Source organism: Nocardiopsis sp. NPDC058789 (assembly GCF_042745575.1).
GTDB lineage: Bacteria > Actinomycetota > Actinomycetes > Streptosporangiales > Streptosporangiaceae > Nocardiopsis > Nocardiopsis eucommiae.
This window is the reverse complement of the sequence record NZ_JBHYOW010000007.1, coordinates 198,471-393,250: the sequence shown is the minus strand read 5'-3', so window position 1 is coordinate 393,250 and position 194,780 is coordinate 198,471. Positions and strand designations below refer to the sequence as shown.

Sequence of the window (194,780 nt, the reverse complement as noted above, 5' to 3'; positions counted from 1 at the left end):
TCGGGGCGCAGGTCGGTGCCGCGCAGGGAGTAGAGGGGGCGCAGGAGTTCGGGTGAGGGCAGGGAGTCCACGACGCGGTGGACCCAGTCCAGGAACGCCTCGGCCTCGGTGGTGGAGCCCAGGGTGACCAGCGCCTGGACGGTCAGGGCTCCGTCGCGTAGCCAGCAGTACCGGTAGTCCCAGTTACGGACCCCGCCGATCTCCTCGGGCAGGGAGGTGGTCGCGGCGGCCATGACCCCGCCGGTGGGGGTGCACAACCCACGCAACGTCAACGCCGAACGCGCGACCAGATCGCGTTGGGTGGCGGGGAGCCGCACCCCGGACAGCCATCCGGTCCAGGCGTCCTCGGTGACCGTGCGGCGGTCGGTCTCGGCGACGGGGTGCGCGGTCAGGGAGTCGGATCCGCACCGCAGCTCCAACACCACCGGTTCGCCCGGGAGCGGTTCGAGGGCGGCCCGGGCGGTGTCCCGGCCGTCCTCCGACTCGATGTGCCAACGCACCCCCGGGGAGCGCAGGACCAGGGGGAAGTCCGCCCCGTGGACACGTAGTCCGTCGTCCTCCGCGACGATGCGGACGGGCGCGCGGCCGAAGTCGGGGCGGGGGGCGAACTCGACGTCCACCGGCGTCGAGCCCTCGACGACCCGGACGAGGTCGGTACGGCCCGGCTCGGTGCCATGGTCGAGGTAGTCGGTCACGGACAGGCGGGACCAGCGGGTGCGCACGGTCATCGTGCCCGGCAGGTAGCGCTGGCCGAGCGGCATGCGCCCGTGGGCGGGCGAGATCGCGAAGACACCCGCCTGGCGGCCGCCCAGGACCTCCGCGAACAGGGCGTGGGAGTCCGGCTCGGGGTGGCAGAACCAGAGCAGACGCGCGTCCGGGCCGACCAGGGCGACGGACGCCTGGTTGGACAGCATCGACATGCGCTCGATCGGAACCGGGCGCTCGCGGGGATCGGCGCAGCAGGCTCGATGGGCCGACTCCGTCACCTCGTGTGTGCCCGCCGCTCCCTGTGTGAGAGTCACCCCGCCGCCTTTCTCCGCCGCTGACCCGGGAATCGTCCCGACCGGTCTCTGACCGGCGAGAAGACCGTAGAACAGGGGTGAACGCACACACATCGGGTTTCACCGGACCTTAGGTGTCAGCTAAGGGACTCTTAAGGTCCCGCACGGGACGGAAAACCGATTGCCCGGCCGTGGGCCCCGTGGAACGCTGACCTTCCGCGCCGCCCGAGCGTGCGCGGGAGTCGTGAGCAGTGGAGAAGAGCGGTCGTGGGCTACGTCGACGTCAACCAGGTCACACACACCCTGCCCGACGGGAGGGTGCTGCTGGACGGAGTGTCCTTCCGGGTCGGTGAGGGGTCCAAGACCGCGCTCGTGGGCGCCAACGGCGCGGGCAAGAGCACCCTGCTGCGGCTGGTGCGCGGCGAGTTCCCGCCCCAGTCCGGCGCGCTCACCGTCGACGGCGAGCTGGGCGTGATGCCGCAGTTCGTGGGGCACGTGCGGGACGCCACCACCGTGCACGAGCTCCTGGTGTCGGTCTCCCCCACGACGGTGCGCCGGGCCCACGCGGACCTGGAGGCGGCCGAGACGGCCATGATGCTCTCCGAGGACGAGGGCACGCAGATGCGCTACGCCGAGGCGATCGCCCGGTACGGCGACGCCGGGGGCTACGAGGCCGAGGTGGTGTGGGACCAGTGCTGTGTGGCCGCCCTGGGGGTCGCCTACGAGCGCTGCCGGTGGCGCGAGGTGCGCACACTCTCCGGCGGTGAACAGAAACGCCTGGTCATCGAGGCCCTGCTGCGGGGCCCCGCGCCGGTGCTGTTGTTGGACGAGCCGGACAACTACCTGGACGTGCCCGGCAAGCGCTGGCTGGAGGAGGCCCTGCGCGCCACCCCCAAGTCGGTCCTGTTCGTCTCCCACGACCGCGAACTGCTCAGCCGGGTCCCCGACCGGATCGTCACGGTGGAGCTCGGCGCGGCGGGCAACGACGTGTGGGTGCACGGCGGCGCCTTCGACAGCTACCACGAGGCCCGGCGTGAGCGGTTCGCCCGCCTGGACGAGCTGCGCAAACGCTGGGACGAGGAGCACGCCAAGCTCCGGGCCCTGGTCTCCATGTACAAGCAGAAGGCGTCCTACAACTCGGACATGGCCACCCGGTACCAGTCCGCGCGGACCCGGCTGAGCAGGTTCGAGGAGGCGGGTCCGCCGCTGCAGCAGCCCCGGGACCAGAACCTGCGGATGCGGCTGCGCGGCGGGCGTACCGGCAAGCGCGCCCTGGTGTGCGAGAACCTGGAGCTCACCGGTCTGATGCGCCCCTTCGACCTGGAGGTCTGGTACGACGAGCGGGTCGCGGTGCTGGGCTCCAACGGTTCGGGCAAGTCGCACTTCCTCCGGTTGCTCGCCGGGGGCGGCGACGACCCCGCGTCCTCGCTGGTACCCGAGGAGGAGCGGGCCCGGATCGAACCGGTGCCGCACACCGGGCGGGCCCGGTTGGGCGCCCGGGTGCTGCCCGGGTGGTTCGCGCAGACCCACGAGCACCCGGAGTTCGTCGGCCGGACCCTGCTCGACATCCTGCACAGCGGGCAGGGCAACCGCCGCGGGCTGCCCCGGGACGAGGCGGGTCGGGCCCTGGACCGCTACGAGCTGGCCCTCAGCGCCGAGCAGCCCTTCGACACCCTGTCCGGTGGCCAGCAGGCCCGGTTCCAGGTGCTGCTGCTGGAGCTGTCGGGCACCACGATGCTGCTGCTCGACGAGCCCACGGACAACCTGGACGTGGTCTCGGCGGAGGCGCTGGAGGCGGCGCTGGACGCCTACCAGGGGACGGTTCTGGCGGTCACCCACGACCGGTGGTTCGCGCGGGGCTTCGACCGTTTCGTCGTGTTCGGGGCCGACGGCCGCGTGTACGAGTCGGACGAGCCGGTGTGGGACGAGACCCGGGTCCGACGCGCCAGGTAGCCGGTCGGGGGCGGGCCCGGTCCGATCGAGGGGGCGACATAAGGTGATACAAAACAACAGAACATGAGAAGAGGGCTTCCCATGCCGCGTCCCCCAGGCCGTCGGAATCCCCTGCCCCTGCTGTTCTCCCTCGTCGCGGTGCTGGTCGCCGGGTTCGCCACCCCGGCCCGGGCCGACCCGACCGAGAACTCCCCCGGCTTCTACGCGGACATGCTGGACCGCCATGGCGGCGTGTTCGTCAGCGAGGAGCTCGCCGGTCGTCTGGACCGGTGGGAGCTCGCCGCCGACCTGCGTGCCCGTGTCGGTGAGGAGGGCGTGCCCCTGGACGTCCTGGTGGTCGCCCACCCGACCCACACCGATCTCGGCTGGCTGGCCGACGCGGTGCGCCGCGAGAGCGATCGCCCGCTCGTGGTGTTCTCGCCCCACACGAACCACGTGGGCGCCGCGCACCTGGACGGGGCGGGACTTCCCTCGGAGTCCGCCACCTACACGTCCTACACCGGTGCCTACCCGGAGGACCCGCGCGAACAGCTCGACCGGCTGCTGCGCGCCGCCGCCTTCCCGAACCTGGGCGAACGGACCGCCCGCGCCGAGACCGAGTACGTCCGGAGCCTCGGGGCCGAGCCGGAGCCGGACTCCGTCCCCGCGGGGTGGCCGACCCAGCGCTGGCTCACCGTCACCTGGCCCGCGACGGCGGTCTTCACGGGGAGCACCCTGGTCACCGCCCTGCTGGTGATGGTGGGCGTCACGGCGTTCCGCCGGCTCGGGAGGAGCACGTCATGAGGTCCCTCCGTCTTCTGGCGCTCACGCTGGGCGCGCTGTCGGCGTCGGTGCTCCTCCCCGGGGCCACGGCCCTGGCGGAGAGCTCCGTCGAGGGCCCGCGCGACGTGGCGGAGATCGACGACCTGACCCGGGTCGTCCGCGTGGCCGAGGAGCTCGCTCGGAACCCGGTGCACGTGAGCCACCTGTTCCCCGGACAGCCCGACGAGGAGGCCCGGAACGCGATGGAGGCCGAGGTCTCCGGGGCGTTCGGCGGCGACGTCCCCCTGTTCGTGGTCATGTACGCGGCTCCGCCGACGGACGAGACCGGCGGCCAGCCCACCCTGTTCCTGCACGCCCTGCACGAGGTGAGCGGCGCCGACGGCGTCTACGTGGCGGTGACCACGGACGGCCGGTCGGCCACGGCGGCCTTCGACAGCCCCGTCACGCCCGTGCTCGAAGAGTCGGACCTGCCGGACGACCTCCGACCCGCGGACATCGTCTCCGGCATCGTCCCGGTGCTGGAGGAGTCCCCGAGGACCCACGTGGAGGCCACACCGCTCACTCGGGACGCCGACCCCGACGTGGAACAGCGGACCCACCACATCACGTCGCGCGGCGACCAGGCGTGGCCGTTGGCGGCCCCGGGGCTCCTGGTCGGCACCCTGATCGCGCTCCTGTGCCTGAGGTGGTCCGATCGTCACTTCTCCCCCGCGCCCGACGTTGACACGGGGGTCTGGTTCCCGGCCGCGAGCCGTGGCCCCCGCGGCCGGGTGCGGAACAGGCTGGCCCGGGAACTGCGGGCGCTGCGCCGCGAGTTCGAGGCGACCCCTCCGGGCCACCGGGGGCTGCCCCGCGCTCGGGAGGCCTACGACGCGGCGGGACTCATCGCCTCCTCCCCCGGTCTCCCGGTCATGGCACTGGTCTGCGGGATGGTCCTGGCGCGTCACGGACGCAGGGCGCTCGTCCACCCCCACACGGAGGAGTCCGCTCCCTGCCGGAACAACCCCCTGCACGCGCCCGCCACGGAGCGGCGGGACTTCCACCTGGGCGGCGTCCGGCGCCGATGGAGGGTGTGCGCGGAGTGCGCGGACACGTCCGCGATTCACAGGCAGGGGATGTACCTCCGACACGAGGGGCGCCGCGTGCACGTGTCCGACGTGGACGACCCCTGGGCCGAGGCCGCCCTGAGCGGCCGTGAGCCCTTCGCACAGGTCCGGACACTGCTGGGAGTCCCCTCATAATCCGCGCCCTCGCCCCCCTCGTCCTCTCCCTGCTGGTCCTGGGGGCGGGCCCCGCCTCGGCCTCCCCGGGGGGCTCCGTCCCGGACCGGATCCTCAGCCCGGTGGTCGTCGCCGAACACCTGGCCGTGGACCCCGCGTACGTCCACCCCGACCGACATCTCGACGGCGACCGGTCGACGATCCTGTCCGAGGCGCGGGCCGTGGAGCTCAGCGAACGCCTCACCCGTGAGCTGCCACACGTGCACGTCGCCGTCACTCCCTGGCAGAACGCGCCCCGGTCGATGGCCACCGCGCTGGTCAACCGGGCCGAGACGGAGGGGACCTACCTCGTGGTGGGCTCCGGTCCCACCGTGGTCTCCGCGCGCTCCGACGGCGCCCGGACACCCGGTCCGTCCTCGGACACGGTGCGCATGGCCCTGGCCGTGGTCAACGAACGCCCCGACATGGCCCGCGCCAGCCTGGACGACCGGCTCGACCTCGTCCTCGACCTGCTGGGTGACGAACGGGCGGCGGCTCGCGAGTACGAGCGGCTGGCCTCCGGCTCCGAACAGGGCCGCACCGTCTCCCTGGTGGTCGTGCTGGTCGCCGCTCTCCCCCTCGTGGTCCTGGGCCTGTGGGCCCTGCGCCGACGCGCGCTCCGACCGGTCCGGGTCGTCCCGCTCTCCGAGGCCGTGGTCGACACGGTGGAGTCCGCCGCTCGGGAGGAGCTGCGCCGAGATCTCGTCCGGGACCTGCCCTCGTACGGTCGCAGGGTGGCCGGCTTCGAGGGTCCGCGCTCGCGGGCCGCGAGGGCACTGGCCGCCTACGAGGCAGCCGGGCGCGTGCTGGACACCGCCGAGGACGTGTCCGACCTCGTCGGGGTGCGCGTGCTGCTGGACCACTGCGAAGCGGCGCTGACCGCCGGGCCGACCCCCCGCCACTGCTTCTTCGACCCCCGGCACCAGGGAGTGAAGGCCCCGGTCAGACTGCGGGTACCGGCCAGCCCTCGCGCGACGACGGTCCCGGCCTGCCCCGACTGCCGACGCGACGTCCGCGCCCACGTGCCGCCGAAGGCCGTCCTGGACTCCCTCCGGGACCGGCCGACGCCGTACTACGCGGTGCCCGCCGAGGAGAGTGCGTGGGCGGCGACCGGGTACGGCACGCTCGCCCCGGACCTGGTCGAGCGGGTCCTGAGCGGCGGTGCCCGGGGCTGAGTCCGGGTGTCCGTCGCACGGGTCGGCGGCGGAGGCCGGGAGGGCGTTCTTCGTCACGTCGGGGCCCGGTCGTGGAGGTGTCCACGACCGGGCCCCGACGCGTCTCCCGGAAGCCCGTCTCGGGCCGGAAGGCCGTCCGACAGGGCGGTGCGGGATCCGACCCGGCTCCCGGTCAGGGAACACCCAACCTGCCCTCCCTGACGCAGGGTGATCGCCCTCCCGCTGTGTGCTTTTGTGTCTTCCTCCAGTCGAACCCCCCGAATTTGCATGTCAATTCGGATCATCCGATGATTTGGAGCGCGATCGATCCACACCGGAAGGCCCCACCACGATGAAGTTCCCCAAGGGCGGCTCGGACACCGTGTCCGAAGACCGGACCCCCGCCGCCACCGAGCGGCCCGAGGACGAGCGTCCGCCCCTGCGGTTCCTGGTCACCTACGGTGTCCAGCACATCCTCGCCCTGTACGCCGGGGTCGTGACCCCACCGCTCATCATGGCCGCCGCCGTGGGCCTGGACCCGGTGGAGACCGGTCTGATCATCAGCGCGGCCCTGCTGGTCGCCGGTCTGATGACGCTGGTCCAGACGCTGGGCGTGTGGCGGTTCGGCATGCGCATGCCGCTGGTGATCGGCGCCTCGTTCATCCCGATCACCGCGATGACCGCGATCGGTGAGTCCAGCGGACTGCCCGCCGTCTTCGGCGCCTCGATCGTCGCCGGGCTGTTCGGCATCCTCATCGCCCCGGTGATGGCCAGCCTGATCCGCTTCTTCCCCCCGGTGGTCACCGGCAGCGTGATCACCGTCGTCGGACTCTCCCTGATCCCCGTCGCCATCGGCTGGATCACCGACAACAGCGAGACCGGGACCCCCTCCGACACGAACCTGCTGCTGGGCGGGGGAACCCTGCTCGTCATCCTGGTGCTGTCCCGGGTCCTGCGCGGCGTGTGGGGCCGGGCCTCCATCCTCCTGGGCATGGTGCTGGGCACCCTGTTCGCCGCCGCCCTCGGCGAGGTCGACTTCGGCGCGGTGGGCCAGGGCCCGGTGTTCTCCCTGCCCACGCCGTTCCACTTCGGCACCCCCGAGTTCCAGGTCGCCGCGATCATCACCATGTGCGTCATGATGATCGTGATCCTGTCCGAGGGCATGGCCGACATCCTCGCGGTGAGTGCCGTCGTCGGCAGCAAGGTGGACGGCCGCCGCCTGGCCGACGGCCTGCGCGCCGACGCGGCGACGGCGGTTGTCGGCCCCCTGTTCAACTCCTTCCCGGGCAGCACGTTCAGCCAGAACATCGGCCTGATCGCGCTCAACAAGGTGCGGAGCCGCTACGTGGTGGCCGCGGGCGCCGTCCTGCTGCTGGTGATGGGCCTCTTCCCGATCCTGGGCCGGGTCGTCGCGATGATCCCCTCACCCGTCCTGGGCGGCGCCGGTCTGGTGCTGTTCGGTTCGGTGGCGGCCGCCGGGATCCAGACCCTCGGCAAGGTGGACTACGAGGACAACCAGAACATGGTGATCGTGGCCGTGTCGCTGGGCTTCGGCATCCTGTCGATCGTCTCGCCCGACTTCTTCGCGACCTTCCCGGACTGGGCCACGATGATCCTGCACTCGGGCATCGTGACCGCCACGGCCTCAGCTCTCATCCTCAACGTGGTCTTCAACGTCCTCGGTGGCGGGGACCGTTCACAGCGGGTCGATTCCAGTCCCGTGGCCTGAGCCACATCCCCCTACGGGCCCCGGGTCGACAGCGGTCGTTCACGCCTGCCCGCGCCTCGCGCGGGCAGGCTCCCGGCCGCCTCGGCCCGCCTCACGGGCCCTGGGAACGCCTACCGACCGCTGTTCACCGCGTCGCGAACCGCCGGACGAACCACTGGGTGAGCACCTGGTCGACCGCCACCGTCGCGGGCGCCTGGGGAGCCGGTTCGAGCCCGGGCTCGTCGGCCAACGGGTGGGCCAGGCCCGGCACCGTCGTCAGCTCGACCTCCTCGGGACGCGCGTACCGCCCACGAAGTTCCCTGACCAGGGAAGAAGCATCCTCACGCAGAGTCGGGTGGTCGTGCTCGCCGCTGACCAGCAACAGCGACGGCTCTCCGCTCAGCTCTCCGGCGCGGGCGACGAAGTCCAGACCCTCGGCCGCCCTCCGGGATTCGGCGGTCCAACCGTAGGGCTGGCCGAGCCCGGCGGCGAGGAGTTCGACGCCAGAACCCACCCGCACGGCCGGATTGACGAGCGCGACCGCCCCGATCGGAGTCGGCGGGGCCGTGAGGACCTGAAGCGCCACCGCCCCGCCGAGCGAAGCGCCGAGGATCCCGATGGGCTGGTCGTCCACCGGCAGTTGGCGGCGCAGCTCGGCCAGCGCGGCAGGGAACTCCTCCACGGCCTGGCGGATGATCGGGCCGAAGTACGCCAACAGGATGTCCTCGCGAGCGAGTTCGACGTGCCTGTCGAGACGGCCCCCGACCATCCGCGGACCACACAGCGGCATGCCCAGGTGGACCCGCCAGGAAGGGACACCGGCCATGGGCAGGGCCGCCGCGAAGGCCGCGTCCGTGCGGGGCGCGTCCAGCATGTGCCAGGTCACGATCAACGGCGCGGGGTCGTCGCCCGTCCCGGACGGTGGGAGGGCCGTGAAGGGCACACCCGCGGCGGTACCGGTGATCGCGTCCATACGCACTCCTACGGCTCTCGGGGTTGGATCGCCTCACCGTAGAGGAGCCCGACTGGGTGTGGACGCTCTTTCTGCTGCGGGCAGACCTCCGAGGCCGACCAAGGGGCCGAGACCCGAGGAGAAGCAGCCCGCTGAGACGGTCACGGGTGAATCCCGCGGCGCAGGAAAAACTCCCAGGCCGGACCGCGAATGCGTGCTCCTGGTGCGCTCCTCCGTAGAAGCGCAGTCGCAGCAGAACTCGCGAATACCGTCCCCCTCGGCTACCCCGCGCTTGGGCCGATCCGGTCCAGCCCTCCCGTTTTCGGGGATACGAAGGCCGCGTTCGCCCTGGGAGAGTCAGGACCGGAGCGCTGGCAGCGAGCGGGGAGGCCACGCTGTGACCTTCGGTCAGAGGCCGTTGACGGTGTCGATGACCCGCTGCCATGACGGCAGACGGTCCTCGTAGGGGGCGTCTGGGTCGTGCAGGACGGTGACCGGCTCCATTGCGCGCAGCGTTTCCAGGGAGCGAACGAAGGCCGGGTGGGTAGCGAGTTGGGGTTTGCAGTGCGGCACCACCACGGTGGGTACCCCGTATCCGACCATCTCGCAGAGCAGGGCGATCGCGAAGTTGTCCGCCAGCCCCTGGGCGAACTTGTTCGTGGAGTTGAAGGTCAGCGGACATGCCAACACCACGTCAGCGGGCGGCAGGGGCTTGCCCTGGCCAGGCTTGCGGAACGCCACGCGCACCGGTTCCCCCGTCAACTCCGCGAGCCGGTCCTGGTCGTGGAAGTCCGTGCCTGTGGGAGTGGACAGCATCGTCACGTGCCAGCTGTGGCTGTGCAGGGCCTGGACGAGTTCGGTCACCCCTTCCGGCGCGGCGGCTCCGGACAACACCAGGTACAGGGTTCTCGGCATGAGCCAGAGTCTAGAAGCCAACCGCACAGAGGAGACTTCGCTTCTGGATCCTCGGGTGAGGAGCGGTGACGAGTGACGGGAGGCGATCCCGACACACACCACTTGCTCGCACCTAACGGACGATGAGGATTCCAAGATCAGTCCATCTGCAAAAAAATACCTTGCTTCACTTCTGCCAAGCTATTCACACACCTATCGTCGACCATCAACCAATGGGAGAGCAATCCCAGCCGCAGACAATCTGTGAATCATGGAAAAATCATCTCACAACACGCAAGGGCACTACTTCCACGAAGCGGAAATTCCGAGAATTTATTACCGTTAGCCCTTTTTCATGAAATTAGAAATCGGCCCGCGAAAGAATCGCGGGCCGATTTAGTGGATCATGTTCGATTCATGAACCCCCTCGCAGAATACTACTCATACACCCCAAGGGAGAAGCCTCGAACATTGAGATGGAATTTCATCGCTTCGATTTTCTCCGCAGAATCTCTCTAACACCAAGAAATGAGAAGCAGACTAGCACACCAACCAGGAGATAGACTGCGAACCCACCTCCCATAATCATGTGCATCAGCAGCGCCCACGAGGAAGAAGCAAGCAGGCCGAAAAGGACGACCAAGACTGTTTTCTTATTCATCCCTGTTTCGTTCATTGAAATTTATTAGCTTGATCAATTAACACATTAGTGCGCCGGTGACTACACCGCCGATAGCTCCTTGAGCCACTCCATAAAGCATGCCCACACTTGCTCCACCAACCCCACCTGCGAGCGTGCCTGCTGGACCAAGAATGGAACCACCGACAGCGCCTGCGACGGCGCCCCATCCCATGCCAACCATTCCACCGACGGCGAAACCTACGACGATGTTCTCCAACATGCATGCGCCATAGGATTGGAGTCCCGTGGGGTCGGTGTTGTTGATGGGATCGCACGCAGCGTAGGTGTGGTTGTTCAGCTCCTGGCGGGAGGGGTCCGGTTGGGTGAAGCCCAGGGTGAAGGTGTCGTAGAAGCGGTGGGACAGGTGCACGGTCCCGTCCTGGAACTGGTAGGCCCCGGTGTAGCCGAACGGGTTCAGCTCTCCGGCCCGGGTGTCTTCCAGGGTGTCACTGTTCTGCTCGCCGTAGGGGCTGTATGCGTAGACCGCGTCCGGCGCATCGGCCTCCGAACCCTCGGCAGTCAGGGCCAGGACGGTGTTCTGGTGGTCCAGGGTGTAGTGGAAGCGCTCGTCGCCGTCCCAGGCCACCATCGAGATCAACTCACCGTTGGGGTCACGCACGAAGCTGGTGCGCTCGCCTTCGGAGGCGATGTTGGTGACCCCGAGGGCGGTGTTGGACAGCTGGCGCTCGATCCGGTCGCCGTCGTGGACGTCGGTGACGCCGCGCATCTGGGTCTGGTCGGTGGTGTCATAGCTCAACCACGCGGCCAGGTCACCGTCGCCGTCGTCGATGCGGGTGTTCTGCTTGGTCACCGAGTACTCGTAGACGTACTCGCCCCGGCCGGTCATGTTCCCAGCCTCATCGTGGGCCACGTCCTCACCGCGGGCGGTGGTGGGCTGGTCGGCGTCGTTGTAGCTGAACTCCTCCTCCCCCGCTTCTAGCAGGTTGCCGACGTCGTCGTAGGTGTAGTCCACGGTGCCGTTGCTGGTCAGGCGCTGCAGCCCGTCGTAGGTGAAGTTCTCCGTTTCGCCGTTGACGGTGCGCGACTGCAATTGGGCGCTGTCCTCGCCCTCGGCGGTGCCCCAGGTGTAGGAGGCCTCCACCAGGGTCTGGTCGGCAGCGCCAGTGGTGGTAATGGAGGTCAGGCGGCCCGAAGCATCGTAGGAGCGTGCCTCTTCGGCCCCGTCCGGATGCACGATCGAGGTGCGCCGGTTGTTCGCGTCAGAGGAGAAGGTGGTCTCCGCACCCGTGTGGTCAACCAGGGATGTGAGGCGGAATGCGGCGTCGTAAGCGTAGGTGGTGGTGTTGCCGTGTTCGGTGATCGAGGTGACGTTCCCGGCCGCGTCGTGGGTGTAGCTGGTCGCCTCGGTCCCGGTGGAGTCGGTGCGCTCGGATGCGTTCAGGTCGCCGCGGCCGTTGTAGGACCAGGTGGTGGTGGCCTGGTCGGTGTGTGTCGCCGTTTGGCGGCCGTTGCCGTCGTACTCGCTGCTCTGGAGCACGTCGCCGTCGTGGGAGATGGACACGATCCGGTCCAGGCGGTCGTACCCGTAGTCCAACCTGGTGCCGTTTCCGTCGGTCACCGAGGTGACCCGCGAGAGCGAGTCGTAGCCGAAGGTGGTCGCGCCGATCGGGCCCGGCTCGGCCATCTCAGTGAGGTTCCCGACGCTGTCGTAGGAGAACGTGGTCTCGTTCCCGTTAGCGTCAGTCACCGACGACACCAAACCCTGGCCCGTGTAGGACAGCGAGGTCACGTCGATGTCCATGTCCTCCTGGACCGCGCGGGTCAGGTTGCCCGCGTCGTCGTAGGACAGCGACAGCTCATCGCCGCTGGGGGTGGTGACGCTGGTGGGTTTGGCCGGATTGGCGGTGTCAGCGAACCCCACCGAGGTAGCCGCGCCGGTGGGCAGTTCGGTGCCGATGAGGTTGTTGAACTCATCGAAGTCATAGGTGACCGAGGCTTCCAGAGCGTCGGTGGTCGAAGCGACGTCGGAGTTGGCGGTCCAGGTCTGGGAGCGGGTGTTGCCGACCTGGTCCACCGCTTCGGTCTGGCGGCCCTGGTCATCGAAGGTGAAGGTCGATTCCCCGCCGTTGGGGTCGCTCACCACCGTCTCGGTGTTGGCGAAGGTGGCGTCGTAGGCATAGAAGGTGCTCGCCCCGCCCTCGGAGCCGTCAGGGACGGTGAGTGAGGAGACCTGGCCGTCGTCGTTGTAGCCGACGGACCAGGTGGCCCCAGTGGCGTCGGTGATCGAGGTGAGCTGGCCGCTGTCGGTGTAGTCGAACGCCAACTCGTCACCGGCACGGTCCACCAATCCGACCAGTTGGCCGCCCTCCCACTCCTGAACGGTGGCGCTTTGGCCGACCGGGTCGGTGATCTCGACCAGTTCGGGTTCGAACTCGCTGCCTTGCCAGTCAAAGGAGGTCACCCGGTCCTGGGTGTCCACGATCGAGGCCAGGTGCCCCTCGGAGTCATAGCGCAGCCGGTGGGTGTTGCCGTTGCGGTCGGCCTGGGAGTACCACCAGCCCTGGGCGGTGAAGGTCCACACCTGGTCCTCGTGCTCGCCTCGGTGGAAGGTGAGCGCGTAGTGGCCGTTGTCCAACTCCACCAAGTCGGCGTTGAGCCCGGCCGGGGAGATGAACGACCCGTCCTCCTGGTCGATGTCGAATCTCTCGCAGTACCCGGAGGGGCCCTGGAAGATGATGGAGTCGGAAAAGATGTTCAGCCCGACGTGGCGGCCATGCGTCTGGGTCCACCCGTCATAGGAACGGGCGGAGTTGTAGAAGGAGGAAACCGACAGGTCCAGACCCGTCCCGGCCACGGTCAGGTCCCGGTGCTGGACGACCAGGTTGCCGTTGTTGGTGTTGACCGCCATCTCCAAGCGGTCGCTGATCTGGTGGCGCTCCAACGGATACCAGGGCTGGATCCCCCGGTTGATGCCATCAGCACACGTACCCACCAAAGCCTCGGGGTCCTCGGCGGTGCGGGCTTCGGGGTCGCTGCCCGGCGGGGTCCAGGGCACCTCGGGCGGGTCCCCGCCCCTGGGGTCGGTGTTGGCCTCACCCGGCTCCCAGGTCTCGGGGATCGGGACGGTGCGGTCAGCGGGTGAGTGCGGGCCTTCATCAGCCCAGGCGGGTGGGGCCGACAGCAATCCGAGGGTGAGGGTGGCGGCGGCCGTGGTGGCCACGACCGTACGCACGGGGTGGGGTCTCAAAGGGGGAACGCTCCAGGGAAGGGGGATCAGGGGATGACAGCGCATCCACACCCGAACCAGTGTCTGGGACGGGCATGAGGATCCGGGGCGGGTGTGGGGATGCGGCCCGGGAAGACTATGAGCGCTGCTCGCCGGGGCGCGATCAACCCACCGTCACCACCATCACCCAGAGCGAGGGGGCCTTTGGGTAGGTTTAATCGGCTCTACAGCAGAACGTAGCGGTGGTGGTGCTGTGCGCAGCGAGAACACCAGGGTGCAGCACACCACTCAGGCCTCTTCAAGCCCCATGTGGGGTACTGGGTACCGGCATCGGGTCGTGGCGTCCACATGTGGCCCCCGACAACAGTTGCCACAAAGCAACTACCTAGGGGAATCAATAAGACACATAGGACGATATGCGTGGAGCATCGGCCCGCCCGATTCTTCGCCCCCACCATCGGACGCATCCCCGGGTTGTGTGCTCCGTTTGTGCTCCGCAGTTCTGGACCGGGACGCCACCGGGCGGCACCCCTTGGCACGAAACGACAGCAATGTTCGGAAGTGAAGGGACAAAACGGCACTCTGTGGCACACACAAGCACGAAAGCATCGGACTTCTCATCCGATAGACGTTCGATGAGCCTGAGGGTGTATTTCGGGTCTGAGCTCGCAGATGGGGAGGTGTCCTTCGAGGGGCCGTGTTCGCTGGTGGGACGGTGTCCTTCGAGAGGGCCGTGTTCTCCGGCGGAGAAAGTGGTATTGCCTGAGCACTGGCCATCACCTGTTGGTGAAAACGGTGACCAGGCAGCATCAGACACGTCCGCTGACGCCGCAGAAGCTGACCTCCCCGCGCGCCGACCGCTGTCATCTTCGCTGCGCTTAACAACGCCGGAGGGCGGTCCCTGGCACTCATTCTGATCAGAGTGAGTACCACCCGCTGGGCCGGAGGTGTGGCCGCCTGAACCTCTGAGCCCGGTCACAGGTCGTGAGCTGGCTCGGGCGGACCCCCGGTGCCTGGTCTTCGGGCACCAGGAGGTCTGGATGTGCGCGACCACCAGGGGCCTCCGGCGAGGGGAGACACGAATCCCCGCCTCGCCGGAGGCCCCTTCGGGTCAGGGGGTGGGGTTCTCATCCGCAGCGGCCGTCGGGCGGGGGCGGTCGTGGCAGGCCGTGTCCTCCGGGACCCGGCCGTCGAGAAGGTACGACTCCACGGCGTCGGCGACACACGGGTGGCGGACGTCCTCCTCGTCGCCCAGGAACTGGGGGTTGTAGTAGATGTGCGCGCCGTCGTCGACCACGGTCACCAGGGGGCTGTCCAGCCTCTGGGCCATGGCCACGCCGCCTGCGTAGTGGGTGCTGGCGTCGAACTCACCCGCGATCACGAGCGCCGGGGTCTCCCACTCGCGGGTCAGTTCGACCAGGGGCTCGGTCGGCTGACTCTCGGAGTAGAGGCACACCCCGGGTCCCGCGGTGCCCGCGCCGGTGCCGAACGGGTGGGCGTCCCTGAGCTCGCGCATGTCCGACCGGTACTGGTCCGGGTCCGTGGGCCACTCCGCTTCGCACAGGAGCGCCTCGGCCAGGTGGGGCGGCCCCGTCATCCGCTCCAGCTGTTCCTCGGCTTCCTCCGGGTCCTCGGGGGGTTCCGGGGTCTCCGGGGGCTCGGGGGCTTCGGGGGCCTCCGGGAGCGGTGTCCCCTCAACCAGGCCCTTCAGCAGCAGGGCCGACGCGTCCCAGGTCCCCTGGTCCTTGGCCGACGCGCTCACCAGGTTGCGGAAGTAGCTTTCGTCGTAGGTCATACCGTCTTCGCCCTCTCGCGGCTCCTCACGCAGCCGCTCGGCGGTCCGCACGAGCGCGGTCAGAACCTGCTCGTGTGTGTCCCCGAGTCCGAACACCTCGTCCCGCTCGGCGATCCAGTCCGTGAAACGGTCGACGTTGGCCGTGTCGGCGGCGGCCTGGCTCAGAAGGTTCTCGTGCCAGAGTCCGTCGGGGTCGACGGCCGAGTCCAGCACGGCACGGTCGAGCCGTTCGGGAAAGAGGCTCCCGTAGACCGCGCCCAGGTACGTCCCGTAGGAGGCACCGAGGTAGTCGATGCGCTCCTCGCCCAGCACGGCGCGGACGACGTCCATGTCGCGGGCGGTGTTGGCGGTGGTGAAGTTGGGCCGCAGGTCACCCTGGGCCTCGTCGCACGCCTCGGCGTACTCCCGCTGCTGGTCGAAGATCCGCTCGATCTCCTCATCGTCGGGGTGCCGGGCCAGAGAGGGCGGGTCCTGCCCGCAGTCGAGCCAGGTGGAGGCGCCCAGACCACGCGGGTCCATCCCGATGACGTCGAAGGCCCGTCCCACGGGGGTGGAACCGATGTCGCCCGCGAACTTGCGTGCGGGGACCCCGGGACCCCCGGGGTTGGTGAACAGGACCCCCTGGTGCTCCTCCCCCTCGACCTCGGCGGGGCTGCGGCTCACGCCCAGGTGGACGCGTTCGCCCTCGGGGTCGCCGTAGTCGAGGGGAACCTCCACCGTCGCGCAGTCGAGGCCGACGAGGTAGAAGTCCTCGCACGCGTGCCAGTCCACGTCCTGGTCGTGGAACGCGGCCAGTGCCCGGTCCTCGGCTGCTCCCGGCTCGTCCGTGGAGGCAGCTGGCGGAGCACCGCTCAGGGAGAGTGCGAGACCGGCCGTGACCACGGTCGCACCCGCGCTGGTCCATCTGGTCGCTGTACCCACTGCGGCTCCTTGCCTGTTCTGACCCGCCGACCCTGTGTCGGTCCTCAGGGGGCTGGGTTGGGGGCGTGGAAGGCAATGTAGTGAGCGGGACGCCACCGGCGGGTCCACCGAAGGAACGAACGCGGGCGTGACGATGGTCGGTGCCCTGGGATCACCGAGACGTGGCGAACGCACCGAAGTCTGTGCACTTCCTCAGTCTTTCGGCCGAGTCCCGACACCGCCGCGCGGTGGCCACACACCGGGTGTGGCCGCTCCCCGTGCGCCGTTCGCCTCACCGCGATCCCCGTCGGAGCATCCGATCGGACGCTCCGCGCGACGGCGCGGGGACCGCTCCGCACGGGCCTGCCCCCACTCCCCAGCGCGCCCTCGGGCACGCGACCGGGGTCGCCGACACGTGTCGGCGACCCCGGTTCGTTCCCACTGCCCGCTCTGCGAGCCCCGAGGCGCTCCGTCGTTCGGGAACTCCCCGGGAGAGACGGTCTAGGAGTTCGGACGCAGCAGGACCGGCAGTTCCTTGAGGCTGTTGACCACGATGGAGGGGTGGTTCTCCAGCTTCTCGTCCGGAACGGCGAGCCGGAGGTCGGGGAAGCGCTCGAACAGCAGCGGCAGGGCGATCTGCCCCTCCATACGGGCCAGGTGGGAGCCCGGGCACACGTGCGGCCCGTACCCGAAGGACATGTGGCGCCCCTTCTCCCGGGTCAGGTCGAAGGTGTCCGGGTGCGGTTCCTCGCCGTGCTCGTCACGGTCGCGGCTGATCGCGCCGTAGGAGGTCATCAGGGCCTCCCCCTTGCGGATGGTCCGGCCGCCGAGCTCCACGTCCTCGGTGGCGAACCGGAAGATCATGTTGGAGGTGGGCGGATCGAAGCGCAGGGTCTCCTCCACGACCGTGTCCCAGCCGACCCTGCCCTCCTTGACCAGGTCGAACTGCTCGGGGTGGGCCAGCAGGGCGCGTACGGCGTTGCACAGCAGGTTGACCGTGGTCTCGTGCCCGGCCGCCACGACGACCTGGAGGGTCCCGCGGACCTCCAGGTCCGTGAGCGCGTCGCCGTTCTCCCCGGCGTTGAGGAGCTCGGTGGTCAGGTCGTCGCCCGGGTTGGCGCGCTTCGCGGCGATCATGCCCTCGTAGTAGCGCTCCAGGGTCGCGTAGGTCTCCAGGAACTCCTCGGGCCCGGTGACCGCGCTGAAGAACTTCACGTACATCTCACGGAGGTAGCCGTACTCGGCCTCGTCCACGCCGTAGAGCTCACCGATCACGCTCATCGGGAGTTTGAAGGCGAAGGCGTCCTTGAGGTCCAGCGGCTGGTCCGCCCCGGCCTCCAGATCATCCAGGAGCTGGACGGTCAGGTCGTGGACGCGGGGGCGCAGGCGCTCCACACTCCGGGCCGAGAACGCCTTGGCGGTGAGCAGGCGCAGGCGCTTGTGCTCGGCTCCGTCAGTGCCGAGGAGGTTGGTGGGGGTGGGCGGGATGGTGCTCATCAGCGGCCACGCCTCGGGGATCCGACCCTGCTGGTAGTCGTCCCAGTGGGCGACGTCCTTCACCAGGCGCGGGTCGGTGAGCGCGGCGCGGGCGGCCTCGTGGTGGGTGACGGCCCAGGCGGTCACCCCGTCGGGCAGCTCCACGCGGGTGACCGGGCCTGCGGCGTGGAGGATCTCGCGTTCGGCGCGCAGGTTCGCGACGTAGGGGTCCAGGGTGACGGTTCCGGCGTTTCCATGCTGAACGGGGCAGGACATCGGTGCACTCCTCGGGTCGGTTCGGGGGGATGGTGGGGAGGACGCGGGGATCGGGGCACACGAGGACTGACGGTCAGTGGCCCCCGTAGGGTTCGGTCGGGGTGAAGGTCACGGGCAGGGAGGCGACCCCCCGCACCCAGGGCGAGGGGCGCCAGCGCAGCTCCTCGGCGGGCACCGCCAGCTCGATGTCGGGGAGCCGGTCCACCAGCACCTCGACGCCGGTGACGGCGATGATCTCCGCGATCTCCCGGGCCGGGTAGGGGCACTGGTGGGGGCCGTGTGAGAACGACAGGTGGGCCTGGCTGCCACGGTCACCGATCCGGCCCGCGGTGGAACGCACGAGGGGGTCCCGGTTGGCGCCCGAGATCCCGAGGAGCACCAGGTCGCCCTGGCGGATGACCTGGCCTCCCAGCTCCACGTCGTGCGCGGCGAAGCGGCCCGCGTGGATCTGGGTGGGGGTGTCCTCCCACAGGACCTCGTTCAGGGCCTCCTGCACGCTGTTGCGGGCACCGGCGATGGACGCGCCGAAGCGTTCGTCGGTGAACATCAGCCGGAGCGCGTTGCCCAGCCACTCCGCCGTCGGCTGGTTCCCGCCGCCCAGCAGGACGATGAGCTCGGGGACCGCCTCCTCGTCGCTGTACCGGGCGGGGTGGCCGAGCAGGCGGGAGACCACGTCCGGCCCGGGCCTGGCCCGGCGCTCCGCCACCAGCTCGCCCATGGCGGCCATCAGCGCCTGCTGGGCGACCATGGCGTCGGGGCCGCCGTCGATCATGGTGTTCATGTCGTCGGCGAGGCGGTCGCCGCGCGGGTCGTCCAGGCCGTACATCCAGCTGAGCACGAGCGCGGGCAGCCGCGCCGTGTAGGAGGTGCGCAGGTCCGTGCCGTCGGTGGCGCAGAACGCGTCGATGAGCCGGTCGGCCATGCGCGCGGTGGTGGTGCGCAGCTCGTGCAGGTCGGTGCCGGACAGCGCGTCGCCGAGCGCGCCGGTGCGGCGGCGGTGCTCGGCGCCCTCGGAGTAGAGCACCGACGGCAGCTGGATCACCATCGGCAGCATCGGCCAGTCGGCGGGGACCAGGTGCCAGGAGTTCCAGCGGCTGGAGCTGCGGGCGAACGTCGTCGTGTCGTTCATCACCCGGTGCAGTTCCCGGTAGCCGACGACCAGCCAGGCGGGGACGTCGCCCTCCATGCGCACGGGCACGACCGGACCGTGCTCGGCCCGCATCCTCTCGTAGAGGCCGCCCGGGTCGGACTGGAACTCGGGTCCGTGCAGCTGGACGGGACAGCCGGTCATCGGGCACCTTCCGTGATCAGGGAGCGCACGTGCTCCACCAGGGCGATGAGCACCCTCTTTGCCGAGTCGCGCTCGCGGGCGTCGCAGCGGAGCAGGGGGATGCCCGGGTCCAGGTCCAGGGCGGTGCGCACGTCCTCCAACGTGTGCTCGGACGCGCCGAAGTCGTTGTGCGCCACGACGAAGGGCGTTCCCTGGTCCTCCAGTCGGTCGATGGCGTAGAAGCAGTCCTCCAGGCGCCGGGTGTCGACCAGCACGACCGCGCCCAGGGCGCCGGTGAACAGCCGGTCCCACAGGAACCAGAAGCGTTCCTGGCCGGGCGCGCCGAACAGGTAGAGGACCGAGGTGGCGTCGAGGGTGATGCGGCCGAAGTCGAAGGCCACGGTGGTGGTGCGCTTGCCCTCGACTCCCTCGAGGTCGTCGATGCCCGCCCCGGCACGCGTCATGGTCTCCTCGGTGGTCAGCGGGCGGATCTCGCTGACGGAGCTGACCATGGTGGTCTTGCCGACCCCGAATCCGCCGACCACGGCGATCTTCAGGGCCTGTTCGGTGCTGTCGGCCAGCGGGGTGACCGGCTGGTCAGTGCGAGCGGGTTCAGAGGTTGTGGAGTGCAACGAGCACCTTCTCCAACACGTCCGGGGAGGCGAGGGGGTGCGCCGGTGAGGGCGCCGGGGCCGGGTGGCGGGCGGTGACCCGGCCGGTGTCGAGGAGGTCGGTGAGCAGGATCCGGGTGACCGCCACGGGCAGGCGCAGGTGGGCCGCGACCTCCACGACCGCCATGGGGTTCACGCACAGGCGCAGGATGGCGGCGTGTTCGGACTGCATACCGGGGACGGGCGCGCTCTCCGCGACGATGAGGGCGACGGCGTCCAGGGAGTCGTCGGCGCCACGGCTGCGGCCCGAGGTGATGATGTAGAGCCGGTCCGGGCTCTCCCGTCGGTACGGGCTCACTCCGCTTCGGCTCCGACTCGGGACGGCGTGGTGAGGTGCTCGCCCATCTGCTCGACCAGTTCGTTCATGTTGTGGCCGACCAGCCCGGGCTCGGCCTCACCGCTGGTGATGACCGCGAGGTGGGTGCCGTGCCCCGCCTCGACGATGAAGAGGAGACCGCCGTAGAACTCGGCCATCGCCTGCCGGACGCCGCCGCGGCCGTCACCGAACTCCACGGAGGCGCTGTGCGCGAGGCTCTGCACCCCTGCCGCGATCGCGGCCAGGTGGTCGGCGCTGTCGTTGCCCAACGCGGCGGTGTGGCACAGCTTGAGGCCGTCCCGGGAGAGCACGAGGGCGTGTCGGGTGCCGGGGGTGCGCTCCAGCAGGCCTTCGAGCAGCCAGGTCAGCGTCTTGAGGTCCATCATGCTTCCTTCGGTGAGTCGGTCGTCTCCTGGCCGCGCACGGCGGAGCGGAACGCGCCGAACCCCTGGGACGAGGTGCGGGGGCCTGCCTCCTTGGGGGCGGGCCGGTTGCGTTCCGCCGCCGCGAGGGACCGGCCCCGGCGGCGCATGGGCAGTCCGCTGTCCGCCCTCGGGGCGGGGGCCGTGTCGGCGGAGGCCGCCGTCTCGCGGGAGGAGGGCTCGGGAACGGTGATCGGCTGTGCGGGGACGCTGACGGGCAGCGGTTTCACGATGCGCTGCGGCAGGAGCAGGACCACGGCGGTACCGCCCCTGGAGGAGGAGCGGAAGGAGACTTCGAGGCCGTAGCGCTGGGCGATACGGCCCACGACCGAGAGTCCCAGGCGGGTCCCGGAGATGGTGGTGATGTCGAGGCCGTCGCTGACCGCGTCGCGGGCCCGGCGCAGCGCCTCCTCGCCCATGACGAGGCCGCCGTCCTCGACCATGACGGCGATCCCCGCCTGGACCTCCTCCACGTGGACGTGGACCTCGGCGGTGGGCGGGGAGAACTTGGCCGCGTTGTCGAGGATCTCGGCCAGGGCGTGGATGACGCCCTCGGCGGCGAACCCGGCGACCGCCAGGTTGGTGACGCTGTGGGTGCGCACCCGCTGGTAGGCACCGATGCGGCCCATGGCGCCGCGCAGGACGCTCTCCATGGGGATGGCCCGGCCCCAGCGGCGGCCCGATCTGGCGCCGGTGAGGATCGCGATGCTGTCGGCCACCCGGCCGGTCTGCGCGGTGGTGTGGTCCAGGCGCATGAGGTCACCGAGGACGTCGGCCCCGGCGTCGCCGTCTCCGTGGCGCTCCTGCATGCGGCGCAGATCGGCGAGCATGGTGGTGGACAGCGCCTGGACCCGTCCGGCGGCGGTCGCGCACGCGGCCATGGCGGCGGAGCGGCGGCGTTCGGAGGCGGAGATCTCGGTGGCCACGCTCCGCAGGGCGGCGGCGATCGCGGGGTCCGCCATCTCGGGCATCCGGTGCAGGACGGTCTCGGCGGAGTCACCGGAGCGCAGCTGCTCGACCATCCGGGGCAGGAGTTCCGTGGAGAGCGCCGCTGTCTCGGCATGGGCCCGGTCGACGCGGGCGCGCAGCTCGGCGGCCTCGCGGTCCCGGCGGCCCAGGAGGAGCGCCAGGACGAGGATCAGCAGGAGCGCGATCCCTCCGGCGGTCAGGACCGGGGCCCACCCGTCGGGTCGGGTCGCCCAGAGCGCCCACCCCCAGGCGGGCAGGGCCGGTACCAGGACGAGCAGCCAGCGCGGGGTGGTCGACGCCAGGGGCGGTGCTCCGTCGGGACGGGGGGTCTGGTCAGTCATGGTGCTCCATGTCCGGACACGTCCTCACTCTTTGTACACGCCGAAGGGCACGCCGGACGGGCATCCTCGGCCCACGTGCACTGTTGTGTTACATAGGCGGTCGCACGGCCTTCAACCTGCCCTTTGTTCACACAGCGAGCAAAGATACCACTTGACCCAACTGCCTCCCATGTCAGAACAATGACAATTACTGGAGTTATCAGACAAAGCCCGCGATACGACACGAGGGTCGACACATCACCGGATCGGAGCGAATCGATCTCCCGGAGAATCCCGGCGGAACGCGGACCGAATCCCCGTGCGCCTTTCCCAAACCGCGCCGACGTGCGAATACGGGACCGTCCGAATAGGACCTCACCGACCTCGGGGACCCCGGACCACGCCGGACCGGGTGCCGGACGGAGGGGCGGCCCCGGCGTCCGGCGTCGGGTGTGTCGGGGTGGGTGCGCGGACTTCGGGGCCCCGACCCCTAGGGTGGTGCAGGTCACAACCACCGGAGGGGCTCGGTGAGGCGGGCCCTCGTGGCGCGGGCGGGCTCCCGCGTCCGCCGGGGAGGTTCGACCTCAGGTCAGTGGGGAATCTTGACGTGGACCGACGCGTTACACCCCGCGAGACCGCACAAGCGCCTGGAGGCACCCACACGATGGCCGAGCGAGCACTTCGCGGCACACGGCTCGGGGCGACGAGCTACGAGAACGACCGCAACACCGACCTGGCTCCCCGGCAGGAAGTCACCTACGACTGTACCCGGGGTCACCGCTTCTCGGTCACCTTCGCGACCGAGGCCGAAATCCCCGCCGAATGGGAATGCCGTTTCTGCGGCGACCGCGCACTGCGCCGTGACGGCGGCGGCGAGGAACCCAAGAACACCAAACCGGTCCGCACCCACTGGGACATGCTGCTCGAACGCCGCAGCATGGAGGATCTGGAGGAGGTTCTCGCCGAGCGGCTGGAACTGCTCCGCGCCCGTCGCCGCGAAGAGGCGGCGAAGGTCGAGGAGATCGCCAAGCAGCGGCAGAGCGCCTGACCCCTGGGACGGCCCGAGGGCCTGCCCCACGACGGATACGGGGGCGGTGGACGTGAGATCCACCGCCCCCGTCGTCGTGTCCGGGTCCGGGACCGGTCAGGCCCCGGTGCCGAAGGGGTCCTGGGTGTGACCCACGAGCTCCTTGACCGAGCCGAGCACCCGGGTGGGCCGGTACGGGAACTGGTCGGCGGTGTCGCGGCCGGAGATGCCCGAGAGCACCAGGACGGTCTGGAGTCCGGCCTCCAGGCCGCTGAGCACGTCGGTGTCCATGCGGTCACCGACCATGAGGGTGTTCTCCGAGTGCGCGCCGATCCGGCGCAGCGCCGAGCGCATCATGAGGGGGTTCGGCTTGCCCACGAAGTAGGGGCGGCGGCCGGTGGCCTTCTCGATCAGCGCGGCGACGGCGCCGGTCGCGGGGAGCGGCCCCTCCGCGCTGGGCCCGGTCTCGTCCGGGTTGGTGGCGATGAACCGGGCGCCGTTGCGCACCAGGCGGATCGCCCGGGTGATGGCCTCGAAGCTGTAGGTGCGGGTCTCCCCCAGCACCACGTAGTCGGGGTCGCGCTCGGTCATCACGTAGCCCACGTTGTGCAGGGCGGTGGTCAGGCCCGACTCACCGACCACGTAGGCCGAGCCGCCGGGGCGCTGGGTCTGGAGGAACTGGGCCGTGGCCAGGGCGGAGGTCCAGATGGACTCCTCGGGGATGTCCAGCCCGGTGTTGAGCAGCCGCGCCCTCAGGTCGCGCGGGGTGTAGATGGAGTTGTTCGTCAACACCATGAACGGGGTCCCCTGCTCGCGCAGCTCCGCGATGAGCGTGTCCGCTCCGGGGATCAGGTGCTCCTCGCGTACGAGCACGCCGTCCATGTCGAAAAGGTAGTTCCACTCGTTGCTCACGTGCCCCATTGTGCAGGTACGGACCACTAAGGCGCCATTCCTACCGACCGGTATCCGCGTGTTGGGCGGTTGAGACTGCTCACACAGGTCACACGGGAGGCCAGGGGACGGAGGGCCAGTCAGGGGCCGGGTAGGGGTGGATGCCGTGGTGGATGAGCAGGTCCACGCGTTCGCGCACCGCGTAGGCCTCGGGCCCGGTCAGGTGGGTGGCCAGCGTCGCGCCGAGCGGATCGTCCGAGGCGCGCAGCCTGGTGCGCAGGGAGGCCAGGGCGATCAGCGCCTCGTCGGTGAGGGGCTGCCCCTGCCACTGCCACAGGACCGTGCGCAGCTTGTAGTCCTCCGCGAAGGACACCCCGTGGTCGCAGCCGTACAGGTGCCCCTCCGGCGTGGGGAGCAGGTGGCCGATCTTGCGGTCGGAGTTGTTGATCACCGCGTCCAGGACGGCCATCCGGCGCAGCCCCGCGTGCTCGGTCTCACGGGAGAGCGCGACGAGGTCGACGGTGGTGTCGCCGTGCACCCACAGCTGGACCATGCCCTCGCCGTAGGGGCCGTCCCGGTGGACGGTGGGCGGCACCACGGACCAGCCGAGCGCCTCGGAGACCGCGTAGGCCGACACCTCACGCCCGGCGAGCGTGCCGTCGGGGAAGTCCCACAGGGGCCGCTCCCCCGCCACCGGCTTGTACACGCACACGGCGGAACGGTCGCCGTCGGAGACCGTGCAGTACAGGGTGGCGTTGGAGGCCGCCGTCAGGCGCCCCTCCACCGTGATCTCCCCCCGGCGCAGGAGGTCCAGCCCCTCCTCGGGGGTGAGTCCGCCGAAGGCCGCCGTGGTCACCGTCGGCGGCGGTTCGGCGGCGGTCGGGGAACCGCAGGTGTCGTCGTCCACGAGGTGCCTCAGACGAGACGGTCCGGGCGGTAGCCGTTCTGGCGCGCGCAGATGTGACCGTTGGGGTCGAGCGGACGGCCGCAGAGCGGGCAGTCGGGGCGCCCGGCGGAGACGACCTTCAGGGCGCGTCCGGCGAAGGCGCGCGCCTCTCCGGGCCTGAGGTAGACACGCAGGACGTCACGGTGGGCGGGGGCCTCCTCCGCGAAGACCTCCAGCTCCTCCTCGTCGTCGTCCTCGACCAGCTCCTCGGTGGCGGTCTCGTCGATCTCCTGGGCCTCGATGATGACGCGGGCCACCTCGGCGTCCCACGCCAGGGCGAGGGTGCCCACCCGGAAGTCCTGCTCGATGGGCTGTTGCAGCGGACCGTCGTCCTCGGGCGGCGCGACGTCGTCCGGCGGCGCTCCGAAGCGGCGGTGCACCTCTTCCAGCAGCTCCTCGATACGGGTGGCCAGGGCCTCCACCTGGGACTTCTCCAGCACGACGCTGGTGATGCGACCCTCACCGACGGCCTGGAGGAAGAAGGTGCGGTCCCCAGGCTGGCCGACGGTCCCGGCGACGAACCGTTCCGGCGGGTTGAACTGAAAGACGGGCATGGATAGCACCCTAAGGGATGACGGTGACGCGGTGCGAGATACCGCCACGGTCAGGGGCGGGGCGTCCCCGCGTCCGCCTCGGGCGCCTGGCCCGCTCCGCCACCGACCGCCGCGTCACCCCGGGTCTCCGCCGCCGTGGGCAGGGCTCCGGCCAGGGGCTCCCCGGTGTCGTTCAGCTTGTTCAGGAAGGGCCGGGTCCGCGTGTAGGTGAGGGAGGTGACCGAACACGGGTCGACGCGCAGGCGCTGGAAGAGGTCCAGGTGCATGCCCAGGGCGTCGGCGACGATCGCCTTGATCACGTCGCCGTGGCCGCAGACCACGTACACGGGAGGGGCGGACCCGGGACGGGCCTGTTCGAGTAGTCGCCCGTTCCAGTCCCGGACGGCCTCGACCGCGCGCGCGGAGGTCGTGGCCAGGGCCTCCCCGCCGGGGAAGCGGGCGGCGCTGGGGTGGTCCTGGACCACCCGCCACAGGGGCTCGGCGGCCAGGTCGGTGAGGGAGCGGCCGGTCCAGCTGCCGTAGTCGCACTCGACGAACCTGTCGTCCGTGGTGACGGGGGCGCCAAGGCGCTCGGCGATGGCCTCGGACGTCTCCTGGCAGCGTTCGAGCGGGCTGGACACGAGCGCGGCGGGGGCCAGCCCCGCCAGTCGTTCGGCCAGGCGGGAGGCCTGGTCGCGCCCCACGTCGTTGAGGTGGACGCCGGGCGCCCGCCCGGCCAGGCGCGGCCCGGTGGCGTCGGTCATGCCGTGCCGGACGAGCAGGAGGGTGATCGCCTCGTGCGCGGGGGCGTCGTCTGGGGTGTCTGCGCGTGTGGCCATGACACCAGGGTAGGTCGCCCTCGGGCGCGGTGTCCGGACCACTCCTCCCGCCCGTCGTCCGTCACCACCCTCGACGGACGCACGCGGCGCGGTGTCCTCGCGTCGCCACCGGGCCGCCGCCCTCCGGCCTCGGGCGGGCCACCTGCGAGGGTGGCCCGCCCGAGGCGGGGAACGGCCGGGGACGTCCGGACTGTGCGCGGGCGGGAGCGGCTATCCGACCCCGGCTCCGCCCTGCGGGGAGAGCACTCCGGTGGTGACCAGCACGATGATGAGCACGCCCAGGGCGATGCGGTAGTACACGAACGGCATGAAGCTGTGCGTGGTGATGAACCTCATCAGCCAGGCGATGACCACGTAGCCGATCACGAACGCCACCAGGGTGCCGACGATCGTGGCGCCCCAGCCCGCGTACTCGTTGCCGCCGATGTCGAGCATCTTGTACAGGCCCGAGGCGAACACGGCGGGCATCGCGAGCAGGAACGCGAACTCGGCCGCGGCCGGTCGGGTGAAGCCGAGCAGACGGCCGCCGGTGATGGTGGCGCCCGAACGGGAGACGCCGGGGATCAGCGCGAGGGTCTGGAACAGACCGAAGGTCAGGCCCCGGCCGAGGGTGAGGTCCTCCAGCTCGTTCTGCTTGCGGGCGAAGTGGTCGACGGCGCCCAGGAGGAGGCCGAAGAGGATGAGAGAGAGGGCGATGAGGCGCAGGTCGCGGAAGACCCCGTCGATCTGGTCCTCGAAGAGCAGGCCCAGGACGCCGATGGGGATGGTCGCGAGGATGATGTACCAGCCCATACGGGCGTTGACGTCGCCACGCAGGTTCCGGTTGACCAGGGATCCGCACCACACGGAGATGATCGCCCACACCCGCTTGCGGAAGTACACGACCACCGCCAGTTCGGTGCCGATCTGGCTGACGGCGGTGAACGCCGCCCCCGGGTCGGACCAGCCGAAGAAGGCCGCGAAGACGCGCAGGTGGGCGCTTGAGGACACGGGCAGGAACTCGGTGAGTCCTTGGATGAGGCCGAGAACGACCGCCTCGAAGATGGACACTCGGATACGGACTTTCGTGACGGGTCCGGGCCCCTCGGGGCACGGACACGAACCGGACGGGGTGTCGGCCCGGACGGCCCGCGAGACGAGAGGACGCGTGTCGGCGCTGGTCCGGCCCACACCGACAGTACGCAGCGAAGATGTACCCAGGGCCTACTTCCGATGAACACGGTAATCTCCGCCGCATGGAACAGCGACAGGTGGGCAGATCAGGGCTCTGGGTGTCTCGTACCGCCCTCGGCACGATGAGCTGGGGAAACGACACCTCCGAGGAGGAGGCCGGGCAGCAGCTCACCGCGTTCGTGAACGCGGGAGGCACGCTCGTGGACACGGCGGACATCTACACGGGCGGCCAGAGCGAGCGGATCCTCGGGCGGCTCCTGCGCGGGACGGTGCGCCGCGAGGACGTGGTGGTGGCCACCAAGAGCGGGCACACGCCGGAGGCGTACCGGCCGGTGGACGGCTCGCGGCGCCACCTCCTGGCGTCGCTGGACGCCTCCCTGCGGCGTCTCCAGACGGACTACGTGGACCTGTGGCAGCTGCACGTGTTCGACCCGTGTACGCCACCCGAGGAGACGCTGTCCGCGATGGAGACGGCGGTCGCCTCGGGCAAGGCCCGCTACGTGGGCACGGGCGACCTCAAGGCCTGGCAGTTCGCCACGTTGGCGACCTGGCAGCGCGCCCAGCCCGGACGGGTGCCGCTGGTGAGCGCGGGCACGGAGTACTCGCTGCTCAACCGGGGCGCCGACCACGCACTGCGCCCGGCCGCGGCGGCCAGTGAGGCGCACGTGATCGCCTGGTCCCCGCTCGGGCGGGGCGTGCTCAGCGCGAAGTACCGCAACGGGGTCCCGGCGGACTCGCGCGCCGCCTTCCCGCACATGGCGCCCTACGTGGAGCCCTACCTCGACGACCGCAGCCGCAGGGTGGTGGAGTCGGTGTGCACGGCCGCCGAGGGCCTGGGCGTGTCACCGCTCGCGGTGGCGCTGAGCTGGGCCCGCGACCAGGAGGGGGTGGCCGCCGCCGTGGTCGGCCCGCGCACGCTCTCCCAACTGGAGGAGATCCTGTCCGTGGAGAGTGTGCGCCTGCCGCCCAAGATCCGCGACGCCCTAGACGACGCCACCGCCGGACCCGAGCGCTGAGGGCCCGGGCCCACGGCGCCCGGTTCAGGTACCGGGTGGGATCGGGAAGTTCTGGTCGAAGACGTGGTCCGGGTCGTACACGGCCTTGAGGGCCCGCAGGCGTCCCAGCGCGGGTTCGGGGAAGGCCTGGGCCAGGACCTCGGGGCCGGTGCGCGTGTCGAAGCTCAGGTAGAGCCCCCGCGCCGCCTCGCCCAGCTCCGCCCAGCGGCGGTCCAGGGCTTCGGCGCGGCGTCCCATGGCTGCCAGCGAGAACTGGGCCGTGCGGTGCGGGTAGGCGGTGGCGTCGGCCGCGACGTCGTTGACCGCCCCGCCGACCTGGCGCAGTTGCATGAAGTACGCGTCACCCGTGGCGAGCGCGCGGGTCATGGCCTCGGCGGACTCGTCGGTCACGTGTTCCAGCAGCGCCGAGCGGGCGACCGGGGTCCCGCCGCCCTCGTGCGGACCGGCGTGCCCGACCAGGAGCGCCGGGTAGGGAGCGACCTGTGCGCGCTGGTCCAGGACCGGGCCGACCTTGAGGAAGGGTTCCAGGGCCCGGACGGCGGCGTCGGTGTCGTCCCCCGCGAACACCACCATGGCCTGCGCCACGGGTCCCTGGCCGCCCCGGGCCTGTCCCAGGGTGAGGAACGCGGTGACCTCGCGTGGCGCGGCCTCGGCCACCTCTCCCCAGGTCCGGAGGAAGGCCGCGGTGTCCGAGGCGTCGTAGGCGAACCGACCGAGGACGACGTCCCGGACCGGCGCCGCCACCGCCTCCACGGAGGTGACCACGCCGAAGTTGGCCCCGGCGCCGCGCACCGCCCAGAAGAGGTCGGGGAGGTGCTCGGCGTCCACCCTCAGCTGGTCACCGGCGGCGGTGACCAGCTCCACGGCGGTGAGGCGGTCGATGGTCAGCCCGTGGGCGCGGGACATGTACCCCAGGCCCCCGGTGGTGGCGAGCCCGCCGACGCCCACTCCGCCGTGGTCGCCGGAGCTGATCGCGAGGCCGTGCTGGTGCAGGACGGAGCCGACCTCGCCCCAGCGGGCGCCGGCGCCGAGCCGGACGAGACCGGATCCGGCGTCCAGGACCTCGACCGCGTTCATCCGGCCGAGGTCGAGGACCACGCCGCCGTCGTTGGTGGAGCGGCCGCTGATGCCGTGTCCGCCGCTGCGCACGTTGAGCGGCGCGTCCTGCTCGAGGGCGTAGGCCAGGGCCTCGGCCACCTGGTCGGGGGCGGTCGGGCGGAGGACGAGCCCGGGGCGGCCCCGCTGCATGTATCCGTGCCGGACCTTCGTGTACCCCTGGTCACCGGGTTCGACCGCCGTGTCGCGCAGGCCGTGTGGGACGGCGTCGTAGTCGATGCCGGAACGGCGAGCCGTGAGGGCGGCGGCGGGGCGGGCGGGGCCGGTGGGGGTTCCGGCGCCGGCGCGTTCGCGCTCGACCGCCTCGCGCAGGGCGGGCGCCACCTCCCGCCCGAAGGTGTCGATGGCGCGGGGGTCGTCGGTGGGCAGCACGAACGTGGCGAACCCGTGGTCCAGGACCAGGGGCAGCAGCTCTTCCACCCACTGTTCCGGCGGGCCCTGGAGGAAGCCTCCGCTTGCCGGGGAGAAGGCGGCGCCGGTCAGGTTGAGCAGACGGCGGATCTGCCGTGGGTCGCGGCCGTGCTCGCGCGCGGAGTCGTCGATGGTCGCGTTGAGCCCGGCCAGGTCCTCGGGCTGGACGTAGCCGAGGCTGGGCAGCCAGCCGTCGGCCTTGGCGCCGACCAGGCGGAGCATGCGGGGCTTGTAGGCGCCCAGCCAGATCCGGATGTCGTGGGCGGGCTCGGGGCCGCGCTTCATGCCGTGGACGGAGTAGTGCTCACCCTGGCGGCGCACCCCGCCCCGTTCGTCGGTGTCCCAGACGTCCCGGATGAGGTCGATCGCCTCGGAGAGGGCGTCCACGGACTGGCCGGGGGTGCGGCGTCCGCCACCCATGGCCTCGATGGCGTCCCAGAAGCCCCCCGCGCCGAGTCCCAGCTCGAAGCGGCCCTGGGAGAGGCGGTCGAGGCTGGCGGCGGCGCGGGCCAGGACGGCGGGCGGGCGCAGGGGAAGGTTGATCACGTTGCCGGAGACACGGAGGCGCTCGGTGCGGGCGGCGACCCAGCTCAACAGGGTCCAGGTGTCGAGGAAGTCCGGGTTGTAGGGGTGGTCCTGGAAGGTGGCCAGGTCCAGCCCCGCGGCTTCGGTGAGTTCCGCGAGCCCGACCACGCGGTCGGGGTCCCGCGCGGTCGGCGTGAGGAAGGTGCCGAACTCCAGGGGGTGTCCGTAGTCGGGCATGGCCTGGTCTCCCGGGGATCGTTTGTCGAGCAAATGATGTTCAGGTCAACTTATCTGACCCAACACCTATTCCTGGTAATCTCGGACCATGACACCCACCACGCCGGAGCCCGTCCCCGGCATCGGGGACCACAACCTGGGCTGGTCCCTGGCCGTGCTGCTGCGCCGCTGGCACGAGCACGTGGAGGCGGCCCTCGACGACCTCCCGCACGGCAGCCGCGGCTACCACGTGCTGGCCGCCGCCTCCCGAGGCGACGCCCCCACGCAGGCGGCGCTGGCCGAGCGCCTGCTCATCGACCGCAGCGTGATGACCTACCTCATCGACGACCTGGAGGCCGCCGACCTGGTCCGGCGCCGGGCCGACCCGTCTGACCGCCGGGTGCGGCGGGTGTGCTCCACCGACCACGGCTCCGAGGTCCTGGCCAAAGCGAGCCAACTGGTCGAGCACGTGGAGGAACGCCTGTTGGGCGGCCTGGACGCCGACACCCGAGCGCTCTTCCGTACCGCCGCGGCGGCGGCCGCCACCGCCGTGCAGGAGGCCTCCCCCGACACCGACCCCTGCGCCGCCGTCCTCCAGGTGACCCGGGACACGTGAGCCTGTGGACGGCGGACACCGCGTGTCGCCGCGAGTCGGTAGGCTCCCTCCGAGTCCACGAACCACCTGACGAGGGGAACCGGTGTCCGAGGCTGTCGAGAAGGTCCTAGCCGTCCTTGACCGGATGGGTGCCCCGCACGCCCTGGCACCACGCCTGGTGTCCGCGCTGAGCCCCCGACCCGCCGCCGAACTGGACGCCAACCCCTGGCTGCTCCTGCGCCTGCCCGAGGTGACCGTCGAGCAGGCCGACTACTGCGCCCGCAGGCACCTGGGCGAGGCCGCGCGGCCCGACGACCCCCGCCGCCTGGGCGCCCTGGTCGGACACACGCTGCGCACCGCCGCCCGCCGGGGCCACACCGCGATCGAGGAGAAGAGGCTGGCCACGGTGGTCGGCCAGCTCGGGATCGCCGACCCCCGCTCCGCGCTGGAGGCGGCGGTCGCCGCCGAGGAGATCGCGCTGTTCGAGGGCGGCGACGAGGCGGACGACGACTTCGACTTCGAGGAGGGCGGTGTCCCGGAGGTACCGGACCTGCCCGACCCCGAGCGCCACTACGCCCTCCACGACGTCGGCCACGCCGAACAGCGGCTCGGGGAACAGCTCCTCCGGCTGATCGGCGGCAGCGAGCCGATCATGGACCCGATGACCGCCGCGGAGACCCTGGCTGCGGCCACCACCGAGCACGGACTGGCGATCTCCGAGACCACCCGGGAGGCGCTGCTCACCGCCACCATGCGCCCGGTGACCGTGGTGCACCACGGCCCCGGAGACCAGGCCGAGACCGCCCGGGCCCTGCTCTGCCTGGCCGCGATCGCGCGGGAGAGCCAGGTGGGGATCGCGGTGGTGACCCCCACCGCACCCACCGCCGCCGCCGTCAACGCGGACCTGGACCGGCTGCTGGGCGCGGGAGAGCCGCCCGTGCGCGCGGTGTCCCTGGCCGCCCTGCTGTCCGGCGAACCCGCCCCTGCGGGGATCGTGGTGCTCTGCGAGTCGATGTCCCTGGGCGTGGCCCGGATGGCCGACCTGGTGTCGGCCTGCGTGGACGACGCCCACCTGGTGCTGCTGGCCGACCCGGACCAGGCCCCCTCCGCCACCCCTGGCCGGGTGGTGGTGGACGTGGCCGCCTCGCGAACCGCGCACGTGGCGGTCGTGGCCGACGACGCCGAGCCCTCCCCCGTGGCCGTGCTCGCCCGCGCGGTGGCCGAGGGCGACTGGCCCGAGGTGGAGGCGCCCGACCGCGAGGTCGTGCGGGTCCCGGCCGCCTCGGGCGAGGAGGCCGCCCACCGCGTCACGCAACTGGTGACCGACTCCATCCCCCGGGCTCTGGGGATCGGCTCCGACCAGGTTCAGGTCATCACCTGCCGCGAGGACGGCCCGGCCGGTGCCCGCGCGCTCAACGCCGCCTGCAAGGAGCGCCTCAACCCCGGCCCGGGAGCGCACGGCGGCTTCGACGTGGGCGACCGCGTGGTGCTCACCGCCGGGGGTCCCGGCTACGGCCCCGGCGACACCGGTCACCTGCGCGAGGTGACCGAGGGCGCCGTGATCGAACTGACCGACGGCACCCGGGTCACCGTCACCGATCCCTCCGCCCTTCGCCCGGGCTGGGCGGTGAGCGTGGCCGTGGCCCACGGGAGCCGCTGGCCCGCCGTGGTGGCGGTCTTCCCGCCCCAGGTCCCGGTGTCCCGCCCGCAGGCGTACACGGCCCTGACCAGGGCGACCCGTCACGTGTCCGTGGTCGACGCCACCGACGGCGCCCTGGAGACCGGCGTGCGCGAGACGCTCGCCCCGGACCGCACCACCCGCCTGGCCCTGATCCTCCGCACCGGTTGAGCGCCCGGCCCGGGCTCCCACCCCCGGGCCGTTCCGCGCCGGACCACGACCGCCAGGTCGCCGTCAGGGCCGGAGCGCGATGCTCACCCGCTCGGTGACGCCGTTCACGGTGACACCGAGCTCCACGGTCCCCTCCCTCAGGGCGGTGAACCGTCCGGTCGCGGGGTCGAACGCGGCGACGTGGTCGGGCCCGGCGTCGTCGCCCGGACCGAGGTGCACGTCGTCGGAGCCGAACCAGTCGGCGCTGACCGGAGGGGCGACCGGCACCGAGGTGCCGTCGTTGTCCACCGTCGCGGTGACCTCCGCCTGCTCTCCCACGGTGACCGAGGCGGGTGCGGCCAGCTCCAGCCCGTCCACGTGGGGACGCAACTCGGTCACCACCCAGTCCTCCTCGTGCCCGCCGGTGTTCACGCCCCACAGCGACCACCCGGTGAAGCCGCCGTCGGCGGGGCCGCCCGAGGGGTTCTTGCCGACGTTGCCGTTGACGACGTAGGGCACCCCGTCGACCCGGTCGGCGTGGAACACGCCCACGTGAGCGCCGATGAAGGCCGCGCCCTTGCCGGTCTCGGCCCGGAATCCGGACAGCCAGTTCTCCACGGTGGCCGCCTCCTTGCGGTCCGCCAGCTCACTCGCCCGGGTGGGCAGCGGGTCGCGGAGGGGCACGTGCTGGGCGACCACGACGGACGTCACCGAGGGGTCGTGGGCCGCCGCGTCCAGCTGTTCCCGCAGCAGCCGCAGCTGTGACCAGTCGCTGGCCTGGTAGGACAGACGCGCCGTGTCCAGGAGGACGAACCTCGTCCCGTGGTGGTCGACCACCTGGTGGGAGTCACCGAACGCCTCCCGGAAGTTGTCCAGTGTCCCCTCGGAGACCTCGTGGTTGCCCGGCACGTAGTAGTAGGGCAGCTCCCCTTCGAGCTCCTCGTCGAGGATCCGACGGGCCAGCTCGAGGTCCTCCGGTGCGGCCTCGTCCACGAAGTCGCCGTTGATGATGAGGAACTCGGCGTCAGTGGCGCGGATCTCCCGGAGCGCCCGCCGTGTGTAGGCGACGATCTCGCTGTCCGGGTCGCGGGCGACGAACTGCGCGTCCGACAGGACGGCGAACCTCCAGTCCTGGGCCGCCACCGTCGCGCCGGGAGCCACCACCGGATCGACGACCGGTTCGGCGGGCGGGACGTCGATCGGCGGCGGAACCAGGGCGGTGAGCTCGTCGATGACCACCTCGCCCTCATAGCTCGCCCCGGGTTCGGTCTCGGCGAAGTAGACACGGCGGAGCGACAGCGGGTACTGCGTGCCCGGCGGGACGGTGAAGACCAGCTGTCGCCACCCCGGTTCGTCCAGGTATCCGGCCCGGAGTGCGGGCACCAGCTGCCCGGCACCGTCCCAGACCTGGAGGCTGGCCCACTCGCCGTTGCCCTCGGAGTGCACCCAGGCGCGCAGCTCCTGCGGCTGGCCGGGGATCTCCCGTTCCCCCGGTGGCAGGACGCCACCGGTACGGGTTCCGGTCGAGGCCGTGAAGTCGTAGGTCAGGCGCACGCCCTTGCCCTGGCGCCCCTCCGCCACGGCGACGTCCCCGTCCGCGCGCTCACCGAAGTAGGTCCAGTCGGCCGCGTCCTCGAAGTCGGCGACGACGACCTCCTCCAGCCCCACGGTGACCGCCATGGTCGTCTCGACGTCCCCGACCCGCACGGTGGCGAGCGTGGAACCGCTCTCGGTGGCGGCCCGGACCTCGAAGCGTCCGTCCTCGGTCACCGAGACCCGCGCGACGCTCTCGTCGACGGTCAGCTCGACGTCCTCCGGTTCGATCGGCGCCGCGAACCCGTCCGCGTCGTATCCGGTCACCTGGACCACGGCGGAGGCCTCCGCGTCGGCCAGCCCCACCCGTTCGGGCGTGGTCTCGATCCTGGCCAGCTCGCCCAGGACCGTCAGGTCGATCTCGCCCCTGGCCCGGAGCTTGCTGGCCGTGACGGTGGCGGTCCCGGCCGACCTGGCCGTGAAGACGCCGTCGCGGTCCATCACGCCGACTCCGCTGTCGTCGGACCGCCAGTTCGGCACCGCCTCGGCGGGCCCGTAGGTCTCGTCGTGGCCCGCGGCCGTGAGTGTCCGCGTGAGTCCGGGGAAGACCCGGTCCGTGCGCACGGGTGCGACGTATCCGGAGGCGTCGGCGCGTTCGGGGGTGGTCCTGGTCTCCACCCAGAAGCCGTGGATCCTGCCGCTGCCCTCGGGGGCGAACAGGCCCAGGCCGTTGGGCACGAGGCGTTCTTCTCCGTCCGAGGGGCGGTTCTCGACCCGCACCTCGTCGGCGCCCGGGGTGCGCGCCACCATGGTGGCCGATCCGCCGCCGTCCAGGTTGACCGCGGTGTGCGCCCCGGCCTCGACCATCATCTCGCCCAGCTCGTCGAGGCCGACGCCCGCCGCGAACGAGGGCTGCCGACCGTCGACGCTGAGCAGGTACATCCGCGAGCCGTCCTCGGAGAAGCCGATCGCCATGCGCGGCGCGCCGGGGGTGTTGTCGCCCGCCGAACCCCGCCGCACCTCGCCGTCGACAACCAGCATCTGGCGGCCGTTCAGGGCGGCGTGGATCTCCTGGTCACCGCTGGCGCGCACGTCGTAGTCGATCCCGACCGGATCACCCACCGCCAGGTCGGCCAGGGCCCGCGCACCCTCCTCACGACCGACCAGGACGAAGGCGTCCTCGGGGATCTCCCCCTCACGGGGGTTCTCCACGACCTCCGTGACCACCCCGTCGGTGACGACCACCTCCCGTGTGTCCGAGGCGTCCTCGACCACACGGCAGCGGCAGTAGGACCCCCACAGCGGGGTGAACGCCGCGATCTCGTCGGCGCCCAGCGCCGGTTTGTTGATCGCGTCCAACGACGCGGTGGTGCCGGGCAGCTCGATGGTGCCCTCGAAGAACACCTCACCGATCGAGCCGAGCCCGTCGGGGGTGAAGACGGCGGAGGACTCCCGGTAGTCGTTGGTCATGGGCGACTGGATGAGTTCACCGCTCTGGACCGCCACTCCCTGGGGCGCGCCGGAGGCGTTGATGTCGAAGAAGTCGCCGTTCACCGCCGCGACCGCGCCGGCCCGGTCGGCCTGGGTGCTCAGGGCCTCCCGACCGGTCACCTGGCCGGGGAAGAGGTAGTCGACGCTGACACCGCCGGTCAGGTCCGTGGTCAGCAGGTCGGCCTGGAGCCAGGTGGGTGTTCCCGTGTAGCCGTCCGGCCCGTAGGCGTCGAAGGAGGTCAGCGTGACGCCGGGGGCGACCGGGCGCTCGGAGTCGAACGTCTCCAATCGAGGAGCCGGATCGTCGGCCCGCGGGACGGAGCCGGGCGGAGGGATCTCGACGGTCTCGCTGAACCCGGTGTGTTCCCGGGGGTCGTCGCGGGTGTCGGCGGCGCCCGCGACCGGGGTGAGGGCGAGGAGAAGGACGGAACCCGCGGCCACGAGGGCACTCGCGCGCGAACGGATCGACCACCGGCGATTCATGGAATGCCTCCGGGCGGCTGGGGGATCAGGAAGGCCCTGTGCGTCAACTTCCTACCATCCGCTCCCTCCCTTGTGTAGGAGGTGAACGGTGTGGTTCTCCCACTCACCCTGGGGCCCGTTCAACGACGGGAACCGCGCGGGGGCCGCTCAGGGATCACCTTCAGGGGGCGCCCCAGGGGCACGAGATCTCACCTGGGAACCGTCCGTTCGCCACGAGGAAGCAGACCGACGGTGTCCCTTCGTGGCCGCCGTGCTCCGCATCCGCTCAGCCGCTCCCCGAACCGATCCGCTCGGACCCACCCACCGGAGCGGGCACTCCCTCGGACTGTGTAGAGTATGGAAACGGTTTTCATTTTCACTACTGCGAGCCCAGGAGAGGAGCGCCCGATGCGCATCGCACTGGTCACCGGCCTGCACGCGGAGGCACGCACGGAGGCCGTGGACGAGTTGCTCAGGACCGTCCCCCGGTCGGTCGCGGTTCACCACGACATGGGCGACATCGGTGACGGAGTCGTACGCCGCGTGGTGCGGGATCCCTCCGGCACCAGCAGGAGCGAGCAGGTGGAACTCGACCACGCCTGTGCCTCGTGCACGGTGCGCGAGGACCTCCTCCCCTTCCTCCTGCGCCACGCGGCCGACGGTCGACACGACCTGTGCGTCGTGGACTCCTGGGAGGGCCTGGAACCCCGGTCGATCGCGGAGAGCATCGCCGCGCGGCCGGAACTCCGGCTGGCCTCCGTCGCCACGGTGGTCGACACGTCCCGGCTCACCTCCGACGTGGGCAGCCCGGACGAACTGGGCGACCGCGGGATGGACATCGCCCAGGACGACACCCGTACGGTCGCCGAAGTCCTCAACCGGCAGGTGGAGTACGCCAACGTGCTGGTCCTGTCGGCGGAAGGGGGTCACTCCCACGCCCGGGCCCTCCTGCGGCAGCTCAACCCCGCCGCGGCGATCGTCACCTCGGGGGCCGACCTCTCCGGTTTCCTGGACCAACGGTTCGACCCGGAGTCCGCGCACCGACGTCTCAACCCGGCCTGGGCCCACTACCTGGACCATGACGAGACCCGGGGAGTGAGCACCGTGACCTGGACGAGAAAGCGCCCGATGCACCCGGAGAGGCTCTCCGACGCCCTGGAACGCATCGTCGCGACGTCCCTTCGCGGCCGGGGAAGGTTCTGGCTGGCCAGCCAGCCGGACACCCTCCTGGTCTGGGAATCCCACCAGGACCTCCTCATGGTGGAGAGCGGCGGCCCCTGGCTGAGCGCACTGCCCGAGGCGGCGATGGACCTGGTCTCCCCGGACCGACGTGCCACGGCCCTCCTCGACTGGGACCCGACCGTGGGCGACCGTCGCCAACACCTGTCCTTCACCGGTGTCGGCATGGACACCGCGTCCCTCCTCGCACTCCTGGACTCGTGTCTGGCCACCGAGACCGAAGTCGGCCAGGAGTTCCAGAACGACCCGTTCGCCGAGTTCTCAGAAGGGTGACCATGACCCCGAGCAAGCGCCGTACCGAGCAGACGCCGCGCAGGCGCTCCTTCGCCAATCCGCTGGGCGAAGCGACCCACGTCGATTACAAGGACACCAACCTGCTGCGGAAGTTCGTCTCGGAGAAGGGCAAGATCCGCAGCCGCCGCGTCACCCGTGTCACCGCACGGCAACAGCGGCTGATCGCGGCGGCGATCAAGAACGCCCGCGAGATGGCCCTCCTGCCCTATCCCGCCTCGACCAGACAGAACTGACCGCGTCAGGCCGCGACCCGAATGCGGAGCCGTCGCTTTCGTTCTCAGCACAGCGGAGGAACGGATCGAGCACGGCCCTCAAGGAAAAGGAGAAAAGACCATGGCCCGAGTCTGCCAGGTGACCGGGAAGGCACCGACCTTCGGGAATTCCGTATCCCATTCGCATCGACGCACCAAGCGTCGGTTCGACCCCAACATCCAGAACAAGCGCTACTGGCTTCCCAGTGAGCAGCGCTTCGTGAGGCTGCGGCTGAGCGTCAAGGGCATGCGGGTCATCGACGCGCGCGGAATCGAACGCGTGGTCGCCGACATCCGCGCCCGAGGGGAGAGGGTCTGATGGCCAAGAAGAGCAAGATCGCCCGTAACGAGCAGCGGAAGGCGATCGTCGCACGTTACGCCGAGCGGCGGGCCGAGCTCAAACGCCTGATCAGGAGCCCGCACACCGGTGAGGCCGAGCGTGCCGCGGCCGTCGCCGAACTGAGGCGCCAACCACGGGACGCCAGCGCGACCCGGGTCCGCAACCGGGACGTGATCGACGGTCGCCCCCGCGCCCATCTGAGGAAGTTCGGAGTGTCACGGATCAGGTTCCGGGACATGGCTCACCGCGGTGAACTCCCCGGAGTCACCAAGTCCAGCTGGTAGCCGCGGAACCCGCAGGTTCCGAGCGGTCCCACGGTTCCCGGAGCGGAGGACCCCTCCGGGAACCGCCCCCTCCGGTCCGCCGAAAGAAGGAGCGAGACATGGGCACGAACGCTCCGACGACACTCCCCGTGACCGTGCTCTCCGGGTTCCTGGGAGCGGGCAAGACGACCCTGCTCAACCACGTTCTGGGGAATCTGGACGGTCTGCGGGTCGCGGTGATCGTCAACGACATGAGCGAGATCAACATCGACGCCGAACTGGTCAGGGGCGAGGGACACCTGTCCCGGACCGAGGAGCGGCTGGTGGAGATGACCAACGGCTGCATCTGCTGCACCCTGCGCGACGACCTGCTGGAGGAGGTCGCCGCTCTCGCGGCGCGAGGTCGCTTCGACCACCTCCTCATCGAGTCGAGCGGTATCTCCGAACCCATGCCGGTGGCGGCCACCTTCGCCGTGCCCGGGCCCGACGGCACCCCGCTCCTGGAAGGGACGCGCCTGGACACCATGGTCTCGGTGGTCGACGCCACGGGGTTCCTGCGCGAACTCGACACCGGCGACGACCTGGCCGAGCGCGGCCTGGACGCCTACGAGGACGACGAACGGACGGTGAGCGACCTGCTGGTCGACCAGGTGGAGTTCGCCGACCTGATCCTGGTCAACAAGATCGATCTGGTGACCGAGGCCCAGGTCGACCGCGTGGAGGCAGCGGTCAGGCGGCTCAACCCCCTGGCCCGGGTCCTGCGGATCCGACACGGGCGGGTGTCTCCGGCCGAGTTGGTCGGGGCCGACCTGTTCGACATGGAGCGAGCCTCCCGGGCCCCGGGCTGGGTCTCCGAACTCAACGGCGACCACGTGCCCGAGACCGAGGAGTACGGCATCTCCAGCCTGGTGTTCCGTTCCGACCGGCCCTTCCACCCCGAACGTCTCTGGGAGATGGTCACCTCCGGGTTCGAGCGGGCCGGGTACGGCAGGATCCTGCGTACCAAGGGGTTCTTCTGGCTGGCGAGCCGCCCCAGGATGACGGGGCTGTGGTCCCAGGCCGGGCCGGTCGCCCGCTTCGAGCCGGCTGGAGTCTGGGACCCCGCCGACGGACCGTCCCTCGGATACACCGCCGAGGACCTCGTGGACAGCGAGCCGGTCAGTCCCCGTCAGGAGCTGGTCGTCATCGGTCAGGACCTGCGTCGGGAGGCGTTGGAGGCCGCCCTGCGCTCCTGCCTGTTGACCGAGGACGAGTTCCGTTCCCCCTGGGACCGGTTGCCGGACCCCTTCCCGGAATGGGACGTGCACGGCGTGCACGACCACTCTCAGCCCGCCTGACCCCGGTCACGGCGGTCGGCCCAACCCGAAAGGAACCCATGGCGCGCAACGACGTCCGCCCCATCATCAAGCTCCGATCCACTGCGGGCACCGGAACCACCTACGTGACCCGCAAGAACCGCCGCAACACCCCGGACCGTCTCGTCCTGCGCAAGTACGACCCCAAGCTCCGGCGCCACGTCGAGTTCCGTGAGGAACGCTGACGGAACGCCGCCACACCCGACGGAGAACCCATGAAGAAGGACATCCACCCCCGCTACGAGCCCGTCGTCTTCCGTGACAGGGCCGCGGGCTTCGCCATCCTCACCCGTTCCACTCGGAGCAGCGACACCACCATCGAGTGGGAGGACGGCGACACGTACCCGGTGATCGACGTCGAGATCTCCAGCGCCAGCCACCCCTTCTACACGGGCACCTCCCGTGTGGTGGACACCGCTGGCCGGGTGGAGCGCTTCCAGCGCCGCTACCAGCGCGGATAGTCACGACACGCTCGGGGCGATCGGCTCCGGCGGCCATCGCCCCGACCCACATCCCGGTACCCCCGGGCCGCACCACGCACCACGCACCACGCACCGAGAGGAGCCACCCCCATGGCAGTACCCAAACGCAGGATGTCGCGGTCCAACACCCGCACGCGTCGATCCCAGTGGAAGGCCAGGAGCCCCGAACTGGTGACCCTCCATGTCGGAGGCCGCGAGTACCGGGTCCCCCGGAATCTCGTCCGCGCCTACCGGCGGGGGCTCGTTCCCCTCCCGGAGTAGGTCGGGCCACCTCCGGGTTCCGGGGTGCGGAGTCCTACTCGTGAGGTGCCGCCTCACGCCTGGGGGGTCGTGGCGCAGGCATGACCGACGCCACCGGGTCCGTTCCGAAAACGCCCGCCCGTCTGTGGATGGGCGGGCGTTTCGGAACACTCGTGGGAACGGTCCCTCGTCAAGCCCGGCAGAAGCCCCGGGGTCAGACCTGGTCGAGGAAGCCGCCGTCGACGACCAGGTTCTGGCCGGTGACGTAGGTGGCGGCGGGGCTGGCCAGGAAGACGACCGAACGGGCCACCTCCTCCGGGCGGCCCAGGCGCCCGTAGGGGACGCGCTCGCGGACGCTCTCGTAGAAGTCCGGGTCGCTGCCGCGGCGCCGCTCCCAGCCGCCGCCGGGGAACTCGGTGGGCCCCGGGGAGACCGTGTTGACCCGCACACCGTCGGGCGCCCACTCACGGGCGAGCGAGGACGCGTGGTGGTTCAGGGCCGCCTTGACCGCGCCGTAGGAGCGGGCACCGGCGGGGGTGGTGACGTGCAGAGCCGAGGTGGTGGAGACCAGGACGACGGCGCCGCGCTCGGAGCCGATCAGGTAGGGCCGCGCCGCCTCGGTGAGGCGCACGAACGGCATGAGGTCCGCGTTGAACCCCCGCTCCCACTGGTCCGGGGTGGGCGCGCTGCCACCGGAGACGTTGGAGACCAGCACGTCCAGGCCGCCGAGCTCGGAGGCGGCGTCGTTCACGAAGGACGGCAGCGCGATGTGGTCGGTGACGTCCAGGGAGCGCGTGAAGACCTTCGCCCCCGCGTCGGAGAGCTCCCTCGCGGTCTGGCCCAGCGCTTCGGCCCCGCGGGCGCAGATGGCCAGGTCGGCGCCCTCCTGGGCGAACACCTGGGCGATGGCGCGGCCGATCCCCCTGCTGGCCCCGGTCACCACGACCCGCGCCCCCGACAGTCCCAGATCCATACCGTCCGCCTTCCGAAACGACACCGTGCCGCGGGGCAGATGGTACCGGTGCCGCGAAGACACGTGTGGGCGGCGCCCCGGTCGGGGTGCCGCCCACACACGGATCAGGCTCCCGTGGAGTGGAACCCGCCGTCGACGTGCACGATCTCTCCGGTGGTCGCCGGGAACCAGTCCGACAGCAGGGCAACGACCGCCTTGGCGGCGGGCTCGGGGTCGCTCACGTCCCAGCCCAGGGGTGCCCGCTCGGGCCAGTGCCTGGCCAGTTCCTCGAACCCGGGGATGCTGCGGGCCGCCATGGTGCTCAGGGGACCGGCGGAGACCAGGTTGACCCGGATGTTCCGGTCGCCCACGTAGCGGGCCAGGTAGCGCGCGGTGGAGGTCAGCGCGGACTTGGCCACGCCCATCCAGTCGTAGATGGGGTAGGAGACGCTGTTGTCGAAGTCCAGGGCCACCACCGATCCGCCCCGGTCCATGAGCGGCAGGAGCGCGGTGGTGAGCGACTTCAGCGAGAAGGTGGACGTGTGCATCGCCTGGGCGACGTCGTCCCACTCGGTGTTGAGGAAGTTGCCGCCCAGCGCCCCCTGCGGGGTGAAGCCGATGGAGTGCACGATGCCGTCGAGGCCGTCCACGTGCTCACCGACGCGCTCGGCCAGGCTCGCCAGGTGCTGGTCGTCGGTGACGTCCAGTTCCAGGACGGGCGGTGTCTCGGGCAGGCGCTTGGCGATGCGCTGCACCAGGCCCATGCGGCCGTAACCGGTGAGCACGACCGTCGCGCCCTGTTCCTGGGCGAGCCGGGCGACGTGGAAGCCGATGGAGGAGTCGGTGAGCACCCCGGTGACGAGGATGCGTTTGCCTTCGAGGATTCCCATGATGGTCCGTCCTGAGTGTGCTGGTGGCGGTCAGTGGCCCATGCCGAGGCCGCCGTCGACGGGGATCACGGCGCCGGTGACGTAGCCGCCACCCGGACCGGCGAGGAAGCCGACGGTCTTGGCGATGTCGTCGGTGGAGCCCAGGCGGCCCAGCGGGACGTTCTTCTTGATCTCGGCCTGGCGGTCGTCGCTGAGGGCCGCGGTCATGTCGGTCTCGATGAAGCCGGGGGCCACGACGTTCACCGTGATGTTGCGCGAACCCAGTTCGCGGGCCAGGGAGCGCCCGAAGCCGACCAGCCCGGCCTTGGAGGCGGCGTAGTTGGCCTGCCCGCCGGAGCCCAGGAGACCCACGACGGAGGAGATGAGGACGATACGGCCGAAGCGCTTGCGCATCATGCCGCGTACCGCGCGCTTGGCCACTCGGAAGGATCCGGTGAGGTTGGTGTCCAGGACGGAGGAGAAGTCGTCCTCGCTCATGAGGGCGAGCAGCTGGTCCTTGGTGACCCCGGCGTTGGCGACGAGCACCTCCACGGGCCCCTGGGCGTCCTCGACCTCCTTGAAGGCCGCGTCGACCTGCGCGGAGTCGGTGATGTCGCAGCGCACGCCGAGCAGGCCCTCCGGGGGCTCACCGGAACGGTAGGTGACCGCCACGTTGTCCCCACCCGCCGCGAGCTCACGGGCGATGGCCAGACCGATCCCTCGGTTACCACCGGTGACCAGTACTGAGCGCGACATAGGGGCTCCTCTTCTCTGCGGCTGTGGTGAACGGCCACGACGTGTTGTTCCGGGTGCGAATCGCCTTGCAGGTTACCGAGCTACCGGCCGGTAGACGCAACCGAGGCGGGACGGGGGGCCACTCGGGACGATCCGGGCGATCCCGTACGACGTGGAGTGCCCGGTGGCGGGGGCCTGCGGGGCGCGAGTGAACCCGGTCACGCCCAGCCCGCGTCGTGGGCGAGGATGGCGGCCTGCACCCGGTTGGACATCTCCAGCTTGGCGAGGATACGGCTGACGTGGGCCTTGACGGTGGTCTCCCGCATGTCCAGGGCCCGGCCGACCTCGGCGTTGGACTTGCCCTCGGCCACCGCGACGAGCACCTGCCGTTCGCGGTCGCTGAGGACCGAGAGCCGCTCGACGGCCTCGGAACGGCCCGCCGCGGAGTCGGCCGGGGCGGGTGAGGCGAAGCGTTCGAGCATGCGCTTCGTGACGCTGGGGGCGAGCATCGCGTGGCCCTCGTGCACGGTGTGCACGGCGTTGATCAGTTCCCGGGGCGGGGTGTCCTTGAGCAGGAAGCCGACCGCCCCGGCCCGGAGCGCGGCGTGCACGTACTCGTCGAGGTCGAAGGTGGTGAGCAGGACGACCCTGGGCGGCCGGGACAGCGTGCTCAGCCGCGCGGCGGCGGCCAGCCCGTCCGTGCCGGGCATCCGGATGTCCAGCAGCACGACGTCGGGGCCGAGTTCCTCGGCCAGGCGCACGGCCTCCTCGCCGTCGCTTCCCTCACCGACCACCTCGATCCCGGGGTCGGCCTCCAGGATCATCCGCAGGCCGGACCTGACCAGGAGTTCGTCATCGACCAGGAGCGTGCGGATCACCGTCGGTGCCCTCTTCCTCGACTTCGGTGGTGGGTTCGGGGGCCGTGTCCTCCCCCAGGGGCAAGATAGCGCGCAATCGCCATCCTCCGTCCGGGCAGACCCCCGAGCTGAGCTCTCCCCCGGCCAGGACCACGCGCTCGCGCAGACCCGTCAGGCCGAACCCGCTGCGCGGCGGGGCGTGGGCGGGGGCGCCGACCGGATCGTTGGCCACCTCCACCTCCAGCTGGGTCTCGCCGTGGTGCAGCCACACCTCCACGGGGGCTCCGGTGGCGTGCTTGGCGGCGTTGGTCAGCCCTTCCTGGACGATCCGGAAGGCGGTGCGCTGGACCGCGACCGGCATCGGCCGGACACGTCCGCTCTCCTGCCGGCTGACCCTCATCCCGGCCCCGCGCCACTCGGTGATCAGGCGGTCGAGGTCGCCCAGGACCGGTTGGGGCGCGGTGGGCGCGGTGTCGGTGTCCTCGTCGCGCAGCACCCCGAGGATGCCGCGCAACTCCGAGAGTGCCTCGCGCCCGGTGGTGCGGATGAGTCCGGCGGCCTCGACGGTGCGGTCGTCGGTGGCCGAGACCTCCAGCCCGCCCGCGTGCAGAACCATCAGGCTGACCCTGTGGGCGACGACGTCGTGCATCTCCCGGGCGATGCGGGTGCGCTCGGCGCCGATGGCCTGTTCGGCCATCATGTGCTGTTCGCGTTCGAGGCGTTCGGCCCGCTCGTGGAGGCGGTCGATGAGCTGGCGCCTCGTGCCGATCCACAGCCCGGCGATCACCGGGACGACCAGGTAGAAGACGGCCAGGATGACGTAGCTGACCGGACTGGAGTAGTAGAGCACCCCGAGGGCCAGCAGGGAGAGGGTGAACCACATGGAGAGTGGGCGGCGGTCGCTGAAGTGCGCCGGGTAGGAGTACACGCCCACCATGAGGGGGATCGGGTTCCCGTACAGGAGCAGCATGAGCAGCCCGGCGACCATCAGCCAGGTGGGTCTGCTGCGCCGCCAGAGCATCGTCACCGAGGCCAGCGTGCCCGGGAGGGCGTAGGCGAGGAAGCCCACCGCCACGGCGGTCCCGGGGCCGGTGATCAGGCTGATCCCCGCTGCGAAGGGCGTGGTCAGCAGGCCCGGGCCGGTCGTGGTTCCGGCGAGCATCATCAACCCGCTGAACGGCAGGGTGAAGACGGCGTAGCACCAGTCCGACAGGCGCAGTCGGCGCTTCCACCACCAGTTCCAGTTGTGGCTCAACAGGGCACTGAAGTCCCGCAGGCGATCCCGCAACCACGTTTTCATCCGCCAGAGTCTACGGCGGCGTTCCCGGTGGGCGTCGTCCGTTCGACTGACCCGGAGCGTCGGGGGCCCCATAGTAGATTCGCCGCCGTATGTGCAGGTCAAGGCCGCTTTAGGGGAGACCGGGCCCTTCCTCCAACTGGCGGACCCCCTACGAAAGTCGGGGGTGACACCTGACGAAGGAGTCCCGAACCCGCTCCACGTCATGCCTTTGGCCGGTGTCAGGTTCAGTCCCGAGACCGAGGTGGCGGGGGTGTCCGGGCACCTAGCGTGGAGACACACGCCGAGGAGCACGGGGCATCCCGAGCCACCGGCACCCTCACCTTTCCGAGTTCTGGAGTTGTTCTGTCGTGACCGAGTCCGCTGTGAAGCCCACGTCCCCGGTCCAAGCCCCGCCGGTGGTGGTGGCTCGGGGGCTCACCAAGATCTACGACACCGGCGGCAGCCAGGTGCACGCCCTGGCCGGTGTGGACGTGGAGTTCCACCGGGGCGCGTTCACCGCCATCATGGGCCCCTCGGGCTCGGGCAAGTCGACCCTGATGCACTGCCTGGCCGGGCTGGACGTGCCCACCTCGGGCACCGTGCACCTGGGCCGCACCCAGATCACCGGCATGCGCGACGGTGACCTCACCCTGCTGCGCCGCGACCGGATCGGCTTCATCTTCCAGTCGTTCAACCTGCTGCCGATGCTGACGGCCGAGCAGAACATCCTGCTCCCCTCGCAGATCGCCAAGCGCAAGGTCGACCAGGCCCGCTTCGACCACATCATCGACGTCGTCGGGCTGCGCGACCGGCTGGACCACCTGCCGACCAAGCTCTCCGGCGGACAGCAGCAGCGCGTGGCGGTCGCCCGGGCCCTGCTCAACGCCCCCGAGGTGGTCTACGCGGACGAGCCCACCGGCAACCTGGACTCCCGTTCGGGCGCCGAGGTCCTGGCGTTCCTGCGTGACTCCGCCAAGGACCTGAACCAGACCATCGTCATGGTGACCCACGACCCCGTCGCCGCCTCCTACGCCGACCGCGTCGTGTTCCTGCGCGACGGCAGCCTGGTGGACGAGGTCCACGCGCCGACCGCCGAGGTCGTCTCCGAGCGACTGCTGAAGCTGGAGGCCTGAGCTCCATGCTGCGCACCACACTCGCCGGGCTGAGACTCCACAAGTCCCGGTACGTCACCACCGTGCTGGCCATCCTGCTGGGTGTCATGTTCGTCTCGGGGACCCTGGTCTTCGCCGACACCCTCAAGGCCAGCTACGAGAAGTCCGTGATGGGGTCGGCCACGAGCGTCGACGCCATCGCCGTCCCCGAGGCGGAGGAGGGCGTGGACGAGGACGGCTTCGCCCTGGAGCCCGTCCCCTTCGACGACGCCACGCTGGACGACATCCGCGCCCTGCCGCAGATCTCCGAGGCCGACGGCCTGGTGAGGGGCGAGGCCGTACTCCTGGACGCCGAGGGGCGGGCCTTCGGCTTCGTGCCGCCCGCCGCCGTGGCCTTCGGTGAGACGACGCGGTTCTCCGCGAGCGAGGGCGAGCTCCCCGACGCCGCCGACGAGATCGCGCTGGCCACGTCCACCGCGGACCAGACCGGTTTCGGGGTCGGTGACACCGTCACGGTGCTCGACCCCGAGCAGGAGAAGCGTGAGTTCACCGTCACCGGGCTGGTGAACTTCGGTGTCGACGGCAGTTACAGTTTCGGCGGCGCGGTCGTCTTCGCCCCGGACACCATCCAGGAGATGACCGGTGCCACCGGCTACTCCGAGATCAACGTGCGGGCCGCCGAGGGCACGTCCGCGGAGGAGTCCGCCACCGCGGTCGCCACGGTGACCGGCACCGAGGTCCTGACGGGCGCCGCGTTCGGTGAGGAGATGGCCGAGAGCGCCGGCGCGCAGACCGAGATGCTGCGGGTCGCACTGCTGCTCTTCGGCGTCATCGCGATGTTCGTCGCCGGGATCGTCATCTACAACACCTTCGCGATCCTCATCGCGCAGCGCCAGCGTGAGCTCGCCCTGCTGCGCTGCGTGGGCGCCAAGCGCGGCCAGGTCTTCCGCTCCGTGCTGGGCGAGTCCTTCGTGGTCGGGCTCGTCGCCTCCGCCCTCGGCGTGCTCGCCGGTGTGGGCGTGGGCGCGCTCGGTGCGAGGTTCGGCGGCCAGCTGGTGAACTCCGACGTCACGGCCGCCGTGGTCGTCAGCCCCACCGCGGTGATCGTGGGTCTGCTGGTCGGCACGCTCATGACCGTCTTCTCCGCTCTGGTTCCGGCCGCCCGCGCCACCCGCGTGGCCCCGCTGGCGGCCCTGCGCACCAGCGCCACCGCCTCCGGTCTGGAGAAGGGCACCGGCTGGGTGCGCGTGGCGTTCGGCCTGCTGGCCTTCGGCGCCTCCGCCGCCCTGGTGGTGCTGAGTCGCTCGATGAGCCCGGACCCGAACGGCCTGTTCGTCGTGACCGGCGCGGCGCTGATCGCCTTCGTGGGCGTGGTCGTCCTCGGCCCGCTGCTGGTGCGCGGGATCGTCAGGGTCGTCGGCGTGCCGCTGCGCCGTCTGGGTGTGCCCAGCATGCTGGCGGTGGACAACTCCACCAGGAGCCCGCGCCGCGCCGCGACCGCGATGATCGCCCTCACCGTGGGCGCCACGCTCATCACCGGCTACTCGGTGATCAGCTCCTCGTTCGAGACCACGCTGACCGAACAGCTGGACGAGCAGTTCCCGGTCGACTACCAGATCAGCGCCCAGTACGCGCCGGAGGGCCCGAACGCCGCCGCTCCCGAGGAGGGCGTCGATGAGGGTGTCGCCGAGGAGGGCGACCTGTCGGAGGCCTCGCTGGAGGACGGTGCCCCTGAGGAGGGTGCGCCCGAGGACGCCGCCGTCGAGGAGACCGCCGTGGAGGACGCGGCCGTCGACGAGGAGAGCGGTGACCCCCTCGTTCCGAGCGAGGTCCAGGAGAAGCTGGCCGCGAGCCCGCTGCTGGACAGGGTGATGTCCGAGCGTTCCACCTACCTGGAGGACGACCTCGCCACCGGCGGGATGGCCCTGCCGGTGACCGCGTACTACGACGCCGAGGTCGGCACCGACATCAAGGGCGAGACGGTCGAGGGCGACCTGGCCGACCTGGAGTCGGGCACGGTGGTCCTGAGCGAGACCTACGCGGAGGGCGTGGGTGTCGGTGACACCTTCACCGTTCCCGCTCCCAGTGGGGACCTCGACCTGGAGGTCGCCGCGATCGTCGCGGACGGTGCCACCCTCTGGGGCGCGGTCATCGCGCCCGAGGACTTCACTGCGGCCTTCCCCGAGATCACGGAGAGCCGTTACCTGCACCTCCGCGCCGCTGACGGGGCCGACGCGGCCGAGGTCCGCGAGGCCGTCTACACCGCGGTCGACGACTACCCGATGGTCCAGGTCATGTCGGTCGCGGAGATGAAGAACCAGTTCTCCGAGATGATGGACATCGCGTTCTACACGATCGCGGCGATGCTGGGTCTGGCGATCATCATCGCGGTGTTCGGTATCTCCAACACGATGGCGCTGTCGGTCCTGGAGCGCACCCGTGAGTCCGCGCTGCTGCGGGCGCTGGGTCTGGCCAAGGGGCAGCTGCGCCGGATGCTGAGCGTCGAGGCCGTGCTGCTGTGCCTGATCGGCGCGGGGATCGGCATCGCGCTGGGCGTGCTGTTCGGCTGGGCGGCCGGTGCGGCGGTCCTGCCGGGCCTGGTCTTCAGCATCCCGAGCGTCCAGATCGCGGTCTTCATCGCCGTCGCGGTGCTGGCTGGTCTGCTGGCCGCCGTGCTGCCCGCCCGCCGGGCCGCCGGGACCTCGATCACCGGCGCGCTCGCCAGCGAGTAGCCCCTGGTCAAAACCGAACAGGACGACGAAAAGTCGGCGCGGACCCCCACCCACGGGTGGGGGTCCGCTCCTATGGTGTCGGTAGTCCTCGGGAGGAGAGTCGCATGAGTGGTTCGGCCTCGGCGCCGGTCGCCGGGCAGGTCGCGTGGGGAACCCCGGCCGCGCGGTGGATGCTGACCGCCACGGTTCTGGGTTCGGGAATGGCCTTCCTGGACTCCACGGTGGTGACGGTGGCGCTGCCCGCCATCCAGGGTGACCTGAACACGGGGCTGGCCGGTCTCCAGTGGATCGTCAACGGGTACATGGTCACGTTGTCCGCGCTGATCCTGCTCAGCGGCTCCCTCTCCGACAGGTTCGGCCGCGTGCGGTTGTTCATGGTGGGTGTGGCGGTGTTCGCCCTGGCCTCGGCGCTGTGCACGTTCGCGCCGACCCTGGAGTTGCTGGTGGCCGGTCGGGTGGTCCAGGGCGTGGGCGGTGCGCTGCTGACGCCGGGGAGCCTGGCCATCCTCCAGGCGGGGTTCCGCGAGCAGGACCGGGCGCGGGCGATCGGCGCGTGGTCGGGGCTGACCGGTGTGGCCGCGGCAGTGGGTCCGTTCGTGGGCGGTTGGCTGGTGCAGATCGGTGACTGGCGGCTGATCTTCCTCATCAACCTGCCGATCGCGGTCGTGGTGTTGCTGATCGCCCGGTTCCGGGTGCCCGAGACCCGGGACACCTCCGACGTGGGACGACTGGACTACGGCGGCGCGCTGCTGGGGGTGGTGGCCCTGGCCGGGATCACCTACGCGCTCATCCAATGGGGCGCGGTGGGTGCCACCCCGGCGGTGTGGACCGGCGTGGCCGTGGGCGGGCTGGCACTGGCCGCCTTCCTGTTCACGGAGGCGCGCAGCCCCTCCCCCATGCTGCCGCTGGGCATCTTCCGGTCGTTGCCGTTCAGCGTGACCAACGGGGCCACTGTCCTGATCTACGGTTCGCTGGGGCCGCTGCTGTTCCTGATGGTGATCTACCTCCAGGAGGTGGCGGGCTACTCCCCGGTCGCGGCCGGGGCCGCCTCGCTGCCGATCACCTTTCTGATGCTGCTGTTGTCGGCGCGGTCGGGCAAGCTCGCCGCCCGGATCGGCCCCCGGATCCAGCTGGTGGTCGGTCCCCTGCTGTTGGCCGCCGGATTCGTGACGCTGTCCCGGATGGACGGCGACGCCCCGTACCTGACCGGCGTGCTGCCGGGGGTCCTGCTGGTGGCGCTGGGCCTGTCCACGACCGTGGCACCGCTGACCGCTACGGTGCTCGCCTCGGTCCCGGAACGGCACGCCGGTCTGGCCTCGGGGGTGAACAACACGTTCGCCCGGGGCGCACAGCTGATCGGTGTGGCGGCGGTGCCGGTGCTGGCGGGGATCGGTGGTTCCGGTGGTGGGGGATCGGGAGCGGGCGGACACTCGACGTCCCTCGCCGAGGGGTTCGGCACGGCCATGCTGATCCTGGCGGGTCTGTGCGTCCTGGCGTCACTGTGCGCGCTGGTGCTGCCGCGCGGCCGGATGCCCGAGGCCTCCGAGGCCGCCGACCGGGGGTCGCTCCCCGAGGAGACCAGTGCGGTGCAGCCGCTCGGTGAGGAGCAGCCGATACGGTTCTGCGGGGTGACCGGTCCCCCACTGCGCTCGTGCCCGGGGTCGACCGCCGGGAGCGGGGCCGAGCACACGGGCGGCTGAGGGGGTCAGCCCTCGTAGCCCTCCGGAGGGTGGTCGTTGACGGCGTTGGGGTCCGAGACCACGCTCAGCGCCTGCTGCTCGGCGCCGGGTGCGTCGCCCCAGCGCTGTCTGGGGATCACGCCCAGCCGTTCGGCCCGCACGCTCTCGGAGATCCCGAGGCTGCCTCGGCTGTCGTCGTCCTCGAAGTCGTAGCTGAGGATGTCGTGGTCGGGGTCGAGGACCCGCTCTCGTTGGGCGACCTCGGTCGCCTGTGGGTCGTCTCCCAGGTCCAGGTCCACTTCGTAGGGCTGTTCGGTCACGGTGTCCGCCTCCTTACCTCAGTTCTTCCCCGCTTTGACCTTGATGATCACTTCCCACCCACGCCCCTGTGGACGACTCCGCGTGGAAGCGCGTCAGGACCAGCGGGAGCGACCTCCTACCGAAGGCCGTGTGACGACTCAGCGCGAGGCCGCTGGCGGGATCCCGTCTGCGGCTCCGTCTTGCTGATTCCGCGGGCGGGAGCGCGAGGACCACCGGCCCGGAACCCCCCGGCGGACGGGCGTGTGACGGCTCCATGCGGGGCGCGACCCGACATCGCCATGGTGGAGGCCCGCCCACCACCCCGCCCGGCCACGGCGAAGCCCCGGGCGCGTGTCGGCGCCCGGGGCTCGGCGGTGTCCCCCGGTCGGTCCTCGTCGAGCGGCGCCTTCCAGGACGTCGTGGCCCGGTCCTCCCGCGCCCCCGCCATGACCGGTTCGTGCGCTCACGGAGGCGGCCGGTGGGTGCGCCACGCGCCCCCGGGGTCAGGGCTGGTCGGGCCCGTCCTCCTCGTGGACGGCCTCGGACTCCGCGCCGGGGTCGTCGAGGTCGAAGTCCTCACGCGGGATGACGTCGTCGCGTTCCTCCCGGACCTCCTGGTCGATGCCGCGTTCGGTGGCGGCGCTCTCGTCCTCGAAGGTGTAGCCGTAGACCGGCGCGTCCGGGTTCTGGCGGCTCTCGGCCTCGGCGATCTCGCTCTCCTGGGGGTCCTCCCCCATGTCGGCGTCCACGTCGTAGGGCTGTTCGGACATGTGGTCCCCCTTGCTCACCGTCCCGTTACCCGCATGATCGCAGTTCGACGGTGATCGGTGAAGGGGGACACGGCCGCGTCAGCGCCTGGCGTTCTCCGCGCGGCGCAGCCTCAGCGGACGCAGCGCCGCCTCCAGGGCGACGGCGCCGTCGAGTTTGCTCTGGCCGACCACCCGGTCCTCGAAGTGGATGGGGATCTCCATGATCTTCTGGCCGCGCCGGAAGGCCCGGTAGTGCATCTCGACCTGGAAGGCGTACCCCGTGCTCTCGATACTGGCCAGGTCCAGGACCTCCAGGGCGGAGGCCCGCCAGATCTTGAATCCGGCGGTGACGTCCTGGACGGGGATGGACAGCACGCGCTTGACGTAGGTGTTGGCCCAGCCGCTGAGCAGGCGGCGGCGCAGGCCCCAGGCCTCGGAGAGGCTGCCGCCGGGCACGTAGCGGCTGCCGATGACCACCCCGGCGTTGGTGGAGTGCAGCGTGCCCAGGAGCTGGGGGACGTACCCCACCGGGTGGCTGAGGTCGGCGTCCATCTGCACGACGTACTCGGCACCGTCCGCCAGCGCGCGGGTCATGCCCTCCACGTAGGCGCGGCCGAGGCCGTCCTTGCGGGTGCGGTGCACCACGGAGAGCCGCCCGCCGAGTTCGACCGCGAGCTTGTCCGCGACCTCACCGGTTCCGTCCGGCGAGTTGTCGTCCACCACGACGATCCGCAGCCGGGGCAGGTCCAACGCCGTGAGCTGCCGCACCAGGACCGGCAGGTTCTCCGCCTCGTCGTAGGTGGGCACGACCACGGTCAGGGCCGAACTCCGCCAGGGTTCGGGCAGCGCCACCGGTTCGGGGGTGATCCGCACCGGAGCGGTCGGTACGGGCTCCGGGTGCGACGGGTGGGTCGGCATGCTCGGCGGCTCCTGAAGGGATGGACGGCGCGACTGTCGGGTCGGGTGCGTCAAGGATCACGCATCGGGTGTTCACCACACAATAGGTGTGGACGCTGAGGTACGCGCCCCTCGCACCACCAACCGGGCGCGCTCACTGCCCCCGTTCGTCCGCCACGACGGTGACGTGCACGAGGGCCCCGGTCTCCTCCAGTGTCATCAGCACCTCCGGGTCGGCGCTGCTGTCGGTGACCAGGTGGGCGATCTCCTCGGGGGCGACGGTGGTCACCATGGTGTCGGCGCCGACCTTGGTGTGGTCGGCCAGCACGATGGTCTCCTCCGCGCAGGCGGACAGGGCCCGGTCGACGCTGGCCACGGCGGGGTTGGGGGTGCTCAGGCCACGGTCGGCGCTGACACCGTTGCCGGACAGGAAGGCGCGGTTGACCCGCAGCCCGGACAGGGACTCCTCGGCGGCGGCCCCGACCAGGGCCCGCATGGGCGCGTGCAGGGTGCCGCCGGTCATCACGACCTCGACCCCGGGGGCCCCGGCGAGCACGTCCGCGACCCGGAGCGAGTTGGTGACCACGGTGAGGTCGCCGTGGCCCAGGAGCGCGCGGGCGAAGGCCTCGGCGGTGCTGCCGGGCCCGATGGTGATCGCGTCGCCGGGGCGGACCAGGCGGGCGGCGACCGTGGCGATGGCGGCCTTCTCGGCGGCGCACTGGCCGCTCTTGCCGGTGTAGCTCTGTTCGTGTCCGATCCGGCCGGGCAGCGCGGCTCCCCCCCGGCGGCGGTCCAGCAGGCCCTCGGCCTCCATGGAGCGCACGTCACGGCGGACCGTGACCTCGGAGGCGCGCACCTTGGCGGCGATGTCGCGCAGGGACATGCTGCCGTGGGCCCGCACCAGTTCCAGGATGCGCTCCCGGCGCTCGGCTGCGAAGGCCGGTCGGCTCTCCTCGGTCATGGGTACGGTTCACCCTTCCGTGCTCTCGGCGGCGCACGGTCGGGGAACCGCGCCTCCCTAGAGTACGGACCCGTCTCTGGTGGGCTGCGCCTCCTCCTCCGGCCTGTCGGACAGGAGGGTCACCAGGAAGAGCACGGTGAGGGCGACGAGGCCGACGAGGGCTCCGGCACCGAGCAACATGACGACAGACATCTGAGCCTCCAAGGGGGCGGGCTGACCTGCCACCTACCGGATGCCCCGTTTCTGTCGGCCTCACACCACGGATCGTCCTCGGGATCAGTGACAATGGGGGGCATGACCCTCAGCTCCGCGCCACTCGACACCACGGTGTGGTGGGCCCACACCTCCGCCGCGAGCGAACGTCTGCTGCGTCTGCTGGACCGCTCCGAACGCGAACGCCAGTCCCGGTTCCGGCTCCAGGCCGACCGCGACCGCCACCTGCTGGGCCGGGCCCTGTCCCGTCTCGTGCTGGCCGACCGGGCCGGTTGCGCGCCGGAGGAGGTGACCTTCGACCTGCGCTGCCGTTCCTGCGAGGAGAAGTCGCGGACCGGTGCGGAGGGGGGCCGGAGCGGCCCGGAGGGCCCGCACGGCAAGCCCGTGCCCTCGGGGGCCGCGCGGGGGTGGGAGATCTCCGTCAGCCACTCCGGTGAGTGGGTGGCCCTGGCACTGGCCCGGGCGGCACCGGTCGGCGTGGACGTGGAACGGATCTCGGAGGCCCGCGACCTGGCCGGTCTGGCAGGGTACTCGCTGGCCGACGACGAGCAGCGGGCCTGGAACGCGCTGCCGGAGAAGGACCGGGCGGGGGCGTTCTTCGGCTACTGGGCACGCAAGGAGGCCCTGCTCAAGGCGACCGGCCTGGGGCTGTCGGGCGGGCTGCGCAGGGTGGCGGTCAGCCGGCCGGACACGGAGGCGCGGCTGCTGTCCTGGGAGGGCGGCGGCGGTCCCGGGGCCGCCTGGCTGTCGGACCTGGACCGGGGCCCCGAGTACCGGTCGGCGCTGGCCGTACTGACCGACCGCGAGGTGGCGCTGACGGTGCACCCTCCCGAGCGCACCGCGGACCTCCTCCGGAGGTAGCCCCGGGGCGGTGTGCCACGCGGACACCACCCCGGGGTTCACCCGGTCCGGCCCCGGCCCTACCCCTCCTTGGCGAGGTGCCGGCTGATGACCAGGCGCTGCACCTGGTTGGTCCCCTCCACGATCTGGAGGACCTTGGCCTCACGCATGTAGCGCTCGACCGGGAAGTCGCGGGTGTAGCCGTAGCCGCCGAAGACCTGGACGGCGTCGGTGGTGACCTTCATGGCGGTGTCGGTGGCCATCAGCTTGGCCATGGCGGCCCGCTTGCCGAACGGGCGCCCGGCGTCGCGCAGACGGGCGGCGGACAGGTACAGCTCACGGGAGGCGGCGATCTGCGTGGCCATGTCGGCCAGCATGAAGCCGATCCCCTGGAAGTCACCGATGGCCCCGCCGAACTGACGCCGCTCCCGGGAGTACGTGACCGCGGCGTCCAGAGCGGCCTGCGCCAGGCCCACCGCGCACGCGGCGATGCCCAGGCGACCGGAGTCGAGTGCGGAGAGGGCGATCCCGAAACCGCGGCCCTCCTCCCCCACCAGCGCGTCGGCTCCGAGTTCGACGTCGTCGAGGATCACTCCGGCGGTGGGCGAGGAGCGCATGCCCATCTTGTGTTCGGGGACGGCCGCACCGAGACCGGGGGTGTCGGCCGGGACGTGGAAGCAACTGATCCCGCGCGCGCCCGAGTCCGGGGCACCCGTGCGGGCGAAGAGCGCGTAGTAGTCGGCCCGTCCGCCGTGGGTGATCCACGCCTTGGCGCCGTTGACGCGGTAGCCGTCCGAGGTGCGCTCGGCGCGCGTGGTCAGGGCGGCGGCGTCGGATCCGGAGGAGGTCTCGGACAGGCAGTAGGCGCCGAGGAGCGCGCCGCCGACCATGGCGGGCAGGTGGGCGGCCTTCTGTTCGTCGGTGCCGAAGGTGGCGACCGGGTAGCAGGAGAGCGTGTGGACGCTGACGCCCAGGCCGACCGCCAGCCAGCCGCGGGCGAGCTCCTCCACGACCTGGAGGTAGACCTCGTAGGGCTGCTCGCCGCCGCCGTACTCACCCGGGTACGGGAGCCCGAGCAGTCCGGCCTGGCCCAGGGTGGTGAAGACGTCGCGGGGGAAGACCGAGTTCTCCTCGTCCTCGGCCGCGCGCGGGGCGATCTCCTTGTCCACGAGTTCCCCGGTCAGCTCCAGGAGCTGTTCGGCCTCGGGTGTGTGCAGCGTGCGTTCGACCGCCATGAACTCTCCCACGGTTGGGCGCCCAGGTGCGCCTCGGACCGACCGGCTCCGCGGGTGCCCGCGAAGTAGTAGGCCATCCAACTATATGGTGACGCACGGCACCTTATCCCAACGAACCGCCCGACACGGAACCCAGGTCGACCCGGACCGGTCGACCTTGGACGGAAGGTCGGATCGGAGACGGTGGACCACACGCGATGTGCGACTCGCCCGTTCTGGCCGCGACGTCTGTACACGGAGCCCCCCGGCGCCCTAGATTCCACGCATGGACCTCGAACTCCGCCATCTCCGTACGATCTGCCTCCTGGCCGACACCGGCAGCGTCACGAAGGCGGCCGCCGCGCTGTCCACGTCGCAGCCCGCGCTGACGACCCAGTTGCAGCGGATCGAACGCGAGGTCGGCGGGCCCCTGTTCCACCGGGGGCGCTCGGGGGTACGGCCGACCGAGCTCGGTGAGTTCGTCCTGGTCCGGGCACGCGCGGTCCTGTTGTCGATGGACGACCTGCTGCACGACATCACGGCGCGCGGGGCCTCACCGAGCACGCTGCGCGTCGGCGGGGTCGGCCCCCTCACCGTGGAGCTCTCGGCGCGGCTGCCGGAGGTGTTCCCCGACGTCCCGGTGCACGTGCGTACCGAGTACTCCCCCAAGCTGGTCACCGACCTGGTCCGGGCCGGTCGTCTGGACCTGGGGACCACCATCGACTACGTGGACCGCGACCTGCCGACCGACGGCCCGCTGGCCTGGGCGATGCTCGCGGTGGACCCCCTGCACGTGGCGCTGTGGTCGGAGCACCCGTTGGCGCGGGAGACGCACATCCGCCTGGAGGACCTGGCCGAGTGCCCGTGGGCGCTGACGCCACCGGACGGCACGGGCTGGCCGGAGTGCTTCTACCTGGCCTGCCAGCGGGCGGGGTTCAGTCCGCACGTTCCCTACCGGCTCTACGAGAGATCGGAGATCCGCGATCTCATCGCGGACCGACGGGCGATCGCACCGTGCCAGGCGGACTTCGAGTCGGGCCGCGGCGTGGTGGTGCGGCAGTTGGAGGGCGCCCCGATACAGCTGAGGCACCTGCTGGTCTGGCGCCGTGACAGTCCGGTGGACCAGGCCTCGGACCGCATCGCGCGGCTCGCCCGCGAGCTGCTGGACCGGACTCCCACGGACGGTGGCCGCGCACCCGCGCGGCCCGTCCGCCCCTGACGGACGGCACCTCCGGTCGGGCGCTCAGTGGTCGCCCGACCCGAGGCGTTCGGGGGGGAGACAGCGGAGGGCCCCGTCGGCTCTCCGGCCCCTCCCCCGAGCCGATCAGGCGTGTCGGCGCGCGGCTGGCAGGGGCCGGCGCCCACGGTCGCGATGCGCCCGCCGCCCCTGCGGCGCCTCCGGACCACGGGAACGACGGGAACGCCCCCGAGCCGCACGGGCTTGCGTCAGCGCCCCGTCGTCCTGTTCGTTGTCGCGAAGGAGCGCCTTCCTGAAGTGACGCCGTCGTGTTCCGCTCCCGAGCGCGCGATCCGCGCGGCCTCCCCGGGCGCCGGAGCGACGACCTCGCAGCTCCGTGGGGGCTACCGCGGGTTGCAGGTGCGGAGCCCGTTCGTATGATGTTTACCAGCCGGTAACGTACTGGCGAGTAGGCACCGCAGCCTCACTCTCCTTCTCCCGAGCACGAAGCCGCTTTCCCCCAAAGGGCCACCAGGCCCCCCGTAGCGAAGGCACAACGAGTTCAGGAATCCACATGCGAACACTGGGAACAGCCGCCGCGGCGCTCGCCGTCGCGGTACTCGCCGCCTCCTGCGGCGCCTCCGAGTCGTCAGACGAGGAGGCCTCCCCCGGCGCCCTCACCACGGGGGTCACCGACGACAGCGTCGTCATCGGGACCCACCAGCCGCTGACCGGACCGGCCTCCCCGGGGTTCGTGCACGTCTCCACCGGGGCGAGCGCCGTCTTCGACTACGTCAACGACAACGGCGGCATCCACGGCAGGCGGATCGACTACCGGGTCGAGGACGACGCCTTCGACCCGGCGCGGACCATGGACGTCACGCGCTCCCTCATCGACGACGACGAGGTCTTCGCGCTCCTGGGCGGTCTGGGCACCCCCACCCACGAGTCGGTCATCGAGGAACTGAACGACGAGGGCGTCCCGGACCTCTTCGTCTCCTCCGGCGCACTCGCGTGGGACCAGCCGGAGGAGTACCCGTACAGCTACGGCTTCCAGGTGGACTACTCCAAGGAGGCCAAGGTCCAGGGCGCCTACATCGCGGAGAACTTCCCCGGTGACGACGTCGGCCTCCTCTACCAGAACGACGACGTGGGCCCCGCCTCGCACGCGGGGATCGAGCAGTACCTGATGGACGACATCGTCGCCTGGGAGTCCTACGACCCGGGCGTCCCCGAGCTCGACGGACAGGTGGCCGAGCTCAAGGCGGCCGACGCCGACGTCGCGGTCTGCTACTGCATCCCGGCCTTCCTCGGCCTGGCCATCCTGGAGGCCCAGGCGATCGGCTACGAACCCCAGTGGGTGGCGCCCAGCTTCGGCGGCGACGTGGAGATCGTCTCCCAGCTCATAGAGGAGTACGCCGAGGGGACTCCGGCCGAGGACGTCCCGCCGGAGGCCTTCACCGACGGCCTCATCATCACCGCGTTCCTCCCGATGGCCGCCCAGAGCGACGACCCGTGGACCGCCTTCTACCGGGACATCCACGAGCAGTACAACGAGGGCGCACCCTTCACCGACACCACCGTGTACGGCATGGTGCAGGCGACCCTGTTCGCCCAGCTGCTCATGGAGGTCGGCCCCGACCTGGACCGCGAGCGCCTGCTGCGGACCCTCAACTCGCGGGAGTGGACCGGCCCCGGCCTCGTGCCCTTCGTCGCCACCGAGAACGACCACAGCGGCTACTCCGGGGTGATGGTGGTGCGCAACCGCGCCGGTGGGGAGCCCGAGATCCTCCAGGAACCCCGTGTCACCGACAGCGACGGCGGGGAGATCCTCCCGTTCGAGCTCGACCGGCCCGATCCGGACGACGTGCCCCTGTTCGGCTGAGTCGGGCGAACGGCGGGCCGGGCCGCACCGGATCAGGCCCGGGCCCGCTGTTCCCGCTCCCGCACGCGGCGCCGGCGCGAGCGCAGCCACCAGGCGAGCGCGAGGAGCGCGGCCGCCGCACCGGTGGCCACCGCCACCGGGAACCCGAGGTCGATCCCGCCGGTGCCGACCACCACCATCGCCGCCGTGGCGGGCAGCGACCCCAGGGCGGTTCCCAGGGCGAAGGGCGCGACCCGCAGCCCGGTCAGCCCGAAGCCGTAGTTGACCATCTGGTAGGGGATCACCGGGATGAGCCGGAGCTGCACGACGGCCAACAGCGCCCGTCGTCCCACCAGCCCCTCCAGCCGGGTCCGGACGCGTTCGGGGAGACGGCGTGAGAGCGCGTCCCCGGCCACGTACCGGGCCACCGCGAACTGCGCGACGGCGGCCAACACCCCTCCGACCAGGGCGAGGACCACCCCCACCACCAGGCCGAAGAGCAGCCCTCCGGCGATGTTCAGGGCCGGGCGCGGCACCAGCGCCTGCACCGCCAGGACGTAGGCGGCCAGGTAGACCACCGCGCCCCAGAACCCGGCGTTCGTGGTCCAGTCCCGCACCGTCTCCAGGTCCGGTCCCCGCAGGATCGCCCACGCCAACACGGCGACCCACACCGCGAGCAGCGCCACGCGCCACACCTGACCCCACCTGTGCCCCATTCGTCCCAGGTTAGGGGCTGCTTCGGGGAGGCTCAGCGCTCTTCCAACCGGGGAAAGACCACCTTCTTCAGCACCAGGGTGAGCGCGGCCGCCGTGGGGATGGCCAGCAGCGCGCCCACCAGCCCGAGCAGCGCGCCGCCCAGCAGCGCCGCCGTGATGTTGACCGTGGGCACCACGTCCACGGCGTGCCGCATCACCCGGGGCGCGATCACGTAGCTCTCGATCTGCTGGTAGATCAGGAAGAACACCAGCGTGACCAGGCCCATCCACGGGTCACCGATGGCCACCGCCAGCGACGCCACCACCGCCCCGATGGTGGTGCCGATCAGCGGGATCAACGCGGTCACCGCGACCACGAGGGCCAGGGTGAGGGCGTACGCCGAGCCGGTCAGCCACAGGAAGAGGAAGGCCACCACACCGCCGAGCGCCGCGACCAGCAACTGCCCGGCGATGAACGCCCCGATGCGCTGGACGATCTCGTCCCCGATCTCCCGGACCCCGGTCCGGCGCGAGCGGGGCACGAACCGGTAGGTGACGTCCATGATGCCCGGCAGCGAGGCCATGAAGAACAGGGTGAGGATGAGGACCGTGAAGGTGGCGAACAGCGAGTTGAACACCACCTGCCCCACACCGACGAGACCGCCGAAGACCTGCTGGCCGAAGTCGCCGCCGGAGACCACGCCCTCGATACGGCCGAGCACGTCGTAGCGCCGGTCGAGGTCACGGAAGAACGCGGACTGCTGGAGCTGGTCCAGGGACGAGGGCAACGACGTGGCGAAGCTGCTGACCTGCTCGGTCAGGGGCGGCACGATCGCCCACACGAACACGACCAGGAAGGCCACCAGGCCGAGGCAGACCGAGAGGATCGCGGCCCAGCGGGGCAGCCGCAGCCGCCGCAGGGCCTCGATGACGGGGTTGAGCCCGATCGCGAGGAAGAGCGCGACGAGGATGTAGACGAACACCGCCCGGGCGCTGGTCAGGGCCTGCACCAGCAGCCAGGCGCTGAGCACCCCCAGGGCCCCGACGAAGCCGAGCAGGAAGTAGTTGGGACGTCGCGTCTCCTCGGTCGGCGGGCGCCGTTCCGGAGGCTGCTCGGCGCGCGGGCGCTTCCTGGCTCTCACTGGCCCTCCGGTGGGTCCGGGATGGTCAGGGTGAAGAGGGCGCCGCCGAGCAGGTCGCTGTGTCCGGCGACCAGGGTGCCGCCGTAGGCGCCCGCGATCTCCCGGGAGATCGCCAGTCCCAGTCCGCTGCCGCCGGGATCGCGCTCCTTGGACTCCGCCAGCCGCGCGAACCGTTCGAAGACCCGTTCCCGGTCCTTGACCGGGATGCCGGACCCGTCGTCGTGCACCTCGACCACGGCCGCTCCCTCGTGGTGCTGCACGATGACGTCGATCCGGCCGTTGGCGTGGCGTGTGGCGTTGGCGACGAGGTTGGTGAGCACCCTGACGACGCGCAACCGGTTGACCAGCGCGTACACCGGTTCCGAGGTGTGCACGAACACCTGGGGCGGGCCGGGTTGGCCGGAGAACTCCAGCTGGGCGACCTCCGCGAGGTCGACCCGTTCGCGTGCCTGCGCGCGGTCGGTGTCGAGGCGGGCCATCTCCAGGAGGTCCTCGACGATGTTCTCCAACCGTTCGGTGTCGGAGAGGAGACCGCTCAGCAGCCGCTCCCTGGCGCGCAGGTCGGGATCGGGGTCGGAGAGCTCGACCTCCAGTTTGGTGCGCATGCCCGCGATGGGGTTGCGCAGTTCGTGGGAGGCGTCGGAGACGAACCGGCGCTGCCGGGTGACCGCCTCCTCCAGGCGGGACAGACTGGAGTTGGCGGTGCGCGCCAGGCGGGCGATCTCGTCGTCGCTCCTGGGCAGCGGGAGCCTGCGGTGCAGGTCGCTGACGGAGATGTGTTCCATCTCGTCACTGATCCGCGTGACCGGGCTCAGGGCACGGCCCACGCCGTACCAGATGACGAAGCCCGAACCGAAGATCAGCAGCGCCGAGGTGCCCAGCATGACCAGTTCCAGGACCTTGTCGCCCAGGATGAGCGGCGTACGCGTGGCGGCCACCGCCATGACGTTGTCACCGTAGGCGGAGCCGTCGACGACGTACCCCACCACCTGGAAGCAGTCGCCCGTCTCGTCCCCGGGGATGACGTCGCAGACGAATTCGTCGACGCGGAAGTCGTCCGGTGCGGGGTCCTCCTCGATCAGCGACGGCACCCCCTGCAGGGCCACGCTGGAGGCCAGGACCTGGTCGGTCTCCCAGTCGATCACCTGGAAACGCACGATGGGCTCGGAGGCCGGAATCGGGCCGTCGTAACGCTCCGTCATGATGTGGTCGGCCACGTGCCGGGCCCCCTCGGCGGCTCGGTCACGCAGCTCGGTGAGCGTCACTTCCCGGATCAGGAGGATGGAGGCGCTGAGGAGGATACAGATGACCAGGGAGAGGACGGCCAGGGCACCGAGCGTGACCCGGGCTCGGATGCTGCGCGGACGTAGCGCGCGCCAGGGTCTCCAGGATCGCTCGTTCCGTTCTGCCACGCACCCATTGTTACTCAGGGCAATAAGAAACCCTTGAATGGTCTCCGGTGTGGCGACCGAAACGTACGAAGGTGCGCGAGAGGGTTCTTTCGCCTCCCGCGCCGCCCCGCGAGCGGGAGAACGCTCGCGGGGCGGGACTCCGGACTACTCGTAGGGGTCCGGAGGGTTGGTGACCTCCACGACCGAGGTGGTCGTGATCTCGTGCTGGGAGACGTCGTAGAGGTCCCCCTCCGGCTCCACCCAGGTGCCGCGCACCGTCCACCAGGTGTCGGCCTCCGGCGCCGGATGGTCGGTGATCAGGATCTTGTTGACCACCGCGTCCGCCGCGCAGCAGGCCATCTGGAGCCGGGCCAGGTACCAGCCCTCCCCGTCCTGGGCGGGCACGGCGAACCCGGTGAGCTCGACCTCGCGGCCGGACAGTTCGCGCTCCTCGTCGATCCAGGCGCGCATGACGAACTGCTGGACGTCGAGCGGCACCACCTCGTCGGGGGCGGCCTGGCTCAGCTCGTCGGTGAAGCGGGAGGGTGCCCGCTCGTCACGGGGCGGCGGACCGGAGGAACCCCCGGTGCTCTCCACCGTGTAGGAGCCGAGCGCGGGCGGCGCGATGACGAACACGGCGAACACGGGGAGCAGGAGCAGCCACGCCACCCTCGGGGCGACGGAGTGGTCGTGTCCGTGGCCGCCCCCTCCACCGCCGTACTCGGCGACGGCGTGGTCGAGCTCCGAACGCGCCGAGGTGTCCTCGGGGACCGCGTCCTCCTCGTCCAGGGCGTGGGTCTCGCCGCGTAGTTCCGCGACGATCACCAGGACGCCGAGCAGCACCATGACCACTCCGGCGGCGATCAGGAACGGGCCGAAACCCGCCTTGACCCAGTTCAGGTACAGGTTGGTGGGGACCGTACTGGTCAGCGCGGCGGCGCCGAGCAGGACGAGGGTGAGCCCCTGGGCGATCCGGTTCACAGGAGGACGGCTCCGATCAGGAACGTGCTGAGCAGGCCGACCACCAGACAGATCGGGGCGAAGCGGGCGACGAAGCGCCAGCCGAACACCCCGGCCTGCATCGCGATCAGCTTGAGGTCCACGATCGGGCCGATGACCATGAACGCGAGCTTGGCGGTCGGAGAGAAGTCGGTGAGGCTGACCGCGACGAAGGCGTCGGCCTCCGAGCAGATCGAGAGGAGGATGGCCAGCAGGGCGAGCACCAGCACCGAGATGATCGGCGCCTCGGCCACGGCCAGCAGCCACTCACGGGGCACCATGACGTTCAGCGTCGCCGCCGCGAGTGCGCCGACCACCAGATAGCCGCCCGCGTGCATCATGTCGTGCATCATCGACTCGCGGAAGACCTGCCACTTGGAGGCTCCGGGGGCATGGGTGCGCGAGGGCAGACGCAGCCAGTCGGCCTTGCCGAAGCGCACCCAGATCCACCCGATGACCACCGAGGCGAGCAGCGAGGCCACGAAGCGGGCCAGGACCATCTCCGGCTGCCCGGCGAAGGCCACGGCGGTGGCGATCATGACGATGGGGTTGATGGACGGGGCCGCCAGCAGGAAGGTCAGCGCCGCCGCCGGGGCGACCCCGCGCTTGATGAGGCTCCCCGCGATGGGCACCGAGGCGCACTCGCAGCCGGGCAGGAGCGCCCCGGAGGCACCGGCGACGGGGACCGCCCGCCCCGGCTTGCTCGGGATGAACCGCTGGTAGGCCGAGGTCGGAACGAACGCGATGAGCGCCGCCGACAGGGCCACCCCGAAGACCAGGAAGGGCAGCGCCTGGAAGCTGATGGCGGTGAAGATGGTCGCCCAGGCCAGGAAGGCCTGACTGGTGAGCTCGTCGGTGAGCCAGGAGTGGGCCACCGCCATCGCGGTGATGAGGAGGGCGAACAGCCAGACCGTTCCGGTGCGGCGCGAGTCGGCGCGCCGCCCCCAGTCGGAGGGGGGCAGTTCGTCGCCCTGGTCGCCCCAGTCGCGGGCGATCGAGTCACCGAGTGAGGGATCGGGCGCGGAGTCGCGCTCCGATGTGGTCCGTTCGGACACGGGAGTACTCCGTCGGGTTCGGTTGGGGACTCCCCGAATGGTAACCGAAAACGATTTTCGTTTGTACATCCGTCGCGGCCCCACACATGGCGGAGCGGGCGAGTGTGCCGACAGCCCCGTGGGCAGGGGCGTTACGGGTACCTGGGGTGAGCGGGCAGGAAGCCGAGTACGCCACTGTCCCCCGAGGTCGGAGACGCTCCGAGGCCCCTTCCACCGCGTCATCCCGGCCAGCCTCTTCGGCACGACCGTCGAGTGATACGACTTCTTCCCCTGCGGGGCTGTGCGGCCCTGGTGTTCAACCACGGTCCGCAAAGCCCCGCGTCTGGTGACGATCCCGGTGTGGGGCGCGCTGCGCGACCTCGTCGGCCGCAGACCGGTGATCGCCGTGGTCGCGGTGGTGTTCGTCCGGAAGACTCGGGGCTCCGACCTCGCCTCCGCGCCCCGGGGGTGGTACCCCGGCCCGGCCGCCCCCTGACCGCCCGAGCCCCGGATCGAGACAGACCCAGCAGTACCGGGCCGCTCGACCGGGGGCCTGGAGCCCAATGGCGCTGGACGGTCCTCCGAAAGCGTGCGAGGGTCCCCGATGCTAGCGTTCGATCCCCTGGTTCCTTCCGCCGTTCCCTCCGGGCAGGGCGCGTGGTCCCGCGGAAGCGAGTCTTCTGAGGTTGCTGGTCCGGGAGGCCTTCGACTGCCCGGACGGGCCGGGCCGCAACAGACCCTGCGCCTTCTCGTCGATCGTGTCCAACTCACGGAAGAGCTTCCGCTTCTCCCGCGCGTCGAACTTGTCACTCCTGGTGATCGTGTTCCTGATCCTCTCCTGGGTGTTCTCGAAATGGAGCGCTTCCTGTGCGCTGAACGGAGTACTCCTCTCCGTGTTCAGCCTCTCGAGCGCACCCATCCCCCGGCTCGGGGTGTTCGATATTCCACCGCGTTGGAAGAAGACGGTGTTGACCTTCCCCAGTTCTCCCGAATCGATGGCTCTGGCGGCACGTTCCACGCCCACGTAGCACTCGTTGTGGATCTCCGGATCGACGTAGCGGCCGACGCCGTACTTGGCCACCGCCTTGACATACCTGTGGAGACCTCCCTGGAGGCTCAGGGCGTCGTTCACTCCCATGAGGGCGGCGTTGTTCGACTCGTAGCCGCGTTCCCTGAACCGTTGCACGATGTTCTCGAACTCGTCGGGGCTGCGGAGGGCGGACTCGATGAACACGTCCCCGCGACGGTCCGGGTGGCTCGCGTAGTCCTGGGCCCTGTTCCACCAGGAGAGGCCGTCGTCCCAGAGAAGGGCTCCGGACTCCTCCGGCGACCTCCTTCGCAGTTCCGTGTACTGCGGGTGGTGGGGGTTGAAGTCGTCCATGTTGATGTGGACCGCACCGCCACGCTTGTCGAGTGCGTTTCGGACGATTTCGGTGATACCGCTCTTGCCGGACCCGGTCGCCCCACCGATGATCACGAGACTCGGATTCTCCTGTTTGACACCTCCATCGAGGTGCTGGGGAGCGATCTCCTCCAGGAAGATCTGCTCGTTCTGCTTCGGGGAAAGGCGTACATTCTCGTATTCCTGGGGGGTGAGGTTCATCGCGCCTGTCAGATCGTTCCGTTCTTGATGATCGAAAGGCTTTCGATTCTCAAGTCGTCGGCAGTCCCCGCATCCGCGATGCGCAGGTCCCTGAGGCTCTCCGAAAGTCTTGCCTGGCGCTCGGAGACCAGATCGATCCTCTTCTGGTCGGGAGCATCCTTCGACCGTTCCTCATGCTTCATCTTCGAGAGGACTCCGATCGCGTCCCTGATGAGGTCGGCGAGGATGTCGTAATCGACCACCTCCTCCTCACTCCACTGGGATTCGGGAAGGCCGGAAAGCAGGGGGTTGTCTTCCTCAGGTCTCATCGTGGCATCCCATCCGTTCTCGTGTCCCGCCTCGTCACGCCTGCTAAGCATCGTCTTTTCCGATGCCGTGCAAGTCACGAGTGATCGACGCATGATAACAGTGGGATGCTGGAATCAGCGCACGAGTTCGCGCACACAATCTTCGTGTCCGAATGAGTTATGGGCATGATTCACGTTTCCCTCTGTCCTGGTGACCGAGGTTCTCCGCGACCTAGTCGTCGCGGCCCGGTTCCCGGCCGTCGTCGTCCGGGTGGTCGCCGTCGTGGTCCTGGTCGGGGTCGTGCATGCCCTCGCCACCGGGCGTCGGCTCGTCCTGCGGTTCGGCGTCGCTCGGCGCGGCCCCCTCGGACCGCTCGACCTCGTCGGGCAGCGGGCCCCCGGGGTCGCCCCAGCAGTGCACGTTCCTCAGGTCCGGCATCTTGGCCAGGTTGAACTGCGGGTCCAGCCCGTTGCGGAGCTGGCGGCTGTAGTCGCCCAGCAGGCGGAAGGCGACCGTCGACAGCGGCGCGATGGCCAGCAGGTTGACGGTGGCCATGACCCCCATGGCGATGTCCGCGAGGTTCCACACCAGGGTCAGCGGGGCGACGCAGCCGATGAAGATGGAGGCCAGGACGGCGGCCCGGAAGTAGGTCAGGTGTCGGTCGTCGGCGTCCAGGAACTGGAGGTTGGACTCACCGTAGTAGTAGTTGCCCAGCAGCGAGGTCCAGGCGAGCAGGAACAGGATGACGGTGAGGGCGTGGATCGCCCAGCTGCCGAGGGAGCTCTGGAGTGCCATCTGCGCGACCACGATCGGTTCCTGACCGGGGGCGAACTCGGTGCTGAACAGGAGCACGATGAACGCCGTCACCGAGCAGACCAGCCAGGTGTCGAAGTACACGCCCAGGGTCTGCACCAGCCCCTGCTTCGCCGGATGGGAGACCGAGGCGGTGGCACCCGCGTTGGGCGCCGAGCCCAGACCGGCCTCGTTGGAGAACATGCCGCGCCGCATCCCCCACAGGATCGCGGTGCCCACACCGCCCGCGGCGACCTCGCGCAGGCCGAAGGCGTGGGCGAAGATGCTGCCGAACACCCCGGGGACGGCCTCGATGTTGACGATGACCACGGCGACACCGAGGAGGACGTAGAGGATCGCCATCAGGGGGACGAGGCCCTGGGCGACGCTGGCGATGCGCCGCACCCCGCCGAAGATGACGGCGCCGGTCAGCGCGGCCAGACCGAGACCGATCACCGCGTCGAACCAGAACCCGGTGGGGACGCCGAACTCCTCGACCGAGGTACCGATCGCACCCGTGATGCCGTTGGCCTGCACCGAGTTGAACACCAGGCTGAAGGTGATGGTGATGATGACCGCGAAGAGGACGCCCATCCAGCGGCGTTCGAGTCCGTAGAGCATGTAGTAGGCCGGACCGCCACGGAACCCGGTGCTGGTCCGCACCTTGTACAGCTGGGCGAGGGTGGACTCCACGAACGACGCGGCACCCAGGACACCGGCCATCAGCCACATCCAGAACACCGCGCCGGGACCGCCCAGCATGATCGCCAGCGTCACGCCGACGATGTTGCCGGTCCCCACCCGCGAGGCCGCCGAGAGGGCGAAGGCCTGGAACGCCGAGATCTCCCTGCCGCCGTCGGGGGCCGTCCCCGGGCTGCTGCGCATGACCCGGAACATCTCCGGCAGGAGACGGATCTGGACGAACCCCGACCGCACGGTGAAGTAGAGGGCCAGGATCACCAGCAGCGGGATGAGGAAGAAGGTCCAGAAGAAGTCGTTGAGGGCGACCAGAGCGTTGTTGAGGACGGTCACTCGTTCCCCTTCGAGCGGTGTGCGGCCCCGCGTTCGATATCGGGGTTTTCCGACCAACTGTCCACTTGGGCGGGAGTTTCGGCCGCCGGGGACACGCGAAGGGGCGGTAAAGGACCGTAAACGATGCCGAGGCGGGCCCGACCTGTGGTCAGACCCGCCTCGGGTGCTTCAGTGCTCTGCCCTAGTGCTGCGGAGCGGAGTCGTAGCGGTCGTTGCGACGCGGGCCGCCACGGTACCCCCCACGGGAGTCCCCGCCACGGTAGCCGCCACCGCCGCGACGGTCGCCGCCACGATAGCCGCCACCCTCGCCACGGCGCTCGCCGCCACGGTAGCCGCCGCCATCGCCGCCGCGGTAACCACCGTCACCTCGGTAGCCGCCCTCGCCACGGGAGTCGCGGTCGCGGTAGCCACCGCCGCCCTCGCCACGGTCGTTGCGACGCTCGCCGCCACGGTAGCCGCCCTCGCCGCGGGACTCGCCGCCACGGTAGCCACCGCCGCCGCGGTAACCGCCGCCGCCACCACCGCGGTAGCCGCCACCGCCGCCGCCACGGTAGCCACCGCGACGGGGGCCGCCACGGCCGCGACGCTCGCGGACGGGCTCCGGCGGCTCGATCCACGGCTCCCAGCTGGGCTCCTTGGCGCCGGTGACCTCGGAGAGCAGCTCGTCACCGGGGTTGACCAGGTGCTGCTTGGCGTCGACGCCGGCGTCGCTGAGCAGACGTCGGGCCAGGCGGCGCTGGTTGGGAGCGACCAGGGAGACCACGGCGCCCGAGGAACCGGCCCGGGCGGTACGGCCGCCACGGTGCAGGTAGTCCTTGTGACCGGTGGGCAGGTCGATGTTGACGACCAGGTCGATGCCGTCGACGTGGATGCCGCGAGCGGCGACGTCGGTGGCGACCAGGGCCTGGATCTTGCCCTCACGGAACTTGGCCAGGGTGCGCGTGCGCACGCTCTGGGTCTTGCCGCCGTGCAGGGAGGCGCAGGGCACACCGGCCTCGATCAGCTGCTCGCTGATGGTGTCGGCGCGGTACTTGCTGCGCACGAACAGGATGGTGCGTCCGTCACGCGCGGCGATCTGGGCGACGATCTTGTTCTTGTCGCGGGGCAGCACCTTGAGCAGGTGGTGCTCCATGGTGGTGACCTGGGAGACCGGCGGGTCCACGGAGTGGGTCTGCGGGTCCTTCATGTAGCGGCGGACCAGCTTGTCCACGTCACCGTCGAGGGTGGCGGAGAAGAGCAGGGTCTGACCGTCGGGGCGCACCTGGTCGAGAAGCTCGCTGACCTGCGGCATGAAACCCATGTCGCACATCTGGTCGGCCTCGTCCAGCACCGAGATCTCGACGTCGCCCAGGTCGCAGGCGCCCTGGTCGATGAGGTCGGTGAGACGGCCCGGGGTGGCGACCAGCAGGTCGACACCGCGCCGGAGCTCGTTGATCTGTCGGGTGTAGGAGCTGCCGCCGACGACGTCGCCGACCTTGACGCCCAGGACGCGGGCGTAGATGCGCAGCGCGTCGCGCACCTGGTGCGCGAGCTCGCGGGTGGGGACCAGGATCAGGGCCCGGGGGCGGTTGGCGGCGGCGCGGCGCTCGGCGCAGCGCATCAGGACCGGCAGGCCGAAGGCCAGGGTCTTGCCCGATCCGGTGCGCCCGCACCCGAGGACGTCACGGCCCTCGATGGCGTCGGGAATGGTCGCGGCCTGGATCGGGAACGGGTTGGTCACACCGTTCTTGGCCAGCTCGTCGACGATGTCCTTGGGAAGCCCCAGGCTGTCGAAAGCGGGCATTACGGCAGTGTCCGTCGTCAAGTGACGTGTACCTTCCTCATCGTTTGGCGGCGTTTCGAGGAAGGCTCCACACGGTCACAGCGGACCCAGCGAAGAAATCACACAAACGCGCCTGATCACACGCGGAAGCGGCCTCAGCTGAGTGGGCTCGTGTGCTCTTCGGGTCAAGAGTGACGTCGACCGGTGTCGACACGCTCTCCGCGTCTTGGCGGCCCGGCGCGCTCGGATGCGCGCGGCATTCATCGACCGCTTGCAGCAGCGTACTAGAGATCGTTCGGAAGCGGGGACGGGATGGGGGTTTTTCACCGGTGATACCGGTCTCCCCCCTCCCGTCCCCCGTGTGCGGTCAGGCTCCCGCCGTCATGGCTCTGGCCAGGGCGGTGAGGCGTCCCACCTGTGCGCGGCGCTCGGCCGCGCACTGTTCTTCGAGCGTGTTGTCCCCGGCCTGCTGGAGGAGGGCCTTGGTCGCGACGGCGGCCTCGGGATTGGTGGCCAGAAGAGCGGCGACGGCGTCGTCCACCGCGCCGTCGAGCTCGTCGACGCCGACCACCAGCGTCGCCAGGCCGAGCTCGCGGGCCTCCTCGGCGCCGACCTTGCGGGCGGTCAGGCAGATCTCGGTGGCGCGGTGCACGCCCACGATGTCCACCAGGGGCTTGGTGCCGGTGAGGTCCGGCACCAGCCCCAGGGCGGGCTCCTTCATACAGAATCGGGCGTCGTCGGCGAGGATGCGCAGATCACAGGAGAGCGCGAGCTGGAAGCCGGCCCCGATGGCGTGGCCGCGCACCGCCGCGATGGTCACCAGGTCCGGCCGACGCAGCCAGAGGAACCCCTGCTGGAGCTCGGAGATGTAGGCGTCCAGGTCGGCCTCGTCGGCGGAGCCGTCCGCGAGTCCGGCGACGATCGAACGCTCCCCGTCGACCCCCTCGGGGGTGAACATGTTGAGGTCGATCCCCGCGGAGAAGATGTCACCCTCCCCGGCGATGACGACAATTCGGACATCGTCCGGGAGCGCCTGGCCGATGTGGGCCAGGGTGGTCCAGGTGCGTCCGGTCATCGCGTTGCGGCGCTCCGGGCGGCTGATGGTGACGCGGGCGACCGCGCCGTCCACCGTGAGCCCCAGTCCGGCCCGGGCCAGCTCCTCGCCGGTGGGCAGTTCCTGTCTCCCGGACTCCCGCGGGTCCTGTGCCATGGGTTCCTCCGTCGCGTCGGTTGGCTACCCACCGACCCTACTCGCCGGTAACCCCGGGCTCGCCGCCGGGATCAGGCCTTGCGTGTCGCCCCACCGCGCCCCCGCAGCTCCACTCCGGCCTCGCTCAGCAGCCGGTGCACGAATCCGTAGGAGCGACCGGTCGCGGCCGCCAGACTGCGGATGCTCTCACCCTCGTCGTAACGGTGCCTGAGCTGTGCGGCCAACTCGGAACGGTCCGCTCCCGACACTCGGGTGCCCTTCCTCAACGCGTCACTCACAGATCTCTTCCCTTCCACGGTGGTGGGGTCTCCCACCGTCCGGAACCACTGCCATGATCGGACACCCCGTCCACACGCCGCCACATTCGCCCGGCGCCACGCCGGTTGGACCGGGTTTCGGAAGACCGCTAACCAGGCCCGAAATGGGACCGGGTGAACCTCCCGGTGCTCTGGGCGTCACTGCCGACCCCACACGCTCCGACGGCCACCGCCCCCGGACGCACGGAGGACCCCGGCCCACGAGGGGTCGGGGTCCTCCGTGCGTCCGGGACCGGGCATCAGGCCAGTGCGATGAGGTCCTCGAACTCGGCGTTCCACACGTCCTCGACGCCGTCGGGCAGCATGATGACGCGCTCGGGCTGGAGTGCGGCGACCGCGCCCTCGTCGTGTGTCACCAGGACGATCGCGCCCTTGTAGTTGCGCAGCGCCGCCAGGATCTCCTCCCGGCTGGCCGGGTCCAGGTTGTTCGTGGGCTCGTCGAGCAGGAGCACGTTGGCGCTGGAGACCACCAGGGTGGCCAGGGCCAACCGGGTCTTCTCACCACCGGAGAGCACTCCGGCGGGCTTGCTCACGTCGTCGCCGGTGAACAGGAACGACCCCAGGGTCTTGCGCGCCTCGACCTCGGGCAGGTCCGGGGCCGCGCTCATCATGTTCTCCAGCACGCTCCGGTCCACGTCCAGGGTCTCGTGCTCCTGCGCGTAGTAGCCGAGCTTGAGCCCGTGCCCCGGGACGACCTCACCGGTGTCCGGTTCCTCGACGCCGCCGAGCAGGCGCAGCAGGGTCGTCTTTCCCGCGCCGTTCAGGCCCAGGATGACCACGCGGCTGCCCCGGTCGATGGCCAGGTCCACACCGGCGAAGATCTCCAGCGAACCGTAGGACTTGGACAGCCCCTCGGCCATCAGTGGCGTGCGACCGCTGGGTGCCGGGTCCGGGAAGCGCAGCTTGGCGACCTTGTCGGACTGACGCACCCCCGCGACCCCGTCCAGCAGCTTGTCGGCGCGGTTGAGCATCTGCTGCGCGGCACGCGCCTTGGAGGCCTTGGCCCGGAACCGGTCCGCCTGCTTGCGCAGCGTGTCGGCCTGCTTCTCCGCGTTGGCCAGCTCCCGGCGGCGACGGCGCTCGTCGGCCTCGCGCTGGGAGAGGTACAGCTTCCAGCCCATGTTGTAGATGTCGATGGTGCTGCGGTTGGCGTCCAGGTAGAACACCTTGTTGACCACGTGCTCGACCAGTTCCACGTCGTGGCTGATCACGATGAGCCCGCCCTGGTGGTGCTTGAGGAAGTCACGCAGCCAGACGATGGAGTCGGCGTCGAGGTGGTTGGTGGGCTCGTCCAGCAGAAGGGTGTCCGCACCGCTGAACAGGATGCGGGCCAGCTCGATCCGGCGGCGCTGACCACCGGAGAGCGTGTGCAGCGGCTGGGACAGGACCTTGTCCGGCAGACCCAGGCTGGAGGCGATCGCGGCGGCCTCGGACTCGGCGGCGTACCCGCCCAGCACGTGGAGGCGCTCCTCCCAGCGGGCGTACTGGCGCACGCCCTTGTTGCGGGTCTTCTCGTGGTCGCTGGCCATCTTCTTCTCGGCCTCGCGCAGACCGTTCAGGGCCTCGTCGATCCCGCGCGCGGACAGCACCCGGTCCTTGGCGATCACGTCGAGGTCGCCGGTGCGCGGGTCCTGGGGAAGGTACCCGATGCTGCCGGAGCTGGTGACCGTGCCGCCGGTGGGCAGCCCCTCCCCCGCGAGCACCTTGGTCATGGTGGTCTTGCCCGCACCGTTGCGGCCCACCAGTCCGATCCGGTCCCCCGCGGCGACACGGAAGGTCGTCGGCTCCAGCAGGAGTCGAGGTCCGACGCGCAGTTCGAGGTCGGTGGCGATCAACATGGGTGGGGCATCCTCAAAGGTGGTCTGGCGGGTTCGGGGCGGTCGGGACACGTCTCGCACCGGCCCCGGAGGGGCTGGTTCGGCGGTGGCGCCGCGACGGGGCGGCGGCGGACGTGTCCTCGGGACCGGCCGACCCAGCCTAACGGCATGGGGCGGGGACGGTGCGAGGGATTTCCCCCGGCGCGACCCGGACACGGCCGCGCCCCCGACCCCACAACGGGACCGGGGGCGCGACGCATTCCCGGGGGAGGGGGTCACGGGACCGGATCACTCCCTGTCGGGGGTGTCCTCGCGTGCCGTGGTCTCCGGCACCGGGGCGACGACCACGACCGCCGCCTCCTTCTCCGGTGGAGCCTCCGAGGTGCGTTCCGCGACCTCCGCGGGCTCGGTGTCCTCCTGCTGCGCGGGCGGACGGTTGCGGAGCAGGGCGGCGAGCACGGCGGCGACCGGGGTCGCCAGGAACATGCCCGGGATACTGCCCAGGATGCCGCCCGCCGTGATGGCGATCAGGACGATGGGAGAGGGGAGCTCCAGGGCCTGGCCGTAGATGCGGGGGGCGAAGATGCTGCTCTCCGCCTGCTGGACCACGACGACCGCCACCACGATGATCAGGGCGATCACCCAGCCCTCCGCGACCAGGGCCACCAGAGCGGCCAGGAGGCCGGTGAGGAAGGCGCCGATGACCGGCAGGAACGCGCCCACGAAGGTCAGGACGATCAACGGGATGGCGAGGTTCACGTCCAGGAAGATGAGCAGGACGATGCCGATGCCCACCGCGTCGATGAAACCGACCATCGCCACACCGCGCACGTAGCGGCCCATCACGCCGTAGGCCACACCGCTCGCGTGGCGCAGGCCCGGGCGGGACTTCGGCGGGAGCAGCGTGACGAACCAGTCGATCAGCTTGTCCCCGGAGTGCACGAAGTACACGGTGAGGGCGATGATCAGCACCAGGCTGATCAGGATCTGGAGGACGGCCGCGCCAGCGGTCCAGGCGCCGTTGACCAGCTCCTGGGTGTTGTCGGTGATCATCCCCTGGATCTGGTCCCAGGCGTTGGTGAACGCGTTGGTGATGAAGGCCGGGTCCGCCTCCAGGCCGAAGGGGAGCTCGATCTGGAGTTCCTGGAGCCCCGTGAGGGCGCTGGAGACGCTGGCGATCATCCCGTCGAAGCCCTGTATGGCCGGCTGGATGATCATCGTGATCACGCCGCCGAGGACGACCAGCGCGGTGAGGACGGCGATGGCGGTGGAGGAACCACGCCCCAGGCCCTTGTTCCGCAGCCACTTGGCCAGCGGCATGAGAAGCGCGGTGACGAACACCGCGATGACGATCGGGAGGGTGACGACGGACAGGTAGATGACGGCGTAGACGAGCAGGCCCGCCACGACGCCGATGATGAGCATCCGCCAGGCGACGTCGCTGACCACCCTGAGCAGGTCGCCCGCGCCCACGTCCTCGGGCTCGGGGGCGGCTTCCTCTACCACCTCGGGTTCGGCCTCGGCGGCCTTCTCCCGCTCCTCCAGTTGGGCGAGACGCTCGGCTCGGGCTCTGCGGGCGACGAGCCACTTGTTCAGGAGCGCCCACACTCCCGGCCGCTGGGCTTGCACATGGACTCCGATCTATGGATTGCTGCGCGTTGACCGCTCCGAAGGCGACGGTCACGTGACGACACTGTTCCGGGGGATGTGGGAGGAGATGTCAGGGAGATGCACCGGCGGGCGTTCTGGTTCCACCGGACGTCGGGGAAGGTCAGCCGATCGCGCGGAACCGTCCGGCCCCTTCTCGGGGTCGAACGGTTCCGGTGGGGCCGGTCGTCTCAGAACTGCCAGGGCTCACGGGGGTGGCCGACGCGCACGATCTCGTTGCCGAACGGGGCCAGGGCCACCGGGATCATCTTGAGCGAGGCCCACGCCATCGGGATGCCGATGATCGTGATGGCCAGGGCGAGCGCCGTGGTGATGTGGCCGATGGTCAGCCACCAACCGGCGACGATCAGCCAGATGACGTTCATGACGGTGGTACCGCCGCCGGCGCCCGGCCTGCGCACGAGGTCGCGACCGAAGGGCCAGATGGCGTAGCTGGCCATGCGGAAGGACGCGATACCGAAGGGGATCGTGACGATGAGGAGGCAGCAGATGAGGCCGGCGATGACATAGCCGACTGCCAGCCAGAATCCGGCGACGAAGAGCCAGATGATGTTCAGGATGAGCCTCAAGAGGGCCACGGTGTTCGTCTCCTTGGTTCGGTCCCGTGCTTGTTCGGTCCCGTGAGCGGGTGGTGCGCGTGACCTCCGGAACGGACGGAGAACGAGCGCACCCTGTTTTCTATCGTCTGGGACGCGGACGCACCATGACCTGTTCCTCCCTCTTTCCCTGATCCTTCCCCTAAGGGGCGTCCTGGACCGGAGGGATCCGGAACCGGGTGGGCGGGGCGACACGGCCGCCGGGGCGCCGGAGGCGCCACGGGCGGGAGGGGGTACGGCGAGACGGTGCGCCGCGAGGCGCCACGCGATACACCGACCCTACTGGCAAGGCGGTTCGGACTCCGGAGCCCGTCGCGCTGTGTGAGGACATACGGTCACACCCAATCTCGCGAGCACGGGCGGACCACAATGTGATGGGCGCATCAGGAGGACCCCCTAGGCAGGAGGGACATCGCCCCATACGATGTGCTGTGTCCTTCGCAAGACGGTAGTTCTGGCGATGTGCGACAAAATCTGACAGACAACCAGAGACCGGACGTCAGGCATCAGGTTTCGGTAACGGTTGGATGAGCAATTTCCCCACCCCCCGTGCAGGATCGGGAGCGGGGATGGCATGATTACGTACCGGCACAGACGGAGACTGTCACCGCCTCCGCGGCCGTTCGCGTGAGAGCACCCCTTCATCGACAGGCATCGCCTTCGTGACGGCGCTTCTCGTGGTCTCAGCCACACCGGGGAACAACGTCAACACCGCTCGACGTTTGCGTCGTGCGGGGTGCCTCACGCCGCATGACCAACTTTTGGTGACTGAAGCTTTTTCAGACAGCTTACTAGTGATTTCAGTAGAGGTGGTTCAAGCATGTCTCAGGTACGTCGGCAGGCCGCGCTGCGCCCCCGCCCGAGCTGGGGGTGGCAGGATGCCGCCGCGTGCCGGGGCGAGGACCTTGTGCTCTTCTTCGGCCCCGATGGCGAACGCCAGCCGGAGCGGGAGATTCGCGAGCGCAAGGCCAAGGAGATCTGTGCGGCCTGCCCGGTGCGGACCGACTGCCTGGACTATGCGATCTCGCGTCCGGAGAAGTACGGCACCTGGGGCGGACTGAACGAGGACGAGCGCGCCTCCGAGCGCCGTCGCCGCATGCGCCGCGCCAACGCCGCCTAGAGCTTCCCGCCGCGCGGATCTCTCCCGCTGGCCCCGGCCCCGATAACCCGCGGCGCCCCGACGTGACACGTCGAGGGCGCCGCGGGTTTTCTCGTTTCCGCGTTCCTCCGGTGCCGACGCCGTCGGCACCCGGACACACGCCCCGAACCCCGTCCGGGCCCGTGGCCGGTGCGGGTCCTCACCCCGGCCCGCGTGCGAGGTTCCGGTCGAACCAGTCCGACGCCTCCACCGCCACCTGACGCCATCCGAGGTCACCCCTCAACAGCTGTTCGGCCCCGGACACCACCCTCAGCTCGGAACGCCCGGCCAACCGGCCCCGGGTCCACTCGCCCAACTCACGCACGAACGAGTCCCCGCTCTCCAACAGGAACAGCGTCGGCGCCAGCACCGACGCCAGGTGGGGTTCCGCGCGGTCGACGCGTCCGCCGTGCACCACCACCGCGCCCACGTCCTCCGGCCGGCGCGCGGCCGTCACCAGGGCGGCCGGGGCCGCGGGCCCCGATCCGAGCAGACCCACGGGTTCGCTGGCCGCGTCGGTGGCGCGCCGAAGCCAGGAGACGGCCGCGCTCAGCCTCTCCCCGAGCACCGCGGTGTCGGCCTCCTCGCCGCCCTCCGCGCCGTCGGCGGCCCGTTCCCCCTCGGTGAGCAGGTCCAGGAGCAGGGTCGCGTACCCCGCGCGACGCAGTGACGCGGCGGTCGCCCGCCACCCGGGGTCGGCCCGCCCCTCCCCGAAGGCCATCACCACCGCGCCACGCAGCGCCGTGGGCATCGTGAGGTCACCGTCCAGGTGGACCTGGTCCGCGCGGATCCGCACTCCCCGGGAGACGTCGGGCCCCCGGGAGAGGCGTTCGCGTTCGGAGAGGATCCCGATGACCGTGTCGTCGGACAGCTGGTCGAAGTCCCGGTACCACTCCCCCACGGCCTGGAAGTTCTCCGGCGCGGTCAGCACCACCACGTCGTCGGCCTCCTCCTGGAGCGCCTCCAACGCCTCCGGCGCCGCGACCGGCACGGCCAGGACCAACCGCGACGGACCCGCCTGGCGCAGCATGCGCAGTGCCGCGCGGGCGGTGCCGCCGGTGGCGACCCCGTCGTCCACCACCACGCAGTCGCGACCCGCGATCCTCGGTGCCGGGCGCTCCCCCCGGTAGGCGCGGCGCCGACGGTCGAGTTCGTCCCGCTCGGTGGCCACGGTGTCGGACAGCGCCTGGCGGGGCACCCGCATCCGGGCCAGGGCGCGGTCGTCGTAGATGACCTGCCCGTCCTCGGCGATGGCGCCCACCCCGGTCTCGGGATGCCCGGGCAGGCCGATCTTGCGGACCATGAGCACGTCGAAGTCGGCGCCCAGGCGTTCCGCGAGTTCCGCGCCGACCGGGACCCCGCCGCGGGGCAGGGCCAGCACGATCGGGTCGTCGACGGCATAGGGACGCACCCTCTCCGCGAGGTGTCGTCCGGCTTCGGAACGGTTGGTGAAGGGCAGTGAGACGGGTACCGGGTTCATGTCCTCACCGGCGCCAGGGCCGCGGAGCCCGGCGCCGCTCCTTCCGGCAGTGTGGAGTGGGCCGCGGGAAAAGTGCTACCGGCATACCCCTCCTCATACGGGTCACAACCCCGCGTCGGGGCAAAAACCACCCCTGCCCGGAGTCCCGGGGGGTCAGCGACCCCGGGTCCCACCGCGCAGCACCGCCATCAGCAGGGCGTCGTGGCGGCGCCCCTCCCAGAGGAGGGCGTCACGGAGCCGCCCCTCCACGTAGAAGCCGCAGGAACGGTAGACGGCGATGGCGCGCATGTTGAAGGCGTAGACGTACAACCAGACCCGGTGCAGACCGATCTGCTCGAACGCGTACTCCAGGACCAGTTGGGTGGCCTCCCGTCCCAGCCCCTGCCCGGTGAACTCGATCGCGGACAGGGCGATGCGGTACCCGGCGGTCTCGTTCTCCGGCGAGACCCCGTAGATGGACAGCTCACCCAGGTACCGGCCGTCCCGGGGCGCGATGATGGCCAGGTCCAGCCGGTCGGTGCGACCCGCGCGACTCTCGCACCAGTCGCGCGCCTGTTGGTAGGTGATGTGGCCGTGGGATCCGGTGAGACGTCTGACCTCCTCGTCGAGGCCCGCCGCGAAGTAGGCGTCCGTGTGCTCGGGTCCCAGGGGAACCAGTCGTACGCTCTTCCCGGTCAGCGTGGGCGTTTCTCGCAGCGCGCTCGTTCTGATCATCTGATCTTCCGGTTCCGACCGGGGCCGTCAGGGCACGGCGCGTCCCGGTGTGAGGGAGTCGGCGGGCAGGGGGCGCCTACGCGGGAGCGGGCCGCGGGGGCGGGCCGGTGTCAGGGGCCTCTGATGGGAGAACGGGGGTGGGGGTGGGACCTCCGGGGTTCCACGTCGACGGGGACGGACCCCCTATGTAAATCGGCTCCGGGTCCCATGGCAAGCCCGGCCCTGGACCCCGAGAAAATGTCTGTGTCCCGGACCGCGCGCCGGATACCATCCGCACGCACCGAATCGACTCCTGGAGCCCTCCTTGAACGCGCAGACCGACACGTCCACCGGACCCCCGCCCGAGGCCAGACGCGCCCGGGTCGCGGTGTCCACCCTGTTCTTCGTGAACGGGTTCACGTACACGAACGCCGTGCCGTGGCTGCCGGTGATCAAGGTCCACCTGGGGTTGACCAACGCGGAGCTGGGGCTGGCGATCGCGGCGATGCCGTTCGGGGCGATCCTGACCGGGATGCTCGCGGGACCGCTGATCCACTGGTTCGGCAGCGGGCGGACCGCCGTGGGAACGAGTCTGCTCTCCCTGGGAGCGCTTCCCTTCATCGCCCTCGCGCAGAACTGGTGGATGCTCGCCGCCGCGCTCTTCGTCATGGGCTCCGCCGACGCCTGGACCGACTCGGCCCAGAACTCCCACGGTCTGCGCGTGCAACGCCGCTACCGGCGGAGCATCATCAACACCTTCCACGCGGTGTGGAGCCTGGCGGCGGTCTCCGGCGGTCTCCTCGGCGCCGCCATGGCCGGTTCCGGCGTGCCGATCCTCTGGCACCTGTCCGGGGTGACGGCGGTGCTGGTGGTGGTCAACCTCGCGATCAGCCGCATGCTGCTGCCCGGTCCCGAGAACACCGAGCGCGAGGACGGGGTCAACGGCCACGACGGCAGCCGGGCCCGTATCCCCGCCAAGGGCCTCCTCCTGTTGGGGATGCTGGGCGTGCTGCTCATGATGGCCGGTGGCATCGAGGACTCCGCCGCCTCGTGGGGCGCGGTGTACATGAGCACCGAACTGGGCGCGCCGCTGTTCCTGGCCGCCATGCCGTTCGTGGCCTGTCAGGCGATGATGACGGTGGGGCGCCTGCTGGGCGACCGGGTGACCGACCGGTTCGGCGCGGTGGCGGTGGGGCACGCCTGCGGTCTGCTGGCCGCCGGAGGGCTGGCCTTCGCTCTGCTCCTGCCGCACCCGGTGACCACGGTCATCGGCTTCGGTGTGATGGGGCTGGGCGTGTCCACCCTGTTCCCGCTGACGCTGGCCGCCGCCGGGAACATCCCCGGGGTCCGTACCGGCGACGGGGTGACGGTGGTGGGTTGGCTGGGCCGTGCCGGGTTCCTGGCCTTCCCTCCCCTGGTGGGCTTCCTCGCCGACTCGCTCACGCTCGGCAGTGCCCTCTGGGCGATCGCGGCGGCGGGGGTGGCGGCCTTCCTGCTCGCCTCCGCGCTGCGTCCACGGTCCTGAGTCACACGGGAGGGCCCCGTCCACCGGATTCCTCCGGCGGGCGGGGCCCTCCCCACGTCAGCCCCGCGAGAACGCGGGAGTGGACGCGGTGTTACTCAGCCATGCCCGGACGGCGGCTGCCGACCCACAGGGCCAGAGCACCGATACCGGCCACGACGGCGCCGCCGAGCACGAAGCCCGACATGTCGACGCCCGTGGCGGCGAGCTCGCCGCCACCGGTGGTGTCACCGGCGGCCGGCGCCGGAGCGCTCGGGGCCTTGGCCCCGGGCGAGTCGTCGCCGGGGGGCGGGCTGTTGTCACCCGGGTCGGTACCACCGTCCGGGTTCTCCGGCGGGTCCGTCGGGTCCGGGGGATCCGTCGGGTCCGGGTCCGGAGGGTCGGTCGGGTCCGGGTCCGGGGGGTCCGTCGGGTCCGGGTCCGGAGGATCGGTGGGGTCCGGGTCCGGGGGGTCCGTCGGGTCCGGGTCCGGGCCCGGCGTCTCGCCGTCACCCGGGTCCGGCGGGTCGACCGGGTCGGGCGGGTCGATCGGGTCCGGAGGATCGATCGGGTCCGGACCCGGCGTCTCGCCGTCACCCGGGTCGGGCAGGATCGGCAGGTCGATGAGCACCGGAGGTGCGGCGACCTCCTCGAACGCCTGCTCCACGACGGGGGTCGCCTCGAACAGGGGGGCAGGCTCCTGGACCGCCGCGGGGGCGGCCTCAGGGGCGACATCGGGGACGGTCTCTTCCGCGGTCTCGGCCGCGAAGGCCGGAGTCACCGAGAAGCCGGCCATGAACAGGCTGGCCGCCGTGACGGTGAATACCCGCTTCTTAAGGGACATCCCACTCCTTTCTTTCGCTTGCTAGTGAACTATTCAGGGGAGATGGCATACAGGCGGCCCTCGTGGACCACCACCGCGCGGTCGCCGAGAAGGCCGCGCGGAGTCTGTGCGTCCTCGTGAACCTCGGTGGGCGTGCCGGTGGCGTCCATGGCCACCCGGCTCCCCTCCAGTTCTCCGAAGACCTGTTCACCGACCGTGATCTCGGGTGCGAAGCCCGGCACGACGGTCGTCTCACCGGTGGCGGGGGAGAACAGCACCGGACCGTAGGCGACCAGTTCGGTGCCGATCGGCCCGGAGAGGTGGCTGACCCCCTCCAGGGCGTCCTCCGCGATCTCCGCCGCGCCGAGCACGGCGCCGTCCTCGCGGTCGTGGAAGGCCAGGATCGAGCCGTCGCCGCCCTGCGCCTCCCAGCGCACGATGACGTACTCGCGCAGGGCGGTGACGACGTTCTCCATGTCACCGGCCCCGTGGGGGCTCTCCGCCCGGACCTCCTCGTCATCCTCGCCGGGCTGCACCCACTGCCAGGGACCGTTGAGCACGGCCGTCAGGGCGCGGCCGTTCGTCGCGAGCATCGGTTCCGAGTTGCCCGGGGCCTCGAACTCCACCAGCTCGCCGTCGATGGGCAGGTACGAGGCGTCCTCGGTGCGTACCAGGACGGAGTCGCCCGCGTACCGGGCGGAGCCGGACTCGGGGAGCGCGACACTGACGGCGCCCTCACCCGAGACGGGCCAGAACCACAGGGTGTCGGCGGTCTCCATCACGATGGCGTCCTCGCCGCCGTACTCGACGAAGCGGGGGGCGCCGAGGCCCGCGCCCGCCTCGAAGGGCAGGTCCACCGACCATTCGCGGGTGCCCTCGGGTCCGAGGAGGTTGAGCTGTTCCCCCGGGTCGATGTAGGCCAGGGAGGCACCGTCACGGCTGATGCCGGGCTGGGTCTCCGGGGCCAGTTCCTCACTGAAGTCGACCGTGCCCGCGTAACCCGGCGGGGGCGGGAACTCCAGGGGGACTCCCGTGGGGTCGGGCTCCTCGTCCTCGGCGGAGGGCGCGGAACCGCCCAGCATGACGTTGGTGACGACCACACCGCCGCCCAGGACGAGCAGCAGGGCGAGCACGACCGCTCCCCCGATGAGGACCTTGCGGCCCGCGCCGCCCCTGCCCTCCGCCGGGGGTGACGAGTCCTGGTCCGAGGCCGGTCCGGCGGCGGCCCCGCCGGGCGCGGACTGCTGGGACCGGTCCGAGAGCGCCTGGTCCGCCGCCTGCACGACGCCCGAGGGGGTCGCGACCAGGCGCCAGTATCCGTTGGCGTCGCGCGCGTCGACCAGCACCGGCTGCCCGATGTGGGCGGCGTAGCCGGTGGCGACGTCCAGCGCCGCGCGTCGCGTCTCCTTGGGGGCCAGCCCGGTCACCACCTGGCGCTGCCCTTCGATGACGATCTCCGCGCTGCGCTCGTCGGGCGCGATGACGATGACGGCGGTGGGCCGGGGGTGCTCCGGACGGGACGCCCGACTCATGGTGTCTCCGAAGGCATGGGGAACGTGAACCTGTTCGTGTACGGGAGCAGGGGGACGATCAGCGATGACGGTCGGTCGCGGCGTGACGGAGTCCGCCAACGGGGGTCGAACGGCACACGAGTAGTCAATGCTGCACGTGATGATACTGACCGTCTCAGAGGATGTTCACTCCGTTTCGCCATCAAGGAACCGGACACCTGCCCCGTCCCACCCCCGCGTGCTGGCCACCCGACACCACTGACCTGCTGCGACTCGCGCAGGAGGGTGTGGGGGCACGCCTGGGCAACCTACTCACGCTGGAGAGGACACCCCAAATGGCGATCAGGTTCACGCCGAAATTGGCCGGATCCGGCCATGGGGTGGGCGGTTGCCCACGCGCCCGCCGCTCACACGGGAGGCCCGGGCCCACGGGCGGCGGGTGCGCCGACCCTCGCGAGCTCCAGGGCCCGTCGCCCTCCGCTCGCCCAGGGGTTGGGCCAGTAGCGCAGCTCGACGTGCGCCTCCTCCCCCGGGCGCAGGTCGACCTCCAGCGGCGCCGAGCGTTGCAGGGAGATGAGCGCGCGGACCCGGTGCCGCCCCGGGGGCAGGACGACCGTCGCCCGCTGACCCGCCGACAGGCTCAGGACGTTCTCGCCGTCCACCTGAAGCCGGGGGTTCAGCCTGTTCAGTCCGCCCGGGCGCTGTGAGGGGACACCCAGGTGCAGGACCGACCAGCCCGGAGAAGGAACCACGTGCGCGCCCCAGCCGACGATCATCGGCCCCGGCCGGGGCGGGGGGGCGCCCGGCCTCCCGTAGTTGGCAGACGATCGCCAGGACGTACAGGGGGACGGTGAACACGAGGAGGAAACCCACCCCCCAGGAGCCGCGCCAGACGAGGGTGATCACGGTGACCGCCAGGAGCGGAGCGCACAGGAGGTGCGCCACGATCCCGAACAGGAACCGGTGCAGGCCTCCAGCGGCGCGCCGCTCCCGCTCGTCCTCGGCGGGCGAGATCAGGAACGCCATCCGCACCAGGTACACGCTCAGGGCGCCGAGGACGTACCCGACGATGAGCACGAGGGGGAACGGAGGACCCCAGAATCCCAGGTAGAGGGCCAGGACCAGGGAGAGGAGGGTGACCACGAGGAACACGGCGGAGAGTCTCATCGGCCCTCTCCCAGCAGTCGGTGAGTCAGAGAAACGGTCGGTGTCGACGAGGACCTCACGCGGATCCCCCCTCCTTCACACGTTCGGCGCGTTCCCGCGAGAACGCGCGTGTGCTGAGGACCGCGAAGCCGAGGGCGCCCAGCGGGAACAGGCCGAGGGGCCACAGAGACGAGGCGCCGTCCGGGTGGATCAGGTTGGTCACCGTCGGCAGCGCCGCGACCAGAACCATGGGCCAGGCCACCCAGACGAAGACGGCACCACCGTCGGCGCGGGGCTCCTCGGTACCGGCGGTCCGAGCTGGCAGGGCGCGGGCGACTCCCAGGAGGATCTGCGTGACCAGCACGGCCACCAGCACGCACAGAACGAGGGAGAAGGAGGGTCCGCCCTGTTTCAGGGCCGTGCTGGTGAGGAGCAAGTGCAGCGTGATGCTCACCAGGGCCGTGGTCAGGGCGGCCGTGCCGAAGCTCCGCGCGGGACGCGTCGCGTACCCTCGGGGCCGGTCGGGACCCGAGCGCCGACGGGCCCGATGGGAGAGGAAGACCAGGACCAACGCCGTCAGGGGCAGTAGGAGGAGCGGCCACAGCCACGGGAGGAGACCCGGTTCGGAGGACACCAGAACCAGGGGACCCAGGGCGAACGGCCACGGTATCCAGACGAGGGCCGCGTGCCACCCCGGTCCCTCCGGGGGTGCGCCGGAGCGCTGGGGCAGGGCCGCGAAGAGCACCACGCACAGGACTACGAGGACCAGGGCGCACAGGGAGAACGGGGATCCCGTACGAAGCGGATGGTCCAAGGTGAGACAAGACCACAGGACGTAGCCGAGCGAGGCGGCCATGATCGAGCCGACCAGCAGGCGTGTGGACGCGTGGTTCGGGGGCCCGGAGGGGGAGGGCACGGGGGGCCTTTCGGGGGGAGGTCCAGGCTCGGGGCGGCGGGTTCGCGGCCTCCCGCTGGACGCGGTACGAAAATACCGAGGATCCCGGCTGGACGGTCATGCTGGCCGCTTGTGGTCAGCGACCGTTGAGGGTGTCGATGACCGCCTGCTCGCGCCGCTGGGCGAGCCGGTCGGCCCTCTCGAAGTGACGGTTGGCGAGCTCCGCTCGGGCGGCGGCGGTGCGCACCGTGGGCCACAGGGCGTCGATCTCGGAATTGAGCGAGGACCCGACCAGGACGGCGATCGCCATGACGTACAGCCACGCCAGGATCGCGATGGGAGCGGACAGCGAACCGTAGATGCTCACCTGCCCGAAGGAGGCGTCCAGGTAGGCGCGCAGGCCCGCCGACCCGGCCAGGAGCACGAGGGTGGCCAGGAGCGCCCCGGGCAGGTGCCGCCAGAGCGGCGTGCGCACGGGCACGCTCAGCGCGTAGAGCAGCGTCACCGCGGCGGTGACGAGCAGACCCACGAGCGGCCAGTAGAACAGGTTGAGGCGGCCCACGGTGAGCGGCAGGAGCTCGTGGACGATGTCGGGCCCGGCCACCATCACCGGCAGCACCAGGACCGCGAACAGCAGCCCGCCCAGGTAGGCGAAGAAGGCGAGCACCCGCTGCCACAGCCAGCCGCGCAGCTCGTCCAGACCGTAGGAGATGGTGATGGAGCGGATGAAGACGTTCATCGCCCGCGAACCCGACCACAGGGACACCACGAAGGTCACCGAGAGGACCCCGCCCGGAACGCCACCGAGGAAGTCGTCGACCAGCGGCTCCACCACGCTCTCGACGGTGGCGGGGGTGAGGATGCGCGCCGCCAGGTCCAGCATCCACTCGCGGATCTCCACCACGAGGTCCTCCCCGAACACCATGGCCAGCGGACCCAGGGCGCCCAGGAGGCAGAGCAGCAGCGCGGGGAGGGAGATCAGGGCGAAGAAGGCCGACTCGGCGGCCAGGCCGACCACCCGGTCACGGGAGAGGGCACGGATGGTGCGCAGCACGAGCAGCGTGCCGCTGTGGAAGACGGGATGGCGTCGCAGCCAGGCGTCGGCCATGCGCCACAGGCCCTCCCAGAATCCCACCACAGGGAGAACGTTAGCGCTCCTCGGAGCGGTCGGCACCACGCGGGCATGACGTGACTCACATTCGGGCTCCTGGGGCACACCTGGACAAGCGCCGGACGCCCGTGTCATTCTCGAAACATGAACGCTGTCCTCGACCCCATGCTCCGCGTGCGCCGCCACGTGGACTTCCTTCGGGTCAGCAGCGCCATCTGTTGCAGCGTCGGATAACTCTCGCCGCCTTTTGACGCACCCTCAGGGGTGCGCGCGGCCCCGGCGCTCCTCCTCTTCCTCGAACTCCCACACGGACTTCACCCGTGACACCGTCCACGACGACGTGCGGTGTCCACGGGCCAGTGGTGCGGGCGCCGGGACCGTGAGCACCCCGCGACCCCAACGGAGACACCCGCGATGCCTCCCTCTTCCGCGCAGCCCGGCAAGGCACCCACGTCAGCCCCACCCAAGCGCCGCCGTGGTGAGGGCCAGTGGGCCCTCGGCTACCGCGAACCGCTGAACAAGAACGAGGAGAACAAGAAGAACGACGACGGGCTCAACGTCCGCGATCGGATCATCAACGTCTACGCGAAGGGCGGGTTCGACTCGATCGACCCCGCCGACCTGCGCGGGCGCTTCCGCTGGTTCGGCCTCTACACCCAGCGCGCCCCCGGCATCGACGGCGGCAAGACCGCCGTGCTGGAGCCCGAGGAACTCGACGACCGCTTCTTCATGCTGCGGGTGCGCATCGACGGCGGCCAGCTGTCGGCGGCCCAGCTGCGGGCGGTCGCGGAGATCTCCCGTGACTACGGACGCGACACCGCCGACATCACCGACCGGCAGAACGTCCAGTACCACTGGATCCGGGTCGAGGACGTCCCCGCGATCTGGGAGAAGCTGGAGTCGGTGGGGCTGTCCACCACGGAGGCCTGCGGGGACACCCCGCGCGTGATCCTGGGCTGCCCCCTGGCCGGGGTGGCCGAGGACGAGGTCCTGGATCCCACCGAGCAGATCGAGCAGATCTACGCCGAGCACATCGGGAGCCCGCTCTACTCGAACCTCCCCCGCAAGTTCAAGTCGTCGCTGTCCGGGTGCACCGTGCACTGCGTGAACCACGAGATCAACGACGTGGCCTTCGTGGGCGTGCGCGACGTGTCGGGCGAGGCCGGGTACGACCTGTTCGTCGGCGGCGGGCTGTCCACCAACCCGATGTTCGCCCAGCGGCTCGGCACCTTCGTGCGACCGGACCAGGTGAGCGAGGTGTGGGCCGGGGTCTGCGCGATCTTCCGCGACTACGGCTTCCGCCGCCTGCGCACCCGCGCCCGGATCAAGTTCCTCATCAAGGAGTGGGGCGCGGAGAGGTTCCGCGAGGTCCTGGAGCAGGAGTACCTCGGCTACGCGCTCCCCGACGGCCCGGAGCCCGAGCTAGACCCGGGGGTGCGCCGCGACCACGTGGGCGTGCACCGCCAGCGTGACGGCCGGTTCTACGTGGGCTTCGCGCCCAAGGTGGGCCGGGTCTCGGGCACCTCGCTGCTGCGGGTCGCGGAGATCGCGGAGGAGCACGGGTCGGACCGCGTCCGCACCACCGCCGACCAGAAGCTGGTCATCCTCGACATCGAGGAGGAGCGGGTCCCGTCGATCACGGCCGCGTTGGAGTCCGAGGGCTTCCAGGTCAACCCGAGCGTGTTCCGCCGCCAGACCATGGCCTGCACCGGCATCGAGTTCTGCAAGCTGGCGATCGTGGAGACCAAGGACCGCGCCGCGACCCTCATCGACGAACTGGAGAAGCGGCTCCCGGACTTCGAGGAGCCGGTGACCATCAACGTCAACGGCTGCCCGAACTCCTGCGCGCGCATCCAGGTCGCCGACATCGGTCTCAAGGGCCAGCTGGTCATGAACGACCGGGGCGAGCAGGTGGAGGGCTACCAGATCCACCTGGGCGGCGGCATGGGACTGACCCAGGCCTTCGGCAAGAAGATCCGCGGGCTGAAGACCACCGCCGACGACCTCCCCGACTACGTCGAGCGGGTGCTCCGGCGTTTCCGGGAGCAGCGCGGGGACGGCGAGAACTTCGCCGCCTGGGCGGGCCGCGCCGACGACGCGGACCTGAAGTGACGACCTGACCCCGGGTCCGGGCGGTGCTCGCCCGGGCCCGCCCGGCCCCCTGCCCCGGGCCGGGTCCACTGGAAGGAAGAGGTGTGCCGTGTCCGAAAGGGCCGCGCCTTACTACTGCCCCTACTGCGGCGACGAGGACCTGATGCCCGAGGAGGGCGCCGCCGTCAGGGGTGAGGGCTACCCCTGGGCCTGCCTGTCCTGCGCCCGGGTGTTCCGGGTCAAGTACGTGGGCCTGCGCTCCGCCTCGTTCTCCGCGGGCGGGGCCCCCTCCAGACCGACGGAAGGCAACGAATGAACGCCACCATCGCCACGACGGGCGGACCGGAGCTGGCCGCGCGTGCCGCGCGTGAGCTGGAGGAGGCCTCGGCCCCGGAGATCATCGCCTGGGCCGCCGAGACCTTCGGCTCCGAACTCTGCATGACCTCCTCCATGGCGGACGCGCTCATGGTGGACCTCGCGTCCAGGGCCGCTCCCGGGATCGACGTGATCTTCCTCGACACGGGTTACCACTTCCCCGAGACCATCGGCACCCGTGACGCCGTGGCCTCCGTCTACGACATCACCCTGATCAACGTGGAACCGTCCCGGACCGTGGCCGAGCAGGACCTGGTCCTGGGCCCCCGGCTGCACGGTCGTGACCCCGGCATCTGCTGCCACCTGCGCAAGGTGGAACCCCTCCAGCGGGCGTTGGAGCCGTACTCGGCGTGGCTGACGGGGCTGCGCCGTGAGGACTCGGTCACCCGCCGGGACACCCCGGTGGTGCAGTGGGACCGGCGTCGACGGATGACCAAGGTCAATCCGATCGCCCGGTGGACCCAGGAGGAGGTGGACGCCTACATGTCCGAGAACGGGGTGATGGTGAACCCGCTCCAGTACGACGGGTACCCCTCGATCGGCTGCGAGCCGTGCACCCGCCGTGTGGAGCCGGGTGAGGACCCCCGGAGCGGGCGTTGGGCCGGAACCGGCAAGACCGAGTGCGGGATCCACGTATGAGCGCTGACGGGGATGCGGGGCCGCGCGCCCCGATCCCGCTGCTGGCGGTGGCGCACGGGAGCCGGGACCCGAGGTCGGCGGCGGCGGTCTCCGCCGTCTTCGACCGGGTCCGCGCCCTGAGGCCGGGGCTGGACGTGCGCCTGGCCTTCCTCGACCACGTGGAACCCGGGGTCGAGGAGACACTGGACGGCCTCGCCTCCGGCGGCGCCGGTGAGGTCGTGGTCCTGCCCGCGCTGCTGACGGCCGCGTTCCACAGCAAGGTGGACCTGCCGTCGGTCCTCGATCGGGCCCGTGAGCGCGGCCCGTGGCTGCGGATCCACTACTCCGAGACGTTGGGTCCGCATCCGCTGCTGCTGGAGGCGGTGGAGCGGCGCCTGGCGGAGGCCGGTGCGTACGCCGAGCCCGGGACGGCGCTGGTCCTCGCCTCCGCCGGGTCGAGTGACGCGGGGGCCAACGAGGTGATCGGGGCGATGGCCCGCGAGCTGGCCGGACGGGGCCCGTGGACGGAGGTCGTGGCGGCGTACGCCTCGGCGGCCGAGCCGAGCCCGGGCAACGCGGTGCGGGAGCTCCTGGAGCGCGGGCACCGCCGGGTGGCGGTCAGCGGCTACCTGTTGGCGCCCGGGTTCTTCTCCGACCGGGTCCGCGCGCAGTCGACGGCGGCGGGGGCCGCGGTGGTCGCGGACGTCCTCGGGGACGTGCCCGAGCTCGCGCGTGTGGTGCTGGAGCGCTACGACGCCGCGGTCGCGGCCCGGCACGCCCTGGCGTGAGGGTGCGGACGGCGTCGGTGTGAGGGTCGGGCGGCCCGGAGGGCCGCCCGACCCCGGCGCGTCCGGGACGAGTCGGCGGCGCGTCCGGGAGCGGGTCAGACGGCGGCGACCGCCGCGGTGAGCAGGATCGCGGCGGAGAACAGCAGCGCGCCCGGGGCGCCCACCGCGCCCGCGACCCCCGCGGCCGCCGCGGGCACGGCCACCTGGCCCAGCCGGTTGCCCCAGATACGCAGGGCCAGGGCCGCGCCACGGGCCCCCTCCGGGGCCAGGGTGGTGACCTGGGCCATCGTCAGGGGCTGCCCGAGGCCGAGCAGGAACCCGCCCACGACGAGCACCCCCGCCAGGACGGCGAATCCGCCCAGAGGCAGCGCCACCAGGGTCAGCGCGACAGCCGCCACCGAGGTGCTGGTGATGACCAGCGCCCTGCGCGACCAGCGGCGCCGCATCCACGGCAGGGTCAGCCGGGAGAGCAGGGAGGCACCGGCGCGCAGGCTCAGCAGGACCCCGACGAGCATCGGGGACAGCCCCCGGCTCTCGGCGATGAGCGGCAGGTAGGCGGTGAGGATGTCGACGGCGGTGAGCAGCGCGAGGCTCGTGAGCAGGGCCGAGGGCATCCGGCGGCGGCGCAGGAGGTCCCGTGTGGGGACCGGGGGCGCGGCCCTCTGCTCGTCGGTGCGCCGCAGCGGGCTCAGCCGCGCCAGCGGGATCAGCGGAAGGAACCCCAGGGCGGCGACGGCCCCGGCCACCAGCAGCGCGGTGGAGGTGGCGGAGATCAGCTCCGGACCGGAGGAGTCGGAGAGGATGACGCCGGAGATCAGCGGACCGACGAGCTGGCCCAGGGAGGCCGCGGCGGTGAACCAGCCGAAGTCGCGGTCCAGGTGCTCGGGGCGCGAGTAGCGGGCGATGAGGGCCTGGGCGGAGACCATGCACAGCAGGTGACCCACGCCCACGACCGTGCTGGACAGGGCCAGTCCGAGCAGGCCCCCGGAACCGGCCAGGAGGAGGCTGCCGACGGCCAGGACCACCGAGCCCAGTCCCGCGAGCCAGGCGATGCGGCCCGCGCGGTCGGTGAAGCGGCCGAGGGACACCGCGATGACCAGCGGGAGCAGGGCGTAGGCGGCGGTCACCAGCCCGACCTCGACGGCGTCCCCGCCCACGGCGATCGTGCGGTAGGAGATGAGGGGTCGGACGAGGTTGAGCGCGGTGTGGGTGAGGACCACGCTGCCCAGCAGCCCCCAGAGCCATCCGGAGTGTGCCGTCTGTCCCGAGTCCGTCATGCTCCCCCTCGCGGCGTTCCTGGCGCGCACGCCCCGCCGTCCCGTCCCCCCGTGGCGGGTCCTGACCGCCACGACCAGCGCATCGTACCGAGGACGTTCGGTACGAAACCGGGCGGGGTGCCCGACCGGCGGGCCGCCCGGTGCCACCGCGTTCGGGAGAGCCGTGGACACGCCGACCAGGGGGATCAGCGCGGACGCACACCGGTACGACCGCCGACAGGGCCGTCGGTGACCGACCGCGTCCGGAGCGGCCACGCCGCCACGGGGATCCGGCGGTCACCAGTCCCGCGTGGCGATGAGCTCCTCGGGGTCGGCGTCGGTGAAGCCGTAGGCGGTGGCGACCAGCCAGAAGGAACCCCCGATGTCGTCACGGGCCACGGTCTCGATCTCGCTTCCGGCCGCCTCGAACTCCTCCTCCAGGGCGTTGACCTCCTCGGTGGCGGCGTGGGTGAGGGCGTAGAGCGCGGTGAGGTCGGCGGGACCGCGGGCCTCGATGCGTTCGCACAGGGACACCAGCACCTCCCGGCACCGTTCGACGAGGTGGTCCGGGAAGTAGGGGTCGGCCCGCATGTCGGTGAGCAGGACGCTCGGGTCGAGCCGGGTGGTGTCGTGGCCCACGGGGTCTCCAGGGGGTTCGAGGGGGTGAGCGGGTGCCGGTTCCATCCTGGTGGGCGGTGACGACGTTTCGCGGCCCCGGGCGGCCGGGGTTGGGTAGGTTCGGAGTGCTGGACTCCGAGCGGACCGGGTGGACGGGGTGTGCGATGGCGGGACGGGACGGAATCCGGGATCTCCTGCGCGGTCTGCGGGTGTTCGCGGGCCCGCTGGCGAGCTTCGACCCCTCCGCGGCCCCGGACGACCCGGTGGACCTGTTCGTGGCGTGGCTGGGCGAGGCGATCGAGGCCGGGGTGCCCGAGCCGCACGCGATGACCCTGGCGACGGCCGGCGCCGACGGCGCTCCGTCCGCGCGGGTGCTCATCCTCAGGGACCTCACCGACGAGGGATGGTCGTTCGCGACCACCACGACCTCGACCAAGGGCCGGGAGCTCGCCGACAACCCCCGGGCCGCGCTCCTCTTCTTCTGGGGGCTCCAGGGCCGCCAGGTGCGGCTGCGCGGTCCCGTGCACCTGGCCGGAGCAGAGGAGCGCGCCGCCGACTTCACCGCCCGCCCGTTGGAGGGCCGTGTGGCGGGACTGCACGGCCGCCAGAGCCAGCCCCTGGACAGCCTGGAGACCGTCCACGCGACCGCCGAGGAGAGCCGCGTCCGGCTGGAGGCCGACCCCGGCCTGGTGCCGGACGACTGGGGTCTGTACCGGCTCACGCCCACGGAGGTCGAGTTCTGGCAGGCGGACCCGGACCGGCGCCACACCCGCCTGCGGTACCGGCGCGCGGACGTGTCCGCGCCGTGGGAGCGGGGGCTCCTGTGGCCCTGAACGGGCCCGGTCAAGGCGGAGGCGGGTGCGCGACCGAACCGGGTTCGGTCGGGTGTTCCGGGCGGGGATAGGATTCCCGCACCCGTCCACCCCCGAACCCGGATCGGAGCCGGAATGCCCGACACACACGAAGTGTTCAACCAGGCCACTCCGCTCGGTGACTACAGCGCCGCCGACGACCCCGCCCTCCTTGAGGGCCTGCGCCGCGAGGGCGCGGGCTGGGCCGAGGCGGACGTGCGCGAGATCGGCGACGCGGCGGGCTCCGAGCGGGTGCGCGCGTGGGGCGAGTCCGCCAACGCCTACCCTCCGGTCCTGCGCACCCACGACCGCTACGGCCACCGTGTGGACGAGGTCGACTACCAGCCCGCCTACCACGTGCTCATGGACCAGGCCGTGGAGCACGGCCTGCACGCCGCGCCCTGGACGGACACGCGCGAGGGCGCCCACGTGGCCCGCGCCGCCAAGTTCTTCCTGTGGTCGCAGGCGGAGAGCGGCCACGGCTGTCCGATCTCCATGACCTACGCGGCCGTCCCGGCGCTGCGCCACTCCCCCGAACTGGCGGCGGAGTACGAACCCCTGCTCACCGCCCGCACCTACGACTTCGGGCTGCGGGCGCCGCTGACCAAGCGCGGGCTCCTCGCGGGCATGTCGATGACCGAGAAGCAGGGCGGCTCGGACGTCCGCGCCAACACCACCCGCGCCGTGCCCACCCGCGAGGGCCACCACCTGCTCACCGGCCACAAGTGGTTCACCTCCGCCCCCATGAGCGACGTGTTCCTCACCCTGGCGCAGGCCCCCGAGGGGCTGACCTGCTTCCTGGTACCGCGTGTGCTGCCCGACGGCGCCCGGAACCGGATGTTCGTCCAGCGGCTCAAGGACAAGCTCGGCAACAGGTCCAACGCCTCCGCCGAGCTGGAGTACGACGGCGCCGTGGCGTACCCGGTCGGGCAGCCGGGCCGGGGCGTGCCCACCATCATCGAGATGGTCAACAGCACCCGGTTGGACTGCGTGATCGGTTCCGCCTCGGGGATGCGCGCGGCGGTGGTGCAGGCCCTGCACCACGCCGAGACCCGGAGCGTCTTCGGTACTCCGCTGGTGGACCAGCCGCTCATGCGCAACGTCCTGGCCGACCTCGCGCTGGAGTCCGAGGCGGCCACGGCGCTCATGACACGGCTGGCCGGGTCGGTGGACCGCGCGGTGCGGGGTGACGAGGGCGAGGCCGCCTTCCGCCGCCTGGGCGTGGCCGTGGGCAAGTTCTGGGTGACCAAGCGCCAGCCGGTGCACGCGGCCGAGGCCCTGGAGTGCCTGGGCGGCAACGGGTACGTGGAGGAGTCGGGCATGCCCCGTCTCTTCCGGGACTCACCGCTCAACTCCATCTGGGAGGGGTCGGGCAACGTGGCCGCCCTGGACGTGCTGCGTGCCATGGCGAAGGCTCCGGAGTCGGTGGAGGCCTTCCTCGCGGAACTCGAGACGGCGGCCGGTTCCGACGACCACTACGACGCCGCCCTCAAGCGGCTGGGCCAGGTCCTGGGCGATCCGGAGGAGGCCCAGTACCGGGCCCGGGCGGTGGTGGAACTGATGGCCCTGGCCCTCCAGGCGTCGGTGCTGCTGCGCTACGCGCCCACCCCGGTGGCCGAGGCGTTCACCACGTCCCGGCTGGGCGGCGAGTGGGGCCACGTGTTCGGGACGCTGCCCAGGGGCGTGGACACGGAGCTGATCCTGGACCGGGCCCGCCCCCGGCGCTGATCCGGCCGCCGGACTCGCGTCCGACCCGCCGTGACCCGGTGCCGACCCTGGGGTCGGCACCGGGAATGCTCTGGAGCACCCTCCGCAACGCCTTTCCCCCTCCCTTTCCACCCCCGCGCATAAGCCGCAGAAAGTGCAGAACGGGCAGCCGAGAACGAACATCGGCCCAGTTCGGCATACTTCCGCGGCCGAAGCGGAAGAAAGAAGTCGTCACCATCAAAAACGCCCTTACGGGCCCCGAAACCTAGAGACTGACGACGCCTATGGTGGAAGTCTGGCCAGGTAGTTCCTATCCGCTCGGTGCGACCTACGACGGTTCCGGCACCAATTTCTCCCTCTTCTCCGAGGCAGCCGAACAGGTGGACCTGTGCCTGTTCGACGACGACGGAGAGGAGACACGCGTACCCCTGACCGAGTACGACGGTTTCGTCTGGCACGGGTACCTGCCCGGTGTCGGGCCGGGACAGCAGTACGGGTACCGCGTCCACGGCCCGTACGCACCCGACCAGGGGTTGCGCTGCAATCCGAACAAACTGCTCACCGACCCCTACGCGAAGGCGCTCAACGGAGACCTCACCTGGCACGAATCGCTCTTCAGCTACCACTTCGCCGACCCCGACCGCAGGAACACGGCCGACAGCGCGAGATACGTGCCCAAGTGCGTGGTGGTCAGTCCGTTCTTCGACTGGGGCAACGAGACACGACCCAACACCCCGTACCACCAGACGGTGATCTACGAGGCGCACGTACGCGGGCTGACCATGCGCCACCCGGCCATCCCCGAACACCAGCGGGGCACCTACTCGGGGCTGGCCCACCCCGAGGTCATCGACTACCTCACCTCCCTGGGGGTGACCGCCGTCGAACTGATGCCCGTGCACCACTTCGTGCCCGAGCACGCGATGGTGGCCCGGGGGCTGACCAACTACTGGGGCTACAACACCCTGGCCTTCCTGGCCCCGCACAGCGGGTACGCCGCGCGCGGTTCGCGCGGACAGCAGGTGCAGGAGTTCAAGGCGATGGTGAAGTCGCTGCACGAGGCGGGCATCGAGGTGCTGCTCGACGTGGTCTACAACCACACCGCCGAGGGCGACCACATGGGCCCCACCCTGTCCTGGCGGGGCATCGACAACCTGGGCTACTACCGGGTCAGCGACGAGGACCAGCGTTACTACCTCGACTACACGGGCTGCGGGAACAGCCTGAACGTGCGCCACCCGCACTCCCTGCAACTCATCATGGACTCGCTGCGGTACTGGGTCCTGGAGATGCACGTGGACGGGTTCCGCTTCGACCTGGCCTCGGCGCTGGCCCGCGAGTTCCACGACGTGGACCGGCTGAGCACGTTCTTCGACATCGTCCAGCAGGACCCGGTGATCTCCCAGGTCAAACTGATCGCCGAACCCTGGGACGTGGGTCCGGGCGGCTACCAGGTGGGCAACTTCCCGCCGCTGTGGACGGAGTGGAACGGCAAGTACCGCGACACCGTGCGCGACTTCTGGCGCGGTGAACCGGTCAAGGGAGAGCTGGCCTCGCGACTGGCCGGGTCCAGCGACCTGTACCAGGACGACGGGCGCCGTCCGGTGGCCTCGATCAACTTCATCACCTGCCACGACGGTTTCACCCTGGCCGACCTGGTCTCCTACAACGACAAGCACAACGAGGCCAACGGCGAGAACAACCGGGACGGCACCGACGACAACCGCTCCTGGAACCACGGGGTGGAGGGGGCCACCGAGGACCCGGCGATCCTGGCCCTGCGCCGCAGACAGGTCCGCAACCACCTCACCACCCTGTACCTGTCACAGGGGGTGGTGATGCTCTCGCACGGGGACGAGATCGGACGCACCCAGGGTGGCAACAACAACGCCTACTGCCAGGACAACGAGATCGCGTGGATCGACTGGGAGGGCGCGGGACTCACCGGTGAGTACCCCGGCAACGACCTGCTCGCCTACGTGCGCGACCTGGCACGGCTGCGGCGCGAGCACCCCGTCTTCCGGCGTCGCCGGTTCTTCCAGGGCAGCCCGGTGGAGGGAACGAAGGCGGGGTCGAACGGTCTGCCGGACATCTCGTGGCTGCGCCCGGACGGGTCGACCATGGAGGGGGACGACTGGAGGACGGGCGAGCGGGCGCTGGGGGTGTTCCTCAACGGGGACGCCATCACCGAACCCGACGCGCGCGGGCGCCGCATCCGTGACAGCTCCTTCGTGCTGCTGCTCAACAGCGGCCCGGAGGCGGTGGAGTTCAAGCTTCCCGGCACCGAGTACGGCATGGCCTGGGAGACCGTGCTGGACACCGCCGAGCCGGACGTGGAGGGGCGGCCGTTCGTCACGGCGGGCGGACCCCTCCGGGTGATCGACCGCGCCCTGATCCTGCTGCGGCGCGTCTCGCACCGCCACGACTGACCGGTGGCGCCGCGCGGTACGACTCCCCGGGGGCTGGAGGGGCCCGGGGAGCGGCCGCCCGGGGGCCGGGACCCTTGACGGGACCCGGCCCCTACGCCGTCCGCGCGTGCCGCACCCCTAACCTGGGTGACCATGTCGAACACTCACAGCGCGGGCCGGAGCCCGGAGCCCGCCCGCTTCCGCGAACTCCTGCCCGTCCCCGGCCGGACCGACGTGGACCTCGCCGAGGCCTACGCCTACCCGCTGGCCCTGGACCGGCCCTGGGTGCGCGCCAACATGGTGTCCAGCGCCGACGGCGGCGCGATCGGCCCCTCGGGGCGCAGCCGCGACCTGTCCTCGGACCCCGACCGCCGGGTCATGGGGGTGCTGCGGGGCCTGTGCGACGTCGTCCTGGTCGGCGCCGCCACCGCCCGCAAGGAGGGCTACCGGCCGGTGCGTCCCCGCGAGGTGTGGGCGCGCCTGCGTGAGGGCCGCCCCGCCACACCGCGTGTCGCGGTGGTGTCGCGCTCCCTCGAACTGGACGCCGAGCTGCTCACCACGGCCCCCGGGGACGCCCGCACGATCGTGTTCACGGTCGCGGGCGCGCCCGCCGAGCTCCGGGAGTTCGTGGCCGAGCACGCCGACCTCGTGGTGGTCGACGGTGTCTCGGTGGGCCCCGAGCACATCGTGAACGCCCTCGCCGAACGCGGCCTGTACCGGGTGCTGACCGAGGGCGGCCCGCACCTGCTCGCGGAGTTCGTGGCGGCGGGCCTGCTGGACGAGCTCTGCCTGACGGTGAGCCCGCACCTGCTGGGCGCGGGGTCACCCCGGATCGTCACCGGCGGCCCGGGGACGCCGGGCGCCCCGGAGCACACCTCGGCCGGGACCACCCCGCTGCGCATGGCGCGTCTGCTGGAGGCGGACGGCCACCTGTTCACGCGTTACCTCAGGGAATAGGGACTTCCGCAAGTCCTCCCCATAACCGGTCGGTTTCGGTCGCCCCACAATGACGCATGAACCATCCCGCAACCGGACATACCCGTTGTGTGCCTCCCACGGGAAGCGCTGCGAACGAACACACCGCGCCGGCGGGGCTCACCGGCGCGCCCCCTGGGCGAGAGGATGAACGTGGTGCCGACGTCCGAGAACGGGTCCCCTCCGGTGTACCGGGAGATAGCCGAGGAACTACGAGGACGGATCCGCTCCGGACGGTACGCCGACGGCGACCGCCTCCCCGGTGAGAACGTCCTCATGGAGCGGCACGGCGTCGCCCGGGCGACCGCCCGGCAGGCCCTGTCCGTACTCATCAACGAGGGCCTGGCCGTGGCCGTGCGGGGGTCGGGCATCTACGTGCGCGCCTTCCGGCCCCTGAGAAGACACGGCGCCCGACGCCTGTCCAAGGACCTGTGGGGTGCCGGACGGGCCATCTGGCGGACCGACAGCGACACGCGCGGGTACGAGGTGGCGGGGCTCGTCGTCGACGAACTCGTCCCCGACGACCACGTCCTGCGGGCCCTGGAGCTGGAGGAGGGGGCCACGGTGGTGCGCCGCTCCCGGCGCTACCTCGTGGACGGAAGAGCGGTGCAGAGCGCCGTCTCGCACCTGTCGCCGCACCTGTGGTCGGGGCGGGAGGAGACCCCCGCCGCGCAACGGGTGCGGGCCCACGACAGCGGCCCCGGGGGGATCTACGCGCGCCTCGCGGAGCTCGGGCACGCCCCCGCCCACTTCACCGAGGAGATCCGGGTGCGCATGCCCACTCCCGAGGAGACGGAGGAACTGACCCTGGCCGCGGGCACCCCCGTGCTGGAGGTGGCCCGCACGGCGCTGACCGCCGACCACCGGCCCGTGGAGTTCAACGAGATCACCATGGACGGTTCGGCGTACGTGCTGCAGTACGACTTCGACGCCTGAACCCCGCCTCGGAACCCCGACCCCGACCCGGCGCACCGCTCCCCCGGTCCCCGTGCCCGCCGCACGGCGACGGGAGGGGTGCCCCGCGCGGGGCACCCCTCCCACCCTCATGGCGGGACCGGTCACGCCCGCCGTTCGTCGCTACCTCGTGACGCCCGCACCCGATCTCTCCGTGTGGGGAACCCTCGCGCGCGGAATCGTGCTGAGGAGGTCCTCCTCCGGATCCGCCGCGTTCGGGCCCGCGTCGGGCGTCTCCCCCCGGATCGGCCCCTCCGACTCCTCGCTCCGGACCCGTCCGGGCCGGGACACGAAGACCAGGTACGACAGCGGCAGGAGGGTGAGTCCCACCGCCACGGCCCCGGCCGCCGCGAAGACCATGGCGCTGGACGACGTCATCGCCCACTGCGCCATGCCCATCCCCAGCACGACCGCCACCACCAGGGCGCCGACGGCGATCGCCGTCACCAACCCGAACAGTTTGCGGTCCCCCCAGGGCTCCGGACGCGCGTACTCCATCCCGGCGACGGTCGAACGCAGGCTGAGCTCGGCGGCCCAGCGCAACTCCCGGCCGACGGTGGCGGCGCCGTCCCCGACGACCCGCATCCGCGACCGGGGGCCCGCGGTGGCCTGGTCCAGCCACCACAGTCCGTACCGGATCCGGCCGACGCGCAGAGGTCGCCTGTTCACTCCGAGTGCCCGTTGAGCCGCAACAGCCATGCCACCTGCCTCAGTGCCCTCGATCACTGACCCCTGTTCATGAGCCCGTACCCGAGCCCACCGACACCGAACGTCACCAAAGGTGAAGTTAGGTGTATGTGGCTCTTAAGAATGATTTACCTGGAGTGTGTGGTTTGGGACTGTTTCGTTCACACCGTGTCCCCTGTCGGCACCGGAGCGCGTTTCCGGGTAGCGTCGTCACCATGGCTGACGCAGCGGACCAGGCCCCGGACACCAACGGCGGGGCACCCAGGGACCTTCCCCGGACCGACCAGGAGTGGCGCGAGCGCCTCGACGAGCAGGAGTACGCCGTGCTCCGCCAAGCGGGCACCGAGCGCCCCTGGACCGGGGAGTACGTGGACACGAAGACCTCCGGCGTCTACCGTTGCCGGGGGTGCGGGAGCGAACTCTTCCGCTCCGACGAGAAATTCGACTCCCACTGCGGGTGGCCGAGCTTCTTCGACCCGGCCGACTCCGACGCCGTCACCCTGCACGAGGACGCCTCGCTGGGGATGGTGCGCACCGAGGTGCGATGCGCCACCTGCCACTCCCACCTGGGTCACGTCTTCCGCGGGGAGGGGTACGACACCCCCACCGACCTCCGGTACTGCATCAACTCCGTTGCCCTCGACCTGGAGCCCTCGGAGTAGGCGGCATGGCATCCTGGTCCGGGGCGTCGAACTCTCGTCCGCACGGGGCGTCCGAGTAACCGGACCGATCCCCGTTCCCCCAGGATCAGCGATAATCTCACCAGCGCACCGACGTTCGGCCAGAAGTCGACCGCGGGGCGCGCGCGGCGGGGCCCCACCCGGTGACCGCGCACACGCGAACCAGGCCACCGCCGGGTTCACCCCCCTCACAGCGGTAACCCATGTGCGGGCGACCGACCGACCCGCGACGAAAGCGCTCGATGACCGACGACTCACCTTCCTCCTCCGCCTCCCCGCGCCACCCGGCACGACCACGCTTCGGCATGGCCCAGGGTTCCGCCCCGTGGCTCGTCCCGGCGCTCGGCGCCGCGGGTGCCGCCGCGCTGCTCGCCCGTCGTTCCCGGGCCGGGGCCGTGGCCGCCGCCCCGGTGATCGCCCTGGCGGCGGGGATGACCTGGTTCTTCCGTGACCCCGAGCGGGGTCCGGCGACAGGTCGGGTGCTGTCCGCGGCCGACGGCGTCGTACAGAGCCTCGACCCCCAGCCCGACGGGCGGATCCGGGTCGCGGTGTTCATGAACCCCCTCAACGTGCACGTCAACCGTGCGCCCCTCGCCGGAGTCGTGACCGGCGTCGAGCACCGCCCCGGGGGCTTCCGCCCCGCCTTCGACAAGGACAGCGAGCGTAATGAGCGCGTCATCTGGACCCTTGAAACCGAGATCGGTGAGATCACGGTCGTTCAAATCGCCGGCGCGTTGGTCCGGCGTATCGTCCCGTATCTCGCTGCGGGGCAGAAGGTCGAGCAAGGCGAGAGGATCGGCCTCATCCGGTTCGGGTCACGCGTCGACGTCTACCTTCCGACCGGGGTCGCCCCGGCGGTGGAGGTCGGCCAGAAGGTCCGCGCCGGAGAAACCCGTCTTGACGCCGACTGAGGCCGTCCCCGCCGCACGGGCCGCCTCGGACCCCTCCCGGGAGGCGCCCCGGCTCCGCCTGGGCGTGGCCGACTACCTGACGCTGGGCAACGCCCTGTGCGGCTTCCTCGCGGTGTGGGCCCTGGCCACGGCGCAGGCCGCGCACCTGGCCCTGGGCGCGGCCGGTCCGCTGCCGAAGTCGGCGATGGCCACGGCCGTGGGCCTCCTGATGGTCGCGGCCACCCTCGACGTGCTCGACGGCCGGGTCGCCCGCAAGCTGGGCGGCAGCGGTATGGGCGCGGAGCTGGACAACCTCGCCGACGTGATCAGCTTCGGGTTCGCCCCGGCCTTCTTCTTCGTGGTGTGGGGCACCATCGCCGGCGGCACCGGCGTGCTGCCCGTCCTGGCTGGCGGCGCCGTGCTGCTCGCGGTGATCGTCCGGCTGGCCCGGTTCTCCTGCCAGGCCCCCGACGCGAACTACTTCACCGGCCTTCCGTGCCCGTTCGGGGCGATGGCCGTGGTGACCATCGTGCTGCTGGACCCGCCGCTGCTGGCCGGGGTCGCGGCGGTGCTGCTCGTCTCCTGGCTGATGGTCAGCCGGATGGAGTACCCCAAGCCGCGCGGGAAGCGGATCTACGTGGTGCTGGGCATGCTCGCCACGGGCGTGGCCTTCATCGCCGCGTGGGGCCTGGGACTGCCCGCCGGGGAGGCGCTGATCTACCTCATGAGCGCCCTGGTGCTGCTCACGATCGTCTCGCTCCCCTTCTACGTGATCGCCACCCGCCGTGCGCCGCACGTCGCCCCCCGCGTCGAGTAGCGTCCGGACACCGGAACGGCAGAGGACGGCCCCCGCACCCGACGGTGCGGGGGCCGTCCTCGTCCACGTGTGCGGGTTACGGCAGGGAGTCGACCAGCTCGGCCACGCTCTTGCGGCGCCCCGTGTAGAAGGGCAGCTCCTCACGGGTGTGCAGGCGGGCCTTGGCGCCGCGCAGGTGGCGCATGAGGTCCACGATCCGGTACAGCTCGTCGGCCTCGAAGGCCAGCAGCCACTCGTAGTCGTTCAGACCGAACGAGGACACCGTGTTGGCCCGGACGTCCGGGTACGGGGCCGCCATGCGGCCGTGCTCCGCGAGCATGGCGCGGCGCTCGTCGTCGGGCAGCAGGTACCACTCGTAGGAGCGCACGAACGGGTACACGCAGATGTTGTCGCGCGGCTCCTCGCCCGCCAGGAACGCGGGGACGTGGCCGCGGTTGAACTCGGCGGGTCGGTGCAGGCCCATGACCGACCACACCGGGGTGCTGGCGCGGCCGACCCGGGTGCGCCGGAACTCGGAGTAGACGCCCTGGAGCTGTTCGGGGGTGTCGGCGACCCACCAGAACATGATGTCGGCGTCGGCCCGGAAGCCCTGGACGTCATAGCTGCCCCGCGTGGTGACGCCCTGCCCGTCGGCCTTGTCGAGGAGGCCCTGGAGCTCCTCGGTGGCCGCGGCGCGGTCCACGCCCTCCAGGCCGTCGACCCGGAAGACCGACCACATGGTGTAGCGGATGAGTTTGTTGAGGTCGGTGCCGTCCTGGGCGACGGCCTCGTTCTGCTGCCCCGTCACGGGTTGACTCCTTGCTGGTTCGGTCCGGCGGCGCTCTGGTCGCCGCCGGTGGTACGGCTGTGGTCGGTGAGGGTGTCGGCCAGGCGCGCGGCCTCGTGTCCGGCGTCGGCGACACAGGCGGGGATGCCCACGCCCCCGTAGGCGGCGCCGCACACCCCCAGGCCGGGGTGGCGTCGCACGCCGGAGCGGATCCGTTCGACGCGGTCGGCGTGGCCGACCGCGTACTGCGGCAGTCCGTCGGTCCACCGGGTCACCCGGGTCTCCACCGGGGTCCCGCGCAGACCGGTCACGCGGGCGAGGTCGGCCAGGGCGGTCTCGGCCAGTTCCTCGTCGGAGCGGTCGAGCGAGCCGCCGTCCCCGAACCGGCCGATGGAGCAGCGCAGGACCAGCAGGTCCTCCCCCGGGTTGACCCTACCCAGCTCCTGGGCCAGCCAGGGCCACTTGTTGCTGGAGAACGTGGCGGCCTTGATGGTCAGCCCCTCCCCCGCCGGGACGAGGAATCCGGTGCCGGTGAGCGGCCGGGGGAAGGCGGAGGCGGGCAGGGCGAAGGTCACCAGCGCCATGCTCGCGTACTCGATCCGGCGCAGCTCCCGCGCGGCCTCGGGTTCGGTGTCGGCCAGCAGGCGGGCGGCCTCGGCGGCGGGGCAGGCGAGCAGCACCGCGTCGCAGTCGACCCGCTCCCCGCCCGCGCCGTCCAGGCGCACGCTCCAGCCCCGGGGGCCCCGCTCCAGGGAGTGGGCCCGGGTGCCGGTACGCAGGTCCTCCTGTCGCGCCACGAGGGCCTCCACGACCGAGGCGACGCCCCCGCGCAGGGAGGCGAAGACCGGCCCGGACCTGGTGGGCGCGGATCCCCGACCGCTCAGGCTCGCGTGCACGGCACTCATCAGGGAACGGTCCCGACGGGCCATCGGCGCGATCTGCGGCAGGGTGGAGTCCAGGGAGAGCTCGTCGGCCCGTCCGGCGTAGACGCCCCCCAGGAGGGGTTCGACCAGCCGGTCCACGACCTGACGACCCATGCGGGTGCCGACGTAGGCGGCCACGGGCACGTCCGAGCGCACCCGGGTGCGGGGCCACACCAGGTCGAGGGCGGCGCGCAGGGTTCCGGCCGGGGAGAGGACGCCGCTGCGGGCCAGGGCCCGCAGGTCCCCGGGGACGCCCATGAGCTGTCCCTTGGGCAGGGAACGGACGCGGCCACGGCTGTAGATGGCCGCGCTGCCGGGACCCGGGTGCACCACCTGGTCGTCCAGGCCGAGCTCGTTGAAGAGGTCGAGGGCCTCCGGGCGGCGGGCGAGCACCGCCTCGGCACCGGCGTCGACCCGCACCCCGGCCACGGGCGAGGCGCGGAGCTTGCCCCCCGGGGCGTCGGCGGCCTCGATCACCGTGGTGGTGACCCCCCGGCCGTTGAGGCGGTGCGCGGCGGTGAGTCCGGAGACGCCGCCCCCGATCACGACGACATGCGGTGCTTCAGGCATGTCACCAGCTTCCCAGATGCCGCGGGTCACAGTGATCCGCCGTCCCCGTAGGCGGCCGTTGCGGTCCCGTTATGGTGCGGCGGAAACGGGGGCCGGGCGGCGTGCGTCGAAGCGGCATGGACACTTCAGCGTTGACACCGTCCCGTGTGGGACGTGCCGCCGGACTGACCGCCGCCTCCGGCCTGGCCGTGCTGCTGCTGGCCTCGTGCGGGGCCTCCTCCGACGGCGGCGCCTCGGCCCCCGCGAACCTGGCCGTTCCCGACCAGCGGGCCGACGCCGCGCGCGAGTCGGCCGAGGGCGCGGTGGAGGTCGAGGAGGACGCCGGGACGGAGGCCGGTTCCGGCACGGACGTGGAGGTGGCGGACCGGCGGCTGGTCCACACCGCCGACATGACGGTGCGCGTGGACGACGTGGCCGAGGCCGCCGAGCTGGCCAAGCGGCTGACCCTCGACTCCGACGGCTACGTGGAGTCCGAGAGTCTCTCCACGCCCCGGGACGGCCATCCCGAGGGCGTCCTGACCCTGCGCGTCCCCGAGGACGGCTACGAGGGCGTGCTGGAGGAGCTGGCGGAACTCGGCGACCGCTCCATGCTGGATCGGTCCGTGCAGGACGTCACCGAGGAGGTCGCGGACGTCGAGAGCCGGATCGAGTCCTCGGAGACCGCTCTGGAGACCCTGCGCGGCTACCTGGAGGAGGCCCGGGACGTCGACGACCTGCTGCGGGTGGAGGGCGAGATCCAGCGGCGGCAGGAGGACCTGGAGGCGCTCCAGGCCCGGCTGAAGGTGCTGGACGGCCAGACCTCCTACTCGACGGTGCACCTGACCCTCCAGCCGCCGACGACCTACCTGGAGGAACCCGTCCGGGACTCCGTCGGGTTCCTGGGCGGTCTGGAACGCGGCTGGCGTGCGCTGGTGGGCCTGGGTCAGGGGCTGGCCGTGCTCGCGGGCTGGCTGCTGCCCTTCGTCGTCGTGCTCGCGGCGGTCGGCGCCTGGCCGCTGTGGGTGTGGCGCGGACGCCGTCGGGCCCGGCGGGACGGCGCCCCCGAGGCCGGGGAGGCGAACGGGGGCGGGAGTCGGGACGACGAGGCTCCGGCCCGCGAGCCGGAGCCGGTCCGCCCCGAGGAGGGCGGCCCCGAGGAGGGCGGCCCCGGCCCCAAGGACGACGGGGACGGGCGCTGACCCTTCGAGGACGTACGAACGTGCCGAGGGCCGGTCACCGTACGGTGACCGGCCCTCGGCACGTGTGTGCGGGACCTGGTCCGGGTTTCTGGATGCTCGCGCCGGTGGCGGCTCCGCCGCCACCGATGCGAGCGGCCGTCTCCCCCACGCTGCTACGCGGCCTCGCGCAGCGGGACCCGGCGACGGCGCCTAGGAGGCGGTCTCCTCGTGTACGAAGGCGGTGAGCCGTTCGAGCATGGTCGGGTCGGTGCTGGGCAGCACGCCGTGGCCGAGGTTGAAGATGTGGCCGTCGGCGGCGCGGCCCCGCGCGAGGATGTCGCGCGTCCGGTCGGCGACGACCTCCCAGGGAGCGAACAGGGTGGCGGGGTCCAGGTTGCCCTGGAGCGCCGTGCCCGGCTGGACCCGCTGGACGGCCTTGTCCAGGGGCACCCGCCAGTCCACGCCCACCACGTCGGCCCCGGCCTCGCTGAGCAGGCTCAGCAGCTCACCGGTGCCCACACCGAAGTGGATGCGCGGGACCTCGTACTCGCTGAGCTGACCGAAGATCCACGACGTGTAGGGCAGCACCGAGGCGCGGTAGTCCTCGGCGCTGAGCGCCCCGACCCAGGAGTCGAAGAGCTGGACCGCGCTGGCCCCCGCCTCGATCTGGGTGCGCAGGAAGCCCAGGGAGATGGTGGCCAGGCGCCGCATGAGCTCGTCCCACAGCTCGGGCTCGCCGTACATCAGCGCCTTGGTGTGCTCGTGGTTCTTCGACGGCCCGCCCTCGATGAGGTAGGAGGCCAGCGTGAACGGGGCACCCGCGAAACCGATCAGCGGCTTGTCGCCGAGCTCACCCACGAGCTGGCCGACCGCCTCGGTGACGTACGGGACGTCGCCGGGTTCGATCTCGCGCAGGCGCTTGATACCGCTGGCGTCGCGGATCGGCTCGTCGACCACGGGGCCGACACCGGGCTTGATGTCCAGTTCGATCCCGATGGCCTTGAGCGGCACCACGATGTCGCTGAAGAAGATCGCGGCGTCCACGTCGTAGCGGCGCACCGGCTGCATCGTGATCTCGGTGATCAGGTCGGGCCGCGCGCACGCCTCAAGCATCGGCACGTCGGCGCGGGCCCGTCGGTACTCGGGCAGGGAGCGCCCGGCCTGGCGCATGAACCACACCGGAGTGTGGGACACCGGGAGGCGCCGGCAGGCGCGTAGGAAGGGAGATTCTTGAAGCGTCACCCTTGAATCGTGCCATGCCCGCCCCGGTGGTCTCACTCGGATCGCCGGAGTCGGTGCTCACCCTGGGAGGATCGATCCCGTCCGCGCGGGGTCGAACCGGGGCGGACGGGTGCCCGGGCGGTCCCAAGATCATCACAAAACACCGACACGCCGGGGGAACTGCGGCCCGGCGCGGGTCGGTCGTGCCACGGTCGAGTCCGTGCCCACCATCACACCGTCGGCGGGGCACGTCCCGACTACCCCCGCCAGGACGCGTGATCACCACCTAATGAAGGCTGACGTTTCCACCATGCCCGATGTCGGTAGCGCCGAGAACGCTCAAGAGACGTTCCGGCGAGCGGTCGAGGCCCTGCGCTCTCCCCTCATCCGCCCCGAGATCACCGTTCGGGAGATCCCCTCACCCCAGCGGCTGGCGCCCCACTCCGCCGCCGTGTCCGCCGAGGTCTCGGTCCAGGGCGAGGAGATCGCCTGGGGGCGGCTCATCGTCCTGTACGACCCCGAGGGCACCCGCGACTGGCCCGGGCCCTTCCGTGTGGTCTGCCAGGCCAACTCCGAACTGGAGTCGGAGATCGCGACCGACCCCCTGCTGGGCCCGGTCGCCTGGAGCTGGCTCACCGACGCGCTGGAGGCCCAGGGCGCCGCGCACCACACGCTGAGTGGCACGGTCACCCGGGCCACCACCGAGGGGTTCGGCACCAAGGCCCACGAGGGCGCCACCACCGAGGTCGAGATGCGCGCCTCGTGGACCCCCGAGTCCGACGACCTGTCCGGTCACGTGAACGCCTGGCTGGCGTTGCTGGCGTCCGCGTCGGGGCTTCCCCCGCTCGACGTCACCGACATCACGCGCCAGCGGCCCCGCCCCTGAACCGCGACCGGACGCGCCCCCGGCCCCGGCGCGGGACGCGGTCGGCCGGTATCGCCCGACGATCCCGAAACGGCCCGTATCTGCGTTCGGTGGCGACAGCGCATACCGTAGTGGTGTGGCGAACGCGTTGAACTCCAAGACCGACCCCCGCGAACCCGACGACGACGCGGAGAGGGCGCCCCTCCTGCGGGAGCCGCGCGAGGGCATGCCCGAGGTGACCTCCGACGCCGACTCCCTCGCCGGAGTCATAGCCGCCCTGAACGCGGGTTCGGGGCCCGTGGCGGTGGACGCCGAACGCGCGTCGGGGTACCGGTACGGGCAGCGCGCGTACCTGGTGCAGCTCCGCCGTGAGGGCTCCGGGTCGGCGCTCATCGATCCGATCGCGTGCCCCGACCTGGGCGAGCTGAACTCCGCGATGGGCGGCGCCGAGGTGGTGCTGCACGCGGCGCACCAGGACCTGCCGTGCCTGACGGAGGTCAACCTGCGTCCGGAGCGGCTGTTCGACACCGAGCTGGCCGGACGGTTGCTGGGCTACCAGCGCGTCGGGCTCGGGTTCATGGTGGAGCGCCTCCTGAACGTGCGCCTGGCCAAGGAGCACTCGGCGGTGGACTGGTCACAGCGCCCCCTGCCCGAGGACTGGCTGCGGTACGCGGCTCTGGACGTGGAGATCCTCATCGAGCTGCGGAACGCCCTGGAGACCGAGCTGGAGGAGACCGGCAAGCTGGGGTGGGCGCGCGAGGAGTTCGACTCCGTGCTGGCCGCCCCGCCCAAGGAGCCGCGGGCCGACCCCTGGCGGCGCACCTCCGGCATCCACAAGGTGCGCAACCAGCGTTCCCTGGCCGCCGTGCGCGAGATCTGGTACGAGCGCGACCGCATCGCCCAGGAGCGCGACATCTCCCCCGGTCGGGTGCTGCCGGACGCGGCGATCGTGGAGGCCGCGACGGCGATGCCGCGCGGCACGACGGACCTGACCAAGATCCGCCAGTTCGGGATCAAGCTGGCCCGCCGTTACCTCACCACGTGGATCAAGGCGGTGAACCGGGCCCGCGAGATGCCGCAGGCGGAGCTCCCGCGCCCCAACGCCCCCGGTGACGGTCCTCCGCCGGTGAACCGCTGGGCCGACCGCGCGCCCGAGGCCGCGCGCCGTCTGGAGGCCGCGCGGGCGACCGTGACGGGGATCGCGGAGGACGTCGTGATGCCGACCGAGAACCTTCTGCTGCCCGACACCGTCAGAAGGTTGGCCTGGGCGCCGCCGAAGGCCGTGGATCCGGACTCCGTGGGTGAGTTCCTGAGCACACGAGGCGCCAGGAACTGGCAGATCGGGCTCACCGCGGAACCGCTGGCCACAGCGTTGCTCGGTGCCGAAAAAGGTTGATCACTACCCTCTTCAACCACTTTGAACCCAGACGTGACTGAACTCACCCCCCTACAAGGGTGGTTCACGCCTGTTCCATAGCCCGCTGTCCGATTAAGTTATAGAAACGTGCTCTGAAAACTCAGGGCGGTTCCTCAACGGGTGTGTACCGAACCGTGGGCCCACAAGGCTCCCGGCTCGTGTGATCAGGGAAATGTGGTGAGTCTGCTTGTCGTTCTGGCGTGCGCTGCTACGCGAGGCGGGGTTGACGCGTTCTGCCGAGGTCGAGTCGACCGAGGCCGCCATGCCCGCTTCTGATGATCAGTTCGAGCCCGCCGCCGTGCCTGAGCAGGTACCGGCCCCGGCGGGCAGGGTGGCCAGCGATGCCGGGGACCGGCCGCTGCCCCGGCGGACGGGTTCGTCCGCCCCGGTGGCCAAGGGGCCCACGGCCGGGATGCGCGCGGCCTCGCTCGAGCGCACCCTCCAGTCCCTGGTGGAGCGCCTCGGCACCGAGCACCCGGACACCATCACCGCCCGGAACAACCTGGCCACCAAGTACGCCCAGATGGGTCGGCGGCAGGCCGCCGTACAGCAGTTCGAGCTGGCCCTGGGCGAGGCCGTCGCGGTCTACGGCGAGGACCACCCCCGGACCGAGATCATCCGGGAGAACCTCGCCTGGGCGCTGGAGGACGTGGGCTGCCCCGCCGACGCCGCCGCCCAGTGGGAGATCCTGCTCGGTCAGCGGGAGAGCCAGTTCGGTCCGGCCGACGAGGACACGGTGGAGGCGCGCATGCGCCTGGCCGTGTGCTACCGGCGCAGCGGACGGGTGGACGCCGCCGTGGCCCACTACGCGCGGGCCATCGAGGACGTCGCCTCCACCGAGCGCCGCGAGGAGCTGCGGCTCGGCCTGAGCGCGGCGCAGAGCATGGCCGGCCGGTACGAGGAGGCCGTCTCCCAGCTGCGCATGGTGCTGGCCGGGCGCCGTCGCCGCCTGGGCAAGGGCCACCTGGACACGCTCACGGTGCACCACCGGCTGGGCCGCGCCTACACGCAGGCGGGCCGGACGGACGACGCGGTCGAGGTGCTCCGCGAGGCCTACAGGGTGGCGCTCAACTCCTCGGGCGACCCGGAGGTCAGACGGCTCATCATGCGGCTGCGCCGCGACCTGGCGGGCGCCTACAACTCCGCCGGTCGCCACCGTGAGGCCAACGCGCTCCTCTGACACGAGCGACACACCCGAGCTCACCGGGGCCGGGAACTCCCTGGGGGGTTCCCGGCCCCTCCCTGTGGAGCGGGTGTGCGCACGGGGTTCGGGGGAAGGAGCCCCACGTGCGAAAAGGACTCGCACTCACCCGTCCCTCCTGGCATGATCCGTCAGTCGTCACCGCCGTCCACCGGAGAGAGCCATGCGCGAACTGAGCCACGAGGAGATCCGCTCCTCGTTCGTCAACTGCCCCAAGGGCGAGACCAAGCGGTTGTCCTTTCCCGCGACCCTGCCGGTCCTGGACTGGGAGGACACGGACTTCCTCGGGTGGACCGACCCCAAGGCGCCGGGCCGCGCCTACCTGGTGATCGAGTCCGGGGAGGAACCGCTCGGGATCGCCCTGCGGCTCCCGACGGGAAACCGCAAGGCGAACTTCTTCAAGTCGATGACCTGCTCGTTCTGCCTGACCGTGCACCCCGCGGGCGGCGTCCGGCTGTTCAGCGCCCCCAAGCCCGGCAAGGCCGGACGCCAGGGCGACACGGTCGGCCTGTACGTGTGCGCGGACCTGGCCTGCCCGTCGTACGTGCGGGGCAGGCGGGAGTCCGCGCTGATCCAGCCGGCGGAGACCATCACCCGTGAGGAGCGCGTCCAGCGCCTGCGCCTCAACGTCGACCGTTTCGCCTCCTCCTTCCTCACTCTCGGAGACTGACCACGGCGGGCTCCTCCCGGGAGTCGTCGGTGCCCGCGGGCTCCGGCGCGAGGAGCTGACCGGCGGCGAGGTCCCGGTAGAGGGAGTCGTGTTCGACCAGTTCGGCGTGGGTTCCCACCGCGCGTACCCGCCCGGTCTCCAGGACCACGATCCGCTCGGCGCTGGTGACCGTGGAGAGCCGGTGCGCGACGACGATCACGGTGGTGTCGTGTGCCGCCGCCAGCATGACCTCCCTGAGCGCCCCCTCGTTGGCGGCGTCCAGCTGGGAGGTGGCCTCGTCCATCAGGAGGAGGCGCGGACGGCGGAGCAGGGCGCGGGCGATGGCCACCCGCTGGCGTTCGCCCCCGGAGATGGTCACGCCCCGGTGGCCGATCGGGTTCTCCAGTCCGCCGGGCAGACGCCGGACCAGGTCGGTGAGGCGGGCGGTGCGGATCACCTCCTGGATCTGCTCCTCGGTGGCGTTCGGGGCGGCCATGGTGAGGTTGGTGCGCAGGGTGCCGTCGAGGACCGGGGCGTCCTGTTCCACGTAGCCGATCTGGGAGCGCAGCTCCTCCAGGGGCCAGTCACGGACGTCGGTGCCGTCCAGGCGCACGGTGCCGGTGGTGGCGTCGTAGAAGCGTTCGATCAGGGAGAAGACGGTGGTCTTTCCCGACCCCGAGGGACCGACCAGGGCGGTCAGTCCGGGCCCCGACGCCGCGAAGCTCACCCCGTGGTGTACCAGGGGCAGGTCGGGGTGGTAGCGGAAGGTGACGTCGGTGAGGGAGACGTCGGCCGGTCGGGGTGAGGCGGGTTCGGTAGGAGCCCGTCCGGGGTCCTCCTGGTCGAGGTCGGTGACCTCGTCGATCCTGCGGATGGCGGCCAGCCCGGTCTGGAGCTCGGTGGCCGACTGCACGAGGGTGCTGATGGGTTCCATGAGGTAGAAGAGCAGCAGCAGGAAGGCGATGAGCGTGGACACGCTCATGGTCCCCGCCGCCACCATGCCGCCGCCGACGCCCAGCACCACGAGGAAGCTCGTGTTGACGGTGAGCATGGACAGCGTGCCCGACAGGGCGGTCCACCCGGCCACGGACACGCCCCGGCGCCAGGACTCCACGGCGGACTCGTCGAGTCGGGCGATCTCGGCCCGTTCGGCGGAGGAGGCCTTGACCGTGCGGAAGGCGCCGAAGATCCGCTCCAGGAGGGAGCCCATCTCACCGAGCGAGGCCTGCGCCGCCTGGGTGGCACGCCCGATCCTGGGCAGGACGATCCCCATGAGGAGGCCGACCAGCACGATCATGCCCAGCGTGATCAGGAGCAGGAGCGGGCTGAGCACCCCCATGACGACGATGCCGCCCACCAGCAGGACCGCGCTGGTGAAGAGGTTGGTGATACCGCTGGTGGCGACGGATCTGAGCAGCGTGGTGTCGGCGGTGAGCCGGGAGACGAGGTCGCCCGGCCTGAGCCGGTCGAGTTCGCCCACGCGCAGTCGGACGAGTCGGCCCACCAGGGTGCGGCGCACGCCGAGCACGACGCTCTGGCCGGTGCGTTCGAGGACGAAGGCGCCGAGGGCCCCGATCACGGCTCCCGCGAGCACCACGCCCAGCAAAACGAGGATCGGCCCGGAGACGGACGCGCCGCTACCCAGAGCGTCGATCACGTACTTGGCCATGAGCGGCTGGACCAGGCCGGTGATCCCGCCGAGGAAGGTGAGGACGCCTCCGGCGACCAACGCCCGCCAGTGCGGGCGGGCGTACTCCCACAGTCGCCGCAGCGGTGCCCTGGGCGCTTTTCTGAGCAGTTCCTGGTGTTCCGTGTCCGGTCGTGGCATCGTCGTCCCCGTGTCCCCCTCGTTCGGAATCCACCCTCAGCGAACCGCGTCGGCCGGGGCGTCCACAAGCGCCGAAAGTAGGGGCCTCCCCCGACTTCGGAAGTGAGGGGCCCCGCCGCTCGCACTATTTGTTACTGGCGAGTAGCATGGACTCATACAGTCCACCCAACGCTTGGAGAAGGAGGGGCCATCGTGTCGCGAACTGCCCGCGATGTCGTGTTTGTCGATGGGGTCCGCACCCCGTTCGGCAAGTCAGGCAAGGGCCTCTACGCCGAGACGCGCGCCGACGACCTGATCGTCCGCGTCATCCGCGAACTGATGCGCCGCAACCCGGGCCTGCCCCCGGAGCGCGTCGACGAGGTCGCCATCGCCGCCACCACCCAGATCGGCGACCAGGGCCTGACGCTCGGGCGCACCGCCGCGATCCTCGCCGGGCTGCCGCGCAGCGTCCCCGGTTACTCCATCGACCGCATGTGCGCCGGCGCGCTCACCGCCGCGACCACCGCGGGCGCGGGCATCGCCTTCGGTGCCTACGACGTCGTGATCGCCGGTGGCGTCGAGCACATGGGCCGCCACCCCATGGGCGAGGGCGTCGACCCCAACCCCCGCATCATCTCCGAGAAGCTGGTCGACCCGTCCGCGCTGGTCATGGGCAACACCGCCGAGAACCTGCACGACCGGTACCCGACCATCACCAAGGAGCGCGCCGACGCCTACGCGGTGCGCAGCCAGGAGAAGGTCGCCAAGGCCTACGCCGACGGGAAGATCCAGCCCGACCTGGTCGAGACCCTGGTCCGTTCGGCGGAGAAGGGCTTCGGCCTGGCCACGCAGGACGAGCCGCCGCGCCCCGGCACCACCATGGAGTCGCTCGCCGGTCTCAAGACGCCGTTCCGCGCGCACGGCAACGTGACGCCCGGCAACGCCGCCGGCCTCAACGACGGCGCCACCGGCACGCTGCTCATGGCCGAGGAGGTCGCCGAGGAGCTGGGCCTGGACGCCAGGATGCGCCTGGTCGACTTCTCGTTCACCGGCGTCGAGCCCGAGGTCATGGGTGTGGGCCCGGTCCCCGCCACGGAGAAGCTGTTCGCCCGCCAGGGCATCTCGATCGACGACGTCGGTCTGATCGAGATCAACGAGGCCTTCGCCGTCCAGGTGCTCGCCTTCCTGGAGCACTTCGGCATCGCCGACGACGACGCCCGCGTCAACCCGTGGGGTGGCGCCATCGCGGTCGGCCACCCGCTGGCCTCCTCCGGCGGCCGCCTGATGATGCAGCTGGCGCGCCAGTTCGCCGAGCGCCCCGACGTCCGCTACGGCATCACCACCATGTGCGTGGGCCTGGGCATGGGCGGGACCATCCTGTGGGAGAACACCAACTACGAGGGGGGCAAGTGAGCACCGCCATCGAAGAGGCCCGCGAGCTTTTCAAGGACGAGGTCGTCACCAACGCGATCTCCCGCGATGTCGAGCTCCCCTACGGTGCTGGCACCGCCGTCCTGATCACCCTGGACAACGGGCACGACCACACCAAGCCGAACACCTTCGGCCCCGGCGGCCTGCTCAGCCTGGACGCCGCGATCGAGGCCGCCAAGGCGCGCACCGACATCGTGGCCGTGGCCGTCACCGGCAAGCCGTTCATCTTCGCGGTCGGCGCGGACCTCACGGGCGTCCCCGCGATCCAGACCCGCGAGCAGGCCGAGGCCATCGGCAAGCTGGGCCACGACACGTTCCGCAAGCTCGGTGAACTGGACGTGCCGACCTTCGCGCTGGTCAACGGCGCGGCCATGGGCGGCGGCGTCGAGGTGGCGCTGCACTGCTCGTACCGCACCGTCTCCTCGGGCGTCCCGGCCTTCGCGCTCCCCGAGGCCTTCCTCGGCCTGGTTCCCGGCTGGGGCGGCACGTACCTGCTGCCCCACCTGATCGGCGCCGAGAAGGCCCTCAAGCTGATCGTCGACAACCCGCTCGCCCAGAACAAGATGATCAAGGGCAAGCAGGTCTTCGAGATGGGGATCGCGGACGCGATCTTCGAGCCCGCCGACTTCGTCGAGGAGTCCCTGCGCTGGGCCGCGAAGGTCGTCAAGGGCGACGTCACCGTGGAGCGCCCCGAGGTCGACAAGGGCGAGGCCTGGGACAACGCGGTCAACATGGCCCGCTTCGTGGTCGAGGGCAAGCTGCACGGCGCCGCCCCGGCCCCGGCCCGCGCCGTCGAGCTGGTCGCCGCCGCCAAGACCGCCACCCGTGACGAGGGCTTCGACACCGAGGACCAGGCGCTCGCGGACCTCATCATGAGCGACGAGCTCAAGGCCGGCCTGTACGCCTTCGACCTCGTGCAGAAGCGCGCCAAGCGCCCGGCGGGCGCGCCGGACAAGTCGCTGGCCCGCAAGGTCACCAAGGTCGGCGTCGTCGGCGCCGGTCTGATGGCCGGGCAGCTGGCCCTGCTGTTCGCGCGCCGCCTGGACGTGCCGGTCGTCATGACCGACCTGGACCAGGACCGTCTGAACAAGGGTGTGGACTACGTCCACGGTGAGGTCGACAAGCTCCTCAAGAAGGGGCGCGTCAACCAGGACAAGGCCAACCACCTCAAGGCCCTGGTCACCGGTTCGCTCACCAAGGACGCCTTCTCGGACGCCGACTTCGTCATCGAGGCCGTCTTCGAGAAGATGGAGGTCAAGCAGCAGGTGTTCGCCGAGGTGGAGGCCGTGGTCTCCCCCGAGGCGATCCTCGCCACCAACACCTCCTCGCTGTCCATCACCGAGATGGCGTCGAAGCTCCAGCACCCCGAGCGGGTCGTGGGCTTCCACTTCTTCAACCCCGTCGCCGTCCTGCCGCTGCTGGAGATCGTCCGCGGCGACCGGACCGACGACGCCTCGCTGGCCACGGCGTTCGCCACGGCGAAGAAGCTGAAGAAGACCTCGGTCCTGTGCAAGGACGCCCCGGCGTTCGTCGTCAACCGTCTGCTCACCCTGTTCATGGGTGAGGTGCTGGGTGCCGTGGGCGAGGGCACGGAGCCCGAGGTCGCTGACCGCGCGGTCGCGCCGCTGGGTCTGCCGATGTCGCCGCTGATGCTGCTCCAGCTGGTCGGCCCGGCGGTCGGTCTGCACGTCGCGGAGACCCTGCACGAGGCGTTCCCGGAGCGCTTCGCGGTGTCCCCGCAGCTGGAGGCCGTGGTCAAGGCGGGTAAGACGGCGATCTTCGCCCCGGACCTGACCATCGACTCCGAGGTGAAGGAGCTCCTCAAGGGCGGGGACTCCCCGTCCGAGGAGAAGGAGATCCTGGACCGGGCCCTGCGCGCCCTGGCCAGGGAGATCCGGATCATGCTGGACGAGGGTGTGGTGGCCGAGGCCGCCGACATCGACCTCTGCCTGATCACGGGCGCCGGCTGGCCCTTCCACACCGGCGGTATCACCCCGTACCTGGACAAGGTCGGCGTGTCCACCGAGGTGAACGGCAAGCCGTTCCACGAGGGCGCCCCGAAGGCCTTCTAGGCCCCCGGTCGCCAAGGGCCCGGTCTCCCCGAGGGGAGCCGGGCCCTTACGCCTCTCAGCCTGAGTGTCGGCCGGGTCGAGGAGCTCTTCGAGGACTGAGGGCTGGTGGGCCCCGCCCCGGCCGTTCGGAGACGTCATGACCCCGGGCGCTCCTCACGCAAGCCTCCACCACGCGCGGAACCCCGCCCGGCACGCGGCCGGGCGGGGTTCCGGGGTTCGGGGTCAGACCCCTGCGGGAACCCGCTCCCGCCGTTCGCTGAGCTCGGGGGATTCCTCCTCGTCGCCGCCCTCCGAGATACCGATCCGGTCGTGCAACCACCGCAGCGGGCGCGGCAGCCACCAGTTCCAGTCACCGAGCAGACGCATGGTGGCGGGCACCATGACCGCGCGCACCAGGGTGGCGTCGACCAGCACCGCGAGCGCGAGTCCGATTCCGATGATCTTCAGGAAGAGCAGCCCCGAGGTGCCCATCGCCACGAGCACCACGCCCAGCAACAGGGCGGCGCTGGTGATGATCCGGCCGGTGCGCTGAAGCCCCAGGGCCACTGATCGGGTGTTGTCGCCACTGCGCAGGTACTCCTCACGCACCCGGCTGAGCAGGAAGAGCTCGTAGTCCATCGCCAGCCCGAAGGAGACGATCATGATGAGCACCAGGTACGTGGGATCGATGGTGCCGACCGGGTCGAACCCGAGCAGCCCGGCGAAGAACCCCTCCTGGAAGCCCCAGATCACCACGCCGAGCGAGGCGCCCAGGGACAGCGCGCCCATGAGGACCGCCTTGACGGGCAGCACCACGGAGCCGAAGGCCAGGAAGAGCAGCACCAGCGTGGAACCGATGATGAACGCGACCGTCTTCGGGGCCTCCTGGACGATCGCGTCCAGGTTGTCCAGCTGCATGGCGGCCACACCGCCCACGAGGGTCTCCTCGGCGCCCTCGGGACCGGGTTCGGCGCGCACGTCACGCACCAGCCGCTGCACCTCGGGGTCGTCCGTGGCGCCCTGGTAGGCGACCTCCACGTGCGCGACGCCCTCCTCCGCCCGGGCGACACTCGTGCGGACCGCGCCGGGCAGGGCGTCGAGGCGCTCCACGTACTCCTCGACCGCCTCCTCGCCACTGTCACCGAGCACCGCCACGTGCAGCCTGCCGACCTGCCCGGCGGGGAAGTCCTCCGCCATGGCCTCGGTACCGACCCTGCTGGAGGCGTCGGCGGGCAGGTAGCGCTGGTCGGTGGCGCCGAACTGGGTTGAGGCGAGCCCGGAGCTGAAGGCCACCAGCACGCAGCCGACGGCGACCAGGGACACGGCGGGGCCCCGCATCACGGTGCGGGCGAACCTCGCCCAGGCCCCCGCGTTCTCGTCGATCACACCCGTCACGGTCCGGCGCGGCAGCGGGAGTGCGAGACGGTCGATCCGGCGTCCCACCACGGCCATCAGGGCGGGCAGGAAGACCAGGGCGGCGATCAGGTCGAAGGCCACCACGGCGATGCCGCCGAAACCGATGGATTTGAGGATGGGCTGCGGGAAGAACAGCAGGCCCGCGAAGGCGATGCCCACGGTCACCCCGGAGAAGGCGACGGTACGACCGGCGGTGTCCACCGTGCGGCGGACCGCGTCGGGGACGGTGCGCCCGCGTCCCAGCTCCTCACGGAAGCGGCTGACCATGAACAGGCCGTAGTCGATCGCCAGCCCCAGGCCGAGGAGGGTGGCGACGTTGATGGCGAAGACCGACACCTCGGTCACGGAGGTGAGCGCGCGCAGGACGGTGAGGGACCCGAGGATCGCCAGGCCGCCGACGGCGAGCGGTACGAGACCGGCGACCAGCCCGCCGAAGATCAGGACCAGCAGCAGGAGCAGGACCGGGAGCGTGATGAGCTCGGCGCGGATGATGTCGCTCTCCGCCGTCTCGGAGAGTTCGTGCTCGACCGCGATGGGGCCGCCCAGGTGGGTCTCCAACGGGCCGGACTCCAGGGCGCGCGCCGTGGCCTCGTACTGGTGCAGGCGCTCCTCGTGCGTCTCGCCCGTCAGGGTGACCGGCACGTAGGTCGCGTGCATATCCTCGGACACGAGCATGCCGCGCTCGACCTCCGAGAGGTCCTCGTCCAGGTACAGCTCGTATCCGGCGACCTCCTCGGGCAGGCCGTCGGTGATCCGCTGCACGGCCTGGGCGAAGGTCGGGTTGTCCACCCGCATCTCGTCGCTGCGGTAGACCGCGATGATGTCGATGTCGTCGTGTCCGAGCTCCTCCTGGAGCACGTCCATGGCCCGCGAGGACTCCGAGCCCGGGTCCTCGAACCCGCTCTGGCTGACGTCCGAGAAGACGCCGAGGCCCCACACCACGGAGAAGGCCGCGAAGAGTCCCGTGAGGGCCAGGATCCACCATCGGCCCCGGTGGGCGCCGAGCCCCAGTCGGCCGAAGAACCCCGTGTGTGTCGGCATGGGCCGCCCTTTCAAGCGAACGCTCGTCATGTTCGTGAACACTGTTTGCTAACGGTGTTCACTTAAGCGTGCAGGCATTACGATGTCAACATCACCGAGACAACCGAAGCGCCTCGACCCTGGCGCGTGAGACGGGGTGTACCGCAGCACATGACGAAACCGCCGGTCACAAGCGACCATCGGACCGGGGGCACCCTGAGCCGCCGCGAGCGTGTGCGCGAGGCCACACTCTCCGAGATCAAGGAGATCGCCCGCAGACACCTCGTGGAGTTCGGGGTCGTCGGGGTCTCCCTGCGCGCGATCGCCCGTGAGATGGGCATGACCGCCCCCGGCCTGTACCGCTACGTGCCCGGGATCGACGCCCTGCTCGTGATGATCACGGCGGAGATGTACGAGGAACTGGCCGACGTGGTGGCCGCCGCCGACGCCAGCATGCCCGTGGAGGACACTGACGGCCGCATCCTCGTCTCCCTGCGCGCCTTCCGGAACTGGGCCATCACCCACCAGGCCGAGTTCTCGGTGATGTTCGGGCCGAGGACCCGACTGGACCCCGAAGCCGACATCACCCGTGCCCTGGAGGCGGGCCGCCGTTTCGGTTCCACCTTCTTCACCCTCTTCGACCGCCTGGTCTCGGAGGAGCGCTTCCCGTTGCCGACGGACGAGGAGATCCCGGACGCGCTCCGCCCGGAGCTGCGTTCCTTCGCCGACTCCGTCGGATTCACCTCGCCCGACATCTCCGAGGGCGCCGTCATGGTCCTCACCGCGTGCTGGGTGCGCCTGTATGGCGTGGTCTGTATGGAGGTGTTCCAACATCTGAGTTTCGTGGTCGGGGACATGGAACCGTTCTTCGAGTCCGAGCTGCAGAACATGGCGAAGGACCTCGGGGTTCGCTATTCCGCACCCAGTGAGGCGGGGGGAGCCTGACCGGGACCCGTTCGTTCAAGCCCCATACTGGAGGTCTGCGGCAATTGCCGGATTCGTGGGTACGAATCCGGCATGCCGTTCCCGTGTAGGCGCGACGACGAGGACGATCCCGTGGAGAACCGAACCGGAGCTGACCAGCCCGGGGAGAATCCTCCCCACCCGGAGCGGACCGGTGCCCAACAGCGTCCGCCCGAAGACCCGGACACGTCCCGCCACGACGCCCCGAGCCCCTGGGCACCCGAGGCACAGTTCCCGCAGGACCCGGAGCCGGACCCGTCCGCACCCCAGGCAGCTCGGACGCCACACACAGGGCCCGTGTCCCCGCAGGCCCATCCGCCCAACCCGCACCAAGGGCCTCAGCCGCCGCACGTCCCGCAAGGTCCTCCGGGCCCCCAGAGACCCCAGGGGCTTCCCCAGGGCCCACCGCCCGCCACTCCCCCGCACCCACACGTCCCCGGCCCTCAGGCCCCACAGGCAGCGAATCCGGCTCAGGAGTATCAGGCTTCACCTGCCCCGCAGGCGCCACACGGACAACAGGCCGCACACGGGCCTCAGGCACCGCAAAGCCCACAGGGGTCACAGGGGCCGCACGCTCCGCTGGAGCCGCAGCCGGGACAGCCCCAGGCGAGTCCCACACACACCTCACAAGCGAACCCGCCACAGGGACCGCCGCACGCGCAGGCCCCTGGTCCTCACGCGTCCCCTGCTGCGCAGGGGCCACACGGGCAGCAGGCGGCACACGGGTCACAGGGGCACCAGTTCGGCGCTCAGGCGCCGCACACGGCGCGAGGGCGGCAGTGGGGTCTCCCCCAGCCCGTCCCCGGCGCGAACCCGCCCCGGGGCCCCCGGACGAACGTGGCGTGGGGACCTCCTCGGCCGCCGCACGCCCCGCAGGGGTACCAGGCGCCCGCGCCCTCGTGGGCCCAGGGGCAGCCCCCGGCACACGTGCCGACGTACCACCCGCAGCCGCAGTGGGGGACGTACCCGCCGCCGCGCCGGGACCGGGGCAGAGCCGTGCTGGTGGCGGCGTTCTCGGCGGCCTCGGTCGCCCTGGTCGCGCTCGTCGCCAGCGTCGTCATCGTGGTGAACACCCCGCAGGAGGACGTCTCCACGGGCGGGACCGACCTGTCCGCGTTCTACGACACCTCCCTGCACGCCCAGCCGCACCCGGCGGAGGTCGACATCGTCGACCACCCGCTCTACGGCGTCGCCATGCCCGAGTCGGTCGACTGCGGCCTGCCGGAGCTGCGCACCGACTCGGACGACTCCTGGGAGGCGTTCGCCAACGAGGCCGGGACCTGCCTGAACGAACTGTGGGCGCCGGTCATGGACGAACTCCGCCTGGACCCCGAACTACCCGAGATCACCGTCACCGACGAGGCCCTGGAGACGGACAGCGAGGACTCCTTCACCCTGGCCTACTACGAGAGCGACCGGGGCCTCATCACCGTGGTCCTGCCCAACGTGCGCCAGGTCGGCGAGCAGATCCCCGACACCCACCAGGCGGACGTGTGGCTCGCGCTGATGGGCCACGAGTACGCCCACCACGTGCAGTACGCCACCGGCATCCTGACCATCTCCCACGACCTCCGCCGCAGCGCGGGCAGCGAGGCCGACGAGCTGGACACCCTGCGCCGCACCGAACTCCAGGCCGAGTGCATGGCCGGGATCGGGCTGCGCGGCCTCACGGACCCCGGGGGCGACTCCCTGGACGTGGTCAACCTCCACTTCAACGGCGGCGGTGACCTCGACACCCACGGCAGCGCGGCCAACCGGGCGTACTGGCTGGAGTCCGGGTACACCAGCCCGACCGTGGGCGGGTGCAACACCTACGACGCGGCCGCCGGGGACGTGACCTGACCTCAGCCCTGTCCGAGGATCCGCCGGTAGGCCTCCCAGTCCCGGAACTTCACGCGTTCCCCCCGCTCCAGGTCCGCGGCCTGGTCGGCCTCGGCGGTGTCGATGCGCAGCCAGCCCTCGTAGTCGCTGTGCCGCAGCCCCCGGTCGTCCAGCACCCGTTCCAGGGCCACGGGTTCGGGGACCGCGTCACGCAGGCCGGGGGCGTCCTCCAGCAGCGCGCGGACGGTCCCGGCGGCGTCGGACTTGTTCGTGCCGATCACCCCGCTGGCGCCCCGCTTGATCCACCCCGCCACGTAGTTACCCGGCACCGGTGCTCCCCCGGCGTCCAGCACCCGGCCCTCCTCGTGCGGCACGGTCCTCGCGCCGGAGTCGAAGGGCACACCTTCGAGGGGCACTCCGGCGTACCCGACCGAGCGCAGCACCATACCGACGTCCAGCACCTCGTGCTCACCGGTCCCCTCCAGGTGTCCCTCCGGGGTGAGCCGGGTGCGCTCGACCCGTAGGCCCCGCACGCGGTCCTCACCCAGGATCTCCACGGGTCGGGACCAGAAGTGCAGTTCCACGCGGCGCGGGCGCCCCTCTGGGGCGCGCTCGGCCTGTTCGCGCAGCAGCCTGAGGTTGGTGCGCGCCGCCCGGGACACGTCGCGCAGCCCGGGGCGGTCGGCCCCGATCTCGGTCAGGTCGATGTCCACCTGTTCGGGGCGCACCACGATGTCCGCGCCGGGGAGGTCCAGCAGGTCACGGAGTTCGGGCGCGGTGAACTTGGCCTGGAGCGGGCCCCGGCGGGCCAGGAGGTGGATCCTGCGCACGCGGCTGGCGGCGAACACCTCCAGCACGGCCTCGGGAACGTCCGTGTGCCGGAGCTCGTCGGCGGTCTTGGCCAGGACACGGACCACGTCGAGGGCCACGTTGCCCGCCCCGACGACCGCGACCTCCTCGGCGTCGAGGGAGAAGTCGTTCCACGTGTTGTCGGGGTGGCCGCAGTACCAGTTGACGAAGTCGGTCGCGGCGACGCTGCCGGGCAGATCCTCACCGGCCACGCCCATGCGCCGGTCCACGCTGGCCCCGGTCGCGTAGACGACGGCGTGGTGGGACCGGGCCAGGTCGGCGCGGGTGAGGTCGGTGCCGAACTCGACGCCGCCGACGAACCGCACGTGCGGGTGCTCCAGAACCCTGCGCAGCGTCCGCGCCACGCCCTTGATCTTGGTGTGGTCGGGCGCCACCCCGTAGCGGACCAGGCCGTAGGGGGTGGGCAGCCGGTCCACGATGTCCACCCGGACCGGCACGCGGCGCTGGCGGGTGAGGGCGTCGGCGGCGTAGACCCCGGCCGGGCCGGAGCCGATCACGGCCACCCTGAGCGGAGTCTCGTCCTGCGGGCTGGGCTGGTCGGTCATGCACCCATTCTGGCAGCACCGGAGGCGGTTCCGGTGCTGCCAGAATGGTGTGGATCAGGCCTTCTCGTCGGCCAGTTCGGGGTGTCGGCCGCCGCGCTCGCCGTACCGGGACACGGTCTCGGTGAGCTTGCGGGACAGTTCCTGCGGGGTCAGGCCCTGCTGCTGGAGGATGCGGTCGCGCTTGGCGTGGTCGAGGAACTCCTGCTCGATGCCGAAGGTCCGCACGGGCACGTCCACCTCGTGGTCGCGCAGCAGGCGGGCCACGGCGTCCCCGACGGCGCCGGTACGGCCGTTGTCCTCCACGACCGCGACCACGGAGTGCTCGGCGGCCTCGGCCACCAGGGCCTCGTCCAGCGGCTTGACCCAGCGCGGGTCGATCACCGTGACGCCGATGCCCTGGTCGGCCATGCGGTCGGCCACCTCACAGGCGACCTGGGCCATGGTGCCCACCCCGACGATGAGCAGGTCCTTGCCGTGACCGCCGTCGGTGGCGCGGCGCAGCAGGTCCATGCGGCCGACCTTGCCGATCTCGGGCAGTTCCTCGGCGACGGCGCCCTTGGGGTAGCGCACGACGGTGGGGGCGTCCTCCACGGCCACGGCCTCGCGCAGCAGGGCGCGCATGCGGACGGCGTCACGCGGGGCGGCCAGGCGGAGTCCGGGGACGACCTGGAGGATGGACATGTCCCACATGCCGTTGTGGCTGGCGCCGTCGTTGCCGGTGACGCCCGCGCGGTCCAGGCAGAAGGTGACGCCCTGGCGGTGCAGGGCGGCGTCCATGAGCACCTGGTCGAAACAGCGGTTGAGGAAGGTCGCGTAGACGGCGACCACCGGGTGCAGGCCGTTCATCGCCATGCCGGTGGCGGCGGTGGCGGCGTGCTGCTCCGCGATCCCGACGTCGAAGACGCGGTCGGGGTAGGCGTCCGCGAACTTGTTCAGACCGGTCGGGTGGAGCATCGCGGCGGTGATGCCGACGATGTCCTCGCGCTCGCGGCCCAGCTCCACCATGGTGTCGGCGAAGACCGACGTCCACTTCTCGACCTTGGGGCCGGGCTTGGCCTCACCGGTGTCGATGTCGAAGGGGCCGGGGGCGTGGAACTGGTCCTCGTCGTGGTTCTCGGCCGGGGCGTACCCCTTGCCCTTCTGGGTGATGACGTGGACGATCACCGGTCCGCCGAAGTCGCGGGCCCGGCGCAGGGCCTTCTCCACGGCGGGCTCGTCGTGGCCGTCGATGGGGCCCAGGTACTTCAGCCCCAGGTCCTCGAACATCATCTGCGGCTGGATGGTGTCCTTGAGGCCCTTCTTGAGGCCGTGCAGGGCCTCGTAGAGGGGCTGGCCGACCACCGGGGTGCGGTTGAGGGTGTTCTTGGCCAGGTCCAGCGCCTGCTCGTAGCCGGGGGTCATGCGCAGCGAGGAGAGGTGGTCCGCCAGGCCGCCCATCGTGGGCGAGTAGGAGCGGCCGTTGTCGTTGACGACGATGACCAGGCGCCGGTTCCGCTTCTCCGCGATGTTGTTCAGGGCCTCCCAGGCCATGCCGCCGGTGAGGGCGCCGTCCCCGATGACGGCGACCACGGTCCGGTCGGTACGGCCCTGGACCTCGTTGGCCTTGGCCATGCCGTCGGCGTACGACAGCGAGGTGGAGGCGTGGGAGTTCTCGATGAAGTCGTGCTCGGACTCGGCGCGGGAGGGGTAGCCGGACAGGCCGCCCTCGGACTTCAGGTCGCTGAAGTCGTGGCGGCCGGTGAGGACCTTGTGCGCGTAGGCCTGGTGGCCGGTGTCGAAGAGAATGGGGTCCTTCGGTGAGTCGAAGACCCGGTGCAGCGCGATGCTCAGCTCGACGACGCCGAGACTGGGACCGAGGTGCCCCCCTGTCTGGGAGCAGGAGTCGACCAGGAAGTCCCTGATCTCCCGGGCCAGCACAGGGAGCTGGTCGGCCGGGAGCTTCTTGAGCGCTTCCGGATTGTGTATCGACTCGAACAGTGTCACTGTCTCGTCAGTCCCCTCGTCCAGCGTGTCCACGTTACGTTTGCCGCTCCGGCCCCTGACGTGGGCCGGACATGGCTACCGACAGGTATACGTACCCGAGTTTATGGGCCTTCGCCCGCGGGTCACACCCGGCGTCCCCCCGAGGCTACGGATCTGACGGTACCCCCGGCACAAGGGTGTGGCCCTTGCGGAGGACACCGCCGGGGCCCGCACCCGCCTCGGAGGTTTCGGCGTAGATTACTCCCTCTTGGGAGCGGGTTTACCTGATACGGCCCGAGTGGCCGAGGTTAGCCGAGCGCGGCCTGTGCGAGGAGGCCGATCGCGGAGACGGTCACCACACACAGCAGGGCCCTGCGCATCAGCCCCGGGTCGACCCACCGGCGGATCCGGTTTCCGACGAGGAACCCCAGGCCCACGCAGGGGATGGCGGCGACCCCGGCCGCGGCGGTACGGGCGTCCAACTGCCCGCCGATTCCGAGGGACACCAGGGAGAGGGCACCGCCGAGCAGGAAGAACGCGGCCAGGGTGGCGCGCACGCGCTCCGGCGGTTCGTGCTGGTAGAGCAGCGCCATGGGCGGTCCGCCCACCGAGGTGGCGGTGCCCGCGAACCCCGAGAGGGTGCCCGCCGTGACCAGGGAGACCGGGGTGATGCGCACCCGGAAGGACCGCACGGTCAGGGCGACGGCCACGAGCACCATGACGCCGACCACCGCCGCGAGGGCGCGGGGTTCGAGGACCGCCACGACCCACACCGCCAGTACGGTTCCCGGAACGCGGGCGGGCAGCCCCCAGGCGAGGCCGCGCCAGTCCACGTGGCGCCACTCCTGGACGAGGGTGAGCATCGGCAGGACGATCACGGCGATCAGGAGGGAGCCGGGCATGAGTGTGGGGTCGAGGAAGGAGATCACCGGGGCGGCGACCAGACCGAGGCCGAGCCCGACCATGCTCTGGACGGCCGCCCCGGCGAGGACGGCGGTGGCCGCGGTCAGGAGGAAGACCCAGGCGTCGATCTGCCCGAACAGGGTGTGGGGCGTGGGTGTGAGGAGATCAGCGAACATGAGGGGACGACGGTATATCCCCCTCTGGCCGATCGGGATTAGGAGATAGGGAGATGGGACGACGTCGCCTCCATAGCGACGCACCTCGCACACTTCGCGCACGTGGGAGGGCCCAGACCGGTGGGAGTGGGAACCGGCCCGGGCCCCGCGAACGGCCGGGGAGGACGGCCGCCGCGCTGGGGGGAAGGCTAGGCGCCGCCCCTGGCGTGGGTCCTGCGTCCGCGACGGGAGACGGCGTCGAGCACGACCGCGATCAGCAGGACCGCCGCCGTGATCATGAAACGCACCGAGGTGTCCATCTGGAGCAGCAGCAGACCCGAGGTGATGGCACCCAGCACCAGGCCGCCGAGCAGGGCCGAGTAGGCGTTCCCCCGCCCGCCGAACAGGCTCGTGCCGCCGATCACGGCCGCCGCGATGGCCATCATCAGTTCGGCGCCGCCGCCCGTGGAGACGCTGGCCGCGAAGTTGCGGGAGACCAGCATGACGCCGCCGAGCGCGGCCAGGGTGGAGGCGATCCCGAAGACGGAGATCCGGATCAGGTCCACGTTGATCCCGGCCCGGCGCGCCGCCTCGGAGCTGCCGCCCACGGCGTAGACCATGCGGCCGTAGCGGGTCTTGCGCAGCACCAGGTCCAGCACCACCACGAAGCCCACGAAGATGAGGAAGGCGAGCGGTACGCCCTTGTACTGGTTGAGGACCCACACGCCGCCCGCCAGCGGCAGGGAGAGCAGGAGGGTGCGGAACAGCACCTCGGCCAGGGGCTTGTACGGCAGGCCCGCCGAGCGGCGTCTGCCCTCGACCACCAGGACCGACAGCAGGTAGAGGCCCACGGCGAGCAGGACCAGGAACCAGCCCACCACCGGGACGAAGTAGGTCTGGGTGAGCATCGCGATGGCGCCGCTGGAGCTGGTGTTGATGCTCCCGTCGCCGCCCATGAGGTAGAGGTGCACACCCTGCCAGCCGAGCAGCCCGGCGAGGGTGACCACGAAGGCCGGTACGCCCATCTTCGCGAAGACGAACCCGTGGAGCAGACCCACGAGGAGGCCGACGGCCACGGCCGCTCCGACCGCCGCCCACTCGGACCAGCCGTGCCGGACCGCGAGGACCGCCAGGACCCCGGCGGACAGTCCCGCCACCGATCCGATGGACAGGTCGATCTCACCGAGCAGCAGGACCATGATGACGCCTGTGGTCATGAGGCCGATCGCGGCGATCTGCACGGTCAGGTTCGACAGGTTCTGCGGGGACAGGAACCGGTCGTTCATCGACTGGAAGACGACGGCGATCAGCAGGAGGCCGACGATGACCGGCGCCGCGCCGAGCTCCCCTCCCCTGAGGTTGCGTCGCAGGGCCCTGAGCCATCCGCCGGGCGAGGCGACGGTGGCCAGCAGGCGGGGGTCGCGCCGGGGTTCGCTCGCCGTCACGGACGTGTCGCCGTCCTGGGAGGTGTGTGTCTGCTGGCTCATTCCTTGTCCTTCGTGGCCGTGGCCGATGAGCCGGTACGGGTGGATCGACGGGTCACCGGGTTGTCGGAGGCACCGGTGATGGCGGCCACGATCTCCTCGTAGCTGGTCGAGGCGATGGGGAAGTCGCCCGCGTTGCGGCCGAGGCGGAGCACGACGGCACGGTCCGCGACGGCACGGACGTCGGCCATGTTGTGGCTGATCAGGACGACCCCCAGCCCCTGGTCGCGCAGGCGCTCGATGAGGTCGAGGACCTGGGCGGTCTGGGCGACGCCCAGCGCGGCGGTGGGTTCGTCGAGCATGACGACGCGGGGCTGGCCCAGCAGGGACCGGGCGATGGCGATGATCTGCCGCTGCCCGCCGGAGAGGGCGGCGACGGGGATCCGCAGGTCGGGGATGCTCACCGACAGGGAGTCGAGGAGCTCCACGGCCCGCCGTTCCATCTCGACCTCGTCGAGGGTGCCGGGGAAGTGGAGGCGCTCGTTGCCCAGGAAGAGGTTGCCGACGATGTCCAGGTTGTCGCAGAGGGCGAGGTCCTGGTAGATGGTGGCGATCCCGAGGCGTTGGGCGTCGGCGGGCGCCCCGATGGTGACCGGCGTGCCGTCCCAGAGGACGGTGCCGCCGCTGTCGGCCGGGTGCGCTCCGGCGATGACCTTGACGAGGGTCGACTTGCCCGCGCCGTTGTCCCCGAGCAGGGCGACCACCTCCCCCGGGTCGACCTGGAAGTCGACCTCGGAGAGGGCCTTGACGGCCCCGAAGGTCTTGGAGATCCCGGACAGTTCCAGGACGGGTGTGCTCATGTGCCTGTTTCTCTCTCTCGCCCCGGCGGGACGGGGCCGGTCGCTCCACGCGGCCCGGCCCTCGCGGGGCGTCGCGTCCGGGCCGCCTCCGGCAGCGGGGCGGCCCGGACGTCGGATCTGGCTAGAGGGCTTCCTTGCAGAAGTCGAAGTCGGCGTAGTCGTCGGTGCAGATCTGCTCGATGGTGTAGAAGCCGTCGGAGACGACCGTGTCCGCGATGTCGTCGACGGTGACCGCGACGGGGTCGAGCAGGACGGAGTCGACCTTCTCGCCATCCGCGTCCTCGACCTCGGTGACGCTGTGCTCACCCGCTTCGAGGTCGTCGCCGGTGGCCAGGGAGACGGCCATGGCGGCGGCGATCTCGGCCTCGGGGCGGATGGCCTTGTAGACGGTCATGTACTGCTCGCCGGAGACGATCCGCTGGATGCCGTGCAGCTCGGCGTCCTGTCCGGTGACGGGCGGGAGGTCGTCGACGGAGACCCCGGCGCTGCGCAGGGCGGAGATGATGCCCGCCGCCATGCCGTCGTTGGCCGAGTAGACGCCGACGATCTCGTCCAGGCCGAGGGAGGTGATGGCGCCCTCCATCTGGCTGTTGGCCTCGTCCGGTGACCAGTCGGGGGTGTCGAACTCCTGGCCGATCTCGACCTGGCCCTCGAAGATCTCGTGGGCGCCCGCCTTGAAGTCGCCCGCGTTGGGGTCGGTCGGTGAGCCGTTGATCATGACGATCTGGCCGTCACCGGCGGTCCCCTCCTGTTCGAGGGCGCCCAGCAGGGCCTCGGCCTGGACCTGACCGACCCGGAAGTTGTCGAAGGAGACGTACATGTCGACACCGCCCTGGGCGAGGCGGTCGTAGGCCACCACGGGCACCCCCTGGCCGCGTGCCTCGTTCACGGTTCCGGCGGCGGCCTCGGAGTCGACGGCCCCGAGCACGAGCACGTCGACCCCGGCGGTCAGCATCGCCTGGGCCTGGGTCTGCTGTTCGTCGACGTCCTGGTCGGCGTTGGCGTACGAGAGCTCGCAGTTGGGACAGAGGTCCGTCAGCGCCTCCTCGAAGTACGGCTTGTCGAAGGCCTCGTAGCGGGCGGTCTGGAGCTCGGGGAGCAGCAGGCCGACGTGGAATCCCTCCTCGATGCTGTGGGTCTGGGTCTCACCGGCGGAGTCGTCCGTGGTGAGCGAACCGCAGGCGGTGGCGAACAGGGCCAGGGCCGCACCGGCGGCGGCGACGCCCAGGGGTGCGGTGGGGCGACGGTGTGGGGAGCGTCTCGTGGTCAACGCGGGGGGCCTCTCTTGCGGAACCAGCGCGGATGAGAATGCGCGATCGATGGTGTGAAGTAGAACCCCGCGTCCACCTTGTCGTCAACTGTTGAACACATAACCGAAACATCACGAGTCTTGAGTTCACAAGGTTAAATCAGCATCGACGCAGGCCAGGACGCTTGCCGCCAAGGTGAACACCGTACGGGAGGGTCGGAAACCTCGGGACGGGCGCCCTCGGGGCGCGGCCGAGAGGTCCGGGTTCAGCTCAGGCTGTGCGCGGCCGTGAGCAGCGCGCCACGGATGGACGCGTCCTCGCCCAGGGCACTGGTCCCCAGTTCGAGCTGGGCCAGGGCGCCGCCCAGGGTTCCCAGCTCCATCGACCTGCGCATGGGCACCAGCAGCAGGTCCCCCGCCTCGGCCAGGTCGCCGCCGACCACCACGCGGTCCGGGTTGAACAGGTTGGCCATGATCGCCACCCCCTGCCCCAGGGCGCTCCCCGCCTCCGCGACGATGCGGCGGCTGCCGGGGTCTCCCTCCCGCGCGGAGGCGACCATCTCCCGCAGCAGGGCCCGGTCCGTGCTGGCGGCGAGGTCGTGGGTCCGGGGCAGCATGTTCAGCAGGTACCCGGTACCCACGAAGGTCTCCAGGCAGCCCCGGTTGCCGCAGCGGCAGACCTGGCCGCGCGGGTCCAGGCCGATGTGCCCGATCTCGCCCGCCGTACCGCCCGCGCCCCGGAAGAGTCGACCGGACATGACGATGCCCGCGCCCACGCCCTCCCCGAGGATCAGGTGGATGACGTGGTCGGCCCCACGGGCGGCGCCCAGCTCCCGTTCGGCCACCACCGCGAGGTTGGCGTCGTTCTCGGCCAGCACCGGCACGCCGAGCCGCTCCCCCAGCGCCTCCGCGGGGCGGAACCCCGCCCACCGGGGCAGGCAGGAGATGGCGCCGACCTCGCCGGTCCCGGGCGCGATCGGCCCCGGGACGGAGGCCACCACGGAGGTGACCGTGCCCAGGTCGATCCGGGCGCCCAGCAGGGCGGTCTCGGTCAGCCAGGCGGCCCGGCGCACGGCCCTCCCGGCGTCGACGGCCACCTCGTAGGCGATCGCCTCGCGGGCCAGCACGTTGCCTTCGCTGTCACCGACCGCCACACGGATCCGGTCGTCGCCGAAGTCCACGGCCACGACGGTGCCCGGCGGCCTGAGGAGGGTGACGGCCCGGGCCCGGCGGCCGTTGGAGGAGGTGTCGCGCACGGACACGGTCCCGGCGGCGCGCAGGCCCCGCACGATGTTGGAGACGCTGGCCGCCGACAGCCCCGTGGCACGGGCCAGTTCGGCCTGGGTGCGGGTTCCGTCGCGGCGCAGCACGTCCACGACGCGCCGTTGGTTGGCCTCCCGCAGCGCGGACTGGGATCCGGGGGTCGTGCCGGCCTCGGTCACCACGTGCCCCGTCTCCGTCCGCTCGCTCCGGCGTTGTTCCGTCGAATGTTACAAGCATTGAACGGGGAACCGGACCTTCGAGCCCCGGCCCGGTCCGGCGACCACGGCCATGCCCTAGGTTCGTTGGCATGGAGAGGGTGAGCACCGACCGGCCCGGGTGGGCGGAGGACGTGGCCGGGGCGGTTCTGGGCGCCGACCGGCGGGGACCGCTCGTCCGGGTCGTGGCGGTGGAGGGGCGTTCCGGGTCGGGCAAGAGCATGGTGGCCGCTCGGGTGTGCCGCGCGCTGGCCGACCGGGACGAGCCGGTGGCCCTGGTGACGATGGAGGACCTCTACCCGGGCTGGGAGGGGCTGGCCGAGGCGCCCGCCCTGCTCAGGTCGTGGGTACTGCTGCCCCTGGCCGAGGGGCGCCCGCCCGCCTGGCACCGGTACGACTGGAAGCACGGGGCGTTCGGTGCGGAGCGGGTCACCCTCCCCGCCGCCCTCGTCGCACGCGGGGGCACCCTGGTCGTGGAGGGGTGTGGTTCGGGGGCGGCCCCCGTGCGCGACCTCCCGGACCTGCTGGTGTGGGTGGAGGCCGACGCGCGGACGCGGGCCCGCAGGCTCGACGCCCGGGAGGACGCGGACACCTACGCCCCGCACCGTGCGTCGTGGGCCCGCCAGGAGAACGCCCTGTACGCCTGCGACCCGCCTCGGGACCGCGCCGACCTGCTGGTCGAGAACGGTCCTCAGTAGTCCTTGACGGGCGGGCGCGAGCAGAGTTCGCGGGCGCGCCGGATGTCGGCGTCCATCGTGCGCAGGCCCGCCGCCAGCGCCTGCCCCTGGAGGGGGATGTTGCGCAGACGCAGGTCGCGCGCCTCACGCGCGGAGGACCCCCCGAAGCTCCCGTTCTCCCTGAACCTCATGATCAGCGCGACGCTCCCCGCGGCGAGGGACGACAGGAAGAACAGCATGCCCAGTCCCGAACCGTTGAGCGCCACTCCGAGGACCAGGGACAGGAACAGGAAGACGATGGCCGCCGCCAGGAACATCGTCCTGATCCTGGAGATCTGCCCCGACTCCGAGGCCGCGGCGGCCAGCGAACTGTGCTCACGGCGCAGGGACTCCCGCTGTTCCGCCCACACCCTGCGCTGTCGGATCAGGGTCACCACGGCCGGCAGGGAACCGTAGACCGCCGCCGCGTACCCCGCCCGTCGGGCCCCCGAGGAGAGCTCGACGCGTGACCAGAGCGCGCTCGTCCAGTCCAGGGCGCCGGGCATGTCCCCCGGGTCCGGGGGCACCATGAGATCGGGGTTGAGCAGGAAGGTGAGCGCCAGCGCCGGGTCCATCCGACCCTCGAACCCGCGCCAGCCGTTGAGGTTCTGGGCCAGTTCCCGGTGGAAGGCCATCCCGGTCCGCTCGGCCTCCTCGACGTCCCGGGCCAGTCTGCGCAGCTCCGGGCCGTCCTCGTGCCGGTGCTCCGTCATCTGCCGCAGCAGCTGCGGCCGGGCCAGCAGCATGAGTTCGTTGGCCTCGTGCCCGCCGGTGATCAGCGGACGCGGATCGTGGAAGAGCTCCCGCAGCCCGGCGAGGGTGAGTTCGTGCCCCCGGAAGAGGGGTGGCAGGTCCGGACAGGCCTGGGCGACGAAGGACGCCACGGCCATGTTCGCGTCCCGGACCTCCCTGCGGAACAGGGAGCGGTCCACCTTGGTGTCGTTGATGTCGTTCATGACCCAGGAGCCGAGCATGGCCCGCTCGGCCGGGTCTCCGAGGATCATCACCGCCTCGGTCCAGTGCTCCTGCATGGCGGCGGCCAGCGGCTCGATCCTGGTGAAGCGCACCCCCGCGAAGCGGTAGGGCGGGACGCCCTCGTCGGGGTCCGTGTCGGGCGCCGACGGACCGTAGGAGCTCTGGAGCCGTACCAGTGACGGCGGCGGGGTGAGGTACGCGGGCCTGCCCGAGGGCGGTGCGGCCGCGTGGTGCGGCGGCGCCTCGGGTGACGGGGGCCGGGGCGCGTCCCCTTCCGGACCGGGGGACGGCGGCTCCGACGACTGACCGGCGGAACCGGGAGCGGTCCCCGCGACCAGGTGGTGGAGGAGGGCGGGCGCGTCCGGGCGCCGCCTCGGGTTCTTGTCCAGGCAGGCCAGGACGGTGTCCAACAGTGGCCCGGACAGGTCCCCGGTGTCGGGTTCCCCCGAGAGCACCCTGGCGATGCGCGCGGCCTGGGTGGGGCCGTGGAAGGCGTCCCGACCCGTGGCGGCGAACACCATCACCGACGCCCAGGAGAAGACGTCCACGGCCGCGGTGAGGCGCATGCCCTCCAGCTGTTCCGGTGCCATGTACCCGACCGTGCCGACGATGCCGCTGGCGGTCACGGAGGTGGACTCCACCGCGCGGGCGATCCCGAAGTCGATCACCCGGGGCCCGTCCGAGGCGAGCATGATGTTGTCCGGCTTCAGGTCCCGGTGCACCACACCCGCCGCGTGGATGGCCGCGAGCGCGGTGGCCGTGGCGACGGCGAGGCGCTGGAGCTCGGCACCGGTGCGGGGTCCCTCGACGGTCACGGCCCGGTGGAGGGTGGGCCCGTCGATGAACTCCGTGGCGATCCAGGGCTGCGCGGCGTCGGGGTCGGCGTCCAGGATCGTCGCGATACAGAACCCGCTCACCCGGCGGGCCTGATCCACCTCGGCGGCGAAGCGGCGCCGCATGTCGGTGTCACTGGACCAGTTGGCGTGCAGGAGCTTGACGGCGGCGCGGGTACCGTCCTCGGCCTCACCGAGGAACACCTCCCCGAAACCGCCCCTGCCCAGCGATCGCGTCAGGGTGTACGGACCGACCGCGCGGGGGGCGGGCGTCAAGTCCGTGGTCTCGTCCACGAGCGCGTCCTTCCTTGTCTCTCTTGTCCTGCCGTCCGGACGGTGGGGCCCGAGCCCGCCGACCGGATCAGCTGGAGGTGATTCTGCGTGCCTGGGCCAGGTCCGTGCGGATGCGCTCCACTCCGCTGGTCAGCTGAGGCAGCTGGTGGTTGGAGTTGTGCAGGTCCAGGAGCCGCTGCCGCCGACGGTCGGCGGGTCCGCACAGCACCAGGCGTGTCATGAAGGCGCCGACCAGACCGACCAGACCGAGCAGCGCGACCCACATCATGAGGTCGGGGATCACCTCCCACACGGGCATCACGGTGAGGAAGAGGCCGAGGGGGAGGCCGATGAGGGAGATCCGGCACCAGTGGATGATCCGCCCGGTCCGGTTCTGGAGCTCCACCTTGCCCACGAGCCCCTCGTGGGCGGTGGACACCTCGGCGTAGCGGCCCTCCCAGTAGCGGCGCTGCCTGGCCAGAGCCTGGAGGGTGCCCAGGGAACCGTAGACCGCCGCCGCGTATCCGGCGCTCTCGGGGGTACTGGCGTTCGACACCCGCTGCCACAGGATGTCCACCCACTCGGCGACCCCGGAGTCACCGTTGTCGTCGGGCGGGACCATCAGGTGCGGGTTCAGGAGCAGGGCCAGGACCAGCGCCGGGTTGACGTTGGGCTGGCTCGACCGCCACCCCACGAGCTGCTGGGAGAGCTGTCCGTGCAGGAGGGTCCCGGCGTTCTCACCCCGGTCCAGGTCCTCCGCGAGCCGCTGGTACTCGACGCTCTCGGGGCTCTGGTGGGCGCTCAGGATCCGCAGGAGTTCGGGCCGGGCCAGCAGGACCATCTCGTTGCTGAGCGGGGCACCGGTCAGGAGCGGCCCGGGGTCGGAGAACAACGCCCGGAGTTCGGCCAGGGACACACCCCGGCCCCGGAAGACGGGCGGCAGGTCGGGGCGGACCTGGGCGACGAACGAGGCGACCGCGAGGTTGGCGTCCCGGACCTCGCGACGGAACAGGGAGCGGTCGACACTGGTGTCGCCCAGGTCGTCCATCAGCCAGGCACCCAGGGCCGCGCGCTCGCCCGGTTCGCTGAAGACCTTGACGGCGGCGCCCCAGTTCTGCTGCATCGCCTCGGCCAGGTGGGCGGGGTCGTGGAACCGGAGACTGACGAAGTGGTAGGGCGGTGCCGCTCCGAAGTGGCCGCTGTTCGGGCCGCGGAACCCGCTGGGAGGCGGGTACGCGCCGCTCGGCGGCGGGGTGTGCGCGCCGCCGGGGGCCGACGGATACGGGCCTGACGACCGGGCGTGGGCGGACGCCTCGGGCGCGTCGGAGGGAGCCGTGCGCGTGTAGTTGCGGGTGGGGGCCGCCTGGGCGGTTCCGACCACCCTGGTGGGGTCCACGGGGGGAACGCCGGTGGGCTGTTGACCGGCGACCCTGGTGTGGTCGACACCGACGCGGGTACGGGCGTCGGACGAGGGCGCGACCGCGGTGTGCGTGTGGTCGGAGTCCGGGCCGGGGGCGACCGTGGTGGGCGTGTGGTTCCCACCGGTGGCCCGGGCCGGAGTGGCACCGGACGGAGCGGAGATGACCCATCGCATGAGGGTCTCGGCGTCGGGCCGGGCCGAGGGGTCCTTGTCCAGGCAGGCCCGGAGGGTGGCGCCGAACGCGCCGTCCAGGCCGGCGAGGTCGGGTTCCCCGCCCAGGATGCGGGCGATGCGCGCGGCCTGGGTCGGGCCGGGGAAGGCCTCGCGGCCGGTGGCGGCGAACACCATCACCGAGGCCCAGGCGAACACGTCCACCGCGGCGGTCAGCCGGGCCCCCTCCAGCTGCTCGGGGGCCATGTACCCGATGGTGCCGACCACCCCGCTCGCCGTCACCGAGGTCGACTCGACCGCACGGGCGATCCCGAAGTCGATCACCCGGGGCCCGTCCGGAGCCAGCATGATGTTGTCCGGCTTCAGGTCCCGGTGCACCACACCCGCCGCGTGGATGGCGGCCAGGGCCGTCGCGGTGCCCACCGACAGGCGTTGGAGCTCCACTCCCGTGCGCGGGCCGTCGGCTTCGACGGAGGCCTGGAGGGTGGGGCCGTCGATGAACTCCGTGGCGATCCACGGCTGGGCCGCGTCGGGGTCGGCGTCCAGGATCGCGGCCACGCAGAACCCGCTCACCCGGCGGGCCTGATCCACCTCGGCGGCGAAACGGCGCCGCATGTCGGCGTCGCCGGACCAGCTGGCGTGCAGGAGCTTCACCGCGGCCAGAGTGCCGTCCGCGGCCTCACCGAGGAACACCTCCCCGAAACCGCCACGCCCCAGGGAGCGCAGAAGTCGGAAGCCTCCGACCTCCTCCACTCGCATGGCCTGGTCCTGAGGGTCGTCCACAGCCCGCCCCGTCTCTCGTACGTCGTTCTGGCGCCCCGGGCGGGGCGCCATGTCAGGGTGCCACAGAGAACTGACCGCCCGTACACGGTCCCGGTTCCGGTCTCCCCGAATCCGATGCCCGGCCGTTACCTCCGGGTATCGGCGTGGTCGCCCCGCAGGATCCGATCGACCAGGTCGTCGCGCAGGGCCCCGTATCCGGTGGCCGACCACACGCTCTCCTCGGCCGGGACGTCGTAGTAGGGCACCTCACTCCCCCTGTGGTGGTCGGGGAGGACCCGGGGGCGGCGCCGCTCCCGAACCGCCTTGGCGCACTCCGCGCACAGCGGGACGCGGACGGTGCGGGTGCCGCCGAACTCGCGCCAGTCCGTCCGTGTGGTGGTGTTGCCGTGCAGCGGGTTGGCGTAGCAGTGCACCCTGGGCTCGCGGGACCGGGACCGGCTGCGCAGGATGGCGTCCTCCGCCATGTCGAGCAGGACGAGGACCCCGGCCGCGTCGGGCAGCGTGGGTTCGGTGGCGATCATGCGGTCGTGGACCTTGGCGGCGGCGGAGCGGGCGTCCAGTGCGTGTTGGAGGAGCCGGGTGGCCTCCTCGCTCCGGGAGCGCGAGCGCAGCTGGCCCAGCCGCTCCCCGAGCTCGACGAGGTCCGTGGCGCCCCGCTCGACCAGCCGGTCCAGGGCGGCGCGGTCGGCGTTGTCGAATCCGGCGTGCTGGGTGACGGCCAGAGCGGGCATCGAGGGCACCCGGGCGCGGCGGGAGCGCCAGACCGCCCCGACGGCCAGGAGGAGCGCCAGGACCGCGACGGACGGCCACAGCCAACCGGGCGCTCCCGTCCCGTCACCCCGCCAGAAGCCGGACATCGGTCCGGCGGCGTCCTCCCGCTGCTCCTCGTAGGCCTCACTGGCGGCGGTGTAGGCGGCCTCGGGGTCCTCGGACAGGGCCGTCTCCACCGAGACCTCGACCAGCTGGCCGAGGTTGCCGCTGAACCCCGTGGCGTAGGAGGAGGTGAGGGCCCCGTAGTGGGCGGGAAGGTCCGATCCGCTCCCGAAGTCCCGCCCGTGCATGCGGTCGTTGGCGAACACCAGGATGTGGGCCCGACCCCCGCCCATGCGGTCGTGGACCAGGACGGCCAGGTTCTCGGGGTCGCCGTCCCAGGTGTCGCCCTCGACCATCGGCACCGCGACCACGTACAGGGGCAGGTCGGAGCCCTCGATGAGGTCGACCGCCTCCTGTCGGACCTCCTCGGTCAGGGCGCTGGAGTAGGCGGGGTCGACGTGGACCGGCGACTCGGCCAGCGAGGAGGTGATCGCCTCGGAGGCGTTCTCCGGCACGGTGTCGGCCGGGGAGGCGGCGGCGGGGACCGCCCCCACCAGGGTGAGGGCCAGGACCACCCCCAGGACGGAGGGGACCTCGAACCTACGCATCGCTCTCCTCCAGAATCCCGTCGACGAGGCCGCGCCGCGTCGATCCGTAGTTGGTGTGCACCCAGACGCGGTCCAGCGTCAGGTGCGGGACCCAGGCGCCGCCGATCCGCAGCTCCAGCACGCGCGCGGTCCGGGCGTCGTTCTGGAGGTCCAGGCAGGCGTCGCACAGCGGGCGGCGCCCCCGGACGACCGCGACCCTGCCGTCACGGTCCGCCCGGCCGTGCAGGGGGTTGGCCGAGCAGACCGGTCGCCGTCCGGCCCCGGGGTCGCCGTCGATGGCCGCGCGGGCGCGCCGGGCCAGGACCGTGACCCCGAGGAGGTCGAGCGCGTCCGTGGGGCGCCGGAGCACGACCAGGGCGGCGTCGGCGTCGCGCATGGCCGACGCGGGAACCTCGCCGTCCCCGGCCGCCTCCAGTTCCCGGACCATGGCCCGGGTCTCCGCCAGCGCCAGCCGCCGCAGTGCTCGTGCCGTCATCCGCGTCCGACCACCGACCGTGCCCCCGCGCGCGGCGCGTACGGCGACCACGAGGAGGAGCAGCGCGCCGAAGGCGATCCCGGAGAGCAGCGGCCCGACCACCAGGAGGCAGGGCAGGAAGCCGTCACCGAGGAACCGCTCCGACCTCGGCCCGGGATCCTCGTCGTAGGTGTACGCGAAGAAGGGTTCGGCGTCGGGCCGGTCGGGGTCGGTGGGCAGTGCGGTGAGGGCGGGCAGCGCGGCCTCGACGGCCTCGGCCGGGGTGTCGGCGACCACGTCCCGGACGGCCGAGCTCAGGTCGTAGGCGTCGATGCCCAGGCCCGAGGACCCGGCGGCGATCTCGACCCGGCCCTCGAAGTCGGTGGTGGCGACCAGGTACACCGACGGTCCCTCCGTGAGCGCGGCCAGGGAGTACGCCAGCACCTCGGGGTCGCCCTCGGACTCGTCGGACGGGCTCATGGACATCACCAGGGCGCGGACCGGGATCTCGGCGTCCTCCAGCCGATCGGCGGTGGCGGCCAGACCGGTGCGGTCCATCGTGACCAGGGGTGCGACGTACAGCGGCGTGGACGCGGTCTCGGAGACCAGGCGTTCGACCCGCTCGGTGTTGGCGACGTAGGGCGGGACGGAACGCACGTCCGGGGTCTTCCAGGCGGTCTCCACTCCGCCCTCGGGCACGCTCATCATGTGGGCGTAGGGGCCCGCGACCGCGGCCCCGGCCAGGGTCAGGGTGAGCACGGCCACCACGGGTACCTCGTGGCGCCGCCGACGGCCGCGCGCGGTACGCCACCACACCCAGATCACGCCCGTTCCGAGCACGAACCCGGACAGGGTCCCGGAGAGGGTGCCGAGGTTCTCGGCGCCGACCGAACGGGTGGGGTCGACGTCGCGGCGGAACTCCTCCCAGAAGACCGCCAGCGCGCCCGGTTCGGCCTGCTCGTGGCCGTGCGCGGGGGCGGGGGCCGCACCGCTGAGGCGTTCCACGAGGACGGCGGCGATCTCGTCCGGTCCGGAGTCGTACTCCAGCCTGGGGTCGGCGCTCAACGAGCGCACGCTCTCCTCGCCCGGGAGGTCGTGGCCGCGTACCAGCACCTCCTGGGTGTAGGTCCCGGGCCGCAGGTGCACGTACACGCCGTCGCGGTCGACACGGTCCACGACCGCGGGCAGGACCGGACCGGTGCCCCAGTCCGTCCCCTGTCCGGGGAAGGGGCTGGCGATCACGTGGTACGGGACGTCGAGGGTGGAGAAGAGGGTGTGCAGCTCCCGCTCCAGCTCGGCCACGTCGCCGAGGCCCGCGAGGGAGTCGTCCACGATGACGGCCGCGCCCTCGGGACGCTCCGCGAGCTCGTCCGCGTAGTACTCGGCGGGGGTCCGGGTGTCCTCCAGGGCCTCGACCGTCTCGGGCGCGGGTTCGGCCCGAGCGGCGGGCGCGGCGGCGAGCACCGCGAGGAGCGACGCGGCGCAGAGCGCCAGGGAGCGTCGGAGCAGGTCCGCGTACCGAGGGAGGGGACCTGGTCTCGGGGGCGAGGGCATGCACCGAGCATATCGGGAGCTTTCGGCCAGGCCGGAACGCGGAAGGGCCCGTGCACACGAGGACCCTGCACACGAGAAGGGCCGCCACCGTCGGTCGGACGGTGGCGGCCCCCGAAGCACCGCGTTCGCGCCTGTTGGGCGCGGGCGGCGGTCTCGGTACGCCTCTCGCTACTTGGCGATCAGCTGACGGAGCACGAACTGGAGGATGCCGCCGTTGCGGTAGTAGTCGGCCTCGCCCGGGGTGTCGATCCGCACCACGGCGTCGAACTCGACGCCGGTGTCGGTGGTGACCTTCACCGTGCTGGGGATACGGCCCTCGTTGAGCTCGGTCACGCCGGTGACGGAGAAGGTCTCCTCGCCGGTCAGACCGAGGGAGTCCGCGGAGTGGCCCTCCGGGAACTGGAGCGGCAGGACGCCCATACCGATGAGGTTGGAGCGGTGGATGCGCTCGTAGGACTCGGTGATGACCGCGCGCACGCCCAGCAGGCTGGTGCCCTTGGCCGCCCAGTCACGCGAGGAACCGGAGCCGTACTCCTTGCCGCCCAGGACCACCAGCGGGGTGCCCTGCGCGGCGTAGTTCTGCGCGGCGTCGTAGATGAACGACACCGGCGCGTCGGCCTGGGTGAAGTCGCGGGTGTAGCCGCCCTCGGTGCCCGGCGCGATCTGGTTGCGCAGGCGGATGTTGGCGAAGGTGCCGCGGATCATCACCTCGTGGTTGCCGCGACGGGAACCGTAGGAGTTGAAGTCGCGACGCTCCACACCGTGGGCCTTGAGGTACTCGGCCGCCGGGGTGCCCGGCTTGATGGCACCGGCCGGGGAGATGTGGTCGGTGGTGACCGAGTCGCCCAGCTTGGCCAGGACGCGGGCACCGGAGATGTCGGTGACCGGAGCCGGGGTCTGGCCCATGCCCTCGAAGTACGGGGGCTTGCGGACGTAGGTCGACTCGCCCTCCCACTCGAAGGTGTTGCCGGTGGGCGTGGGCAGCTCGCGCCAGCGGTCGTCACCGGCGAACACGTCCGAGTACGCGCTGGCGTACATGTCCGACGCGATCGCGGAGTCCATGACCTCCTGGATCTCCTCGGCGGTGGGCCACACGTCGGCCAGGTAGACCGGCTGGCCGTCCTCGCCGATGCCCAGGGGCTCGGTGGTGATGTCGACGTCCATCGACCCGACCAGCGCGTAGGCGACCACCAGCGGCGGCGAGGCCAGGTAGTTCATCTTCACGTCCGGGTTGATCCGGCCCTCGAAGTTGCGGTTGCCGGACAGGACCGCCGAGACGGCGAGGTCGTTGTCCTGGACCGCCTGCGAGATCTCCTCGGGCAGCGGGCCCGAGTTGCCGATGCAGGTGGTGCAGCCGTAACCGACCAGGTTGAAGCCCAGCTTGTCCAGGTACGGGGTCAGGCCGGAGCGCTCGTAGTAGTCGGTGACGACCTTGGAGCCCGGGGCCATGGAGGTCTTGACCCACGGCTTGCGGGACAGGCCCTTCTCGACCGCCTTCTTGGCCAGCAGGGCGGCGCCCAGCATGACCGAGGGGTTCGAGGTGTTGGTGCACGAGGTGATCGCGGCGATCACGACGGCGCCGTGGTCGACCTCGGTCTCCGTGCCGTCCGCCATGGTGACCTTGACGGCCTTGTGCGGACGGGCGCCGTTGGGGGCCTGGGCCGGGGCGTCGGAGGCCGGGAAGGACTCCTCGCCCGCCTCGTCGGCGTCGTCGGAGACGTAGTTGCGGACGTCGCGGCGCCAGGTCGGCTTGGCCTCGGACAGCGCGATGCGGTCCTGGGGACGCTTGGGACCGGCGATGGAGGGGACGACCTCGGCGAGGTCGAGCTCCAGGTACTCGGAGAACTCGGGCTCGTTGGCCGGGTCGTGCCAGAAGCCGTTGGCCTTGGCGTAGGCCTCGGTCAGGGCGACCTGCTGCTCGGAGCGGCCGGTCAGGCGCATGTACCGGATGGTCTCGTCGTCGACCGGGAAGATCGCGGCGGTGGAACCGAACTCCGGGCTCATGTTGCCGATGGTGGCGCGGTTGGCCAGCGGCACCGCGCCGACGCCCTCGCCGTAGAACTCGACGAACTTGCCGACGACACCGTGGTCGCGCAGCTTCTCGGTGATGGTGAGCACGAGGTCGGTGGCGGTGGTGCCGGGCTTGAGCTCACCGGTGAGCTTGAAGCCGACCACGCGCGGGATGAGCATGGAGATCGGCTGGCCGAGCATGGCGGCCTCGGCCTCGATGCCACCGACGCCCCAGCCCAGGATGCCCAGGCCGTTCTGCATGGTGGTGTGCGAGTCGGTGCCGACGCAGGTGTCGGGGTAGGCCTGGCCCTTGCGGTCCATCGTGACGCGCGCGAGGTGCTCGATGTTGGCCTGGTGCACGATGCCGGTGCCGGGCGGGACGACCTTGAACTCGTCGAAGGCGGTCTGGCCCCAGCGGAGGAACTTGTAGCGCTCGTAGTTGCGCTCGTACTCGATCTCGACGTTGCGCTCGAACGCGTCGGGGCGACCGAAGAGGTCGACGACGACGGAGTGGTCGATCACGAGCTCGGCGGGGGCGAGCGGGTTGATCTTGTCCGGGTCACCGCCCATGTCGCGGACGGCCTCGCGCATGGTGGCGAGGTCGACGACGCACGGAACGCCGGTGAAGTCCTGCATGATCACCCGGGCCGGGGTGAACTGGATCTCCTGGCTGGGCTGGGCCTTGGCGTCCCAGTTGCCGAGAGCCGTGATGTGCTCGGCGGTGACGTTCGCGCCGTCCTCGGTGCGGAGGAGGTTCTCCAGCAGCACCTTCAGGCTGTAGGGAAGTCGGTTGTAGCCCTTGACGGCGTCCAACCGGAAGATCTCATACGACTCGTCGCCAACGCGCAACGTGTCACGGGCGCCGAAGCTGTTCGCGGACACGGTGTCTGCCTCCTGATCTCGCCACTTTGTCCCCAGCATCCTGCCCCATGGGGCGAATGCGGGACCTACTGAGGCCGCCCTAACCGGATCACCGGGGCACGGGGGTCGCGGATGAGCACCCCCACCGCCTCCGTGATCCATCAGGGCCGCTTTGACCTGCAACGACGCCACATCGTCACCGGTCGCGGCCGACTGGCCGCACCACTTCACGGGCCCGGGACGCGCTGCCGAAAAGCGGTCGACCTCACAGGCCCGAGCCGGGAGCGGGTGGGGGGAGCCCCGCTGTTATCTTGATGTCAAGGTATCCAACTTGTATCTCGATATCAAGTTATCGGGTGGGGCGCCATCCCCCTCGGGCCCCCTCGCGCACACGCCCCCCTCAGTCCAGCTGCGGCGCCACCGCGGAGGCGACCAGCTCCAGGTGGTCCAGGTCGGACAGGTCCAGGACCTGCAGGTACATTCTCTCCGCACCGGCGGCCGCGAACCGGCTGATCCGCTCCACGATCTCGTCGGGGGTTCCGGCCAGGCCGTTCTGGCGCAGTTCCGACACGTCGCGACCGATCCGGGCGGCCCGCTTGGACACCTCGGCCTCGTCGCGCCCGGCGCACAGCACCTGGGCCGCCGAGTACACCATCGGCGTGGAGCGCCCCGAGGCCCGCACGGCGTCGGCGGTGCGCCCGAAGGCCGCCTCGGTGTCCTCCAGCGAGCTGAACGGGACGTTGTACTCGTCGGCGAACTTGGCCGCCAGCCTCGGTGTGCGCTTGGGACCGGTCCCGCCGATCAGCACCGGCGGGTGCGGGCCCTGCTGCGGTTTGGGCAGCGCGGGGCCCTCCGCGAGCCGGAAGTGCCGACCCTCGTACCGGAAGGTGTCCCCCACCGGGGTGGACCACAACCCCGTGATGATGTCGAGCTGCTCCTCGTAGCGGTCGAACCGCTCCCGCGCGGAGTCGGGGAAGGGGATCCCGTAGACCGCGTGCTCCTCCTCGAACCAGCCCGCGCCGAAGCCGAACTCGACCCGGCCGCCGCTCATCCGGTCGACCTGCGCGACCGAGATGGCCAGCGGCCCGGGGTGGCGGAAGGTGGCCGCCGTCATGAGGGTGCCGAGGCGGATCCGGGAGGTCTCCCTGGCCAGACCGGCCAGGGTGATCCACGCGTCGGTCGGACCGGGGAGCCCGCTGACGTGGTCGCCCATGGAGAGATAGTGATCGGACCGGAACAGGGCGTCGAAACCGAGATCCTCGACGGCTCGGGCGACGGCGAGTTGGTCCTCGTACGTGGCCCCCTGCTGGGGTTCAAGGAAGATCCTCAGGCGCATACGCCCCATTTTCTCCCACCGTACCGACCGTTCGGAAACCGCCGCGCGGGTACTGTGGAAAAGCCGAGGTCAGGGCCGACCGAACCCGGCCGCCCCCGTCAGAACCGTTCCGTCCCCGACCCGCGATAGCCCTCCACGTGAAGCTTCTCCGCCGCGCACGACGACGCGCACCCGACTACGGACCCGACAGCGCCGACCCGGTGCTGCTGTCCGCCGTCGCAGCCGGGGAGACCGACGCCCTGGAGATCCTGCACCGGAGGCACGCCCCCTGGCTGCGGGCCCGGCTGCGCTACCGCTGCTCCGACAACGACCAACTCGACGCCGCCCTCCAGGAGACCTTCCTGGCGGTGTGGCGCAACGCCGGTTCCTTCACCCCCCGCCCGGGTGACACCGACGCCGGAGCCTGGCTGTGGACCATCGCGATCCGTCAGCTCATCTCCCAACTGCGCAAACGCGCCAACCGGTGGATCGCGGAGAGCGATCCCGAACCGTACGAGACGATCGGGGACGCGTCCGCCGAGGACACCGTGCTGCTCAACATCGAGCACGGGCCCCTGGGCGCCGCCCTGCACGAGCTCTCCCCCGAACTGCGCTCGGCGATCAAGGCCACCGTGCTCGACGGCCTGACCGTGCGGGAGGCGGCGGAGATCCTCCAGATACCCGAGGGAACCGTGAAGACACGGGTCATGCGCGCGAAGGCGCGGCTACGGGAGGCACTGACCACATGAGCTGGCACCTGACCCACGACCAACTCCACCAGTACGCGGCCCACACGGCCGACGACGTCACCGCCATGTCCGCCGAGGCCCACCTGACCCACTGCTCCCACTGCCGTGCCCTGCTGCCCGCCGACCAGGGCTGGCTGGACCGCAGCTGGGCCGACCTCCGCGACGTGGTGGACCAGCCCCGGCGCGGCCCGATCGAGCGCCTGCTGGCCGTGATCGGCCTGCGCGAGGACACCGCCAAGCTCCTGGCCGCCACACCGCAGCTCTACCGCGCCTGGCTGGGCGCGACCGTGCTCGTCCTGGGCATGGCCCTGGTCGTCGCGCACGAGGTGCCGCGCGGCTCCCTGCTGTTCTCCTTCACCGCTCCGATCGTGCCCCTGATCGGTGTGGCCCTCGCCTACGGTCGGGGGGTGGACCCGGCGCACAGCCTCACGTCCGTCACCCCCCTGGCCGGGTACCGGCTCCTGTTCCTGCGCACGACGGCGGTCCTGGTGCCCGCCCTGGTGCTGTGCACCGCCGCGGCGTTCCTGATGCCCTCGGTCTCCACCCTGGCGGAGGCGGTCTTCTGGCTGCTGCCCGCGCTGGCCATGGTGGCGGGGTGCCTGGCGCTGAGCCGCTGGATGGCGCTGAGCCTGGCCGGAGGTGTCGTAGGCGTCGCGTGGCTGCTGGCCCTGGTCCTGCTCGGAGCGGCGGAGGGCATGGACCCGCTGCTGCTGTTCACTCCCGCCGCGCAGGCCAGTTGGGCGACGGCGCTCGCGCTGCTCGCGGGTGTCGTGCTGTGGAGGGTCAGGACCGCGTGACCACGAGCACCGAGTCCGCGAGCCGGGTCAGCGTGAGCGGCCTGGTCCGCAGCTACGGCACCCGCCGGGCCCTGGACGGGATCGACCTCGAACTGGGCCCGGGGGTGACCGGGCTGCTGGGGCGCAACGGCGCGGGAAAGACCACGCTGCTGCGCTGCCTGGCCACCGACCTGGAGGCCACCGGCGGCCACGTGCGGGTGCTGGGCCGCGACCCCGACGGCGCCGCCGACCGCACCGAGATCCGGCGCCGGATGGGCTACCTGCCGCAGTTCCCCTCGTTCTACCCGCACTTCACCGTCTTCGGTCTGCTGGACTACGTGGCGGTGCTCAAGGAGCTGGGCGGGCGTCGCGCGCGGCACGACGAGGTCCGCCGCGCCCTGCGCCGGGTGGACCTGTACGAGCGCAGGCACAGCAGGGTGCGCCGCCTGTCCGGTGGGATGCGCCAGCGCCTGGGGCTGGCGGCGGCGCTGCTCGGTGACCCCGAGCTCCTGCTGCTCGACGAACCCACCATCGGGCTCGACCCCGAGCAGCGCATCCGCTTCCGTGACCTCGTCTCCGAACTGGCGGTGCGCAGCACGGTGGTGCTGTCCACACACCAGATCGAGGACGTCTCCGCCCTGTGCCGCCGTGTGCTGTGCCTGGACGAGGGCCGCGTGATCTTCGACGGCACCCCGGGCGAGCTGGTGGCCCGGGCGCGCGGGCGGGTGTGGGAGCAGGGTTCGCGCCCCGAGACGGGGGTGACCTCGTGGCGGCTGGCGGACGGCCGGTACCGGGTGCTCGTCCCCGAGGGCGTCGACGACCCGGACTCCGCGGCGGGCGTGCCGGTGGAGCCCTCGCTGGAGGACGCCTACCTCCTGCTCACCGGAGCACGGGGCAGTATCCGGTGAGCGGCGTCCCGACCTTCTGGGCCCTGACCCGGTTCAACCTGCGCCACCTGCTGGTGAGCCCGGTGTTCCTGGCCCTGGTGCCCGCGACCCTGGTCGGGCTGGCGTACTCGGCGTACCAACCCGCGTTGCCGACCTGGTCGGACCTGATGGACCAGGTGCGGCTCCAGACCCTCGGGGTGGCCGCCGTGATGTTCGCGGTGACGACCTTCCCCGCCCTGCGCGAGGCGCGCCACACAGAGGGGTTCGCGCTGCCGCTGTCGGCCCGGACCCGTCTGTTGTCCCTGGCCCTGGCGTCCGTGCTGGTCACGTCGGTGTGCGTGGGTGTCCTGATCGTCCTCTACCTGCTGTCCGGCTCCCAGCCGACCGCGGGGACGGCCGCTCCGCCCGCGGTGCTGGCCCTGTTCCTGCTCGGCTGGTGTGGGCCGCTCGGAGCCCTGGCCTGCGCCGTGTGGACCCGTTCGTACACCCCGCTCGTGGTGCTGCTGCTGCTCGTACCGGCGTACCTGCTGTACACGGTCACCTCCATGGGGACCCGGGCGGAGGAGATCCTGCAACGGCTGAACGGAGTGGCGCGCTGGGTACTGGACCCCCTGCCCGTCAACGAGCCCTCGGTGACCCAGCTCGGCGTGGTGTCCCTGGTGCACGTCTCGTTCCTGGTGGTCCTGCTCCTGGTGGTCGCGCTCGCGCGTCAGCGGGATCGGTGGCTGCTGCGCCCGGTCTCGCTGGGGGCGGTGGCGCTCCTGTTGGCGGGGGTGGCGTTCGTCAACGTGTACGCGCAGAGCACGTACTCGTACTACACGCCCTTCACCGACCGGGACGTGTACGGCGCCGAGGCCGACCCCTGCCGGGTCCGGGAGGGGGTGACCTACTGCCCCCTCCCTGGCTACGAGTCGTGGGTGGACTACTGGCACGCCGCGCTCTCCCCCACGGTGGAGCGGATCCCGGAACGCGCGCGGGACCGCCTGCCGATGGTGTGGCAGGGCACCGGGCTCCTGCGCCGGGACGTCCGCGAGTTCCAGACCGGGGGGCTGGTCCTCCCGCACTCCCCCCAACCGTTCCCGCCGCCGGGCACGGTCATGGTGTACGACGCCTGGGACCCCGACATCGGCTACTACCGCAACGAGCTGACCGTCGAGGTCACCATGAACGTGCTCGGCCTCCCCCGGTACCAGGACTACTCCTGTTCGGGCGCGGGGCAGGCCAGGATCGTGCTGGGCGCCTGGCTGGTGTCGGCGAACGAGCGGTTCCCCGAGCCGGAGGGCACGGAGGCGGCGGAGGAGTTCCTCTCCTACTACGACCCCTCCGCGCTCGACCGGAGCCTGACGCACGCGATGCTCGACCTGCCGCCGCGGACCGTCGCGCGGGTGGTCGAGGAGCACTGGGAGGCCCTGCTGTCCGCCGACACCACCACCGAGGAGCTGGCGGACCTGCTGGAGCTCCCGCTGACCGGCGAGGACGCCCTCCCGGACCCGACGTGGGCGAGCGGGTGGGACACCCGTCCCGTCCCGACCGACCCCGACGGACGGGACCCCGTCTGCCCCTGACATCCGGGCGCACTCGTAGAATGATCACTTCACACATGTCCGCCCCGCTGACCTCCCCTGGTCGACATCCCCCACGACCAAAGGCGTTCACTTTGGCAATCCCCACCTGGACTCGTGTCCTTGGAATCGGCGTCGGCTCCGCTCTGGTCCTGAGCCTGGCGGCTCCGGCCCAGGCGAAGGCCGAGATCCCCGCCCGTGCCTCAGTCTTGTTGGCTGAACTCACCCACTATTCGACTCCCAGCGAGGATCCCTGGGACCTGTTCGACGTACGTTGGTCACTGCTCGACATCCGGCAGGAACTCGGATCGGAGTACCTCTACACGGACCTGGACGACCCCGAGGGCATTACCGACTACATCTCCTTCGGGGAGATCGAGGGTCGGGTCAACACGACCGCCACGGGGCACGGCCGCGCGGAGGCGGTCGCCACGATCGATGGCGGCTACCGCGTCGAACTTCCCGAGTACGACCTTCCCGTGGTCGAGTTCGATTCCCTCCGCAACCGGGTCGCCTGCGACTTCCGCGGCAATGTCGAGTGGGAGAACTCGGTGAGCAGCACCGAAGGGGCGGACGACAACGCCATCCTCGTCTTCGGCACCCTGGTCGACCTGCACTTCGACGCCAACTACACCAATGTGCGGTTCCCCCACCCGGACTCCGGTGAGGAGATCACGGTCTCCGTCCAGACGGCGAACCCCGAGAAGTGGGCGCCCTACAACTACGTCTTCAACCAGCTCAGTATCAGTCGGTTCGACTCCGAGGCCGGAGAGCACAGGCTCGTCGCGAACCTCAGTTTCGGCGACGTGTACGTACAGTGCGACGTCGACGACCCGGACTACGAGGGCTGACCCTCGCCTGCTCATGAGGACACGTCGGGGTCGGGGGACACGCCCCGGACCCCGACGTGTCCAGTTGGTCCGGTTCACGCTACCGTGGGGGCGTGAACTACTACTGGCACAAGGTCCTTCCGCCGCTGTGCGCCTGACCGGGCGCACCCGCTGACCTTCCCGGACCCCGAGGCCCCACCGACACGGTGAGCGGCCCCGTCCGTCGTGCGCCCGTCAAGCACCCTTCCCAGGCGTCCAGACGGAAAGTACGCACATGCCAGACCACACCTCCTCCCTCGCCACGCGATCGAACCACCGGATCACCGGTGGCGCGCTACCCATCCTCGGCGCGGCCGTCCTGTGGGGCACCACCGGCACCGCCAGCTCGTTCGCGCCCGACGGCGCTCACCCGGCCGCGATCGGCTCCGCCGGGCTGGTCCTCGGCGGGCTCCTGCTCTTCCTCGTCGGCCGGGGCTCCACGTCGCTGGTCACCGGCTCCGACGCCCGGACCCGGTGGACCCTGCTGCTGGGGGCGGTCGCCGTCGCCGGGTACCCGCTGTCCTTCTACCCCGCCGTCGCCAACGCCGGGGTCGCGGTCGGCACCGTGATCACCCTGGGCAGCGCACCGGTCTTCTCCGGTCTGCTGGCCTGGTGCGTGGACCGGTCCAGGCCGACCGCGCGCTGGGTGGCGGCCACCGTGGCCGCCGTGGTCGGCTGCGCGGTGCTGGTCCTGGGTCCCGAACTCACCGGCGCCACCGGCTCGACCAGCGCCCTGGGCGTGTTCCTCGCCCTGGTCGCGGGGTTCTCGTACGCGCTGTACGCGATCATCGCCGAGAAGCTGATCCGTCGGGGGCACACCTCGGGCGCGGTCATGGGGACGATGTTCGCCGGGGGCGGCGTCCTCGTGCTGCCCGTGGTGCTGGCCACCGGCACCGCGTGGCTGGCCACGGTGAACGGCGCGCTGGTCGCCCTGCACCTGGCCCTGTTCACGGTGTTCCTCGCCTACTGGCTGTTCGGCCACGGACTGCGGCACACCTCGGCCTCCACCGCGACCACGCTGAGCCTGGCCGAACCCGCCGTGGCCGCGATGCTGGGCGTGGCCCTGGTGGGTGAGCGCCTTCCCCTGGTCTCGTGGGCCGGGCTGGTCGTCCTCGCCCTGGGCCTGGCCGTCCTGAAGGCGCCCGCGCGCCGCCGCCGCTAGTCCACCGGGTGGCGTCCCGAAACGGGGCGCCACCCGCCGTCCGCGTGTCCTGGGGTTATCGAAGTGCTTATGGTCCTTGCCCTGGTAGGCGGCGTGCGAACGTCAGTACGCTTCCCGGCAACATCCCCCTCATCCCCTGACTAAGGAAACCCCTTGCGCAGATCCGCGGCGGCCCTGGCCGCCCTGTCCCTGCTGGCCACGGCCGCCGTGCTCGACGGCACCGCCGCCCCCGCCGAGGCCGCTCCCCTGGACGGAGCCTCCGTGGTGCCCCTCCAGGTCACCGGCGACCCCTCCGAACGCTTCAACCTGGTCCTGCTGGGCGACGGCTACACGGAGGAGGAGATGCCCCTCTTCCGTGAGCAGGTGGACCAGCACCTCAACGTGCAGTGGAGCATCGAACCGTTCCGCTCCTACCGCAACTACTTCAACGTCTACCTCGTGGAGACCCCCTCGGCGGAGTCCGGGGTGGACTGCGACCCCGCCCACGGGTGGGAACGGCGCGACACCGCGCTGGGCATGGGCTTCTTCAACGGCTGCGACGAGTCGGCCCTGGAGCGCCTGCTCACCGTCGACTCGTCGGCCGCCAACGCCGCCGCCGACATGGTGCCCGGTGTGCCCGCGAACAACCGCCAGATCCTGGCCCTGGCCAACAGCGGGACCTACGGGGGCGCGGGCGGGCGCCTGGCCACCGCCTCGTCCGGCAACGCCCTCTCCGCGCTGATCAGCCCGCACGAGCTGGCGCACTCGCTGGGGGCGCTCCAGGACGAGTACCCCTACTACTTCCGGGACACCAGCCTGGGCCGCTACACGGGTGCCGAACCCACCTCCGCGCACCACTCCCTGATGACCTCCGAGCAGATGCTCGAAGAGGAGGCCAAGTGGTGGCGCTGGCTCGGTGAGGAGAGCGAGTCCGGCGGCACCATCAGCGCGGCCGACCCCGACGGGCACGAGGGCGGTCTCTACCACTCCGAGGGCGTCTGGCGCCCCAGCAACCACTCCATGCTCAAGACCCTCGGCTACTACTTCGACCAGGTCGGGCGCGAGGTGATGACCCAGCGGATCTCGGGGCTGCGGGACCGGGCCACCCTGCCGGTCTCGTCCACCCCCGAGGGCGAGGTGGGCGCCGAGGACGCGGTGTGGGTCGAGGGCCCGCACCCCGTCCACCACGAGCTGCACTACACCTGGACGGTGGACGGCGAGGAGTTGGCCGACGCCTCAGGCGCACGGGGCCTGGAGCTGGCCGGGCTCGACCTGGCCCCCGGGACCGAGGTGAGCGTCCGGGTGCAGGACCCCACGGAGTTCGTCCGTGACCCCGCCATCCGCGACTCCGCCGCCCTCACCCAGACGCGCACCTGGACCGTGGGCGACCCCCAGGAGGACGTGTCCGTCGAGGCCGGTTTCACCCGGTACCGCGACACCGAGCGCGCCGTGGGCGCCACCGAGGTCGTCTACGCGGAGACCACCCGGCCCACCGACCGGATCATGGAGGTCGCCTGGGAGCTGGACGGGTCCGCCGTGTCCACCTCGACCGACGGCCGCACCCTCGACCTGGGCGAGCTCGGCCTCGGCACCGGAGACCACGTACTGACGGCGACGGTGACCGACCCCGAGGGGCCGGGTTCCCAGACCCTCACGTGGGCCGTCGACGCCACCGACCCGAGCGCGCCCCGCGAGCTCTCCGAGGCCGCCGCCACGGTCGCGGACGGCGGGCACCACCTGTACCTCAACGAGTTCTCGATGCGCCTGTCCCCCGAGGACGACGGCGACGGCCACGTGGTCGGTGAGTTCCGGGTGGACGGCGACGGCTGGCACCACTACTACGGCTGGCCGGAGGACTCCGAGGCGCCGTTCCGGTTCACCCCGGACGGGACCAACGTCGATGACCTGGTCTACGGGAGCCTCGGCAGCGGCGGCCTCTCCATGGCCGTGTTCGAGGTCAATTCCCACAAGCCCGGTTGGGGCACCCACACCGTGGAGCACCGGGCGATCGACTCGGCGGGCAACATCGGCTCCCCCGAGTCCTTCACGGCGACGGTCGTCCCCGGCACGGAGCTGGAGTGCACCGAGACCGTGAGCGGCGCGGTCAACGGCGGCCTGCGGGTCGACGCGGGCGTGGTCTGCCTCGACGGCGCCGACGTGCGCGGCGGGGTCACAGTGGCCGACGGCGCCTCACTGGTGGTCGAGGGCGGTTCCCTGACGGGCGGCCTGTCCGCCTCGGGCGCCGACACCGTCCGGCTCTCCGGCATCCAGGTGAGCGGCGCGGTGTCGATCACCGGGACCACCTCCGAGGTGACGCTCCTGGGTTCGTCCCTGACGGGCTCGCTGGCGCTGAACGACAACACCCAGGTGCCCGCCGCCACCTGGTCCGGTGACGCGCGGGGCTACGGCCCGGTCCTGGCCGGGAACACCGTGCGCGGCTCCGTCGCCTGCTCCGGCAACAACCTGGCCGCCACCGACTTCGGCGCGGCCAACGACGTCACGGGATCCGTCGCGGGGCAGTGCTCCGACCTGTGACACCAACCGCCCGCGCGTCCCGTCCGGCGCGCGGGCGGCCCCCGCACGACGTGGGGCCCGGGACCACAGTGGTCCCGGGCCCCACGTGCGGGTCCGGTCCGGTTCCTCGCGGGACGACGAACCGGGTGCGCCGGGGTCGGCTGGCCGACCCGGGCGAGGGAACCTAGGCCTGCTCGGCCTCGCGGTGACGGCGGGCCAGCTTCACCGGCTCCAGCACGGCCAGGCACTCCACGTGGTGGGTCATCGGGAAGGCGTCGAAGGCGCGCAGCCCCACCAGGCGGTAGCCGGAACGGTCGAACTCCGCGAGGTCGCGGGCCAGGGTGGCCGGGTCGCAGGAGACGTAGGCGATGCGGCGCGGCTTCATACCCGCCACCTTGCGCACGACCTCGGCACCGGCGCCCGCGCGCGGCGGGTCCAGCGCCACGACGTCGGCGCGCACGTCGGCCCACTCACGCATCTGCTTGGCCACGTCGTGGCGCTGGATCCGTACTTGCGGGAGGTCCTTGAGGTTGTACTGGGCGTCGCGGACGGCGTGCTCGCCGTTCTCCACGCCCATCACACGGCCCTCGACGCCGACGGCGTCGGCGAGGGCACCGGTGAACAGGCCCGCGCCGCAGTACAGGTCCAGGGCGGTCTCGCCCTCACGCGGCTCCAGACCGTCCAGGACGGCGGCGCTCAGGGTCTCCGCGGCGGCGGGGTGGACCTGCCAGAAACCCCCGGCCCCCACCCGGTACTCACGTCCGGCCACGTCCTCGCGCACGCCCTTGCGGCCGCGCACCGACTGCACCCGGCCGCCCCTGAACCGGCGGAGCACAGCGCTGGAGGCCTTGAGTTCGGGCAGCACGCCGAGCTTGGCGGTGGTCGGGGTGACCACGACGGCACGGTCGGCGCGGGTGGCGGAGGCGACCGCCTCGACGTCCTTGACGCCCTCCCACTTGACCTCGGTGACGCCGAGCTCGCTGACGCCGGGGTGGGCGATCAGGCACCGGTCGACCGGCTCGATGTCGTGGGAGCGGTGGCGGCGCAGACCGGCGTGGCCGTCCTCGTCCACCGAGAACCGCACGCGGGTGCGCCAGCCCAGACCGTCCGGGGTTCCGGGCAGCTCCTCGACCTCCACGTCGAGGTCGATCCCGGCGATCCGGCTCAGCTGGTCGGACACGACCTTGGCCTTCATCCGGCGCTGGGACTCCAGTGTGGCGTGCTGCCAGTCGCAGCCGCCGCACATGCCGGGGCCGGAGAACACGCAGGGCGCCTCGACCCGGTCCGGGGAGGCCGTGAGGACCTCGATGGCCTCGCCGCGCAGGAAGCGCGTGGTCTGCTCGGTGACGCGGACCCGCACGCGCTCGCCCGGCAGGGCGTGGCGGACGAAGACGACCTGGTCGTCAAGGCGGCCCACACACCATCCGCCGTGGGCGACGTCGTCCACTGTCAGTTCGATCTCGTTGCCCACACGGGTCATGGCTGTGTCCTTCGCTGGTCGGGTCGTGTTACGGGTGACCCTGCGCGCACAGCCACCAACCGACCCCAATCTACCGGCCCCGGGGCACCACACGCGCTGGTGCGGACACGGCGGGGGCGGGGTGGACACGCGGACGGGGTCCTCGTGTGCCAAGGTGGAACCGTCGGGGCGCGTGGGTCTGTCCGTGCCCCGGGGGCGGACGACCAACCGACGGGAGTGCGGACGAGGTGCACATCGTGATCATGGGGTGCGGCCGCGTGGGGTCCACGCTGGCACACACCCTGGTGGACCTGGGCCACTCGGTGGCGGTGATCGACCAGGACCCCGAGGCGTTCCGTCGGCTCCGTTCCTCCGTGGCCAAACACGCGGTACGCGGCGCGGGCCACGACCGGGAGGTCCTGCTCAGCGCCGGTATCGACCGGGCGGAGGCCTTCGCGGCCGTCAGCAACGGCGACAACTCCAACATCATCGCGGCCCGGGTGGCCCGCGAGGCCTTCGGGGTCGGCAACGTCGTGGCCCGGATCTACGACCCCCGCCGCGCGGAGGTCTACCAGCGTCTGGGCATCCCGACGGTGGCGACCGTGCGCTGGACGGCCGACGCCATCCTCCGCCGCGTGGTGCCCGGGGACGACCGGCCCGGCGCGGCACCCGAGTGGCAGGACGCCTCGGGCAGCCTGACCATGAACGAACTCACCCCGCCGGAGCGCTGGGTGGGACGGAGCGTCACCGAACTGGAGGACGACTTCCGCCTGCGGGTGGTCTACCTGGTCCGGCGGGGGCGCATCGCCCTGGCCCGTTCCGAGGAGACCATCGCGGAGGGCGACGTGCTGCACGTGGTGGGGCACAGCCGGGACATGGCCGACCTGACCCAGCGGTTGGGCGGACGGCGCGAGGACGAGACGGGGCGTGAGTGAGATGCGGATCGCCATCGCGGGAGCCGGGAGCGTGGGCCGCTCCATCGCCACGGAGCTGGCGGGCAACGGCCACGACGTCCTGCTGATCGACCGGGACACCCGGGCCATCGGCGTGGACGACCTCCCCCAGGTGGAGTGGCTGCTGGCCGACGCCTGTGAACTGGCCACCCTGGAGGACGCCCGGCTGGGCGACTTCGACGTGGTCATCGCGGCCAGCAGCGACGACAAGGTGAACCTCGTCTTCTCCCTGCTGGCCAAGACCGAGTTCGCGGTCGACCAGGTCATCGCCCGGATCAACGACCCGGCCTACGAGTGGCTCTTCAACGACTCCTGGGGGGTGGACCTGGCGGTCTCCCCGCCGCGTCTGATCGCGGACCTGGTCGAGGGAGTGACCGACGAGGAGGACTACGCGGAGGAGGGCACCCGACCCCCGCTGCCCGGCGCCGAGATCGCGGAGTCGGTGCTGCACGCGGCGAGCCCCTTCGCGGACCGGCCCGAGAGCGACCTCACCGCCGAACTGCCCGACGGCGTGGCCCTGGTCGCCGTGGTGGGTCCGGGCGGGGTGCGACCGCCCGCGCCGGAGCGGACCCTCTCCGTGGGCAACACGGTGGTGTTCCTGGCCGAACCGGAGGCGCTGGGCCCCCTGGAGGAGCTGCTGGAGCGGGTGGAGGACACCGAGGAGACCGCGCCCGAGGCCTGAGCCCGGTCGCGGCGGGTGTCCTTCGCGGGTCCCCTCAGCGGTCCTCGGGGGTGTCGGCGGCCTCGGCCCGCTCCAGGGGGGTGCGTCCGCGCGCCAGGACCCACACCATGCCCGCGAAGGCCGCCACCTGGAGCGGCCAGCCCATGGCCACCTTGGACAGACCCAGCAGGGCGAAGGTGTTGGCCCAGTCGTTGGTCTCGGCCAGCCAGAGCGGGTACTGGACCAGCACCCGGATGACGCAGGGCAGCACCAGCAGCCAGGTCAGCCGGGAGGCGAGCGTGACCACGGCCGGGTCGTTGCGCCAGGAGGTGAAGTCCTCCTTGTTCCCGATGAACGGGCCGATCATGAGGCCGATCACCGGCCAGCGGACCAGGACCGACAGGCTCAGCACCACGGCGTAGACCGCGTTGTAGATGATCCCGGGCAGGAAGGCGTCCTCGGCGTTCCCGCTGCGCATCGCGAAGACCGCCGCCAGGCCGATGCCGAAGAGGCTGGTGAACACGTACTGCAACGAGGAGCGCCGCACGAGCCGGAGCACGCCCAGGAGCAGGGCCGCCCCGACCCCCAGGATGATCGACAGCCGCAGGTCCTCGCTCACGATGTAGGAGATCGTGAAGGTCAGAGTGGGGATGGCCGTCTCGACCATGCCGCGCTTTCCGCCCAGGGCCTCGGCGAGCTTGGTCCGGACCAGCGCCTCGACCGTTCGCTCGGTGACGGCGGGCTTCTCCCCCGCCTCGTCGGCCTGGGCCGCCTCCTCGGAGGCCCGCTGCTGCTCAGTCATCCCGCTCCGCTCCGGTGTCGCCGTGCGGCCTGTTCGGCCGCCAGCCATGATGCACCACCCTATGCGACCCGTCACAGCCGGGGAGCGGCGTTCCGGCCGACCGACCACCCTCTGGGTCCGGTCTTGCCCTCCTTTGTCAGGTGATGCGGCGTGCCCCTTCTCACCACGGTGGCTGGCCCCGGGGCGGCGTCCTTCCGTACGCTGGCGGCCCACCCGCTCTCGTGAGGAGTCGTCCCGATGACCACCCGGCAGGAAGCACCCGACGAGGAGCACCTCCGCTTCGCCCTCGCGCTCGACCCCGAACTGGTCGAGGAGGGGAGCTCACACGTGTGGTCCCCGTACTCGGTCGGCGCCGTGCTCGGCCTGCTGGCCACCGGCGCGGGCGGCGACACCCTCAAGGAGCTGGTGGACCTGGTCGCCCCGGACGGCGGCGATCCCCGGGGGCACCTGGAGACGCTGAACACCGCCGTCGAGGCCGCCGACGGGCTGGACCTGGCCACGCTCAACGGCCTGTACGTCCCGGCCGACCTCGCGCTGCGCGCCGAGTTCGAGGAGCGGGTCGCGGCCCAGTCCGACGCGGAGGTGGACCGGGTCGACTTCCGTGGTGACGCGGAGGGGGTGCGCGCCCGGGTCAACGGCCGGGTCTCCGAGGTCACGCGGGGGCTGGTCCCCGAGCTGCTCGCCCCCGGAACCGTCCACCCCGACGTCCGTATGCTCCTCGTCAACGCCCTGTGGGTGAAGCTGCTGTGGGCGGAGCCCTTCGATCCCTCCGACACGCGGGACCGCGACTTCCACGCCCCGGACCGCACCCACCGGGTTCCGACCATGCGGCGCACGGGATCCCTGGTCCACTCCGAGCACGGCGGACTGCGGATGGTCACCCTGGAGGGCGAGCACGGCCTGGCCCTGGACGTGATCGTCCCCGACTCCCCCGGGGCCGCGCACGCACCGACACCGTCGCTCACGCCGCAGGTCCTGCGCGGACTGTACCGGGCGCGCCGACAGGAGCGGGTGAGCCTGGCGCTGCCGCGCTTCGAGGTCCAAACGGACGCCGCACTGCTCGAACCGCTGGCCGCCACCCCCGCTCACGTGCGCACCCTGGCCACGGACCGCGCCGACTTCGGCGGTATCAGCGAGGAGCCCCTGAAGGTCGACGCCATCGTGCACCAGGCGGTGCTGCGTGTGGACGAGAAGGGCGCCGAGGGGGCCGCGGCGACCGCCGCCGTCATGCTGATGTCGGCCGCGGTCCCGCCGCCTCCCCGGGAGTTCGTCGTGGACCAGCCCTTCGTCTTCGTGCTGCGCCGCCGGGGCGCGGTCCTGTTCACCGGCCGGATCACCGACCCCGTGGACCCGGGCCCGGCCGCGTGAACGCCCCGGGGCTCAGTCCCTCAGGAGGAAGGCGGCGGTGACCTCGGCCAGGGCCTCGTGCGCCTGTGCGTCGGTCAGCTCCGGTTCCGCGTCCCCGGACTGCGCCCCGTAGGCGCCGAACTGGGCGTGGTTCATACCCTCGATCACCTCCGCGTCGGCGTCACCGGGCAGGTGGGGTCTGCGCTCCGCGACCTCCGACGGGGACAGGATCCCGTCCCGTCCCCCGGCCACCGACAGCACGGCGAGGTCGTCGCGGTCGGCCAGGTCGGCGCCCTCGGGGGCGTAGGAGGCCCACAGCACCAGCCCCGCCCACGGGACGTCGCCGTCGCCGGAGCCGACGTGCTGCGCGGCGAAGGCCCCGCCCATGGAGTGCCCGCCCAGGTACCACTCGGAGACCTCCGGGGCGGCGCCGACCACCGACTCGCCACGGGCGGAGTCGAGCAGGGCCAGGTTGAGGCGCAGGTCCGGCACGATCACCGTGACCCTGGTCCTGGCCACCACCGGTGCCCAGGAGGCCGCGTACGCGTCGGCCTCCACCCGGGCGCCGGGGTAGAAGACGACCCCCGTTCCCGAGGGGTGCTCGGCGGGGGTGATCAGGACGCCGTCGGAGCCGCGCTCGACGACGACGGCCGGGTCACGCTCGGCCAGGGCCAGGGGTTCCGGCTCGGCCCGGTAGGGGTTGAGGGCCCAGACGACGAAGGCCGTGGCGGCCGCCAGCACCAGTGTGGTGCACACGGCCAGCGTCCACACCAGGACGCGAACGGTCCGGCGCCCACGCCGGCCCGCCGTACTGCCATCGGTCATGTCCGACCCTTCTCCATGTGTGGCCCTGACGGGCCCGGGGATGTCATCGCGGCGGGGGGGGCGACGAGCCGCGCCGGTCAGGCCCCGGTGTCGACCGGGCGCCTCGCCTGGCCGCACCGTATCGCCAGGTCCGGGGTGGTCCCGCGCCGGGTCCCCTCGCCGGGCCACCACGAGTCCGCGAAGCACCGACGCGTCCAGCAGACCGCGCCCGGATCCGGGTCCGGGTCCGGCGAACACGGGTTCCCGGACGGTGCGGTCTCAGCGGGGGCGCGTCAGCCCGGGTCAGGTCTCGAAGACCTCGAACGAGGTGGCCAGCGGTACCCCGGCCCACGCACCGGAGCGCACGGCGCCCTCTCTCAGGAAGGTGCGCTGGTCGAAGCCGTCCAGGTTGGCCAGGTACACCTCGTGCGCGTCCAGGGAGGCGATTCCGGCGGCCAGATCGTCCTCGCCCAGTTCGACGAAGTGGGTGGCCTCCGGGGCGGCGCCGAAGGCCACGAACCGCACGCCCCGCCAGGGCTCCAGTCCCTCCGCGAGCTGCTCGGTGAACACCCACCGGTTGTCGGCGTCGCGGACCGCGTCCAGCAGGGCGGGGCCCAGCACCCGGTGGTCGGCGTGGTTGAACCCGCTTCCCCCGGCGAAGTGCTCACGGAAGTTGAGGGAGATGATCACGTCGGGCCGGTGCCTGCGGATCGCCCCGGCCAGGGCCCGGCGCAACGGCAGACCGTACTCCAGCGTGCCGTCCGGGAAGTCCAGGAACTCCACGGTGGACGCGCCGACGGCCGCCGCCGAGGCACGCTGCTCGGCCATCCGCAGGGGCGCGCAGGCCGCCGGGTCCAGGGAGTCGATACCGGCCTCGCCCTGGGTCACCAGCAGCTCGACGACCTCCTTGCCGCGCACGGTCCACCGGTGGATCGCCGAGGAGACACCGAACTCCAGGTCGTCCGGGTGGGCCACCACCGCCAACGCCCGTCCCCAGTCCTCGGGAAGCGGCCGGGGAGCGCTGTTCTTCGTTGTCTGAGCCATACGGCCCACACTACGGAACGGCGCACCCCCGGACACGGTTGTCCACAGGCCGATCGCGCGAGGACTCAGGAACCGGTGGGCGGTCCGCTCGCCGATCCGTTGGGGGAACTGCCCGCGTTGCCGTGCTGGGCCGCCTGCTGGGCGGACCGCTGCTGCGCGGCGGCCGCCATCTGCGCCTGGATCTTCTTGGGCACCGTGATCTGCAACAGCTCGTTCGGCGGCACCGGCTGCTCGCCGCGCACCACCACGATGTTGGCGAAGACCTGCTCGATCTCGGACATCACCTCGGGCTTGCTGGCGCCCTCGCCCCGGATCACGCCGCGCAGCACCCAGCGCGGACCGTCCACACCGATGAAGCGCACCCGCTGGCCGAGCTGCCTGCCGTCCTCGGTCTTCTTCCCCTTGATGGGGATGACCGCCTGGAGCTCGGGACCGAAGGTGCCGTCGTGGTCCTCCGCCTTGCCGCCCTGCTTGGTGACCTGCTCGCGCAGCTCCTCACGCATCTCGTCCCACAGCCCGGACGACTTCGGCGCGGCGAAGGGCTGCACCTGGAGCGCGGTCTTGCCGCGCACCAGGGTGACCCCGATGATCTTCTGCTTGTTCTGCTTGTCCTGGGCGACGTTCACCTGGATCTCGGTGCCCTGCTCCATCGGCAGGAGCATGCTGCCCAGGTCCATCCGATCAGCCTCGGGGGCGTCCTCGGTGGAGTCCCACGGCCCGGTCCGCCGGTACTGGTCGGCGTCCTTGGCGGGCTGCTCGGAGGCGCGCACCGGCTCGATCTCGTTGTCGAAGGAGACCGCGCCCGCGGCGCCCCGCCGCTGCGGCTGGGCCTCCGTCTCCGCAGCTCTCTCGGTCTCTTTGTCCCGCTTCTTGCGGCGGCGTCCAAACACGCCTTCACCTCTCCGCTTCTTCCGTAGGTCCCGGGATCACACCGGGGAGTCAGGGGACGTTCACCGCTGCGCGGCGTGGCCCCCGGTCGAACCGAAACCACCCGCACCGCGCACCGAGTCGGGGAGCGCGTCCGCCTCGACGAACTCCGCCCGCTCCACGCGCTGGATCACCATCTGCGCGATCCGGTCGCCGCGCGCGATCGTGACCGGGGTGTCGGTGTCGGTGTTGAGCAGGGTCACCCTGATCTCCCCCCGGTACCCGGCGTCGACGGTTCCCGGGGCGTTGACGACCGTGACCCCGTGGCGGGCGGCCAGCCCGGACCTGGGGTGCACGAAGGCCGCGAAGCCGTCGGGCAGGGCGATGGCCAGACCGGTGGGGACGGTGGCGCGGTGTCCGGGGTCGAGCCGGACGTCGACGGCGGCGTACAGGTCCGCGCCCGCGTCACCCGGGTGGGCGTACGTGGGCAGCGGGAGGCCGGGGTCCAGGCGACGGACCGCGATGGTCAACGGACCGGCTTCCAGGGATGAGGTACTCACATTCGCCGAGCCTATCGCTCCCGGGGCTCTGCCTTGGTGTCCAGCGTGCCGGAACGACGGGGGCGGGCCCGAATCGTGTTCGGACCCGCCCCGGGGTGTCGTCACCGGTGTCGGCTACTCGGTGGTCTCGGCCAGGGTCACCTCGACGCTGAGCTCACCGTCGTCGGTGGTCTCGAAGTCGATCCCGGCCGCGCGACCGGCGGCGGCGATGTCGCCGGAGGCAGCGCGGGCGGACTCCGCCTGCTTGCCGGAGACGCGGACGAGGTCGACCTCGGCGCGCATCGACAGCTTGGCCTCCGACTTGGCCTTGCGGACCGCGCGCAGCACCTCGGCGGTGGCGGCCAGGACGGCCGGGTCGCCACCGGCGGCCGCGTCGCGGTACTCGGCGGCGTCGGGCCAGCTCTGGGCGTGCACCGAGCCCTCCTGCCACCAGCTCCAGACCTCGTCGGTGACGAAGGGGACGAAGGGGGCGAACAGTCGGTGCAGGGCACCCAGGGCGATGAGCAGAGCGGCGCGGGCGGAGGCACCCTCGGTGGACCCGGTGTCGTAGGCGCGGGTCTTGACGAGCTCCAGGTAGTCGTCGCAGAAGTCCCAGAAGAAGCGTTCGGTCCGCTCCAGGGCCCGGGTGTGGTCGTAGGAGCGGAAGGCCGTCGTGGCCTCCTCCACCACGTCGGCCAGCGCGGCCAGCATGGCCCGGTCCAGGGGTTCGGTGACCTGGGCCGGGTCGGTGGTGGCGTGCTCACCGGCGACCGACATGACGAACTTGCTGGCGTTGAGGATCTTGATGGAGAGTCGGCGGCCGACCTTCATCTGGCCCTCGTCCAGGGCGGTGTCGGTGCCCAGGCGACCGCTGGCCGCCCAGTACCGGACCGCGTCGGAGCTGTACTTCTCCAGGAGGGCCACCGGGGTGACGACGTTGCCCTTGGACTTGGACATCTTCTTGCGGTCCGGGTCCAGGATCCAGCCGGAGATGCCGGTGGTGTTCCAGGGCAGGCTGCCGTTCTCGAAGTGGGCGCGGACCACGGTGGAGAACAGCCAGGTGCGGATGATGTCCTGGCCCTGCGGGCGGAAGTCCATCGGGAAGACCCGCTCGAACAGGTCCTGGTCGCGTTCCCAGCCGGAGGCGATCTGCGGGGAGAGCGAGGAGGTCGCCCAGGTGTCCATGACGTCCGGGTCGCCCATGAACCCGTTGGCCCGACCGCGCTGCTCCTCGGTGTACCCGGCGGGCGTCTGGGAGCTGGGGTCGACGGGCAGCTGGTCCTCGGAGGGCAGCAGCGGAGCGTCGTAGTCCGGGTTGCCGTCCGCGTCCAGCGGATACCAGACCGGGAACGGGACGCCGAAGAAGCGCTGGCGGCTGATCAGCCAGTCGCCGTTGAGGCCCTCGACCCAGTTCTCGTAGCGCTGGCGCATGTGCTCGGGGTGCCAGGTGAGCTCACGGCCGCGCTCGATCAGCTGGGCGCGCACCTCCTCGTCCCGGCCTCCGTTGCGGATGTACCACTGGCGGGTGGTGACGATCTCGAGGGGCTTGTCGCCCTTCTCGTAGAACTTGACCGGGTGGGTGATGGGCTTGGGGTCTCCGACGAGGTCGCCGCTCTCCCTGAGCAGTTCGACGGTGCGCTCGCGCGCGGTGTGGACCGTGGCCCCGGCGAGCCTGGCGTAGGCCTCGCGTGCGGCGTCGGACTCGATGCCCTTGGGCGGGTCCGCGATGACGCGGCCGTCCCAGCCGATGATGGGACGGGTCTCCAGCTGGAGCTCGCGCCACCAGGTGACGTCGGTGGTGTCACCGAAGGTGCAGATCATCGCGATGCCGGACCCCTTCTCGGGGTCGGCGAGGTGGTGCGCCCGCACCGGGACCTCGACCCCGAAGACCGGGGTGGTCACGGTGGTGCCGAACAGGTCCGCGTACCGCTCGTCGTCGGGGTGGGCGACCAGGGCGACACAGGCGGCCAGCAGCTCGGGGCGGGTGGTCTCGATGTGGACCGGGGTGCCGTCCGGCTTGTGGAAGGCGACCTTGTGGTAGGCGCTGGGACGCTCGCGGTCCTCCAGCTCCGCCTGGGCGACGGCCGTGCGGAAGGTGACGTCCCACAGGGTGGGCGCCTCCGACATGTAGGCCTCACCCCGGGCCAGGTTGCGCAGGAAGGCGCGCTGGGCGGCGGCACGGGAGTTGTCGTCGATGGTGGCGTAGGTGTGCCGCCAGTCGACGCTCAGGCCCAGACGGCGCCAGATGGCCTCGAAGACCTTCTCGTCCTCGACCGTGAGGATGTCGCACAGTTCGATGAAGTTGCGGCGGGAGATGGGGATCTGCCGCTTGGGGTCGGGCTTCTGCGGCGGCTGGAAGTCCGGGTCGTAGGGGACCGAGGGGTCACAGCGGACACCGTAGTAGTTCTGCACGCGGCGTTCGGTGGGCAGGCCGTTGTCGTCCCAGCCCATCGGGTAGAAGACGGCCTTGCCGTTCATCCGCTGGAAGCGCGCGACGGTGTCGGTGTGCGTGTAGGAGAACACGTGCCCGATGTGCAGCGAACCCGAGACCGTGGGCGGCGGCGTGTCGATCGAGTAGACGTCCTCGCGGCCGCGGGTCCGGTCGAAGTGGTAGACGCCGGACTCATCCCATACGTCCACCCACTTCGCCTCGATACCGTCCAGCGAAGGCTTGTCGGGCATGCGGAAGGAATGAGAGCGGTTGGTCATGCGGGCAATATTAGCCCTCCGCGCGCCCTGGTCGCTCCCGCTTTCCCGTCCCTGGCAGGGACGACGGGACGGCCGCGGCGGTGGCCACCGCTGCGGCGGGAGGGCCCAGCGTGAAAGGATTCCCCCAGCGGACGTCGCGCGTCCGCGCGCACCATCGTACGCACTAGGGAACGGTGAACGATTCACATGGCAAAGAAGGACGGTGAGGTCGCGCCGGTCATCATCGGCATGGTCGCGGGTTTCGCGGCCGAGTTCGTCACACGCAAGGCCCTGACCTTCGCGTGGACGCGCGCCACCGGTGAGGAGCCGCCCACGGACCTGGAGTCCCCGGACGTCAGCCTCGGGCGTGCCCTCAGCTGGGCCGTGGTGGCGGGTGTGGGCGTCGAGGTGGCCAGAGTGCTGGCCGTCCGCGCCGCCCGCAAGCAGATGGTGGGCTCCGGCGGGCGGGACCTGGAGGTCTGAGCCCCGCCCGGCCGGGCATCTCGCGACGACGGTGGACGGCCCACCACATGGGTCCAACCCACGTGCGGTCGGCCGTCCACCGTCGTTCTGCGAGCCACCGTCCGACGGTCGAGCGGTCCTGGGCCCGTACTCCTCAGCGTCCTCGGATACCGTGGAGTGTCGTTCCAGGAACCGTCGCCGTCAGTGTCAGGCGCACTCCTTGCAGACCAGCTGACCGGCGCGCTGCTCTGCGAGCTGACTGCGGTGGTGCACCAGGAAGCAGCGCGAGCAGGTGAACTCGTCGGCCTGACGGGGAAGCACGCGCACGGCGAGCTCCTCGCCGGACAGGTCGGCGCCCGGCAGTTCCATGCCCTCGGCCACCTCGTCGGGGTCGACGTCGATGGTACCGGTGCCCTTGTCCACGCGCCGCGCCTGCAGCTCCTGGAGGCTGTCCTCGTTGATGTCCTCGTCAGTCTTGCGCGGGCTGTCGTAGTCGGTCGCCATCTCTGCTAACTCCATCCCCCTCGTTTAGTGCCTCGTCGCGCGGGTGTAACGCTTGAGAGACCTTAGTTGTGCCCGAATCGGCCGACGAGTTTTCCGGTGTCGTCCGACCGTGCCCCCTCCCGGGTCACAGTCCACAGGTCAGCAGCACTTCGACGGGATCGTGACCGGAGGCGGCCAAGGTTGAGTGGCCCCTCACGGGTCGTTCCCTGCGGTACTACCCGACACCGGGTGTCTCGTAGACCCGAAAACACGCTTGCGCCCACATGCCGGACCAGCCTGGAGCACTCCCCCGAGTACGGGCGAAAACCCAGACATGCCCACGTCAGGAGGGATTCCCTCCGTGTCCACGCCCGGGGAAGCATACCCACCGCAGGTCGACACTCGTGACAGGGGTGGGCGTGTCTTCGGACACGTATAGATACCACGAAGCGCAGCGGTACGCAGCTTGGCCCCCACCCCTAGCGACGTTCGGTGTTCTCCGTCCCGTTACCCGAAGGCACGGGCAGGCACACCGTGACGACCAGACCGCCGCCCGCGCGCGGCCACGCGGTCACCACGCCCGCGTGCGCGCGTACCACCGAACGGACGATGGACAGGCCCAGACCGGCGCTGCGCCCCGAACCCACCCGGTCGCCGGAACCGCGACGGAAGGGTTCGAACAGGCCCTCGATCTCGTAGGCGGGGATGACCTTGCCCGAGTTCTCCACCTGGACGGCGGGCATCCCCTCGTACATGCCGCTGCGGACCGTGATCTCGCCTTCGTCGACGTTGTACTTGAGGGCGTTCTCGACCAGGTTGGCCACGAGGCGTTCCAGCAGCACGGGGTCCCCGACCACCGGGGCGGGGCGCAGGTCCTGGCGCAGCGAGAGCCCTGACTCGTCGATGGAGCCGGAGAGCTGGCTGAGGACGGTCCCGGCGACCTCGCTCAGGTCGACCCTGGCCTTGGACTCCAGCTCGCGGTCGCTCTTGGCGAGGAACAGCAGGCCGTCGATGAGGCGTTCGTGTCGGGCGTTGGTCTCCAGGAGGGTCTGTCCGACGGTCTTGAGGTCCGGTGAGACGTCCGGGGCGCTCAGCGCCACCTCCAGGAGGGTGCGGTTGATCGCCAGGGGCGTACGCAGCTCGTGGGAGGCGTTGGCGACGAACCGGCGCTGCCCGTCGAAGGCCCGGTCGAGGCGTTCCAGCATGCCGTCGAAGGTGTCCGCGAGCTCGCGGATCTCGTCGTCGGGCCCGGACAGGGCGATGCGCTCGTGCAGGGAGCGTTCGGAGAGCCTGCGGGCGATGCGGGTGATCTTCTGGAGGGGGGAGAGCGCGCGGCCCGCCACGGCGTATCCCAGGGCCACGGCGAGCAGGCCCACGAGGAACAGGGCGAGCAGGGAGAACCGGGTGACGTGGGTGAGGACCTGCTCGATGTAGTGGCTGTTCTCGATCAGCTCCGCCGGGCTCTCCTCGGCCAGGAGCGCGTTGAGCAGGACCGCGACGACCAGGTAGTTGACCAGGACCAGCAGGGAGCCCGCCGCGAAGAACAGCATCCCGTAGATGAGTGTGAGGCGGGCGCGCAGGCTGAGGTTGTCGGTGAAGCGGTGGACCGTGGCGTGCACGGTCGTGTGAGCGGAGGAGCGTTCGGCGCCGTCCCCGCTCGGGGCGACGGAGTTCAGGCTGCGCCAGGTCCCGGTGTCTCCGGGACGCGTGGGTTCGACCTGTCCGGGTTCCGGCCGCTCCCCCGGTCTCACAACCGGTACCCCGCCCCCGGGACGGTCTGGATGACGGGTGGGTCACCGAGTTTCTTGCGCAGGGTCATGACGGTGACCCGCACGACGTTGGTGAACGGGTCGGCGTTCTCGTCCCAGGCCTTCTCCAGCAGGCCTTCGGCGCTGACCACGGTTCCCTGGGCGCGCATGAGCACCTGGAGGACGGCGAACTCCTTGGGGGTGAGCGAGACCTCCCGGCCGTCGCGGTGCACCAGGTGGTTGGCCGGGTCCAGGCTGATGCCGCCCCGCTCCAGCACCGGCGGCAGCGGGGGCGCGGAGCGCCGTCCCAGCGCGTGCACGCGGGCGATGAGTTCGGCGAAGGCGAAGGGTTTGGCCAGGTAGTCGTCGGCTCCGAGGGTGAGCCCCTCGACCTTGTCCTCGACACCGTCGGAGGCGGTCAGCATCAGAATGCGGCCGTTGTAGCTGTCGGTGACCAGGGAGCGCGCGACGTCGTCTCCGTGCGTGCCGGGGAGGTCACGGTCCAGGACGACCACGTCGTAGTCGTTGACCGAGGTGTACTCCAGGGCGGTGTCGCCGTCGTAGACGACGTCCACGGCCATGGACTCCCTTCGCAGTCCGACCGCGACGGCGTCGGCCAGGACCCGTTCGTCTTCGACCACGAGTACGCGCAAGGTAGTCCTTCTGGAGCTTCGGTGTCGGGAAACAAAAAGGGGGCCGCTGCCGGCGCATCCCCCAACACACCGGCAGCGGCGTTCTTGGTCCCGGCCGCGTCAACCGTTCTTTCACAGTGGAGGTAAGGAGACGGTAAACCCTCGGGTTTCCTCGGTCCCCTCGCCCCCGTGTGGCACGGGCGCTGGGCCGGGAGCCTCGCGGCTCCCCCTGCTGTGCACGGGGCGGCCGCCGCCGGCGAATCCCCCAACCGTCGGCGACGGCTCAACCCCGCACATCTCAAATCTGACACATCAAGAATAAGAAACAAGTAAGCACAAGGCCTGCTCGGGAAATGTGTCTTGTGACACTCTTTGTCGCGGCTTGACCGGGAGCGGCGCGGGCCCGCGGCCGCTCTCGGACGTCCGCCGCCGCGCCCCGCCCGAGGAGCGCACTTCCATCTTACGGAAACGTCCCCTCGTCCGCCGGGGAATCACGGATCCGTCACACGCGGGGGGTGGGGGTTTGACCTGGATCACAGTGCGGTAGAGGTAGGAGACGCGCGCGTGGACACCGGGCACCGCCCCGGACCGCGACGGGCACGCATGTCACAGGGTCGTGACGTCTTCGATTCGTGCGCACGCGCAGGCGTGCGCATACGGATTACGCCGGGGCACCACCCTGCCCCGGTGCCTACCCCTGGAAGAGGTGCAATGGGCGAGTTCATGGCGGAGATCAAGGTCCGTATCAACGAGACCTACCGGTCGCTCGAATCGGCGAGGGACGCCGGGGACGAGTTCCTCGCCGACACCCATGCGTCGGAGCTGGAGGATCTCTACCGCATCGCGGCCCGCAACGGCGTCGACGCCCACTCCTGAACGGAGCGGCGGACGTCGCCCCCGCCCCCGACGGGGCCGGGGCAGGCTACGTCGGGGCGGGGCGCGCCACCTCCTCGTGAGGGGTCGCGACCCCGTCTCCCCCGCGCCCCGGATGCCACCGGCACCCGGGGCGTTCCCGTGTCCGGGTCAGCCGTCGGTGTCGGCACCGAGCGGCGCCAGGAGGGCGTCCAGCCGCTCGTAGAGGCCGGGGCGGGCGGCGATCACCAGGTCGTTGCTGGGCGGCCCCCCGTGCGCTCCGCCCACACGCAGACCGGCCTCGCTCGCGACCAGCCCGGGCGCGGCCCAGTCCCACAGGTGGAGTCCGCGTTCGTAGTAGGCGTTGTAGCGCCCGGTGGCCAGGCCGGTGATGTCGACCGCCGCGGAGCCGACCCGGCGGATGTCGCGGATGTGCGGGATCACCTCGGTGAGCACCCTGGCCTGCTGGAGGCGGCGTTCGGGGAGGTAGCCGAAGCCCGTGGCGACCAGCGCCCGGTCCAGCGGAACCGCCTCGGGGGCACGCAGCTCGCGGCCGTCGAGCCGGGACCCGCCGCCCAGGACGGCGTCGAACATCTGCCCGTGCACGGGGAGGTGGACGGCGGCGGCGACGACCACGCCGTCGATCTCCGCCGCGACGGCGACGCCCCAGTCCGGGCTCCCGTACAGGTAGTTGACGGTGCCGTCGATGGGGTCGACGACCCAGCGCACGCCGCTGGTCCCCTCTACTCCTCCGCCCTCCTCACCGAGGACCGCGTCCTGCGGTCGGGCCTCGAGCAACCGGTCCCGGACCAGGTCCTCGGTGGCGCGGTCCATCTCGGTGACGACGTCGGTGGGGCTGGACTTGGTGTCCAGGACGGTGATGCCCTCCTGCCCCTTGGCCGCGAGCTCTCCGGCCTCGGCCGCGACAGCGACGGCGAGGTCCCGCAGCTTCTCCGGATCGTGGGGGGACTGGATGGTGGTCACGGGTGCCCTTCCGCTCGTGGCCCCCGGGTCCGTCGTGCCCGGAGCGTCCGCACCCGAACTCTATGCGGCGCCCCCGCACCCGCCGGAGACGGCGGGTGCGGGGGCCGTGAACGACGAGGGAGGGCCCCGCCCGGTGTGAGCGGGGCCCTCCCGGGGCCGCGTCCGTGCGGCTCGGGCGCCGGGGGTGTGTCCCCCCGGGCCGCCTAGAGCAGCTCGGGTCTGATCCACTCCTTGCCGTGGACGTGGTGGTCCAGGAACGCGAAGATCGTCTCGTACCAGACCTGCGCGTTGCCCGGGGTGAGGATCCAGTGGTTCTCGTCCGGGAAGTACAGGAACTTGGCGTCGACCTCGTGCAGGAGGAGGTCGCGCCACAGGCGCAGCCCCTCACCGATCGGCACCCGGTAGTCCTTGTCACCGTGGATGACCAGCATCGGCGTACGAATCCTGTCCGCGTGCAGGTGCGGCGAGTTCAGCTGGTAGCGCTCCGGCTGGGCGAGCGGCGTGCCGAACTCGCTCTCCCAGACCGGCGGGTAGTCGGTGGTACCGCTGAACCCGTCCAGCTGCCACAGGGAGGCGTGCGAGACGATCGCCTTGAACCGGTCGGTGTGCCCGGCGATCCAGTTGGCCATGTACCCGCCGAACGAGCCGCCCATCATGGCGGTGCGCTCGGCGTCGATGTCCTCACGGGCCTCGGCGGCGTCGGTGATGGCCATGACGTCGGCGTGCGTGCGCGGGCCCCACTGGCCCCACGCGCGGCGGAGCATGTCCTGGCCGTATCCGGTGGACAGCGCGGGGTCCGGGAGCAGGACCGCGTAGCCGCGGGCCGCCAGGATCCACGGGTTCCAGCGCCAGGACCAGCCGTTGAAGCTCATGTAGGGGCCGCCGTGCACCCACAGCATGAGCGGGGCGGGCGACTCGGCGGAGGCCTCCTCGGGCAGCACCAGCCAGGAACGGATGCGGGTGCCGTCGTCGGCGGTGGTCTCGATCTCGGTGAGGGTGCCCGGCATGGTCAACTCGGAGCCGGGGGTGCGCAGGTACGCGGGCTGGCCGTCGGTCGCGGCCGCGTCCAGGCGGACCGGGGTGGGCGGGGCGTCCCAGGCGTCGCGGAGGGCGAAGACGTGGCGTCCGTCCGGGGACGGGTTCAGGGCGCTGTAGGCGCCGTGGTCGCCGGTGATCCGGGTGAGTTCTCCGGTGGCCGCGTCCAGGCGGAAGACCGGGCGTCGACCGTTCTGGTCCGCGACGAGGAAGACGGTGCGGGAGTCGGCCGACCAGGCGTAGTCCCGGGGCCAGAGCTCGTGTTCGGGCAGCAGGTCGCGGCCCTCGCCGGTGGCGAGGTCGGTGATCCACAGGGTGGCGTCGCGGGGCTCGCCGTCGTAGGTGCCCTCGGTGCTGGCATGCGTCAGGACCCGGGTACCGTCCGGCGAGACCAGGGGGCCGCCGAACTCGTACTCCGAGTCGGGGCCGCCGGCGACGGTGCGGCGCTCGCCGGAGGCCGTGTCGATGGCGACGACCTCGTCCCGACGGGCACCGCCCGAGGTGGGCACGGACCAGCCGGTGAGCAGAGTGGAGCCGTCCGGGGTCAGTTCGGGTGCGGAGCCGAGCAGGGACAGCCCGGCGTCGGAGGTGAGGTCGCGGGGCTCACCGAGGCGGGCGTCGTCGTCCTCGGGCGGGGTGGCCGTGAAGACGCGGGGGTGGTCGGGGCCGATGTCGCTGTCCCAGGAGCGGACCGGGAGCGCCTCGTGGAGGATCGCGGTGATCCCGGCCTCCTCACGGGCCTTCCTGGCCTCGGCGTCGGCTTCGGCGTCCTCGGAGCGGGGCAGGAGGTTGCTGCTGAAGGCGACCAGTCCGGAGTCACGGGCGACGGTGAAGGCGCCGACGCCGCCGGGCCGGGAGGCGACCTGGCGGGCCTCGCCGCCGTTGGCGGGCAGCAGCCACAGCGCCGACCTGGGCTTGTCCTCGGCCTTCGCCTCGGGGTCGACCCTGCCGGTGGTGAAGAGCACCGAGCCGTCGGGGAGGAACTCGACGTTGGACTCGCCCTTGGTGGAGCGGGTCAGGCGTCGGGGTGCGCTCCCGCCCTCGGACTCGGGGGCGACGTCGATCTCCCACAGGGCGCTGCGGAAGGACTTGGCGTCAGGGGCGATGTCGCTGACGGGTGCGACGAGGCGGGTGCCGTCCGGGGACAGGCGCAGCCCGTTCACGCGACGCAGGCGGACGTATTCTGGAAGTTCATACCAGGAACGAACCAAGACAGTTACTCCCGAAAAGGTCGACTTGTGGTCTGAGCCGACCCTACCGTTCCCGGTGACCTGAATCACCCCACTTCAGAGGTGGTCAACATTGTTGACGGAGGGGCCTCTGGGAGTCGGGTTCCTCAGGAGGCCGCCTCCGCTCCACCGCCCATGACGCCCAGGATGTGGCGCAGGCTGTTGTTCACGTGATCAGACGCGGCCCGCGCCGCTCCCTCTTCGTCGCCCTCGCTCACGGCCGCGCAGATCAGGGCGTGCTCGCGGGCGCTGAGCGCCATGCGGGCGGGGGTGCGGCGGGCGATCCGGCGCAGCCGCCGCAGGTGCTGGCGGACGGACGTGAGGGCGTCCGCCAGGTAGGGGTTGGCCGCGCCCTCGGAGACCTCGGCGTCCAGGCGCTCGGTCAGGGCGTAGTAGTCGGCGTCGTCGGCATCCGAGCCGTCCTCGAACCGGGAGCACCACTCCAGGAACCGCCGCTCCAGCTCGGCGAACACGGAACGCTCCTCGGCGCGTGCGCACAGCCGGACCGCGTGGGTCTCCAGCGCCTCGCGCATCTGGAAGTGGTGCACGACGTCCCGGAGGGCGATCTCGGTGACGAAGGCGCCCCGGCCCGGACTGATCCGCACCAGGCCGTCACGGGTGAGTCGGTGCAGCGCCTCACGCAGGGGTGTCCTGGACACCCCGAGGCGTTCCGCCAGACGGGTCTCGTTCAGGTGTGTGCCCGGGGGAAGCTCCCATTCCACAATCTCCTCGCGCAGCCGTCCGTACACCAGATCGCCCTGTCCCACCCCGTGCTCCTCCCGGGTCCGCGCCGGAGCTCCGGCACCGTTCGACCACGCCTCTTGACATCGTCCCCCCTGCCGGGCCAAGCTCTCACCAGATTGTATACAAGCTGTATCCAGGGTCTGCGCCGACCGGCCACGGCCCTGGACACGAGGAGAGGGGCCCGGGAATGAGGGCGACCACACGGCTGCGCGCACTGGTCGAGGGGGGCGGCACCCACGTCGCTCCGGGGGTGTTCGACGGGCTGACCGCCCGGCTGGCCGAACGGAGCGGGGCCGGGCTGGTCTACGCCAGCGGCGGCGCGATCGCCCGGGGCCACGGGGTGCCGGACATCGGCCTGCTGGGGGTGACCGAGGTCGCCGACCGCCTGGCCCAGATCACGGCGGTGACGTCGCTCCCGGTCATCGCCGACGCCGACACCGGGTTCGGCAACGCCGTGAACGCGGTCCGCACGGTGGGGCTGTTCGAGCGGGCGGGTATCGCCGGGCTGCACCTGGAGGACCAGACCTTCCCCAAGCGGTGCGGTCACCTGGACGACAAGTCGCTGGTCCCCACCGCCGAGATGGTGGGCAAGCTGCGTGCGGTGCTGGACGCACGGACCGACCCCGACCTGGTCGTGATCGCCCGCACGGACGCCATCGCCTCGGAGGGGGTGGACGCCGCGTTGGAGCGTGCGCGCGCCTACCGGGAGGCCGGAGCCGACGTCATCTTCGTCGAGGCCCCCGAGAGCGTGGAACAGATCGAGCTGATCGCCCGGGAGGTGCCCGGGCCCAAGCTCATCAACATGTTCCACGGCGGGAAGACCCCGGTGGTGCCCCGGGAGCGCCTGGCGGAGCTGGGATACCGCCTCGTCATCATCCCCTCCGATCTCCAGCGGGCGGTGATCAGGGCCTGTGAGGACGTCCTGGCGGCGATCGTCCGCGACGGTGACAGCTCGGCCGTCGCGGACTCGCTCGCGTCGTTCGCCGAGCGCGAGGAGATCGTCCGGACCACGGACTACCTCGCGCTCGGAACCTGAGCCCCGTCCCCCACCGGTGCGGGGCGCACCGGCCCGGAGGCGGTCCGGGCTACCGGCCCCCGTGGGTCGGCGCCAGGGGGGTCAGCGCTGGCGGCAGCACTGTCCGCCGCTCTCGGCACAGTGCGGCAGGGAGGCCAGCCGCCGCTCGTCGGTGCGACCGGTGTACTCGCGCACCAGCTCGGTCACCATCGACACGAACGCGGGGTGCGTGCCGGGGCTGAGCGCCCGTTCGTAACCGATTCCCAGCTTCGCGGCGGTGTCGCGGGCCTCCACGTCGAGGTCGAACTTGACCTCCATGTGGTCGGAGACGAACCCGTGCGGGACGACCACCACGGCGGGGACGCCGTCGGCGGCCAGCTCCTCCATCCGGTCGTTGACGTCCGGCTCCAGCCACGGCTGGCTCGGCGGGCCGCTCCGGCTCTGGTAGACGAGCTCGTAGGGGTAGGCGCGGTCCAGGCGTTCCACCACCAGGCGGGCCACCTCGGCCAGCTGGGCCCCGTAGGCGCCCGTCTCGCCGTAGCCCTGGTCCGGACCACCACTGGCCTCGGCCATCGCGGTGGGGATGGAGTGCGCGGAGAACAGCAGGCGCACCCCGGCGCGCTGGTCCTCGGGGAGCCGTTCCAGGCACTCCTGGGTGTACTGCGCCAGGGGCTCGACGAAACCGGGGTGGTCGTAGAACGGGCGGATCAGGTCGACCTCGGGGGCGCCCTCACCGAGCGCGGCGAGGGCGCGCTCGATGTCCTCGTGGTAGGCGGTCCGGCTGGACCAGTTGCAGTAGGCGGAGGTGGGCAGCGCCAGCACACGGCGCACACCGTCCTCCCGCATCCGCTCCAGGGTGTCGGTGAGCATCGGCTCCCAGAACCGGTTGCCCCAGTAGATCGGCAGGTCGATGCCGTTGGATTCGAAGTCGGCGGTGACCGCGGCGAGCAGGTCCCGGCACTGCTGGTTGATCGGGCTCACACCACCGAAGAGGAAGTAGTGCTCACCGACCTCCGCCAACCGTTCGCGGGGGATGTTGCGTCCGCGGGTGACGTTCTCCAGGAACGGGATGACCTCGTCCTCGCCCTCCGGGCCACCGAAGGAGATCAGCAGAAACGCGTCGTAAGGCCTCATGCACCTCATGAAACCAGCTCCCCGCGACCTCCTCGATCCGCCCCGGCCCGAGTGAGGGGACTTTCCCGCCGTCCGTGACCAGGGACACTCCTGGTCTGTTCACGGAAGTGACCGATGGGTAATGTCGCCGCATGACTGATGTGTTGTGGCACACCTGGGCCGGCACCCACCAGGCCCGCCCGCGCCGAACGGCGACCCCCGACAGCACCCAGGACGTCGTCTCCGCCGTCACCTCGGCGGCCGAGCAGGACCTGCGCGTCCGCATGGTCGGCACCGGACACTCCTTCACGGACGTGGCCATCACCGACGGCCTGCTCCTGGCCCCCACCGCACTGACCCGCGTACGGTCGATCGACGTCGAGGCCGGGACCGCCACGGTCGAGGCGGGAACGCCCCTGTGCGACTTCAACGACGCGCTGGCCTCGGCGGGTGTGGCCCTGGCCAACATGGGTGACATCGCGGTGCAGACCGTGGCCGGCGCCGTGCAGACCGGAACGCACGGCACGGGCCGCGACGCGGGCGGCCTCGCCAGCCAGGTCGTGGGGCTGGAGATGGTGCTGGCCGACGGCTCCGTGGTCGAGTGCTCGGCCGAACACGACCCCGACCTCTTCCACGCGGCCAGGGTCGGCCTCGGGGCGTTCGGTGTGGTGACGGCGCTGACCTTCGCGGTGCGTCCCGCCTTCCTCCTGCACGCCCGGGAGGCACCCATGCCCCTGGACGAGGTGCTGGAACGGCTCCCCGAACTGCGCGCGGAGAACGACCACTTCGAGTTCTTCTGGTTCCCGCACACCGGGAACACCAACACCAAGCGCAACAACGTCTCCGAAGGCCCGGCCGCACCGCTCTCCGCGTTCAAGGGCTGGCTGGACGACGCCTTCCTGTCCAACACCGTCTTCGACCGGGTCAACCGGGTGTGCCGCCGCTTCCCCTCGACGGTCCCCACGGTGAACCAGATCAGCTCGCGCGCCCTGTCCGCGCGGACCTACACCGACGTCTCGCACCGGGTGTTCGCCTCGGTGCGGGACGTGCGCTTCGTGGAGATGGAGTACGCGATCCCGGCGGAGCACCTGGTGGACGTCCTGCGGGAGGCCAGGGCGATCGTGGACCGGGGCGACCACAGGGTGAGCTTCCCGGTGGAGGTGCGCTTCGCCCCCGCCGACGACGTGTGGCTGTCCACCGCCCACGGGCGCGAGACCGCCTACGTGGCCGTGCACATGTACCAGGGGACGCCCTACGCGTCGTACTTCTCCGACATGGAGGCGGTGTTCACCTCCGTGGGCGGGCGTCCGCACTGGGGCAAGATGCACACCCGCGACCGCGCCTACCTGGAGGGCGTGTACCCGCGCCTGGGCGACGCGTTGGCGGTGCGGGACCGGGTGGATCCGCACCGGCGGTTCGGCAACGCCTACCTGGACACGGTGTTCGGGTAGCGGGCGCCGGTACGAGGAAGCCCCCGCCGGAGGACCGGCGGGGGCTTCGACGTGGTCGGGCGTTCGTCCGGCGGGCGTGACGCCGACGCGCGGAGCGAGCCTCGGGAGGCGCCCGCCTACCCGACGGGGGTCGTGGCGGGCTCCGGGGCGGGATCACCCTCGGGCTGGGGCCGCGTCCCCGGGTCGGGGGCCCCTCCGCCGCCCGGGTCCACGGGTTCTCCCCCGTCCACCGGGGGTTCGGTCGGGTCGGGCTGGCCTCCCCCGCCGGGCGTCTCCGGACCGGTCTCGACCGGGGGCGTCCCGGTCTCGGGGCCGACCGGCTGCTCCTCCGGCTCGGGCCGCTGGGTTCCGGTGCCCTCCTCGCCGGCGGGCTGGTCCCCGCCGTCGGTCGCGGGCGTCTCGACGGGCTCCTCCTCGTCCTGCACCTGTGAGGAGTGACCGCCGAACAGCGAGGGCGAGGTGGGCTCGTCCTGACCCTGGGTCCAGGCGGTGAGCGATCGTCCGGTTGCCAGCTCGAAGGCCAGGATCACCAGCATGACCAGGGTGAACACCGCGGCGGCCGAGATGACCGCGGTACGCCAGCCTCGTTTGGGGCCCTCGGAGCCGGCTTCGTCGTCCGTGTCGGCGCCGGTGGGACCGGAGGCGCGTGTGGAGCCACCGTCCACGGCGGGGAGGAGTTCGGTCGCGTCCGCCCCGGAGGGACCACCCACCAGGGTGGGGTCCTCGGGGTTGCCGAATCCGTGCGCGACGGTCTGGCCCGGCAGGTCGCGACCGACCGTCGGCATGGCCATGGTCCGGGTGGCGTCGTCGTCCTCGGGGAGGTCGAACGGTTCGGAGACCCCCGTGCCCGTGTCGAAGCCCATGCTCACGAACCCGGCCTGCTCGAACGCGGCCGTCTCGGGCGCGTTCAGGGGTTCGTCGGCGCGGGCCTCGGCCTCGGTGTCGACCAGGGAGCGCACGGAGGTGTGGTGGGCGGCCTTCCTCTCCGCCTTCCCCGCGAGTCCCTTGGCCTGCTCGCCGCTGCGGGTGATCCAGTGCTGGATGATCGGCGCGGCGCTGGTGCTCAGCACGGCCATGACGCCCGTGCCGATGACGGTCCCGTAGACGTTCAGGTAGGAGGCGGCGGTGGCCGCGGTCAGCGTCGCGACCCCGGCTCCGGCGACCTGGGCGACGCTCAGGTCGATCCGCCGTTTCCTGCCCTTCTCCTCTTCCGGACCCTCCCCTCGTGCCTCGAACTCGTCCTCGTCGGGTCTTGGCATCGTGCCCTCCCCCCTCTGTCGGCCGCGGTCGGCGCGGCGGGGCACTTGGTCGTGGGACGGGTGTGTGGCGGGGCGGACACACCCACAAACCCCAAACTTCGCAAACAGCCCATAAGTGGAAACTTCACCTTACGGGCGACTGGACGCTGATAACGCCATGAAATTGGAATGATCACTGTGTGGCATCCAACGGCGTGTCGAGTTGCGAACGACGCGTCCCGTCATGTTCGGACCGGTCCGAGATCTGAGTTTCCCCCAGGCCTGGGGGGATTCGAGGCGCCCGAGATACCATCACGGCGGAGCCTTCGTGCGGGATCCGCGACATTCCCCCACGATCGCTCCCGGTCACGGAAGGTTCACCGTGTCAAGATTGGCACCGGAAGTGACCATAAGAGCCCCGAACCCGGGGCGGCTCCCACCGTGGTGTCCACCACGGGCCGGGAGGCGGGCACAGTTCGGACATGCCGGGCGCGGTACTGGCCGAACCGTTGTCGGCCGACCAGACTTGGAGAACGTGGGGGAAGGTCCGCCGGACCGACCCTCGACGGGACGCGAAAGGGAGGGCGATGCACGAGCTTCGCCTCGTGGCCGTGAGCGAGGACGGCACCTACCTGGTGCTCGCCAGCACCGGCCGTGGCACCCGATTCATGCTGCCCGTCGACGACCGCCTCCGGGCCGCGGTACGCGGCCAGTTCTCCCGGCTCGGCCAGTACGAGATCGAAGTGGAGAATCCGTTGCGCCCCAAGGAAATCCAGGCCCGCATCCGGTCCGGCGAGACCGCGGAGGCCATCTCCGAGATCTCCGGGATCCCCATCGAACGGGTGCGCTGGTTCGAGGGACCCGTCCTCCAGGAGCGCGGGTACATCGCCCAGCAGGCCCAGCGCGCCACCGTGCGCTCCCACGGCGAGACCGGCCCCGGCCCCTCGCTGGAGGACGTGGTCGCCAAGCGGATCGGCGCCCACCAACTGGAGACCGGCGACGCCGAGTGGGACTCGTGGAAGCGGGAGGACCGCTCCTGGCAGCTGAAGCTGGTCTTCCTGCACGGTGGCGACGAGCGGGTCGCCCACTGGCTCTACGAGCCCAGACACAACAGTGTGACGCCCGCCGATGAGGAAGCCGCCCGGTTCTCCTCCAACGAACCCCCGGAGGCCGCACCGGCGCCCGGGGCCAACGTCACGCCGTTCACACCGCGCCGTGGAGAGACCACCGACCTGCCCCGCCTGGACGCACAGTCCGCCGCCGAGCGACGCCCCGACCACGTCGCCCCGCGCCGCCTGTCACCCGCGCAGGACACGCCGTTGGACGAACCCCTGCGCCCCGTGGCCCGTCAGACCGAGACCGACCAGTTCGGGGTCCCGATCCGCGAGGAGCGTCGCCGCCCGGCGCCGTCCCGGCAGGAAGCCGAGCCCCGACGCGCCTTCGAGGCCCCCGGGGACCGGTTCGCGGGCCAGCGGAACGAGATGCCGCCCGCCGCGCCCCCGCCGGAGGCCCCGCGACACGCCGCGCACCGCGCCGAACCGGCCCCGCGCCGGTACGCCGAGCCGGTCGAGCCGCCGCCCGCGCGGCCCGAGCCCCAGTGGTACGAGCAGCGCCCCGAGCCCCGGGGTCCGGTCTTCGAGGAGAGCGCCTCCGCGATCCACGAGGCTCCGACCCGCCCCGAACCGCTCAGGCACGAGGTGCCCCACGAGCACCGTCAGCGACCGGAGCCCCCCGCGGCACCGGACTGGCTGGACGCCCGGCCCGCACCGGTGCCCCAGCCCGAGCCCACGGAGGCCCCGGTCGAGGACGCGCAGCAGCGACCGCGCCGTCGCCGGGCCACCATCGACCTCAATGACAAGGGCACGCCGCGCCGCGCCGCCGACCAGGCGCCCACGGCCCCGGCGGTCCCGGCCGCCTCCACCGGAGCTCCGGCCGGTGGAGCGGCCAAGCGCAAGGGGCGGGGGCGTCGGGCCTCGGTGCCCTCGTGGGACGAGATCATGTTCGGCTCCAAGAAGAACGAGTGAGCGCACCCGGCGCGGGAGCCGGGGCACGACGGTGAGGGGCGGTCGCACGACGCGACCGCCCCTCACCGCGTTCACTGCGGTGGAGCGTTCCCGGTTCCGGGCGCCTCCTCCAGGAAGGGCCGCACCATCTCGGGGGTGATCCGCGCCGCGAAGCCCACGGAGTCGTCGAACGCGGCGTCCTGGGCGGTGTAGCCGCCCGCGCCCGCGCCCACCGTGACCTGGAGACTGGCCAGTGAGGAACGGCGCTGGAAGAGCGTCTGGGTCCAGGACCACCCGATCACCGCCGACCGCTCCACCGTCGCCTGCGAGCGGGACAGGGAGCCCGAACGCACGCTGACCCGTTCGCCGTCGTAGCCGTGCCCGAGCGAGCGGTAGCGGTCGATCCCGAGGGGTACGCCCAGCACGGCCAGGATCCCGGCACCCGCCGCCAACCAGGTGACGTCGAAGTACGCCGCCACCCCCGCCACCACCGCGAAGGGCACGACGGCGCGGGTCAGACGCCGGAACAGCGCGGCGCGGGGATGCCGGACCAGCCGCCCCCGGAACAGGGTCAGCGCCCGGTCCACCACCGGCTCCACCGTCGACCTCGGACCGACCGGGAGCAGCACGGCGCGGGTGGCCGCGTCGCCCAGTCCGGTGACGATGGCACGCAGCCCCACCACGCCGCGCGTGCGTTCGAGGGGGTTGTCCTGGAGCTCGTACCCCCGGATCCGCCGCTTCTCCAGCGTGACGCTGCGCCGGGTGAACAGGCCGCGCTCGGCGACCAGCGAGCCGTCGCGGTCCCGCAGGGAGAAGCCCCAGTGGGTGAGAGCGTAGGAGACCACCGCGAACACCGGCATCAGCAGCACCAGCACGCCCGCGAACACCGCCGCGAACACCACCAGGAGGGCGCGGTCCGTGGTGGTCACCCAGTCGATGAAGAAGTCGGTGACCATCTGGCCCGCCGCCTGCTGCACCATGCCGAACAGCGTCGCCACGACGACGAACGGCGTGACCAGGTAGCCCAGGCTGAGCGCCCCGTACAGGTACCACTTCCAGGGCATGGTGAAGTGCGTGACAGTGTCGTCGGTCCCCTGATCAGGGTCGCCCGGGCTCACTGCGCCGTCGGCGTCGCCCTCCTCCGCCGCGCTCCCCTGCTCGGTGAGCACCGCCCTGCGGTGCAGCAGGACGCGGCGCAGCCGCTCGGCCTCCACGGCGGAGACCGCGTCGAGTTTGCCGTCCTCGGTCGCGCCGGCCGAACCGGCGGCGGCCTCGATCCGGACCACGGCCACGCCCAGCACCCGGTGCAGCAGGGTGCTGGTGACGTCCACCCCCCGCACGCGTTCCAGCGGGATCGTGCGGCGGGAGCGCCGGATCAGGCCCCTGCTGATCTCGACCCGGTCCTCACCCACCTCGTAGCGGAAGGTCCGCCAGGTGACGTACCCGCCGACGAGGAGGACGACGATGCCCATGCCGGTGGCGCCGAGCAGCCAGGGGTTGAAGCCGCCGAGCACCAGTCCGACGAGGACCGGCAGGAGGAGGCTCCTGAGCTGGTTGATGGGTCCGACCACCATGCTGCGCGGGCTGAGTCGCTGTGCGCTCTCCGCCCCGAACCCCGTCGAGGGGCCGTCCCCGGGGGGCTCGCCCCACCAGGATCGGGCCGCCCCTTCGGGCCCGGGGGGCGCGGGATGCCACGGAGCACCCTGCGGGTACGGCTGGTTCCGGGGCGCGGGTGGTCCGCCGGGCCTCCAGCCTCCGCCGCCGGGACCGCCCTGCGGGGGTCCCGGTAGGCCAGCGGACGGGCCGACCGGGCCCGGTGGTCGAGCGGACGGCGGCCACGGCCCCTGGTGGCTCGGGGGTCCGGGGTGGTGTCCGGGCCAGGGGGGCGGTCCGGGGTGCCGCGCGGGTCCCGGGACGGGCCGGTGCTCCCAGGGGCCGGTGTTCGGCCCGGACCCGGGGTCGGGGTGCCCGGAAGTCCCGGTGGAGTTCTCGGACCAGGTGTGAGGAGGACCCGGAACGGGCGGAGTGCCAGGACCGGGCTGGGTACCGGGGCCAGATCCCGGGGTGGGGTACGCGGACCTGGCGGAACCGTCGGACCAGGTGTGAGGACCCGGAACGGGCGGAGTGCCAGGACCGGGCTGGGTACCGGGACCGGATCCCGGGGTGGGGTACCCGGAGGACCCGGAGCTGTTACCGGACCAGGTGTGAGGACCCGGAACGGGTGGAGTACCGGGGCCAGGGGTGGTCGGCCCGGCGGGCGTACTGCCCGGGGCGACCCAGGGCGGCGGCGCCTGCCCGGGATCCGGCGCGGAGGCGTCCGTGCCCGGCTCGTCCGGCCCGTGCTCGTCGTGACGTCCTTGCTGTTCGTCCATCAGGTCGCGTCGTCCCGGAGGGTTCCGGCGCGCACGGCCAGCTCCTCGCTGAGCCTGCGCGCCTCGTCGGCGTCCAGCCCCTCGATGGTCGAGGAACCGGCGTAGGAAGCGGTCTGCACCTGAAGGGTGGCCACGTCGAAGATCCGCTCCAGCCACCCCTGTGTGTGGTCCACGGTCTGGAGCCGGTTGACCGGAACCAGCTGCCAGGCGCGGCTGATCCACCCCTCACGGGTGTAGATGACGTCGGCGGTCACCTCCCAGCGGTGCACCCGGTACCGCCAGGACGGGACGATCGCGATCTTGGCCACCGCGTACACGGAGTACGCCACCGGCAGCGCCCAGGCGTTCCGCGAGGCCCACTCCGGGATCCAGCTCCAGGGCGCCGAGCTCGCGGCCCAGGCCACCAGGCTCAACAGGATCAGGTTGAGGACCGCGCCGAAGAGCAACCGGAGTGTCCACACTCCGATCGCCCGCCCGCTCACCCTGCGCGACGGCGGCCGCAGCCGTGCGGTCCCGGCCGGTCCGGGCGGATCGGGAAACGGTCCCGAGGCGGGAATGGCGTCGTGGGGCGGGGTGTTCATCACGTGCACGAGTCTAGGACGTCCCGCCCGGAGCAGGACGGGCGCCAATGATGTCAGGGCGGGGCGAACCATGCTGTCAGCGTTCTGTCAGTGCAGGTCGGCACACTTGGGGACAGACGTTGAAACGGAGGACCAATGACTGACGCCATCCGCGCGGAGGGTCTGGTCAAGCACTTCAAGGGCAAGACCGCCCTCGGTGGAGTGGACCTGACGGCGCGAGCGGGGGCCGTGCTGGGCGTCCTGGGACCCAACGGGTCCGGGAAGACGACGACCGTCCGCATCCTCTCCACCCTGCTCAGACCAGACGCGGGACACGCCCTCGTCGGCGGCCACGACGTGGTGCGCGAGCCGCACCAGGTCCGCCGCCAGATCGGCCTCACCGGTCAGTACGCGGCGGTCGACGCCGAGCTGACCGGCACCCAGAACCTCGTGCTCATCGCCCGCCTGCTCGGATTCGGGCGCACCGACGCCCGGGCGCGGTCCCGGGAGCTGCTGGAGCGCTTCGACCTCTCCGACGCCGCCGACCGCCCCGCCAAGACCTACTCCGGCGGGATGCGACGCCGCCTGGACCTGGCGGCGAGCCTGGTGGGCCGCCCCGCGCTGCTGTACCTGGACGAGCCGACCACCGGCCTCGACCCGCACAGCCGCAACGGACTGTGGGACGTCGTGCGCGACCTCGTGGCCGACGGCGTGACCGTGCTGCTCACCACCCAGTACCTGGAGGAGGCCGACCAGCTCGCGGACGACATCATCGTGCTGGACCACGGCGAGGTGATCAGCCGGGGCACGCCCGAGGAGCTGAAGAACCACGCGGGCAACCAGGTCCTGCAACTCCGCACCGTGGACCCGGCGCAACTGCCGCTGGCCACCCGGATCGTCGAGGCCGTCACCAGCTCGCCGGTGACCACGGACGGCCTGCTCGCCAGTGTCCCGGTCACCGACGTGGGTGTGCTGCCCGAGACGGTACGCCGCCTGGACGAGCAGGGTGTGTCCGTCGCGGAGCTCTCCCTGCGCAAGCCGAGCCTGGACGAGGTCTTCCTCGCCCTGACCGGCCACACCGCCGAAGACGAGACCGCGGGCAGGCCCGCGAACGAAGGGACCCCAGCATGAGTGCCGTGACGACCCGGCCGAGGTCGGCACAGGAGGGCGCCCCGGTGGCTCCCTCGCGCATCTCCCCTCTGACCACCGTCCAGCACGGGCTCCAGCTCACCTGGCGCAGCGTCCTGAAGATCAGGGCCAACCCCGAAGAGGTCTTCGGGCTGATGCTGCAACCGGTCATGTTCGTGACCCTGTTCGTCTTCGTCTTCGGACAGGCGATGATGGGCGACTGGCAGACCTACCGCGACTTCCTCATGCCCGGCATCATCGCGCAGTCGGTCATCTTCGCCACGATGGGCACGGGGTTCAGCCTGAGCCAGGACGTGGAGAAGGGCATCTTCGACCGGTTCCGCTCGCTGCCCATCGCGCGCTCGGCCCCGCTGATCGGCGCCATCCTGGGTGACCTGGTCCGCTACGCCATCACCGTGGTCATGGTGATGGTCGTCGGCCTGGCGATCGGCTTCCGCCCCGACGGCGGGTTCCTCGGCGTGCTGGCCGCCAGCGCCCTGGTGCTGCTGTTCGCCTTCGCCCTGTGCTGGATGTCGGCCTTCGTGGGCATGCTCGCCCGCACACCGATGGCGGTGCAGTCGTTCGCGATGATCCTGCTGTTCCCGCTGACCTTCGGCAGCTCGGCGTTCGTCGCTCCCGACGACATGCCGGGCTGGCTGGCCCCGATCGCGGCGAACAACCCGGTCACGCACGTGGTGGACGCCATGCGCGGGCTCATGCTCGGCGGTGACGCCGCCGCTCCCGTGGCCTGGACGCTGTTCTGGACCGTGGTGATCACGGCGGTCTTCTTCCCACTGGCCGTGTGGGCCTACCGCCGCCGCACCTGACCCCCACCGGGCGCCGCCCTCCGAGGCGGCGCCCGGCCTCAGTGGGCCCAGTCCCCGAGGTCGACGTCGTCCGGGACGATCGGGGCGAGCCACGCCTCCACGCGTTCCCGACCGGCGTCGCGTTCGCTGCCCTCGCCCTCCGCCAGCAGGCGCGCGAACCCCCCGGCGCCCAGACGCTCCCCGAGCAGTTCACGCACCCGGCGGGCCCGGGGCGAGGCGGTGTCGGGGACCCCGCGCAGCCGTGCCGCGTAGCCGAGCATGAACGCGGCCCACTCCGGATCCGATCCCGCCACCATGGACGCCATGGTGTCCAGGACCTCGGCGCTGATCGGCCCCAACCCGAACCGGGAGAGCCACCACGCGCGGCCCACCTCGCGCCAGGCCCGGTCCGTGTCGCCGTCGTCCCAGGCGAGGTCGGCCGCCTGCACCCGCCACGCGGGTTCGACGTAGGCCGGGGCGAACCCGCCCAGGGCGGCCAGGGCCGGTTCGGTCTCCTCCAGGAGCCGCCAGGCCTCGACCCGGCGTCCGGCGGCGCGCAGCCACTGGATGTGGGTGAGCCGGAGGGAGACCCGGTGTTCGTCCTCGGCGGGACCGCCCAGGAGCCGCTTGAGGTCCCGTTCGGCCTCCTCCACCTCTCCGAGATCGACCAGGACCTGGGTCCGCCGGGCCCGGAACGTGCTCACGACACCGTCCAGACCGCCCCTCCGCGCCAGTGCGATCCCCTCGTCGAGCAGACGACGGCACCGTTCGAGGTCCGTGTAGCGGACCACGTCCACCAGGTGCACGATGGCGTTGCACTGCCCCCACGCGTCCCCGACCTCGCGCATGGACTCCAGCGCGGTCGTGGCCCGTTCGACGGCCCGGTCGGCCTCACCGTGAACGGCGTCCAACAGCGAGAGCATCAGGTACGCCATCGCGCGGGCCCAGGGGGCCCCCTGCTCCCGGACGCTCTCCTCCAACCGGACGCGGGCCCGTCCCCCGTGATGGCGGTCGGCCATCGAGCGGTACACCAGGCACAGGACGAGAACGGGGTGGTCCTCGGCCCGCAACCCGGCCCCCGCGAGCACCTGCTCCACCCGGTCGAGGCGCTCCAGAACGGCGGCCCGTCCGAGGCCCATCTCCCCCGAGCAGTGGAAGAGGCAGCTCGCGTAGGCCACCTCGTACCCCTCGGGAGGTGCGTCACCCACCAGTTCCAGCACCTGGCCGGACCACCGGTTGGTCTGCTGCCAGTGTTCGTCCAGGGCCCAGTACCACTGGGAGTACTCCACCAGCTCCAGGGCGAGGGCGGCGTCGCGCCGCTCCACCGCCCAGTGGAAGGCGGCCACGCAGTTGTCCGCCTCCGCCGAGAGCCGGGCCAGCCAGGCCCGCTGGCCCGGCCCGCGCAGCTCGGGGTCGCCCCGGTGCCACAGGTCCCGCGCGTAGCGGGCCTGCGCGTCCCGGACGCGCTCCTCCTCACCGCTGGCGGCCAGGCGCTCGGCGGCGTAGGCCCGGACCGTCTCCAGCTGCCGGTAGCGGGCGGGGGCGTCCTCGCGTTCGGGGTCCTCCGCCACCACGAGCGACTTGTCCACCAGGGCGAAGAGCACCGTCCAGACGTCGTCACCGGCGACGGTGCCGTCCGGGGCGTCCGGGTCGGAGCCGACCGTCTCGACCGACTCCAGGGTGGCCCCGCCGGGAAGGACCGCCAGACGGCGCAGGAGGCGGCGTTCGGGTTCGTCGAGCAGTTCCCAGCTCCAGTCGACCACCGCGCGCAGGGTCCGGTGACGGGGCAGCGCCGAGCGGCTGCCGTTGGTGAGCAGGCGGAACCGGTCACGGAGACGGTCCGCGAGCTGGGCGGGCGACATCGCGCGCAGACGGGCGGCGGCCAGTTCGAGCGCGAGCGGCATGCCGTCCAGTTCACGGATGATCCGGACGACGTGGCCCACGTTGTCGGCGTTCACGGTGAATCCGGGGAGCGCCGCCCGCGCGCGCTCGGAGAACAGGGTCACTGAGGGGTAGCTCCCGGCCTCCTCCACCCCGGTTCCCTCGGGCGGAGGTTCCAGGGAGGGCACCGGCAGCAGCGTCTCGCCCCCGACGCCCAGGGGCTCGCGGGAGGTCACGAGCACCCGCAGGTCCGGGCAGCGGGACAACAGGGTCTCGACCAGCGCGGCGGCGTCGGCCACCACGTGCTCGCAGTTGTCCAGCACGACCAGCCCGGCGCGCTCGCCCAGGAAGGAGACGACCCGTTCGAGCGGGGACTGCGGCAGGACGGCGGCACGCGCCTGGAAGACGGCCTGCCCCCGCAGGTCCAGGGCACTGGCGACGGCGTCGGGCAGGTCCGCGCCCCGCCGCACGGGGGCGAGGCCGACGAACCACACTCCGCCGGACGCGAGATCGGGTGCCCGCTCGACCAGGGTCGCGGCGGCCTCGACGGCCAGTCGGGTCTTGCCCGAACCACCCGGGCCGGTGAGGGTGACCAACCGGGCGGCGGAGAGCCGCTCCACGGCGGCACCCACCTCCGTCTCACGGGGAACGAAGCTGGTCAGGGGGCGGGGCAGGCGAACGACGGCGGGTGACCGGGCCTCCTCCGGCACGGGACCGCCGGGGACGAGTTCGCCGCGCAGCAACCGGAGGTGGACCCGCCGGAGGTGTTCGGAGGGGTCCAGGCCCAGCTCGTCCGCGAGCCGTTCCCTGAAGACGTCGTAGGCGGCGAGGGCGTCCGCGGTCCGCCCGTTGCCCGCCAACGCGCGCATGAGGAGTTCGACGGGGCGCTCGCGCTGCGGTTCCCGGGAGACCAGCGCCTCCGCCTCGGGCAGGGTCTCCACGAAGCGGCCGAGGTCGAGCCGGGCGCTGAGATGGTCCTCGCGGGCGGTGCGGCGCGCCTCGGCCAGGCGCAGCGCGACGTCCTCGCCCACGCCGTGCGCGGTGAGGTCGGGCACGGCCGGTCCGCGCCACAGAGCCAGGGCCGCCGACAGGGCGCGCTCGGCCTCACCCGGCTGACCGGCCAGGAGCCGTTCCCGCCCGAGCCCGGCCAGTTCCTCGAACTCGTACAGGTCCACCTGGCCGGGGGCGACCTCCAGCCGGTAACCGGTGGCGTCGCCGTGGAGGCGGACGTCACCGCCCAGGGCACGGCGCAGGCGGGAGGCGAGGGCCTGGAGCGCGTTGCCCGTGGCGGCGGGAGCGTCGTCTCCCCAGATCGCGTCGGTGAGCCGCGCGGTGGACACCTGCTGGTCGGGATGGAGCAGGAGGAGTGTCAGGAGGGCGCGCAGGCGGGCGCCGCCGATGGTGAGGGGCTCTCCGGAGGTGTCGAGCACCTGGAGGGGCCCCAGAATGGAGAACCGCACCGCACCATCATCACCGATCCCGGGGACGTCCGGGCGTCACCGGCGCTACGGGAGACCGCTGACGGGGCCCCGCGACGCGGGTCGGTGAACGGTGCGGAATGCGGTGGTCGCGGCCGATCACAGTAGGGTTCGGACAGGACCGTGTCGCGCCAACCGTCCAGGTGCCCGTGCGCACGGATCCTCCGTGACCGGCCCGGGTTCCTCCCGCGCCAGGTCCGACGTACCGCGAGTCTCGCCTTATGGCCCGAAAGTCCAGCTGGAGCCCCATTGTTCCCGGTCTTGCCTTCCCTCCGGACCACCGCAGCGCACGGTGTGCCCCGATCGTCCCCCGGCGCCCGCGCGGGTGCCGTGGCGGTGGGCGCGGCCCTGCTCGCGTCCACCGGTTGCGGGGTCCCCTCGGAGCTCCGCGGTGAGATGCCGACCGACATCAACGTGACCAGTCCGATGATGCAGGAGGGCCAGCCGCTTCCCGCCGCGTACTCCTGTGAGGCCGACGGGGAACCGGTGTCGCCGCCGCTGAGCTGGTCGGGGCTGCCCGACGACGTGGGCTCGATCGCGCTGGTGGTGGACGACCCGAGCGAGGCCGTCGTGTTCTGGATGGTCTACGACCTGGACCCGCAGCTGGTCGAGCTGCGCCAGAACACGGTTCCGGGAGACGCGAGGCAGGGGCAGAACTCCGCGGGGGAGTCCTCCTACGGAGCTCCGTGCCCCGAGGAGGGTGACGTCCACGAGTTCCGCTTCACCGTGTACGCGCTGGAGGGGAACCTGGACCTGCCCGAGGGCGCGTCGATCGACCTGACCCTGGAGGGCATCGCGGAACAGGCCGTGGCCCGGGGGACACTGATCACCAGCAGCGAGTGAAATAGGTCATAATAGGCAACTCCCTGCGCCCGGAAGCCGGACGGACCCGCGCGACCGACGACACGGGGAACAACTGAGGAAGCACCCGTCGCCCTCTGCACACAGCGCGCGACAGCGCATACAGTGGGTCCGTGCCCCTCACCCCATTTCAGTTGACCGATTCCCGTTCACCCGCCCCGCGGCACCCTGACCCGAGACCGCGTCGGATCACCGGCGGTCGCGCCCTGCCAGCCACTCGGTCCCGGCACGCCGGGCCCACGCGGAACCGGGCCGCCGCCTTCCCACCTCGACCGGTACTCGTCAGGCCGGTCCCAGGCGCTCCCCGGGCGCGGCCGACCTCCCCAAGGTAGTGCGTACACCATGACCGTCACCGTCATCATCATCACCGCCGTCATCGTCGTGCTCGCCGTGCTCGTGCTCCTCCTCCTGGGGATGCGCGCGCTCAGCATCGGCTCGCGTGAGGACGACTACGACGACGAGTACGAGTACGACGACGTCGAGGACACCGACCGCGACGACCGGCGCGACCGGCGGGAGCGGGACGGGGCCCCCGAGGACGAGGAGGCCGCCCCGAGGGGCCGGGCCCGCAGAGCGCGCCAGGACTCCGGTGGCAGGGCGGAGCGGCGTCCCAAGGGTCGCCGCCAACGCGGAGTGGACTGGGAGGACGACTCCGACGGGCTCTCCGACAACGACTTCTGGTCCAGTCTGAGCGACGACGAGGGGGCACCGTCCCGCTCCGGTGGGCACGGGGGCTCCACCGGACGCGGTGACGACGACGGTTACGTCGACGACTACGACGACGACGAGTTCGACGACCACGGGGTGCCCGACCGGCAGGACACCGTGATCCAGGCCCCGGTCGGCCGGGTCGACGCCCTCCCGGCAGCCCCCGCGGAGCGCGGGCCCACCGGCCCCTCGGACCTCGCGATGCTGGCGAGCCTGGGGCAGGGCACCACGCCCCCCGAGCCGGCCCCACGCCACCAGGAGCAGCGCCCGCCGGAACAGACTCCCGCACAGGGCCTGGCCGCACTGCCGCCGACCCAGGGGCTGCCGCCCACACAGGGACTTCCGCCCGCGCAGGGGCTCCCGCCCGCCCGGGCCACGGGGACGCCCTCCTCGCTGGACGACGACCCTCTCGGCGCGGGTTCCTGGACCCCGCGTCCCCCCTCGACCGGTGACCCCTTCGAGGGACGTGAGCTCCGACCCGCCGAGCGACAGGACCCGGTCTCCCCGGACCCGCTGGGCGGCCCCCTGGGCGGTGGACCCGGTGGCTCCCTCGGGGGCGGACCGCTCGGGGGAGGCGGCCAGGCGGGCGGACCGCTGGGCGGCGGCTCCCACGGCGGATCGCTGGGCGGAGACCCGCTCGGCGGTGGGCCCCTGGGCAGCGGGCTCGACAACGGTGCGCGTTCGTCCTACGACAGTGGGGCGATGAACCGCTCGGACTACCCGCCCCTGGGCGCCACGGGCTCCGGCGGCGGTGGGACTCTCCCCGCCTCCTCCGACCCCTTGGACCCCGGGTTCCGGCCGCACTCCTCCGGCGGTGACGACCTGAGCTCACCGATCTGGTCGAGCATGGACACCGGCGCCCATCAGCGCCCCGACCTGTCCTCGCTGGGCGGGTTCGGCGGCGGCCACGGCGGCCCGAGCGGCAGCCACGCGGCCCCCGGTCCGGGCGCCCAGCCCGCACCGGGGCAGCCGATGGGCGGGCCCACCGTGCCCGGGCACCAGTTCCCCGGTTCCTCCGATCCCCTGACCGGCGGGTACGCGACGGGTGCGTTCACGTCCGGTGCCTCCTACGACGGCGGGTCCTACGACAGCGGGGCCTTCTCGCGTTCGGAGTACGACACCGGCACGCACCAGCGCAGCCCCTACGACACCGGCGCCCACACCCGCGACTACACGACCGGCACGCCCCACCACGGCGGACCCAGCGGAACCGAATACGACACCGGAACCCACCACCGCCCCGCCTACGACACCGACTCCTTCACCCGCTCGGAATACGACACCGGCACGCACCAGCGCAGCCCCTACGACACCGGCGCCCACACCCGCGACTACACGTCCAGCACGCCCCACCACGGCGGACCCGGCGGTCAGAACGGTCCGGGGCGGAACCTGCCCGGCGGTCCCGGAGGCAACGCTCCGCTCTGGGGCGGGCAGGACGACACGGGCGGCTTCGGCCAGGCGAGCCAGCCGACGGTCCCGGGCGGCCAGCCGGGGCAACCCTCGCCGTTCGGCCAGGGTCCCGCCGTTCCTCCGGGTCCGGGCAGCCCGGTCGGCGGTCCGGGCGTCCCCGGGTACCCCGGTGCCGGCTACGCGACCGGCGCCTACTCGGCGGACCAGCTCCGCGGTGAGCTCCCGACCACCTTCCCGGGCCACACCCAGCAGAGCGACCCCTACGGCCAGCAGCCCCACCCGGGCGGTCAGGGCGGATTCGGCGGACCGGGTGAGCACGCCGACCCCCTCAGGGGCGGATACGTCCCGCAGCGCCCCGAGCCCGACTACGGGTACCCCCCCGTGGAGGGCTGGCAGCCGCCGCACCCGGAGGTCGGGGACGGCCAGGGAGGGCCCGGCCAGCAGCAGGGCCCGGGGCCCTACGGGCAGGCGCCCTACGGTCGCCCCGCCCCTGGCGAGCACTACGAGGGCGGCTACGAGGACGGCCGTTTCCGCTAGGTCACGGACCTCCGCGCGCGCGGCGCGCCATCATCACCACTTCACATCACCGAGGTGGCGGGGAACCCCCGCCACCTCGGTTTTTCTCTGTCCTGGTTTGTCCGCCCGAACATGTGAAGTCTGGAAAAAGGTCACCGGGAGCACAACAGCCCGTAACACAGAGTCATCCTGGTTGACTACAATTAGTTAATGACGATGCACCCTTCGCGGTCTCATCGTCGTCACGCGTTCAGCCACGTGCCCCCCGTTGCGGACTCTGCCGTCCCCGTGCGCCTACGCATACGCCTTTGCCTGGTCCAACCCGAACGGAGTAACCATGCGCAACGACGCCCAGGGAGCACCACCCGGCCGACAGGAGACCACCTCCGAACGGCCCGGGACCCACACGGATCGCAAGGGGGTCGCCGCCGACGTCGGCGCCTCCCTCGTGGTCTTCCTGGTCGCCGTCCCCCTGTCCCTGGGGATCGCCGTCGCCTCCGGCGCGCCCCTGATCGCCGGAATCATCGCCGCCGTCGTCGGCGGCATCGTCGCCGGCCTCGTCGGCGGTTCGGTGGTGCAGGTCAGCGGCCCGGCCGCAGGACTGACCATCATCGTCGCCGATCTGATCATGACCTACGGCTGGCGGGTCACCTGCCTGATCACCCTGCTGGCCGGGCTGGTCCAGCTCGCCCTCGGGGCGTTCCGCATCGCGCGGGCCGCCCTCGCCGTCTCCCCCGCCGTCGTGCACGGCATGCTCGCGGGGGTCGGCGTCACCATCGCCCTGGCCCAGCTGCACGTGGTCCTCGGCGGGGCCCCGCAGAGCTCGGCCCTGGCCAACATCGCGGACCTGCCGCACCAGATCGCGAACAACCACACCGCCGCCGTCGCGGTCGGCGTCATCACCATCGCGATCATGTTCGGCTGGAACCGGCTCCCGGCCATCGGCAAGGTACGGCCGGGGATGATCCCCGCCGCGCTGGTCGCGGTGGGTACCGCCACCGTCATCGCCACCCTGGGGCGCTGGGAGGTGGAGACCGTGGCCCTGCCCGGTTCCCTGGCCGACGCCTGGAACGGACCCATGCTGCCCGAGTCCGGCCAGTGGCACGGGATCGCCCTGGCCGTGGCGGCCGTCGCCATGGTCGCCAGCGTGGAGTCGCTGCTGGCCGCGATCGCGGTGGACCGCCTCCACAGCGGACGCCGGGTCCAGCTCAACCGTGAGCTCTGCGGTCAGGGAGCGGCCAACACCGTCAGCGGCGCCCTGGGCGGCCTGCCCATCGCCGGTGTCATCGTGCGCAGCACCGCGAACGTGCGCGCCGGGGCCCGCTCGCCGCTCTCCACGATCCTGCACGGCGTGTGGATCCTGTTGTTCGTCGCGTTCTTCGCGCACGTGGTCGAGCTCATCCCGATGGCGGCCCTGGCCGCGCTGCTCGTCTTCATCGGCGTGCAGATGGTGTCCCTGGCCCACCTGCGCGACCTGCGCAAGCACCACGAGGCCAGCGTCTACCTGGTGACCCTGCTCAGTGTGGTGTTCATCGGACTGCTGGAGGGGGTGTTCATCGGCTTCGCGCTGGCGATGATCGTGTCGCTGCGCCGCCTGACCAAGCTCACCGTGGTCACCGAGGAGCGCGCCGGGCGGGTGCACGTGACCGTGCACGGGTCCCTCACCTTCCTGGGCGTGCCCCGGCTGGCGCACGTGCTGCGGACCATCCCCGCGGGGTCCAGCGTCGACCTGGACCTGCACGTGGACTTCATGGACCACGCGGCCTTCGAGGCCATCCACGCCTGGCGGGTGGACCACGAGCGCACCGGTGGCAGCGTCGACATCGACGAGGTCCACGAGAACTGGTACGCGCGCAGCTCCGCGAGGTCGGCTCCGGCGGCCAAGACCATTCCCAAGGGCCGCTGGTGGGCCCCGTGGGACATGCGCCGTGAGTCCGGTGCGGTCCCCGCGGTGAACCCGCTGGGCCTGCTCACCGCGGGGGCCCGCGAGTACCACGCCAGCACGGCGGACCGGATGCGATCGGTGATGAGCCGTCTCTCGCACCGCCACAACCCGACCGCACTGTTCGTCACCTGCGCGGACTCACGGGTCGTGCCGAACCTCATCACCGCCAGCGGCCCGGGCGACCTGTTCACCCTGCGCAACGTGGGGAACCTGGTGCCACCGCACGGGAGCTCCGACGGGTCGGCCGGTGCGGCGGTGGAATACGCGGTCAACGTCCTGCGGGTGCCCTCGATCGTGGTGTGCGGACACTCCCACTGCGGAGCGATGCGGGCCCTGGCCGAGGGGGCGCACCAGGGGCCGGTCGAGGAGGAGAGCACCCACATCCGCCGGTGGCTGGCCAACGGGGAGGGGAGTCTGCGCCGTGCCGGGGCGGACCACGGTGAACTGGCGGGGCTGCCCGCCTCGGAGGCGCTGCGGCGTCTGGCCCAGGCCAACGTGGTCGAGCAACTCGGCAACCTGATGGGGTACCCGGTCGTGCGGGAGCGCGTGGAGTCGGGGGAGCTCACGCTGTCCGGGATGTACTACGACCTGGAGACCGCCAAGGTGCACCTGCTGGACGCCGAGACCGGGGAGTTCTCCCCCGTTCAGGGCGTCCAGGACGTGCCCGAGCCCGTGCCGCACCCTCGCCCGGAGGTGGTTCAGCCGTCGGACGGGTCGTCGTCGGGCGCGTCGTCCCGTCCGTCCTGCTGAACACCTGAGGCCTGGTACGTGGCGAGCAGGATGATCGCCACGATCGCCAGGATCGGCAGGGCGAAGAGCAGCACCCAGAAGGCGGTGGAGTCGAACAAGAGTCACCCATTCCCGTGAACGCGGATGCCCGTCGGGCCGTCGACCCCGGTCGGCCCACGGGCGTTCGCGCTCCGGAGCTCCCGGGGTACGGAGCGCACGGGCCAATCTACCGTCCCACAGGGCGATCCGACCATCACCATGACGATTCAGGAATGTGTCCCCGAAGCCTTCCCGCCCGGCCGAAAGCACCTCGAACCCCCCTGTACGAATCGGAGCGGGCGTCCTACTCTCCAGGGGACCGAAGGAAACCATCCAATCGAGCCCCCTTCTTCGGCGTTTTCCTTCACAGGAGACAAGATGTGCGAGTCCTGCACGGCGCCCGTCTCTGACCCCCGCGCCTGTGAACCCTCCTCCCCCTGGTCGCGCCGCCTGCTGTTCGGCGCCGGACTGGGAGCGGCCGTGGCCCTGACCGGTCTGGGCGGCACCACCGCGCACGCCGCGTCCGCGATGAACGCCTCCTGGTGCAACCCGGCCCTGGGCTACTTCCCTTCGGGCGGGCACTTCGGTGCGCCCCGGGGCGGCAGCACCCACGCCGGTCAGGACGTCACCAACAGCACCGGCACCGCCGTGTACGCGGCGGCCGCCGGAACCGTGGTCGGCCGCTCCTGGGGAGGCGGTCTCACCGGCCGGACCGGCGAGGCCATCGTCATCTCCCACGGCAACAACGTGTACACCTACTACGGTCACCTGAGCGCCTACCGGGTCGCCCTCAACGCCCGGGTCAGCGCGGGCCAGCGCATCGCCGACATGGGGGCCACCGGCAACGTGACCGGCCCCCACCTGCACTTCGAGACCCACACGGGACGTCTCGGGGGCATCACCAACCCGGTGCCGTTCATGCGGTCCCGCGGGGTGGACCTGGGCGGTGGCTGGCCGAGTGTCGACCCCGAGGCCAGAGGGGTGACGGTCTCCGTCATCCAGCACCTGATGACCCAGCGCGGCACCTCACTCGTGACCGACGGGTACTACGGCCCGACGTCGGTCAACGCGGTGAAGGCGTTCCAACGGTCCAAGGGGCTGGTCGCGGACGGTCAGGTCGGCCCGAAGACCTGGCCCCACCTGGTGTACGAGCTCAGGCAGGGGGTCCGCGACGGCTCGCACGTGCGCGGGCTCCAGACCGCGATGAACAAGCGCAGCGCGGGCCTGGCGGTCGACGGCAACTTCGGCCCGGTCATGAACACGGCGGTCCGGGAGTTCCAGCGCGTCAACCGGCTGGTCGTGGACGGCGAGGCCGGTCCCCTCACCTGGCGGGCCCTGGTGGGCTGAGCACGCCGCTCGGCCCCGGCCCGGACCCGGGGCCGAGCACCCCACGGTCGATCCGGAGAGAAGAAGGAGAGGGAGTCGGCCGGTAAGCCGGATTCTGTCGGTCCTGGGACCGGACGGTCATCCATCTGGGGCCGCCGTTGCCGACGACCTCGGTGCGGTCTACCCGCGAACTCGGGCGGGCCGCCCTCGAACATCCGCGCGGGAACCCGAAGGTTCCCTTTTTGACCTTGCTCCGGGTGGGGTTTACCTAGCCAGCCGGATCGCTCCGGCCGCTGGTGGTCTCTTACACCACCGTTTCACCCTTACCACCGCGAGCGGTGGCGGTCTGTTTTCTGTGGCACTGTCCCGCGGGTCACCCCGGGTCGGCGTTACCGACCACCCTGCCCTGTGGAGTCCGGACTTTCCTCGAACCCGCGCCGGGCGCGGGTCCGCGACCGTCTGGCCGACTCCCCCTCTGAGCCCAGTCTAGCGGCCCCGGGAGGGTCCGGATCCCTGCTGCTCCAGGTGTGCGGTGTCGTTGAGCGAACGCACCACCTGGGGTCCGTCCGCGTAGCAGTCCACCTCGGTCAGGCAGGCGGTGTCCAGGTGCATCCGGTACAGCGCGGTGATCGGCGCGAGCATCGCCTGCTGGACGACGACCTTGATCGGGGTGACGTGGGTGACCACCAGGACCCGGCGGCCCCGGTGGCGTTCCAGCAGGGCGTCCCGGGCCGCACCCACGCGACGCGCCACCTCGGCGAAGCTCTCCCCGCCGGGCGGACCGGCCTCCGGGTCCGCCAGCCACCGCGCCACCCCCTCGGGATCGCGCTGGTGCGCCTCCGCGAAGGTCAGCCCCTCCCAGGCGCCGAAGTCGGTCTCCACGAACCCCTCGTCGGTCTCCACCGGGAGGCCGAGGAGCTCCGCCGCGGGGCCCGGCGGGCCCCCGGCCCGCGCCCCCCGGGGGGGGGCCCCCCCCGACGTGCCCCCCCCCGGCAGGCCCCCCGCCGCCGGCCCCCCCCGACACGGGCCCCCCAC

The 194,780-nt window shown here is 71.5% G+C and carries 159 protein-coding genes, 1 other RNA gene and 2 pseudogenes; 70 read left to right on the top strand and 92 right to left on the bottom strand.

Features of this window, described 5'->3' with window-relative positions; all coding sequences use genetic code 11:
• Positions 1-1,022 (bottom strand): trehalase-like domain-containing protein (locus tag ACFW3L_RS13225; protein WP_378739758.1); only part of this gene is annotated, 1,022 nt, incomplete at its 3' end.
• A gap of 246 nt (positions 1,023-1,268) precedes the next feature.
• Between ACFW3L_RS13225 and ACFW3L_RS13220 the strand changes: the two genes are divergently transcribed.
• The 5 genes from ACFW3L_RS13220 to ACFW3L_RS13200 all read left to right on the top strand — a co-directional run bounded on the left by ACFW3L_RS13220 (position 1,269) and on the right by ACFW3L_RS13200 (position 7,858).
• Complete coding sequence (locus ACFW3L_RS13220; RefSeq protein ID WP_378739756.1) at positions 1,269-2,954, top strand: ABC-F family ATP-binding cassette domain-containing protein; 1,686 nt, start codon at positions 1,269-1,271, stop codon at positions 2,952-2,954.
• Positions 2,955-3,035: 81 nt separating this feature from the next.
• A complete protein-coding gene (locus ACFW3L_RS13215; protein WP_378739754.1) occupies positions 3,036-3,737 on the top strand; it encodes a hypothetical protein in 702 nt (233 codons plus the stop codon).
• The gene (locus ACFW3L_RS13210) at positions 3,734-4,957 is read left to right on the top strand and encodes a hypothetical protein (protein ID WP_378739752.1); all 1,224 of its coding nucleotides are present in this window, start codon (positions 3,734-3,736) and stop codon (positions 4,955-4,957) included. The genes ACFW3L_RS13215 and ACFW3L_RS13210 overlap by 4 nt, the downstream gene beginning before the upstream one ends.
• A 101-nt stretch (positions 4,958-5,058) precedes the next feature.
• Positions 5,059-6,150 (top strand): hypothetical protein, encoded by a 1,092-nt coding sequence (locus ACFW3L_RS13205; RefSeq protein ID WP_378739750.1) that lies wholly within the window; start codon positions 5,059-5,061, stop codon positions 6,148-6,150.
• 331 nt (positions 6,151-6,481) lie between these two features.
• Positions 6,482-7,858 carry a nucleobase:cation symporter-2 family protein gene (locus tag ACFW3L_RS13200; protein WP_378739748.1) on the top strand — a complete coding sequence of 459 codons (1,377 nt, stop codon included), beginning with the start codon at positions 6,482-6,484 and terminating at the stop codon, positions 7,856-7,858.
• Between the two features lie 124 nt (positions 7,859-7,982).
• Here the strand turns inward: ACFW3L_RS13200 and ACFW3L_RS13195 are convergent, their stop codons facing one another.
• The 10 genes from ACFW3L_RS13195 to ACFW3L_RS13150 all read right to left on the bottom strand — a co-directional run bounded on the left by ACFW3L_RS13195 (position 7,983) and on the right by ACFW3L_RS13150 (position 21,988).
• Positions 7,983-8,810 (bottom strand): alpha/beta hydrolase family protein, encoded by an 828-nt coding sequence (locus tag ACFW3L_RS13195; protein ID WP_378739746.1) that lies wholly within the window; start codon positions 8,808-8,810, stop codon positions 7,983-7,985.
• 387 nt (positions 8,811-9,197) lie between these two features.
• Entirely contained in the window at positions 9,198-9,704 is a 507-nt protein-coding gene (locus ACFW3L_RS13190; protein ID WP_378739744.1) for a flavoprotein, read from the bottom strand.
• Between the two features lie 677 nt (positions 9,705-10,381).
• The gene (locus ACFW3L_RS13185) at positions 10,382-13,558 is read right to left on the bottom strand and encodes an RHS repeat-associated core domain-containing protein (RefSeq protein WP_378739742.1); all 3,177 of its coding nucleotides are present in this window, start codon (positions 13,556-13,558) and stop codon (positions 10,382-10,384) included.
• Between the two features lie 1,105 nt (positions 13,559-14,663).
• Positions 14,664-16,268, bottom strand: coding sequence for an alpha/beta fold hydrolase (locus ACFW3L_RS13180; RefSeq protein WP_378739739.1), 1,605 nt, complete (start codon positions 16,266-16,268; stop codon positions 14,664-14,666).
• A gap of 480 nt (positions 16,269-16,748) precedes the next feature.
• Complete coding sequence (locus tag ACFW3L_RS13175) at positions 16,749-17,999, bottom strand: cytochrome P450 (RefSeq protein WP_378739736.1); 1,251 nt, start codon at positions 17,997-17,999, stop codon at positions 16,749-16,751.
• 73 nt (positions 18,000-18,072) lie between these two features.
• Positions 18,073-19,290 (bottom strand): cytochrome P450, encoded by a 1,218-nt coding sequence (locus ACFW3L_RS13170; RefSeq protein WP_378739734.1) that lies wholly within the window; start codon positions 19,288-19,290, stop codon positions 18,073-18,075.
• Positions 19,287-19,901 carry an ATP/GTP-binding protein gene (locus ACFW3L_RS13165; RefSeq protein WP_378739732.1) on the bottom strand — a complete coding sequence of 205 codons (615 nt, stop codon included), beginning with the start codon at positions 19,899-19,901 and terminating at the stop codon, positions 19,287-19,289. The genes ACFW3L_RS13170 and ACFW3L_RS13165 overlap by 4 nt, the downstream gene beginning before the upstream one ends.
• Entirely contained in the window at positions 19,882-20,238 is a 357-nt protein-coding gene (locus tag ACFW3L_RS13160) for a DUF742 domain-containing protein (protein WP_378739730.1), read from the bottom strand. Before ACFW3L_RS13160 ends, ACFW3L_RS13165 begins: the two co-directional genes overlap by 20 nt.
• Positions 20,235-20,639 carry a roadblock/LC7 domain-containing protein gene (locus tag ACFW3L_RS13155; RefSeq protein WP_378739782.1) on the bottom strand — a complete coding sequence of 135 codons (405 nt, stop codon included), beginning with the start codon at positions 20,637-20,639 and terminating at the stop codon, positions 20,235-20,237. Before ACFW3L_RS13155 ends, ACFW3L_RS13160 begins: the two co-directional genes overlap by 4 nt.
• Complete coding sequence (locus tag ACFW3L_RS13150; protein ID WP_378739728.1) at positions 20,639-21,988, bottom strand: ATP-binding protein; 1,350 nt, start codon at positions 21,986-21,988, stop codon at positions 20,639-20,641. The genes ACFW3L_RS13155 and ACFW3L_RS13150 overlap by 1 nt, the downstream gene beginning before the upstream one ends.
• Before the next feature lie 643 nt (positions 21,989-22,631).
• On the opposite strand from ACFW3L_RS13150, the gene ACFW3L_RS13145 reads away from it, so the two are divergent.
• On the top strand, positions 22,632-23,015 hold the full coding sequence (locus ACFW3L_RS13145) for an RNA polymerase-binding protein RbpA (protein WP_017535724.1): 384 nt from the start codon (positions 22,632-22,634) through the stop codon (positions 23,013-23,015).
• Between the two features lie 96 nt (positions 23,016-23,111).
• On the opposite strand, the gene ACFW3L_RS13140 is transcribed toward ACFW3L_RS13145, so the two are convergent.
• The 5 genes from ACFW3L_RS13140 to ACFW3L_RS13120 form a co-directional block, all read right to left on the bottom strand.
• The gene (locus ACFW3L_RS13140; RefSeq protein ID WP_378739726.1) at positions 23,112-23,915 is read right to left on the bottom strand and encodes an HAD-IIA family hydrolase; all 804 of its coding nucleotides are present in this window, start codon (positions 23,913-23,915) and stop codon (positions 23,112-23,114) included.
• A 79-nt stretch (positions 23,916-23,994) separates the two neighbouring features.
• Complete coding sequence (locus ACFW3L_RS13135) at positions 23,995-24,792, bottom strand: SCO1664 family protein (protein ID WP_378739724.1); 798 nt, start codon at positions 24,790-24,792, stop codon at positions 23,995-23,997.
• Positions 24,793-24,800: 8 nt separating this feature from the next.
• Positions 24,801-25,385, bottom strand: coding sequence for a DUF3090 domain-containing protein (locus tag ACFW3L_RS13130; RefSeq protein WP_378739722.1), 585 nt, complete (start codon positions 25,383-25,385; stop codon positions 24,801-24,803).
• 50 nt (positions 25,386-25,435) lie between these two features.
• Positions 25,436-26,203, bottom strand: coding sequence for an MSMEG_4193 family putative phosphomutase (locus ACFW3L_RS13125; protein ID WP_378739720.1), 768 nt, complete (start codon positions 26,201-26,203; stop codon positions 25,436-25,438).
• 210 nt (positions 26,204-26,413) lie between these two features.
• The gene (locus ACFW3L_RS13120) at positions 26,414-27,253 is read right to left on the bottom strand and encodes an undecaprenyl-diphosphate phosphatase (RefSeq protein WP_378739718.1); all 840 of its coding nucleotides are present in this window, start codon (positions 27,251-27,253) and stop codon (positions 26,414-26,416) included.
• 185 nt (positions 27,254-27,438) lie between these two features.
• On the opposite strand from ACFW3L_RS13120, the gene ACFW3L_RS13115 reads away from it, so the two are divergent.
• Complete coding sequence (locus ACFW3L_RS13115) at positions 27,439-28,392, top strand: aldo/keto reductase (protein WP_378739715.1); 954 nt, start codon at positions 27,439-27,441, stop codon at positions 28,390-28,392.
• 24 nt (positions 28,393-28,416) lie between these two features.
• Here the strand turns inward: ACFW3L_RS13115 and ACFW3L_RS13110 are convergent, their stop codons facing one another.
• Positions 28,417-30,681, bottom strand: coding sequence for an LLM class flavin-dependent oxidoreductase (locus ACFW3L_RS13110; RefSeq protein ID WP_378739713.1), 2,265 nt, complete (start codon positions 30,679-30,681; stop codon positions 28,417-28,419).
• Between the two features lie 88 nt (positions 30,682-30,769).
• Between ACFW3L_RS13110 and ACFW3L_RS13105 the strand changes: the two genes are divergently transcribed.
• Together ACFW3L_RS13105 and ACFW3L_RS13100 are read left to right on the top strand one after the other, a co-directional pair.
• Positions 30,770-31,276, top strand: a complete 507-nt coding sequence (locus tag ACFW3L_RS13105; RefSeq protein ID WP_378739711.1) for a MarR family winged helix-turn-helix transcriptional regulator — start codon at positions 30,770-30,772, stop codon at positions 31,274-31,276.
• Positions 31,277-31,358: 82 nt separating this feature from the next.
• Positions 31,359-33,104, top strand: coding sequence for a helix-hairpin-helix domain-containing protein (locus tag ACFW3L_RS13100; RefSeq protein WP_378739708.1), 1,746 nt, complete (start codon positions 31,359-31,361; stop codon positions 33,102-33,104).
• A gap of 63 nt (positions 33,105-33,167) precedes the next feature.
• On the opposite strand, the gene ACFW3L_RS13095 is transcribed toward ACFW3L_RS13100, so the two are convergent.
• The gene (locus ACFW3L_RS13095) at positions 33,168-36,590 is read right to left on the bottom strand and encodes a phosphodiester glycosidase family protein (protein WP_378739706.1); all 3,423 of its coding nucleotides are present in this window, start codon (positions 36,588-36,590) and stop codon (positions 33,168-33,170) included.
• A 387-nt stretch (positions 36,591-36,977) separates the two neighbouring features.
• Here ACFW3L_RS13095 and ACFW3L_RS13090 point away from each other — a divergent pair, with 387 nt between their 5' ends.
• The 8 genes from ACFW3L_RS13090 to rpmF all read left to right on the top strand — a co-directional run bounded on the left by ACFW3L_RS13090 (position 36,978) and on the right by rpmF (position 41,054).
• The gene (locus ACFW3L_RS13090) at positions 36,978-38,081 is read left to right on the top strand and encodes a CobW family GTP-binding protein (RefSeq protein ID WP_378739701.1); all 1,104 of its coding nucleotides are present in this window, start codon (positions 36,978-36,980) and stop codon (positions 38,079-38,081) included.
• Between the two features lie 2 nt (positions 38,082-38,083).
• Positions 38,084-38,335 (top strand): 30S ribosomal protein S18, encoded by a 252-nt coding sequence (gene rpsR, locus ACFW3L_RS13085; RefSeq protein ID WP_378739699.1) that lies wholly within the window; start codon positions 38,084-38,086, stop codon positions 38,333-38,335.
• Positions 38,336-38,435: 100 nt separating this feature from the next.
• Positions 38,436-38,672, top strand: a complete 237-nt coding sequence (rpmB, locus tag ACFW3L_RS13080) for a 50S ribosomal protein L28 (RefSeq protein WP_378739698.1) — start codon at positions 38,436-38,438, stop codon at positions 38,670-38,672.
• A complete protein-coding gene (gene rpsN, locus ACFW3L_RS13075) occupies positions 38,672-38,977 on the top strand; it encodes a 30S ribosomal protein S14 (RefSeq protein WP_378739696.1) in 306 nt (101 codons plus the stop codon). The genes rpmB and rpsN overlap by 1 nt, the downstream gene beginning before the upstream one ends.
• 98 nt (positions 38,978-39,075) lie before the next feature.
• Entirely contained in the window at positions 39,076-40,293 is a 1,218-nt protein-coding gene (locus ACFW3L_RS13070; protein ID WP_378739694.1) for a GTP-binding protein, read from the top strand.
• Between the two features lie 38 nt (positions 40,294-40,331).
• Positions 40,332-40,496 carry a 50S ribosomal protein L33 gene (gene rpmG / locus ACFW3L_RS13065; RefSeq protein WP_378739691.1) on the top strand — a complete coding sequence of 55 codons (165 nt, stop codon included), beginning with the start codon at positions 40,332-40,334 and terminating at the stop codon, positions 40,494-40,496.
• A gap of 30 nt (positions 40,497-40,526) precedes the next feature.
• Complete coding sequence (locus tag ACFW3L_RS13060) at positions 40,527-40,772, top strand: type B 50S ribosomal protein L31 (protein ID WP_378739689.1); 246 nt, start codon at positions 40,527-40,529, stop codon at positions 40,770-40,772.
• Positions 40,773-40,883: 111 nt separating this feature from the next.
• Positions 40,884-41,054 carry a 50S ribosomal protein L32 gene (rpmF, locus tag ACFW3L_RS13055; RefSeq protein ID WP_378739687.1) on the top strand — a complete coding sequence of 57 codons (171 nt, stop codon included), beginning with the start codon at positions 40,884-40,886 and terminating at the stop codon, positions 41,052-41,054.
• Positions 41,055-41,247: 193 nt separating this feature from the next.
• Here the strand turns inward: rpmF and ACFW3L_RS13050 are convergent, their stop codons facing one another.
• The 5 genes from ACFW3L_RS13050 to ACFW3L_RS13030 form a co-directional block, all read right to left on the bottom strand.
• Positions 41,248-42,006, bottom strand: coding sequence for an SDR family NAD(P)-dependent oxidoreductase (locus tag ACFW3L_RS13050; protein WP_378739685.1), 759 nt, complete (start codon positions 42,004-42,006; stop codon positions 41,248-41,250).
• Between the two features lie 104 nt (positions 42,007-42,110).
• Complete coding sequence (gene fabI / locus ACFW3L_RS13045; protein ID WP_378739683.1) at positions 42,111-42,875, bottom strand: enoyl-ACP reductase FabI; 765 nt, start codon at positions 42,873-42,875, stop codon at positions 42,111-42,113.
• A 30-nt stretch (positions 42,876-42,905) separates the two neighbouring features.
• Entirely contained in the window at positions 42,906-43,610 is a 705-nt protein-coding gene (fabG, locus tag ACFW3L_RS13040; RefSeq protein ID WP_378739681.1) for a 3-oxoacyl-ACP reductase FabG, read from the bottom strand.
• Positions 43,611-43,807: 197 nt separating this feature from the next.
• The gene (locus ACFW3L_RS13035) at positions 43,808-44,467 is read right to left on the bottom strand and encodes a response regulator (protein WP_378739679.1); all 660 of its coding nucleotides are present in this window, start codon (positions 44,465-44,467) and stop codon (positions 43,808-43,810) included.
• Positions 44,442-45,746 (bottom strand): sensor histidine kinase, encoded by a 1,305-nt coding sequence (locus ACFW3L_RS13030; protein ID WP_378739678.1) that lies wholly within the window; start codon positions 45,744-45,746, stop codon positions 44,442-44,444. The genes ACFW3L_RS13035 and ACFW3L_RS13030 overlap by 26 nt, the downstream gene beginning before the upstream one ends.
• 347 nt (positions 45,747-46,093) lie before the next feature.
• Here ACFW3L_RS13030 and ACFW3L_RS13025 point away from each other — a divergent pair, with 347 nt between their 5' ends.
• The 3 genes from ACFW3L_RS13025 to ACFW3L_RS13015 all read left to right on the top strand — a co-directional run bounded on the left by ACFW3L_RS13025 (position 46,094) and on the right by ACFW3L_RS13015 (position 51,269).
• Complete coding sequence (locus ACFW3L_RS13025) at positions 46,094-46,858, top strand: ABC transporter ATP-binding protein (protein WP_378739677.1); 765 nt, start codon at positions 46,094-46,096, stop codon at positions 46,856-46,858.
• A gap of 5 nt (positions 46,859-46,863) precedes the next feature.
• A complete protein-coding gene (locus ACFW3L_RS13020) occupies positions 46,864-49,569 on the top strand; it encodes an ABC transporter permease (protein ID WP_378739674.1) in 2,706 nt (901 codons plus the stop codon).
• Positions 49,570-49,673: 104 nt separating this feature from the next.
• Positions 49,674-51,269, top strand: a complete 1,596-nt coding sequence (locus tag ACFW3L_RS13015) for an MFS transporter (protein WP_378739672.1) — start codon at positions 49,674-49,676, stop codon at positions 51,267-51,269.
• Between the two features lie 5 nt (positions 51,270-51,274).
• Here the strand turns inward: ACFW3L_RS13015 and ACFW3L_RS13010 are convergent, their stop codons facing one another.
• The 5 genes from ACFW3L_RS13010 to ACFW3L_RS12990 form a co-directional block, all read right to left on the bottom strand.
• On the bottom strand, positions 51,275-51,568 hold the full coding sequence (locus ACFW3L_RS13010) for a hypothetical protein (RefSeq protein WP_378739670.1): 294 nt from the start codon (positions 51,566-51,568) through the stop codon (positions 51,275-51,277).
• A 483-nt stretch (positions 51,569-52,051) separates the two neighbouring features.
• A complete protein-coding gene (locus ACFW3L_RS13005) occupies positions 52,052-52,318 on the bottom strand; it encodes a hypothetical protein (RefSeq protein WP_378739669.1) in 267 nt (88 codons plus the stop codon).
• A 78-nt stretch (positions 52,319-52,396) separates the two neighbouring features.
• Positions 52,397-53,215: a polyprenol monophosphomannose synthase gene (locus tag ACFW3L_RS13000; protein WP_378739667.1), complete on the bottom strand. Its 819-nt coding sequence runs from the start codon at positions 53,213-53,215 to the stop codon at positions 52,397-52,399.
• Positions 53,216-53,348: 133 nt separating this feature from the next.
• The gene (locus tag ACFW3L_RS12995) at positions 53,349-54,155 is read right to left on the bottom strand and encodes a DeoR/GlpR family DNA-binding transcription regulator (RefSeq protein ID WP_378739664.1); all 807 of its coding nucleotides are present in this window, start codon (positions 54,153-54,155) and stop codon (positions 53,349-53,351) included.
• A 57-nt stretch (positions 54,156-54,212) separates the two neighbouring features.
• Positions 54,213-54,347 carry a hypothetical protein gene (locus tag ACFW3L_RS12990; RefSeq protein WP_378739661.1) on the bottom strand — a complete coding sequence of 45 codons (135 nt, stop codon included), beginning with the start codon at positions 54,345-54,347 and terminating at the stop codon, positions 54,213-54,215.
• A 102-nt stretch (positions 54,348-54,449) separates the two neighbouring features.
• Here ACFW3L_RS12990 and ACFW3L_RS12985 point away from each other — a divergent pair, with 102 nt between their 5' ends.
• Entirely contained in the window at positions 54,450-55,229 is a 780-nt protein-coding gene (locus ACFW3L_RS12985) for a 4'-phosphopantetheinyl transferase family protein (RefSeq protein ID WP_378739659.1), read from the top strand.
• Between the two features lie 59 nt (positions 55,230-55,288).
• On the opposite strand, the gene ACFW3L_RS12980 is transcribed toward ACFW3L_RS12985, so the two are convergent.
• Positions 55,289-56,443: an acyl-CoA dehydrogenase family protein gene (locus ACFW3L_RS12980; protein WP_378739656.1), complete on the bottom strand. Its 1,155-nt coding sequence runs from the start codon at positions 56,441-56,443 to the stop codon at positions 55,289-55,291.
• A 265-nt stretch (positions 56,444-56,708) separates the two neighbouring features.
• On the opposite strand from ACFW3L_RS12980, the gene ACFW3L_RS12975 reads away from it, so the two are divergent.
• Positions 56,709-57,641, top strand: coding sequence for a LysR family transcriptional regulator (locus ACFW3L_RS12975; protein WP_378739654.1), 933 nt, complete (start codon positions 56,709-56,711; stop codon positions 57,639-57,641).
• A gap of 532 nt (positions 57,642-58,173) precedes the next feature.
• Positions 58,174-59,484: an ABC transporter substrate-binding protein gene (locus ACFW3L_RS12970; RefSeq protein WP_378739652.1), complete on the top strand. Its 1,311-nt coding sequence runs from the start codon at positions 58,174-58,176 to the stop codon at positions 59,482-59,484.
• A 32-nt stretch (positions 59,485-59,516) separates the two neighbouring features.
• On the opposite strand, the gene ACFW3L_RS12965 is transcribed toward ACFW3L_RS12970, so the two are convergent.
• The 5 genes from ACFW3L_RS12965 to ACFW3L_RS12945 all read right to left on the bottom strand — a co-directional run bounded on the left by ACFW3L_RS12965 (position 59,517) and on the right by ACFW3L_RS12945 (position 64,745).
• The gene (locus ACFW3L_RS12965) at positions 59,517-60,179 is read right to left on the bottom strand and encodes a TVP38/TMEM64 family protein (RefSeq protein WP_378739650.1); all 663 of its coding nucleotides are present in this window, start codon (positions 60,177-60,179) and stop codon (positions 59,517-59,519) included.
• Between the two features lie 32 nt (positions 60,180-60,211).
• Positions 60,212-61,300, bottom strand: coding sequence for an AI-2E family transporter (locus tag ACFW3L_RS12960; RefSeq protein WP_378739648.1), 1,089 nt, complete (start codon positions 61,298-61,300; stop codon positions 60,212-60,214).
• Complete coding sequence (locus tag ACFW3L_RS12955; RefSeq protein WP_378739645.1) at positions 61,297-62,712, bottom strand: sensor histidine kinase; 1,416 nt, start codon at positions 62,710-62,712, stop codon at positions 61,297-61,299. The genes ACFW3L_RS12960 and ACFW3L_RS12955 overlap by 4 nt, the downstream gene beginning before the upstream one ends.
• A 144-nt stretch (positions 62,713-62,856) precedes the next feature.
• A complete protein-coding gene (locus ACFW3L_RS12950) occupies positions 62,857-63,672 on the bottom strand; it encodes a TIGR03943 family putative permease subunit (protein ID WP_378739643.1) in 816 nt (271 codons plus the stop codon).
• Positions 63,669-64,745 (bottom strand): permease, encoded by a 1,077-nt coding sequence (locus ACFW3L_RS12945; protein WP_378739641.1) that lies wholly within the window; start codon positions 64,743-64,745, stop codon positions 63,669-63,671. The genes ACFW3L_RS12950 and ACFW3L_RS12945 overlap by 4 nt, the downstream gene beginning before the upstream one ends.
• Positions 64,746-65,070: 325 nt before the next feature.
• On the opposite strand from ACFW3L_RS12945, the gene ACFW3L_RS12940 reads away from it, so the two are divergent.
• The gene (locus ACFW3L_RS12940; RefSeq protein WP_378739639.1) at positions 65,071-65,220 is read left to right on the top strand and encodes a hypothetical protein; all 150 of its coding nucleotides are present in this window, start codon (positions 65,071-65,073) and stop codon (positions 65,218-65,220) included.
• Positions 65,221-65,331: 111 nt separating this feature from the next.
• On the opposite strand, the gene ACFW3L_RS12935 is transcribed toward ACFW3L_RS12940, so the two are convergent.
• From ACFW3L_RS12935 to ACFW3L_RS12895, 9 genes are all read right to left on the bottom strand, one after another.
• Positions 65,332-66,327, bottom strand: a complete 996-nt coding sequence (locus tag ACFW3L_RS12935) for a zeta toxin family protein (RefSeq protein ID WP_378739636.1) — start codon at positions 66,325-66,327, stop codon at positions 65,332-65,334.
• 8 nt (positions 66,328-66,335) lie between these two features.
• Positions 66,336-66,728 (bottom strand): hypothetical protein, encoded by a 393-nt coding sequence (locus ACFW3L_RS12930; protein WP_378739634.1) that lies wholly within the window; start codon positions 66,726-66,728, stop codon positions 66,336-66,338.
• A 118-nt stretch (positions 66,729-66,846) separates the two neighbouring features.
• Positions 66,847-68,439, bottom strand: a complete 1,593-nt coding sequence (locus tag ACFW3L_RS12925) for an alanine/glycine:cation symporter family protein (protein ID WP_378739632.1) — start codon at positions 68,437-68,439, stop codon at positions 66,847-66,849.
• Between the two features lie 181 nt (positions 68,440-68,620).
• Complete coding sequence (locus ACFW3L_RS12920) at positions 68,621-70,222, bottom strand: DEAD/DEAH box helicase (RefSeq protein WP_378739630.1); 1,602 nt, start codon at positions 70,220-70,222, stop codon at positions 68,621-68,623.
• Positions 70,223-70,568: 346 nt separating this feature from the next.
• The gene (locus ACFW3L_RS12915; RefSeq protein ID WP_378739628.1) at positions 70,569-71,411 is read right to left on the bottom strand and encodes an enoyl-CoA hydratase/isomerase family protein; all 843 of its coding nucleotides are present in this window, start codon (positions 71,409-71,411) and stop codon (positions 70,569-70,571) included.
• 71 nt (positions 71,412-71,482) lie between these two features.
• Positions 71,483-71,689 carry a helix-turn-helix domain-containing protein gene (locus ACFW3L_RS12910; RefSeq protein ID WP_378739626.1) on the bottom strand — a complete coding sequence of 69 codons (207 nt, stop codon included), beginning with the start codon at positions 71,687-71,689 and terminating at the stop codon, positions 71,483-71,485.
• A 278-nt stretch (positions 71,690-71,967) separates the two neighbouring features.
• On the bottom strand, positions 71,968-73,566 hold the full coding sequence (locus tag ACFW3L_RS12905) for an ABC-F family ATP-binding cassette domain-containing protein (RefSeq protein WP_378739623.1): 1,599 nt from the start codon (positions 73,564-73,566) through the stop codon (positions 71,968-71,970).
• Between the two features lie 267 nt (positions 73,567-73,833).
• On the bottom strand, positions 73,834-75,174 hold the full coding sequence (locus tag ACFW3L_RS12900; protein ID WP_378739621.1) for an AI-2E family transporter: 1,341 nt from the start codon (positions 75,172-75,174) through the stop codon (positions 73,834-73,836).
• Positions 75,175-75,383: 209 nt separating this feature from the next.
• Entirely contained in the window at positions 75,384-75,791 is a 408-nt protein-coding gene (locus ACFW3L_RS12895; protein WP_378739619.1) for a YccF domain-containing protein, read from the bottom strand.
• Positions 75,792-76,629: 838 nt separating this feature from the next.
• Here ACFW3L_RS12895 and ACFW3L_RS12890 point away from each other — a divergent pair.
• Complete coding sequence (locus tag ACFW3L_RS12890) at positions 76,630-76,929, top strand: WhiB family transcriptional regulator (RefSeq protein WP_017588640.1); 300 nt, start codon at positions 76,630-76,632, stop codon at positions 76,927-76,929.
• A gap of 178 nt (positions 76,930-77,107) precedes the next feature.
• Here ACFW3L_RS12890 and ACFW3L_RS12885 read toward each other — a convergent pair whose 3' ends face one another.
• Both ACFW3L_RS12885 and ACFW3L_RS12880 read right to left on the bottom strand, forming a co-directional pair.
• Entirely contained in the window at positions 77,108-78,427 is a 1,320-nt protein-coding gene (locus ACFW3L_RS12885) for a phosphoribosyltransferase family protein (protein WP_378739617.1), read from the bottom strand.
• A gap of 153 nt (positions 78,428-78,580) precedes the next feature.
• Positions 78,581-79,141 (bottom strand): GNAT family N-acetyltransferase, encoded by a 561-nt coding sequence (locus ACFW3L_RS12880; protein ID WP_352388045.1) that lies wholly within the window; start codon positions 79,139-79,141, stop codon positions 78,581-78,583.
• A gap of 304 nt (positions 79,142-79,445) precedes the next feature.
• Here ACFW3L_RS12880 and ACFW3L_RS12875 point away from each other — a divergent pair, with 304 nt between their 5' ends.
• Positions 79,446-80,645: an MFS transporter gene (locus ACFW3L_RS12875; RefSeq protein WP_378739615.1), complete on the top strand. Its 1,200-nt coding sequence runs from the start codon at positions 79,446-79,448 to the stop codon at positions 80,643-80,645.
• Positions 80,646-80,736: 91 nt separating this feature from the next.
• Here the strand turns inward: ACFW3L_RS12875 and ACFW3L_RS12870 are convergent, their stop codons facing one another.
• The 5 genes from ACFW3L_RS12870 to ACFW3L_RS12850 form a co-directional block, all read right to left on the bottom strand.
• Positions 80,737-81,465: a hypothetical protein gene (locus ACFW3L_RS12870; RefSeq protein ID WP_378739613.1), complete on the bottom strand. Its 729-nt coding sequence runs from the start codon at positions 81,463-81,465 to the stop codon at positions 80,737-80,739.
• A 29-nt stretch (positions 81,466-81,494) separates the two neighbouring features.
• Positions 81,495-82,976: a hypothetical protein gene (locus tag ACFW3L_RS12865; RefSeq protein ID WP_378739611.1), complete on the bottom strand. Its 1,482-nt coding sequence runs from the start codon at positions 82,974-82,976 to the stop codon at positions 81,495-81,497.
• 386 nt (positions 82,977-83,362) lie between these two features.
• Positions 83,363-83,707 carry a hypothetical protein gene (locus ACFW3L_RS12860; RefSeq protein WP_378739609.1) on the bottom strand — a complete coding sequence of 115 codons (345 nt, stop codon included), beginning with the start codon at positions 83,705-83,707 and terminating at the stop codon, positions 83,363-83,365.
• A gap of 470 nt (positions 83,708-84,177) precedes the next feature.
• Positions 84,178-85,017, bottom strand: a complete 840-nt coding sequence (locus tag ACFW3L_RS12855) for a hypothetical protein (protein WP_378739607.1) — start codon at positions 85,015-85,017, stop codon at positions 84,178-84,180.
• Between the two features lie 115 nt (positions 85,018-85,132).
• Complete coding sequence (locus ACFW3L_RS12850; RefSeq protein ID WP_378739605.1) at positions 85,133-86,134, bottom strand: YihY/virulence factor BrkB family protein; 1,002 nt, start codon at positions 86,132-86,134, stop codon at positions 85,133-85,135.
• A 117-nt stretch (positions 86,135-86,251) separates the two neighbouring features.
• Between ACFW3L_RS12850 and ACFW3L_RS12845 the strand changes: the two genes are divergently transcribed.
• The 5 genes from ACFW3L_RS12845 (at position 86,252) to ACFW3L_RS12825 (ending at position 89,979) form a co-directional block, all read left to right on the top strand.
• On the top strand, positions 86,252-86,341 hold the full coding sequence (locus tag ACFW3L_RS12845; protein ID WP_338042027.1) for a putative leader peptide: 90 nt from the start codon (positions 86,252-86,254) through the stop codon (positions 86,339-86,341).
• A 180-nt stretch (positions 86,342-86,521) separates the two neighbouring features.
• Positions 86,522-88,219 (top strand): nitrite/sulfite reductase, encoded by a 1,698-nt coding sequence (locus ACFW3L_RS12840; RefSeq protein ID WP_378739603.1) that lies wholly within the window; start codon positions 86,522-86,524, stop codon positions 88,217-88,219.
• An 88-nt stretch (positions 88,220-88,307) separates the two neighbouring features.
• The gene (locus ACFW3L_RS12835) at positions 88,308-88,514 is read left to right on the top strand and encodes a hypothetical protein (protein WP_378739601.1); all 207 of its coding nucleotides are present in this window, start codon (positions 88,308-88,310) and stop codon (positions 88,512-88,514) included.
• Positions 88,511-89,212: a phosphoadenylyl-sulfate reductase gene (locus tag ACFW3L_RS12830; RefSeq protein ID WP_378739599.1), complete on the top strand. Its 702-nt coding sequence runs from the start codon at positions 88,511-88,513 to the stop codon at positions 89,210-89,212. Before ACFW3L_RS12835 ends, ACFW3L_RS12830 begins: the two co-directional genes overlap by 4 nt.
• Entirely contained in the window at positions 89,209-89,979 is a 771-nt protein-coding gene (locus tag ACFW3L_RS12825) for a sirohydrochlorin chelatase (RefSeq protein ID WP_378739597.1), read from the top strand. Before ACFW3L_RS12830 ends, ACFW3L_RS12825 begins: the two co-directional genes overlap by 4 nt.
• 95 nt (positions 89,980-90,074) lie before the next feature.
• Here the strand turns inward: ACFW3L_RS12825 and ACFW3L_RS12820 are convergent, their stop codons facing one another.
• Together ACFW3L_RS12820 and ACFW3L_RS12815 are read right to left on the bottom strand one after the other, a co-directional pair.
• Entirely contained in the window at positions 90,075-91,256 is a 1,182-nt protein-coding gene (locus tag ACFW3L_RS12820) for an MFS transporter (RefSeq protein ID WP_378739595.1), read from the bottom strand.
• Positions 91,257-91,532: 276 nt separating this feature from the next.
• Positions 91,533-91,874 carry a DUF5713 family protein gene (locus ACFW3L_RS12815; RefSeq protein WP_378739591.1) on the bottom strand — a complete coding sequence of 114 codons (342 nt, stop codon included), beginning with the start codon at positions 91,872-91,874 and terminating at the stop codon, positions 91,533-91,535.
• A 143-nt stretch (positions 91,875-92,017) separates the two neighbouring features.
• Between ACFW3L_RS12815 and ACFW3L_RS12810 the strand changes: the two genes are divergently transcribed.
• From ACFW3L_RS12810 to ACFW3L_RS12790, 5 genes are all read left to right on the top strand, one after another.
• Positions 92,018-92,686: a pyridoxal 5'-phosphate synthase gene (locus tag ACFW3L_RS12810; protein WP_378739588.1), complete on the top strand. Its 669-nt coding sequence runs from the start codon at positions 92,018-92,020 to the stop codon at positions 92,684-92,686.
• A gap of 114 nt (positions 92,687-92,800) precedes the next feature.
• A complete protein-coding gene (locus ACFW3L_RS12805; RefSeq protein ID WP_378739585.1) occupies positions 92,801-94,432 on the top strand; it encodes an acyl-CoA dehydrogenase family protein in 1,632 nt (543 codons plus the stop codon).
• Between the two features lie 263 nt (positions 94,433-94,695).
• Positions 94,696-96,840: a glycogen debranching protein GlgX gene (gene glgX, locus ACFW3L_RS12800; protein WP_378739583.1), complete on the top strand. Its 2,145-nt coding sequence runs from the start codon at positions 94,696-94,698 to the stop codon at positions 96,838-96,840.
• A gap of 132 nt (positions 96,841-96,972) precedes the next feature.
• The gene (locus ACFW3L_RS12795; RefSeq protein WP_378739581.1) at positions 96,973-97,776 is read left to right on the top strand and encodes a pyrimidine reductase family protein; all 804 of its coding nucleotides are present in this window, start codon (positions 96,973-96,975) and stop codon (positions 97,774-97,776) included.
• 165 nt (positions 97,777-97,941) lie between these two features.
• Positions 97,942-98,730, top strand: a complete 789-nt coding sequence (locus ACFW3L_RS12790) for a GntR family transcriptional regulator (protein WP_378739579.1) — start codon at positions 97,942-97,944, stop codon at positions 98,728-98,730.
• Positions 98,731-99,024: 294 nt separating this feature from the next.
• Here ACFW3L_RS12790 and ACFW3L_RS12785 read toward each other — a convergent pair.
• A pseudogene (locus ACFW3L_RS12785) lies at positions 99,025-99,447 on the bottom strand (hypothetical protein); the annotation flags it as partial.
• 203 nt (positions 99,448-99,650) lie between these two features.
• Between ACFW3L_RS12785 and msrB the strand changes: the two are divergent.
• The 3 genes from msrB to ACFW3L_RS12770 all read left to right on the top strand — a co-directional run bounded on the left by msrB (position 99,651) and on the right by ACFW3L_RS12770 (position 101,822).
• Positions 99,651-100,097 (top strand): peptide-methionine (R)-S-oxide reductase MsrB, encoded by a 447-nt coding sequence (gene msrB / locus ACFW3L_RS12780; protein WP_378739577.1) that lies wholly within the window; start codon positions 99,651-99,653, stop codon positions 100,095-100,097.
• A 260-nt stretch (positions 100,098-100,357) separates the two neighbouring features.
• Complete coding sequence (locus tag ACFW3L_RS12775) at positions 100,358-101,026, top strand: phosphatidylserine decarboxylase (RefSeq protein ID WP_378739574.1); 669 nt, start codon at positions 100,358-100,360, stop codon at positions 101,024-101,026.
• The gene (locus tag ACFW3L_RS12770; RefSeq protein ID WP_378739572.1) at positions 101,013-101,822 is read left to right on the top strand and encodes a CDP-alcohol phosphatidyltransferase family protein; all 810 of its coding nucleotides are present in this window, start codon (positions 101,013-101,015) and stop codon (positions 101,820-101,822) included. The genes ACFW3L_RS12775 and ACFW3L_RS12770 overlap by 14 nt, the downstream gene beginning before the upstream one ends.
• 76 nt (positions 101,823-101,898) lie before the next feature.
• Here ACFW3L_RS12770 and hemQ read toward each other — a convergent pair whose 3' ends face one another.
• Both hemQ and hemG read right to left on the bottom strand, forming a co-directional pair.
• On the bottom strand, positions 101,899-102,609 hold the full coding sequence (gene hemQ / locus ACFW3L_RS12765) for a hydrogen peroxide-dependent heme synthase (protein ID WP_378739569.1): 711 nt from the start codon (positions 102,607-102,609) through the stop codon (positions 101,899-101,901).
• Positions 102,606-104,081, bottom strand: coding sequence for a protoporphyrinogen oxidase (hemG, locus tag ACFW3L_RS12760; RefSeq protein ID WP_378739567.1), 1,476 nt, complete (start codon positions 104,079-104,081; stop codon positions 102,606-102,608). Before hemG ends, hemQ begins: the two co-directional genes overlap by 4 nt.
• Positions 104,082-104,197: 116 nt before the next feature.
• Here hemG and ACFW3L_RS12755 point away from each other — a divergent pair, with 116 nt between their 5' ends.
• Positions 104,198-105,259, top strand: coding sequence for a DUF4349 domain-containing protein (locus ACFW3L_RS12755; RefSeq protein WP_378739565.1), 1,062 nt, complete (start codon positions 104,198-104,200; stop codon positions 105,257-105,259).
• Between the two features lie 189 nt (positions 105,260-105,448).
• On the opposite strand, the gene hemE is transcribed toward ACFW3L_RS12755, so the two are convergent.
• Complete coding sequence (gene hemE / locus ACFW3L_RS12750; RefSeq protein WP_378739780.1) at positions 105,449-106,417, bottom strand: uroporphyrinogen decarboxylase; 969 nt, start codon at positions 106,415-106,417, stop codon at positions 105,449-105,451.
• A 352-nt stretch (positions 106,418-106,769) separates the two neighbouring features.
• Between hemE and ACFW3L_RS12745 the strand changes: the two genes are divergently transcribed.
• The 4 genes from ACFW3L_RS12745 to ACFW3L_RS12730 all read left to right on the top strand — a co-directional run bounded on the left by ACFW3L_RS12745 (position 106,770) and on the right by ACFW3L_RS12730 (position 110,612).
• A complete protein-coding gene (locus ACFW3L_RS12745) occupies positions 106,770-107,345 on the top strand; it encodes a DUF3000 domain-containing protein (RefSeq protein ID WP_378739564.1) in 576 nt (191 codons plus the stop codon).
• 127 nt (positions 107,346-107,472) lie between these two features.
• Positions 107,473-108,720: an HRDC domain-containing protein gene (locus ACFW3L_RS12740; RefSeq protein WP_378739778.1), complete on the top strand. Its 1,248-nt coding sequence runs from the start codon at positions 107,473-107,475 to the stop codon at positions 108,718-108,720.
• A 208-nt stretch (positions 108,721-108,928) separates the two neighbouring features.
• Positions 108,929-109,921: a tetratricopeptide repeat protein gene (locus ACFW3L_RS12735; RefSeq protein ID WP_378739561.1), complete on the top strand. Its 993-nt coding sequence runs from the start codon at positions 108,929-108,931 to the stop codon at positions 109,919-109,921.
• A 184-nt stretch (positions 109,922-110,105) separates the two neighbouring features.
• Positions 110,106-110,612, top strand: coding sequence for an FBP domain-containing protein (locus tag ACFW3L_RS12730; RefSeq protein WP_378739559.1), 507 nt, complete (start codon positions 110,106-110,108; stop codon positions 110,610-110,612).
• Here ACFW3L_RS12730 and ACFW3L_RS12725 read toward each other — a convergent pair.
• Positions 110,596-112,419, bottom strand: a complete 1,824-nt coding sequence (locus ACFW3L_RS12725; RefSeq protein ID WP_378739557.1) for an ABC transporter ATP-binding protein — start codon at positions 112,417-112,419, stop codon at positions 110,596-110,598. The two genes, ACFW3L_RS12730 and ACFW3L_RS12725, sit on opposite strands and share 17 nt — an antisense overlap.
• A gap of 216 nt (positions 112,420-112,635) precedes the next feature.
• On the opposite strand from ACFW3L_RS12725, the gene ACFW3L_RS12720 reads away from it, so the two are divergent.
• Positions 112,636-113,811: a thiolase family protein gene (locus tag ACFW3L_RS12720; protein ID WP_378739777.1), complete on the top strand. Its 1,176-nt coding sequence runs from the start codon at positions 112,636-112,638 to the stop codon at positions 113,809-113,811.
• Positions 113,808-115,901 (top strand): 3-hydroxyacyl-CoA dehydrogenase NAD-binding domain-containing protein, encoded by a 2,094-nt coding sequence (locus ACFW3L_RS12715; RefSeq protein ID WP_378739555.1) that lies wholly within the window; start codon positions 113,808-113,810, stop codon positions 115,899-115,901. Before ACFW3L_RS12720 ends, ACFW3L_RS12715 begins: the two co-directional genes overlap by 4 nt.
• A gap of 222 nt (positions 115,902-116,123) precedes the next feature.
• Here ACFW3L_RS12715 and ACFW3L_RS12710 read toward each other — a convergent pair whose 3' ends face one another.
• Entirely contained in the window at positions 116,124-118,337 is a 2,214-nt protein-coding gene (locus ACFW3L_RS12710; protein ID WP_378739553.1) for an MMPL family transporter, read from the bottom strand.
• Between the two features lie 150 nt (positions 118,338-118,487).
• On the opposite strand from ACFW3L_RS12710, the gene ACFW3L_RS12705 reads away from it, so the two are divergent.
• Together ACFW3L_RS12705 and ACFW3L_RS12700 are read left to right on the top strand one after the other, a co-directional pair.
• Positions 118,488-119,261, top strand: a complete 774-nt coding sequence (locus tag ACFW3L_RS12705; RefSeq protein WP_378739551.1) for a TetR/AcrR family transcriptional regulator — start codon at positions 118,488-118,490, stop codon at positions 119,259-119,261.
• Positions 119,262-120,275: 1,014 nt separating this feature from the next.
• Entirely contained in the window at positions 120,276-121,121 is an 846-nt protein-coding gene (locus ACFW3L_RS12700) for a neutral zinc metallopeptidase (RefSeq protein ID WP_378739775.1), read from the top strand.
• Positions 121,122-121,123: 2 nt separating this feature from the next.
• On the opposite strand, the gene ACFW3L_RS12695 is transcribed toward ACFW3L_RS12700, so the two are convergent.
• The 7 genes from ACFW3L_RS12695 to ACFW3L_RS12665 all read right to left on the bottom strand — a co-directional run bounded on the left by ACFW3L_RS12695 (position 121,124) and on the right by ACFW3L_RS12665 (position 130,510).
• Positions 121,124-122,515: an FAD-dependent oxidoreductase gene (locus ACFW3L_RS12695; protein WP_378739549.1), complete on the bottom strand. Its 1,392-nt coding sequence runs from the start codon at positions 122,513-122,515 to the stop codon at positions 121,124-121,126.
• A gap of 54 nt (positions 122,516-122,569) precedes the next feature.
• The gene (gene dxs / locus ACFW3L_RS12690; RefSeq protein WP_378739547.1) at positions 122,570-124,498 is read right to left on the bottom strand and encodes a 1-deoxy-D-xylulose-5-phosphate synthase; all 1,929 of its coding nucleotides are present in this window, start codon (positions 124,496-124,498) and stop codon (positions 122,570-122,572) included.
• A gap of 287 nt (positions 124,499-124,785) precedes the next feature.
• Entirely contained in the window at positions 124,786-125,556 is a 771-nt protein-coding gene (locus ACFW3L_RS12685; RefSeq protein WP_378739545.1) for a sulfite exporter TauE/SafE family protein, read from the bottom strand.
• Positions 125,557-125,744: 188 nt separating this feature from the next.
• On the bottom strand, positions 125,745-127,022 hold the full coding sequence (locus tag ACFW3L_RS12680; protein WP_378739543.1) for a sugar ABC transporter permease: 1,278 nt from the start codon (positions 127,020-127,022) through the stop codon (positions 125,745-125,747).
• Positions 127,019-127,819: an ATP-binding cassette domain-containing protein gene (locus ACFW3L_RS12675; protein WP_378739541.1), complete on the bottom strand. Its 801-nt coding sequence runs from the start codon at positions 127,817-127,819 to the stop codon at positions 127,019-127,021. Before ACFW3L_RS12675 ends, ACFW3L_RS12680 begins: the two co-directional genes overlap by 4 nt.
• 121 nt (positions 127,820-127,940) lie before the next feature.
• Complete coding sequence (locus tag ACFW3L_RS12670) at positions 127,941-129,089, bottom strand: sugar ABC transporter substrate-binding protein (protein WP_378739539.1); 1,149 nt, start codon at positions 129,087-129,089, stop codon at positions 127,941-127,943.
• Positions 129,090-129,334: 245 nt separating this feature from the next.
• Positions 129,335-130,510 carry an ROK family transcriptional regulator gene (locus ACFW3L_RS12665; protein ID WP_378739773.1) on the bottom strand — a complete coding sequence of 392 codons (1,176 nt, stop codon included), beginning with the start codon at positions 130,508-130,510 and terminating at the stop codon, positions 129,335-129,337.
• 128 nt (positions 130,511-130,638) lie between these two features.
• On the opposite strand from ACFW3L_RS12665, the gene ACFW3L_RS12660 reads away from it, so the two are divergent.
• Complete coding sequence (locus ACFW3L_RS12660; RefSeq protein ID WP_378739537.1) at positions 130,639-131,244, top strand: uridine kinase; 606 nt, start codon at positions 130,639-130,641, stop codon at positions 131,242-131,244.
• Here ACFW3L_RS12660 and ACFW3L_RS12655 read toward each other — a convergent pair.
• From ACFW3L_RS12655 to ACFW3L_RS12630, 6 genes are all read right to left on the bottom strand, one after another.
• On the bottom strand, positions 131,238-133,364 hold the full coding sequence (locus ACFW3L_RS12655; RefSeq protein WP_378739535.1) for a serine/threonine protein kinase: 2,127 nt from the start codon (positions 133,362-133,364) through the stop codon (positions 131,238-131,240). The two genes, ACFW3L_RS12660 and ACFW3L_RS12655, sit on opposite strands and share 7 nt — an antisense overlap.
• A 67-nt stretch (positions 133,365-133,431) precedes the next feature.
• Entirely contained in the window at positions 133,432-135,717 is a 2,286-nt protein-coding gene (locus tag ACFW3L_RS12650; RefSeq protein ID WP_378739533.1) for a serine/threonine protein kinase, read from the bottom strand.
• 125 nt (positions 135,718-135,842) lie between these two features.
• The gene (locus ACFW3L_RS12645) at positions 135,843-137,138 is read right to left on the bottom strand and encodes a hypothetical protein (protein WP_378739531.1); all 1,296 of its coding nucleotides are present in this window, start codon (positions 137,136-137,138) and stop codon (positions 135,843-135,845) included.
• Positions 137,131-139,146 (bottom strand): hypothetical protein, encoded by a 2,016-nt coding sequence (locus tag ACFW3L_RS12640; protein WP_378739529.1) that lies wholly within the window; start codon positions 139,144-139,146, stop codon positions 137,131-137,133. The genes ACFW3L_RS12645 and ACFW3L_RS12640 overlap by 8 nt, the downstream gene beginning before the upstream one ends.
• Positions 139,147-139,314: 168 nt before the next feature.
• Positions 139,315-142,077: an aconitate hydratase AcnA gene (gene acnA / locus ACFW3L_RS12635; protein WP_378739527.1), complete on the bottom strand. Its 2,763-nt coding sequence runs from the start codon at positions 142,075-142,077 to the stop codon at positions 139,315-139,317.
• Positions 142,078-142,417: 340 nt separating this feature from the next.
• On the bottom strand, positions 142,418-143,353 hold the full coding sequence (locus ACFW3L_RS12630; protein WP_378739525.1) for an LLM class F420-dependent oxidoreductase: 936 nt from the start codon (positions 143,351-143,353) through the stop codon (positions 142,418-142,420).
• A 137-nt stretch (positions 143,354-143,490) separates the two neighbouring features.
• On the opposite strand from ACFW3L_RS12630, the gene ACFW3L_RS12625 reads away from it, so the two are divergent.
• The 7 genes from ACFW3L_RS12625 to ACFW3L_RS12595 all read left to right on the top strand — a co-directional run bounded on the left by ACFW3L_RS12625 (position 143,491) and on the right by ACFW3L_RS12595 (position 151,851).
• Positions 143,491-144,081 (top strand): RNA polymerase sigma factor, encoded by a 591-nt coding sequence (locus tag ACFW3L_RS12625; RefSeq protein ID WP_378739523.1) that lies wholly within the window; start codon positions 143,491-143,493, stop codon positions 144,079-144,081.
• Complete coding sequence (locus ACFW3L_RS12620; protein WP_378739521.1) at positions 144,078-144,878, top strand: zf-HC2 domain-containing protein; 801 nt, start codon at positions 144,078-144,080, stop codon at positions 144,876-144,878. Before ACFW3L_RS12625 ends, ACFW3L_RS12620 begins: the two co-directional genes overlap by 4 nt.
• Entirely contained in the window at positions 144,875-145,765 is an 891-nt protein-coding gene (locus ACFW3L_RS12615; protein ID WP_378739519.1) for an ATP-binding cassette domain-containing protein, read from the top strand. The genes ACFW3L_RS12620 and ACFW3L_RS12615 overlap by 4 nt, the downstream gene beginning before the upstream one ends.
• Entirely contained in the window at positions 145,762-147,309 is a 1,548-nt protein-coding gene (locus tag ACFW3L_RS12610) for a hypothetical protein (protein WP_378739517.1), read from the top strand. Before ACFW3L_RS12615 ends, ACFW3L_RS12610 begins: the two co-directional genes overlap by 4 nt.
• Before the next feature lie 92 nt (positions 147,310-147,401).
• A complete protein-coding gene (locus tag ACFW3L_RS12605; RefSeq protein ID WP_378739515.1) occupies positions 147,402-148,157 on the top strand; it encodes a hypothetical protein in 756 nt (251 codons plus the stop codon).
• A gap of 253 nt (positions 148,158-148,410) precedes the next feature.
• On the top strand, positions 148,411-149,337 hold the full coding sequence (locus ACFW3L_RS12600; RefSeq protein WP_378739513.1) for a DMT family transporter: 927 nt from the start codon (positions 148,411-148,413) through the stop codon (positions 149,335-149,337).
• A gap of 153 nt (positions 149,338-149,490) precedes the next feature.
• Entirely contained in the window at positions 149,491-151,851 is a 2,361-nt protein-coding gene (locus ACFW3L_RS12595; RefSeq protein WP_378739511.1) for a M64 family metallopeptidase, read from the top strand.
• A gap of 163 nt (positions 151,852-152,014) precedes the next feature.
• Here ACFW3L_RS12595 and ACFW3L_RS12590 read toward each other — a convergent pair whose 3' ends face one another.
• Positions 152,015-153,310, bottom strand: coding sequence for a class I SAM-dependent RNA methyltransferase (locus ACFW3L_RS12590; protein WP_378739509.1), 1,296 nt, complete (start codon positions 153,308-153,310; stop codon positions 152,015-152,017).
• 227 nt (positions 153,311-153,537) lie between these two features.
• Between ACFW3L_RS12590 and ACFW3L_RS12585 the strand changes: the two genes are divergently transcribed.
• A complete protein-coding gene (locus ACFW3L_RS12585) occupies positions 153,538-154,224 on the top strand; it encodes a potassium channel family protein (RefSeq protein ID WP_378739508.1) in 687 nt (228 codons plus the stop codon).
• A 1-nt stretch (position 154,225) separates the two neighbouring features.
• A complete protein-coding gene (locus tag ACFW3L_RS12580) occupies positions 154,226-154,924 on the top strand; it encodes a potassium channel family protein (protein ID WP_378739771.1) in 699 nt (232 codons plus the stop codon).
• Between the two features lie 34 nt (positions 154,925-154,958).
• On the opposite strand, the gene ACFW3L_RS12575 is transcribed toward ACFW3L_RS12580, so the two are convergent.
• Positions 154,959-155,705, bottom strand: coding sequence for a DUF3159 domain-containing protein (locus ACFW3L_RS12575; protein WP_378739506.1), 747 nt, complete (start codon positions 155,703-155,705; stop codon positions 154,959-154,961).
• A 237-nt stretch (positions 155,706-155,942) separates the two neighbouring features.
• Between ACFW3L_RS12575 and ACFW3L_RS12570 the strand changes: the two genes are divergently transcribed.
• Positions 155,943-157,073, top strand: a complete 1,131-nt coding sequence (locus ACFW3L_RS12570; RefSeq protein ID WP_378739504.1) for a serpin family protein — start codon at positions 155,943-155,945, stop codon at positions 157,071-157,073.
• Positions 157,074-157,085: 12 nt separating this feature from the next.
• Here the strand turns inward: ACFW3L_RS12570 and ACFW3L_RS12565 are convergent, their stop codons facing one another.
• From ACFW3L_RS12565 to valS, 5 genes are all read right to left on the bottom strand, one after another.
• Positions 157,086-157,877, bottom strand: a complete 792-nt coding sequence (locus ACFW3L_RS12565) for an alpha/beta hydrolase (protein ID WP_378739502.1) — start codon at positions 157,875-157,877, stop codon at positions 157,086-157,088.
• Positions 157,878-158,159: 282 nt separating this feature from the next.
• Positions 158,160-158,900 (bottom strand): PIG-L deacetylase family protein, encoded by a 741-nt coding sequence (locus ACFW3L_RS12560; RefSeq protein WP_378739500.1) that lies wholly within the window; start codon positions 158,898-158,900, stop codon positions 158,160-158,162.
• Positions 158,901-158,965: 65 nt separating this feature from the next.
• On the bottom strand, positions 158,966-159,790 hold the full coding sequence (locus ACFW3L_RS12555) for a DUF3710 domain-containing protein (protein ID WP_378739497.1): 825 nt from the start codon (positions 159,788-159,790) through the stop codon (positions 158,966-158,968).
• A 60-nt stretch (positions 159,791-159,850) separates the two neighbouring features.
• Positions 159,851-160,327, bottom strand: coding sequence for a dUTP diphosphatase (dut, locus tag ACFW3L_RS12550; protein WP_378739494.1), 477 nt, complete (start codon positions 160,325-160,327; stop codon positions 159,851-159,853).
• A gap of 114 nt (positions 160,328-160,441) precedes the next feature.
• Positions 160,442-163,015 carry a valine--tRNA ligase gene (gene valS, locus ACFW3L_RS12545; RefSeq protein WP_378739491.1) on the bottom strand — a complete coding sequence of 858 codons (2,574 nt, stop codon included), beginning with the start codon at positions 163,013-163,015 and terminating at the stop codon, positions 160,442-160,444.
• Between the two features lie 186 nt (positions 163,016-163,201).
• On the opposite strand from valS, the gene ACFW3L_RS12540 reads away from it, so the two are divergent.
• Positions 163,202-163,477: a DUF4235 domain-containing protein gene (locus ACFW3L_RS12540; protein WP_378739488.1), complete on the top strand. Its 276-nt coding sequence runs from the start codon at positions 163,202-163,204 to the stop codon at positions 163,475-163,477.
• A gap of 186 nt (positions 163,478-163,663) precedes the next feature.
• Here ACFW3L_RS12540 and ACFW3L_RS12535 read toward each other — a convergent pair whose 3' ends face one another.
• The 3 genes from ACFW3L_RS12535 to ACFW3L_RS12525 form a co-directional block, all read right to left on the bottom strand.
• The gene (locus tag ACFW3L_RS12535; protein WP_013153901.1) at positions 163,664-163,960 is read right to left on the bottom strand and encodes a DUF4193 domain-containing protein; all 297 of its coding nucleotides are present in this window, start codon (positions 163,958-163,960) and stop codon (positions 163,664-163,666) included.
• 458 nt (positions 163,961-164,418) lie between these two features.
• Positions 164,419-165,690 carry a sensor histidine kinase gene (locus ACFW3L_RS12530; protein ID WP_378739485.1) on the bottom strand — a complete coding sequence of 424 codons (1,272 nt, stop codon included), beginning with the start codon at positions 165,688-165,690 and terminating at the stop codon, positions 164,419-164,421.
• Positions 165,687-166,340, bottom strand: coding sequence for a response regulator transcription factor (locus ACFW3L_RS12525; RefSeq protein WP_378739483.1), 654 nt, complete (start codon positions 166,338-166,340; stop codon positions 165,687-165,689). The genes ACFW3L_RS12530 and ACFW3L_RS12525 overlap by 4 nt, the downstream gene beginning before the upstream one ends.
• A gap of 690 nt (positions 166,341-167,030) precedes the next feature.
• Here ACFW3L_RS12525 and ACFW3L_RS12520 point away from each other — a divergent pair.
• Positions 167,031-167,195, top strand: a complete 165-nt coding sequence (locus ACFW3L_RS12520; protein WP_378739480.1) for a hypothetical protein — start codon at positions 167,031-167,033, stop codon at positions 167,193-167,195.
• A gap of 147 nt (positions 167,196-167,342) precedes the next feature.
• On the opposite strand, the gene ACFW3L_RS12515 is transcribed toward ACFW3L_RS12520, so the two are convergent.
• The 3 genes from ACFW3L_RS12515 to ACFW3L_RS12505 all read right to left on the bottom strand — a co-directional run bounded on the left by ACFW3L_RS12515 (position 167,343) and on the right by ACFW3L_RS12505 (position 171,186).
• Entirely contained in the window at positions 167,343-168,155 is an 813-nt protein-coding gene (locus tag ACFW3L_RS12515) for an inositol monophosphatase family protein (RefSeq protein WP_378739477.1), read from the bottom strand.
• A gap of 203 nt (positions 168,156-168,358) precedes the next feature.
• A complete protein-coding gene (locus ACFW3L_RS12510) occupies positions 168,359-170,401 on the bottom strand; it encodes a S9 family peptidase (RefSeq protein WP_378739475.1) in 2,043 nt (680 codons plus the stop codon).
• Between the two features lie 125 nt (positions 170,402-170,526).
• Positions 170,527-171,186, bottom strand: coding sequence for a GntR family transcriptional regulator (locus tag ACFW3L_RS12505; RefSeq protein WP_378739473.1), 660 nt, complete (start codon positions 171,184-171,186; stop codon positions 170,527-170,529).
• A gap of 164 nt (positions 171,187-171,350) precedes the next feature.
• Here ACFW3L_RS12505 and ACFW3L_RS12500 point away from each other — a divergent pair, with 164 nt between their 5' ends.
• On the top strand, positions 171,351-172,199 hold the full coding sequence (locus ACFW3L_RS12500) for an oxaloacetate decarboxylase (RefSeq protein ID WP_378739471.1): 849 nt from the start codon (positions 171,351-171,353) through the stop codon (positions 172,197-172,199).
• Between the two features lie 81 nt (positions 172,200-172,280).
• Here ACFW3L_RS12500 and ACFW3L_RS12495 read toward each other — a convergent pair whose 3' ends face one another.
• On the bottom strand, positions 172,281-173,312 hold the full coding sequence (locus ACFW3L_RS12495) for a ferrochelatase (protein WP_378739468.1): 1,032 nt from the start codon (positions 173,310-173,312) through the stop codon (positions 172,281-172,283).
• 131 nt (positions 173,313-173,443) lie between these two features.
• Between ACFW3L_RS12495 and ACFW3L_RS12490 the strand changes: the two genes are divergently transcribed.
• Positions 173,444-174,742 carry a D-arabinono-1,4-lactone oxidase gene (locus ACFW3L_RS12490; protein WP_378739466.1) on the top strand — a complete coding sequence of 433 codons (1,299 nt, stop codon included), beginning with the start codon at positions 173,444-173,446 and terminating at the stop codon, positions 174,740-174,742.
• Positions 174,743-174,858: 116 nt separating this feature from the next.
• Here ACFW3L_RS12490 and ACFW3L_RS12485 read toward each other — a convergent pair whose 3' ends face one another.
• On the bottom strand, positions 174,859-176,001 hold the full coding sequence (locus ACFW3L_RS12485) for a hypothetical protein (RefSeq protein ID WP_378739464.1): 1,143 nt from the start codon (positions 175,999-176,001) through the stop codon (positions 174,859-174,861).
• 566 nt (positions 176,002-176,567) lie between these two features.
• Between ACFW3L_RS12485 and sepH the strand changes: the two genes are divergently transcribed.
• A complete protein-coding gene (sepH, locus tag ACFW3L_RS12480; protein ID WP_378739461.1) occupies positions 176,568-178,004 on the top strand; it encodes a septation protein SepH in 1,437 nt (478 codons plus the stop codon).
• Between the two features lie 71 nt (positions 178,005-178,075).
• Here sepH and ACFW3L_RS12475 read toward each other — a convergent pair whose 3' ends face one another.
• Both ACFW3L_RS12475 and ACFW3L_RS12470 read right to left on the bottom strand, forming a co-directional pair.
• Positions 178,076-179,557, bottom strand: coding sequence for a PH domain-containing protein (locus tag ACFW3L_RS12475; RefSeq protein ID WP_378739459.1), 1,482 nt, complete (start codon positions 179,555-179,557; stop codon positions 178,076-178,078).
• A gap of 797 nt (positions 179,558-180,354) precedes the next feature.
• Positions 180,355-180,936 (bottom strand): PH domain-containing protein, encoded by a 582-nt coding sequence (locus tag ACFW3L_RS12470; RefSeq protein ID WP_378739457.1) that lies wholly within the window; start codon positions 180,934-180,936, stop codon positions 180,355-180,357.
• 135 nt (positions 180,937-181,071) lie between these two features.
• Between ACFW3L_RS12470 and ACFW3L_RS12465 the strand changes: the two genes are divergently transcribed.
• Both ACFW3L_RS12465 and ACFW3L_RS12460 read left to right on the top strand, forming a co-directional pair.
• Positions 181,072-182,046, top strand: a complete 975-nt coding sequence (locus ACFW3L_RS12465) for an ATP-binding cassette domain-containing protein (RefSeq protein ID WP_378739455.1) — start codon at positions 181,072-181,074, stop codon at positions 182,044-182,046.
• Positions 182,043-182,870 (top strand): ABC transporter permease, encoded by an 828-nt coding sequence (locus ACFW3L_RS12460; RefSeq protein ID WP_378739453.1) that lies wholly within the window; start codon positions 182,043-182,045, stop codon positions 182,868-182,870. The genes ACFW3L_RS12465 and ACFW3L_RS12460 overlap by 4 nt, the downstream gene beginning before the upstream one ends.
• Before the next feature lie 38 nt (positions 182,871-182,908).
• Here the strand turns inward: ACFW3L_RS12460 and ACFW3L_RS12455 are convergent, their stop codons facing one another.
• Complete coding sequence (locus ACFW3L_RS12455; protein WP_378739450.1) at positions 182,909-186,190, bottom strand: BTAD domain-containing putative transcriptional regulator; 3,282 nt, start codon at positions 186,188-186,190, stop codon at positions 182,909-182,911.
• Positions 186,191-186,457: 267 nt separating this feature from the next.
• Here ACFW3L_RS12455 and ACFW3L_RS12450 point away from each other — a divergent pair, with 267 nt between their 5' ends.
• The 3 genes from ACFW3L_RS12450 (at position 186,458) to ACFW3L_RS12440 (ending at position 192,401) form a co-directional block, all read left to right on the top strand.
• Complete coding sequence (locus ACFW3L_RS12450) at positions 186,458-187,051, top strand: YbhB/YbcL family Raf kinase inhibitor-like protein (RefSeq protein ID WP_378739447.1); 594 nt, start codon at positions 186,458-186,460, stop codon at positions 187,049-187,051.
• Positions 187,052-187,411: 360 nt separating this feature from the next.
• Positions 187,412-189,727: a hypothetical protein gene (locus ACFW3L_RS12445; protein WP_378739445.1), complete on the top strand. Its 2,316-nt coding sequence runs from the start codon at positions 187,412-187,414 to the stop codon at positions 189,725-189,727.
• A gap of 316 nt (positions 189,728-190,043) precedes the next feature.
• Positions 190,044-192,401 (top strand): SulP family inorganic anion transporter, encoded by a 2,358-nt coding sequence (locus ACFW3L_RS12440; RefSeq protein ID WP_378739442.1) that lies wholly within the window; start codon positions 190,044-190,046, stop codon positions 192,399-192,401.
• Here the strand turns inward: ACFW3L_RS12440 and ACFW3L_RS12435 are convergent.
• Complete coding sequence (locus ACFW3L_RS12435) at positions 192,350-192,499, bottom strand: hypothetical protein (RefSeq protein WP_378739439.1); 150 nt, start codon at positions 192,497-192,499, stop codon at positions 192,350-192,352. The two genes, ACFW3L_RS12440 and ACFW3L_RS12435, sit on opposite strands and share 52 nt — an antisense overlap.
• A 298-nt stretch (positions 192,500-192,797) precedes the next feature.
• Between ACFW3L_RS12435 and ACFW3L_RS12430 the strand changes: the two genes are divergently transcribed.
• Complete coding sequence (locus ACFW3L_RS12430) at positions 192,798-193,766, top strand: peptidoglycan-binding protein (RefSeq protein WP_378739436.1); 969 nt, start codon at positions 192,798-192,800, stop codon at positions 193,764-193,766.
• Between the two features lie 67 nt (positions 193,767-193,833).
• On the opposite strand, the gene rnpB is transcribed toward ACFW3L_RS12430, so the two are convergent.
• Positions 193,834-194,216: RNase P RNA component class A (gene rnpB / locus ACFW3L_RS12425), an RNA gene on the bottom strand.
• Positions 194,217-194,231: 15 nt separating this feature from the next.
• Positions 194,232-194,675 (bottom strand): annotated as a pseudogene (locus tag ACFW3L_RS12420) (histidine phosphatase family protein); the annotation flags it as partial.
• Between the last annotated feature and the right edge of the window lie 105 nt (positions 194,676-194,780).

What these genes read in the sequence shown, in the direction of transcription:
- ACFW3L_RS13215 (WP_378739754.1), top strand. Translation starts at nt 3,036, where the DNA reads ATGCCGCGTCCCCCAGGCCGTCGGAATCCCCTGCCCCTGCTGTTCTCC.
- ACFW3L_RS13210 (WP_378739752.1), top strand. Translation starts at nt 3,734, where the DNA reads ATGAGGTCCCTCCGTCTTCTGGCGCTCACGCTGGGCGCGCTGTCGGCG.
- ACFW3L_RS13200 (WP_378739748.1), top strand. Translation starts at nt 6,482, where the DNA reads ATGAAGTTCCCCAAGGGCGGCTCGGACACCGTGTCCGAAGACCGGACC.
- ACFW3L_RS13195 (WP_378739746.1), bottom strand. Translation starts at nt 8,810, where the DNA reads ATGGACGCGATCACCGGTACCGCCGCGGGTGTGCCCTTCACGGCCCTC.
- ACFW3L_RS13190 (WP_378739744.1), bottom strand. Translation starts at nt 9,704, where the DNA reads ATGCCGAGAACCCTGTACCTGGTGTTGTCCGGAGCCGCCGCGCCGGAA.
- ACFW3L_RS13175 (WP_378739736.1), bottom strand. Translation starts at nt 17,999, where the DNA reads ATGTCCTGCCCCGTTCAGCATGGAAACGCCGGAACCGTCACCCTGGAC.
- ACFW3L_RS13170 (WP_378739734.1), bottom strand. Translation starts at nt 19,290, where the DNA reads ATGACCGGCTGTCCCGTCCAGCTGCACGGACCCGAGTTCCAGTCCGAC.
- ACFW3L_RS13155 (WP_378739782.1), bottom strand. Translation starts at nt 20,639, where the DNA reads ATGGACCTCAAGACGCTGACCTGGCTGCTCGAAGGCCTGCTGGAGCGC.
- ACFW3L_RS13150 (WP_378739728.1), bottom strand. Translation starts at nt 21,988, where the DNA reads ATGACTGACCAGACCCCCCGTCCCGACGGAGCACCGCCCCTGGCGTCG.
- ACFW3L_RS13145 (WP_017535724.1), top strand. Translation starts at nt 22,632, where the DNA reads ATGGCCGAGCGAGCACTTCGCGGCACACGGCTCGGGGCGACGAGCTAC.
- ACFW3L_RS13140 (WP_378739726.1), bottom strand. Translation starts at nt 23,915, where the DNA reads ATGGGGCACGTGAGCAACGAGTGGAACTACCTTTTCGACATGGACGGC.
- ACFW3L_RS13130 (WP_378739722.1), bottom strand. Translation starts at nt 25,385, where the DNA reads ATGCCCGTCTTTCAGTTCAACCCGCCGGAACGGTTCGTCGCCGGGACC.
- ACFW3L_RS13125 (WP_378739720.1), bottom strand. Translation starts at nt 26,203, where the DNA reads ATGGCCACACGCGCAGACACCCCAGACGACGCCCCCGCGCACGAGGCG.
- ACFW3L_RS13115 (WP_378739715.1), top strand. Translation starts at nt 27,439, where the DNA reads ATGGAACAGCGACAGGTGGGCAGATCAGGGCTCTGGGTGTCTCGTACC.
- ACFW3L_RS13110 (WP_378739713.1), bottom strand. Translation starts at nt 30,681, where the DNA reads ATGCCCGACTACGGACACCCCCTGGAGTTCGGCACCTTCCTCACGCCG.
- ACFW3L_RS13105 (WP_378739711.1), top strand. Translation starts at nt 30,770, where the DNA reads ATGACACCCACCACGCCGGAGCCCGTCCCCGGCATCGGGGACCACAAC.
- ACFW3L_RS13095 (WP_378739706.1), bottom strand. Translation starts at nt 36,590, where the DNA reads ATGAATCGCCGGTGGTCGATCCGTTCGCGCGCGAGTGCCCTCGTGGCC.
- ACFW3L_RS13090 (WP_378739701.1), top strand. Translation starts at nt 36,978, where the DNA reads ATGCGCATCGCACTGGTCACCGGCCTGCACGCGGAGGCACGCACGGAG.
- rpsR (WP_378739699.1), top strand. Translation starts at nt 38,084, where the DNA reads ATGACCCCGAGCAAGCGCCGTACCGAGCAGACGCCGCGCAGGCGCTCC.
- rpmB (WP_378739698.1), top strand. Translation starts at nt 38,436, where the DNA reads ATGGCCCGAGTCTGCCAGGTGACCGGGAAGGCACCGACCTTCGGGAAT.
- rpsN (WP_378739696.1), top strand. Translation starts at nt 38,672, where the DNA reads ATGGCCAAGAAGAGCAAGATCGCCCGTAACGAGCAGCGGAAGGCGATC.
- ACFW3L_RS13070 (WP_378739694.1), top strand. Translation starts at nt 39,076, where the DNA reads ATGGGCACGAACGCTCCGACGACACTCCCCGTGACCGTGCTCTCCGGG.
- rpmG (WP_378739691.1), top strand. Translation starts at nt 40,332, where the DNA reads ATGGCGCGCAACGACGTCCGCCCCATCATCAAGCTCCGATCCACTGCG.
- ACFW3L_RS13060 (WP_378739689.1), top strand. Translation starts at nt 40,527, where the DNA reads ATGAAGAAGGACATCCACCCCCGCTACGAGCCCGTCGTCTTCCGTGAC.
- rpmF (WP_378739687.1), top strand. Translation starts at nt 40,884, where the DNA reads ATGGCAGTACCCAAACGCAGGATGTCGCGGTCCAACACCCGCACGCGT.
- ACFW3L_RS13050 (WP_378739685.1), bottom strand. Translation starts at nt 42,006, where the DNA reads ATGGATCTGGGACTGTCGGGGGCGCGGGTCGTGGTGACCGGGGCCAGC.
- fabI (WP_378739683.1), bottom strand. Translation starts at nt 42,875, where the DNA reads ATGGGAATCCTCGAAGGCAAACGCATCCTCGTCACCGGGGTGCTCACC.
- fabG (WP_378739681.1), bottom strand. Translation starts at nt 43,610, where the DNA reads ATGTCGCGCTCAGTACTGGTCACCGGTGGTAACCGAGGGATCGGTCTG.
- ACFW3L_RS13030 (WP_378739678.1), bottom strand. Translation starts at nt 45,746, where the DNA reads ATGAAAACGTGGTTGCGGGATCGCCTGCGGGACTTCAGTGCCCTGTTG.
- ACFW3L_RS13020 (WP_378739674.1), top strand. Translation starts at nt 46,864, where the DNA reads ATGCTGCGCACCACACTCGCCGGGCTGAGACTCCACAAGTCCCGGTAC.
- ACFW3L_RS13015 (WP_378739672.1), top strand. Translation starts at nt 49,674, where the DNA reads ATGAGTGGTTCGGCCTCGGCGCCGGTCGCCGGGCAGGTCGCGTGGGGA.
- ACFW3L_RS13005 (WP_378739669.1), bottom strand. Translation starts at nt 52,318, where the DNA reads ATGTCCGAACAGCCCTACGACGTGGACGCCGACATGGGGGAGGACCCC.
- ACFW3L_RS13000 (WP_378739667.1), bottom strand. Translation starts at nt 53,215, where the DNA reads ATGCCGACCCACCCGTCGCACCCGGAGCCCGTACCGACCGCTCCGGTG.
- ACFW3L_RS12995 (WP_378739664.1), bottom strand. Translation starts at nt 54,155, where the DNA reads ATGACCGAGGAGAGCCGACCGGCCTTCGCAGCCGAGCGCCGGGAGCGC.
- ACFW3L_RS12990 (WP_378739661.1), bottom strand. Translation starts at nt 54,347, where the DNA reads ATGTCTGTCGTCATGTTGCTCGGTGCCGGAGCCCTCGTCGGCCTCGTC.
- ACFW3L_RS12985 (WP_378739659.1), top strand. Translation starts at nt 54,450, where the DNA reads ATGACCCTCAGCTCCGCGCCACTCGACACCACGGTGTGGTGGGCCCAC.
- ACFW3L_RS12980 (WP_378739656.1), bottom strand. Translation starts at nt 56,443, where the DNA reads ATGGCGGTCGAACGCACGCTGCACACACCCGAGGCCGAACAGCTCCTG.
- ACFW3L_RS12975 (WP_378739654.1), top strand. Translation starts at nt 56,709, where the DNA reads ATGGACCTCGAACTCCGCCATCTCCGTACGATCTGCCTCCTGGCCGAC.
- ACFW3L_RS12970 (WP_378739652.1), top strand. Translation starts at nt 58,174, where the DNA reads ATGCGAACACTGGGAACAGCCGCCGCGGCGCTCGCCGTCGCGGTACTC.
- ACFW3L_RS12965 (WP_378739650.1), bottom strand. Translation starts at nt 60,179, where the DNA reads ATGGGGCACAGGTGGGGTCAGGTGTGGCGCGTGGCGCTGCTCGCGGTG.
- ACFW3L_RS12935 (WP_378739636.1), bottom strand. Translation starts at nt 66,327, where the DNA reads ATGAACCTCACCCCCCAGGAATACGAGAATGTACGCCTTTCCCCGAAG.
- ACFW3L_RS12930 (WP_378739634.1), bottom strand. Translation starts at nt 66,728, where the DNA reads ATGCGTCGATCACTCGTGACTTGCACGGCATCGGAAAAGACGATGCTT.
- ACFW3L_RS12920 (WP_378739630.1), bottom strand. Translation starts at nt 70,222, where the DNA reads ATGCCCGCTTTCGACAGCCTGGGGCTTCCCAAGGACATCGTCGACGAG.
- ACFW3L_RS12915 (WP_378739628.1), bottom strand. Translation starts at nt 71,411, where the DNA reads ATGGCACAGGACCCGCGGGAGTCCGGGAGACAGGAACTGCCCACCGGC.
- ACFW3L_RS12905 (WP_378739623.1), bottom strand. Translation starts at nt 73,566, where the DNA reads ATGTTGATCGCCACCGACCTCGAACTGCGCGTCGGACCTCGACTCCTG.
- ACFW3L_RS12890 (WP_017588640.1), top strand. Translation starts at nt 76,630, where the DNA reads ATGTCTCAGGTACGTCGGCAGGCCGCGCTGCGCCCCCGCCCGAGCTGG.
- ACFW3L_RS12885 (WP_378739617.1), bottom strand. Translation starts at nt 78,427, where the DNA reads ATGAACCCGGTACCCGTCTCACTGCCCTTCACCAACCGTTCCGAAGCC.
- ACFW3L_RS12880 (WP_352388045.1), bottom strand. Translation starts at nt 79,141, where the DNA reads ATGATCAGAACGAGCGCGCTGCGAGAAACGCCCACGCTGACCGGGAAG.
- ACFW3L_RS12870 (WP_378739613.1), bottom strand. Translation starts at nt 81,465, where the DNA reads ATGTCCCTTAAGAAGCGGGTATTCACCGTCACGGCGGCCAGCCTGTTC.
- ACFW3L_RS12865 (WP_378739611.1), bottom strand. Translation starts at nt 82,976, where the DNA reads ATGAGTCGGGCGTCCCGTCCGGAGCACCCCCGGCCCACCGCCGTCATC.
- ACFW3L_RS12845 (WP_338042027.1), top strand. Translation starts at nt 86,252, where the DNA reads ATGAACGCTGTCCTCGACCCCATGCTCCGCGTGCGCCGCCACGTGGAC.
- ACFW3L_RS12840 (WP_378739603.1), top strand. Translation starts at nt 86,522, where the DNA reads ATGCCTCCCTCTTCCGCGCAGCCCGGCAAGGCACCCACGTCAGCCCCA.
- ACFW3L_RS12830 (WP_378739599.1), top strand. Translation starts at nt 88,511, where the DNA reads ATGAACGCCACCATCGCCACGACGGGCGGACCGGAGCTGGCCGCGCGT.
- ACFW3L_RS12825 (WP_378739597.1), top strand. Translation starts at nt 89,209, where the DNA reads ATGAGCGCTGACGGGGATGCGGGGCCGCGCGCCCCGATCCCGCTGCTG.
- ACFW3L_RS12820 (WP_378739595.1), bottom strand. Translation starts at nt 91,256, where the DNA reads ATGACGGACTCGGGACAGACGGCACACTCCGGATGGCTCTGGGGGCTG.
- ACFW3L_RS12810 (WP_378739588.1), top strand. Translation starts at nt 92,018, where the DNA reads ATGGCGGGACGGGACGGAATCCGGGATCTCCTGCGCGGTCTGCGGGTG.
- ACFW3L_RS12805 (WP_378739585.1), top strand. Translation starts at nt 92,801, where the DNA reads ATGCCCGACACACACGAAGTGTTCAACCAGGCCACTCCGCTCGGTGAC.
- glgX (WP_378739583.1), top strand. Translation starts at nt 94,696, where the DNA reads ATGGTGGAAGTCTGGCCAGGTAGTTCCTATCCGCTCGGTGCGACCTAC.
- ACFW3L_RS12795 (WP_378739581.1), top strand. Translation starts at nt 96,973, where the DNA reads ATGTCGAACACTCACAGCGCGGGCCGGAGCCCGGAGCCCGCCCGCTTC.
- ACFW3L_RS12790 (WP_378739579.1), top strand. Translation starts at nt 97,942, where the DNA reads ATGAACGTGGTGCCGACGTCCGAGAACGGGTCCCCTCCGGTGTACCGG.
- msrB (WP_378739577.1), top strand. Translation starts at nt 99,651, where the DNA reads ATGGCTGACGCAGCGGACCAGGCCCCGGACACCAACGGCGGGGCACCC.
- ACFW3L_RS12775 (WP_378739574.1), top strand. Translation starts at nt 100,358, where the DNA reads ATGACCGACGACTCACCTTCCTCCTCCGCCTCCCCGCGCCACCCGGCA.
- hemG (WP_378739567.1), bottom strand. Translation starts at nt 104,081, where the DNA reads ATGCCTGAAGCACCGCATGTCGTCGTGATCGGGGGCGGCGTCTCCGGA.
- ACFW3L_RS12755 (WP_378739565.1), top strand. Translation starts at nt 104,198, where the DNA reads ATGGACACTTCAGCGTTGACACCGTCCCGTGTGGGACGTGCCGCCGGA.
- ACFW3L_RS12745 (WP_378739564.1), top strand. Translation starts at nt 106,770, where the DNA reads ATGCCCGATGTCGGTAGCGCCGAGAACGCTCAAGAGACGTTCCGGCGA.
- ACFW3L_RS12730 (WP_378739559.1), top strand. Translation starts at nt 110,106, where the DNA reads ATGCGCGAACTGAGCCACGAGGAGATCCGCTCCTCGTTCGTCAACTGC.
- ACFW3L_RS12725 (WP_378739557.1), bottom strand. Translation starts at nt 112,419, where the DNA reads ATGCCACGACCGGACACGGAACACCAGGAACTGCTCAGAAAAGCGCCC.
- ACFW3L_RS12710 (WP_378739553.1), bottom strand. Translation starts at nt 118,337, where the DNA reads ATGCCGACACACACGGGGTTCTTCGGCCGACTGGGGCTCGGCGCCCAC.
- ACFW3L_RS12705 (WP_378739551.1), top strand. Translation starts at nt 118,488, where the DNA reads ATGACGAAACCGCCGGTCACAAGCGACCATCGGACCGGGGGCACCCTG.
- ACFW3L_RS12695 (WP_378739549.1), bottom strand. Translation starts at nt 122,515, where the DNA reads ATGACCGACCAGCCCAGCCCGCAGGACGAGACTCCGCTCAGGGTGGCC.
- ACFW3L_RS12685 (WP_378739545.1), bottom strand. Translation starts at nt 125,556, where the DNA reads ATGTTCGCTGATCTCCTCACACCCACGCCCCACACCCTGTTCGGGCAG.
- ACFW3L_RS12680 (WP_378739543.1), bottom strand. Translation starts at nt 127,022, where the DNA reads ATGAGCCAGCAGACACACACCTCCCAGGACGGCGACACGTCCGTGACG.
- ACFW3L_RS12675 (WP_378739541.1), bottom strand. Translation starts at nt 127,819, where the DNA reads ATGAGCACACCCGTCCTGGAACTGTCCGGGATCTCCAAGACCTTCGGG.
- ACFW3L_RS12660 (WP_378739537.1), top strand. Translation starts at nt 130,639, where the DNA reads ATGGAGAGGGTGAGCACCGACCGGCCCGGGTGGGCGGAGGACGTGGCC.
- ACFW3L_RS12645 (WP_378739531.1), bottom strand. Translation starts at nt 137,138, where the DNA reads ATGCGTAGGTTCGAGGTCCCCTCCGTCCTGGGGGTGGTCCTGGCCCTC.
- ACFW3L_RS12640 (WP_378739529.1), bottom strand. Translation starts at nt 139,146, where the DNA reads ATGCCCTCGCCCCCGAGACCAGGTCCCCTCCCTCGGTACGCGGACCTG.
- acnA (WP_378739527.1), bottom strand. Translation starts at nt 142,077, where the DNA reads ATGCTGGGGACAAAGTGGCGAGATCAGGAGGCAGACACCGTGTCCGCG.
- ACFW3L_RS12630 (WP_378739525.1), bottom strand. Translation starts at nt 143,353, where the DNA reads ATGCGCCTGAGGATCTTCCTTGAACCCCAGCAGGGGGCCACGTACGAG.
- ACFW3L_RS12620 (WP_378739521.1), top strand. Translation starts at nt 144,078, where the DNA reads ATGAGCTGGCACCTGACCCACGACCAACTCCACCAGTACGCGGCCCAC.
- ACFW3L_RS12600 (WP_378739513.1), top strand. Translation starts at nt 148,411, where the DNA reads ATGCCAGACCACACCTCCTCCCTCGCCACGCGATCGAACCACCGGATC.
- ACFW3L_RS12590 (WP_378739509.1), bottom strand. Translation starts at nt 153,310, where the DNA reads ATGACCCGTGTGGGCAACGAGATCGAACTGACAGTGGACGACGTCGCC.
- ACFW3L_RS12580 (WP_378739771.1), top strand. Translation starts at nt 154,226, where the DNA reads ATGCGGATCGCCATCGCGGGAGCCGGGAGCGTGGGCCGCTCCATCGCC.
- ACFW3L_RS12575 (WP_378739506.1), bottom strand. Translation starts at nt 155,705, where the DNA reads ATGACTGAGCAGCAGCGGGCCTCCGAGGAGGCGGCCCAGGCCGACGAG.
- ACFW3L_RS12570 (WP_378739504.1), top strand. Translation starts at nt 155,943, where the DNA reads ATGACCACCCGGCAGGAAGCACCCGACGAGGAGCACCTCCGCTTCGCC.
- ACFW3L_RS12565 (WP_378739502.1), bottom strand. Translation starts at nt 157,877, where the DNA reads ATGACCGATGGCAGTACGGCGGGCCGGCGTGGGCGCCGGACCGTTCGC.
- ACFW3L_RS12560 (WP_378739500.1), bottom strand. Translation starts at nt 158,900, where the DNA reads ATGGCTCAGACAACGAAGAACAGCGCTCCCCGGCCGCTTCCCGAGGAC.
- valS (WP_378739491.1), bottom strand. Translation starts at nt 163,015, where the DNA reads ATGACCAACCGCTCTCATTCCTTCCGCATGCCCGACAAGCCTTCGCTG.
- ACFW3L_RS12540 (WP_378739488.1), top strand. Translation starts at nt 163,202, where the DNA reads ATGGCAAAGAAGGACGGTGAGGTCGCGCCGGTCATCATCGGCATGGTC.
- ACFW3L_RS12535 (WP_013153901.1), bottom strand. Translation starts at nt 163,960, where the DNA reads ATGGCGACCGACTACGACAGCCCGCGCAAGACTGACGAGGACATCAAC.
- ACFW3L_RS12520 (WP_378739480.1), top strand. Translation starts at nt 167,031, where the DNA reads ATGGGCGAGTTCATGGCGGAGATCAAGGTCCGTATCAACGAGACCTAC.
- ACFW3L_RS12500 (WP_378739471.1), top strand. Translation starts at nt 171,351, where the DNA reads ATGAGGGCGACCACACGGCTGCGCGCACTGGTCGAGGGGGGCGGCACC.
- ACFW3L_RS12495 (WP_378739468.1), bottom strand. Translation starts at nt 173,312, where the DNA reads ATGAGGCCTTACGACGCGTTTCTGCTGATCTCCTTCGGTGGCCCGGAG.
- ACFW3L_RS12490 (WP_378739466.1), top strand. Translation starts at nt 173,444, where the DNA reads ATGACTGATGTGTTGTGGCACACCTGGGCCGGCACCCACCAGGCCCGC.
- ACFW3L_RS12485 (WP_378739464.1), bottom strand. Translation starts at nt 176,001, where the DNA reads ATGCCAAGACCCGACGAGGACGAGTTCGAGGCACGAGGGGAGGGTCCG.
- sepH (WP_378739461.1), top strand. Translation starts at nt 176,568, where the DNA reads ATGCACGAGCTTCGCCTCGTGGCCGTGAGCGAGGACGGCACCTACCTG.
- ACFW3L_RS12475 (WP_378739459.1), bottom strand. Translation starts at nt 179,557, where the DNA reads ATGGTGGTCGGACCCATCAACCAGCTCAGGAGCCTCCTCCTGCCGGTC.
- ACFW3L_RS12470 (WP_378739457.1), bottom strand. Translation starts at nt 180,936, where the DNA reads ATGAACACCCCGCCCCACGACGCCATTCCCGCCTCGGGACCGTTTCCC.
- ACFW3L_RS12465 (WP_378739455.1), top strand. Translation starts at nt 181,072, where the DNA reads ATGACTGACGCCATCCGCGCGGAGGGTCTGGTCAAGCACTTCAAGGGC.
- ACFW3L_RS12460 (WP_378739453.1), top strand. Translation starts at nt 182,043, where the DNA reads ATGAGTGCCGTGACGACCCGGCCGAGGTCGGCACAGGAGGGCGCCCCG.
- ACFW3L_RS12445 (WP_378739445.1), top strand. Translation starts at nt 187,412, where the DNA reads ATGACCGTCACCGTCATCATCATCACCGCCGTCATCGTCGTGCTCGCC.
- ACFW3L_RS12440 (WP_378739442.1), top strand. Translation starts at nt 190,044, where the DNA reads ATGCGCAACGACGCCCAGGGAGCACCACCCGGCCGACAGGAGACCACC.
- ACFW3L_RS12430 (WP_378739436.1), top strand. Translation starts at nt 192,798, where the DNA reads ATGTGCGAGTCCTGCACGGCGCCCGTCTCTGACCCCCGCGCCTGTGAA.